This window comes from Rossellomorea orangium, assembly GCF_019334305.1.
Taxonomy (GTDB): domain Bacteria; phylum Bacillota; class Bacilli; order Bacillales; family Bacillaceae_B; genus Rossellomorea.
The window spans coordinates 1-230,686 of sequence record NZ_JAHWGH010000025.1 but is presented as its reverse complement, the minus strand read 5'-3'; the positions used below and the strand labels follow the sequence as shown (position 1 = coordinate 230,686).

Here is a 230,686-nt window from a genome sequence, read left to right as displayed (position 1 = left end):
AGTTCATTACCATATTTCTCAATTAATCTGGTAATCTCAAAAAAGTTTTCGATTTCTCCTTCATATGCTAAAGGTTTGATAGGACCCAGTCCATATTCACCATGTATTTCGGGAAAGTATTTTGGCTGCTCAGCTGTCATAGGAACCTCGGCTCCCCCTATAATTGGAATTTGATCTTTAAGATTCAATGATTCCATCAAATAATGAGCGCTCGTAACAGCACGTGCTCTCGGTACATTTCCATAATCCGCCACAATACCAACCAGATCAATATCTTCACTGAGATAAGAAAAGATGAGCGCAATTGTATCATCAATTCCAATATCGGCAAATAACAATACCTTAACCAAGACTCTCACCGCCGTATTTTTCACTAGTATATGGAAAAGGGTGTTCTGTTTATGAATAAACTTTTTTAGAAAGCAGTTGAACTTTACGTCAACGTCAATGTTAAAATATAAATATCAAAATTTTCACAAAAAGGCTTGATTCAAATGAACTACAGCATTTCGCAGTTAGCGAAGGATTTCAATGTAACCACGCGAACTATCCGTTATTATGAAGAACTTGAATTATTGCATCCAGACAGGAGTGATTCAGGTAGACGCCTGTACTCAAAACGAGACGTTACCAGGTTAAAATTAATCTTCAGGGGAAAACGCTTCGGCTTTACTTTAGAGGAAATTAGAGAAATGATTCAACTATTTGATCAGGATCGAAGTGGAAGAAAGCAACTGGAACGAACAATACAGTATGGAAACATGCGAATAAAGGAGGTGACCCATTTCATTCAGGAACTGGAGGATATGAAATTTGAAATGGAAACCCTTAGGGACGAATTCATTAAAAAATTACAATATTCAGGAGAGATAGAATGAAAAGAATCGAAAATTTTTATACGGAAGATCCACATCTAAAAGAAATACTCCGATGCTACTTGGACAAAGATTTTTTCGCCTGGGCTGATCGATCACTAAACGAATTCGGTAAACTTTGTGCCGGTGAAATCGATGAGCGAGCCGTCCACACGGATCGTGAAGGCCAGCCCAAGCTCATTAAGTACAACCGGTTAGGGGAAGAAATTTCTGAAGTTTGGGTGAATGAAGGTTACAAGAAAACAGTTGAACAGACCTACAATAAAGGGATTGTCGGCTATATTCATAAAAACATTCCTGAGCTTGGACGTAAAGGAAATTATGTATTTTCCTATGCTCAGGGATATTTGTTATCTCAAACAGAGCCAGGTTTCTATTGTCCTGTCACTCTTTCCATGGCGACAGCCCTCCTTCTTGAAAAATATGCTTCTCGTGAGCTGAAAGAAAGGTTCCTTCCTCATATCCTATCAACTGGAGAGATCGAATTATATGAGGGGGCGACCTTCTTAACTGAAAGGCAGGGAGGCTCTGATGTTGGCGCTAACGATACAAAAGCCATCCCACATGGAACCAACTATCGCCTATGGGGTGAAAAATATTTCGCCTCGAATGCAGGTATGTGTGGGGTGACGATGGTATTGGCCCGTATAGAAGGGTCAGGCAGCGGATCAAAGGGTCTGAGCTTATTCGCTGTTCCATGGAGAAACGATGACGGTTCGCTTAACGGCATCCACATTCGCAGGTTAAAAGATAAATTGGGTGTACGGGCTGTTCCATCTGCAGAAGTAGAATTCAAGGGAGCTGAAGCTTATCTAGTCGGTGAACCGGACCGGGGTATCTACTATATGATGGAAGCATTGAATTTATCACGGGTTTGTAATGCCATTGCCTCCATCGGCATCATGAGAAGAGCCTACCTTGAAGCGCGAAATTATGCTTTCTACCGTGAAGCATTCGGGCACCCGTTATCTCAGTATCCAATGGTAAAAGAAACCTTGACCCGCCTCGCTGCCAAACAGGAAGTGGAAACAAGTGCGGTATTTCATCTCGTAGATTTGTTCAATCGTGTCGTATCCGATGATATTCCTTCCACAGAAGAAGAATCCGTACTAAACCGCCTGCTTATAGCCATTCTGAAAAAAGAGTCAGCAGAACAGGCCATTCATTTCTCTCACGAAGCGATCGAAATGCACGGGGGAAATGGCTACATCGAGGACTTCGTTCTTCCACGTTTACTCAGGGATGCCCAGGTATTGACTGTGTGGGAAGGTACAGCAAATATCTTAGGGCTTGAAGTTCTAAGGTTAATGAATAAATATCGTGCTCATGAATACTTTCTAGCCGAAATGAAAGAAGAGCTATCTCTTATGCCAGAAGAATTCACCTCATTCGCTGTTCCCTTAACCAAAGGAATCGCGAAACTGGAACAACTATTGACGGTGGTTGAGACGGCCCATCACGATACACAAACGTATCATGCAAAGAGAATCGCAGAGCTTATGGTACGTATTTTCGAAAGTGTAATCGCACTTAAAGATGCCCATACCTTTGGTACAGAGAGAAAACGTATGATTGCTGAAGTCTTTATCGAGCAAACATGGAAACAAACAGAATGGATGGATGAAGAAATGAAATCTGTACAATACTTCGACGAAATCGTCGGGGTGAAAGTAAAGGTATAAATAAAAAAAGAAATCCCCGGTATTCATTTAAGTCCAGGGATTTCTTTTTATTTTTCACAGCAGCATGGACAATCACATTCTTTTTTCGTCTTGCACGTACAGCGTTCACAAGGACATTCTTTCGTCACCAAGAGATACACCTCCTATTATGCAATATGTTATTATCCATCGTTACCAAAATACTGAATTCCATACATATATGATAGTGAATACCTTTTAGACGGTCATTGCACGGGAATTTCTATTGTTTGCTTCGGGGAAAATTTACAATTAAGACAAAACGATATCCATTTGTTTACAAATAAAAGAGAATAAGGTAATATATGTAATTGTAGGAACGAATGAATGGGGAGGAATTGTAGATGAAAAAATTGATGTTACCCTTTTTCTTGCTATCTATAAGTTTATTTATCGCTGCGTGCAGTAGCGATGAAGGTAGTACAGAAGAAAAAGAAACAGAACCTGAAGCAACAGAGGAATCAGCAAAGTCGGATGAGATGGATATGAAAACCGCTCTATTAGACTATCAAATGGAAATCATCGATACAGTGAATGCAACTGACTCTGCTATCTACGCATTTGAAACAGCCAAGGCAAAAGAGGAAGAAAAGCCAAGTGCTGAAGAGATTGCAAAGATGAAGACCGATGCCGAGGCAGCGGCTAAAAAAGTAGCAGAAGATGTGCATGCACTTGAAGTACCGGCTGCTCTCGATGCCAAGAAAGAAGAGATACAAGGTGCACTTGATGACCTTGCAAAATCATATGAAACTAGAGCTGCCAACCTTTCAGACGAAGCAAACGCTGAATACGCAGAGTCGGATGAACAATTTGCGTCATTTGAAGAGAAAATGGCCGCTGTTTACGAAGAAGCTGGTTTGACTAAGCCAAGCTTTGCAGCCGATATTGTAGATTGATAGGGGAAAACGGTTAGCATTCTAAAAAAGACTTGATTTAGATTTCCAATTAGAGGCTACACCCAGATTTTTGACTCATTCGGGAGAAACCCCGGTTTCTCCCGCTTTTCAGCTAAGCTGAAAAGTAGCCTATGTGTAAAGCAAGCCTGGATCAAATGTATTTGATCCAGGCTTGCTTTACACATAGGCTAAATGAGTCAAAAATCGTGATAGTATCAATATTCTCAAAGGACTGACTAAACAGTCCTATTTTTTATGCCTTCATAAAAGTTTGCTCCAGGAAACATTGTTAACTGCTGCTTATTAAGATTGCTTCACTAAAGAAGGTTGCTATAGACCCACATTGGGATGGGTTGCTATGATATTCAAGTACATAAAAGGTGTGGAGGATATGAATGGTGAATCAAGAAAAATATGATCAGTTAAAGCTGGGTGAGCGTGGGGCAATCATTAGTATCATTGCTTATATTATATTAGCTATTATGAAATTTTTTATCGGCACATCTGCCGGCTCTGAAGCTTTGAGAGCAGATGGTCTGAACAATGCGACAGATATCGTTGCTTCCGTTGCCGTACTGATTGGCCTTAGATATTCGAGGAAGCCCGCAGATCATGATCATCCATACGGTCATTGGAAAGCGGAGAGCGTGGCTTCTTTGATAGCTTCGTTTATCATGATGGTCGTAGGTATCCAGGTATTGTACAATGCCATACAGTCTGTTTTTGATGGAAAGACGCAATCCCCGGACCTACTTTCCGCTTGGACCGGCATAGGTGCAGCGATAGTCATGTACCTTGTATATAGGTACAACAAAAAATTAGCACAGAAAATCAATAGTCAATCCCTTATGGCTGCAGCTAAAGATAACCTTTCAGATGCATGGGTGAGCATTGGTGCCGTTATCGGCATTCTTGGATCTCAATTCTCTTTTCCTTGGTTAGACCCTCTTACAGCAGTCATTGTCGGCCTTCTGATCTGTAAAACCGCTTGGAACATTTTTATGGAAGCCTCTCATTACCTAACGGACGGGTTCGATGAAGAGCTTATACAATCTTATGAGAAAACGGTCCTCGATCTCCCTGGGGTGAAAGGCGTAAAAGATATACGGGCAAGAAATTACGGGAATAATACGGTTGTAGATGTGGTGATCCTGGTTAGATCTACTCTGGATATTAAAGAGGCACATGATATATCGAGTGAGGTTGAGGGTGAGTTGAAGGATAAGCACGAAGTCTATGACGTCCATGTTCATGTCGAACCGAATTAATGTTAACACAATTCATGATTCATGGTTTCATCAAAACATTGAGTTAATTGCTACTCTCCTTAAAGAAGGACCCAAATTCGGGTCCTTTTTTTTTGAAAGAAACCCATTCTAAAATGGTGAATTTACGGGTGGGTCTATATAAAAAACCTTCATGCAATGGGTGAATAGCTTGGATGATAATGGTAAACTAGAAGAATAATTGAAACCAATCCTTCCATTATACGTAAAGATTAGTAAGAGGTGATGAACATGACAGGATTGATAATCATATTGTTAGTGCCGATTATTATAACCATTATGGCTCTTAATCTATCAAGCTCTTCAAAACGGGACTATCGAAATGGAGATGGGGGTTACGTTGGCTCCTATGATGGAAACCAAGATCAAGCAGGCTGCGACAGTGGATTTGATGGAGGAGATTGCGGTGGTGGTGGAGGGGAATGAGCCGTCCCTCCTAATTCTTCATTGAAAGTCAGTATACATAGGAGATGAACACCATTAAACGATATTTTATTCTTAATCGAGATCAATACATACACGTAACTGAATGGGGAAATCCGGATAAACCCATTATTTTCTGTCTTCACGGCTTGGGAAGTACAGGACTCAGCTTTATTGACATCGCATATGATTTACGGGAAGAGTTCAGGATTATTTCCATTGATGCACCGGGTCATGGAAAGACCTACCCGTTTGCCCATGCTCAACATTATGAAATGGAGAACATCGCTATTGGCTGGAAGAGGTAGTGAATTTACTTCAATTAAACTCTTTTTATTTCTTATCACATTCATGGGGTAGCTTCGCAGCTCTCTTTTATGCTGCCAAATATCCCGAGAAGGTTAAGGATTGCATCTTGATTGATGGAGGCTATCAAGGTAAACGTCATTCGGAACAGACGGTTGAGGATGAAGTTGCTTATTATGAACAAGACTTTGAACAGGTCTGGGAATCATGGGAAGACTTTCTCGCACTCGTCCAGAGCGAAACATTACACTGGTCTTCTAAGAAACTCGAAGCAGCAAAGGATCTTTGCCTTTATCAAAATCAAAGATATTATTGGCATGCCCGCGGGGAAACAGCCGCTCATTTTATTCGTGCCATGCATAAGGATGAGGCAGAGGAAATTTACCACAAAGTAAAAGCTCCTGTTTTGTTATTAAGGGCGACTCTCCCACAAAGCATGGAAGCAAAACGGATAAAAACGGCTGCCATTTTCAAGGAAAAGACCCACGGGGAAGTAAAATGTATTCCAGGAACGACTCACCTTCTTCATTGGGACCGGCCGGATGTTGTAGTAAATGAGATAAACATACGGTGGAAATAAAGACAGAGGAGGAACACAAAAAATGATTCAATTAAGACCTATGACAGAAACCGAATACGGTGATTGGAGAAAGGATTCCATAAAGGAATATGCAGAAGAAAAAACCAAAGCAGGCAATTTTAAAGAAGAATCTGCTTTGTCACAAGCAGAAGAGGAGTTCAATACATTATTACCGGATGGACTTCAAACGATCAATCACCACTTATTCACATTATATCATGAAGAGAACCAGGATAAAGTAGGGACCTTATGGGTTCATGTGAAAGAAGAACAAAAAGAAATTTTCATCTATGACATAAAAGTCCTTGAAAGCAAAAGAGGATTAGGATACGGGAAGGCAGCCTTATTGGCACTTGATTCGTTTGCACGGGAAATGGGACTTTCAAAAATTTCTCTTCACGTATTCGGCCACAACAACATAGCCCGTTCCTTGTACCAAAATTCAGGATATGAAGTAACGAATGTGCTAATGTCCAAACTGCTCTAAGAGAAAAAGACACCCGATTGTAAGGTGCCTTCTTCTACGGCAAGGAGGAATTTCTAATGACAGATCAAAAGGGAACATACACTTATGAAGACAGTTATTTCTTTATAGGGAATGCAGAAATCTTTACCATCATTCTCATTCTATTCATCGTATCCCTTTACATATTAATAAGGAAAAGAAAGTAGTGGTTGCCATTAGAGATGTAATTAATTTATTTTAAACAAAAGGAGCATTGACATGGACCGTACACTTCTCATAATAGGTTCTGCCTTTCTTATTGTCAGCGGAACACTTTATACGCTCGAAAGAATGAGCGCCTACATCTTCTGGGCGGCACAAAGAGTGGGAGGAGGGGAATGGCCGACGGTACCGGATATGCCATCACTTTTTGATAATCTATTTGTCGCGTTATTTTTGGTTAGTGGCATTGTATTTTGTATATTATCCATTAAGGTCTTGATACAAGAACACTTTGAAAGAAAAATATAGTATTAAAAAGGAGGGGAAAGATGAATGGGTATTGTTTTAGCTATTTTCCTTCTAATCTTTTCATTTGATTTTACTAAGTTCCGGAAACAGAACCAAACGATGATTGAACAGAATGAAAGAATCATTTCACTACTCGAGGACCTGAAAAATAAAAATGCATGACTGAAAAGGCTCGCAGCTGTCTGCGAGCCTTTTCTTTATACAATTGAGATGTAATCCTCATCCACGCTTTCAACCCCCTGGTCAAATGTCAGCTTGGTCTTGAACAGAAACCGTGATCCTGATTCAAAAGAAGGGAGTTTACCGGGTATACGGTAGGTAAAGGAAAGTTTATTTCGTTCTTCCGCACGAATGATGTCCGATTTTAATACAGTAGTCGAATCAATGCATTTTTCTTCCTTCCCATTTCTATCGATCATAACCAAATCACATTCTACACGCTTCAGTTTTTGTTCAATGATTCCGCCCTCTAAAAAGAAATACCCATGCAAAAGTTCTCCTTGTTTAAATGACGATTTGGGTAAGACCAAATCAATTTTAGCCGAACCTATACCGAAGAGGGTCATGTATTTCCGCAAAATCATTAGGCATTCTCCTTATTGGTAGAAGTATATTTCATGTCTATTTTTTTCTCGATTTTATCTAATTCTTGTTGATCGCTCAAAATTTCTTCTTTGTTTTGTTCTATTAGTTGCGAGAGGTTTGTTTTTAATTTTTTCATGTTCCACTACTTCCTTTCAAAGTGAAGTGATAAAGAAAAAGACCTCTACCGGTTGCGGTAAAGGTCTTTAATGAACATATATAAGCCTTCACCAACTGGTAAAGGTCTCGCTAACAACATTGTTGTCAATAAAGCCGAGAGTGTACACTCTGTAATGACGACTTTATTGTTACAGCTACTCCCCTTTAGGAGAATATTAAATTATGAGACAATCATACTTCATACTATGTTGGTTGTCAATGGAAATGGTGTACTAAGAAAAGTCATATCCCATGCAGGAATCCACAACGAAAAAAGCGAAGTAGTGAGTAATGATGTCAATGAAAAGGAGATGCTCAAATGTATGAATTGAAAACGAAAGAAAATGATAATAGTGTACTTGAATTTATTGAGAGGATTGACAATTCGAGAAAAAAGGAAGACGCATATAGACTTCTTGATATTTTTAGTGAAACCACCGGATACGACGCGAAGATGTGGGGACCAAGTATTATTGGATTCGGTTCATATCACTACAAATATAAGACCGGCCACGAGGGGGATGCGCCACTTGTGGGGTTTTCACCCCGTAAAGCGAAGATAAGCCTTTATTTTGCCACTGGTGACCCGAATAGGGAAAAACTTTTAGATACTTTTGGAAAACATACATCGGGAAAAGCTTGTGTATACATAAACCAAATGGCAGATATAGATGAATCTGTTTTAAAGCAATTGATCCTTCAATCAGTAACCTACCTGCAAACGATCTATACCGAAAATCATTAGCATTTTATAAGGAATCAGTCTCCATCTTATGAGACTAATTCCTTATTTTTTATTAGTGTAAGCTTTAGATTTGTATTAATCGATAATATCCTATATTATTAATCTTGAATTAAAACTATTCCATTTCGAGATATACGGTGGCAATCAAAGACTGGAGTAGTAGAATTTCACATTTAGAAAGGGACGATTTACATGACAAAGGTTTTATATATTACAGCTCATCCCCACGATGACACACAGTCTTATAGTATGGCTGTAGGAAAGGCATTTATTGATTCTTATAAGGAAGCAAACCCTACGCATGAAATTGTTAATGTTGACTTATATAAGGAGAACATTCCACATATCGATGCAGATGTATTCAGTGGATGGGGTAAATTACAATCAGGTAATGGTTTTGAAGAACTGTCACAAGAAGAACAAGCAAAAGTGGGAAGACTGGGTGAATTGTCCGATCAGTTTGTTGAGGCGGACAAATATATCTTCGTTACACCATTTTGGAATTTCTCATTCCCACCTGTAATGAAAGCTTATATTGACTCTGTATCCGTTGCTGGCAAAGCCTTTAAATATACAGAACAGGGTCCTGTAGGGCTTCTGACGGACAAGAAGGCTCTACACATACAAGCACGTGGAGGAATTTATTCAGAGGGACCGGCTGCCGCGATGGAAATGGGCCACCGCTACCTTGAAGTGATGATGCAATTTTACGGCGTCCCTTCATTTGAAGGATTGTTCGTTGAAGGACATGCTGCAATGCCTGATAAAGCAGATGAAATCAAAGAAAATGCGATTGCAAGAGCAAAGGATTTAGCTCAAACGTTTTAATAGAAAGAGAGCCAGCGTGTTGGCTCTCTTTTTTATTTTTCAAAAAATGAAACTTCACCAGACGTTCACCCGTAAACATACAAGGGAGGTGAGTATGTGAAAGATCAAGTGTTTATGGATATCAACATTAGTAAGGAAGAGTCACTGTCGGAATTGTTACAAGGAATTGTTTTAAGAAAAAGGGAAGAAACGGGAACTCATTCGGTTTATGTACAAGAGGTTATCCCTACATATCCTGGTAGTTTTACAATCATTCTTGAAATCGACCAATCCATATATTAATCATATGTAGAGTTCTCATTAAAAAAATGACCCTGGTTTCGATACCAGAGTCATTTTATGAAGTAAAAGGATTTTATTCTTTGGAATATTTACCTTTTAATAAACATTTGAGTCCAATAATGACCGTACGATCCACCTTTCACATACCCAACTCCGATTTCAGTATATGTCGGGGAAAGGATATTTTTTCTATGACCTTCGCTATTCATCCAGGCCTCTACAACTTCTGCAGGTGTTCTCTGACCGGCAGCGATGTTTTCTCCTGCTGCTTGATAAGAAATGCCGAAATCTTTCATCATTTGGAATGGAGATCCGTACGTCGGGGAAGTGTGACTGAAGTAGTTCTTATTAATCATGTCTTCAGATTTGTACCTCGCCACCCTGGATAACTCCCAGTTTTCCTTTAGAGGAGGGAGACCGACTTTTGAACGTTCCACATTGACCAATTTCACCACTTCATATGTATAGTTTTGAGCAGTGGAATTTACACCTGGAATATTCAAGCTTTGACCAGGGTAAATCATATTTGGATTACTGATCTGGGGGTTAGCTGTGATTAATTCAGAAACACCCACCTGATTCTTAACGGCAATCTTCCACATCGTATCTCCATATGTAACCTGGTAAGTTCCTGCAGCGGAAACCTTGGATGAATTACCAAAACCAAAGACTAAAGTGACAGACAACAATGAGATAAATAAAAGTTTAATAGTTTTCATAGTTCTATTGAAATATAATTCTGTAAACTTTTAAACAGGTAGTTGTTACCACCAGTATAAAAAACCCATTAAATCAGAACATAGTAAATATTTCTAGCTAGTCAGACGGTTACTTTTTTATCATGAACTCATCCAAATTATAGTCATAATTGGTATAATATAAGAATCTAAAGTTGGACTGATTTGAAAGGAGTGCGTTATGTGAAGTCCATTTTATTATTGACATTCGGTGCCATTCTAGGTTGGGGCATTAGCGGCTTCTTCACGAACGGTTTTGAAACAGATTATCTTTTTATCTTAATCCTGGGTATCGTTGTTGGATACAGCATAGGACGGAGGAAGGAGAAAGAAGATATTACAGAGTCTCTATGAATACTGTAGCATTCAAATCACATATCTATAAATGGATAAAGGAAGAGAACTTTCATGAAACCTCTATGGCTTAATGGCTATGAAGTATTCTTATTTGATCTGGATGATACGTTATTCGATCATTCAGAAGCTTATGAAAGGGGAGTTATAAATACCATTGCCAATTTCCCCTTGATATCCAATCTTGATTCAGCTGAATTTTTGCGAATATTCACTTCTCACAATCATAATTTGTGGCCCAAATTTGCCTCTAATGAAATTAGCTTTGAGAGATTCTCCTCCATGAGGTTTGAAAATACTTTGAGGGATTTCAATATAAACATAGACGGCACACCCGAACTTCTTCAGCAGATGGTTAAAACTTTCCAGATTTCATATATACAGCAGATACAACCTCAAACCAGAATTTACCGCTTCCTTTCTAATGTATCAAAGTATGTAAAAGTGGGGATCGTCACAAATGGGACGGTATTTAATGCTTACGAAAAGGTTAAGCGACTTGGCTTAGACGATATCTTCCCCGACACCGCGATCATTGTTTCCGAGCGGATAGGTTTCGCCAAGCCGCAAATAGAAATATTTGAACATGCACTGGAACTGTTTAGAGTAGAAGCATGCAAGGCCCTTTTTATTGGTGACAACTATTTCACTGATATTTCCGGGGCAGATTCCATTGGAATGGATACAATTTGGATTAATAAACATGACTATGAATGTCCAGGAAGTGTATATCCGTCTTATACAGTAAAACATTTGCTGGCTATGGAAGAATTAATCTACAGAAAAGAGTGGCTAAGATGAAAAGACCAACAGCGATTGATGCAGCCAAGGAATTCATCGAATCACACTTCCCAACGAGTCAAGCCGCCATTCTCGCAGGGAGTGTTGTAAGGGGAGAAGAGACATCCACATCAGATCTCGATATTGTCGTCATCCATGAACAGATCCCCTCTGAATACCGCGAATCCCTTATCGAATTCGGTTGGCCGATAGAAGTTTTCGTACACAATCAGCAAACCATCCGTCAATATTTTCAATCTGACTGTGAGAGGGCCAGACCATCACTGCCAAGAATGGTAGCAGAGGGCATTCCCCTCATCAAACATCCTGTCATCACAGCACTCAAACAAGAGGCGAACTCATTATTGAGGGACGGACCTCCAAGCTGGTCTTTAGAAACCATTGAAAGGAAGAGGTATTTTCTAACAGATGCTCTAGATGACTTCATTGGATCAACGAATCGGGGCGAAAGTTTATGCATTGCCAATACAATAGGCGAATTGCTTCATGAATTTGTGCTAAGAACGAATGGTCATTGGGTTGGATCTTCAAAATGGATCATCCGAGCATTGAAGGAATATGATATGCAATTCGCCAGCGAATATGTACACGCTTTCGAGCAATTCTATCGAAAGGACGAAAAGAACGCCATTGTGAAATTGGTTGATACCGTACTCGATGGCCATGGTGGCAGATTGTTTGAAGGATTTTCAATGGGTAAGAAATAAACTTGATTCAATATCAAAAAGCCCTTCTGGAAATTGAAGGGCTTTTTCTGCACGATCATTATATCAAAATTTGAAACTCATCATGATCCACACTGTTCACACCATCATCGAAGACCAGGCGTGTGACAAACTTATAGGAAAGTGTTTCACTGCTCGGCGGGAAAGTATCTGAAAGTCTGCACGAAAAGTGAATGGACCGTTGTTCGTTTGCTTTCATGGTGGATGAACTTAATATGGTATTTTGGTGAAGAACAGATGAACGATCCATGGAGTGATTATACTGAAGGAGGTCCGTTTCGATCCTCTTTAATTTCTGTTCGACCCTTCCTCCGGTAAGTTCATATTCACCCTTGATGACATCACCTGGCCGGAACTCCTTTTTATTCAATACTAAATCAATCTTTGTTGCCCCGATACCGAATCTGCACATCAGTTTACTAAACATAACAGCCATTCAACCTCTCATTCATCTAGTTACCAATTCTACGTATTATGGAGATCTTTGGTTTCAATTATCTGCACCTAATCTACGACTATATTCTAAAAGAAAGAAACCCCATTTGTCTATATTCCTCCTTCGACATATTTCGCGTTTCGTTCTGTTAGCCTTCACTCCACAATTCCTGTATCTAACTACAACACACCTGTAGTAAATTAAATGGAATTTGTTCCATATAGAGGTAGAAAAATAGTCGAAAATTCTATAAAATAGGACTAGAACATTATCATATTTTGGTAAAATACGAGCTTAAAAGGGGTTATTAAAATTGAAGGATAAGAAGAAAAAGAAAAAAACCCATGTCCCATTGAGAATGAATTTACTGTTTATTTCGGTCTTTTTTCTATTTTCACTTCTGATTCTTCGTCTTGGGATTGTGCAAATCGTGCAGGGAAACCATTATGAAGCAGAAGTCGCAAGGACCGAAAATGTGAAATCCCATAATGGAACACCTCCGAGAGGGAAAATTTACGACCGATATCGAAATGTCATCGTCGACAACGTTCCATTGAATGCCATTACGTACACAAGAACACAAACGACCAAACCTAAAGATATGCTGAAGGTAGCAGAGAAATTGGCTGAACTGATTGAAATGGATACAGAAAAAATCACCGATCGTGATCGCCAGGATTTCTGGCTCCTCACACATCCAGATGAAGCCGAAAAACTGGTTACCAAAGAAGAAATAAAGAAGCTGGAAGATGATGAAGATCTTGCAGAGGATGACAGAAACAAAAAGATTTATGAAATGCAGTTAGAGAGAATCACGAAAAAGGATATTGAGTCATTCTCTGATCAGGAAAAAGAAGTATTGGCGATTTTCCGTGAGTTCAATACGGGATATGCCCTCAGTCCTCAAATCATTAAGAATAAGGATGTATCTATGGAGGAGATGGCGAGGGTGAGTGAACGTTTGTCGGAAATGCCCGGCGTTAACGTTACGACCGATTGGGAACGGAAGTATGTGAATGACAGTACGTTGCGAACGATTCTGGGAAGGGTTTCCACCTCTCAACAAGGTCTGCCTAGCGAACTCGTAACAGCTTATAAGGCTCAGGGCTATGCTTTGAATGACCGGGTAGGAACGAGCTATTTTGAGTCTGAGTATGAAAATGTCCTTAAAGGGCAAAAAGAAGAAATCGAATATATTACGAAAAACGGGAGTGTCCTGGACACTCAGCTCGTAAGCGAGGGACATAGCGGAAAAGACGTCGTTTTGACCATTGACTTAAAGTTGCAAAAAGAACTGGAAAAAATTGTTGAAGAAGAACTCAGTAAACAAGCATCCCAATATTGGGAATCTCCTTTTCTTGATCGGGCATTTGTCGTTATGATGGATCCCCATACAGGTGAAATTCTTTCAATGGTTGGAAAGAAATACGGTAAGGATGAGAATGGAAAGACTGAATTACAGGACTATGCTTTAGGAACGTATACTTCTGAATATGGGGTAGGGTCTGCTGTAAAGGGTGCTACTGTATTGACGGGATATATGACCGGAGCGTTGAATGTTGGGGATGTTTTGTATGATGAAGCGATCGCAATAAAGGGCACTCCGGTTAAAAGATCATGGTTTAACCTTTCTAGAGGGCCAATGTACTTAAATGACATCGATGCCCTTGAAATTTCTTCGAACGCATACATGTTTAAAACAGCTATAAAAATCGCTGGAGGTGTATACAGGAAGGATCAGCCAATTGATATGGATCCAAAAGCTTTTGATACCATGCGAAATTACTATAGTCAGTTTGGACTTGGAGTAAAGACGGGCATTGATCTCCCTGGTGAAGTCGAAGGGTTAAAAGGGACAGAAAGAGAGCCAGGTAAGTTAATGGATTTTGCCATTGGCCAATATGATTTATATACACCCATGCAACTTGTACAATATGCATCAACAATCGCTAATGGAGGTTTCAGAATGGAACCTCATTTAATGAAGGAAATTAGGGAACCAAGCCAGGAAAGGGACAAAGTTGGACCTTTGATTTACGAAAATGATGCTAAGGTTTTAAATCGGATCGATGCAACGGAAAGACAAATTCAGCAAGTGCAGAGAGGATTTTATAAGGTTGCACATGGGAGCCAAGGTACTGCAAATAATTTTAGAAACGCACCATACGATGCAGCAGCTAAGTCCGGTACTGCGGAAGCATTTTACTATAGTCCAGAGGAGAAAAGACAATACGATACCTACAACACAACCTTAATCGGCTATGCACCATACGACAACCCAGAAGTGGCTTTCTCAGTAGTCCTGCCTTATTCACATCAAGACAAAGATCCTTACGTTAATAAAACAATCGCTAAAAGAGCGATGGACAAATACTTCGAACTGAAAAAACAATACGAAAAAGACGGATACTTCAACTCTTCAACCGAAGAGAAAGTGCGCAATGCAGATCAGCTTGAAGATCAAGAAACGACAGAGGAATAATGAAAGAGCAGCCCTTTTGAACCAAGGGCTGCTCTTTTATTTTGTCATGGGGTTCTTATTAGTATTTCATCATCATAACATGAAGGGCAGAATCACAGTAAACATATGACCCTTTAAAGGACTTTCTTCCTTATTTCCGTATTTTAGATTGACAATGAGAATCATTTTCAATTAAACTTTGTAATTGAAAATGATTCTCATCAAAAGGAGGAATAGATATGACTTTATCTACTGGGTGCCATTCAGAACAAGATGAGTACAATAGGATTCAAAAACTAGCTAATGAAAAACTAAAACAATCAGAAACTCGTATCCTCAATAAATTAATGCAGGCCATGATACGGGAAGGACTCATTCAATACACCTATGAAACCACAGAAGAAAATGTAAAGCTCATCTACATCACACCAGTGAAAAACGTCAAGATCACCGTACCGATAGAAAATTCCTACTTCCTTGGACAGTTGGATATCGGAGGGAGAATTACTGTTAAAAAAGAAGGGTCTATTACCCAAATACATACACCGACACAGTTAATCAAAGAACTTTTCCCTAAAGTAGATTCCCGACAATTAGAACTTCTTATAAATGAACTGGAGGACAGTGTGAAAAATGACGCATTGGCATTAGCGGCAGAGGAGCTGCAGAAGGACCTTTACTCAGGTATAGGGACATTTGAGTACCTGCACCGACAGTCTTCGAACCCTGAGTTCAGTCCGCTTGTTTTCCTGGAGCAATCGGTCATTGAAGGCCACACACTCCATCCATGTTCGAAAACCAGGCTGGGATTAACAGGGGAAGAAGTGATGAAATATGCTCCAGAATGGAAGGGAGAGGTAAACGTCCACCCTGTCGCCATTCATAAAGATATTTCGTCATTCAGCACTGTAAAAGGTGGACCGACCATGACAGAGATTTTATTGAAAGAATATCCTGCCATTGAAATTGGAATGAAGAGACAATTCAAAGAGTTACAGAAAGATCTAAAAGACTACGAAATCATCCCAGTCCACCCTTGGCAATTCGAGCATATTGTAAAGTGTTATTTTAAGGAAGAGTTGATACAGGGACTGCTTATTCCAATTGACATGACCATCCCTTCACAGGCGCTCATTTCGTTTCGTTCTTTAGCACCCCATAACCGGAGACATCACCATTTGAAGACAGCATTAAATGTTCAAATGACCAGTGCAAAGAGAATCGTTTCTCCTACATCGGTATGGAATGGTCCTATAATCTCGGAACTGTTGAATATCGTTTGTATTCACGATCCGGAAATTAAGGAGAAGATACATTTTTTATCAGAATGTGGCGGGGGGCATTATCGTTCTCATCGGATAGAAACATCTATCAATCTAGAAAAAAACTTGTCCGCTCTTATCAGGGAAAATCCTGAAAAGAAACTGGAGAAAGGACAAATAGCTGTTCCAGGAGCCGCTCTAATTAACACTTCACCGATGTCGGGAAAGGTACTTTCACTTGAAATCATTGAAAAATGGTCAATAGAAAGAAATGTTTCTGTGGAAGCAGCTGCAGTCCGTTTTATTCATGAGTACTCCAATACACTTATTCCGGGACTTATTCATTTAATCATAAAATATGGGGTCAGTCTGGAAGCCCATCTTCAAAATGCCATCATGATCTTTGAAAACGATTGTCCAAAAACATTGATGATTCGTGACAACGGAGGGATTAGAATATTAAAAAATCGCCTTCCAGTACAGTGCCAAGACGGAAGAATCAGTAATAAAACAAACTTACTTACTACAGAAGCTGTTGATCTATATAAAATGTTCTCACATGCAGTCCTGCACAACCATTTAGGAGAAATCATCGTAGGAATTATAAAGGATACCGGACTTTCCGAAGGACTTCTGTGGGAACAGGTTGCGGAAGTCATCCAATCTACAATTGATTCTATAAAAGAAGATGCAGCCCACTGCAAGAATGCATCTCAATTCGAACAGGAAATCTTCGGTCCTGTCACTTACTTAAAATCACTGATAAAGATGCGTCTTTCTAATGCATTTACGGAAAACGTATATATTAGCGCTCCCAATCCATTAACGCGAAAGGGGAATACTGATGAAGTTACTATCTGCAAAAATCAACTGGCTTGAAGATGAATTAAAATGTATGAGCTACCTGGAAGAAAGGCAACCGCATTTGGTTACACACTTTAAACAGAATATAAAAAAAGGACGACAGGCGATACTCCATAAATTGGCCGCTTCCCTCTTAAGAGAAAACGTAAACTCACTATACAGCGATTCTGTACAAATTAAGAAAATAGGATCTGTATATGTCACAAGTCTGTTAAAAGTGTACAAACAATGGGAGCCTTTCCTTCACCAGCTGCAGAATGTTGAATTAAAAGAAGGGATTTCATACAGAATGAAATCCTTCGGTGAGTATATGATCTTATTTCCCATTAAATCCGAACTCGCCTTTCAACGAGTCACACTAGAAGGAGACATCGTGTGGATATCACGTGAATCCCATCGTAGTATTCAAACGGCAAGTGAGCTAATGAACCTTCTGGGTCTGACTGAAGAAGGAAAGGCACTGGTTCGTGAACTTGACAATGGTACAGCAAATCAAACACTCAGCTACGCCGCAGAATCGCACTGGAAAGAGAAGCTTAGGGCGGACTCTCAATTATCCCACTATCATTCCACATTCCAGTACATCCAAAATATGAAGAAGGTAGAACCCGCGTGGAGTTCTCTCGCATTCTTCGAGCAGATGAGCGTTGAAGGTCACCATTTGCATCCCGGTTCAAAAACCAAAATGGGAATGAGTCCTGAAGATGTGGCTAAATATTCCCCGGAATTCAGGCAAACGTACAAAATTTGCTTTTTGGCGATCCGAAAAGAATGGATAGAATTCACCGAATCAGAACCGTATGTAATTGAAAAGACGTTTGAAGAAGTTATTCCGCGTTACCATGAATTCATGGAAGAGAACGATCTGGCTCCTGAACTGTTCCAACTCATGCCCGTTCATGAATGGCAATTTCATCATGCCTTATATAGTTTATACGAGAATGAAATTGAAAAGGGGATCATCGTACCTATTGATTCAATCAGCGTTGAATGTCATGCTACATCGTCCTTTCGAACAGTCATGCCCATTACACAATCCAATCGATTTGTGAAATTGGCCGTTAACAGTCAGATGACGTCCACGGTAAGGTCGATTTCCACTCAAACAGCTCTAAACAGCACCGTTTTCAGTACTTTAGTGGGTGAAGTGCTAAGCAATGAGGCAGAGTTATCAACCTTTTTACCACTAGATGAAATCGCCGGATACTCATTCATTTCAGATGACAGTGAACAAAAAAGAAATCTGACCGTGGTTGTAAGAGAAAACAGGGAGGATGAATTGAAAGAAGATGAGGTCATGATCACTGGGAATAGCTTGTATGCAACCTCTCCTTTTTCTGAAGATACGATTCTTGCCGAGCTTCTCACAGAATACTGCGCGAATCGTAACCTGACCATGGGAAAAGGCGCACGATTCTTCTTTAAGGACTATTTATCTGTCACACTTCCAGGCTATCTAACACTGCTAACAAAATATGGTGTTGCACTAGAAGGACATCTTCAGAATAGTATCCCTGTTTTTAAAAAAGGGAAGCCGGTTCGATTCTATTTCAGGGATTGGGGTGGGGCAAGAATTTACAAGAGGCGATTAGAAGAAAGAGGAATGTATCCGAAGTTTTACCCTGAAAGTATCACGTTGACTGAAAATAAGGAAGAAATGTATTCAAAAGCGCACTATACAATCTTCCAGAATCATTTAGGAGAGATTATCCGTCTACTTGTAGAAGCGTCAGGCGTATTTGAAGGGGAATTCTGGACGTTGGTCAAAGAGGCTTGTGACGACATTTTTTCCTCCCTGTCCCATGAAGTTCCAGTAAATGTGATAGAAGATCGTCAATTTTTATATCATAAAAAAGTAAACCACAAAGCATTGACGAAGATGAGATTGAGACCAAGCGCAGGCTATCTTTATGCTGATGTGGAAAATCCATTAGGAAAAGAAGCTGGTTTACATTGAATGATTATCCTGCTCAGCAACAGTTTGCACTGAAATCACCACCCTTTCGAAGATTTTTATACGGCAGTTTCTTCGTACGATGCTCGGACTGGATGGACTTGACCATTCTGAACTGGATTGTGTACGAGTGGACCCATTCACCACTATCCCTTGGGATCTTGAATGCGTGCAGGCTGATCCCTGTTTTCCTTTTTTCCATGTATGCAGGTGGGGTGGCTGACAAATATAATCGAAGGCAATCTCTTCTCGTCATATACAGTGGAATGCTGGTATCGACTCTTTTTATTGCGTTCATCATCGGAGAGCAAGCGTCGTTCATATTATTATTATCCGCTATTACTGTCCGGTCCGTGTTAATGAGCTTCGAAGTGCCGATCAGAAATGCCTGGTTGGCAGACCTCGTACCAGGGAGTATGCTCGGGAGCGCCATAACCCTGCAAACAACCAGTATCAATGTGGCCAGGATGGTTGGACCGGCATTTGCCGGAGTACTTTTGGGATATTTTGCTGCCAGCAATATCATGCTGTGGGTATCAGCAGGTACATTATTGGTCATATTTACCCTATTGACGGTTCCCGGTGACCACGAAAATACAGAGCAGGGAAAAAAGCGTGAGAGTAAGTCCATAAAAGACACCATTCAATACATAATAGGCCAACCTGGCATTCTCGCTGTTTTACTCGTGGCCATCGCTCCCATGATATTCGGATTCCCTTATACGACCATGCTCCCTATTTTTTCTAAAGAGCTGATGAATCTTGGTTCTGCCGGGTTTGGTTTCTTGCTTTCCATATCATCTTTAGGGGCGATTACAGCAACAGGACTCCTTGCATTTCGGCAACCGGTCATGGGAGGGAGATGGCTTATAGTATCAACCTTGGCTTTTGGGACAAGCCTTGTCCTTTTTACCACCTTTAGCGGATTTTATTTAGCATCCGCAGGACTCATGTTTCTTATAGGATTCACCAGTCAGTATTACCGGACATTGAGCAGGATCATGATCCAAATGAAGGTGGATGGGGAATATAGAGGCAGGGTCTTGAGCATCGCCCTCATGGACCGTGGCTACATTCCCCTTGGGTCCCTTTTTATTGGCTGGATTGCAAGCTCATTTGATGCATATGCTGCCGGACTTTCAATGGGACTGGGAACGATTCTGTTTACCATCCTCATCGTCCGCAGCAATCGAAATTTGTGGAAGGAGTAAAGTATGATTTCAAAAACTTTCATGGCCTTTCTTCCTTCGCTTCTGAAGATAAGGAAGAAAGAGCCGATTTGTGCCTATATTTATGATATACATGCATTAAAAAATCATGTTCAGCACATTAGGGAGACGTTGCCGGGATACTGCTCCCTGTATTATGCTGTTAAAGCGAATCCCGACCCATCCATTCTTCAGGCACTGGAGAAGGACATCGATGGATTTGATACAGCTTCTGAAGGGGAAATTGTAAAGGTCTTGAGTCTGTCAGAGAAGCCTATTATCTTTGGGGCACCTGCCAAAAAGGATAAGGAGTTGGAGTATCTTTCTAAGGGGAAACTTCAGACCGTGAATATCGAGAGCGAAAGAGATATGCAGAGGCTAAATCGGTTGGGTTCAATGGAAGGAAAGAAGCTTTCAGTGCTCATTCGTGTAAACAGCACCTATCATGTGGCAAACAGTTCACACCGAATGACAGGTGTGCCTACACAGTTTGGAATTGAAGAAGATGTGATTCCAACTCTATTGAGGAAGCTAGTAGAATTCCCTTATCTTGAAGTAAAAGGATTTCACTTTCATGCGATGAGTAATAACCTGGATGCCCTTGATCACCTGAAATTCATCTCATTTTGCAGAGATAGGATGTTAGGGTGGAAGGCCCAGTTTTCACTAACTTCTGCCACCACATTAAATGCAGGCGGAGGCATAGGGGTAAACTATCATCAACCGGAGAATCCATTTGATTGGGAAACGTTCTCCAGTGGGTTGTATCAAATGGAAGATACATTTACTCATGAGGGGCTGCGACTGATACTGGAGCTTGGGCGTTATATGGTAGCTCACTGCGGATATTATGTGGCAGAAGTAATGGATATTAAGAAAAATCACGGAGAGCATTTTGCCTTGATAAGAGGAGGGACTCATCATTTACGCCTTCCGGCCGCGTGGAAAATGTCCCACCCTCATACGATTTATCCCGTGGAGAAGTGGTTTGACGAACCACTTCCGCGACCAGGGATCAAGGGAAAGAATGTAACGGTTGCCGGGGAATTGTGTACTCCCAATGACATTTTGATTCGACAGGCGTATGTCGAAAGATTACGTGCAGGGGACCTGATCATTTTTCCGATGGCCGGAGCGTATGGATGGACCATTTCACATCATGATTTCCTGTCTCACTCACATCCTGCCTTTCATTACCTGGATTCATCCTTGGAAAGAAGAGATTTCCAGAATTAAGGTAAGTTAATTTGAAACTTATTCCAACTTTCATTCGTATATATAGTAAAGGTTAATTTTCCTAAAGACAGGAGTGAGTAGAATGCTGTGGTGGATCATAGGCATTGCTGTTGGATTTGGAATCATAAGCGGAATTCTCAGACGTAAATTTTCTCAGAATACATTCGAAGCAGGAAATCAACATGAAAGACAGCTCCAGGAAGAAGAGCGCGTAAAGGCGAGCAGCTGGTTTCATGGAGGTCAATAGGAGAACATGCCAGGGAGTATTCCTGGCATGTTTTTTTTATAAATAATATGGGATGAATCTAAGTTTAAAGCCCTCTTAATCTGGATCATATGGTAAAATAAGCTAATGTGAAACAGTAAAAGAGAGGGATAAAATGATCAATTCTGAACAGGATATTATCAATTTAGTGAAAAATGATGCTTGGATGATGAGCGTCATGGAAGCTGCCAAAACGTTACATTTACCGGACTGGTGGGTCTGTGCCGGTTTTGTTAGGTCAAAGGTATGAGATACAATGCATGGATATTCAAATAACACACACTTACCGGATATAGATGTCGTATATTATGATCCTTACAATGTTGACGAAGATATTGAAAAGCTTCTTGAATCAAGATTGAACAGGTTGAAACCAACAGAACCCTGGTCTGTAAAGAACCAGGCAAGGATGCATATTCTTAATGGAGAAGCCCCATATAAATCTACTATTGATGCGGTATCCCGTTTTCCAGAAACAGCTACATCAATTGCAATGAAACTAAACGAGGAAGATGAACTTATTCTGGTTGCACCATGGGGGCTGGAAGATCTACTGGCACTTAGAATAATGCCCACACCTCCTTTCAAAGAAAAAGAAACGTTAGCCGCCATTTATGAACGAAGGTTGCGGGAAAAGGAATGGAATAAAAAATGGCCCAAAGTGATCATATATGGAATCAATGGGGAACGGTTGAATGATAGTGAAAGGTAAAATGACTATTTTGAAAGGAGACGGGATGAAAAAGATTATACTATCCGAGATAGTTTTGATTTGCGCATTGATGATTTTAGTCTTTTTCAGCGGTGTCACATTCGGGCTGATTTTTATAGCTATCTTATCACAAGTCGGTATGATGATCATGGTATTACACACAGCTTATAAAAACACAGGGAATAAACGTTATAAAATGGCAAGTCGAACCATTTACACCGTGTTCCTTCTATTTATTCTATCCTTTAGTATTATTGAAGCCATTCTCTTGAAAACAGCCTTCCAATCACATCACATAAAGGAAGATGCGCCAGATGCCGTCATCATTCTTGGGGCGGGGTTGAAGGGGAGAGAACTCTCCAATACATTGAGGGAAAGATTGGACAAGGGAGCCGATTTGCTTGAAATCCATGAAAATGTCCCGGTCGTCGTTTCGGGTGGACAGGGTCCCGGTGAGTCGATCCCTGAAGCGGAAGCGATGGGTTCATACCTGATAGCCCGGGGCATAAAGGAAGATCGTATACTTTATGACAAAACATCAACCACTACTTATGAAAATCTCAGGAATGCCAAGCTCATTCTAAAACAAGAGGGGCTACACAATAAAAAACTCGTCATCGTCACAAGCGATTACCACATCTTTCGTGCGCAGAAAATCGGTGATGAACTAAGCATGAACTGTACCGGACTGGGCAGTCAATCCCCCCTGTACATAACAACCAACTACATGATAAGAGAATACTTTGCGGTAGTGAACATGATGCTGGATTGAGGGACGGACCTTAATCCGACGTCATCAATCAGAGGAAAACCCTTGATATTACACGTTTTTCATTCTGAATATTAGCATTTTTTGAGGTCCGTCCCTCAAAAGGGAGGAGCAGGTTATGTCAATTAGGTATTGGTCACAATTGGGTGTTGGGTTGGTTGTACTGGTTTTTTCGTCTATGGTTTCCTGGTATGAGGGGAGTGCATTACTTGAAGACCCGTGGGAATGGAGGTATTCGGCTCCGATCAGTGAATGGATGCACGGCAGCGTTGGTGGATCCAATGATATATCAGATCTTGACTTCTTTATATATGCTGCTAAGTTTTCACCACTTTTTCCAGCTTTTATGATCATAAGCGCCAGCTATTTAATTGTTTTGATCGGGATCCGGATATTTAGCAGAACTGGAATCCGTATCTTGCTGGTCCTTTTTGGATTGATTGAACTTGGGTTATCATTCACACTTTCTACATCTCCCACAGCAGGTGGAAATCTATTAACCTGGTTGTTTCTTTCGGTTGGTCTACTAATGATCATACTATCTGGTATCATTCACTTATTACCACTGCACAGAGATAAACATTTCTCACACCAGTGACAGTTATGAGATGCATATTTTTATTATATATAAAAACCGTAACGTTTAACTGTACGGTTTTATTAAAATAAAGTATACTACTCTAGAGGTGATAACTTGGGAATGTGTATCGAATAGGCGAGCTATCCAAACTAAGCAAAGTGTCCAAGCGGACCATTGATTATTATACGAAAATGGGTCTATTAAAATGCGACCGATCAAACAATAATTATCGTTATTATCATGAAGAGACTTTGAATGACTTGAAGCTGATTGAACAGTGTCAAAAGATGAATATGACCCTGCATGAAATCAAAGATCGTATTATACTCCTGAAATCCAAACAGGTGGATCAATCCGTCCTTGAAAAGCAGGTCAAACATATACGAAATGAAATGAAGCATTTGCATAATGAATTGCATGAAGTGTTACAGGCAATGGAAACATTGGGGGCAGAGGACCGCAAGCGAGTATTGAAACAGGTCTCCCCCCAGGCCTTGGCCTTATTCCAGACCCTAATGGTTTTTTCTGGTTAATCCAGCATAATAGATAAACAACTACAGGAGAGTGACTTTTTTTTGGACGATATACCACTGAATTCATTAGTATTATTAGGAGCATTGATCCTTTTATCTGCCTTTTTCTCATCGGCGGAAACGGCATACTCAAGTGTCAACAAGATCAGACTTAAGAACTTTGTAAGTGAAGGAAGAAGAGGAAGCATCAAAGCACATTATATTGCTGAGAACTTTGATAAAGCTCTGTCAACGATATTGGTTGGGAACAACATCGTGAACATCGCTGCAGCAAGTATTTCAGCCAAGCTTGCAACTGATATTTTCGGAGGGAACACGGGACTTGTCATCAGTACATTCGTCATGACGCTGTTAATTCTGATTTTCGGTGAGATCCTCCCGAAGTCATTGGCAAAAGAAAACGCTGAAACCTACTCCCTGACCATATCCGGTGTGCTTTTCTTCTTAATAAAGGTCCTCACACCGATCAATTTCTTCTTTATCAAATTGAAGGAGTTGGTATCGAAGTTCTTCTCGAAGGATCACGAGATGCCGTCAGTCACAGAGGAAGAGTTAAAAGTAATGCTTGATATTAGTGAAGAAGAAGGAGTCATTGATAAAGAAGAACGGGAATTGATTCACCGCTCCATGGACTTTGATGAGATCCTTGCAACCGAGGTACTGACGCCGCGAATCGACGTCAAGGCCGTGGAAGTGAACCAACCGATTGAAGAAATCAAAGAAATGTTCTTTGAAGAACGCTTTTCACGGATTCCGGTTTATGAGGATCATATCGATAATATTATTGGAATCCTCTCGGAAAAAGAGTTCTTTACTCACTTGATTAAGTTTGGTGAAGTGAACATCCGGGAATTGATTCGTGAGCCGATGTTTATATTTGAATCTGTTAAAATCTCATCTCTTCTTACTAAGCTTCAAAAAAACAACGTGCACATGGCGATTGTGGTGGATGAGTTTGGTGGAACTACCGGAATCATCACCCTTGAAGACATACTGGAAGAGATTGTAGGTGAGATCTGGGATGAGCAAGATGAGAAAACTCATTCCATGAAGAAAATCAGTGACAATGAATATAGATTCGATTCCCAATATCAATTGGATGAATTTACAGAGTTACTCGATGTACCAGAGCCTGAAAGTTCTTATCATACGCTTGGTGGATGGGTCGTTGAAAGCTTTGAAGACCTTCCATCAGAAGGTGACAGCTTCGATTATGAAAACTTAAAGGTGAGCGTTGAAGAGGTGGATAACCGCCGGGTACGGACTATTAAAGTTGAAATTCTAGATGAAAAAACCGGAGACCTGGTTTAATATACTCATAAAATGACAGGCTTAGACGCCTGTTATTTTTTTACTTAAAACGAGAGGGGGAGCTTTAACATGCATCCAGAAGAAACGAGAGAGGCCCTTTTAAAAGAACTTGAAATCGTCAATAAATGGGCTGATGACCAAAAGGGTTTGTGGTTCTGGGAAAGACTGGGCAGGATTCCATTTATGATCCTTGATCGGATCACTCCCCAAATGGTACATAATAAAATCGGGCAAGCACTGGATGAAATAGGGAGTTACATACAAAAAGGCGGGAGTCACCTGACAAATGAGAAGGAAGTATTGAACCGATATCTCAATAAAACAGGAGATCTGGATTTGACAGTGAATAAAATTAATACCCTGCCACTCACATATATGGATGAAGTGAGCGAAGGAATTGTGCATAGGAGAAAAAAGGTTGCGATGACTCAGGGAGCGACGACAGGTATCGGTGGATTTCTTACATTAAGTATCGACATCCCATTCATTTTGGGAATATCACTTAAAACACTTCAAGAAATAGCCTTGTGTTACGGGTATGACCCGAATGATCAAGAAGAGCGCATTTTCATCATCAAATGCCTCCAATTCGTTTCATCGGATATCGTAGGTAAACAAGCCATCCTACATGAACTCGAGGATTTCAACGGGGAGAATAGCGATAAAAGAGAGCAAACCCTGTCCCAGCTGCAGGGATGGCGGGAAGTAATGATCAGCTTCCGTGACAACTTTGGTTGGAAAAAACTCTTTCAAATGATTCCCATTGCCGGAATCCTGTTCGGATCCTTCATCAACAAATCCATGATTACAGACATAGGAGAAACCGGCCGCATGCTCTACCGTAAAAGAAGGATCCTCACAAAGCTGGAAGAGGGACGGACCTCAAATTAACCATACCTTATTCACGCAGAATTCAGGTTTGACGCAGGTTTTCATTCAATTATAGAGAGTAATCAGAGGTCCGTCCCTCTCTATGACTCAGCTACATTTCTATCGGATGACAAAGAAAAAGGGACCTCCAATTGGAGATCCCTTTTCTTTATTCTTCTTCAGCCTTATCTTTATTAAACCAAAGTGGATCATCATTATCCACTTCGCCGTTATAATTAATAAGCAGTTCTTCTCCGGCTTGAATGTCTTTATAGGCATAAAAGTCGAATGTATGATTATCAAAATTGATTTCATAAACGGTATTCGGCGTATATGAATGGTTAAACAGCATTCCATATCCTAATAAGAGTGCTGTGTGATTGATTCCATATTCGAATACATAATCCGCGAGGAATGTTTTCTCGATATGTTCATGTTCCTCATTGGGGTATGGGATGACCGGTGCTTCATGAACCAGTTCCCCTTTGGCTATATCCCTTTTTGCAAATACTCCACGATTAAGATCTCCGTCGCTGAGAGACGATAGTTTCACTTCGATCATTATGCCACCTACTTTCTAAATCCTTGACTTAGCTAAGCTTGACACGAACCGGAAAGAAAAGCAACACTAAATCTTTTACATCATGATGTTTGAGGATTAACTGTTTACAAAAGATTACCAAAAAAATCCTGAATGCTGCGGGCACTTCTTACAAACCAGCTGGCTTTTTTCACTGATTCGGCAGCATAAACATCCAACTTGTAAGGTACTTTCTTCTGATCGAAGATGTATTCTGCATCTTCCCCGGGTTCGATGATCAACTGCCCGATTTTCTCTCCTTTTTCGATAGGTGCTTTAAGGGAGCCATCTTTGTTGACTTTCGTATCATCAAGCTCCAGTGCGGTTTTCACCTTATCTTTCTCCTGATCTGAAAGGCGGATGGAGAGAGGCTTGTCTATCTTTATGGACACCGTTTGATCCTTGCCGTTTGGAACCGGAAGTGTGTGGTCCTTTTTCGTTTCGATGTCATCCAAACTATAGGTTATGCTCTTAAATTCTTTGAAACCATAGTCGAGGAGTTCCCTCGATTGAATGAATCGCTCTGCACTGCTCGGTTGCCCGAACTCATCCTTCGCATCCAGAATGACGGAAATATAGCGGACCCCGTTTCGTTCCGCCGTACCTGTGAAGGTTGAACCAGCGAAGGGGGTCGTGCCTGTTTTCAGTCCGTCAGCTCCTTTATAATAGTAAGACTTTCCTTTTAATAGACCATTTGTATTCTTCATGACCAGTTCTTCACTCGTACCAGGCCTGAATACTTTAGAGGAGAGACTGGATGTTTCCAAAACTTCCGGAAAATCATGGATGAGGTAGTAAGCAAGTGTAGCCATATCTTCTGCTGAAACCATATTTTCATCATCTTCACCCGTACCTTCTGGGTACATGCCCAGCATGTCGTAGTTGCTGAGACCGGAAGCATTGACAAATTGATAATGTTCAAAGCCGAGTTCCTTCGCCTTAGCATTCATCAATTTAACAAATTTACCTTCTGATCCTGCCACCACTTCTGATAGTGCGATGGCTGCACCATTTCCGGATTTTATGACCATTGCATCATATAGTTCTCTCACTGTGTACTCTTCATCAGCCCTTAAGGGGACGTTGCTCAATCCCGGGGCATTGGCTAATTGATATACTTTATCGCTTACTTTATACGTTTGATCCCACTTTATCTTTCCTTCGTCAATCGCTTCTAACACCAGGTATTCCGTCATCATTTTCGTCATGCTGGCAATACCCAGCGGCTTATCTTCATGTTCGCTATAAACAATCTTTCCTGTATCTGCTTCAACTAATATAGCAGCATCCGCCTGAATATCCAAAGTTGATTTACCATGCGCCGTTTGCTGAAAAGGCGTCACAGCCATGAATGATATCAACAAAACCGACAGGCTTTGCTTTACCGTTTTCTTATTCAAACCACAAACCTCCAAAAAACCAATTTTACACAACCACATCATTTTACCACACAAACCTGGAATACACCCCAAATCACTTGAACCGTTTCAAATCGTTCATATTATTGTAAAAAACTGTGGTGCCCTTATTATTAGGGACGGACCTTCCATACACCAATGGAGTTTACCATAATCTAATGTAAGAAGGTCCGTCCCTCAAGTGCTGGAAAATAATTCTTGTGTGAGTTCTATCAATCTGGTAAAATCATGTAAATTAACCGTTGGGAGGGGATAGAGAGATGATCACATATCCATTGCTTAAGAGGGATTCAACTGTGGGAGTTACGGCACCTTCGTCAGGTGTGCCTCATGAGCTGCACGAATTACTGAAGCAAGCCATGAGGAGAATGGAAGAAAAGGGATACGGTATAGAGTGTGGTGAAACCGTCTGGAAGCAGCACAAGGCAAAGTCTGCCCCTGCAGACGAGAGAGCAGCCGAATTAAATCGCATGCTCCAGGACGACTCGATTTCGCTCATCGCTCCGCCATGGGGAGGAGAACTCCTCATAGAAATTCTCGAGTTAATCGATTATGAACAAATCAAGCCTAAGTGGGTGCTTGGATATTCCGATATCAGTGCCCTCTTACTTGCCATTACTTTAAAGACAGGGATTGCCACTGCACACGGGACCAACCTCATCGATTTAAGAGGAGCGGATACGGATCCTACGACGAAGCAATGGGAAAATGTCCTTTCGACAAAAAAAGGCTGTTCGGTAACCCAATTTTCATCCCAGAAGTTTCAAAAAGAATGGAAGCATGATCAGCCTTCACCATATGTATTTCATTTAACGGACACTACGGTCTGGAAGACCATAAGAGATGAGGATGTCGAAATGAATGGCCGATTCCTCGGAGGCTGTATCGATGTGATAAGAAACCTTATCGGTACTCCATACGGAGATGTGACTTCTTTCAGAAAGAAACATATCGTAGATGAACCTATCATTTGGTATTTTGAAAACTGTGAGATCAATACGGCTGATTTACGCCGCACGCTTGTACAGATGAAACTTGCTGGATGGTTGGACCATTCTTCCGGGCTGCTATTTGGGAGAAGTGCCGCTAATACTCCAGTGAATGACTACACAGCAGAAGATGTTTACCAAGAACTTGAAAGCGAATTCCAAATACCAGTTGTATATGATATCGACTGCGGACATCAGCCTCCTCAAATCACTTTCATTAATGGGGCATATGGGGAAGTGGTAGTGAGGGATGGAAAAGGCAGGATTACACAAACCTTTAAATAATCCAACCTTCACACTGTTCTATAGCTGAAAGAGTGACATCACCAAACATGTACAGCGCAAACCGACTAAAGGATATTACACCCATACAATAGAAGTAATAAAAGGGACGCCCAAAACGGAACAGTGATCCATTTTAATAAAAGTGGTCACACTCCTCACTACGAGGAAGCGGACCGCTTTTCTGAAGTGGTGAAAAACTTCCTGAAGGTTAAAAGCCCGACAAATAAATGGTAAGGAGAAATAAACATGTTTACATACAAACTAAATGACAAACTTGAATTAAGGTTATTGGATATCCAGGATGCAGACCGTCTTTTTGAACTGACAGATGGATCGCGATCACATTTACGAGAATGGCTCCCTTGGGTCGATTACTCTAAGACACCGGAAGATTCAAAGGAATTCATTAAGGCTACCCGAAAAGGCTTTGCAGATAATAAGAGTTTGACAACAGCCATCGTTTACGAAAAAGAAATTGTAGGTATAGCTGGTTTCAATGAATTGAATTGGGCCAACAAAGTTGCATATATTGGTTATTGGCTTGGTGAGGGTTATCAGGGGAACGGGATTATGACGACCGTTGCAAAAGGATTGACGAATTACGCATTCGACTATTATAAAATGAATAAAGTTGAAATAGCCGCTGCAGAATTCAACCACAGGAGCCGAGCAATACCCGAAAGACTGGGCTTTACTGAAGAAGGGAAACTGAGGCAGAGAGAGTGGCTTTATGATCATTATGTAGATCATGTTGTTTATGGCATGCTGGCCGATGAGTGGACTAAGAAGTGACTCAGCCATACAGGCAAGGAGTAGACGATCTGGTTTTATGGGTGGAATATATCAAAGAGAAAAACGGAAGCTCAGCTTCAGCGCTCTATATTCTTAAGGATAATCGGGTAGTGTTGGAACACTACAGCGGAAAGCACTCTCACGAAAAGAACGCAAGGTACGTGCGGGCGGATTCACAATTCAATGTGGCATCTGCCCGGAAAAGTTATTTAGCACTCGCCATTTCCATAGCATTGTATGATAAACATATACATACTTTAGACGATCCGATTTTGAAATATATGCCGGAGCTGGATACCAACCTGGTAAAGGATGTTACCATCCGCCACCTTGTAACCCATTCTCACGGTCTTGATGTGGATACACACGGACATTTGTTTCGAGAATTCAAAGCAGGAACAGATTGGGCTTATCGAAACATCGGGGTCGATATCATGACTGAATTGATTCATCGAATATATGGGAAGGGTTTCCCACAGCTATTGGAAGAGAGAGTATTTTCAAAGATAGGTTTGAAAGAAACCGGCTGGAGGACAAGTGCTGATGAAAGACTTGTGAACATTATAGGGAAAAAAGATGAGCCACCGCTTTCAGGACTTGGAACATCAAATGATGGGAAGGATAAGAATCTATTCGTTAGCCCTCGTGAATTTGCCCTTTGGGGACAACTGCATCTTGAAAGAGGCAGGGTGAACGGAAAACAGGTTGTTCCAGCTGAAGTGATCGAGATGTGTACCTCCGTACAGAACGAAGAATACAGAAATGCTTCCCTCCCAGATAACGGGCTTTTCTGGTTTGTGCAGGGGATTCCGAGGTTATCAAGTGAATTAGGTGAGCGTGTACCCCGGGGCTCTTATCAGATACTCGGTGTCACCGGCCCAACACTCCTTGTTCTTCCATCATTAAACGTTGTCGTGGTGAAGATGTATAATAAACGTTACAATTACGGCGGAGAGAACTATCTTGATTATTTAAGAGAGTTCAGCAACAAAGTATCTGATCTATTCTGCTGATCTACATCTCATTTGGTAATATTTTTCCATATGAACGGGTACACTATGACTTATTAATGGTCTCGTACTATGGGGGGATCCCATGTTTCATATTGTCGTTATGTTATCGATCTTTCTATGTTCCTTGAAATGGGGATCTTGGAGCAGGTGGAGGGAATTCCTTCCTACTATCTATTATTTTGGGTTTTTCAATTTGTTTTATCAATATCTCAGTTATACGGTAAAAGCTGTGTGGGAACTTAACGGATTTTTTATCAATATGTTTGTGACCGATACGCTCTATACAATGGTGGCATATCCTTGCCTTGTCGTTCTATTCCTTAGTCATTACCCGGAAGAATGGAGAATCAAGATCGTTTATTATTTGAAATACATAGGTGTTGCCATATTAATTGAATGGGCAGCCTTTCAGACCGATTCAATTGAGTATTTTGAAGGGTGGAACCTGTGGTGGACTGTACTTTTTTATTGTATTATGTTTCCGTTGCTTCGTCTCCATCATAAAAATCCTATCCGGGCATTGATACTATCAGTATTAGTAATTGTTTTTCTTCTAAACAGTTTTGATTATCAAGTATGGTGAAAAAACGGTGGACCTTCAGTTGAAGACCCACCGTTTTTTACAAGGCTGTTTTTGTAACCGTTGTTGGCTGTAGCGAGTGGCGGTTGATTTCCGCTACAGGTGCTCGACTCCTGCACCACACCCTATAAGACAGAGCATTCGCAAATCTTCGTATGTATATGAATAGCAACACTCTTTGCTAAAACAGCCTTTTACAATGAAAGAACTTAGATGGAAGGCTATAAAAACAATACCATCAACTCTTCATCAAAATATTCCCCATTTTGTTTCAATGCTCTCTTTTCTGTACCATATGGCTTGAACCCACAAGAATGGTAAAGTCCCCTTGCTGTTTGATTGGTCGTAACCACGGTGATCAATAGCTGTTCGATTCCATTTGTTTTCTTTGCAAGGTTGACAGCCGCTTCCATCAATCCCCTGGCCAATCCTTTCCCCCTGTGCGAAGGGGTAACATACATAGCGTAGATGGAAGCTTTATGATTCATTTTTAGTCCCTCTTCCCGGACCATTGTTACTGTCCCTACCAGTTGATTCCCTGAGAAGCAGCCAAATGTATAGCTACCTTCATAAGAAAGTCTTTCGGCTATCCTCTCAATTGGATTCTTGCGTTTCAATGCCTCTTCATAACTGCTGCCAAAGCTTTCAGGGCTCTGTTTTAGCATTTCAAGCCTAAGGCTCCAATAGTCCTCAGCATGAGTTTCGTTTAATAATATGATTTCCAATATTTTCTGACCTTCCTTCCATTACATGATATGATAAAGGGAAACTATTATTTTCTTTATTCAACAGGATTCGACACCTCCAAAGAAAATACCTTTAAAATAATGACGATCGGAGGAACTCTCATGAACGATTGCCTTGGCTGCAAGCTTGCCAATGGGGAAGAGAAAGTATACACCGTTTACGAAGATGAGCATGTCATCTGCTTGTTGGATCATGCTCCACATCACCCGGGGCATACACTGATCCTTCCTAAGAAACATAGGGTGGAGGTAAACGAAATGGAGCCAGAAGTGAGCCTCTCGATAATCAAGGCCTCACAACTCGTATCGACAGCCATTCATGACTTATATCATCCAAATGGAGTGACAATCTGCCAGAATGGGGGAATCTACAATGAATTGACTCATTATCATATGCATGTCATACCACGAAATGAAGAAGCAGACCGATTTGGTGAATTATTCTTTGGTAATGCCGAGATCGAAGAACCATTCGAAACACTGGAAGAAACGTTGAAAAAAATGAAAATTCACATCAATAGAATACTGGAATAGGAGAATTCAGAATGACCCTACATAAAGACTTTGAAGATAAAGTAAAAAAATATGCCGAGCTTGCCATCAAGGTCGGAGTAAACGTACAAGCCGATCAACCCCTTTGGATCTCTGCACCGCTCGGAACAGAAGATTTTGTGCGTATCGTTGTGAAAGAAGCCTATCTTGCCGGGGCAAGAAATGTACATGTCCAATGGTACGATGAGGAAATTATGAGAACCCATTATGAACTGGCACCAGAAGATGTTTTCTATGAATATCCAAGCTGGCTGGCTACTGCTCATGAATGGGTGGTGGACGTTAAAGGAGCGTTTCTGCAAATAGAAGCTAATGACCCGGATCTCCTAAAAGGAATCGAACCTGACCGAATCCTTAATTACGAGAAAGCCAGTGGAGATGCCCTCGATCGGTTTTATGAAGCGATCGAAAAGGACGAAATCAGCTGGTCGATCGTCGCCATCCCTTCTGAGAAATGGGCTGATAAAGTATTTCCGGAACTACCGCAGCCTGATAGAGTCCCACGTCTGTGGGAAAGGATTTTCACATCGGTTCGAATCGACCAACCGGATCCCATTTCCGCTTGGAAAACCCATATTCAAACCCTTTCAGATAAAGCGGCCCAACTCAATTCCCTATGTCTGCGGAGCCTTCATTATTCTGATAGAGGGACGGACCTTTCAATCGAGCTGCATGAGGATCACATCTGGCTTACCGGTGCAAGTAAGACACCTCTGGGTACCAATTTCATAGCCAATATGCCGACAGAAGAGGTGTATACCGTGCCTGTGAGAACGGGTGTGAATGGAATGGTCACCAGCACCAAACCACTCGCCTACAATGGAAATGTGATTGAAGGCTTCACACTTACGTTTGTTGACGGGAAAATTACAGATGTGTCGGCTGAAGAAGGGGAAGAAATCTTAAAGAAATTAATCGATACCGATGAGGGGGCAGCCTACCTGGGTGAAGTGGCGCTAGTTCCCCATCAATCACCGATCTCAAACTCAGGTGTTCTTTTTTTCAATACCCTATTTGATGAGAATGCATCAAATCATTTAGCGATCGGATCTTCTTACCCTACTTGCATTAAGGATGGGAACATCCTATCCGACGAGGAACGGGAGGAAAAGGGACTTAATGAAAGTGTGGTGCATGAAGACTTTATGATCGGTTCAGAAAGCATGGATATTGATGGAATTTGCCGGGATGGAAGAAAAATACCTATTTTCCGAAAAGGAAATTGGGCCATATAGATAGACATGAAAGGTGAATGCTGAATATACGATAAACAATCTGTATTTAGTCTGAATGATTGCACTGTGAAAAAGTTGCTTTATACCCTGAATAATGAAAGTCCCTGTCATTTATCGTGACGGGGACTTTCATTATTCTATATTCTATACAAAAATGGAAAAATCAGGTTTGCCCTCCGAAAAAATGAGGTAAATTGGAAATGATTCAATTATATGTAAATAATACTTCAGATGAAATTCCTACTGAGAGAAGGAGAGATGTCATTATGCATTGGTACTTAGAAGCCTTTAGGAAGTACGCAGATTTTACTGGAAGGGCGAGAAGAAAGGAATTTTGGATATTTTCACTCTTTAATTTTATTATCATGTTCGTTCTGAGTTTTACAGCAAATATTATTGACTCCACTGGTACCATTTTTTTAGTCGTATACGTTATTTATTCATTAGCTGTCATTGTACCCTCTTTGGCTGTCACTGTACGGCGGCTCCATGATACAGGAAGAAGCGGTGCTTGGTACTTCATTGTTTTCGTTCCAATAGCAGGACCTATTGTACTCCTGGTCTTTATGTGCTTTGACAGTGGTCATGGCAGCAATGAATACGGACCTACTCCTAAGCATTTTGAAAATGTCACGGTCACGACTTAGGTCCAAAACACGGAGAACCTACCATGTAGGTTCTCTTTCTTCATTTCACTAAACTTAAATTCTGCTAACTTCCCCTACTGTAATTACATATTGTGGTAAAATCTATATATACATCTTTGAAACCATGCCAATGCAACTATGGTATAATTTCTCCTTGTGAAAAACCATACTTAGAATATGTACTAAGGAGTGAAAGAAAGTGAGTTTTGAAGGTCAAAGGATTCTGCCAGCCATACGATCCATGAAGGATTTTGATAAAATGCTCGAAACCTCTTTCCAATACGGGGTGTTTCTTGATCTTCATGTCGGAATGCTGAAAAGCGTATTTGAATATGCCCGTAAAGAGAATCGCAAAATGTTTTTACATCTGGATCTCATTCATGGTCTCGCAAGTGATGAATATGCCGCTGAATATGTCTGCCAGGAGATCAAGCCCTATGGGATCATATCCACAAAAGGAAACGTAATAAAAAAAGCAAGGCAAAAAGGAGTCTTTGCCACACAGCGGATGTTTGTCATAGATTCCAGTGCCATGAATCGCAGCATTGAACTAATTCAGAAAACGGATCCGGATTTCATAGAAGTACTCCCAGGGGTCGTCCCTAAGATCATAAAAGAGATCGGCAACAAAACCGGTAAACCCATCTTTGCAGGCGGTCTGATTGACACGGTGGAAGAAGTGGAAGCTGCCCTTGACGCAGGAGCTACGGCTATCACAACGTCGGACCGTGTCCTATGGAAACATTTTGACAGATAAATAAATCATGAAAATCCATTGACACCGCTTTCATAATGGAGTAACATAATTCACAAGTTAATACGTTGTGAAAGAGACGAAGAGACTCACGTGAAGTGCCTGTACCATTGGGCATATTCCGTGAGTCTTTTTGTTTTTAATCCAACTTGTTCTGTTTTTAGCTTCCAAAGGTATATGTTGCGATTATATCCTGCAAATATAGGGTAAACGTGCTGAAAAGCCTCGATCCAGCATTGCTGCACATGGATGCGGTTCGTGACAACTGCCGCAGACGTATTTTTCAGATGTCACTTAAAACAGGACTATATCAAAGTGAAACGAGGGATGTTACATGAACGCATTTTTAGGAGAAGTGGTTGGTACAGCGCTGCTGATAATTTTTGGTGCCGGGGTTTGTGCCAATGTGAATTTGAAGAAGTCATTTGCTTATAACGCCGGGTGGATCGTCATTACATTCGGATGGGGATTAGGTGTGGCCATGAGTGTGTATGCCGTCGGGAAGTTCAGCGGCGCTCATTTAAATCCAGCTGTCACATTGGGTCTTGCCTTTAACGGTGATTTCCCATGGAATGATGTACCGAAATACATCCTTGCTCAAATGATCGGGGCAATTATAGGGGCATCCATCACATATTTACACTTTCTGCCTCATTGGCACGCAACAAAGGATCCAGGTGTTAAATTAGGCGTTTTCGCTACAGGTCCTGCCATACCACATTATTTTTCAAATTTATTGAGTGAAATCATTGGAACTTTTGTGTTGGTAGTAGGATTATTATCTATAGGGGCGAATACCTTTACAGACGGATTAAATCCATTTATTGTCGGTTTCCTTATTATCGCAATCGGGATCTCACTTGGTGGGACTACCGGCTACGCCATCAATCCAGCCCGTGATCTTGGACCGCGTATTGCACACTTCCTGCTTCCGATTCCTGGAAAGGGACCATCAAACTGGGGGTATTCATGGATTCCGGTAGTCGGCCCGGTACTCGGTGGATCATTCGGTGGAGTATTTTATAAAGCGATCTTCATTGGACAAGTCACTGCAAGCTTCTGGATCGTTCTGATCATCACACTTGCCGTCCTTGGACTTGCTTATGCAAGTGACAGAAAGACAAGTTTAGCAAAAAAAGTGCATCAATTATCAACCGAAAATTAATCTTTGGAGGGATTATCAATGGAAAAATTCATTTTATCTTTGGATCAAGGAACAACAAGCTCAAGAGCGATTCTTTTCAATAAAAAAGGGGAAATCGTTCATACTGCACAAAAGGAGTTTACACAGTATTTTCCGAAACCGGGCTGGGTGGAACACAGCGCAAATGAAATTTGGGGATCTATCCTGGCCGTTATTGCAAGCGTTTTATCTGAATCCAGTGTAAAACCTGACCAGATTGAGGGGATAGGTATTACAAATCAGCGTGAAACGACTGTTGTATGGGATAAAGAGACCGGTGATCCGGTTTATAATGCGATTGTGTGGCAGTCCCGGCAAACAGCCGGGATCTGCGAAGAATTAAAATCTCAAGGATTGAACGAAACTTTTCGTGATAAAACAGGATTACTGATTGATGCTTATTTTTCAGGTACGAAGGTAAAATGGATCCTCGATAATGTTGAAGGTGCCAAAGAGAAAGCGGAAGAAGGCAAGCTGCTGTTTGGAACGATCGACACCTGGCTGATTTGGAAAATGTCAGGAGGAACCGCACACGTGACGGATTATTCCAACGCTTCCCGTACTCTTATGTACAATATCCATGATTTGAAATGGGATGAAGAGCTTCTTACTATTCTTGGAGTACCGGCAAGTATGCTTCCAGAGGTCCGTCCCTCATCTGAAGTGTACGGGAAAACGGTCCCGTATCATTTCTTTGGAAGGGAGATCCCGATTGCGGGTGCAGCGGGGGATCAGCAGGCTGCGTTATTCGGACAGGCATGTTATGAGAAGGGAATGGCCAAGAACACGTACGGAACAGGTTGTTTCATGCTTATGAACACTGGTGAAAAGGCTGTTAAATCTGAAAATGGTCTATTAACGACCCTTGCATGGGGAATAGACGGGAAAGTGGAATATGCTCTTGAAGGAAGCATTTTCGTCGCCGGTTCCGCTATACAGTGGCTTCGCGATGGTTTGCGAATGCTGAAAGATGCTAAGGACAGCCAGGATTATGCAGAGAAAGTGGACTCAACCGATGGAGTATATGTCGTTCCAGCATTTGTAGGATTGGGTACTCCTTATTGGGATAGTGATGTACGAGGAGCTGTTTTTGGACTGACCCGCGGGACTTCAAAAGAACATTTTGTTAGAGCGACTCTCGAATCCCTTGCTTATCAAACAAAAGATGTGTTGACAGCGATGGAAGCAGATTCCGGGATTTCCCTCAAGAAACTCAGAGTCGACGGAGGGGCCGTCAAGAATGATTTCTTAATGCAATTCCAGAGTGATCTGTTATCTGTACCGGTCGAACGCCCAGTAGTTAATGAAACGACTGCTCTCGGTGCTGCTTACCTGGCAGGACTTGCCGTCGGTTTCTGGAAAGACCGCGAAGAAATCTCCAAGCAGTGGAATAAAGATAAACAATTCGAACCTGAAATGGACGCGAAAACTCAGGAAGAACTGTATGGTGGATGGAAGAAAGCAGTAAAAGCAGCTATGGCTTTCAAATAATAGAATCCTATGATATAATGATTACAAGTTAATAAACGGTTAGAGACCAAGAGAGACCGAGCATTCATTATGGCACATTACAGTCATGATGTTTGTTTCGGTCTCTTTTTTTATGGATAAACAGTAAAGTATAAACGATTTTAATAATCCGTAGGAGGAACTTAAACTATGACATTTTCAAGTACTGCAAGACGAGAAGTAAAACATACATTGTCCCAGAACCATTTCGACTTGATCATAATTGGTGGAGGAATTACCGGGGCTGGGATCGCACTTGATGCATCCAAGCGCGGAATGAAGGTTGCCCTCGTCGAAATGCAGGATTTCGCAGCTGGAACGTCCAGCCGATCAACCAAACTGGTTCACGGTGGATTACGTTATTTAAAACAATTCGAAGTGAAAATGGTGGCAGAAGTAGGGAAAGAGCGTGAAATTGTATACGAAAACGGCCCACATGTCACCACTCCTGAATGGATGCTGTTGCCTCTTCATAAAGGAGGGACTTTCGGTAAATTCAGTACATCAATCGGATTGAAAGTATATGACTACCTTGCCGGTGTAAAGAGAAGCGAAAGACGGTCCATGCTATCTGTCTCGGAAACGTTGACAAAAGAGCCCCTCGTCAAGAAGGATGGATTAAAAGGCGGCGGCTACTACGTTGAGTATCGTACCGATGATGCCCGTTTAACCATCGAGGTCATGAAAGAGGCAGTCGCACATGGGGCAACAGTCTTAAACTATACCAAATCCCAACGTTTCCTCTATGACAATAAGAAAGTAGTAGGAATCGAAGCAGAAGACCTGGTGACTGGGGAACTGATTGAAATCCGCGGATCTAAAATCGTCAATGCAGCAGGGCCATGGGTGGATGATGTCCGTGGAAAGGATTACAGCACTAATAACAAACAACTCCGTCTGACAAAGGGGGTTCATCTAGTCATCGATCAGAGCAAATTCCCTCTTCAACAGGCCGTTTATTTCGACACCCCCGATGGACGCATGGTATTTGCGATCCCACGTGACGGGAAGGCATATGTAGGGACTACTGACACATTCTTTGACTCGGAGAAAGCCTCTCCTCATATGACATCGGAAGACAGGGATTATATTTTGAACGCCATCCACTTTATGTTCCCTGACGTATCAGTCGGGAAAGAGGATGTAGAATCCAGCTGGGCAGGTGTGCGCCCACTGATATTTGAAAAAGGTAAAGACCCTTCAGAGATCTCACGGAAAGATGAGGTTTGGGAAGCGGAAAGCGGCCTCATTACCATTGCAGGAGGTAAATTGACAGGTTACCGGAAAATGGGGGAACATGTCGTTGACCTTGTTTCTGCAAGATTAAAAGAAGAAAATAAACAGAAGTTCCCGGCTTCTTCAACGAAGCATATGCCGATTTCAGGTGGTCATTTCGGAGGATCGAAAAACTTCCAATCCTTCATCGATCAAAAAGCAGGAGAAGCCATTCAATATGGATTAACTGAGGAAGAAGGGAAAAAGCTTGCCGGCATGTACGGTTCAAACGTAGACCAGTTATTCAAACTGGCTCATGCTTATAGTGGCACCACTGATGAAATGTCCGTGCCCCCATATTTATACGCGCAGCTTATCTATGCCATTCAGGAAGAAATGGCAGCCACCCCTGTTGACTTCTTCATTCGACGAACAGGTGCTTTATTCTTTGATCGTGAATGGGTAGAAAAATGGAAAGAACCTGTCATCGAAATCATGTCGAAGTTGTTGAATTGGAATGAAGAACAGAAAGCACGATATAGCAAAGACTTAAATAATGAATTAAAAAATGCAGTGGTACCGGTTGATTTACAGGCATAAGAAGAAACGGCAGAATTTCTGCCGTTTTTTCTATGCAAACAGTCTGAATCCCTCCCTAAATGATAAAATAGGGATATCATTTTATGGCTGGAATGGGAGGGAAGAATAATGGAAGAAGAAAAAAAGATACGCAAAGGAAGAGTGTTCATCTCTATACTTTTATCTTCGATTCTTGCAACAACGTTTACGCTCTTTATTGAAAAAAGCGATATGATCACCACAAAGAGCAGGATAAGCGAACATTTCAAACAGTCAGAATACACCTCATCCTACGATGACCTACATGTGGTATTGAAGAAAGAAGCCGGCGGGCAATACCTTCTCCTGTATACCTATACTATTAAAAATAAAGGAAAGAAGATCGGATTGGTTCATTATCGAAAAATGAAGCTTCTTCCCTTTTATGAACTTGAACAATTTGATGATAGCCCTCAACCAACGGTCGGAAGCAGTTTCCTGAATAATGGTCAATTTATTGTTTATGGTAATAGAAAAGAGCTCGGTGCAGACTACTTTACCTATCGTCAGAATATTGAATTCAAACGAGTAAACTTGCCCCAACAGGACTTTTTTATCCAAATAGAAACATTTGAAGATCGTTTTTTTGTTCCGAGACTGAACTTCTATTCGAAGGAAGGGAAGATCGTGGCATCAACGCGGGCTAAATAAAATTATGCTTACAATTATAGAAACATACGAAAGGAAGCTGAAATCGCCTAAAGCCTGCCATCCATTTCTTTAGACGCCTACTCATCACATCTGATTACAGTTGTATGTGAGCCGATAAAGCTGTAAATTTATAATAGAAATTGACACGACTCCTCGTCTAAAGGCTGGCTTCAATGGGATGAAGCCAGCCTTTTTTTGTTTTCTTAAGAATATCGTTAAAGTGAGTGCTATGAAATTGATATACTGATAGAAAAAAGGGGGAGTACACATGGGGAAAAAAATTGCCGTAATTACTGGATCCAACAGCGGCTTCGGATTACTGACAACCTTGGAACTTGCGCAGATTGGGTTTACAGTGATCGCGACTATGAGGGATCCAGATAAAAAAGAGGAATTAATGACTCAAGCTAAGGGGTTAGGCGTGGAACCATTCATCCATATTCACGCATTGGACGTAACTTCTGAAGCGTCTTTAGGGGAGTTTTCATCGTTCCTTTCAGAAGTAGGGAGAGTAGACCTCCTGGTGAATAATGCGGGCTATGCAGTCGGGGGATTTGCCGAAGAGATAAGCATCGATGAATACAGGGAGCAATTCGAGACGAATGTATTCGGTGTTATGAGTATGACTCAACTTGTACTTCCCTATATGAGAAACCAAGGTAAAGGTAAGATCATTAATATGAGCAGCATCAGCGGAATGATCGGATTCCCTGGACTAAGTCCATATGTTTCCTCGAAATATGCCCTTGAAGGGTACAGTGAAAGCCTCAGATTGGAGCTTAAACCCTTCGGAATTGACGTACATCTCATTGAGCCTGGATCTTATCGGACGAATATATGGACATCAGGAAAAAAAATCACTTCGCGTTCATTGGAGAAGCATTCCCCTTACTATTTTTATATGAAAGAAATCAATAAAGAAATGGAACGCGGGTTAGATTCACTAGGGAACCCAAATGAGGTTTCTTCCATTGTGGGAAAACTTGCCCAGGATAAAATCAGCACATTCAGAAACCCCGCAGGAAAAGGAATTAGATTCACCCTCCTAATGAAAACCATCCTCCCTTGGGGAATCATTGAGAAGATCGTCCTTAAAAAACTACGCATGCGAAACTGAAACAATAAGGGTCTACTTGTCTGAATATAAAGAATTTTATCCTTAGGAAGGAGAAAATTGTCAAAAAGGCGAATATGCTAAGGGTACGATTATCTTGACATGTGAAACGAGGTGAATGGATGTACGACTGGATGGGGGCATCGGCTCTTTGCATGAAAGAAGGGCGTTTATTAATGGTATTACAGGGAAAAGAAGAGGAAGAGAAGCGGTGGTCTGTTCCTTCAGGTGGACTTGAAACAGGGGAATCCTTAAGGGAATGCTGTAAGCGGGAAGTGTGTGAGGAAACCGGCTACGTGGTTGAAGTTGGACAACACCTCTATACAAAGTGGGGCAACGAAGGAAGCATTAAGACAAAGATTCACTATTATGAAGCGCATCTTATCGGAGGGTATCCAACTATTCAAGACCCCGATCAATTAATACATAAAATCGATTGGATTTCACTTTCCGAGTTAAAGAATCTACCCCTGTGCTTTCCTGAAGATGAATCGATCCTTGAAGCTTATATGTGTAAAAAGCATAATGCGACAGGGAATAAAGATGTATTAGCTAAATAGACTATAGAAAACTATACATTAAGGAGAGATTAGAATGGTAAAACGTACTGGAGAAGTCGTCATGGGAGTAATAGGGATTGTTTTATCCGCTTTATTTTCCATCATTGGAATTGTATTGAACATGGGGATGCAGAGTCCTGACGTGATGTCCCAAATCGAAGAGGGAATGCAAAGTGATCCGAATCTTCAAGAATCCGGGATGACAGCAGGAGATATGAATTCTATCATGGAGGCAGCAGAATCAATGGGATCTTACTTGGTCATATTGGGCATTATTGCATCCATCATCGGGATTATTGCCGTCCTAACTATTGTTAAGAATAGAAAGCCTGTTCTATCAGGTATCATGTTTATCATTGCAGCACTAATCATCGGTCTTGGAACAGTCGGATTCGGATTCATTCCCGGCCTGCTGTTCTTAGTCGCAGGCATCATGGCTTTCGTTCGTAAACCTAAGAAGACAGATCCGGTTTATTAATCAATAGAGCCCGGGATTATTTCAAATCCTGTCCTCATCTTGCTTTCCAACCGGATTTATATTATCTTAAAAGAAGAGATAATGAAACAAAAAAACAAGAGACACTGGCGGCAACCAGCGTCTCCTGCTACACAGCAAACTGCAAGGAAAGCAGTGGCCCAATAAAGAAAGGAATATAACTCTACCCTTCAAAGTTTAGGCGCTTCATGAGGGTGGGGTTATTTCTTTTTGTCATTCGAAATAACTATGGCAATGATGGAGACAATTAAAGAGCCAAAGGTAATCATCAGCGTTAACGCCTCGTACGTTGTCACTATAAGCACCACCTCCTTTACAAGGAAGTGGCCACTCCCACCCTACATTCACTGTATACTGAAAATTATAACACAATCACTCTCCCTCATTTATAGGCAGGAGGTAGGAAAAGCTTCTCCCAATCAAAATAAACAGAAACACTTCACTTGAGTTCACTCCGAGAAACTAGACATTTCAAACTTTCCCCGAAATATGTTAGCATAGATATGCTCATATGAAACGATTACATAACATCACGATCACTCAAGGAGGAGTAAAGCATGAAACAACGTATAGAACAACTGGAAAATTGGTTAAAAGAAGAAAAAATTGACGCAGCATTTATCAATTCAACTGAAAACGTATTTTACTTAACGAATTTCCACACTGATCCACATGAGCGATTAATGGGACTATTCGTATTTCCGGAAGCCGAACCATTTGTTGTCTTACCAGGAATGGAAGTACGTCAAATTAAAGACGCAGGGTGGAGCCATGAAGTGATTGGCTACTCTGACCATGAAAACCCTTGGGAATTCATTAAAGAAGCCATTCAATCAAGAAGCATACCGGGAAGCAGGGTTGCTTTCGAGAACGAAGTTGTAACTTACGGTCGCAGTCAAGCATTCTTAAACATCTTTGATGCACCCCAAATCGTGAATGTCGAAGACAAATTAAACCAGATGCGTTTAGTAAAAGATGAAAAAGAGATCGAAATCATGCGCCGTGCTGCAAAAATGGCTGACTTCGGGGTAGAGGTAGGTGTAAGTGCCCTTCAGGAAGGTGTAACGGAAATGGAGGTCCTTGCTAAGATCGAGTATGAACTTAAGAAGAAAGGCATTCGTGAAATGTCGTTCTCTACAATGGTTCTTTTCGGTGAAAAGGCTGGGGACCCACACGGAAACCCGGGGGAACGAAAGTTAAGAGCAGGAGATCTTGTCCTCTTTGATCTTGGGGTTGTTCTGGAAGGATACACGTCAGACATCACCCGGACAGTTGCTTATAAATCCGTATCGGATAAACAAAAGGAAATCTACGACACCGTCCTGAAAGCAGAGCTTGAATCTCTAGAAGCGAGTAAGCCCGGTAATCGAATTGGAGACCTGGATCAAATCGCCCGTGATATCATCACCGATGCAGGCTACGGAGATTACTTCCCCCATCGCATCGGGCATGGATTAGGAATCAATGTCCATGAGTTTCCTTCAATGAGTCATTTGAATGACGGCATATTGAAAGAAGGGATGACCTATACGATCGAACCTGGTATATACGTACCTGAAATCGGCGGTGTGCGAATAGAAGATGACGTTCTCATCACCAACGACGGCTATGTCACCTTAACCAATTATCCAAAAGAACTGCAAATTATCGAATAAGCAGCATTAAAAGAAGGCTAACGTATACGCGGAAGCCTTCTTTTTTATTTTTCTAGACCATCAGACAATAGCACTGAAACTTTTCCATAACTGATACGTATATTCAAGGGAAGGAAACGTACAGGGAGGAAACTTATATATGAAAAAATTACTGATACTTATTGCTTTCAGCTTCATGTCGTTGACAGGTTGCGGCATTCTTGAAGAAGCAAACAACAGTTTAACCTATGTTGATGAGATGACCGATTATCTGAATGAGGCTGATCAATTCGCTAATGACCTACCAGCTCTGATAGAAAAGGCAGCTACTGATTCATCGAACATACCGGAGCTTAAAACAAGGCTCCTGGATATGAAAGATGAAATCAACGAAGTGAACGAGCTAAACCCTCCCAAACTGGCAAAAGACATCCACCAAAAAGTGGAGGTGTATAATCAACAAGGGATGGAGGGGATCAATCGGGCATTGGCCGAAATTAATAAAGGCGAAATTCAACTTTCCGAGCTTCAGAACCTTGAAATTGTGAATACATTCGAACAATTGCAAGATATAAAAGGAAACTTAGAAAATCTAGGTCAATAATGCAGGTGTTGCGGAAATAAAGTCCGTAACACCTGCTTTCTAATTCAAGTGAGATTACTGGAATGGTATAGAACAAGAGTTCTTAACCATGGTATAATGAACTTATCATAAATAAGGAACAGGAGAATGATATGAAAGTCGTAATAGCTGAAAAACCCGACCAAGGAGCAACCCTTGCCAAGCCATTTCCCCATAGGAAACGACAAGGATACATCGAAATCCATCCAAACGGTGTGTTCCCTAAAGGTGCTTATATTACGTGGGCAGTAGGACATCTTTTTCAGCTTCAAGCACCAGAGAAATATGAAAGCAAATGGAAGAAATGGACACTTGAAGACCTTCCGATCATCCCCATCAGATTTCATTATGATCTGCAGAGGTCCAAAGCGAAACAATTCACTGTCATTAAAGACCTTCTGAGAAAAAGGGAAGTCACAGAGATCATTCATGCAGGTGATGCTGGACGTGAAGGGGAATTAATCATCCGAAATATCATCTCAATGTCCAAGGTGCAAAAACCTATGAAGAGATTGTGGATTTCTTCCCTTACCGAGAAAGCCATCATTCAAGGTTTCGAGAGCTTGAGGGAAGAAAGAGAGATGAGAAGCCTTTATTTTGAAGCTTATTCACGTGCCTGTGCCGATTGGCTGGTAGGGATGAATGCTTCCAGAGTGTATAGCATCCTCTTAAAGCAGCAGGGGATGTCAGATGTATTTTCTGCAGGCAGGGTTCAGACCCCGACACTTGCTTTGATCGTGAGAAGGGATGAAGAAATTGATCGATTTAAGAGTGAACCTTTCTGGGAAGTGAAAGCAACCTTTCAAGTGGGCGAGTACTCCTATGAGGGGACTTGGCATAAGGACGGAGAGAGCCGCATCCAATCTCCCGAGCTCGCAGAAAAGATCGCTGCTTTTTGTCGTGATAAACCTGCGACTGTAAGCAAAATGAACATAGAGAGAAAAGAATTTTCCCCGCCTTTACTGTTCAATCTGTCAGCACTTCAGGCAACAATCAATAAAATGTACAAATTCTCTCCTAAGAAAACACTGGATGTGCTACAGAAGCTCTATCAAAAAGGGATAGTCTCTTACCCTAGATCAGACTCACAATATGTCACGAAAGGCGAAGCTGAAGGTTTTCCTGAAATATTGACGAAACTGAAACAGTTCAGTCCTTATGATCAATGGATTCCAACACCACACGCGAGCCTCATGAACAATAAGAGATTCGTCAATGATGCAAAAGTATCGGATCACTACGCAATCATCCCGACTGAACAGGTAACAAACCCTGCGTCCTTATCAGAAGACGAACGGAAGATCTATGATGTGGTCGTCAAACGCTTTATCGCCGCCCATCATGATAAAGCCGTATTGAACTACACCACCATTACCACGACAGTCGATAATCGGGCTGAATTTGTTTCAAAGGGTAAGCAAATCCTGCAGGAAGGGTGGCGCAAAGTTCTCATTCAAAATGAAAAAGAAGATGAACCACTCCTGCCTCCCGTTCGTGAACTAGAGATGGGGACAGTCAAAAAGGTTGATACGAAGGAAGGGAAAACACAGCCCCCCAAACGGTATACAGAAGGACAGCTGATCACCCTGATGAAAACGGCAGGTAAACATATAGATAATGATGAGCTAGAAAAAGTGTTGAAGCAAACAGAAGGTCTCGGTACGGAAGCTACACGTGCTGGAATCATTACAATGCTGAAGGATCGCAAGTACATTGAAATCAAAAAAAATATAGTGTATCCCACTGACAAAGCAAAAGTATTGGTACGTGCCATAGGTAATAATGTTTTGGCATCTGCAGAAATGACGGCCAAGTGGGAACAGCGATTGCAAGAAATCGGCAGGGGACAAGCATCCGCACCCGAGTTCATGGCCCAAGTAAAAAAATTAAATGAGCGACTTGTTCAAAATGCTCTAGAGGAATCCACCACTTGGACATTCGAAGATCTGGACACGGATTCCATTCAAAGAACGAGAGGAAAGAATGGAAAACGCATTTCCAAAACCAGTATCGGCACTTGTTTAAAATGTGGAGGTAACGTGATAGATAAAGGGAAATTCTATGGTTGTTCCAATTATCAAAAGACCAAGTGCAGCTTTACCATTTCAAAAACGATATTATCGAAGAGGATTACACAAAAAATCGTCAAGAAAATCCTAACCGAGGGAAAATCCGACCGCATCGATGGATTCAAGAAAGGGGATAAGGAATTTTCCGCTTATCTTAGCTGGGACGCACAACAGAGGAACATTCAATTTCAATTTGATGTACGCTAAATGCATCAGTCAAAACGACTTCATTTACATGGAGTCGTTTTTTTACGTTTCATTCTGACCGAAAAGAAATGTTATACGGAAAAGTTTATTTTATTGTGAAATGGATAAAACAATAGAGTGATAAGAAATATGAAACTTACAAATGGAGGGTGTACATTGAAAAAAATCCTGATGGTATTAACAAACGAAAGTAAAATTGACGACGAACACGAAACAGGACTTTGGTTATCTGAGTTCGCCGAACCATATGAAGAATTTATCAATCAAGGTTTCGGGGTCGATGTGGCTAGTCTAAAAGGTGGCCGTATCCCATTGGATCCAAACAGCCTTGATGATGAACAAGTGGAAAAATGGAAAGGGGTCACGAAGGAACTGGATCAAACGTTGGTCCTTTCGCAATTAAATGTGAATGAGTATTCCGGTATCTTCCTGCCTGGCGGACATGGAACCATGTTTGACCTGCCTGAAAGTCCCGAGCTTCAGAAAGCACTTACCCATTTTGCTGAGAATGATAAAGCGATTGGTTCTGTATGCCATGGTCCGGCAGGGTTTGTCGGTACGAAACTATCTAATGGCAAATGGCTGGTTGAGGGAAGAAGCTTAACCGCATTCACGAACGAAGAGGAGCAGCAAACAGGTCTAGACTCTCTGATGCCATTCTTATTAGAAACAAAATTAAGGGAGCAGGGTGCTCAATTTGAAAAATCAGAAGCATGGAGTAATCATGTGATCACCGACGGTAAATTCGTGACCGGTCAAAATCCACAATCCAGTCAGTCAGCTGCGGAAGCATTTGTTAAAGTGTTATAAAAACGATTTATCGCATGAGGAAAGAGCATGGGGCCGACCCATGCTCTTTTTGTTTCTCCTATACAATATCCTCCAATGGACCTTCATTTGTGATAAAATCGGGAGAAGAATGCGTTGGAGAGGAGAGACATATGCAAGCCATTCGGGTCATCATACAAGTGTCCATTCTTTGCCTTTTTTTCGAAACAGGCAGATGGTTGACGAATCTTTTTCACATACCTATACCCGGGAGCATCATCGGGATGCTGTTATTATTTCTCTTATTATCAACCGGATTAATGAATGAACGGTTATTATTGGACGGTTCGAGTTTCTTCTTGCGACATTTCTCTTTCTTTTTCCTCCCTTTATCTGTTAGCGCCATCGTCCTTGGGCCCTACTTCATTGAATTTGGATGGAAACTGGTCGTTATTCTAGTAGCCAGTGGGCTGATAGGCTTTTTGGCCACTTCTGTATCAACAGAACGTTTTATTAGATGGAAGGAGAAAAAGAACTATGACAGGTCTCATTAATCCCATAATTACGATCGGCCTTACACTCCTATATTTTTCCTTGGGGGTCAAGGTTCACAAACGTTGGCCAAGCCCAATAACGATCCCCATCTTCTTAAGTACAATCGGTATCGTTGTCACATTACTTGTGTTGGATATCCCATACAAACAATATGCACATGACACTTCCTTCATCACTTATTTACTTGGTCCTGCGACTGTGGCCCTGGCGTATCCCCTATATCAACATCGACAATTACTCAGGAGAAACGTTCAGCCTATCCTCATTGGCATTCTGTCCGGAAGTGGATTATCCATGAGTGTATCCTTTTGCCTCAGCTTGTGGTTTGACATCCCGACAGACTGGAATCGCTCCTTATTAATTAAAACGATAACAACCCCAGTGGCTGTAGACATCGGCCATACCATCGGGGCTAAGATCGAAATCATTCCTACGGTTGTCATCGTTACGGGGATGTTAGGAGCAATGATCATACCGACGATCCTGAAATGGATGGACATCAAGCATCCTATTGCAAAAGGGTTGCCATTCGGGGTCATTTCCCACGGGGTCGGTACAGCACAGGCTATTAAAGAAGGAGAGAGAGAGGGGGCAGTAAGTGGTGCTGCTATGGCATTAACGGCAACCATCATGTCCTTTGTCATTCCTTTGCTTTTTCTTCTGGTTTGAAACATGGTCGAAGGGAGAAGCTAATGAAGGAACGCACCCTTAATAATCAAAGGAGAGTGCAGCTGTGAAACAATTACTGATGAAAATCCGGAAAGGGATCTGGGTCGTCCCCGCTCTTTACAGTTCCGCTTCATTAGCATTAGCCATCATCACTGTCTCTTTGGATACCTATTGGATACATAAAGTCGAACCTTTTTTACCTGTCATGATGTTGACAAGCATCGACCTTGCTCAAACGGTTTTAAGCGCCATTGCATCTTCCTTACTTACGATGACTACTTTTACGTTTTCCACGGTGATGGTTGTGTTGACGACCTACTCATCTCAATTCTCACCAAGGACTCTCCAAAATTTTGTTCGAGACAAAACGACGATGCGGGGGCTGGGAATTTTCCTGGGGGGCTTTATTTATTCCATCATTTCACTTCTATTTATGAGACAAAGCCTTGAAGAACACCTTGTCTCTTCTGCATTTGTAGGTGTACTTTATGCGATTGTGTGTCTCGCGTTTTTCGCCTACTTCATTCACCATATTGCAACTTCCATTCAAATCAGCCGGTTGATCGAGCGTTTGGAGGAAGAAGCGTTGAAAGTGATTGACTATTATCACGGCATCCAGAAAGATCAAGAAGTGCACCCGTATAAAACCATACCGGTTCAATACGAAAAGGTAAAGGAATACCCTTCTCATCAATCAGGGTTCATTCAGTATATAGATTTTTCAGGATTGGTGAATACCGCTTCAGAACATAATGTTCTTATAAATTTCGTCAAAGGTATAGGCGATTTTGTCAAAGAAGAAGAAACCCTTTTCTACATTCATAGTCACCATGATTATAAGGAAGATTTAAGCCCATTCATATTCATCGGCAGAGAACGGATGGGTGAGTATGACCTTGCTTATTCCCTCCAAAAAATCGTTGAAGTTGCCTTAAGAGCCATATCCCCAGGTATAAATGATCCCAATACAGCGAGGGATTCCATCAAATATTTAGGACTGATCCTGAGTGAAACTCACCTAATCCGGGACGGCGTCATAACGATGCACGACGAAGACAGACACCCCCGTCTAAAGGTGACGTTATTCTCATTCAACCATATTCTCTATAACACCTATTATCAGATTGTACATTATGGAAAAGGCGATATCTCTGTCATCCTGGCGATCATGGACTCACTTATTATGATAGACCGAGAAGTAAATACGAAACGTAAACACATTGTTTACGATTTTCATAAATATGTTATCCATGGGATGGAAATGGATCAAATGCAGGAATGGGATCTATATTATTTAAATGAAAAAATTGAAACACTGAAACCTGATCAACCAATAGCCCCAAAAGAATGAATGGTGTGCAATTTTGTATTCACTCATTACAACAGGGGCTTTCCCTTTAAAAATGGAGGATCTTTCTGTATAGTAAGGGAAGGAAATTCAATTAGAGAAGGAAGATATTATGATTGTCAAAACTGATGAAGATCTACAGGCATTAAAAGAAATCGGGCGTATCGTCGCCAGTATACGGGATGAATTACGCGCTCAGACAAAACCTGGAGTAACGACGAAGGAATTGGACGACGTTGCAGGAAGAATGTTTGAGGAAAATGGTGCAATATCCGGACCAAAAGGAGAATATGACTTCCCTGGATTTACATGCATCAGTGTAAATGAAGAGGTTGCCCACGGCATTCCCGGTGAAAGGGTCATACATTCCGGGGATCTTGTCAATATTGATGTATCAGGCTCGAAAAATGGTTATTATGCAGATACAGGCATTTCATTCGTCGCAGGGGAAGGCGATCCAAAATTGACGGATTTATGTGATGCTGCATTGAAATCATTTCAGGCGGGACTCAAAAAGGCGAGAGCCGGATCTAAACAAAATGGTATCGGAAAAGCCGTAAACAATGAAGCCAGGAAAAATGGATATACGGTTATCATGAATTTGACCGGTCACGGCATCGGCCGTTCTCTGCATGAGAAACCGGACCATATCCTGAATTATTTCGACCCATGGGATAACGCCCTATTAAAGGAAGGAATGGTCATTGCATTTGAACCGTTCATCTCTACCAAAGCTCAAAACGTAGTCGAAAAAGGCGACGGCTGGACCTACATCACACCAGACAACAGCCACGTCGCCCAAATCGAACACACGATCATCATCACCCAAAACGAACCTATCATCATAACTGAATAAACTGTGAGGGACGGACCTCGATTCCTAGGAGCTACTCCTAGGAGTCAAGGTCCGTCCCTTTTTGTACACGTTTTGTATAACTACTGGTACAAAAGTGATTCAGGAGAGAGGTACTAATAATCTTTTCATTACTTGCATTAAATTTCTTAATTCTAAAAATCTCTAATAGTATCAAGCAATAGAGAGTTTTTTACATTTTTCAGACAAAAAGATTGTCATAGGAAATTAGTTGGGGTAAAGTAAAGATATTGATGTTGTACAAAAATTATACATACTGACCAAAAAATAACAATATTATTGGAGGAACCCCCCTAATGGCTGTACTATTCTCTAGAAAACCAAAGACAGAACCGATTGTGGTTCGCGAATCAAATACCATTGTCCTCAAAGACAAGAAACTGAATGAAAGACTTCATTATATGCAGTTTCAAGAACACCACTTACAGGAATTGAATGAAATACTACCGATTTATGACCAATTATCGGATACTATCCTCGATACTGTCCTTGATCACCTGTACAAGCATCCCAGCTTAGTCGAAATCGCGGTGAATCATTCAAGCAGGGAAACATTAAAAGCCGTCTTTCATGACTACTTCCAATCATTATTCTCAGGGAAGCTGGACGATGAGTATTTTGCCATGAGAGAGAGGATGGGGAAAACCCATAATCGAAATGGAGTGACAATCGATTGGTTTATTTCCACTTATACCACAATTCAGCACCTGTTAATTCCAAAGATTGTGGAATTATATCAAAACGACCCTTCCAAACTCGCCTCTGTACTGGTTGCGATTGATCACGGTATCCATTTAGACGCGAGTATCGTCTCAGAATATTACATCCAGAGCCGAATGGACGAACTTGAAAAACTTCATCAGGAAAACCAGGCCCTTCAATTGGAGATGCTCAATATGAATACAGAACTAGGTTCATCTCTGAGTCAAACGGAACAAAGCCTGAATGAGACAGCGATAAAAGCGGAAAGAATCCGTGCAGAATCGGAAAATACTGAAAAAAGCAGTAAAAACCTTCTTCAACTTTCTAAAATGAACAAAGATCAAACAGACCATATGATTGACAGCTTCGGGGTCATCACAGAACAAATTGAAACCCTCCTCAGAGAAATCCAAGGTGTCAAGAATATTGCCGAACAGATCACACCGCTTTCTAACTCAATCCAGCAGATTGCGGAGCAAACGAATCTCCTGGCATTGAATGCTTCTATCGAGGCAGCCCGTGCAGGTAATGAGGGAAGGGGATTTGCAGTCGTTGCGTCAGAGGTAAGAAAGCTTGCGGAGGATTCAAAAGAATTGAGCACATCCATTCATCAGCTCGTAAACGAAAGTAATAAGCAAATCGGAGTTGTCTCAACCCGTGTAAGTAATATGACTGACCTTACAGAGAACTCACGCAGGGAAATCGGGAATGTCCAAAGCGGGATCATGACGGTTCAAATGGAAATGGAGAACTATATGGAGATGTTCAAACGAAACCAGACGGAGTTAAATCATATAGTAGAAGCCATTAGGAAAATCAATCTTACAACGGACGACTTGGTTCAATTCGCGTCCACCATCATTCAGAAAATGAACAAATAGAAAACAAAAGGGACAACGTAAATCAATCGGTGTCCCTTTTGTTTTCTTCCATATTATTATACAATTTTCGTTTTTCCGCACTCTTGGCACTTTCGATAAAACTTACCATCAAGCACCCGAGATTTGAATATATTGTTTCCACATTCGCAACGGCCACTATGCTCGTCGGGATCATCTTTATAAAGTACCACCACTTCTTCTGGTTTATCCAATTCACTCTTCCTCCAATACAAATCAAACTTCTTTCTATAGTATAGATGGAACAAATCGGCTTGTTAAGAATAAATCGACACGATCAGCGAATTTTTTGTCCTTACAGCGTTTACTTCCTTGTTGAAAATCATAGGGATACAAAACACTCAAATATTCCATATAAACCCTTTACATCAATCATTTCCCTTTATTTTTTCCAAGGTATTCCTCTATATGATAGTTTATACAGGAAAACGTTTTCTATTACAATAGTGAAATATTCTTGACGCACGATGTTAAAGTTCCTGTTATTGAAATGAGATTTTACTATGTTAGTATTTTCCCTGTTAGCAAAAATAAATAAACCGCTAGCTACATAAGGAGGAATTTTTCAATGAAACTAAAAAAATCGATTATTTCTGTGGCTGCATTTACAACACTTGCAGTGTCTGGTGGAGCTAGCGCTTCAGCACAAAACATAGAAGTAAAAAAAGGCGACACACTTTGGGGACTGGCCCAAGAGTATGGAACATCAGTTGATCAGCTAATGACATGGAACAATTTAGGTTCATCCGTAATCTATCCTGATCAGGAACTCCAGGTTTCTTCAAAAGAATACTATACGGTTAAAAAAGGTGATACACTCTGGGGAATCTCTTCTCTATATGGAATCTCTGTGGATAGCCTCATTGGCTGGAACGCACTTGAAAGTGACCTTATTGTCCCTGGACAAGAATTAGTCATCAACTTAGACGATAAAACATCTTCAGCTGCTGCACATACTTCTGAGACAGCCTCAGCGCCTGCTCCAGAACAAAAAGCAGAAGTAGCTCCAGAAGCTGAAGCGCCTGCAGCAGAAACAGAGAAAGCGGAGCCAGCACAGGCAGCACCTGCAGCTGAAGAACAAGCTGTGAAGGAAATTACTGTAGAAGCTACCGCATATACGGCGAATTGTGATGGATGCTCAGGTACTACAGCAACTGGCGTGAATTTAAAAGAAAATCCTGATGCCAAAGTCATTGCAGTGGATCCGAATGTCATTCCACTGGGATCAAAAGTATATGTAGAAGGATATGGCTACGCGACTGCAGAAGATACAGGTGGAGCAATCAAAGGAAACCGTATTGACGTTTTCCTTCCTTCAAAAGATCAAGCAGTTGATTTTGGTAGAAAAACAGTTAATGTAAAAATTCTTGAAACAAAATAATAGAAAAGCATTAACCACTGAGGATAAAACCTCGGTGGTTTTTTTATTTGCTTTCATTTTTTCCCTCCACCAACCATTAAACTAGTGTTCACTGTCAACAATATTCTCCTTTAGAAGAAATACATGTCATCATATGAATCCTAATTACCAGAATAACGGAAATATTACACGTCTGTCATCTAATTGTTATTGGTTTATAAACAGTTTGTTATGTACCTGAGGTAAGTCTATGTTACTATTTCAACTGTTGGTTTCTTAACCAATCACAAAAGGAGGAATTTAACAAGATGAAAAAAGTATTATTTTCCATTTTTTCCTTCACTGTTTTTCTTTCAATCGGACTTGCATCTGCATCAGCAGAGAGCGATGAGACTGCTATCAATGATTATCATAATATAGAAGAAGGCGATATTCTTTGGGAAATCGCTAATCGATATCATGTTTCAATCGATGAGGTTGGAACCCGCAAACAATTGTTAGAAGAAGGATATTCTGCAAGTGATGAAGCAGAAGGCGTACAAGCAGTGAAAGCAGCGAAGACAACAAATAATACGGACGATAAAGTTGTCAAAGAACTAAACATCACAGCAACTGCATATACGGCCCATTGTGAAGGTTGTATCGGTATTACCAAGACAGGCGTAGATTTAATCAAGAACCCTGATGCCAGAGTCATTGCGGTCGACCCAAGCGTCATACCGTTGGGATCAAAGGTTTATATTGAAGGATATGGTTATGCACGGGCGGAAGATACAGGTGGGGCCATTAAAGGTAACCGCATCGATATCTATATGGAGAAAGAAAAAGATGCTCTTCAATATGGAGTCAGAGATGTGAAAGTGAAAATCATAAAAGAATAAGTAAAAGGGCGCCGGTACCGGCGTCCTTTCTTATTTGTATTTCATGCTTAATAGAACAGCATATAAAATTAATTCTTTTCTGGCACTTTTCCCTCTCTTGCAGATGGAGCCACGGATTTCAACTCGATTTCCTCTCCCATCTGTTTTTGAGCCAATTTTTTTGCTGTTTCATGCTGTGATAAATTTTTATTTTTCATCGATTTCCCTCCTTATTATGTCTTGTTTAGTTTCACCATCAGGCTCATCTTTAGCCTTTAAAAACGAATCCAAAATTTCCAATTCAACTTATCCGTGCTTCTGTTTAAGAGTGTTCATACGCTCTCTTATTCATTCCTTAATAGTAAAGGTATAAAAGGCCCTTTATTAAAGTAAAGTCATTCATATCAAGGATCATCTTTAAAACGTTTTTATTTCCAAATAATCATGTAAAGATAGTCTCCGTTGATCACGATAAGTCCTTAAAAAAAGAAGAGGAATGAAATCAAAAAATTGACAAAGACTAATAAAAATAATAATGGTTAACACTTGCAAAGTTAAACTTCTTTCTGATAGGGTAACAAATGTTGGTTTTATAAGAGAGTGACAAGGGAATAGGTAATAAGTAATCATTCCCTCATCCTCAGAATGCACATTTTCCCATCGGCATTAACTGAGACTCTTTCAACATGAGGGGGCACATACAGTAGGTTTACATATTGCCTGAATACACACCTCGAATCCCGCTGTACCCTTCATTAAGAAATGAGCTAAAAAACCTTAGAATATGGAAAGGAGAATTTTATGAAGAGAATATCAAATGTTTTCTGGATTACTGTAGTACTGGTTGCTGCTGCCGTAGCATACGGAGCAATTGCACCTGAATCGTTTGAAACCGTAACAGCAAATATGCAAACATTCATCACTTCAACTTTCGGTTGGTATTATCTTATTTTAGTTACAGTGATCGTCATTTTCTGTGTGTTCTTAATTTTTAGTCCCATGGGAACGATCCGATTAGGTAAGCCTGATGAAAAACCTGAGTACACAAAAGGAACATGGTTCGCCATGTTGTTTAGTGCAGGTATGGGAATTGGTTTAGTATTCTGGGGGGCAGCTGAACCGCTGTCTCACTATATGACACCTCCAATGGCAGAGGGAGGAACAGACCAGGCAATTAAAGAATCTATGCGCTATACATTCTTTCACTGGGGTATTCACGCATGGGGGATTTATGCAATTGTTGCATTAGCACTTGCATATTATAAATTCCGTAAAGATGAACCGGGATTGATCTCCGCTACACTGAAGCCTATCTTTGGAGACAAAGTGAATGGACCGCTTGGAACGATCATCGATGTCCTTGCCGTATTCGCCACAGTCGTAGGGGTTGCAACAACTTTAGGATTCGGAGCTGCACAAATTAATGGTGGGCTTTCCTACCTGCTTGATATTCCGAACAACTTTACCGTACAGGCAATCATTATCGGTGTTGTAACCGTCTTGTTCATGATTTCAGCATGGTCAGGATTAAGTAAAGGAATTAAATACTTATCCAACACGAATATGGTACTGGCCATTGCACTTCTCGTACTGGTATTCTTCATTGGACCTACGCTACTGATTTTGAATATGTTCACAGATACAATCGGGGCTTATATACAAAACATCGCCGCAATGAGTTTCCGGATTGCGCCATTAAACGAAGAGCATCGTTCATGGATCAATGGATGGACCATTTTCTACTGGGCCTGGTGGATTTCCTGGTCACCATTCGTCGGCATCTTCATCGCACGTGTTTCAAGAGGAAGAACCATTCGCGAATTCTTGATTGGGGTACTCTTGCTGCCTGCCCTTGTCAGCTTCATTTGGTTCGCTACTTTCGGTACTTCTGCAATTGAAGTACAACAAGCAGGTGCAGCTCTTTCTGACCTTAAGACGGAAGAAGTTCTGTTCGCCGTCTTTAACGGGTTTGAATGGTCAACAATCCTTTCGGTAATAGCCATCACGCTGATTGGAACATTCTTTATCACATCTGCTGACTCAGCTACATTTGTACTGGGGATGCAAACCACTTACGGTTCATTAACACCACCAAACTATGTTAAATTAACATGGGGACTAGCACAGTCTACAGTGGCATTGATCTTACTATACAGTGGTGGGTTACAGGCTTTACAGAATGCATTGATTGTCGCAGCATTACCGTTCTCCGTAATAATGGCACTCATGATGGTTTCTCTGTACAAGTCACTTAACCAGGAGAAAAAGGAATTAGGTTTATACATTAAGCCTAAACCAAGAAAAACGAAAGAACCTAAAGAACAAATGTAACTGACTGAAAGCGCCTGGAAGAAACCAGGCGCTTATTTTTTCACCTTAACGGTCATCTAGACGTTTTACTCATTTTTTTATTTTAAAAAACAACTAAAACCCTTTATTTATGGCGTTATCCATCCAGAATGCAGTATGGGCACGGGAATTGTTTGAGGATTTTAATTAACCTACATTTTGTCCACTACATACAGTAATATCGTAGTAAGATAACTGGAGGTGACTGATGATGTATGGATATGGATACCCTGGATATGGATATGGCTGCGGTGGTGGTGGCTACGCTGGTGGTTTCGCGTTAATCGTAGTTCTATTCATCCTTTTAATTATCGTTGGAGCAGCGTTTGTTTGTTAACAATAAATAGATAATGGATAGTTGCCTCCGGAAGCTGCAGGTGAAAACCGCTTCCCGGGGCATTTTCTTTACATATTGAATTGTCACAACGGCCATCTTCTATTAAAATACAAGGAGCACCCATCACCTTGTAAAGGATCGACTTCACAATGACTAAAAAAATGGCTAAAAAAAAGCGGCCGAGTAAGAAAAAACGAGCATCCCCTTTTAGGATTCTTCTTATCCCCATCGTTATTTTGGCGATGTATTATGCTGTCAATCTTGGGGACCACTCTTATCATCTTTCCTCGATAGGGAAAGATGAGATACCTTCGGAGTATATGCCCATCTACAAAGCTGCAGAGGACAAATACGGTGTACCTTGGTATCTGCTGGCTGCCCATCACAGGGTCGAAACCAAATTTTCCACCATGAAGACTCTTGTCTCACCAGCGGGAGCAGAGGGCCCTATGCAGTTTATGCCATGTACCTTTGTTGGATGGTCCCACCCAAGTTGTTCGGGGCTCGGGAAGGGTGACATCCCATCGGAACAAAAAACGGATCCTGCCATCATTGATAAATATGGTGGGTATGGTGTCGATGCAAACGGAGATGGAAAGGCGGATCCTTATCAAATAGAGGATGCCGTATTCAGTGCCGCGAACTATCTGGCACGGAACGGAGCTGCTGACGGCAAGATTGAACAAGCCGTTTTTGCGTACAATCACAGCGAACAGTATGTAGAAGATGTATTATACTATGCTGATCGTTTCGTGGAAGAGAATGATAAACAAACAGGAAAGCCGATGTAAGTCTGCATTGAAACGGAACCGTTCTTCCAAGACGGTTCTTTTTCATTGGATGACTATACACCCGCTATATTAATTGTTATGATATGATTCTTGATTTTTATCGGATAATGAAGGTGATATTAATGAAAACGAAAGACATGATTGAAGAGTGGCAAACCGCCCTGGATATGGAAATCCTTCAACTGAAAAAGAGTGAAAATAACGGAATGCCAATAGAAGAGGGCAGATGTATACGAAAAGACGAAGGAGCATATATTTATTGGTTCACCCTTCACTATCCCGCTTCCCTGCCTGAGGGAGGCAGCATCGTCTATAAGCGGAAGAACTCCTCCTATCAGGGTGTAGTCATAAGCTCAGAGGAGCGGGAGTGCATCATTGAGCTTGATCAATTCCCGGGAGATGTCTTAACCTATGGCCATATCCTACATGCTCCCTGGGACATCCTTTTGAAACTTATGGAACGATTAGATGAAGCCAAAGAACGTCATGGGAAAACACTACGGATCGAGGGTGCCTTACATCCTGACAAAGATCAAAGACATCCATCGACTAACTACAAGACTCCATTGCATGAAGCGTATGTCAGAAGCAAGTACAATCCCGTTACGTACCTATGGGGGCCACCGGGGACCGGTAAGACCTACACCCTTGCCAGAGTGGCTGCTTATCATTATTCAGAAGGTAAACGGGTTCTGATTCTCTCACACAGCAATGCGGCAGTGGATGTATTAATAGAAGAAATGCATCGTTTTTTGAACAGCCACAATCGCTGGGTGCCTGGGGATGTCATCAGGTATGGGGCAAACCGGAAAGACTACAGCAGTGAGGTGACGGATTTAAGTGTCCTTCAATTACTGGAACAACAGGATCCATCTCTTTCTGAAGAAAAAGGAAAAGTCGAGATGTATAGAAGAAGATTGAAAAATAAGTTGGCCAAATCCTATTCATCCTATGACTCTGAACGATTGTCGCAGCTTGAAGTCCATTATCAAAAAATCAAAGAAACATTTAAGAGGAGGGAAGGGGACTTGGTTTCGGACGCCAAAGTGATTGGAACGACATTATCGAAAGCTGCCATTGATCGAATCCTTTATGAAGATGAGTTCGACCTGGTGGTAGTGGATGAGGCAAGCATGGCGTATGTCCCCCAGGTCGCCTTTGCTGCAACACTCGGTAAGAAGATCGTCATTTGTGGGGATTTCAAACAACTTCCACCAATCTCTACTTCCTTTCACCCCATGGCAAGCAAATGGTTAAAGGAAGACATCTTCCATTCTGCAGGTGTGGCAGGGGCTGTCGAGAAAGGGCATAATCCACCACACCTCTTATTACTTCCGGAACAGAGACGAATGCACCCCAGTATTTCAGCATTCACCAATCAATATATTTATCGTTCAAGAGTAGGTGACCACCATTCCGTCAAAGCAATTCGTGAGTCCATTACGAATAAAAATCCCTTTGCCGCACACGGAGCGGTATTGTTCTCACTCACAGAAGGGACCGAGTGGGCAGAAGTGCATAAAGGCTCAAGATGGAATGCATTATCCAGCTTAGTCACCATTCAGTTGATCCTTCAAGGATTGAATGATGGCTTATACTCTATTGGAATTGTCACACCATACCGTGTTCAGGCACAATGGTATAATCTTTTGCTTGATGAATTGGTAAAGAAATCATTTCCTTCTGTTGAAGTATACGCCGCCACAGTGCATGGATTTCAAGGGTCTGAGAATGATATGATCCTATTTGATCTGGTGGATGGAATTTCTCATGGGAAGCCAGGAACATTGATATCCCGAAAAGGAAGCGAAAGGCTGATCAATGTCGCGGTAACTCGTGCCAGGGGGAAGTTTATCCTGGTGGGGAATGATCGATTCATTCAGGAAAAGACATCTGCTTCCAAACCTGTCCATCAACTTATATCTCACCTTCATCAGGATGGCCTTACGGAGACCAGTACGTCACTATCTCCTACTTCTACCAAAAAAATGAAGTGGTTCCCGTCCAACCATTATAAGAAGATGGAAAAAGATATTAAAGCGGCAGTTCATCAAATCATCCTGAATGTCAATGACATACACGATATACCTAAAGGAATGATGGAAGCATTATTAGAAGCTTCCTGGGATAAAAGTGTGATCATTCATTCTCAATATAGTATAAATTTACAATCTGCTTCAAAGATTTTAGTCAAACCGTCGATTACATCTATTCCCTTCATTGCAATAGATCAAAAAGTGATTTGGTTTCATACCCTCTCAGAAAAGGAAAACTCATTTCCTTTCAATATAAGAATTTTATCAAAAAAAATAACCGCTCGATTCTTTAAGATGGTGGAAGAAAAATAAAAGATGATCCCTTCCTGCAAGAAATGAGCAGGGGGGATCACCAACTATTGCACGACCGATATACTCCATTTTTGCCTTGGTAGGACTTGACCAATGATCGTTGCAGGTATGGAAAGCTTGAGTAGTTCTTCTATATATTTCTCACCCTGATATCTTGGTAAGCTTATGAGGAGACCGCCTGAAGTGATGGCATCGCAAAGGATCCATTGATCTTCCATTGAAAGATTCTCGTGGTAATGTACTTTTTCTTGAAGCCAAGAGTGGTTCGCTTTTGATCCTCCTGGAATGATTCCTTTTTCCGCTAACTCCTTGGTTCCTTCTAACATAGGGATAGAAGAATAGGTAAATTCAATTGATACTGAACTTCCTCTAGCCATTTCATATGCGTGACCTGCCAATCCGAACCCGGTCACATCGGTCACGGCATTGGGATTGAACATTTGCAGTACCTCTGCAGCCGTTTTGTTCAACATCCTCATTACATTGATGACCGAAGTCTCCTGAGCTGAAGTCACAGCCTTACGCTTGATCCCTGTCGTTAAGATTCCTACACCCAATGGTTTTGTCAGGACGAGGACATCTCCTTCTTGTGCACCCGTATTCGTCCAAAACCTTTTAGGATGAACGATCCCGGTAACACTCAGGCCAAACTTAGGCTCTTGATCGTCAATGGAATGGCCACCGACTGTCACGGCACCCGCTTCGATCACTTTGCTTTGAGCGCCTTTCAGAATAGCGGCAAGTATATCGCTTCCCAGTTTTTTGATGGGAAATCCTACAATGTTCAGGACGGTTTTCGGTGTACCGCCCATGGCATAAACGTCACTCAGAGCATTTGCGGCTGCAATTTCACCGAATTGATAAGGGTCATCCACAATCGGGGTGAAATAATCAACCGTTTGTACCATGGCAAGATCATCTGTAAGCTGAAAGATCCCACCATCATCTGATGATTCATTTCCTACAAGTAGTTCTTCCTTAATTGGTTGTGGAGGCAGCTGACGCAAAACTTGCGTCAAGTCACTGGGACTAAGTTTACAGCCTCAGCCAGCCTTTGAAGAAAGTTCTGTTAAACGGATGATCTCTTCCTTGCTCATTGACTTCACCTCTTTATGTATGAATTAAATCCATTGTACAGGATAAAAATACGTTGTAGCAAAATTGAAGCAAATTATGAAGAAGCATATGATCATTTGCACTTCTATTTTCTCTATACTAGAATGAAATGAAATACACAAATCATCTAAAGGAGGAGAATTGCTATGAACAAAGTAAGAATGACGATCGAATTCTGCATGATGTGAAACTACGCACCTAAAGCCGCGAGTTTCGCGGAACAGCTATTCAATCATTTCAGGTCCGATATTGAGGAATTAAAGTTAGTGCCGTCCTCCGGTGGCGCATTTGAAATTACTATAGGGGAAGAAAAGATCTATTCCAAGCTTGATACAGGAGTTTTCCCCGAAGTAAATCGAATCATTTCGATCATTGAAGCTTTATGATCAAAAAAAGGTCTTAGCGGCAGCTAAAGACCTTTTTCTTCTATTTAAAATAAATATTGGTTATTCATTAGACAATCCTTGTACCCGGATCACATAGGATGAGGGGGTCGAACATTCCTTCTTAGGAACATTGATCTCTATCGTATGATGCTCAATGGAATAGGTGATCGCCCGTTGCTTTAAACAAAAAGGAAAACGAATGGAGCGTTTCCTGATCTTACATTCGTCCTTAAGCATGATCGATACTAACAATTGAGTATCCTTTTTCTTAATAATCAATTCCTCTGGACATATATTTTCAGTTTCGATTTCTAATATGAACGATTCTGTCGTGTCAAGGAAGTCTACACGAAATTCCTGTTCATCCAGTTGAACAGTAGCAGGATCCAACAGCCAATCCTTCATACTCTCCTCCCAGTTCTCTAAATAGAAATCGTCCTTATCCTTGCTCATTTACACCTGACCCCCAACTACGTCTTTTACATATTGTATTCGTTCTAATTTAATTGGTGAGGGTGTTATAATGGGAGCAAAGAGTGAAGGGGGAACAATCATGAATCAACTTGCCAGATCCATACCATCCATTAACGAAATGCAAAAATCCATACACTTTCATACATACCTTCATAATCATAATCTAACGAGAGAAAGAGGGACGGACCTCCTGAGAAAGGTGATTTCTTCCTGCAGGACTTCCATTTTGAATGAAGAATGGGTTGGCCCCCATCCATCCTCTAACCAATTTATTGATGAGGTCTTCAGCCGATTAGAAACATTGACACACACATCTTATTCCCTCTCTCTTAGAAGGGTCATCAACGCTACGGGAACCATTTTACATACAAACTTAGGTCGTGCACGTTTAGGCCAGGAGACGATGAACCATGTCCTGGCCACCGGTCATAACTACAGCAACCTGGAGTTTAACATTGATGAAGGGAAGAGGGGATCCCGGCATTCCCATGCAGAGAAGTTCATCTGTGAGTTGACAGGCGCAGAAGCAGCCATGGTTGTTAACAATAACGCCGCAGCTGTTTTCCTTATTCTCTCAGCACTTGCCAAACAGAAAGAAGTTATCGTCTCTCGCGGCGAGCTGGTTGAAATCGGCGGATCATTTCGAATTTCATCCATTATGAAGGAAAGCGGGGCCCGACTTCTTGAGATTGGTACAACGAATAAAACCCACTTAATGGATTATGAAGAAGCGGTGAATGAAGAGACAAGGATGATCATGAAAGTGCATCAAAGTAATTTCATCATTAAAGGATTCACTTCCTCCGTATCCTCAAATGAACTGGTGGAAGTATCCAAGAAGCACCCCAACGTCATTTATTACGAAGACTTAGGGAGTGGTGCACTATATGACTTCACCCGCATGGGGATTGGAAATGAGCCGCTTGTGAAGAACGTCCTGGACAAAGGGGTGGACATCGTATCATTCAGCGGGGACAAATTATTGGGGGGGCCGCAAGCAGGAATCATCGCCGGGAAAAAGAAGTGGATTGATCAGTTAAAGAAACATCAGCTTGCCCGTGTACTCCGGGTTGACAAAATGACACTCGCTGCATTAGAAATAACGCTCTTACACTATATCAGGGGTGAGGAACGAGAAAAAAATCCAACCATTGAAACCATTACCCGTACCAAAGACGACATCCTGCACCAATCAAGACAATTCGCGGATCATGTCTCATCCCTCGAGAGCGGTTTCACATCAGACATTTTCGTTGGCCAGAGTCAGATTGGAGGCGGGACGATGCCAGAGGTTGGATTAGACACGTACGTTGTATCCTTAAGGCATCCTGTTCTTTCATCACACGTGATTCATGAAAAATTACGGACAGGTAGTCCATCCGTTCTTACAAGAATTCAAGACGATTCAATCCTTTTCGATCTACGAACCGTTTCTGAGCAAGAACAAATGGAGATCATCCAAGTGCTGAGAGTTATTCACGAATCAAACTAAAAGGGAGTGCAGACAACCGCACTCCCTGGTTCATTCATTACATATCGTGGTGACTGTTGTTTTTTTGCCTCGTGTGATTTCGATTCTTCACTTTATGTGATCCGCTCAAAGGCTCCGGCTGGCCTGATTGTTTCGGAGCATTTTTGCGCATATCCTTACTATCATTTTTGTTCATATTCCATCCCTCCTATCCTTTAGGATGCTAAGTTAGCGAACAGTTTATTCACACGTATGGCATCCATCATTATTGGCTATACTAAAAAAGCTAATTTCTGATTAAGGAGAGATCGACCATGCCTTACCATAAAAATAAACAACAGGCGTTTCAAGCCGCTGAACAAAGTGTGACAGAAGTACAAAATACCATCAATGAACTTGTATTGGATGGAGCAAGCTATGGTTCTCAACTCGCTCATCTGAAAAATGAGGTCAATGAGGCATACCAACAAATTGAAAATGCCCTGGAAGTGGCATCGGATACGCAACGGGCACAACTTCAACAATTCAAATCCGATCTTTCTTCCATCGTCAATGAAGTGAACGAACAATAGGAACAAAATGATACCCGGCTTAAATAAAACCCACTCTGCTGATTAATCACCAGAGTGGGTTTTATTTGTTTATAAACAGGGTAGGGGAGAATAGATGCTGCAGGATATGCACCCATCCCCGCCTTTTTCATGTTATTGATTGGTTTTACGCTTTTTATTAAACTGACGTTGGGCTGCCGTCAACGGTTCATTTGAAATCTCTTCATTATATCCAGCACCCTGACCCTGTGCTTTAGCTGCATTCATACCATTTATAACATGGTTTGCTTTACGTTTGGCCAATGTAGAACACCTCCATAATGGTAGAATGCCACCTTCAATCACTTCCTATGATAGGAAAGTGCTAACAGATTTATTTTTTCGAAATAATGATTTTAGGGATCTGACACGATTTGACAAGGAGAGAAATGTTGTTATATCAATATTTCTTCTGAAACCTAAAGGAGTTTAATCATTTAGATAAGTAAAACTTATCAAAAACAATAACTTTATTGTTATTTACTTATGTAATCGCTTGTATTAAGATGTAAATGTGAGAAAAGTTCGTTTAGAACGAAAACTTTTCGACTTATTGTGTGATGTAGTTTAGAGGGGGAATCGAAATGGCAAAGAACGATGTATTTAATGCACGATCTTCTTTCGAACTAGAAGGAAAACGTTACCATTACTATCGTTTAAAAGCGCTTGAAGAAGCAGGAGTAACAAAAATTAACCGCTTACCTTACAGTGTAAAGGTACTGCTGGAGTCTGTACTACGTCAATTCGACGGACGTGTCATCAACAAAGAACATGTTGAAAACTTAGCGAACTGGGGATCCACCGAAGTGAAGGATGCAGAAGTTCCATTCAAACCTTCACGGGTTATTCTTCAGGATTTCACTGGAGTCCCTGCGGTAGTTGACTTAGCGTCTCTACGCAAAGCAATGGCAGATATCGGTGGAGATCCTCAAAAAATCAATCCTGAAATCCCGGTTGATCTTGTCATCGATCACTCTGTACAGGTAGATAAATACGGGACTGCAAATGCATTGCAAGCCAATATGGACCTTGAGTTTGAACGTAACGCTGAGCGTTATCAATTCCTTAGCTGGGCACAAAAGGCATTCGAAAACTATCGTGCCGTTCCACCTGCAACAGGGATCGTTCACCAAGTAAACTTAGAGTACTTAGCTAATGTCGTTCACGCTGTTGAAACAACAGAAGGCGACTTTGAAGCTTATCCGGATACACTGGTTGGTACTGATTCTCATACTACGATGATCAATGGTATTGGTGTACTTGGATGGGGTGTAGGTGGTATCGAAGCAGAAGCAGGAATGCTTGGTCAGCCTTCTTACTTCCCGATTCCTGAAGTGATCGGGGTTAAACTGACTGGTGAGCTTCCTAATGGAGCGACCGCGACTGACTTAGCCCTTAAAGTAACACAAGTATTACGACAAAAAGGTGTTGTAGGGAAATTTGTTGAGTACTTCGGTACTGGTGTTGCAACATTACCACTTGCCGACCGTGCAACGATTGCCAACATGGCACCGGAATACGGTGCAACTTGTGGTTTCTTCCCTGTTGATTCAGAGTCACTTGATTATCTGCGACTTACTGGACGCGAAGAAACTCATATCAACATGGTTGAAGAATACTTAAAGAAAAACGACATGTTCTTCACACCTGAAAAAGAAGAGCCAACATACACTGACGTAGTGGAAATTGACCTTTCAGCAGTGGAACCAAATCTTTCAGGACCTAAACGTCCACAAGATTTAATCCCACTTTCTGATATGAAAGAAGCTTTCCATAAATCGATTACGGCTAAAGAAGGCGTTCAAGGTTTCGGTCTGGATGCTTCTGAAATTAACAAAACTGCCAAGTACACGACAGAAGATGGAAAAGATGTTGTGATGCCAACAGGTGCGATCGGAATCGCTGCCATTACTTCATGTACCAACACATCTAACCCATACGTTATGTTAGGTGCCGGCTTAGTTGCGAAAAAAGCAGTGGAACTTGGAATGAATGTTCCAGATTACGTTAAAACATCCCTTGCTCCAGGTTCTAAAGTTGTAACTGGTTACTTAAGAGATTCAGGTTTACTGTCTTATCTTGAAGATATCGGATTTAACTTGGTAGGGTACGGCTGTACGACGTGTATCGGTAACTCTGGTCCACTTCGTCCAGAAATCGAGAAGGCTGTATCAGATTCTGACTTACTATTGACATCTGTCCTTTCAGGTAACCGTAACTTTGAAGGACGTATCCATCCACTAGTGAAAGCAAATTACCTTGCTTCACCACCGCTTGTTGTTGCATATGCATTAGCAGGTACTGTGGACATCGATCTTCAAAAAGATTCTTTAGGTAAAGATAAAGATGGTAATGACGTATTCTTCAAAGATATCTGGCCATCACAAGATGAAGTGAAGGATGCTGTTAAATCAACCGTTACACCTGAATTGTTCCGTAAAGAGTATGAGCATGTCTTCTCTGAAAACGAGCGCTGGAATGAAATTAAAACAAGTAACGAACCACTTTACAGCTTTGATGAAACATCAACTTACATCCAAAATCCAACGTTCTTTACAGGACTTGCGACTACACCTGAGGACATCCAAGGGTTAAGCGGTCTTCGCGTTGTTGGTAAATTTGGAGATTCCGTCACTACCGATCATATTTCACCAGCAGGTGCCATCGGTAAGGATACACCAGCAGGGAAATATTTACGCGCGAATAATGTAGAGCCTCGTGACTTTAACTCTTACGGTTCTCGTCGTGGTAACCATGAAGTGATGATGCGTGGTACGTTTGCCAACATCCGTATCCGTAACCAAATTGCTCCTGGTACAGAAGGTGGCTTCACTACTTATTGGCCTGAAAATGAAGTAATGCCAATGTATGATGCGTGCATGAAGTATCAACAAGATGGTACTGGATTAGTTGTTCTTGCAGGTAAAGATTACGGTATGGGATCTTCTCGTGACTGGGCAGCGAAAGGTACGAATCTTCTTGGTATCAAGACTGTCATCGCTGAAAGCTATGAGCGTATTCACCGTTCGAACCTTGTGATGATGGGTGTTCTTCCACTTCAATTCAAGAAGGGTGACAGCGCAGAATCATTAGGATTGACAGGTAGGGAAACAATTTCTGTCAATGTGACCAACGATGTAAAACCTCGTGATATCTTAACGGTTACAGCTGTAGCTGAGGATGGATCGAAAACAGAATTCGACGTACTGGCTCGTTTTGATTCTGACGTAGAAGTAGACTACTACCGTCATGGTGGGATTCTGCAAATGGTTCTACGTAACAAATTACAAGCATAATGATGCTTTAAGTCCCGGGATTCCCCGGGGCTTTTTTTAATACCCCACAAAATCCTCGAAAATAATTCATACTAAAGGGAGACAAGCTTACATAAGATGATAGTAAAATCATTCCCCTGAAAGGAGAGACACCCTTGAAATCCATTTTCGGCATTTTGCTTGTCGCTTTAATGGTCTTCTCTTTCTATATTGAGAACAAGTCAGACCCAAGTTTATTTTCCGAAGACACGTTTCAACAAGTCGAAGAATACGATCAATTAATCGATATAGAAGAAGGAGAGGCTGCTGAAACCACTCCTGTCGAGAATTATCCCGGCCCGAATGTCGGAGATAAGGCAGTTGATTTTAAGCTGGATACTTTGAATGGAGGATCCAAGACATTATCTGAATTAAAAGGAAAGAAAGTGATTCTGAACTTTTGGGCTACATGGTGTCCACCATGCAAAGAAGAAATGCCTGTCTTACAGGAATTTTATAATAAACATGGTGAAAACGTAGAGATCCTGGCCATTAACATCGACCCTCAATACAACGTGAAAGAATACCAAGAAACAATGGGTCTGACCTTCCCCATCCTTATGGATACGGATGACAAAATTAATAATGCCTATGACATCCTGACCGTACCTACCACCTTCATCATCAACGAACAAGGCATTATCACCCACAAACAAATCGGTGCCATCACCAGTATCGACTCCCTTACATCCATGATCAAGTGAGGGATGGACCTTTCAATCGCGAACACTTGCGCATGGGCTCGCAGCATATTCCACCTCCTATTGTGACCTTTGTTTAAAATATCTGACATTTGGATATACTACTTATACAAACACAATAGAAAGTGAGGGAATGATATGCGCAGACCAAGGAAAAAATCTTTCGCAGACCTGGTAAAAGAAAATAAGCAGCAGCTCCTACTTGACCAGGATGCCATTGATGCCATTGAAGAACGGATTGATGCAAGACTTGAAATAAAACGCCCTATAGGCAAAGCCGAGTAAGGAATTACGAGGCTTATTTTTTTTGCTTAAGAAATCATTCTGCCAATAATTACGCCTTTTCTTCCTTCTCATTTTGGTAATCATACTAGTAAGGGGGGAAGTTCATGAGTAACTCAAAGGGAAGTCCGAACCACTTTGCACCAAACCACATCGGAACACAGTCAAGATCCGCTGGCGGCAACAAAGGGAAACAGATGCAAGATAAATCAGGGAAACATGCACAGGTAATCCAAACCAAAGGTGAATGACGCTTACCTTACTAGTGGGGCCGACCTTGAAGGTCCGTCCCTCAGGGAAAATGTTTTAGGAGGAATATGAGATGGCATGGGATAAACCGAACCCGGATGATCGCAGTGATAATGTAGAGAAGCTTCAAGGGATGGTTCAGCATACGATTGAGAATATCGATCGGGCTGAGGAATCAATGGCTTGCACAGACAGTGAAGAACAACTTCAGTCCATACAGGCAAAGAATGAACGCCGTAGAGAGAGCCTTCAGGCTTTTCGCAGCGAAATAAAAGACGAAGCGAATCAAAACAATCAATAACAAATAGACTAATTCCAATAACCCGGACAAAAAAGGCTCACTCTTTATAGCCTAGCTGTCCGGGTTATTATCTTCCCCTCTAGGTAGAAAGGTTGCCAGGATCAACTCTGAGGCGAATTGATTCTATGCCTACAATAACTATGATAAAATGAGGGATGACACTGATTAGATAAAGAGGGTGGAAACAATGCAAATTTCTGAAAAAACCATTGAAGTACGATACGCAGAAACGGATCAAATGGGGGTTGTGTACCATGCCAATTATCTTGTTTGGATGGAGCTGGGTCGTACACAATTGATAGAAGACCTTGGCTTTAAATACGCCGATATTGAAAAGGAAGGGATTTTATCCCCTGTCATTGACCTGAATGTCAGCTATAAGTCACCGGTCCGCTATGGTGAAAAAGCGTTTATCAAAACATGGGTGGAAGAGTATGATGGACTTCGCATTACATATGCTTACGAGATCTATAATGGACAAAACCAGCTTGCCATTACCGGACAATCGAAACATGTGTGCGTAAAGCAGGAGAACTTTCGTCCGGTTTCAATTCGGAAAATGTTCCCGCAATGGCATGAAGCTTACGAAAAGGCAAAAAAATAGCCCCTACATAATGAGTACATTGGTAACATCTCGGGAAGACTCGACTAAAGATCCATTTTGGAAAGGAAGAGGTTCATGGCATTCGGACTAACCAAGCAGGAGCTAAGAGGATGGAAGCAACGTGTGAAGAATGGGGAGATTGCATTCTTGACCCATTACTGGCTGGATGACCGATTTCCTGGTACTCGTTCTGTAACCAAAGTGGGCTGCTGCAACATCGAAGTGTTATGCAGATGGGGAGAAATGTATGGACTGAAGAAAGAATGGATCCATCAGCGGGAAGAGGGCTTTCCCCATTTCGACCTTTTAGGTGACATTCAATATGAGGTTCTTCTTAAAGAAGGTCTTCATGAACACATCGATCGTTTCCTTAACAAGTGAGAGTTGATATACGTTAAGTACTCGTAAGTTTGTTTTATTCATCGATAAGTGCTTAGTAAAAAGGCTGGCGGATGCCAGCCTTTCATGCAGATTATTTTCTGTACTCGTATAAAGGTTCTTGAAGTTTTTCATCAAACTCGACATACAGATCATGACCATCAAAAAACCATAGATCTCTTTCTTCGATAAAAAACTCCCGGTTTTCAATTTCGACTTGTTCACCAAGATCTACCGGTTCGTCTTTGTTCACTCCTAATGAAAAACCATCGTGCAGAGGACTGGAACCTCCATATCGCACATAAAAACGAACTTGTTCACCTTCCTCAACAAGCATTTCGTCTTTAAACCACGTTAGAGCTTCTTCTGATATATGTATGTTCATTGATGAGACTCCTTTCTCTACAGGTATTTTTCCAGAGTGGTTCCCGAATTCTGGACAAAGAAAGTTTCATTTCATATTATATACATAGTAAAGGCAGAACATCTACTAATACGCATAAAGGATGAGATAGATGAAGACACAAACATTATTATATTACATAGGAGCTTTTATATTTGTGGGACTGAGTGTATTAACACTCTTGCAATTGCATGAAGCCAAGTATCAGATTGAAGCTGGTGGGTTCATAATAATTGCGGCGCTTATTTATTACGGGATGGTAACCTTATACTTTAAGGGAAGCCGTAGGACTTTTATTATGGCCAATGCCTGTTTGGCTGTTATAGCCCTTTGTGGAATATTCTTCAATTCTTTACTATTTGGCGGCCATTAAAAAAAGAGCTTCTCTTTGAGGGAAGCTCTTTTTTATATTTTCAGTCATTACTTTAAAAAGTTCACGCCACTGCTATTCTGTTCATTGCGCTAATCCATCTACCATATGTGAAACCATTTCTTCTTCGGTATAGGCGATCATTCCATTTTTCCTGGCAAAATCAAGAGGATAGATTCTGTAGTTATTATAGTGATTTTCAGACACAAAGGTAGGCTGGAATTGAATGGACGGGTAGGTGATCTTAGAACCCGCAGGATTCATCAATTTTTCTACTTGGACTGTAACCATGCCCCCGATATCTTTAAAATCGTCCTTTTGTCCGGATAGGAAATTCCCTAATGAATAAACCACGACGGCTTCCCGCCCATCACTGGTTTTATATGTTTGTATGGGCTGGAGAACATGTGGGTGATGCCCGAAAATGATATCCACTCCATTATCCGTCAACACCTTTGCCAATCGTTCCTGTTCTTCAGTAGGGAAGCGTTGATATTCATTTCCCCAATGTAAGGAAAGGACGACCAAATCCACGTTCAAATCTTTGGCTTTTGTGATTTCCTGTATCATCTTATGTTCATCGATTAAATTGACTAAATACTCTTTCCCTTTTGGAACAGGGATTCCATTTGTTCCGTATGTATAGGAAAGAAGAGCAAACTTTATTCCATTTACATTAAAGGTGCGAATCCGTTCTTGGTCTTCCCGGCTTTTAAACGCCCCCACATACGGCATCGATATTTTTTCATAGTAGTCAATAGCACTCTTAAGTCCTTTTTCCCCCTGATCCAATGAGTGGTTGTTGGCATTCGTGACAGCATCGACCCCAACCTCCTGTAAGGATTTCACAATATCTTTCGGACTGTTAAATAGCGGATAACTTGAGACGCCAAGTTCCACACCACCCGGAGTCGATTCCTGATTGGCGATCAGGAAATCAGGAGTTTCCAACATGTTCTTTATCGGAGAGAACATAGGGGTGAAATTGTATCCGTTCTCACTTTTTGCATCATTGTAAACGGTGTCATGCAGGAGGATGTCACCTATTGCTGCTAGGGAAGCACTTGCTTTCATAGATTTTCCCGATGCTTGTACTTCTCTCGTTGTATGGAGAAGGGAGGTTATCTTTTTTTCACCTTTAGCAGGGCTGGTCCAATCTGCTAATTGTTTTTCTAGTAGCAATCCAATAATGAAGAGTAAAGGAATACAAAGGGACACTCCCAATATTACACGCTTTTTATTCATATTCATCATCCTTTATTAGTACACTAATTTCATTTTACAAAAAAAATAAGGAGAATGGGGGTATATTTAATAGAATTTTGAAGAATATTCTCATATTATCGTGGCTAAAGGTAATTATCATCATCTTTCTCAAAGAAATCATAGGCTATACTTTCTTTTGTTGGATCCTTTCAATAAAAAAAAACGACAGGAGTATCAAGTAACCCTTTGAAAAAGGTTGCTTGGTGCTCCTGTCGCTTGCAATCTAAAGCCATTTAATTTTTGGTTCGGTTTTATTTTTAATCCGAGTTATATTTGCTCTATGTCTATAAATGACGAAAATGGTCAGTATGCCCACTACAATGATGAGAGGAAGATCTCCGGTGAAGATGGAATACGTAAAGGCAAGTACCGCTGCAATCATAGAAGAGAGGGATACATACTTCGTTGCGTATAAGCAAATAAAAAAGACTGCTAGCAAGATTAAGAATAAAATGTAATTATATCCTAGAAGGACACCAGCAGAGGTTGCTACGGCTTTTCCTCCCCTGAAGTTTGCAAAAACGGGATACATATGTCCGATTACGGCAAATACCCCTGCGAGTAACATATGAACATCACTTGCCAACATCAGCGGTAATAGAGTGGCAACCGTTCCTTTTAAGATATCCATGGTGGTCACGATCATCCCGGCTTTCACACCCAGGGTTCTGAATGTGTTCGTCCCACCCAGGTTTCCGCTTCCATGTTCACGGATGTCCTTTCCATAAAACGTTTTTCCGATCAGCAATCCAGATGGAATGGATCCTAATAAATATGACAGTACAAGTATAAGGGCAAAAATCATCATCACTGCTCCTTTAAAAATAACTAATCCGTTCTTATTTTAACATGTTTTCCAATGGATGGGGAGAAAATAAATGAAATAATTAGTACCTGTTCATAAAAGTAGATAATATTTTCATTCCTCTCCATACATCCGAAGGAATTATGTTAAAATAGATACACTTTACATAGTTGAAATGAAGGTGTACACACATGCAAATAGTTTTATCCGCGTTCCAATGGGTGGCGTTCATGGTGGCTGGATCGATCGCCGCCCCGATTGCGATTGCTGACTTATTCCAATTGTCTCCTGCAGACACAGCCGGTTTCATACAAAGAACAATCTTCGTATTGGGGGCCGCCAGCCTCATTCAGGCTTTGGTGGGTCATAAACTCCCCATTAACGAGGGTCCTGCAGGATTGTGGTGGGGTGTTTTTGCCATTTATGCAGGTTTTGCGGGGACATTATATAGCAGTCATGAAGAGGTCCTGACGGTTCTACAGGGAGGAATGATTGTCAGTGGAGTCATTTTCTTTATTCTATCTGCCACTGGATTGCTTAAGAAGTTATCGTCCCTATTTACACCAACCATCACGTTTATTTATTTGATGCTGCTGATATTACAATTAAGCGGATCCTTTATTAAAGGGATGTTCGGGATCCAGCATGAAGGTCAATCCATGGAGCCATTGGTTTTACTGGGGAGTGTTCTGACCATTCTTGTTGCATTATATTTTTCCAGCAGCAAGCGAAAGTGGATTCAGCAATATTCCATCATCCTCGCTCTGGCAGCAGGATGGATCATTTTTATTCTGATGGGATTAGGGGAGACTGCTACTGTTTCAGACAGCTGGTTTTCATTCCCAGAGGTGTTTGTCTTTGGAAAACCCGTATTTGATACAGGGGTCATTGTTACGTCTATCTTTATCACATTTCTGTTGACGACCAATATGATCGCTTCCATCCGGGTGATGGAAGAGGTGATGAGAGTCAATGGAAGACCAACATATGAACGATATTCGAGGAGTGGCTTTGCATCCGGGATCAATCAGCTATTCGGTGGAATATTCTCAGCCATCGGATCTGTCCCCATATCCGGATCTGCAGGGTTTGTAGCTGCAACGGGTATGTATTCAATTCTTCCGTTTATTCTTGGGAGCGGGATCATTATGATCATCAGCTTGATTCCCAAAATCATGAATCTATTTGCAAGTCTCCCTGCGCCGGTTGGCTATGCCGTTACAACGGTCATTTTCATCAAAATGGTAGGGCTAGCACTTGGTGAATATCGAAAAGAAGAAAATGTGGAGAGAATTCATTTTGTGGCCGGAATCTCCCTTATTGTAGGAGTAGGGGCAATGTTTGTTCCCCCCAGCGCTTTTAAGGAAATGCCGGTAGTCGTTGCTTCCATATTGAATAATGGTTTGATATTGGGTACCATTACGGCGATCATAGTCGAACAATATTTACTAAAGAAACAATCAAATCATTCTATAACCAGTAAACATTAGTTTACTGGTTTTGTTGTTTGTTGAAACCTCATTTATTAGGTGGGTAGTATGCACATCCCAACTTCATCACAAACTATAAGGGTAAAGGCATTTTCTTGGACAACATGTTTACCTTTTGTATAATGAGGGTAACCCTTCTATGTTTAGAAAAATTTCTCAGTTCATAAAGCAGGTGGAATAATGATTGAATTTAAAAATGTCACGAAAATCTATGAAGATGGTACGGAAGCAATAAAGGGGATCAACTTGACGATACCAAAAGGAAAGCTTGTTGCTCTGATTGGTCCGAGCGGATGCGGAAAAACGACTACGATGAAAATGATCAATAAGCTTATCTCGCCTTCAGGCGGTACCATCCTCATTAACGGGAAAGATATCTCCGAAACGGATGAAGTGGAGCTCAGACGAAACATCGGCTATGTCATACAGCGTATTGGACTGCTTCCCCATATGACGATTGAAGAAAACATCAGCCTTATCCCCCGGTTGAAAGGATGGAAAAAGGAAAAATACGAAGGTCGTGTAGATGAGCTTCTTAATCTGGTAGGCCTTGAACCGGACATCTATAGGAAACGGTATCCTCTGGAATTAAGCGGTGGACAGCAGCAGCGTGTCGGAGTGATCCGGGCACTTGCAGCGGAGCCCCCGATCATTCTGATGGATGAACCTTTCAGTGCCCTGGATCCAATCAGTCGCGAACAGCTCCAGGATGAATTGAAAAGCATTCAAAATACAATACATAAAACGATTGTCTTTGTCACACATGATATTGATGAAGCATTAAAGATAGCTGATGAAATCGCCATTATGAGAGATGGAAAAATCGAGCAGATGGCTTCTCCTGATGAGCTTCTGTCAGAACCTGCCAATGAATTCGTCCGTGCTTTCATCGGTGAAGATCGACTGAAAGTTCATTCAGGGCATAAGCAGGTGTTGGAGATCATGAAGGACGATAGGGATGCGTTTCACATTCAGCTGGAAGAACCTGAATACTCATTGATACCATATGATGCAACCATCCAGGAAGCGGCAAGAATGCTGCTGTCAACCGGTAAACCTTATCTTATGGTGACGAGAAGCGATAAAAAAATCGGAATCATCACATCCAGTGACATTCTTCGTACTGTCGCCTCATCTGATAATAAGGAGGCAGGTTCAGTATGAATACATTCTCCATCCTTTTCATCCATACCATATCAAACCGCTCTGATGAAATCTTAACAGGATTACTGGAACATCTTTACTTATCTTTTGTTTCGATTTTCATAGCAATTGCCATATCTCTGCCACTGGGTATATACATATCCCGCAAAAAACAGTCGGCGGAATTTTTTATCGGAATCACTGCCGTATTTCAAACGATACCAAGTCTCGCTTTATTCGGTTTTCTTATTCCACTTTTAGGTACAGGAAGTATAACAGCCATAATCGCTCTCACGGTATATGCCCTTTTACCGATTCTCAGAAATACGTATACAGGCATTATCGGGGTCGATGAGGGAGTCATAGAGGCTGGAAGAGGAATGGGAATGACTAATTCCCAGCTATTATTTAAAGTAGAGCTTCCACTCGCCCTCCCATTTATTATGGCAGGTATCCGAACCGCTACTGTCTTAACAGTTGGAGTCGCCACGCTTGCAACGTTTGTAGGCGCTGGTGGACTTGGTGACCTCATTTACCGGGGACTTTCTACTTGGAATAATGCACTTGTACTAGCGGGGGCGATTCCCGCTGCCCTACTCGCATTAAGTTTCGACTTTTTATTAAAGCTGCTTGAAAGATTGACCACACCTAAAGGGTTAAAGGCACGAAAATAGACCATAATTCAAAGGAGAGTAAGAATGAAAAAGACATTACAGCCTTTCATATTATTAATCGTATTATCCATCGTAATCGCAGGTTGCGGAAATAATGGCGGAAAAGATACTATCACGGTTTCAGGAAAAATGTGGACGGAACAGTTTATTCTGACTCAAATGATGGCAGAACTGCTCAAAGAAAAAACAGATTTGGATGTGAAAGTTGAAGAAGGTTTAGGGGAAGTCTCGATCCTTACACCTGCTCTTGAGAAAGGCGACATTGACGTTTATGTGGAATATACAGGTACTGGCCTTGAAGCTGTACTGAAAGAACAAGCCAAGAAAGGTGCCTCAGCAGATGAAATCCTTTCACAAGTGAAGAAAGGATACGAAAAAAAGTTTGATGTTACCTGGTTGAAGCCATTAGGTTTTGAAAATACGTATACTCTCGCCTATACAGAGGATCAGGATTTTGATGCTAAGACTTTCTCTGACCTTGTGCCTCTTTCGAAGGAATTGAGCTTCGGTGCACCCCATCAGTTCTATGAGCGTGAAGGGGACGGATACGATGCCTTCTCTAAAGCATATGGATTCGAATTTAAAGAGAAGGAAAGCTTTGATCCGAACATAATGTATGAAGCGGTTAAAAACGGTGATGTAGACATTATTCCCGCGTTTACTACAGATGGGAGAATACAACGTTACAACTTGAAAACAACGACGGATGATAAAGGATTCTTCCCTCCATACGATGCTGCGCCAATCATTCGTCAAGAAGTACTGAAAGAACATCCTGAAGTAGAAAAAGTGCTAAATGAATTAGCAGGAAAGATCTCTGAAGAAGAGATGAGTGAGTTAAATGCCAAAGTCGATATGGATAAGCAGGATCCTAAGGACGTAGCGCGTGATTTCCTTATTTCTAAAGGGTTGATCAAAAAGTAAGGATAAGAGAAGTGTCAGGTATGGAAAGAGGAGCAGGCTGTTTGATAAAACGCTACCTTACTCCCCCTGACACTTCCTTTTATTTAGACAATTTTATAAATTTTTGAAAAATTAAAGGGAAATATGGTATAAAAGAAGAATAGGACTTAAGAAACAGTTAAAGAATAGAAGGCAATGAAGGAGTTGAGAACATCTATGGAAAATCCATCCCGTCATGAAATAGGAAACATACTCAAACAATCCAAACGTATTGCAGTGATCGGTTTAAGTGATAATCCAGCACGCACATCTTATATGGTTTCTAAGGCGATGCAGGACCAGGGGTATGATATCATTCCAGTGAACCCCACGATTGAGTCGGCTTTGGGGGTCAAGGCTGTATCTTCTCTCCAGGAAATTGATGGACCGATTGATATCGTTAACGTATTTCGACGGTCAGAATTTTTGCCACAAATAGCAGAAGAATTTGATAAAATTGATTCTAACGTATTTTGGGCACAACTTGGGGTAGAGAATGAAGAGGCTTATCGCTTTTTAAAGGAACGAGGGTATACAGTTATTATGGATCGCTGTATTAAGGTTGAACATGCTTTAACCAAATAATTCTCACTCGTAACAAGCGGCTCTCACCGCTTGTTTTTTTACGGACTGTCCATACTTAAATCAGGATGAGTAACAAGGGATATTTAAACCAGATCACGGAAATACCATTTGCGAAAATCAAATAAAACGCTACAATATAGCATAGTAGTTTACCTCAAAATGACCAATACAGGTAAACGAACAAACGTTCTTGTGTTATAGTTAATTAATACATAACCAATAATAGCTTACAAGAACCCACATATTATGGTTAGAGAAGTTTTGAAAGGGGAATGTTCGTGGCCAACCAGAATAAGACCATGGATTACAATGATGATGCCATACAAGTATTAGAAGGCTTAGAAGCCGTCCGTAAGAGACCTGGTATGTATATAGGCTCTACAGATTCAAGAGGATTGCATCATTTAGTATACGAAATTGTCGATAACTCGGTTGATGAAGCGCTGGCAGGCTTCGGGAACGAGATTATTGTTACGATACATAAGGATAATAGCATCTCTGTGCAAGATAAAGGTCGGGGTATGCCAACAGGGATGCACAAGCTTGGAAAGCCGACTCCTGAAGTAATCTTGACTGTTCTTCATGCCGGAGGAAAATTTGGTCAGGGTGGTTATAAGACAAGTGGTGGACTGCATGGCGTTGGTGCCTCAGTTGTTAACGCTTTGTCTGAATGGCTTGTTGTCACAATAGAGCGTGACGGGATGAAATATGAACAGCGCTTCTTGAATGGCGGAAAACCTGAAACTACTCTCGAGAAAATCGGTAAAACAAAAAAATCCGGCACATGTATTCATTTCAAACCCGATCCTGAGATTTTCAGTACGATCACTTATAATTACGAAACGCTTTGTGAGCGTCTAAGAGAATCCGCCTTCCTGCTTAAAGGGTTAAAGATTGAAATCATCGATGAACGACATGATCAAAAAGAAGTGTTCCACTTTGAAAGCGGAATTCAGGCATTCGTTCAATACTTAAATGAAGAAAAAGACGTCCTTCATAACGTAGCTTTCTTTGAAGGGGAGCATCATACGATTGAAGTGGAATTTGCATTTCAATTTAATGATGGATTTTCGGAAAACATCCTTTCGTTCGTAAACAATGTACGTACGAAAGACGGCGGAACCCATGAAGCCGGTGCTAAGACGGCAATGACCCGGGTCTTCAACGAGTATGCACGGAAAGCAGGTATCCTGAAAGATCGTGATAAAAACTTAGAGGGTACTGATATTCGTGAAGGTCTCGCAAGTATCGTATCCGTCCGCATACCGGAACACCTTCTTCAATTTGAGGGTCAAACGAAAGGAAAGCTTGGAACAAGTGAAGCAAGATCCGCAGTGGATGCTGTCGTATCGGAACATCTCCTCTATTTCTTGGAAGAGAATCCTGAGACAAGCTCCCTCCTCATTAAGAAGTCCATAAAAGCCGCTCAGGCCCGGGAAGCAGCTCGTAAAGCCAGGGAAGATGCGCGGAACGGGAAGAAGAGAAAGCGTTCAGAAACAGTTCTTTCCGGGAAATTAACTCCTGCGCAATCGAGAAATCCACAGCGGAATGAACTTTACCTAGTGGAGGGTGACTCAGCTGGTGGCTCTGCCAAACAAGGGCGTGACCGTAAATTCCAGGCCATCCTCCCTTTAAGAGGAAAAGTCATCAACACAGAAAAGGCAAAGTTACAGGATATTTTCAAAAATGAAGAAATCAATACGATCATTCATGCGATCGGGGGCGGAGTCGGACCTGAATTCAATGTGGACGACATCAATTATGACAAAATCGTCATTATGACCGATGCCGATACGGACGGTGCTCATATACAGGTCCTACTGTTGACCTTCTTCTACCGCTACATGAAGCCGTTATTAGAAGCCGGGAAAGTGTATATTGCCCTTCCTCCCTTATACAAGGTGAGCAAGGGAACAGGAAAGAAACAGAAGCTTGAATATGCTTGGACGGATGATGAGCTTCAAGGGGCCATTTCCAAAGTCGGGAAGGGTTATATGATTCAGCGCTATAAAGGGCTTGGGGAAATGAACGCCGATCAGCTCTGGGAAACGACGATGGACCCAGAAACTCGTGCATTGATACGCGTACGTATAGACGACGCTGCACGTGCTGAACGCCGTGTGACTACGCTTATGGGAGATAAAGTAGAACCACGCCGTAAATGGATTGAAAGCAATGTTGCCTTTGGTTTAGAAGAAGACGGAAGCATATTGGAAAACGAAAACATTACGGTCGCAGAGGAGGGGTAATACATGACAACAGTGGAAAGATATCAAGATTTACCTCTGGAAGAGGTGCTTGGCGACCGATTTGGACGTTATAGTAAATATATTATCCAGGAACGTGCATTACCTGATGCACGGGACGGATTGAAACCGGTACAAAGACGTATTCTTTACGCAATGTATGTAGATGGGAACACACAGGAAAAAGGATTCCGGAAATCAGCGAAAACCGTTGGTAACGTAATTGGTAACTATCATCCACATGGTGACACATCTGTCTATGATGCCATGGTCCGTATGAGCCAAACGTGGAAGGTCCGCAACTACCTGGTTGAAATGCATGGAAACAACGGTAGCATTGACGGTGATCCACCAGCAGCGATGCGTTATACAGAAGCACGCCTTTCTGCGATTTCCATGGAGCTCTTGCGTGATATCGATAAAAAAACAGTGGACTTTGTTCCAAACTTTGATGATACATCAAGTGAACCTACCGTTTTACCGTCACGTTTCCCGAACCTTTTAGTCAACGGCTCTACTGGTATTTCGGCAGGATATGCAACCGACATCCCGCCTCATCACCTGGGTGAAGTCATTGATGCCGCCATCATGCGGATGGAAAAGCCGGATAGTACTGTAGATGACCTTATGACCGTCTTAAAGGGACCTGACTTCCCTACAGGCGGTATCATTCAAGGGGTAGATGGCATAAAGAAAGCCTATGAAACCGGAAAAGGAAAAGTCGTAGTACGAGGGAAAGCGGATATTGAGAATATCCGTGGAAGTAAACAGCAGATTGTCATAACGGAAATTCCTTATGAAATAAATAAAGCGAATCTCGTTAAGAAAATGGATGAATTCCGCGTAGATCGTAAAGTGGAAGGGATTGCAGAAGTACGGGATGAAACCGATCGCGATGGAATGCGCATCGTGGTAGAGTTAAAGAAAGATGCAGATGCAACCGGTGTTCTGAACTATCTCTATAAGAACAGTGATCTTCAAATCACTTATAACTTTAATATGGTTGCCATACATAACCGTCGTCCTAAACTTATGGGACTCCGTGAACTATTGGACGCGTACATTCAGCACCAAAAAGAAGTGGTGACCAACCGTACGAAGCACGATTTAAATAAAGCGAAGGACCGCCAGCACATTGTCGAAGGTCTGATGAAAGCCCTGTCTATTTTAGACCAGGTCATTGCAACAATCCGTGCATCGAAAGACAAGCGGGATGCAAAGGATAACTTAATTCAAAAATTCCAATTCACTGAAGCCCAATCAGAAGCGATTGTCAGTTTGCAGCTATACCGCTTAACGAATACAGATATCACAGCACTTCAAGCGGAAGCGGAGGAATTGGCGAAAACGATTGCAGAATTAACGGCTATCCTTGAAAGTGAAAACAAGCTTTATAGTGTCATTAAAAAAGAACTTAAGGGCATTAAGAAGCAATTCGCTGACGCCAGAAGGACTCAAATCGAAGATGAAATCGAAGAAATCAAGATCAACCTTGAAGTTCTGATAGCGAGCGAAGATGTCATGGTAACAGTGACACGTGATGGTTACATGAAACGAACAAGCCTTCGTTCCTATTCTGCATCAAACGGCCAGGATCTTGCCATGAAAGAAACAGACAGGCTCCTGGGACAATTTGAAATGAATACAACCGATGTCCTCCTGGTGTTTACAAACAAAGGGAATTACATCTATTGCCCAGTCCATGAGCTTCCGGATATCCGCTGGAAAGACCTTGGACAGCATGTAGGAAACATCGTGCCGATCGATCGGGATGAACAGGTTCTCAAAGCGATTCCGATTAAAGAATTTGATCCGGCACACTTTTTACTGTTTGTGACGAAAAACGGTATGATCAAGAGATCTGAACTGCCTCAATATAAAGCGCAGCGTTATTCACGTCCACTTGTAGGGATTAACCTAAAAGGTGACGATGAGCTCGTGGAGGTACACTTGACGGACGGGTCACATGATGTATTCATCGCAACACATTTAAGCTATGGACTATGGTTCTCAGAAGAAGATGTGAATATAGTAGGACCAAGAGCAGCGGGAGTGAAAGGGATTAACCTTAAGGAAGACGATTTTGTTGTATCGGGTAAAATCGTGAAAGATCCAACCAAGGATTATATTTTCTTAGCAACCCAGCGTGGGGCCGTGAAGAAAATGAAATTAGGCGAATTCGAAAAGACATCCCGTGCCAAACGCGGAGTCATTATGCTTAGAGAATTGAAATCGAATCCACATCGAGTCGTGAGTATAGAAGTTGTGAAAGATACGGACAAAGTAGGACTGATTACGAAAAAAGGCAAGTATGAAGAGGTACAGATCACAGATCTCAGACCAAATGACCGCTATTCGAATGGATCATTTGTGATTGACGAGGGAGACAGCGGATCTGTTTGTGAAACGTGGACAGAATCATTGCTGCCTGAAACAAAAGAATAGCATCCATCTAAACGACCAGAAGAAATTCTGGTCGTTTTTTATCTGATTGAGAACACATTTTTGAATAACTCGTGCATATTCATTCATAATTGTTGTACAATGCCCACATAGAATTGTACAACAATAAATATTCTTTCAACAATATGAATTTATCAGTTGAAGGAACATCTTATTTTTGATAGATTAAAACAGTGTCTGAATGGGTAAACATACATAGGTTCATACATTATTTGTCATAAACAAAAACAACTGGGGGGAACATTTATGGATTTATTAACAAGTATAGTAGGTACCTTGAATGATTATATGTGGTCATACATATTGATTGTGGCTTTAATCGGACTTGGATTATACTTCTCGGTACGAACTAGGTTTGCACAGTTCCGTTATTTAGGTGAGATGGGGCGACTGTTAACTGACAAAACGACCATTTCTTCAGAAGGAAAGCGAGGAATCTCTTCTTTCCAGGCTTTCACAATCAGTACGGCTTCTCGTGTCGGTACAGGTAACCTTGCCGGTGTTGCGACAGCCATCGCAGGTGGAGGACCTGGAGCTGTTTTCTGGATGTGGCTCATTGCCTTACTGGGTGGGGCAACCAGCTTCGTAGAAAGTACACTTGCTCAGATTTACAAAGTGAAAGACGGAAAAGACGGCTACCGCGGTGGTCCTGCTTATTACATGGAAAAGGGATTGAATGCACGTTGGATGGGTATCCTATTCGCTGTCATCATCACTTTCTGCTTCGGTCTTGTATTTAACTCCGTCCAATCGAATACGATTTCACTTGCTATGGAAGAAGCGTATTCATTCGATCGGATGACTGTCGGCATCATTCTGGCCGTGTTAACTGCACTTGTTATCTTCGGTGGAGTCAAGAGGATCGCCAGTGTCACACAAATTGTCGTGCCGATCATGGCCGTCCTTTATCTGATTCTTGCTTTCTATATTCTGGTCACCAATATCACCATGCTTCCAGATATGTTTGTTGTCATCTTTGAAAATGCATTCGGTATTCGTGAAGTAGCAAGCGGTGGAGTCGGAGCAGCCATCATGATGGGAATCAAACGCGGTCTATTCTCAAATGAAGCCGGTATGGGTAGTGCCCCGAACGCTGCAGCATCTGCCGGTGTCACACACCCTGTTAAACAAGGATTGATCCAAACTCTGGGTGTATTCACGGATACTTTACTTATCTGTACGGCAACTGCCTTCATGATCATCTTATCCGATCAATATACAACCGGGATCGATGGCATTCAATTAACACAGGCGGCCTTAAGTTTCCATGTAGGTTCATGGGCAGACACATTTGTTGCTGTCGCTATATTCTTGTTCGCTTTCAGTTCGATTATCGGAAACTATTATTATGGAGAAACCAATATCGAATTTATTAAATACAGTCCAGTCACCCTATTCATCTACCGTCTTGCGGTTCTAGGCATGGTAGTATTCGGGGCGGTTGTGAAACTGGACATCGTTTGGAGCTTAGCCGATCTATTCATGGGTCTTATGGCGATCATCAACCTGATTGCCATAACGTTACTCGCGAAGATTGCTATAGCTGCCCTAAAGGACTACAGAGAACAAAAGAGGCAGGGGAAGGATCCCGTTTTCTACTCCAACTCTATTAATGGGTTGAAAGGAATCGAAAGCTGGGAAGCTAAACCTAAGACTAAAGAACAACAATAGCAAGTCAGGACCAACCTTTAACAGGTTGGTCTTTTTATACTCTCAATGTAGGGAGGGGAAGAGCTTGCGAAATTATATTTGATTCTGGAATACTTAAAAGAAAACTCATAATGATTACATAGAATTTCCTTCTCTGGTGAAAATAATAACGAATAATTTTCAACCAAGGAGAGAGAATCATGAGAAGAGAATTACTATTTGCGTTCGGTGCTTTCTTTGTTATGTCCCTCCACGCGATAGCCGGAAACTTTTCAGCCCCACCACCAGAGAAACAGCCGGTGAATGAAATGACGGTAAAGGTTTATAAAGAAGATGTAACCGGCGATGGTAAGAAGGATATCATCACACTCAAGGCGATTCCCTATTCTCCTGACGCCCTGTTCCTTAAACAAATTTGGGCAGATATTACAACGTCCAAGGGAAGTGACATCCGAATTGATTATGAAGGCGGATACGAACCGAAAATCCAATTCGTCGACTTAAATCATGATGGAATAAAGGATATGCTGTATTCATCAGCAACGGGTGGAAGCGGGGGCCTTTACACGATGGCACTCCATACGTTGGCAGGTAATAAGCTGGTGGATATCGGATTACCTGAACCACTGACCATTACAGCGCAGTTTGAAGATAACTACATGGCCACCATTACGTTCGTCGATACTAATCAATCCTACACGATTGATTTAAGCGATAGGAAAGAGGATTACGAAAGATTGGGAATATACACCGATGGTAAATTAAATGAACCAATGGAATTAATGGTTGGCCCATATGCCTTTTTCGAACCAGCCAAGATATTTGGAAAATCTGGTAAAGGGTTAAAAGGATACCAGCAAATAAGCGGCGCTTATCATGCTGATGGCATTGGAACGGCCACTTCCTACTGGTATTATGATGATGGTAAATGGAATTTAGTAAAAATTAAGTGGAGGGAGAGCTAGGAACCGTTATTAGGCTATCGTCATACTCTGTTGTAAGCCCATTATTGTAAAGGAGGCTTACACATGAGTGAATTTAAGCCGGAAAAGTTAACCGTTCAATATGTCCCGCCTGCATCGGTTTTTTATCCAATCGATAACAGGAAATACACGTTAACGCATTCTGATTTAACTGGCGAACTATTCTTAAGCATCGGCTGCCAGTATGATGTGGAGAAGATCAACATGGCCATGAGGGACGAAGTGTTGGGAGAGTGGAAACGGAACCTTGGTCAATATACGCTTACAGGGACCGTTTATGTCAGCGGAGGGGAATTCGATCAGCAGCTTTCCAACGTACGGTTCATGATCTTCAAGAAGGAACTGCCACTGGCACTGGCTGCAATGGTGAACGGAGATAAAGGCTTTTATACGTACTATCCATGGCTACTTGATGCACCGATCATCATTTGCTTTGAATCTGTTTTCCAGGAATATCAGCAAACGCTTTATTTCGGAACACCGAGACAATATTTACTTAAATAATGCACAAGCATAGAGAGGACCATTTGCCTCTTTATGCTTTTTTCTATGGGGGGCATAATGCTGTAAGATCGTCATCGTTCATTACATTAGAAACGTTGAGTAAATGGGTGAATTTAAGCAGACGAAAAACATTATGTAAACTAATTTGTTTTTATAAAGCATAATTCACGAGCAGGTATGAACATTGACGGTCATATCCAGAATTAATCACAAATAATTAGTCAGATAATTCTATGCGGAAAAGAATATTCGTAAGAAATCGCTTTTAAATAAAAAACATATTAACGTGTGGTTAATGCTGGACAAATTCGAACGTAATGATGTGATAAATCGGTAGAAAATTTGAATATTAGACCGGATTGGTAAATTTGTTGAATTTTTTCTTCCGTCTCATTATAAACAGTATACTTATGATATGAGACTAAAAATGATAATTTCATTCAACTTCCGATAATATATATTATGGTAACTTAAAAAAAGAAATTACGTTTATTCCCCATCCTTAGTGAATGACATTAAAAAACTTCACTTTTATTAAGTGAAGTCCCTTACCACCTTTTTAACCTGATTGAATCGGTCCTCGAATTCTAAATCATTCCTCAGCCATATATCCAATGTGATTAGATCTATCCCAATTCCTTTACATGCTTTATTTTCATCAATACAATGGCTATACAACTCTAAGAAGTTCTTCTTTTTTTCTGAAATTGTTTTCGCCGTACTGATCTTATCGATAAGTTCTGTAGCTTCTAAAGATTCCTTTTCAAATTCTAAATATTTCCGTTCTAGATACATTTCTTTTTCTCTGTAGATCCAATCAGCAAACATTTTCAATGATAATCTACTCACAATGAATAATCTGTAATGATTTCTGACTAACTTCAGTTTTGTTTTGAAACCTCTCAGGTCAAATACAGACTTCATCGACAACAAAAAAGCTAAGGAATTGCCCACAAAGGTTACCGTGTACCCTTCATAGGTCACATTTCCATCCCCATCAAAATACCCTCTGACAAAATGACTCAAATACTTTTCTGGAATTTCAGGCATCTGAAGTGCATTTGATTTATCACTGGTCATTCCGTGCAGGTTCATTAGATCATATTTCATAACCTTGCTCCCAATAATGAGTGTATATACACCCGTATTATTCATCACTAACGGATGATTTGACTGAAGTTCCTCCCGAATCTGCTCCAATATATCGGGATCCTTCTGAGAAAAACAAAAAGTATGATTGCGGCTGCTGATATACCCGTCTGCAGCAAAAAAACCGAGTAAATAGGCCATATTATTGCTCCAGGTCTTAAAGTAATCCTCATTAACCCTGTATTTTCGTTTCCAGCTCCCGTGTGGAGTTCTCTCCACCTTATTCTGTTGTAACACTGAATTGATATAACGGGTGGATACATTGGCTCTCCGTGCAATATCAACCGTCTTTTCCCCTTCTTCGTACATTTGTATGATTTCAGTTATTTCCAAGGTGCATTTCTTTTTTCTTGTCATGTTAAGCACCACCTTCAATCATTGTGTATCTTCATTATACAGAACAAACGTTCGCAAGTCGAAAAACAGGCACTAAATTGAACGTGTACTTTGTAAAAATCACACACTCCCGTCAATAGCAGCATTCGGCACTGATAAGCAATGGTTGGGGGTAAAACCATTTTCGTGTACTTGTATTCCATTTCACGATAATAAATTCTTATCATAGGATATAGATAAGATTTATCCTTATATACTCAAATCGGTTAAGAAAGCTGTGGTTAGACAAGATGAAAAAAAGTCAGGATCATCACTATCCATTTCAAAATCTACAGGAAACCGGGATGTCATTTGACCAGGTCTTTGAACATATTGTGAGGTTCATGCAATCCGGTCCAAACGGTCACTATCGATTAATGGTGGGAACAGATTCTCAAGTACATCACTCACATACCACCTTCATAACAGGAATTGTGATATTAAATGAAGGAAAAGGTGTGTGGGCATGTATAAGAAAAGTGTTAATCCCAAGAAAAATGCTGCAATTACATGAGAGGATTTCATATGAGCTATCTTTATCTGAAGAGATTGTTTCTTTATTTACAGAGGAAAGAAAAAATAAGTTGATTGATATCGTTCTTCCTTATATTTATGTTGGAGCTACATTTACAATGGAAGGCCATATTGATATCGGGAATGGAAAACAGAATAAAACAAGTAAGTTTGTAAAGGAAATGGTCGCAAGAATGGAAGCAATGGGAGTCGAACCGAAAATCAAACCCGATGCCTTCGTGGCTTCTAGTTATGCCAACCGTTACACAAAATAAAGAATATTTATCTGTGCTGTCTCTCCCCCTTCAGTCCATGATGTATATTTGAATGTAAGAAATCATCTTCTCTGATGCAAATGCATTAGAAATATGACATCAGCCTAAGCATTGTGGACAAAGCTACATAGTATATAATGAGTCGAGGTTTTACTTTCGACAAATTATATAAGATAGGGGGATTTTTGATGTGGTTCCCATGTTGTAATTGGTGTGAAATAGACAGAAGAAATGATCATGATCGTTGCCGTTTTTGGGACAACTTGATGTTCACCCACTGTTCATGTGATGTTAAAGAATGTAGCAGACAAAAAAGAAAAGATGTCGAAGATGAAGTACGATGTTTCAAAATAAAAGACAAACATGAATGTGGATGTCACAAGAAAAAACCTCAACACCACAGAAATGATTGCGTATGCTTTAAAAAGCTTGAACACCAATGTAATTGTTTCCATAAGTGTCATTGCCATAAATGCAGACGTGATCACTAGGTAATAGATGAAAACATGTCTACCCATCTTGATTTAGATGGGTTCTTTTTTTATGCATTACTTAACTATCCAAAATGACAATCAACTATGTATCATGTGACACTGGTTGTGTTAACTGCAATAATCCCCTCCAGTTCTTTTAAAAAGTGCTCAAAGCTAAATGATTTGAGCACTTTTTTTATTCTTCCTTATGATTCTACATCATTATTTTTAATTAAAGTGCATCCATAGCACCAAAAACAAAGTTCCTTGAAGCTACTACTGTGCCGGTTTCCACTTCCGTCAATTGTAAAGTCATGACTCCAGCTATTGCTCTTCGTGCCATGATGGTGGTAGCAACGGTCTCATTCAATCCCAGAGGCATCGTAGCTACTCCTACAGAATTGAATTTCAATACTTCCGGTACTGTATCCACATTAATATAGATTTCAAGGTGCTTGGCTAATTTTGGGTCCGATAGATATAATACTCCACGATATTCGTTTCCTAGTTCTACTGCTTCCGCGTTAGCAGTAACAAAGAGCGGAGCAGGTGTCTGCACGTCTACAGCTAACACGGGATCCACTCCCCAGTTGACTAAATGCTGGGTGTTGGCCATATAATTCCCTCCTTTCTCCATTATTTAAAGTGAATTATGATAGATCAACAGCAGCTACAGCAAGAAACTCACTGGAAAGCACTGTTCCCGGTCCGGCCTCAATCAGCTCTACTGTTACACCGATATTTGCTTCTTCAGACACTGTCACCAGAGTGGGAATCGTTTCATTTGCCCTTACTATTCCTATGTCAGTGCGGAAAAAACCTTGGTCATTAAACTGGGCCTCGACAGGTTCTCCTTCTACAATTGCAAATACATTAATCTTTTGTGCATGGGAAGGATTCGTTAGTGTAAATTGGACTTGGAGATCTAGACCTTGTGATACTGCGGTTTCATTTGCTACTACTTGAAGTCTTGCTGCTACCTGGGTTTTGATAGGAATGATAGCATCCAATCCATATTGAACGTCATGAGCAGGAACTCCCGGGGAAATGCATTTTTTATTTTTCAATTTTTTCACCTCTCTTCTATTTATATATTATGCAACTTGCTAGATTTGGAGTAGACGTGAATAATGAAGAAAATGAAAAACCAAATTTTCAATTCTTGCGAAGGAAAAATACCAAGAAAAAAGTATTTCCCAGCATCCCTCATTTTATTTCCTTTGTTTTTCTCCATATATCTCTTATTTTCTTCCGAATATGATCATTTCTCACATATAGAACAAACGTTCTGTTTAAATTCAGTCCATACAACCCTTCCCCTCAAACTTCATATTTTCAATTACTTTATTAATTAAATTCTCCTCATTACAAGAAACATTTGTTTTTACTGCGATGCATTCTTTTATTAAGCGCTTTACGATTAAGGGCAATTCTTTTTGGGTAGTTCTGTCCTAATATAAAGGGATATACTGTAAGGTTCTGGAGGTACACACCATTTATCATAATTTCACTTCAATCACAGAACGATCTAATCGTTCTGTGATTGAATTAGAGGATTAATTCCTACTGCTTGAGAGATTCTGATAATTATTGAAGTATTCACGGAGTTTATTAATGTATTACCAGAATCCTACCCAGCTATTTTAACGTGATGTACGAATAGAGGACTGAAATGGAAAGGAAGTATTTTATATTTATTCTATAAGGAGAAAAGGGTTGCTTACTTACCTTTGTGTTTCATTTGATGTATCTGTTTCTATATGAGTAAGATACACCAGACTATCTCTCATCACAGGATTAAATATTTTTGAAACAGGAATGGATCCAATTTCTGTTGGTTGTAAATCGGGTTCTTCCACCCCTACGTAAACAATCAATTCAGGATTGTCAGCTGGAGCCATTCCCAAAAATGAAAATAAATATTCATTGGATGCAGTTAAATAACCTCCTCCGTTTGGATTTGGTATTTGGGCAGTACCTGATTTACCAGAGACTTGATAATCATACAGTTGGAAGCTCCTCCCTGTCCCTATATCGGACGTGACAGTCGAGGTTAAGTAATGACGCGTTTGATCAGCAGCTTCTTTCGTAATTGGAGTGCGGATGACTTCTGGTCGAAACTCTTTAATGATTTTATTTGAATCGCTATCAACTATCTTTGAAACCACATATGGTTTCATCATTTTTCCGCCATTAGCAATCGCTGATTCAGCTTGGATCATCTGAAGTGCTGTCACAGTGCTTCCTTGACCGAATATGGTTGTAGCCCTTTCAATTGGATTGCTGTATTGTAGTATGCCTTTTGCTTCATTCTGAAGGGAAATGCCTGTTTTATTCCCGAACCCAAATGATTTTAAATAAGTTAAATACTTTTCTGTTCCTATTTTCTCTAACAGATTAATAAAAGCTACATTAGAGGATCTTTGTAGTCCTTCTAAATATGTGATTGTTCCCCAGCCCTTCCCCCTATTCCAATCCTTTATTGGCGAAGGGTAGCCTTCTACAACAAATTGACCAGACTTATAGAATTCATTTGGCTTAAATGCCTTACTATCTATTGCGGCTGCTAGAGAGAATGATTTCATTGTCGATCCTGGTTCATAAGAACTTTCAACTATGATGTTTGACCAACTTTCACCTATCCCTTCTTTTGTATCATTATTGAAGGATGGTCTCTGAGCCATCGCTAATATTTCACCAGTAGTAGGATCAGATACGATGCCAAACATTTTTCTAGGATGGTACTCGCTATCAACGGAATTTAATGCGTCTTCTAAAATTTTTTGGATGTTTTCATCAATGGTTAAATAAACATCATCACCATGATCTGGGGGAATGATGGTCTTTTCTGTATCCGGTAATATATATCCCCAAAAGTCACTCTCATATTTGATCTGTCCATCTTTCCCAGTAAGAAATGAATTTAAGTTTTTTTCGATTCCCATGATCCCTTCGTTGATTGTTTTCCCACTCCTATTCACCTCTTCTTGAGTGATCCCTATTGTATGAGAAGCAAACATGCCTTTTGGATAGGACCTTTTATTAATCGTAATAAAGGTAATTCCAGGTAATTTTTCCTTCTCAATTTTCTCTTTTATATCGGTAGTAATTCCATTACCTCCCGCTCCCAATTCTACCTGGAACTTCCCTTCTTTATTTAATAGTTTGTAAATTTCAGTCTTTTTTAAATGAATATATCTAGACAACACATCAGCTGTCCGTTTCTTGTCGACAACATGGTTGGGCTTTTTAGGGTTAGATGTTACTGAGGCAGATAAAATCGCTATCATTTTATATGAAGGAGTGTCTTTTGCAAGAGCATGATCGTTACGATCAAATATAGTTCCCCTATTCGCTTTTAAAGTATAAATCTGTAGGTATTTACCAGATGCTTCTACAGCTAAATTTTTCCCTTCTATTTCTCCGCTAACTTGTATATAGAGAAAACGGACAAATACAATAAAAAATAGTAGTGAAAATGTGCAAAATAAAAAGGCACCTGCCCGATTCATATTTGGCGGTTTTTTATTCATTTACTCACAACCTTAACTTCTTGTTATTTCAAATTATCTGTCATACATACATTCCTTAATCTTCTTGTATACACATTTAGGTGTCCCCCCTTCATAGAAATACTGGTATGTTTTGAATCGATCACCTCTATTCATTAGTAAAGATAATTCAAAAAAAGTGTGTATAAATCTTCAAATTGTGAACCTAGATATGGAAGATTATCGAAATGAGTGTAGAGTCTATTATTGGATAATATTAGACAAAATTCTACATTTTTCTACAAATCCCAAAATATCTTATCACTTTATAAAGTATTTTAAATCCACCCTTTATACTGAGTTAAAAGCCTTATTAACGATTGTTAAGGTATTCCGAAGTTTGAGAAATGAAGCGGAAGAATAATCAAGTTCATGAGATGAATAGAACCATTAATCCTTTATGTACATTGCTTTCTTGCAAGCGATACAGGCAATTAACATGACTTATTTACAGTGTGACTTATATCAATCATCTTCTACTAATGAGGAGACAGTGTTTTGATTTTTGATCATTACATTTATGTGCCTTTATGTTCAAAAAGTGCAAATTCACCTTAAACTCATACTAAAGGCCCGCTACCTATAATCCGTCATTTTTCGCAGTCACATGAATATATTGAATATTTAACAATTAAGAAATATAGGAAAACAATGGGTCCAAAGGATTGTATTGGTAACGCTGACATTAGACCCTTCTCTCCCTTCAATGACTAATATATAGTTAGTTCGAAAGTATTTAGGACAAAGGAGATGGCAGAATTGGATACCATTCAAAAGAGTAGGAGAAAAAGAATCTCTATAGAAAAGAAGAAAGCCCTCAAACAAAGAAACAAAAAATTGACCGTTGCAACTACCATCGGGGCACTGTCCGCCCTTTTGATCACTAATGGAGCTGCAAGGGCTTGCAGTGCAGAATATACAGTGAAGAAGCACGATACTTTATATAGTCTTGCTAAAAAATATGAAGTTACAGTCGATCAAATCAAAGAAAAGAACCTATTAACGTCTGATAAAATTTATACAGGTCAAACGCTTCTGGTACCTCACCTAGAAAAGCACGATGTAAACCAATATTCAGTCCAACGAGGAGATACACTTTACTCATTAGCCAAAAGATATAACACTTCAATCGCTTATATAAAACAATTAAATAAGCTGAATTCAGATCAAATTAAGCTCGGACAAACTCTTTTGATTCCTGTTGAGCAAAACAAATCAAATGTGGGAGAATTATACACAGTAGTTCCAGGAGACACTTTATGGGGTGTAGCTCACCGGTTTGGAGTAAAGCAAGAAGTCTTGGCTAAATCAAATAATTTGAAAATGGATATGTTACTTATAGGTCAAAACATATTTATACCAGGAAAAGCCGAGGTGACGGAAGCTGAAATCATTGGGGCATCTGACAAATTCACTGTTGAATTTAAAGAAAATGGTAAAACATTCACATTAAAAGTCCCATATGGTACTTCATCTTATTATCAAGATAATTCCGGTCGTATTGTAACCGTTATACATAAAAATGGTGCTGTGATATCAACGAACTAAACGAATTTCGTGATAGGATTGGTATAAACCTGGTCTCTATTCTTCATTATCCTACATTGCAAATAAAAAATAGCCTTCGGATTTTCCGATGGCTATTCATTAACCTATTCCATTCACTTTTAGAAAAGTCATTTTTCCGTATACTCTGCCAAAGAAAGCAGTCAGTTTAACTACTCTCCCATAATAAGCTATCCATTTTCAGTTAAGATAACATACCGTCACACTATAACCTTTGTTCTTTTTGAACGCCATTCTCCCTAAGCAGGAACTTTTGAATTTTCCCGCTAGCATTTCTAGGGAGTTCTTCAACAAATCGATACTCCCGTGGCCGTTTGTAATCCGCAAGCAGATCACCACTCTTCAAAAAATAGTCCAAGTGTTCTGATGTGAGAGAAGAATTTTTCGATACGACTACAGCTATGACCTGCTCCCCCCACCTTTCATCCGGTTGCCCGAGTACAGCAACGTCCAGCACATCTTCGTGAGCATGAAGGGCGTCCTCCACTTCCCTTGGATACACATTCTCCCCTCCTGAAATCACCATATCATCCACCCTGTCAGCAACATACAGATAGCCCTCTTCGTCCATATATCCTAAATCTCCGGAGTGGTACCAGCCCTTATACAGTGCTTTTTGCGTCGCTTCCTCCCGGTTGAAATACTGTAGCATCGTACATGAACCCCTTACAATGATTTCACCCACTTCACCAGGTTTACAAATGTCATCAGGTTCAGACGGTCCGTTTTCGTTCGGTGTTACCACCCTTATCTCATGATTATAAGCCGCACGCCCTGCGGAACCTGTCTTCGTCAGCTGCTCATCCTGAAGGAGGAATGTAACCGCAGGCCCCATTTCCGTCTGACCATATGCCTGGATAAGCTCGATCTTCAGCTTTTCATGCAGTGTCCTGACAAGTACCGGAGCCATGGGAGCCGCCCCATAAAGACCGATCCTAAGGGAAGATGTATCATATCCTTCCACTCCATGCTGAAGGAGCATATTCCACATAGTCGGGGCTGCAAATAGAGTGGTGACCTTCTCACGCTGAATGACTTCCAATACGGTTTCCGGCTGGAACTGATGCACAATGATATTTTTCGCACCTGCTTGAACCCTGGGCAGGAAACAGCAATGAAGTTCGGCACAGTGAAACATCGGTGCCGTCACAAGACCGATATCGTTCGGAGTCAGCCCCATGACCGATGTACATATCAGGCTCTGCTCCGCCATATCCCTATGCCTGTGAACAACACCCTTTGGTCTGCCTGTAGTCCCGCTCGTGTACATAATGGCATATACATCCGTCTCTTCTACTATGATGGGTTCTAATTCCCTGGAACAATAGCCGACTGTCTCATTGTAGCTTTGTGCAAAGGAGGGTACCTCCTCACCCACATGCCAAAAAAGGGTATGTGGGAAAAATGATGAAATCCCCTCGATCGGTTTTGAAAGGGATTCTTCCACGATCACGACCTTTGGCTCCGCATCCTTTAATATATAGTGGATTTCCTGCCCCTTTAATCTGAAGTTAATCGGATTGATCACTGCACCGATCTTTCCGCACGCAAAAAATACGTTTGCAAGTTCCAGAGTATTAAATAGATACGTAGAAACCCGGTCCCCCTTTTTCACTCCTGCATTCAAGAGTGCATTTGCCACACGATGGACTTCATCCTGCCACTCTCCAAAGGTTAACCGTTTACCTGTCTTCTCTTCTACAATAGCCTCTTTATTGCGGAATTTCTCTACCGTTTGGTCAAAAATAGATCCAGTCGTTGCGTACATGTTTCTCCTCCTTTAATAAAAGCTGACTCTTTACTGTCCGATCCCTACACAATTAATGTTCGTTACTTATTTACGTTTTTCCTCCTGATTAATCTGATAATTCAGAAATAAACCATAAAAAAACCGCCACCTCTTATATTTAGCCGAGATGGCGGTTTTTGATTGTATGTTTATGACGCTTTTTGCTCACTCATGACAACGTTCAACTTACGTTTAGATAACACATTAAAGAAGATATTCAGCCCGATTGCGGTTAAACTGCCGGCTACAATCCCGTTATCCGTCAAGATTCGGATGCTTGACGGCATTTGCGCAAAAAGTTCCGGTACTGCCGTAACCCCGAGTCCCATTCCCACAGAACACGCAATGATCAACAGGTTTTCCTGAGAAGAAAAATTCACCGTACTCAGCATTTTGATTCCGTAGGCTACAACCATTCCGAACATGGCCACCATCGCCCCGCCCAATACGGAAGCAGGGATAACGGTTGTAAGAGCTCCTATTTTCGGTACAAGCCCGAGAATGACGAGGAATGCTCCCGTTGCATAAATCACGTTATTCCGTTTCACACCGGAAAGCTGGACCAATCCGACATTTTGGGAATAGGCCGTATAGGGGAACGCGTTGAATAATCCACCAAGCACGATGGCTAACCCTTCAGCCCTATACCCTTTAGCTAAATCTTCTTCCGAAATTTTTTTATCACTAATATCCCCAAGGGCGAAATAGACGCCCGTTGATTCTACCAGACTGACCATTGCTACAAGGATCATCGTAAGGATGGCTGTTATTTCAAACGTCGGCATTCCAAAGTAAAAGGGCTTTGCCATATGAAACCATGAGGCATTACTAACAGCGCTGAAGTCGACTTTCCCAAGGAGGAAGGCCACGGCCGTTCCTGCCATCAATCCAAGTAGTATGGAAACGGAACGAACAAACCCTGTAAAGAATTTATATAGGACCAAAATAAATAATAATGTACCGAAAGCTAAAGACAGATTTTCCAATGAACCGAAATCAGAACTTCCCTGTCCACCTGCCATATTATTCATGGCGACTGGAATCAGAGTGATTCCGATGATGGTCACGACAGAACCCGTAACGACAGGAGGAAAGAAGCGGACGAGTTTTCCAAAGTATTTACTGATTGCGACTACGAATACACCTGAAACAAGGATGGATCCGTATATAGCGGAGATGCCATATTGACCCCCGATGGCGATCATCGGTCCGACCGCAGTGAACGTACAACCCAGCACAACGGGAAGCCCGATACCGAAGAAGCGATTCTTCCAGACCTGCAGCAGGGTAGCAATTCCACACATAAAGATATCGATGGAAACGAGATATGTCAGCTGCTCACCCGTCAATCCGAGTGCCCCGCCAACGATGAGGGGGACAATGACTGCTCCCGCATACATGGCAAGAACATGTTGAATACCAAGAGAGGCGAGTTTAAGAGGCTGATTCTTCATTATACATGCGCCTCCTCTTGCTTAAATTGTACTTCCCCATTTTCAAGAGATTGAATTTCAGCTAATGACTCCACTCGATATCCCGTTTCACGGACAAGCTTTCCTCCGTTTTGGAAAGATTTTTCGATGACAATCCCGATTCCGGCAATTTCTGCGCCAGCTTGTTTCACTAGATCAATTAAACCGAGTGCGGCCTGTCCGTTTGCCAGGAAATCATCAATCAGTAACACCCGGTCATTTTCTTTTATGTATGTATTTGAGATCGAAATCGTATTTTCTTCCTGTTTGGTGAATGAGTATACCTTTGAAGTAAGCACTCCTTCTGATAAAGTCAACGATTTCTTTTTACGTGCAAACACAAGTGGAACATTCATGTGAAGGGCAGCCATCACACCGGGAGCAATCCCTGATGATTCAATGGTCAATACCTTTGTGATTCCTTGATCTTTGAAACGATGCGCAAATTCTTTTCCTATTTCCATCATCAGTTCCGGATCAACTTGATGATTAAGAAATGAGTCTACCTTTAATACAGTTTCTGAAAGGACAACGCCCTCAGCATTGATTTTATTTTTTAATAAGTTCATGAAAAAAATCGCTCCCTTACCTTTTGTAGATTAAAAAAACCCAAAGGATATTGTACTCACTTATTGAGTGAGACAATGACCTTTGGGTTAGGCAAAGAGCGTCCATGAAAGACGCATCTATCACTGCTCACCCATAGTCGGATCATTTAAGGTAATCCGGTAGAAACTCGCGGGCCATATCCCCGCTATTATATGAGTGAAACTGAATATTGATTTGATATTGGATAGTATACCGGCAACCCGGTAATTTGTAAAGGCTCATTTCCTAACATTTAGACCATTATTTTATATAACGTTCGTACTTTATCCAACTCTTAAATGATCTTATTATTTTCTCTTGTTCATCCTGTTAAAAGAGTCATATCTTTAAGGTCAGTACGATAATCATATTATGTAGTCATTTTTACACATTTTTGGTAAACAGGGAGGGGAAAGGATGAAACAAAATGCTGTAGCCATATGTCTAAAGATCTTTGCCTGGCTTGTATTCTTCATCGGTTGTATTTCCGCAATGGAATTGGATGTTGCCCATTCCGGTATTTTTGGCATAGAGAACACGACATCGGTTATTTGGCTGATATATCTTTTCACACTGGGGACAACTTTGTTTTTCTTAGGATTAAGCGAGATTGTCAAATTGAATCAGCAAAAAATAAATCAAAACCTTGTAGAAGGCCAATCATAATCTTGTGAGAATTCCAAGGATAAGATGACGCTATTAAATCTTTCTTCATGAGTAACTTGATCACTGTTTGAAACAGTAAAGCATGGAAAACCTTACGTTCCCATGCTTTACTCATTTTCAACTTCATCTAATTTAGAAGAAAGTTCTTTTAATAATTTTCTTTTTTCCCCATCAGATAAGTCTGATCTCTTGATTTCTTTTCTCTTAGAATAAATGATAGAGAGTTTCTCTATATAGGTGTCATCAAATCCTTCGATGAATTCATTCGTAAGCTTCTTTGCTAGGAATGGACTAGCTCCACCGGTTGAAACAGAGATGGTTAACTTTCCTTTTTGTTTGAACGACACCATCTGCATATTTCCACAATCCCCATTGTCCACCACGCATAATAGCTGGTTTTCCTCAGAATACATTTTCACCTGTTCGTTCACCCATCGTTTGTTTGTGGCAGCGATGACGATGAATGCATGTCTTACATCATCCCTTCGTACTTCCCTCTTGATCCATAAAACCTTATTTTCATCATGCAGTACTTGGATTGGTTCGACGACCTTTGGACTGATAACGGTAATCTTTGCTCCCTGCTCATAAAATACAGAGAGCTTACGAAATGCTACTTTCCCTCCACCCACAATGGTTATTTGCTTCCCTTTAACATCAATCATGACAGGAAGCATAGTATTCTCCTTTAGCCCCTAGTGATTCATTTATCCGGTCCAGGAAGGCTTCTTCCACGAGCGGATCATATCCTAAATAATTTCCCAAAATGATTTGATCATTCTTCGTTCTGCCTATTTCCTTTTCAATGCCTTTCATCAGTAACCCGGTAAATAATAAATATGGGATGAAGATGACGTTTTTATCTGAATACCTTACAGACTCCAAGGTTTCTGTAAAGCTTGGAGAAGCAGCTGTTAAATAGCATGTTCTCACGTCTCCTAACGAGGTTCTTCTATGGACAAGCTCCGCTATAGTATCAAGATCTCTCCTGACATCAGGGTCAGAGCTCCCTCTTCCAATTAAAACAGCGACGGCAGATGAATCAATCAATATGGCTTCCTCAATCTTTTTAATGACACTTTCGACCATTTTATCGTGAACACCTATAGGGCGACCGTAATTCACATAAATATCCGGATAGGTATCACTGCACTTTTGAATTTCATCCGGGATATCCTTTTTGGCGTGGACCGCAGTCAGTAAGAGAAGGGGAATGACGGTTATGTGAGTCGCTCCCCTTTCAACGCAAGCGGCGAATCCTTCTTCTATGGTAGGGGATGCAAGTTCCAGAAAGCTGATTTCCTGAATATCGGCCTTAACGTGTTTCTGGCAACGCTTAATAAAGGATACCGCCTCTTCACGTGCTTTCTCAACCCGGCTGCCATGACAAACGTATAAGACTGCATGCTTCATCTATAAAGCCTCACTTATGATCATTTTCTGTTCAAACCATTGAATCTTCTCACGATACCGTACCACTTCTCCAACGATGATCATGCTTGGATTTTCTATTTCCTCGTTTTTCACAATATCGATGATCGTGTCAAGCGTTCCTGTAACGGTTTTTTGAACTTCTGTCGTTCCCCAGTGAACAAGAGCAACGGGAGTATCTTTGGACTTTCCATATTGAATAAGCTTCTCCTTTATATAAGGAAGATTGCTGACTCCCATATAGATGGCAAGGGTGTCAATTCCTTTCGATAGGCTTTCCCATTTCTCATCTTCCAGTTGATTGTTTTGTTTATGACCTGTCACAAATGCCACGCTGGAGCTTGCATCCCTGTGAGTGACCGGGATGCCGGCATAGGCGGCGGCCGCTATCCCTGAAGTGATACCAGGGACGATCTCAAATGGGATCCCTTTTTTCGCACACGCCTCCGCTTCTTCCCCACCTCTCCCGAATACAAAAGGGTCGCCACCCTTTAATCTCACCACTATTTTCCCCGCTGACGCATATCGTACAAGAAAATGATTGATCGTATCTTGTTTCATCGTATGATAGTTTGGCAGTTTTCCACAATAGATCAAGTCTGCCCCTTTCTTCGCGTAGGAGAGAAGTTCTTTATTCACCAATCGGTCATAAAGGATGACGTCTGCTTTTTGTATGGATTTCAATGCTTTCACCGTAATCAGTTCCGGATCACCAGGACCCGCTCCGACTAAATAAACCTTTCCCATTGTCTTCCTCCTTATGATTTGATGATCGTTTCCTGTTCGTGCAGAACAAATCCTGTACCATTCCCCCGGATCCTGCGCTTTTCATATAAAGAAATATCCACAACATTCGGCTTTTTCAAAAAGTACTTCTCAAGTTCGATTTCCACCAGGTCAAAGGCTTTCTCATCCGATTCAGCCGCTACAACGACTATTGTGACGAAATCACGTGCCGTGACTTCAAATCGATACAAATCCATCTATCTTTACCTCCTTATGCTTCCTGAAGCAGCTGATCCAACGATTCCTGAAATGTAGATGTCCCGACCCGATTGATGTAGTCAAAAAAGGTTTCTCCCTGTTCCTTCGTTTGTTTAAAATGAATTAATAATTGCTTCACAACTTCTGAAAGGTTGGAGGCTTCCACTTTCCCTTTCAGCTTTTCATTCAGTTTCCCTCCTTCTTGAAGGGTTCCTCCTACATAGATTTCAAACGCTTCGATCATTTTTTTGTCCTTCGTTCTCATTTTGATTCCCTGGAGACCAATATCAGCAATTTGTCGCTGTCCACAAGAGTTTGGGCATCCAACCATATGGATTCTTACCGGTACGTCCAAGGTCAATTCCTGATCCAACTCGTTTGCAATTTGTCTCATCCGCTCCTTCGTCTCTACAAGAGCCAGATTGCAGTATTCTATTCCTGTGCATGATACGGAATATCCGATAAAAGAAAGGGGACTCGTTGAAATCCGATCAAAAATCTTCTCGGAAAGCAAAGCATCCACATGCTCATCTGGAATATTTGGAATGATGAGATTCTGAGAGTTACAGTTTCTAAGTTCACCATTTCCGTATTTCTTGGAGATCCTGGCGAGCTCATACACTTCATCCGAGTTCAATCTGCCTACCGGAACATTCAGCCCGACGTAATTAAGTCCCTCTTGTTTTTGAGGGTGGACTCCGTAGAAGTACCCTGCGTTCCATCCCTGTACCGCATCGGTCCCTGCCGGAAGGAGTTCTACATACTCCAGTAATTTCTCTTTGAATTTCTCCGGTCCCCAGTCGGCCATCAGGAATTTCAACCGCGCTAAATGACGTTTCTCGCGATAACCGTAATCGCGGAATATGGTCGTAAGGGCAACCGTCACGTCTTTCACTTGATGAGGAAGGACGAATACATCCAGTTCCTGTGCGAGGAATGGTCTTGCTGACAACCCGCCACCGACTTTCACATGAAATCCGGCCTCTTCCTTCCCATCAATCCTTTTTCTAGCAGGAACAAAAGAAACACAATTGATTTCAGCATTAGATGCATTGTTGATATTTGCGGAGATCGCTACTTTATATTTTCTTGGAAGATTCGAAAAATCTTCGTTATGCTGAAAGAAATCGTAGACTTCCTTCACGACGCTGCGTGTATCGAATAATTCATCAGGATCGATGCCAGCCAGAGGGTTTCCGACGATGTTACGAGTAATATCCCCGCATGCCCCGGCAGAAGACAATCCGACTTCCTCCAATCGTTTAAATATGTCCGGAATCTGCTCGATCTTCAACCAGTGAAACTGGATTGCCTGACGGGTGGTGATATCATAGACATCCCTGCCATATTCTTTACAAATGGAAGCAAGTGCCCTTGCCTGATCATAATTCAGGATACCTGATGGAACGTTCACCCTCATCATGAAGTAGCCGTCCTCCTTGGGTCTTTGAAGGTAAAGGCCAGCCCATTTGAATTTATCCCATTCTTCTTTCGGGATGGAAGAAAATCCGTTTTCGGCATAATACGGAATATCCCCGAATATCTTCAATCCGTCTTTTTCGAGCTTCCATTGTTCTGTTTTGTTCAGCTTTTCATTAGACTCCCACGATTTCTTATATGCCATGATTTCCTCTCCTTATATCAATTGTTTTTCCTTTAATTCGGCCAACAGACTTTCTACACAATGTTCAATTGAGTTTTTTTCTGTATCCAGGACGATTTCGGGATGTTCCGGTTCTTCATAGGGAGCACTGATTCCCGTGAAATGAGTGATTTCTTGTTTACGGGCTTTTTTGTACAATCCTTTTGGATCACGCTTTTCACATTCCTCCAGGGAACAATGTACATATACTTCCAGAAACTCTTGGGGTCCTACCAGGCTTCTTACAAGATCCCGATCTTTTCTGTAAGGTGAAATAAACGCGGTGAGTACAATTTGACCACTATCTATAAAGAGTTTCGACACTTCCCCTATCCGTCTGATGTTTTCTTTACGGTCGTCCTCGTCAAATCCTAAATCATGATTCAATCCGTGGCGGACGTTATCCCCATCCAGAACATACACCTGCTTTCCCTGTTTAAAAAGGGAGGCAGCCAGTGCATTCGCCACTGTCGATTTACCTGAAGCAGATAATCCTGTGAACCAGAGAATGAAACTTTGATGACCATTCTTTTTCCTTCTTTGCTGTTTGGTGATCGTAGATTCATGCCATACAATGTTTTCTTGTTTTTCACTCAAGCTATCTTCCTCCCCGGCCGATTAATTGGATTCTTGTTTGAGACCCTTGATCAATACATCAATGACCTCTGGACGACTGAATGTTGAAGGGGGGACTTCGCCGTTCCTCAGCATTCCCCTTACCTTTGTTCCGGATAGGATGACATGATACTCTTTTCCATGTGGACAGGTTTTCGTCGTCGCCATCCCTTCACATTTCTTACAATAGAAGCTATGTTCGAAGCGAAGGGGTATAATCCCGATCTCTTCTTCCGTAAACTGATCGAAAATCTTTTGAGCATCATAGGTTCCATAATAATCACCAACCCCTGCATGATCCCTCCCGACAATGAAGTGAGTACATCCATAATTTTTTCGCACTAATGCATGAAAAATGGCTTCCCTTGGCCCTGCATATCTCATAGCAGCAGGAAATACTCCGAGAAATACGCGGTCTTTCGGGTAATAGTTCCTTAATAGTACGTCATAGCTCTCCATCCGGATTTCTGCTGAAATATCATCTGCTTTCGTTTCACCGACCAGCGGATTCAAAAATAGGGCATCCACGGTTTCAAGCGCCGTTTTCTGAATGTATTCATGTGCCCTGTGCACAGGGTTTCTGGTCTGGAAACCGACAATCGTTTTCCATCCCTTATCTTTAAACCTTTTCCGTGTTTCAACTGGATCGTATGCATACTCCTTGAAAGGCTTCGATAGTCTTTTCACTAATGTAATTTTGCCTCCTACATACACATCACCCCGCTGGAATAGTTTCTTTACTCCGGGATGATTTCCATCGGTCGTTCCATAGACAAGGAGGGCTTCTTTATATTTGTCAGGCTCGTAAATATCCTCTACGTCGATAATCCCGTATGTTTCTCCTTTATATACAAGCCTGCTCCTTTTCCCAATCTGTACAAGATCAGCCTGCTCCTTATCGATGGGCAAAGTGATGGGAATGCTCCATACACATCCGCTTTCTAGCCTCGATGATTCCACCACGGGCTGATAATCCTTTTTGGTCAAGAATCCTTCAATGGGACTGTAAGCACCGATGGCAATCAGTTCCAGATCACTCAATGCGATTTCGTCCAGTGATAATTCTTGTTGAATGTCCTTGTAGGATTCTTCAGGTAAATAAGATTGGACCAGTACTCCTCCGTGCGCCTGTAAACTCATGCAAAATATCCTCCTTAACATATTTGTATAATCGGAATTAAGATCAAATTCCCCCTCCATCTTCGTGGACAGACCGTCTTTCCTCGTTAATGACCCTCATTAGGGACAACGCACCTATCGTGGCAATAATGACGCTTATCGGTACGACAATTGAGTACAAATCACTATCGATTAACAGTTTGACCAAAAAGTATGAAATACTGAGTGAGATTAAGGGAGAGACTACCCAGATTTTGACGATCTTTTTGACGATTTTCTTTTGCAACATGTGCTTGCCGTTTTTTGCTACTCCTAAGCCTATGATGGAAGAGGACGTAACCTGTGTCAGAGGGATCGGCAACCCATACAGAGAACTCAAGATGACGAGGAAGGCTCCTGTTGAAGAAATGAGAATTCCTTCTGCTTTAGAGTATTGCGTAATTTTCTTGCCGTTTGTTTCGACTACTTTCTTTCCCAACAAAACAGCCCCTAGACCAACAAATGCACCACCAATCAAGATTCCACGTGAAGGTGTTATCAACCCGGCACCGACCAATGGACCAACGGCATTAGCAACATTATTCATCCCTGCTGAGAAAGCTTCAAAGAATCCGGCGATGATCAACAGATAAGCAAGCCACTGTTTATCAAAATGATACCCCCGCTTTTCAAGCTGGACTAAACCCCATCCTGCAAGCCAGGTCACCAAGAAGGCGATGACAGGGACAATCACCCAGAATGACATGATCGTAACAAGTGATTTTACATAAAGGACCTGATAGGCTACCCCTACCCCTACGACCGCTCCTACCGTTACTTCACTTGTTGACAACGGAATGCCGATCACATTCGCCAGAAACAATGAAATCGTTGCAGATAACAAAATAATGAGAACGATTTTGATCGACAATAGATTCTGCGGGATGATTCCTGAACTGATCGTCTTTACAACCTCTCCACCACCCAGAACTGCTCCGCTTAGGACACCTGCTGCACAAATCCATAATGCTGTCCTGATGTTCTTTACCGCTCCTGCACCGTATGCGACTCCCATTGATGCAGCCGCTCCACTGGCACCAATGTTCATAGCAAAGAACAAACTAATGATAAGGGCTGTGATTTCAAGCAAAGATTTTCACCCATTTCAATGAAGGCCGCATTCTGTCTTTCCTTTTCCTTTCCATCTTCCGGAGCGGAGGTCATTGATATCATAGGCCGGTGTTGTGCAATGAGTGCACCCGATACTCGGATACCCTTGATCGTGAAGGGAGTTATAAGTCAGATTATGTTTATGGACATATCGCCAAATCTCCTTCCAGGTCCAATGAATTAAAGGGCAAATTTTAACCGATTGGAATTTTTCATCCTTATTGATGAATTCAACGTGTCGTCTTGTGGGAGATTGTTCCCTTCTCAACCCCGATATCCAGGCGTTACCTTTGGACAGAGCATCTTTTAACGGATCAAGCTTTCGAATTTGACAACATTTATTCGGATTTTTCTCCCATAATTTATCCCCATATACTTTTGCCTGTTCTTCCATTGTCAACTCAGGTTTTTGCATTTTGATGCGTAGTTCCGGATATGCCTCTTTCACTTTTTCTATCGTTTCATAAGTTTCCTTAAAATGTACCCCCGTATCGAGGAATACAATGATTGCCTTCGGTTGTACCTTGGAGATAAGATCAATGAGCACAATGCCTTCAATTCCGAAACTACATGCATACACCACTTTTTCACCATAGTGGCTGAACGTCCATTCCAGGACATTTAACGCTCCTTTGTAGACCGGATCCACTTCGAAATCCAAGGTTTGCTGTTTCCAAGTCTGATAGGTTAACATGATACACCCCTTTTCCTGATGCTTATCCAAATAAAAAGAGGCGATAACAAGATAAAGAGGTATTCTTTATCTTTGTTATGCGCCTCTAGTTTGTCTAGTCAGCTTATTTAATTCGTACTTTTTCATTTCTCTCTAATTGAATGACTTTTCCGTCTTGAACAACAATGGTGATCGAGCCATAATTCATGGACGCAAGCATGGATTGGATTTTCTCTGCTACTTCTTCAAAATTTGATTGTTGACTCTTTTCTTTTGCCACATGATTCCCCCAGTTTTCATCTTATCCAGTTCACTCACAAATAAAAAACAACCTTCCATTTTGGAAAGTTGTTCAGGTAAGATTACCTTATCTTCCAAAATGGCTTCACATTTTGCTGGAATTAGCACCTTACAATACGTAGGTTGCTGGGCTTCACAGGGCCAGATCCCTCCACCACTCTGGATAAGAGTTATTAATTTTAATATTCTAAATAATATCACATTCCACAAAGAAGTCAACCCGAGTTTTTCGATCGGATTTATATCTTTTGGCTCATTTTATGGAAACGCTCATTCTCTTTATGTCTATTCGATCTGTTTGGGATTTAAAACACTATTTTTAGATAGTGCTGTTTCATTATTCTGTGACTTTCTTTCTCTCAAACTAAGAAATCAACTCAAAGACGACTTTACCTTCAATCACTGTTTTTTCTGCTTGATTGGTTGCAGTAACATTAAAATGGAGAAGGTTATCCTGTCTATCCAGCAATTCTGCCCGCAATGTAATCACATCATCCAACATGACCATCCCTTTAAAGCGTACCGAGTAATCCTTGATAAACCCTTCTTCATAAAAAGGGCTGAAGAGTTTTGACACATTCCCCATCGTCCACATGCCATGAGCGATGATTCCTGGCAGGCCAAGCTTCAGGGCTTCGTCATCGATCGTATGAATGGGATTATAATCCCCGGAAGCCCCTGCATATTTAATCAAATCGATTCTCGATACTGGATCCAATTCAACCGGAGGAAGTTTAGCTCCTACATGGAGTGACAGTGGTGTTGTCATTTACTCAACCTCTTTCTGACTGTTTCTGTAATAATGACAATTGCTTGAGAGGTGAAAATCCTTTCCCCGTGCATATCTTCACCCACGTCTTCCATGACAAGAAAGCCCAATTTCCCACCTGTCCCATTTCGTTCATAATAGTCTTTAATTTCAGTATGACACCGTATGCCTTCTCCTACCCTCAATGGCCTTTCATATCGAAAGGATTGTTCGCCATGTATCAATCCCACATTGGGTAAATGAAAACCTTCAACGGAGCCATATTCCAATACTCTCGGAAAAGTTGGGGGAGCGATGTTCCCTTTATATCTCGACCGTTTCCCGGCATGCTCATCAACATAAATGGGATGGGGATCTCCTATCGCTTCCGCAAACTTCTTCACCGCACCTTTTTCCACAATATTTAGGACTGGAGCCGAACGTTTCCCAATATATGCTTGAAACATAATTTCCACCTCTTTCTCCCTTTTTAATTTTTTGGTCCACCTGCTACATAAAGGATCTGACCATTGACAAAAGATGACTTTTCGTCTGCAAAAAAGGCCACTGCGTTGGCAATATCTTCAGGAATCCCGCTTCTTCCAACGGGGATTCCTTGCAGGCTCGCTTCTACCAATTGCTCAAATGTAATCCCTATTCGTTTCGCCGTCTCTTTCGTCATCTCGGTTTCGATGAAGCCGGGTGCTACCGCATTGGTCGTAATTCCAAACGGTCCGAGCTCAATGGCGAGGGTTTTCGTAAGCCCTTGAAGACCCGCTTTTGCTGTGGCATAGTTTGCCTGTCCCCTGTTCCCGAGAGCAGAGGTCGAAGAGATATTGATGATGCGCCCATACCTTTGCTTCACCATGTATGTCTGCGCTGCCTTCGCTACATTAAATGACCCCTTCAAATGCACATCCATGACGGTTTGCCAATCATTCTCGGTCATTTTAAATAGCAGATTATCCCTGATGACACCTGCATTATTGACAACAATGTCAAGGGAGCCAAAGGATTCATACACTTCCTTCATCGCATTTTCCACTTCCTGTGATTCCACGACATTGGCCATTTTTGTATACAATTCATACTGCTTAAATTCTTCTCCCGCATCATTCAACGCCTCTTCATTCACGTCGATAATGGCCACCTTCGCTCCTTCTTCAGCCAGTAGTCCCGCAATCGATTTACCGATCCCTCTGCTTCCACCCGTCACCAGTGCCACTTTTCCTCTGAATCGTTCGCCCATTCCTTTTGCCTCCTTGTAGAATTATATAAATTGCCCCAGTTTCACATGCCCTTTTAATAAATTTCTTGAGATGATCAGTTTTTGGATTTCATCAGTTCCATCATAAATGCGCCATAACCTTGCCTCACGATACCAGCGCTCGATGGGAAGCTCTCTTGTATAGCCCATCCCCCCGTGAATTTGCAAGACACGGTCGACCACTCGATTTCCCATATTTGATCCATAAAGCTTTGCCATCGATGCCACATGGCGATTGTCCTCACCCTGATCGAGCGTGTAGGCTGCATTTAACACAAGCCAGCGGGCCGCTTCAATTTCTACCGCAGAATCCGCAATCTGCCATTGAATTGCCTGCCGGTCCGCGATAGGTTTACCAAATGTTTCTCTTTCTTTCGAATAGTCGATGGCCATTTGAAGAAGGCGTTCTGCTGCTCCAACCGCCTGGGCACCTACAATCCAGCGGGCAAAGCCGATCCATTCCAAGCCCAGATCATAACCTCTATCGATTTCACCAAGGATGTTCTCCTCAGGAACCCTTACATCTTCAAAAATAAGGCTCGCCGGTCCCCATTCACCCATCGTATGGATATATTCGGACTTCCATCCCATACTTCTATCGGCAATGAAGCAGGTGACCCCGTCTCTCCCCGTAAGCTGGTGTTTTTCTTTATCCGTGACAGCCATGACCATGACAAAATCTGCTTCGTTTCCACCCGTAATGAACGTTTTCTCCCCATTTAATATCCATTCGTTTCCGTCTTTTACTGCTGTGGTACGGATATTACGGGTATCAGATCCCGCTCCGGGTTCCGTCATGGCAAAACACGATTTCTTTTCTCCATTAATGGTTGGGATCAAGTAGTTTTTCTTCTGTTCTTCGTTGGCGTAATAAAGTATGTTATCGGCATAACCGCCGAAGGAGAATGGAACAAAGGTCTTGGAGATTTCCATATAGACGATGGCCATCATCATTTGACCGAGATCCGCCCCTCCGTATTCCTCGGGAGTGTTGATGCCCCAGAAGCCGGCATCTTTAGCCTTCATTTGCAGCTCATACTTTTTTTCCGGCGAGAGGCTGGGCTTTCCTTCCCTTTCATTTCGGAGCACTTCATTTTCTAAAGGAATCAATTCCTTCTCTACAAATCGACGGATGGTCTTCTGGATCATTCTTTGTTCGTCTGATAAGCGTAAGTTCATCATTCTTCCCCCTATTATTTTAAAATCATGGCTGCAGGATCACTTTTCCGACTGTTTGTCTTCCTTGCATGAGGGAATGAACCTTAGCCGCTTCTTCCAATGGAAATACGTGTCCGACTGTGACCTTCAAATCACCGCTTGCCACATAATGAAAGATCTCGTGCAACGTTTTCTGGGTCAATTCGGAATCCCTCATCAAAGGAGGAAGAAAAAATCCGGTCACCGACTGATTCCGGGCCATTAGTGAGGATGGATAAAATCTGCTTTGCTCGCCGCTGGCGACACCGTAAATGATGAGTCTTCCGAAATCGGCAAGACATTTTAATGTTTTGTAGAAGACGTCACCACCTGCCATCTCCAATGCAAGATCCACACCATTTCCACTTGTCGCCTCCAACACATTTTTCTCCCATTCATCTTCTGTGTAGTTGACTAGTACATCTGCACCCATTTCTTCCGCAAGGTGGAGTTTTTCTTCTTTGCTGGCAGTGGCGATTACCTTACCTGCACCGAATCGCTTTGCGAGTTGAACGGCAAGGAGCCCGACACCACCTGCTGCGGCATGTACGAGAACAGTCTCACCCTGCTCGAGTCTACCAAGTGTTTTCAAAATATGGTACGCACTCAATCCCTGTACTGGTATTGCGGCCGCTTCTTTAAAATCCAAGCCATATGGAAGTGGGATAATGGATCGTTCATCTGTCATGGCATATTCAGCATATCCTCCTGATTCCATCATCGCTACGACACGATCTCCTTTTTTTACCCTTGTCACGTCTTCCCCGACTTCGGTTACGATGCCGGATACTTCTGCACCGGGAATGTAAGGAAGGGGGGTCTTTACCACATATTGACCTTCTCTCCGGGCCGTATCTGCATAATTGACAGCAGAGGCATGCACTTTGATCAATACCTTTCTCCCCCCAGGTGAAGGCATGGCAATATCCACATTCTCCAATACATCGGGACCACCGAACTCCTTAAATTGAATCGCTTTCATCTATACTCCTCCTAATTCCCTGAAAAAGATGGGGTCCTTTTTTCTTTAAACGCTGAAACTCCTTCTGCATGATCTTCCGTTGAAATCATCAACGTTTGAGTGATTCTTTCCTGTTCAAGCATTTCATCCAGGGTAGTGGTGAATGAACGATCAATCATTTTTTTCATCATTCCATAGGCTTTGCTTGGACCCATAGCTAATGTAGAAGTCAACTCATCGGTTTTTTCTTCCAGTCTATCAGCCGGTACCATTCTGTTAATCACACCTAATTCATACATCCTCCGGGCAGAAACAGGTTCACCCGTGAAGAAGAACTCCTTTGCAAGATGAGGACCGATCAACCGTGGGAGAAAATAAGAACCCCCTCCATCAGAAATGAGCCCTACTTTAGAAAAACTCAGTGCAAATTGACTACTCTCAGATGCAATGATTAAATCACAGGCCAATGCTAAATTAAATCCGGCTCCTGCGGCAAAACCATGGACAGCTGCAATGACGGGCTTTTCTATTGTTTTGATGGCTTTTATACATGAATTTAGTATTCCGATATGTTCATAGACTTGGGCTGATGTCGTACTTCCCATCGTTTTCACGTCGCCACCGGCAGAGAATGACCTTCCGGCACCGCGGATCACGATCGCCCTGACCTCCTGATTCCGTCCAGCCTCATCTATCGCTTCAATCAATCCAGTAAGCATATTCTCATCAAATGAATTTAAGCTGTCTGGTCGATTTAAGGTTATATTCAACACTCGATCATTCTTTTCGACTAAAAGTGATTGCATCATATTCATCCCCTTATATTTGTTCCCTGAAATTAAATGCTGCCTGATTTCCCAGGGTAATTAAAGACTCGGCAAACCGATCGAACCCGGAAAAGCGGTCATCACTTGTCTGTCCCATCTTAAAACGGTAATAAATTTGCTGCACAATAACCGCGAGCTTAAAGTAGGCAAAAGACAAATAGAAATGAATATGGTTTACGTCCCTGCCGCTTTTTTCAGCATATTTTTCGATAAATTGTCTTCTGCTGTAAAAGCCGTCCATGATTGTCACTGGAGGCTTCCCAAGGCCGTATTTCAACAAGGCGGGATCATCTTGCTGTATCCAATACCCCATGGCGACTCCCAAATCTGCAAGGGGGTCACCGACGGTTGCCATCTCCCAATCAAATAATCCCACCATGGATGTCAGGTCATCAGAGAACATACTATTGTTTAATTTATAGTCATAATGAATGATCGTCGACTCAGCATTTTCTGGAACGTTTTCGATTAACCATTGTGTCAGATGGCCCACTTCACGAATCTCACTAGTCTTTGCACGTTCATAACGATTGATCCATCCGTGAACCTGTCTCTCCATAAAGTGTTCGGGTTTACTGATTTCGTGAAGTGATGTTTTTGTATGATCAATGGAATGAAGCTCGACCAATTTTGTAACCATTTCTTCTGAGATCTTCTTGCATAACTCAGGGGTCACATCAAGATGAGGGGGAAACGACGTATCAAATACTTCCCCTCTTTTTCGTTCCATGATGAAGAATGGGCTTCCGACTATCCCTTCATCTTCAGAGAATACATATGGTTTTGGTGTAACGTCGAATAAAGGGTGTACCTCTGAAAGGATCCTGAACTCCCTTTTCATATCATGTGCCTTCGGTGCGACCGGTCCTAAAGGGGGACGCCTCAAAACCCCTTCCCATTTCCCCATTGTGAGCAGATACGTAAGATTTGAGTGCCCCGCAGAAAACTGTTTAATGTTCAACTCTTCTTTATGCAGATCAGGAAAGTGCTCTTCCAGGAAGTCCTTTAATTTGCTTTCATTAAATTCTTCCCCTTTTCGTACTGAAACCGTTTCATATTCCACCTGTTCCGTCATTTTACCCCTCCTAGATTCAAGAATATTCAGTTTTCTCAGAACGAAAATGAATGTTTAACTGGGTTTTTAACAGTTCAGGGATTGCTTTACTTCGTTGTTCCTGAAAATCAAAGTAGACAATCACCGCGTTTCCTCTCGCAATCAGTTGATGAGTATCCGCACACAGAATATCATGCTCCAATTGAAAGCTTTTTGATCCGATTTTGGAAATATAGGTGGTGATCTCCAGTTCTTGATTGAAGTAGCCTTGTGATACGAAATCACATTTGGTGGAAGCTAAAATAAACCGCCAATCCTTCACGTCCATGTCGAATCCGATTGTTTCAAAGAATTTAATTCGTGCTTCCTCTAAATAGACAAAATAGGTGGTATTGTTAATATGCCCCAGTGCATCTGTTTCGCAGAACCTACTCTTTACGGTGATGGTATTCATTTATCCGCCTTCTTTCATAATAAATACTAACCAGTTGGTATGTTACAGCCAGAGGAAATGGTGAAACTTTCCCTCTCTATTCTGTTTGAATCCCTTTTAAGACCATATCGACAAACGTACCTGCTATTTCTTTATCCGTTTTCTCCCCACCCGGCTTAAACCATTGATAGCTCCAGTTCATCATGCCGAGTATACCAAAAGCGACAACGGAAACGTCAAAGTCGTTTCGGAAATCTCCCGACTTTCTGCCCTCTTTCAAAAGTTTCTCAATATTGTAGCGGTACATATCCCGTTTTGGTTCAATTTGATTCAAGCTTTCATCGCTTAAGTGTCTCATCTCTCTGAAAAACACTTTGGCACTGGCCCCCTGCTCTTTGATGTCCACGATGGATAGATGAATCATGTCAAAAAGCTTCTCACTGAAAGATTTGCTGTCATCTTCCAGTATTCTTTCCTGCTTGGACAATAAGCCATCTATATATTTCATATGAATGTCCTTTAAAAGCTCTTCTTTACTGGAAAAATAATAATAAAATGTTCCTTTTGTCACCCCGATCGATTCAACGATATCTTGAATGGACGTGACGGTAAAGCCTTTTTGATCAAATAATCGTACTGCTTGTTCTGTCATTTTTTCTTTCATTTGAAGTCCCCTCAATCTGCATATATCCTCTGAATTATATCACACTCTCCCGAAGGGCCCTTCTTAAAATCTTCCCTACACTCGTCTTTGGAAGTTCGTCCCGGAATTCGATGATCCTTGGTACTTTAAATGAAGACATATTTTCCTGACAGAACCTGATCAATTCTTGTTCTGACACCTTTTCCCCAGCCTTTAACACCATTACGGCTTTCACGGTTTCTCCCCGATATGAGTCAGGGACTCCGATCACGACTGCTTCCTGAACGCTTGGATGTTCATAAATGACTTCTTCCACTTCCCGGGGATACACGTTGTAACCTGAAGCAATGATCATATCTTTCTTGCGATCCACAATCGATACATATCCTTCATCATCCATCCGGGCAATGTCTCCTGTGTATAGCCATCCATCACGAAGGGCATTGGCGGTTTCTTCAGGTAAATTCCAGTACCCCTTCATAACTTGGGGACCTTTGATAATCAGCTCTCCAATGTCTCCTGGAGGTACTTCCTTCGTACCAGTCGCTAAATCCACTACCTTATAATCTGTAGACGGGAGGCCAATTCCGACGGTTCCAGGCTTCCGTTCTGCAAACGCAGGATTACAATGGGTCGTCGGAGAAGCTTCTGACAAGCCATATCCTTCCAATATCTTTGCCCCTGTTTTCTTCTCGAACTGGTTTAATAGTTCAACCGGCATGGGGGCACTTCCGCTATTGCATAACTTGATCGAATCAATTCCATACTCTTCAGCAGAAGGATGATTCGTAATCGCCACATACATGGTCGGCACACCTGGGAACAATGTGGGTTGCTCCCTCTTAATGGTTGATAATACTTCTGAGAGCTCAAAACGTGGTAGCAGGATCATTTCATTCGCTGAATAGATGGAAAGATTCATGCATGAATTCATTCCAAATACATGAAAGAAGGGAATCACACTCAGACTTCTTTCTTTCCCTGTTTGAATGCTTTCTTTAAAAAAGCGCTGACTTTGCATAACATTTGAAAGGATATTGCTATGTGTGAGCATGACGCCCTTAGATAAGCCTGTCGTTCCGCCTGTGTACTGAAGGACAGCCACATCTTCTGGCTGTATTGAAACGGGAGAAACCTCACCGTCCCCAACCTTCAAAAATCCATCAAACGTGTAATCAGTCTCTTGGTTCTCCCCTTGGAAGCTGACGACAATGATCGATTTCACCTTTGTTTCCTTTTGAATGGATTGAATAAGTGGAAAAAAGCGGTCTAATACAACAATTGTCTTCGCCCCGGAGTCATTTAGTAAATGAATAAGTTCCCTTTCAACTGACATCGGATTCACCTGTGTGACAATCCCGCCTGCGGTAAGAATTCCATAATATGAAATGACATATTGGGGACAGTTTGGGAGCATGATGGCTACCCGATCTTCTTTCTTCGTCCCGATTTGCTGAAGGGAGGAGGCAAACAATGTAACAGCACCTTGGAGTTCACTATACGCCATGCGCTTTTGATAGAAGCTTATACAAGGATGTGCAGGGTACGTAGTCGCGGTTTGTTGAAGCATATCAGGTATTGAGAAATCAATTGCCGGAATATCAGTCTCGAACGATACAGGGTAATGAGCGTGCCATGATTTAGTTGTCACAAGATCATTCCTTTCATTTCAGATATTTCATACGCCTCTGACTTGCCTAATAAATCAATCCACCACCATCTACTGGTAATGTGGCTCCAGTGATAAAGGAGGCTTCATCCGATGCCAGGAACAAGATCGCAGATGCCACTTCATCCGGGTTTCCTATCCTTCTGAGGGCATTTGATTTAGATATCACCGACCATTTCCTTTCATCCTTTTTCCACCCTTCAATGATGTTTGTATCGATGACACCTGGAGCTACAGCATTTACCCGGATACGATCTTTTCCATACTCCAGTGCGGCATTTTGCGTCAACAAAACCACTCCGCCTTTTGCAGCATTATAGGCTGATACGTATTTTCTTCCCTTCAAACCCAGAAGACTCGAAACATTCACGATGACCCCGCCTTTTTTCATCAGTTCCGGTACGCTATATTTCATACTCAGGAAAATGCTCTTTAAGTTGGTATCAAGGACATCATCCCATTCTGTTTCTTCTAAATCGACACTCTTGACTTCTGACTGTCCGATTCCTGCATTATTAACGAGGATATCCAGATTTCCGAAGTGCTCGACCGTTTTATGTACGAGCTCTTGAATACTTTCACTGTTTCTCACATTCGTTCTTACATATAATGCACGCCCTTTTTTTTCCCTGATGAGTCTAACTGTTTCTTCACCGGACGGTTCGTCCATATCTGCCACGACCACGGAAGCCCCTTCTTCAGAAAATTTCAGAGCGGTCGCACGTCCTATTCCACCACCCCCGCCAGTTATAATCGAAACCCTACCCGATAGCTTCATAATCAATCACTCTCTCTTCCTAGCTCTCTACCGGAGAGGCTTTTTGATATTTCTTCAGTTCTAATTTTGCGAGTTGAGCACGATGTACTTCATCTGGCCCGTCGGCAAGACGTAATGTGCGGGCATTCGCCCATTGTGCGGCCATTGAATGATCTCCTGATACCCCGGCAGCCCCAAATGCCTGAATCGCCCTGTCTATAACACGTAATGCCATGGAAGGAGCCACTACCTTTATCATCGCTATTTCCTGTTTGGCCAATTTATTTCCGACGGTATCCATCATATAAGCCGCTTTCATGGTCAGAAGGCGTGCCTGCTCGATTTCAATTCGTGAATCAGCGATCCATTCCATTACGACCCCCTGAGATGAAAGTTTCTTACCGAAAGCTTCCCTGTAATGAACGCGCTTACATAATTCCTCTAGCGCTCTTTCCGCTGCACCGATCAAACGCATGCAATGATGAATTCTGCCTGGACCTAACCGGCCTTGCGCAATGGCAAATCCTTTCCCTTCTGCCCAAATCATATTTTCAAGAGGCACACGTACATCGGTAAAGGTGATTTCACCGTGACCATGAGGGGCATGATCGTATCCAAAAACAGGAAGCATCCGCTCGATTTTAACACCCTCCGCGTCCAATGGTACAATGATCATCGATTGTTGTTCATGGCGACTTGCCCCAGGGTCTGTTTTCCCCATCAATATCGAGAAGTTGCACCTAGGATCACCAGCCCCGGATGACCACCATTTCGTGGCATTGATGACGTATTCATTTCCTTCCCGAACAATACTTGCCTTGATGTTAGTTGCATCGGATGAGGCAACTTCCGGCTCCGTCATCGAGAAACAGGAGCGGATCTCGCCATTGAGGAGGGGAATCAGATATCGCTCCTTTTGGGCAGGTGTTCCATAACGCTCTAATACTTCCATATTACCTGTATCGGGAGCATTGCAATTGAACACTTCCGGACCAATCAGGGACCTTCCCATGATCTCGCACAGCGGTGCGTATTCCGCATTGCTTAACCCTGCACCAAAATCACTATCGGGGAGAAATAAGTTCCACAACCCTTGTTTCCTTGCTTCGGATTTTAATTCTTCCATGATAGGCGGGACGGTGCTCCAGCGAGTTTCTTGCCTATTAAGCTGTTCCTCATATAATGATTCATTCGGATAAACATACTCTTGCATAAAACGGGATAGCTTATTTTGATATTCTTGTACTTTCGGAGAGTGGGAGAACTCCATGACATCCTTCCTTCCTTATTGATTTAATTTCACTTGTTACATGGCTGATGAGCCGCCATCCACCACAAGGACGGATCCCGTTACAAAATCAGATGCACGGGAAGCAAGGTATAGAGCCGCTCCCTTTAGATCATCTTCGTTGCCGAACCGATTTAATGGCGTACCTTCTAAAATGGCTTCCCCTGCATGGGAGAGGATTCCTTTAGACATTTTTGTCGGAAAGAAGCCTGGTGCGATTGCGTTAACATGTATGCCCCGAGAGCCCCATTTCACGGCAAGATCCTTCGTGAAATTGATGACTGCTGCTTTACTTGTACTATAGCCGATGGCATCCATATACCTTGGGTCAGTACCTTGAAGACCAGCTACAGATGCGATATTGATGATTTTCCCTTCCTGCTGTTCTAACATCAGCCTTCCTACGGCCTGTGACATAATGAAGGTCCCATTCACATTTACATTCATGACTTTATGCCATGCTTCAATGGGCATTTCTTCTGCAGGAGCCCCCCATGAAGCTCCGCTGTTATTCACCAGGATGTCTATGCGGCCAAACGCTTTTTTGGTTTCATTCACAACCCTCTCGACTTCTTCAGGGTTCGTGACATCACATTGAAAGGAAAGAGCTTGAACACCGATACCCTCTAAACCCTTTTTGACTTCATCACATGCTTCTACATTTCTTGAACAGACAACAACATTGGCTCCTGCCTCTGCAAAACCCGTTGCGATTTGCTTTCCTAGACCCCTGCCTCCACCAGTCACCAGTGCCACCTTACCAGACAAATCAAATAAGCTCTTTACATGCATATTCCTGCCTCCCTATGTCATTCAGTCATTCACACACCAAAGATACTAACCGGTCGGTATGTTACTTCTATAGTAAATAATATTGTCTGAATTTTCAATTATAAAGACTTAAAAAGATAAAATTACTCATAAAAAAAACTGGCTCATCGGAGTATGAGCCAGCCCGACATTTAAGCGTCCGCTTCCATCATGTCTTTATTATAGGTTTCAGTATCAAGTTCTCCCGTTACCTTACTCGTTATGATACCCGATGTCATCGCTCCACTCACATTAACAGCTGTCCTTCCCATGTCAATCAAAGGTTCTATTGAAATCAATAGACCCGCTAACGCCACGGGAAGATCCATGGCAGACAAGACGAGAATAGCGGCAAATGTGGCACCACCGCCAACTCCTGCAACACCGAAGGAACTGATGGCAACGACAGCAACAAGCGTCAAAATAAACGAAGGGGTTAATGGGTCAATGCCAACCGTCGGCGCAATCATGACGGCAAGCATTGCAGGATATACACCGGCACATCCATTTTGTCCGATGGATAAACCGAAAGATCCCGAGAAGTTGGCAATCCCTTCTGATACACCGAGTTTATTTTTCTGAGTTTGAATGTTAAGGGGTAACGTCCCTGCACTGGACCTGGATGTAAAGGCAAAGGCCAATACGGGGAGTACTTTTTTCACATATGTGACCGGATTCAGTCCCGTAAGCGTCAGTAATATTAAATGAATCAAGAACATGATAATCAATGCAACATAGGAAGCACCTACAAATTCACCAAGCTTCATAATGGCATCGAAATCACTCAGTGCGACCGTTTTAGCCATAATGGCAAGCACTCCGAATGGCGTCAGCCTCAATACAAGGGTTACGATCCTCATTACGACTGCATAGAGGGAATCCACGATTTTCTTGAAGAATTCAGCCGCATCAGGTTCCTTACGCTGAACCCCTAAATAGGCGACACCGATGAAGGCTGCAAATATCACAACAGCTATGGTGGACGTTGCTCTTTCTCCGGTCAAATCAAGGAAAGGATTCTGAGGCAGGAGCTCCAAGATTTTTTGAGGATAGCTTTGACCTTCTAGAGCAGCTGCCCGCTCCTCCAATTGAACACCCCTTGCTGCTTCGGCATTTCCTTGATCAATTTGGATGGCTTCAAGGTCGAATGCTGCGGTTGTCGCAATTCCGACTGCAGCCGCAACAGCAGTAGTTCCCACAAGCAAACCGATGATCAATACAGAAATTTTCCCTAGATTAGAAGATCGTTTCAATTTTGTAAATGCTGAAAGAATCGACACAAACACGAGGGGCATGACAATCATTTGAAGCAGTTTAATATAACCTGTTCCCACAATATTGAACCATTCAATCGACTGGGTGACATTTTCATTCCCCGCATCATACACCCACTGTAAACCGAGACCGAAAACAATACCCAGTCCGAGCGCGCTAAAGACCCGCTTTGAAAACGAAACATTTTTTCTTTGCATATGAAATAAAACACCAATGAGAACAAGAAACACCAAAATGTTCAATAATACAAACCAGACATTCATTCAAAACCCTCCCTCTTATCGTTGTTGATAATACAAGTTAGACCGGGGTCTACTGTATAGTATGATAGAGGAGGTCAAGATATGTTGCTTTGTCCGATAAAAATCCATCTACATTGATTGTAAAAGATTATCCTGGACCGACTGGAATAGGATACGAGCTTGTTCCGGTTGTTTCGAAATCGCTGATATGACCGCTACACCATCTGAACCTGCTTCTAGAACTTCATGGACATTTCCAGTATGGATCCCTCCAATCCCTACCAACGGGAGGTGGATTCCCTCTTCCCTTATTGATTCAATCACCTTAGGTCCTTTAACGATTCTACAATCACTCTTTGTTGTCGTATGAAACATAGGGCCGACTCCAAGATAATCCGCACCTGACTCTAACGCGAGCTTGGCTTCCTTAACATTATGGGCTGAGACGCCAAGAATTTTATTACCGATTTTTTTACGGACTTCCTCGATGGGATCGTCCTCTTGCCCTATATGTACACCATCTGCGTTCAATAACAATGCAAGCTCCACATCGTCATTGATGATAAAGGGGACACTGTACTTTTGACACAACTGCTGCAGTTCAAGAGCCAGTTCCATCATAGGCTTTCCTTTCAAACAACGAATCCCCTTTTCTCGAAATTGAAACATGGTAACCCCGCCTGAAAGTGCATCTTCCAACACACGGGCAGGAGATCTGTCACAATTTTGGCTGCCCATCACAAAATATAGCTTTAAAGAGTCTCTCAGAGTCATATTTTTACCTTTTCAAAATAAGCCCAATGATTCGTTGGCCCGTGTCCACTCCCGATCCCGAGAGAATGTGAGATGGCGGCTGTAATAAATCCCTTGGCAGTATGGACTGAATCATATACGGTGTTCCCTTTCGCCAATTCTGCTGTGATGACCGCTGAAAACGTACAGCCTGTTCCATGCGTGTGGGGCGTAGAGATTCTTGAACTTGTAAACTCATAAAATCCTTTTCCGTCATAGAGAATATCAGTGGCATATAATGATTGAGATTGTGACTGATGACCGCCCTTTATGACTACATGTTTTGCCCCCATCTTGTAAAGGTCCTCCGCAGCTTTCCGGCAATCATCGACGTTCAGTATCTCTCTTCCGGTTAATGTTTCTGCTTCAGGTATATTGGGAGTGATGACGTAAGCAATCGGGATTAATTGATTAATCAATGTTTCAATGGATTTCTCTTCTAATAATGAAGCTCCCCCTTTCGCAATCATCACAGGATCGACTATAAGCTTTTCCCAGACTGAGGAGCTGGCGAATTCACTAACAGAAGCAATGATCTCCTCATTCACTAACATTCCCGTTTTTACAGCTTGGGGAGGTAAATCTTCAGCTACGGATATCAATTGTTCTATTACTTCCGTAGCCGACAATGGAAATACACCCTGCACACCATTTGTATTCTGTGCTGTAACAGCTGTAATGGCAGACATACCATAGACATGGCACTCTTGAAAGGTTTTTAGATCCGCTTGAATGCCGGCACCGCCACTGCTATCCGACCCTGCAATTGTCAACGCTTTATACACCATCTGTATACACTCCTCTTTCAACCAAAATAACGATGATAAATTGATTTTGCTTTCATAATTTCTTTCGTTCCATGAATAAGTGCCCTTCCATCATAGAATAATACGACTTTGAGGGAATCTACCTTGAATCTGATCAAATATGGATTTCTTTCCACGCGCTTGCCTTGGTTCTCAAGTGTTCTAGAAATGGCCAACAGGTTAACAGAGTGCCTTGAAGCTGGCCGGATTTGCACGGAATCCCGTCCACACAGGACGGCCGTTTTGGTTTGATTTTCATATCGAAGACTTGGGTACGTTCGATGTACACCACATGAAGGACATTCTTCTCTTTTCAAATTCCTCACATCCAGTGACACATGCTCATTTTTCCATAAATCGAAAGAGACTACCCTATGGCTGATAGATTCATAGTCTTCCACTAAAATCTTTAATGCCTCCGTCGTTTGATAGGCGACTACATGTGATACGGCAGGACTGATGATTCCTGCTGTGTCACATGTCAGGCCACCTATCGGGACTTCATTGAGTAAACAATGAAGACACGGTGTGACACCGGGAAGAATCGTGAATGAAATGCCATAGCTCCCTACACATGCTCCATAGAGCCAGGGGATGGAAAGTTTTTGGGATACATCATTCAAGATCATCCTCGTTTCAAAGTTGTCTGTAGCGTCGATGATCAGGTCCACACCCATAGCCAAGTTCAATAACTCTTCAGGCATGACATCCAGAATATGTGCTTCAATCTCAACCGAAGAATTGATTTCCTCCAGCCTGTTTTTGGCAGCGATCGCCTTTGGGAGATGATCTTTTGCATCTTGCTCGTTGTAAAGTTGCTGTCGTTGCAGATTGCTCCACTCGACGTAATCACGGTCCACGATCGTCAGCTTTCCAATGCCGGCACGAACGAGGACTTCGGCGTTCCCCGTGCCCAAAGCTCCTGCCCCAATGACCAGCACATGCTTATTCCTTATCCTTTCCTGGCCTTTTCTTCCAATGGGTGAAAATAAGACTTGTCTTGAATATCTCTCCTCATTCAAACACTCATCCCCTCCGTCGGGCTGCTGGCTGAAGCAAAGCGCTTTCGGGGGATTCTTCCAGCTTCATAACCAAAACGGCCACCCTCAATGGCAAGTCTCATGGCATTGGCCATCTTAACGGGATCTTTCGCTTGTGACACCGCCGTGTTCAACAACACAGCATCTGCGCCCAGTTCCATAGCAAAAGCAGCATCTGCAGGTGATCCAATTCCAGCATCAACGATGACAGGTACGTTTGCCTGCTCAATAATGAAGCGAAGATTTACCGGGTTCACAATTCCTTGCCCCGATCCGATCGGTGATGCACCAGGCATAATGGCATGTGCCCCCAACTCTTCCAATTTACTTGCCAGAACCACATCATCAGAAGTATAAGGGAGGACGGTGAATCCTTCTTTAATCAATTCTTCCGTGGCCTTCAGAGTTTCAACAGGATCAGGCAATAGAGTTTTGTCACATCCGATCACTTCCACCTTGATCATGTCACATAGCCCTGATGCCCTGGCTAACTGTGCATGCCGTACCGCTTCGCCCGCTGTTTTTGCACCAGCCGTGTTCGGTAATAATGAGTAGCTATCCAAGTCGAGTTTTTCTAAGAAATTGGGTTGACTGGGCTCGAATATATTCATTCTCCTTACCGTGAACGTAAGAATCTCTGCACCAGAAACCTCGACTGCTTTCTTCTGAATATCAAAATTAGGATATTTCCCTGTTCCTAACAATAATCTGGAATGGAATGTATAGTTTCCGATTTTCAACATGTTAACCGCCTCCTACGAATTGAACCAGTTCAATGGTATCTCCATTTTCAACTGTTGCCTTTTCATGTTCTTCTCTTCTTAAAATGGTGTGATTCTGTTCAACCATAATCGTTCGATTCTTCAATTTGAAATGGTGTATAAGATCTTCTATCGTAAAGATTGTGTCAGGGACTGTCACCAGCTGTCCATTAATCTTTAATTCCACTTTCTCAACTCCCTACGTGTGAATGTAGTAATCGATTCTCCTTGCCTTCTATAAGGTCTGCCATCATGACTCCTGTGATGGGAGCCAGGAGAATACCATTCCGGTAGTGCCCCGTTGCAATGGAGAGCCCTTCCCACCTTTCACTCCTTCCGATGATCGGTAGTCCTCCTTGTGTTTGCGGCCGAATACCTGACCAGGCTTTTTCCCAATCGGCATGGATCAGTTCTGGTAAAATATCTGTAGCTTTCTTCATTAAACTCATCATCCCGCTAACGGAAATGGTCTCATCAAAAGTATGAGCGTGTTCTGTTGCGCCTATTAGAAATCGCCCCCCCACCTTCGGAACGATGTAGCAGCCCTCAGTGAAAATGGTCCTCTCCACCAGTTTCCGGGAACATTTCACCGAAAAGCATTCCCCTTTGACTGGATAAGAGTGAAGTGTCACACCGACTCTCTCCAATAGAGATTGACTCCACGCACCGCCCGCAACGATTATTTCAGATGCATATAAGGGACCGATTGACGTTTGAACTCCCGATATTCTACTTCCTTCAACAATAAAGTCGTATACATCCGTATACTCATTGACTTGAGCCCCTAATCTGACTGACGCGAGCCCTAACGCTTCTGTCAGCTTTGGTGCCGCGACGTTCCCATCACGTGGAATGAACAAACCGCCTGTCGCCTTCTTAGAGAGAAGAGGTTCGAAGGCTGAAAGCTTTGGAGAGGATAGCCATTCTACCTCTTCATCCTGATCCAATTTGGTAGCAACACTTATTAAAGTCTGTGCCTCTTCCTCTGTCCTTGCCAGTTTGACCATTCCATTTTCAACATACTCTATATCCATACCCGTTACTTCTTTTAATTCACGCGCAAGAACGGGGTACATATTCCGGCTGTTCTTAGCCACCCTATAGAGGGGGCTTCCCCCATTTAACTCCGTATGTACCCCAAGCATTCCCGCTGCAGCTTTTGATGCTTTGGATGCCAATTGATTCTTCTCAATCAGCAATGCTTTTTTTCCTCTTTTGGTAAGCTGGTACAGAATGGAGCAGCCGATTACCCCTCCCCCTACAATCAAGACATCATATTGTTTCGCCAAGCTGGTTCACCTCCTTATGGATTGCCTTATAATAAGTACGGGCTGCTTCGAGAGGATTTTCTGAAAGAAAGATACCTGATAATACCGCGATACCCTTTGCACCGCTTCTCACAATGTCTTCAACTCGTTCCGGTGTAATACCCCCGATGGCAATAATGGGCAGAGGGATGTTCGAAACGATGTCTTCTAAATCAACAGTCCCCCTGCCTTCTTTCCCTGGTTTAGACGTCGTTTCATAAACATTCCCATATAGAAGAAAATCTGCCCCTTGGTCATATGCCCATTGTGCTTCTTCTATGCTGTGCACCGATGAACCGATTTTCAAGGATGGAAAACGTTCCTTCACAAGACATACAGGAGCACTATGATGTCCAAGGTGGACTCCTCTTACGTGTTTCATACAAGCAATGTCTGCACGGTCATTGATGCACAGCTTCCTTAAAGGAACACCAGCAGCTGTTAATTCATCGACGGTTTTAATCAACTCCGCCCCTGTCCAGCTTTTTTCGCGAATATGAAGCATATCGAAATAGGGATGGATGGCTTTCGATATTTCCACCAATTCTTCCCTTGATTGCTGACCAGTGGAAATGACATGTAGTCGTCGCCTCTTTTCAGTTTCCATAACGAACATCTCCCGTCGGAAATATTGGTAGATAAATAGAAAGGACATAACTTAAAGAAATCAGAGTGATGATGCTCAGAATAAAATAGCCATCAAATTTCGAAAATCCTACTTTGTAGTAATAGGTTCTCTCCCCATCTCCCTCAAATCCTTTTGTTTCCATGGCAACTGCAATTCTGTGAGCCCTCCTGATACTTTGTGCCAGTAAGGGGATGGAATAGGACTCTATGATATGGAATAGTTTCTTAAAGCCTTTTTGTTCACGGGTGCCCCTGACTCTCCGTGCATTCCGGATGGTATTGAACTCTTCCATCATGATGGGGATCAGTCTTATCCCGGTCATAAAACTATATGCATACTTCGGCTTAAGTCCCAATTGCTGCATAAGCGAATAAAACAGCAGGACAGGTCTCGTCGTCAGAGCAAATAAGAGGCCCAAAACAGCGAATAGGAATGCCCTTAATCCAATATGAATTCCCCTATAAAAACTCTCCTCTGTCACTTGGATCATCCCCCAAGAAAGCCACGTTGTCTCCCCTTTCCCGAACATGATCATTGAGGAAGACGTAGAGAGAAATACAAGGAAAAATGGCATGGTCATTAACATCACTAACCTACTCGCATATCCAGAGAATGACCACAATAAGAGGAAAGCGAACAAGGTCAAATACATTAGCCAGTTCAAGTAATGAACGAATAGTAAAAATAGAAAAAGGGCAACCATTACGATCAATTTCATACTCGGGTTAATGTGATGGAGCCAGGTGTGTTTATGAACGATTTCCATATTCACAATGCTTTACTCCTCACTACTTCTACACCCTCATCTTGACTCAGTCTTCCATTTTCAATCGTCCATACCCTGGTGGCAAAATGACGGATGATTTCAATATCGTGAGTCACCATCAATATAGTTGCGCCTTCTTGCTGTAACTCGAAAAGCATTTCAATTAGTTCGAACGTATTAAGAGCGTCCTGTCCGAAGGTTGGTTCATCCAATAACAGAATCTCCTTACTGGGAACGATGGATGCTGCAACACTTAATCTGCGTTTTTGACCCATAGATAAAGAATAAGGATGATGTTCCTTAAATGTACGAAGATGGAATCGCTGGAGTAGCTCATGAACATTTCTTTCCACACTCTCTTCGGTGAAGCTCTTTAGCCGGTAGCTATTGGCCACTTCATCAAAAACGGAATGGGTGACAAACTGTAATTCGGGATTTTGAAATACGAACGCACAATCTTTCGGAACTTTTTTCCTTTTGACCTGTATTCCATTTAATTCGTACGTACCGCTCGTATGAATGAATTTCATTAAGCTGTGAAGTAACGTTGATTTCCCTGCACCATTCTCTCCTGTTATAGCAATCCATTCCCCTTTACGGATTTCGGCATGAGGCAAATGAACCTTTTCTTTCTTTTGAATATAGCCTTTAAAATCCTCCAGTCTTGCAATCACAGGTCCCAACGAGGGAATCTCCCTCGTTTGACGGGATGTCAGATACTCCTTCCAGGCGTCCGGATACCAGACACCCAAGCTCTTCAACGTACCTTTGTAATGGTTCATGATCCACTCCTTCGCTCCATCCGCCATAATGGTTCCATTTGAATCGAAAACGATGATTCGATCGATCATGTCAAGGACGTGATCAAGTTTATGCTCTACGATTACCAGTGTTTTATCTAAACAGATCTCTTTTATTGTTTTCCAAACAGATGTTGTACTTTGCTCATCCAACATCGAAGTCGGTTCGTCCAGGAACAATGTATCTGGCACCGAGGCAAGAGCAGAAGCAATGGCCAATTTCTGCTTCATGCCTCCTGATAATGTTGAGATTTTCGTATGGGGATCATCAAGTTCCAATCCCACCTCAGATAATAACCGTCGGATTTCACCTTTCATCTTTTCACGGGGAGTCCGTAAATTCTCCAGCACAAAGGCCAATTCTTCATCAACGAAGGGCATACAAAATTGTGAGTCCGGATCTTGAAATACATAGCCATAAGATTCTGATGCCTCCAAGTTTGCAGCTCTCATGGGAACATCCACAGATCTGGGGATCACCCCTGATAAAACATGGAGAAGTGTTGATTTACCACATCCGGATGGTCCCAATAGCAATACTTTCTCCCCTTCATTGATTGACAGACTGACATCATTAAACATCCGTTTTTCCGATCCGGGAAATGTAAGTCGAAGTTTTTCGACATGCATACGCATCACCCCTTTAATGGTTCAATACATCGTAATCATCTTGATTTGCTCGTCTTACTAGACTTGTGACTCCTGTTTTCTCAAGAGCCCTTACCACATAAAAAGATCCTGCACCTGCGATGACAATCGATCCAAGTATTCTCACAACGATGAATAATGTCAAATTCCAAAGGACTAAATCCCCTATATACCCTTTCATGTAATCCATTAAAATGGAGCCACATGCAGACCCAACAGCCGCTAAACATATAATTGAAAGATCATAGCGTTTATATTTCGTTAGGAAGAATACCAATTCTGCCATCAATCCCTGAATCACTCCGAATAAAAGAACCTCGAGTCCCCATTCTGAACCCATTAGAAACTCTCCTGAAGAAGCGGCTATTTCTGCTAAAATGGCGACTCCCGGTTTTCGGATAATCAAGAATGCCACTGTGGCCGCCATGAACCACATTCCATAGATAAATTGATCTGCATGCAATCCAATTGGTTTCAACAAATTATAAAATGGCCCCCAAAGCTTATAAATGACGCCAAACATAATGGAAATGACCACCGTCACTAAAATGTCGGTCAGTTTTAATTTAGACATGTGTTTCACTCATTTCCTTACCTGGATACAGGGCATGCTGAAACGGCCATTGTTCAAGGGTATAAGCCATCTCCCAAAACTGTAATTCATAAATGCTGCTTAAAATGAAATTCTCTTTCATTCTTTCTTTGTCACATTCGGTCATGGATTCTGCCAATTCATCAAGTCGTTGGATTTGTTCTTCCACTAGCTCTTTAAACCACTCCCCTCCGTATGCCTTAATCCATTCCTGATAAACAGGCTCTTCCGGTGTGCAAAATTTCAGGCGTTCCCCCACTTCGTAATAGAGCCAATAGCATGGGAGGATCGCCGCCAGGATATCAGCTAGACCCCCATACCGTGCGGAACGATACATATGCGAGGTATAGGCATATGCCGTAGGGGCAGGCCTGAAATTCTTTCTTTCCTCTTCGGTAATGCCTAATTGCTTGGAGAAATTTTCATGTAATGAAAGCTCTGCTTCATTCGTCCCTACAGCGTGCGTTGCCATTCGTGATGTCGTATGTAGATCCAATGCCTTTGATGCACCAAGCGCCTGCACCTTTGAGAAATGTGAAAGGTAATAGGCATCTTGCAAAAGATAGTACTTGAACTTCTCGATTGGTAACGTTCCATCCCCTATTCCTTTAACGAAAGGATGTTGAAAGCTCGCATCCCAAATTTCATTGACTTCGTTTCGTAGTACTTTTGAAAATGACATAATTTCCTGCTCCTTTTCCAGACGACCCGAAATGGGCAACAAAAAAGCCACTTCCCGTGATGCATACAGCATACAGAAAGTGGCTTGAGATCAGAATGATAGACTAGTATTCTTTGCGACCGTCAAACACCACTTCCCTACGCTGGTCTCAACCAGATCAGGTTCGAAGGGTCTTAAAGTAACACTTTAATCTCAGCCTTTTAGAAGGCACCCCTAGTGGATCGTCTTATGAAATTTTGTTTTCGTTGTAATCGTATCATGATACTTTTAGTTGTCAACATAAAAAAACAATTCATGTTTTATTTTCAGTTACCAATCGGCCGTCGGATCCAGTGGCAGCAAAAGGTTGTACAGCAGATTAAATGCAATAAATTTTTTTATAAAAAAGTTCATCAGACCATTTTTGTCTGCCTATCAGCACTGAATGAACATCCATAAACTTGCAATTTAATAAGAGGGACGGACCTTCTTGAAGGTCCGTCCCTCTCTTTATTTAAACCACCCTTTTTCTTTGGATTGTGTGATGGCTTCGATTCGATTTTTCACTTCAAGCTTGTCGAGTATGGTGGAGATATAGTTCCTGACAGTACCTGTTTTAAGCTTTAATTCATCGGCGATTTCCTTTGTGTTCTTCCCGTCGGCAACGAGCTCCAGCACTTCTTTTTCACGGTCTGTGAGAGGGTTTTCTTCGCTGTAGACATCATCCATCAACTCCGGTGCGTAGATACGCTTACCGTCCATTACCAGGCGGATTGAGTTTGCCAATTCTTCACTGGGACTGTCCTTCAACAAGTAACCCTTTACTCCTCCTTTTAAAGCACGCTGGAAATAACCGGATCTTGCAAAAGTAGTAAGGATGATCACCTTACATTCTTCACCTTTCAACTCCTCTGCAGCTTCAAGGCCTGTCTTTTTAGGCATTTCGATATCCATGATGCAGATATCCGGCTTGAGTTCATGCACGAGGGAAATGGCTTCTTCACCGTTGCCGGCTTTCCCTACCACTTCCATATCATCTTCCAAACTCAAAAGAGACCCCAGGGCACCCAACAGCATTCGCTGATCTTCGGCAATCACAATTCGAATCATTCCATTCCCTCCCTGTCTGTCTGTTTGATTACTTTAGGCACCCGCATGATCAGGGTGGTGCCTTCCCCCGAAACAATGTCCAGACTGCCATTGACAAATTCCAGTCGCTCCCTCATCCCGATCAGACCGCTTCCTCCTGACTGTGTGTAATCACTTCCGATCCCCACACCGTCATCTTTCACCACAATCGTCATCTCTTTATCGGATTCTTCCAAGGTGAGTTCACAATAAGAAGCCTTGCTATGTTTGACCACATTTGTGACAGCCTCTTTTAAGCACATGCTTAATATATTCTCCATGAAGAGTGATAAATGAGGGAGGGAGTCGTCTTCATTCATTATGAATTCAATTTCAGCCGCCTTTAAGAGCTGCTTTATCCTGACGATCTCATCCATCAATCGGATTCCCCTCATCTGGGAAACCATTGTCCTTACCTCACTCAAAGCCGTTCTCGCCGTTTGTTGAACGTCTTTTAATTCTTGTCGTGCCTGCTCTGGATCTTTATACACCAATTTCCTCGCCAGGTCACTTTTTAAACCGATCAGAGAAAGCTTCTGCCCAAGCGTATCATGCAGATCCCGTGCAATCCTTTGCCTTTCTTCTTGCTTGACAAGGTCTGAAATACGCTTGTTGGCATCTTCCAACTGGTCTTCGAGCTGCACTTGTTTATTTCGATTATAGATATTGAAAGGTAGAAGAATGACGCTGATCCAGATGATCAATATGAATGGAAATTGTGACAGGAACAATTCATTCTGCAAAACGAAGTTATAGTTGATGGATGCAGTCGTCAATACAAGGTGGATGATATATAGGGTTAAAAAGGCGACCCGATTTTTTATATTTCCGTTGTAATAGGCTATGTAAAAGGCGAAATAGATGAAATTAAACTGAATGGTCATGGTGATGGAGATCGCAATCAATATCGATGTCCATAAATACACCGGCCAATCCTTCGAAATAAAAGCGAAACGTAAAGAGATAAAGAATGCTATGGTCAAAGAAATCCCGACCGCAATTTCAATTGTAGAAGAAGACTGAAAGATAAAGTAAAAGGGCAGGATACTGATGATGCTCCAAATATATGGTGAAATTCCTGAACCTTTTTGGATGTTGATTATTTTTTTCGGCATTTGCATGCTGAATACCTCTTTTGCTTCAATATTTTAAACGGTTCTCCTATATTATGACATAAATGAACCTGATTTTCATATGTAGCTCATTTTAAAGAACTGTTTATCTCTTGCTGATTTGTTGCTTGTATATAGGCTAATATTTCCGGTTTTGAATTCTTTTTTGCTTCTCCATGACCTCATAAGATTTGTGAATGATGTCTGTTAAGACGTCACCTTTATAAACCCTTCCAATTTTTGTATTCCGTTGATAGTATTCTACAATTTCGTCCAATTTCTCTGAAGTTTCTTTATCAACCCTTACATTAAGTTGCATTTTCCCTTGATCTGACAAGGTTCGACCTCCTCATCTATCAATTTGATATCATTTGCTAGCAATCTGTTATCAATAGTATATCAGATGCTATAACGGATATATACAGTTCAATTGTCATATTAGCCAAATAAAAAACCCGGGCACATTCCGCCCAGGCTGTTCAACCACATTTAATTATTCTCGATCATGACTTCGACCGGTTTGATATCCATTTCCACACCAAAGAATGAATAATCATCCTTGTTTCCATCTTTATATCCCCAGAACCCCTCTGTTCCACTTCCTTTTCTGAAGGTAAGTTCAAACCCTTCATTTTCAGAAAAGCTGTAACTCTTCACTTCATCCATCCAGGCGTTATCTAAGAGACTGAAACTCAAATAGTTTGCAAGTGTCGGGTGCGGCGTCAATACTCCCGTATGCGGTGCGGCGTAATAATCATAGTATTCGTAATCATTGGTTGATTGTTTATGATCACTGATGGAAAACTCTTTAGTCTCTAGATTAAATTGGTCTCCTGAAGTGATCCATGATAAACGGATATCTTCATACGTATGAGACGACGGTGAAAGATCTGACTGACTTAAATCGACTATCGATACCCCGCCTCGTCCCTTTACCTCCACCGTCCTGGATTGGTTATCCACTATCAAGGCGGTGTCTTCATCGATTCCATAAGATAATTCGTTTCCTTCTCCATAAACTGCCGTTGTAGCAATCAATCGTCCCAATCGTGCTTTTTTATCAAAGTGTTGGTCAACGATACCATACGGGAAGAAACCAAGCCCCTTTTCCAGGTATCCAGGTCCACCTTCTTGCTGAGACATCCCGTCATATGAATCAGTATAGCCCTTAGCTAACGTATCGTAGCTTCCACCACCTGCGATCATGACATCACTCATGATGGCGGCACCTGCACTTGTCCCACCAAGAACCGCTCCATTACGGTAGATTTCCCAGATGTTTTCCAGGGCCAGTGATTTCGTTCCGTCTCCGTTCAAAAGTGCATCAGTGATATCTGTTTGATCTCCACCAACAAACCAGATCCCATCATAATCGAGAATGCGGCCTGCAATATCGGGGTGATTCTTATTATCTTTCCATTCTGATTCATCCTCTTCCGTTCCTTTGAAGTCATGATTGGATATGGGAAGGATATCAATTTGTTCTGGCGGGAAGCCATACGATGTCAAATCCTCTTTAAATGTTTGGGAAGACTTCAAACTGGAACTTGCTGCAGGGATTATTCCGATTTTTCCAGTTTCACCGGCTCGCTCAATGAATTCTTTATACACTTCCTCATTGCTGCTACCTAATGCCCCGCCAACGATGACAAGGCTTCCCTTTGTGTCAGGATCAAAGGCACTCTCGGATGTATCAAGTGGAGTTTCCTTAAAGTCTTCAAGCCGGTCTTTTTCATTAAAGCTGACCTTCACAGGAGATACATCCATTTTCACATGAAGTAAGGAGTAAGTATCTTTTTGACCATCCTGATAACCCCAGAATCCGTTTGTATCTTCACCTTGCCTGAAGGTAAGTTCAAAACCCTTTCCTTTACTGTCATAGAGGTAACTGGTGACCTCAGTAACGGCTTCATTATCCACAAGTGAATACGAGAGATAGTGAGGCAATGTCCCATAAGATGAAAGGACCCCGGTAGCTTGAAGAGGTTTGAAGTTGTAATATTCATAGTCTTTTGTTTCTACCTTATCTTCCTCAATCATATACTCTTTCGTTTTCACTTTAAGTTCATCGCCAGGAGAAAGATAACTGATATCCAGATCCCTAATCTCGTTCCTTGATGTTTTGGCGCTTGCAATATCTACGATTGTGACATTGCTTCTTCCCAAGACAGAAACCGTCCCTTCTTGATTATTCACCACCATTGCCGTATCCTCATCGATCCCATAGGCCAACTCATCAGGTGCTTTAAAACGCAGTGCTGTAGCTGCCAGTCTGCCCATGCGGGATCGCTCATTGAAATGCTGATCCACGATGCCCCATTGAAAGAATCCCAGTCCTTTTTCTATATAAACAGGAGCATATTCTTCGTCAGGGTTCGATACATCCTCAGTTGTAAACTCCTGTCGCAGGCCGCCGAGACTGTCTCCACCTGTAATCATGACGTCACTCATGATGGCGGCTCCAGCGCTTGTCCCACCAATTACGGCCCCTTTTTCGTAAATATCCCAAATTTCTTCCAGGGCCATTGTCTTTTCACCATTTTCCCTCATTAACGCGTCCGTGATTTTCAACTGATCACCACCGACAAACCAAATGCCTGTCAGCTTTTTAATCTGTTTTCTGACCTGTTTATTTTCAGCATTTTCATTCCATAAACTTTCATCTTCTTCTGTCCCCGAGAAATCATGAGAAGAAATGGGGAGTATTTCGATGGATTTTTCATCCACTCCATAAGAAATCAGATCCTCTTTAAATTGGTTAGAAGATTTCAAAGAACCTGAAGCTGATGGGATGATCCCAATCTTTGCTTTCTTCTTCCCCCCAGATAGTTCTATGAACTTTTCATACACATCCGAATTACTGCTTCCTAAAGCACCTCCAACAATCAACAGATTCCCTTTGATATTTCTTTCTTTTTTGGCCAAGATGTCAGTTGTGGCCAGGCTTGCAATCAATCCCAATACAGTCAATACGATAAATAGTTTTTTCACTTTCCCCCAATAGTCTTTCATCCACCATTCTCCCTTCTGTTCACTCATTCATTTTGTTAACATGCAAATTCCATGCCAACTCATTGATCTCTGAATTATCAGTCATTTAATAAAGAATGGGTTCTCATTGGACATTTTTGGTGTTACATACCAACAACCAATAATAAAAAAACATCATCCCGATATCAGTGAATGGGATGATGTTCTGTATCTTTTTATTGGATATGTTCCTGACAATATGCCAGAATGAGGTTCTCTTCCTCTTCTTCTAACTCGAAGTCCATGATTGACTCAGTGTTTCTTTCAAGGATCGTGGATTGTACAATCCTTGCTCCATTGTCGTCTCTGACAAAGATGGCCTTTATGTATATACCCTGTTCTGAATACAGCTCATCGTCCTCGGGTACTTCGATATCAAGAATCACTTCATAGCGATCTCCACTTAAAATACCGGTGGGATCTTTTAATTCTTCAGCATGGTGATTGGTAATATTCATGGTTCTAACTTCCTTTCAAGTACTAAACATGTTTCTTCCATCCTCTTATTATACACCTTGAACCCTTGATTTTAAAATGTATTATCCTAAGACTGAAAAAGGATATGAATAGGCTTCCTTCTCAGACTTCGATATAATAAAAACAAGAACACCCGTTTAAGGAGAGATACTACGTGAATTCTAAAGAAATGCAAGAAAAAATCATTCAAAATTATCAGAAGGACGAGCATATGATGATCCTTGTATTTGCACAGTGGTGTGTGAATCATGATCTCGATCCTGCCACCCTTTATCAAAAAGCCTATCCAGAGCAAGGTGAAAACCCTGCACTGCAGCAAGGAATCGACTTAACCGTCCCTAAAGAAGAATCCGAAGACATTCCAGATAGCACTTTACTTGGCGTCCTTTCCCTATTCGGAAATGATGACCTTGCTTATGTCGTGACAGAAGAAATCAACAACCGCTCCAAGAAGAAAAGATAAAAAGCATAAGGGGGACGGACCTATTAAAGGTCCGTCCCCCTACGTTTCTTCACATGAAGTCAAAGTAATACCGGATGATGTGAAAGAATATGGGTGAAGTGTAGGCTAAGCTGTCGACGCGATTGAGGTAGCTTTCTTTTAATGAGGCTAATCTTTCTTGATCACCGATGAGAAGATCCCTTTTCAATACGGAAATCGTCAAACTGCCTACAAAACCACTGATGCTGATGATCAGCCCTGAGAGGATCCCGAATTTCAAGTCGAGTGGTGTTAAAAAAGGGTATGTGAAATAGGACACCCCTGTCGTAACCAGCACCGCAGATAAAAAGCCTTCCCACGTAATGGCAGGATTAGATGTCGGTACTACCTTACGCTTACCAATATAAATGGATACCACAAATTGTACGATGTCACTCACCTGAGTGAGGACAACCAGGAACAGAACAAGATTCGCTCCATATTCGGGATTTGCAACCTGGTAATAAGCGAGATGGCTCAACCCAAAAACCATGAGCATCAGTCCCCATTGAGTAGAACTGACAGAACGAAGAAACCCCAATGTTCCCTTCCCTAAAAGCCTGGGCAGCGGCAAAAGTAAGAATACGTATACAGGAATAAACACTATGAACATCCCATACCATCCAATATATATCCAATAAAACTGAATCGGGATCGATAAATAAGCCCATAGGAAGATTCGCCTGTCGGCTTTCCGCGTTTTCATCATGGAGAAATACTCTTTAAGGGAAAAGAAGCAGAGAACCATTAAAGATAACATGGAGATGATTGGATTGAACAAAGTCGCCAAACAAAAAACCCCAAACATCCCCCACCATGTTTTTACCCTTAAGGAAATTCTGGAGAAGTCTTTTTCACTTTGCTTTCTCTTAATCTGTAAAAACAGGACGTTCACAACGACCAATCCTATAAATATTATAAATAAAGTCCAAATGGCCGATTCCATATTCATCCCCCTTATTGAAATGACCGTATTCAAGCGGTTCATTTATTGTATAATTAAGCATATGGGAAATTCTACTACTTTAAAAGAGGGAATGAGCTATGAATAGTCAATATATCTATATTTTACTGACGGATACCGGAACACTGTTTACAAAATCCATCAAAAAGTACACGAAAGCTCCATACAACCATGCGTCCATTTCCTTTGACCGTGAACTGACTGAGTTATACAGCTTCGGTCGTAAACATCCTAACAACCCCATAAATGGAGGATTTGTAAAAGAGGATATCTACCAGGGAACATACAGTAAATACCCCCATACCACGTGCGTCATTTATCAATTGGAAGTAACGGACCGGAATATCGAAAAGATGAAACGGGTATTGAATGTTTTTAAAAGGAGCCGCAATAAATTTCTTTATAATATCCTTGGAGTATTTGGCGTATCAATGAATGAACCCGTCGAATTCAGCAACTCATACTTTTGTTCCCAGTTTGTAGCAGAGATCCTTCATCGCTCAGGGATCAAACTGTGGGATAAGCTGCCTGCACTGATTACTCCTGAGGATTTCAGAAAGCACCAAGATTTCCATCTCGTATATGAAGGGAAATTGTTTGAATACGATCCAATCAAACAACATAAGGCCAAATAAAATCCCCCTCGGAAATGGTTTTTCGAGAGGGATAATGAATTATGCTTCCTCCATGTTTTGAAGGAGATTAAACAAAAATTCATATATAAGTTCATATACTGACAGTATTGATTGTCTTTCATTAAAATCACGAAGATCATTCAATGTAAAATTCAGGTCCCACAGCCCATCCTCGCCATTAAACAACAGATCATATGACGATTCACTTTCAAGGGACTCTTCTAAGTACCGCTCGATCTGACTCCGATACTTCTTTTGAAGCTTTAACCCAAGCATGGCATCATACGTCCCAAAGACATCGTCCACTTCCAACGAGACAGCTTCCACTCCAATCATTGTAAACCAAATGGATTCGAGGAAAACGAACTCGTTTTTTTGCTCTTTCAGGTAGGTGATGGGCTGGTGAAGAAATATCGGGGATTCCTGACTGATCAGTTCTTCGGTTTCTTTATCACAACGCTCGATATACGCCTCCTGAAAACGGGAATCTGCATCTGGAGAAGTTATCTCATCAGCATCCAGTAATCCGTACTTTAAGGCATATTCCCTTTCCTGTTTGAATAAAGGAACCGCACCTTCAGATTCTTTTGTTTCGTCAATGTATTGTTTCAATCTTTTTTGTAACATTCCTTTTCCTCCTCAAAACTTTACGCCTTAGTTCTGGTATGTACTACTCTAACTCTAAGTATACAGGACAATGATCACTGCCGAGAATATCAGAGTGAATTTCAGCCTTTTTTATTGAAGGAGCTAAATGTTTGGATAGGATAAAGTAATCAATTCTCCATCCGATATTTCGTTCACGCACATTACTCATATATGACCACCAACTGTAGGCATCATCCTTTTCAGGGTGAAGATATCGAAAACTGTCTACAAACCCGTCCTGAAGGAGCAACGTCATTTTCCCCCGCTCTTCATCGGTGAAACCTGAATTTCCCCGATTCGATTTATCGTTTTTCAGGTCGATCTCAGCATGAGCGACGTTTAAATCCCCACATAGAATGACCGGCTTATGATGGTTCAATTCAACAAGGTATACTCTTAAAGTATCCTCCCACTCCAGACGTTCCTCAATCCTTGAAAGGTCCCTTTTTGAATTAGGTGTATATACATTCACCAAATAAAAAGAATCAAATTCACACGTTATGATCCTTCCCTCGATTTCTTTTTCTCCATCACCAAACCCATATGAAACAGTGAGCGGCTTCTGTTTCGTGAAGACGGCAGTTCCTGAATACCCCTTCCGGATAGCATAATTCCAAAACTGATGATATCCATTTATATCCAATGAAATTTGACCTTCCTGAAGCTTTGTTTCCTGCAGGCAAAATATATCCGCATCCATCCGGTGAAAATAATCTAAAAACCCTTTTTTCACACATGCTCTAATTCCATTTACATTCCATGATACCAGCTTCATAGTATTCTATTAAACCCCTTTTCTCTTAACAATTTCCCTTATTATCGTACCATAAAAACTAACTGCGCTATTCATTATACCGATATAATATACTCGCATTCATATATTATTCTAGAATAACTATGTTTTTCTACCCTTATTATTCCACAATAAAAAACCATGCGTGGCATGGTTTTTAGGTTATTACTTTTAATTATTATGACGACCCGGTTTGGTCCTTTTTCCGCTTTTTTTCCCATTTACATCAGAGCGTGTTTTCTTTCCTTTTAAAGTCACGGAACCAGATTGGTTTCCTTCAGACTTCTTGACCTTGGGTTCATCCGCTCTCTTTAATTGTTCCATATTTTTGCTTTTCCCTTGTCTTCTTTCCCCCTTGTTCTTGGAAGATGACTTGGTTTTTAGCTTTATGGTATTGCCAAGATTTTGTTTCTGAATCCGGCTGTTTAATTCTGTTTCTATATCGTCCAGAAGACCTCTCTCTTCAGAAGAGTAGAGAGTATAAGCAAGACCTGTTTCCCCTGCTCTCCCCGTCCTGCCGATTCGGTGAATGTAAGTTTCTGCATCGAGTGGCATATCATAGTTGAATACATGTGTGACTCCCTCGATATCCAGTCCTCTTGATGCAACATCCGTCGCCACTAACATCGGTACATCCCCTGATCTAAAATGCTCCATTATTGTTTCACGCTTCTCTTGGGGTATATCACCATGAAGTTCAGAAACATGAAAGCCTTTTGACCTTAATACTTGATATAATTTCGAAACCCTACGTTTTGTTCTGCAGAAAACGATGGATTTCTTAGGCTGAAACGCCTCAATTAATTGAATAACTGTGTCCTGTTTTGCACGATCCACTGTGAAAATGGCATATTGATTGATGGAAGTCGCTTTATTCCTTTCCGCTACCTCGATGAATCGTGGTGAGTTCATGTACTTTTTCCCCAGCTTTTTGATTTCAGGAGGAATCGTAGCAGAAAATAGCATGGTTTGTCGCTTAGCTGGTGTTTTCCTTAAGATTTCTTCTACTTTATTCAGGAACCCTATCTGAAGAAGTTGATCTGCTTCATCAATGACTAAAAATTTCAGATGTGATAAGTTTAGGTTCCCTCTTTTCACATGATCCAAAAGCCGTCCAGGAGTTCCAACAATGATATTGACGTGTTGCTCCAGCTCTTTTATTTCCTCTTCATGGCTTTTACCTCCGTAGACAGAGAGAACGCTGAACCCTTTGTTATCGGCCGTGAGCTTTCTTATTTCACTCGTTACTTGGATGGCCAATTCACGCGTTGGGGTAATGATCAAACTTTGTATATCTTTCGTATTTGCTTTACTTTTATCTAATATAGGTAAAACATAAGTGAATGTTTTGCCTGTACCGGTTTGAGCTTTGGCTATGACATCTTGTCCATCAAGGAGAGTGGGGATCACGTTTTCTTGTATGGGTGTCGGCTTTTCTATACCTTTGGTCGATAATATTTTCTGTAATCCAACGGATATTCCTAGGGATGAAAAAGAGTTCAATGAACATTCCTACTTTCTTAATACGATTTTAGACTTGTCTACTAATACTGAATGTTTTATCGTGAAAATGCAAGAATAAAAAAAGGACTCCCCATAAGGAATCCTTCAGATGAAAATCTTGTTTTCTTTCAGATAATTCACTTTTACGATTGAAAAGATCTTAGTTACTCTACTCTTTGCAATATTAAGCAGAAAAGCTTATTCAGTCGGACCTTCCCAAGACATCATTCCACCTGTCATATTGATGACATCAAACCCTTGATTCTCAAGGGATTGTGCTGCTTGTCCACTTCTACCCCCGGAACGGCAAACCATGATATATTCTTTTGACTTCTCCAACTCACCCATACGACTCTCAACTTGTCCTAAAGGAATATGCTTAGCAGTAGGAATCATCCCTGAAGCCACTTCATCATCTTCACGTACATCTAGGATGTTTAACGATTGGTTTTCGTTTAATAATTCTTCAACCTGTTTTGCTGTTAATTGTTTCATTGTCTATTCCTCCCATTTATTGCAGTAAATCAATAATTTCTTCATGATCAATAATATACCCTATATGGTATATTGTCAACCAAATAAAAATACGATCATACTTGATCGCATTTTCATCTGATGCTGTGTTCTTTCTTTTAATGCGGCTCTATTAATGAGATTTGATCAATCGTCACCATTGAGAAAGTCACCAATTCCTCCAAGTAAACTTCCTTCACCCGTAGAACGTCCTCCACCTGGAGCGTTGGCATAAATCCTCTCTGCTAACCGACTGAACGGAAGCGATTGAATCCAAACTGTGCCTGGACCGCGGACGGTAGCAAAAAACAATCCTTCTCCACCAAGGAAGGCTGATTTGATTTTCCCAACATATTCAATGTTGTAGTCCACTTCCTTTGTCATGGCCACTAAACACCCGGTGTCCACTCGTAACACTTCCCCTGGTTGAAGCTCTTTTCTATAGATGGTCCCACCTGCATGGAGAAAAGCTAACCCATCACCTTCAAGCTTCTGCATGATAAAGCCTTCTCCACCAAAGAATCCCGTTCCTAATTTTTTTTGAAAATCAATTCCTACGGATACTCCCTTTGCTGCACATAAAAATGCATCCTTTTGGCAAATGACCTTGCCACCTAATTCACTTAAGTCAACAGGGATGATCTTCCCAGGATAAGGAGCAGCAAAAGACACATGCTTCTTGCCCATTCCATCGTTCGTGAATACGGTCATGAATAAGCTCTCGCCCGTCAATATACGCTTTCCCGCACCAACAAGCTTGCCAAGAAACCCACCGGTACCTCCACCTTGCGATCCGTCACCAAAGATCGTCTCCATTCCGATTCCATCTTCCATCATCATCATGCCACCAGCTTCTGCTACGGCACTTTCTCCCGGATCTAATTCTATTTCGACAAACTGCATATCATCCCCGTGCAATTTGTATTCAATTTCGTGTGAATTCATTCCTTGTTCCTCCTCTATTTGCATGCATAATTACCTATTCTTCAAGAGGTTCAAGATTCCCTTCTCAAAATCCATTTTCATAATAATAAGATTTCAACCCAAAAATACCCCTTTGCTGACTGCTGCACAAAGGGGCATGATTTGTCTATGGTCTTGGGATGTTTTTACCATAAAATATCTCATCCATTTCCATTTTTACTTTATCCGTAATTTCATCTACCTCATCATCTTCCAGTTTGTCCTTCGTATAACCAAATAGATAGTTATTTAAATCAAATTCCTTCAGCTTACATTTTGTGTGAAATATATTTTGAGGATAAACATTTACGTCGATCATGTCATACTCATCCTTGATTTCTTCCGGAATGTAATTCTGGATTGAATTGATGTCATGATCGATGAATAGTTTTCTACCATTGATATCCCTGGTAAAGCCCCTCACCCGATAATCCATCGTCATGATGTCTGTGTCAAATGAATGGATCAGATAGTTCAATGCCTTAAGGGGAGAAATTTCCCCGCACGTCGATACATCGATATCAGCCCTGAATGTCGAAATCCCTTCATGAGGATGATACTCAGGGTAAGTATGAACCGTGATATGGCTTTTATCAAGATGCATTGTCACCGTTGAGGGAAGAGGTCCCGGTGATTCATCAAAATGCTCCGTTGGCACTTCAACGATTGGACCTTCTGATACCAGGATAGTCACACTCGCACCCTGGGGAACGTAATCCTGCTTTGATATATTGAGCACATGTGCTCCGATAATATCCGAAACATGAGTCAGAATCTTCGTCAGTCGATCGGCGTTATACTGCTCATCAATGTATTCGATATAGGATTCACGTTCTTTCCGGGTCTTCGTATAACAGATATCGTACATATTAAAACTTAATGATTTCGTTAAGTTATTGAATTCATGGAGTTGGATTCGTTCTTCATGAGATAATTTCATTGTGCATTTCCCCTTATATGTAAAGTTTGTGTAGTATGCCCTATTCATTTATCTTACCCAGACCCAACCATACTAAAACAGGAAGATTGGATTGAAAATAGGGTAGAATGGGTACTGCATATAGGGAAGAAGCCTTTCTATTTTTACTTCTTAAGTAAATTGGATACAATGAATGGTAGAATGGAGTGTTTGCATTTGAGACGATTATTTATTCTTATCATGATTATCGTGATTGCCTATATATCAAAACCCATCTGGGAGGAAAAAGTCGAAGCCACAGGGTTCGATTCCGTTCTCTCCAAAATTGAAGAATTCAAGGATAACCCAAGGGTACAGGATACCTTTGAGCAGATTTATAACAGAGTGAACCTTCTTCTGATAAAACTCGACGATTCATTCCGGGATCTTGAGAACACTTCTGACAAGAAGAAAGTTGATCCTGTAGAAAAGCCGACATTGACAGTTCCAAGTGATCAAAAATTCTCGATTTACAACATTGAAATCGGTCATTCCAGAGAAAGTGTCGAGGGGGAGCTCGGTGAAGCCAAAAGACAATCCGTCAATGAATACGGGGTTTCATGGAATGCCTATCATGAAAACTATCGGAACTTCTTGATGGTTTCCTATGATCAAAACGGACTGGTAAATGGCCTGTTTACAAATCAGGATCTCCTCTCCTCCGATTCAGGGATTAAAATGGGCGTGTCCAAAGAGATGGTACAAAACGAACTTGGAAAACCATTAACGAATATACGTAAAGGGCTTACATTATATCAGCTGCAAAATAACGGTGAACAGGAAGTATATCAAGTCGATGGAAGCTATGTGACCATCTTCTACGACAAGCATGAAAACGATACGGTCACTGCCATTCAGATCATCAAAGAAGACCTGGAAGCCAATAAGAAAAACTTTTATTCCGACGGAAGCTCCGAATTAAAAGAAGGATTTGAATTCCAGTTATTCGACCTTACCAATGCAACCCGAGTGGAAAAAGGCCTGAGCGTTCTCTCATGGGATGATCAAGTAAAAGACACCGCCCGGAAACATAGTTTGGATATGGCGGAACAGGACTATTTCAGTCATACGAATCTCGAGGGACAATCACCGTTCGACCGGATGGAAGAAGATCAGGTAGCCTTTCGGACGGCAGGAGAAAACCTGGCGTACGGTCAGCTGAGTTCAATTTTCGCCCACGAAGGACTGATGAATTCAAAAGGCCACAGAGATAACATCCTGCAGCCACACTACGAGCATTTAGGTATAGGCGTTGCCTTTAACGAGAAATCACAGCCTTATTATACAGAGAATTTTTATAGTAATTAACGAAAAAAGCAAGCGGGATCATCCGCTTGCTTTTTTCGTTTTAATTATGTGCCTCAAATTGATTACTTCTTGGTAGGAGGAACCTCACAACCATTTTCATCACAAGCCATACCTTCTGTAGCAAGAGGCTTGAGTGGAGACGTTTGATTTTCCTCATCCCACACTTTTTGAATCGAGTTCAAGAAAATGTCACTTGGCTGTGCACCGGATATGGCATATTTACGATTGATGACAAAGAACGGCACCCCTTGTACACCAATCTGTCTTGCTTCATCCTCGTCATTTCGAACATCTTGAGAGAATTCGCTGCCTTCAAGGACAGCCATTACCTCCTCTTGATCTAATCCTGCTTCTTTGGCTAATTCAACAAGGGTATCCCTGTCACCAATATGCTTGGAAAGGGTAAAGTGAGCATGCAACAATTTTTCTGTAAGCTCTGCCCCCTTTCCTTTCGTTTCTGCATATTTCGTAAGGCGATGTGCATCAAACGTATTCGTCGGTATATTCGTATCAAATCTAAAATCGAGTCCGACAGTGGCAGCTTGCTGGCTCATACTGTCTGTCATATTTTTAGCTTGTTCAAGAGAGGTTCCATATTTTTTTGATAAAATTTCCTGGATACTTAAAGATGTATTCACCGGAGCATTCGGGTCCAGCTCAAAGCTTTTAAATTCTATTTCAACCCCATCCCTGTGAGGGAATTTCTCAAGGGCTTCCTCTAAATGGCGTTTGCCAATATAGCAAAATGGACATACATAATCTGACCATACTTCTATTTTCATTCTTGAACACCTCAATCAACAGTTTCTTATTTCGTACTGATCGTATCATAAAACCTTCTATCTTACTTATGATGTGCTCATCGGTCAGAAATGAGGAGGCTTTCTTTTAGTTCTTCTTTTCACCCTGGTGGTGTGACACCTGTCGCAGATGGGAAATCCAAAGTTGGGTGGAAGCTTCTTTCCACATTGTTTACACGTTTGGCTCATACTTGTGACTTCCGTCCTTAAGCTTTCATGTACTCCATCTGCAATTTCACTTCGGACCCTCTCCCAATAGATCGCCTCTGTCTGCCTGCCCAATCGGTATAAAAATAGCAGATGAAGTCCGACAGCTTTATACGAAACTTCCTTTTGCTCAAGGTTGTTATTCTTAAGCTCTGGTTCCGGCAGGTCTTCCCCATCAACGATCGCAAACATACACTGAAGCCATTGTTCTGTTATTTGAGCTTCTTTCTTTGAGAAAGGAAGATGAAGAAAACCGTATAAATCATTTAACGATAACTTAGCTTCAATGTCCGTGCCACGTATTAATTCATAAAGCTCTCTTTCTTCAAAAAGCGTTGCTTTCTCCGTTCCAAAGGGACTCTTGAACTTGTCCCACAAGTAAAAGAACGTGTCCATATCATGGTAATAGCGTTGAAACCGTTCAAACACCCCGCTTGTAGGTGCAATCGCAAACGTGCGGAGAGATTGATCGGGCTGTTCAAGACGTTGCTTCATCATCTTAATATCCTTTGCGAAGGCAACCCTTCCCTCATTGTACATTCCTTTTCTACCAGCTCGACCGGCAATCTGCTTTACTTCCTGAGAAGTGAGTCTCCTTCTTCTCGTTCCGTCAAATTTATCCGTTTCCAGAAATACGATTCTGCGAATCGGTAAGTTCAATCCCATCCCGATTGCATCAGTGGCAACGATCATATTGGTTTTCCCTTTGATGAACTGCATCATTTGCCTTTTCCTTGTTTCAGGGGGCATACTACCGTAAATCATACTGACTTTATGTCCGTTATTTTGCAATCTTGAAGCCGTATCCAATACCTTCTTTCTTGAAAAACAAACGATGGCGTCCCCTTTTTTTGCATATTTCAGTTGAAATTCCTTCGATTCAACCTGTAAAGGAATTTCTCTCTTATAATTGTGAATGTCGACGTTTCCTTCCCCTACCAATTCCAAAAGGAGTTCCCGGACGTTTTCACTTCCTATGATATGGACCTCTTTCGCTCTTGCTTTCGTAATGGCCCTGTACCATGCAAAGCCTCGATCCTGATCAGCAAGCATCTGGGCTTCATCGATCACGATTACTTCATATTCATCTTTTTCACGGAACATTTCAACAGTAGAGGACACATGGTGTGCTAATGGGACTTCTTTTTCTTCTTCACCTGTTTTTAAATTACAGGGCACATCTTCAGAATTTAATTTGTCGAACACTTCTAAAGCGAGCAAGCGAAGTGGTGCAAGATACATACCGCTTTTAGCTTCTTTCATCCTACTGATCGCATGATGGGTTTTTCCTGTATTTGTTTCTCCGATATGAAGAATATAGTTGATATCTCCCCTGAATGAGGGACTGTATTCACGACCGAAGATGTCTTCCAATACACGTTCTTGTTCTTCCTGCTTTCGTTTCAGTTCAGCTAATTCAGCTGCTTTTCTCTCTTCCCGCTGCTCCAGGTCCTTTTCATATAATGAAAGATGAACATCCATATTAAAAGGAATCTCTACAAGCTTGTATAAATCTTCTACGTACTCTTCCTGAATCCTGTTAAAAAATGTTGACTTTAACGTAAGGAGGTGATGATGACTGATTCTACTCAGCCTTTCTTCTGATAGTTGCTGTCCGAACACACTCTCATACCCAGCTTTTAATCCAGGGGGGATATGCTGAAATAGTGAACGATAGACGACCTGCTCGGAGTGATAGAAAACAAATCGTTCATATGGATAGAAATATGTTTCATATTCCCATACGTGTCCATTCCAATATTCACTCTTCTTATGGATCGATCCGGTAAATTCACCTAAAAAATCCGCCACAGTAGTGAATGAAGTAGTTGAGAAGCTACCTTCTTCCTCTAATTTCTCTTCCAACATGAATGGTTCAATGGAACGATATTTTGATTTTGTTTCCAAGTCATTTATACATTTTTTCGCGAATATATAGCGTAACTCCACATACCAATGAAGTTCAAGTTTATCCATTGTATGGTTAACAAAGGACAGGATGTCTTTTTGGATATCCTTTTGGAGGAGTGCCTGCTTTTTTTCTTCATCTTTCTTGAGGGATTCCTTCCTTACCCTTTGGTGATGCTTTTGCCAATCACTTTCAGAAGGTGGATTTTTCTTTAACCAATTTAAAATATGGAAAGGTTCATAGTCTCTAATTTCATTTCGGAACAATTTGTTGAGGAGCTTTTTATCCGTACCTTCTATTTCGTAGCCTTTGTCCCGGAGGAACGCTTTCTTATGGCTGCGTAGAACGTCATTCGTTACTTTGTTCAGCCAGATATTCAGCCATATTTGTTGAAAAAAAGCACCTCTCTCTGTCAGATAGCCCTGGTACGATGGACATTTTTCATGTTTCTCAAGGAAATGTGCGATATCTTCCTCAATCTTCCTCTTCGTTTCTTCTATGGCTTCTTCCCGAAGTATATGAAGCTTTTGCATGATAAAACCCCTTTATCCTATACGTTTTGCAATTATTTCGTTTATGTATTTAATAGTGTATGTATTTCTACTGTATCTAACAAATCTCTTGCTCATAAACCATTTATTATATCACATCATCAATCATTCAGATGATCTGTCTTAAAAGGAAACAAGCCCTAAATAAGATGCAGGGCTCCTGAATTCAAGACTCTTTTCTTTCAATGGCCACTGCAACTGCGGAAGTTAATTCCCTTGTTAGGTCAACGATCATATGATCAAATGTCGTTTGAAGCAGCTTCGCAAGGGGGCTGGTGGATTCAATCATTAAACATCCCGTCATTCTTATAACAAGGGGGGTTATCTCATCCGCTTTGAAATACCCTGTACCAGTGAACCTCTGGTTGATCCCAGTTAACGTGAATTTCACTTCAGAAGGTACAATCCACTCGGTAATCAAAACCTGAACATGGATCTTCTTTGTTACCACCCCGTAGTGAGCAACAAATTTCCAATGTGATTCACGATCAGATAAGATGGTATGCTCCCTATATCCAGGAACAAGAGGAGCCCAGGTATTCATATCACGGATAAACGCCCATACGCTTGATTTTGATGCATGGACGTTCACGTGATGTATTCCTTTTCCCATTGCAATTCCTCCTTCTGTAATCATGAAGCCGCCCCTTTCGCACATGGGACGAGCTATATTGAGAATGCTCCTACTTCCGTGAATAGTATGTAAGGAGGATAACGATTATGAATAAAGAGGCTTCGAAGAATCGAAGCCTCTTTGTTTTTTAATTCATATTATTGACAATTCCGATCACTTCGTGCAATTCTTTCACTTCATAATCCGGTATAACCTTATCTGGTTTTTGTTGACGACGGTTTATCCAGATCGTCCTGATACCGAGTCTTGAAGCTCCCAGGATGTCTGTATTTAAGTTATCCCCAACCATGATAACTTCATTCTTATGCAGTTTCAGCCTTTCTAAAGCATGCTGAAACATAGATGGATCCGGTTTTCCTTTACCAACATTCCCGGAGATGATGATTTCTTCAAAGTATGGCAGTAGTTCAGGGGTTTTATCGAGCTTTGTATTTTGCAGGTGGGGAGATCCATTCGTTAATAACAATAGCTGATACCGGTCCTTCACTTCATCCAACACATGGAAGGTATCTTCATAAACGTATGGTCTATGACCCCTTTCATCTCGAAACTTTTCGGATAATTCCTCACCAAGTTTTGCATCAGATACACCTAAAGATGCCAAACCGAGAGTCCATGCCATTTTTCGGTATGTAGGAACGATTTCTCTCATTTTAAGGAAGTGTTCATCATGATCATCCAGGAAGTCGCCCCACAGTCCTTCAAAGGGATTGATACCGATATTTTGTGTAAAAGCATATGTATCATAAGTTGCATACAGTTCCCTGGCAGCTTCCCTTACACTTTTCTCTAACATTACCGGATCTGTCCCCGCTTTGGTTTCGGCATAAAGGCAAGTTGCTTCGAATGCTTTTTCAATACTTTTTGAGTCCCATAATAATGTGTCATCTAAATCAAACATGATGGCTTTTATCACTTCGTCTCTCCCTCTCCCTTTATAGAAATCAAGCATATAGTTTAGATTACTAGCTTTATTAGAATTAGTAAACCAGAAGGATAAAACAAATAAATACGTTATTTTAGCCTGAATTAGGGAATATAACATTAAAAGCATTTAATTAATGAGGTGAAATTTCAAATGTGGATTGTATATGCGAGTATTGCACTATTTGTCATTACCCTGATTTTGTTTGGAGCAGCATTAATGAGAACCATCAAAACAACCCGCCCGATTGTCAATGACATGAATCATACGGTGGCCAATATTCAAGCGAGAATGGATAAAATCTCTGCAGAAGCAACACAGCTTCAAGAAACCCAGGGAGAGATTCAAGAAGACATCGAATATAAAAAGTCGAGCGTGACCACTACTATCCAGGAAGTTAAACGAACACCCGAAGTTCTTAAAGAATTTGTGAAGAGTATGAAAAAGTGATGATCAGTCACCCTGTTTAATTTTGCAGGGTGATGTTTCATGCTTCGACTTGGTTTACATAATGATATTATGGGTTACATTTCGTTTTCATCCTTTTCTTAAAACATGTTACAATCATCTATACAAATCACAAGGAGGCGAATATATGAAGAAATGGGCATTTGTTTCAGACTTTGATGGAACCATTTCTAAAATGGATTTCTATCATCTTGTCATGAAGAAATATTTTCCTGAAGGAGAAGCCCTTTTTAAACAGTGGAAGGCCGGGGACATGAAGGATATCGATTTTCTGCGTACAGTCTTTTCATCCATCCATCAGGATGAAACGCAAATTATTGAAGACATTCATTCACTTGAAATTGATGATCACGTTCCTGCGTTTATCCGTAAAGTTCAAGCACATGGAGGAGACTTTTATATTCTAAGTGCAGGAACAGATTACTACATCCGACTTATTCTAGAACAATACGGTATTAAAGGTGTCAAAGTCTATTCCAATGAAGGATATTATAAAGAGAAGAATGTACATATGAATATCGACCCTGAACATCCTCATTTTTCACAGCGATATGGGATTGATAAGTCCAAAGTGATGACCGATTTGAAGAAACAATATAAGATGATTTATTTTGCCGGGGATAGTGAACCTGATAGTCACGCAGCTAAAGTAGCAGATGTGACCTTTGCCATGAAAGCACTTCAAAGAATCCTGGAGGAGAGCGGGACTCCTTGTATTGAAGTGGATGACTTCAATGACATCGACCATTACCTGACATCCCAGGCTGTATTGAATTAAATCGTTTTGCACATTGACGTCAATCATGATACACTTATCTTGCCTCTCCCGGACATTCGCTTGTTGCGGGACACTTAACCATGTACGGACGGGAGGGGCCTTTGGTTACATATATGTAAAGACCGAATTCCATTTTGGAACCCGGTCTTTTTTTATTTTTGAAGAAAATAAAAAGCCAGCCCCCGATTGGGAACTGACTTGAGATACTAATGTAAGGAGCCACATTTGCCGTAATTTGATATAAGAAAGTTTTAAACCACCACTCCTCAAAGTGGGTGTTTGCAGAAGGTTTCCTGTCGTCCTCAAATCGTGGAGGCATGACATTCCAACTTCGATGTAAAACTCCCTATTACAGTTTAAAGGTTAAAACTTCGTTATGATTACGTACAACGCAGCCTGTATTAGTATAATACAACATCACTTGAATTATTTCAACCATTCTTTATCCGAATGTGAAAGTCACCCAAGGTCCGTCCCTCTTTACTTATGCATCAAATACTTCCACTTTCTCCATAACGTCGCCGTTTTTCATTGATTTAGCGATTTCGATGCCGGAAGTCACTTTTCCAAAGACGGTGTGAACGCCGTTAAGATGAGGCTGTGGCTCATGTACGATGAAGAATTGGCTGCCTCCTGTATCTTTACCAGCATGGGCCATGGATAATGAACCCTCTTCGTGCTTATGTGGATTTCCTTCTGTTTCACATTTAATCGTGTATCCAGGACCGCCCATCCCATTTCCATTCGGACATCCCCCTTGACTTACAAAACCGGGGATCACTCTGTGAAAGCTTAATCCGTTGTAAAAACCTTCGTTTGCTAATTTCTCAAAGTTAGCCACTGTTCCAGGAGCTTCATTTGGGAAAAGATCAAATTCGATTTTTTCACCTGTTTGAAATTGTATGTATCCTTTTTTCGCCATATATAACATCTCCTTTTTAATATAGGTCAATCAATATAATATCACTGAAAAATTCGTATGTCACTTTAAAGGTAATTTCACTTGGTATTTACTACTCTTCATAAAAGATATCCATACAGGTTGTCATGAACTCACCCAATACATGAATAAGCTTTATAGAAGTCATTTTTCATTATAGGGAGTGAATGACATGATTGAAAACTTATTAAGCGGGATTTCCATCGATCCACAAGTCACGGTACTCGTTCCTGTATTATGGGTGCTTGGATATGCATTGAAGAGAACCCCACATATTCCGGATTGGTTGATTATTTGGATATTATTATTGGTGGGGGTAGGAGCTAGCGGATGGACACTGGGCTTTGATTTTAACGGGATTGCAAACGGATTCATTGCTACAGGTGCCGCCATCACTACCCATCAATCTGTAAAACAGACGTTTTTTGCCCGGGTGAATGATCGTAATAAAAGAGAAAAAAAGAAATAGACAAAGAGATGGACTGGTCCGGAAAGGCGACTAAACGCTTTCATGACCAGTCCTTTTTTCATTTACTGTTTTTCAGCACCTCAATAAACTCTCTCATATAGTCAGGCAGGTCAGGTGGTCTGCGACTGGACACAATGTGGCCATCTGTTACGACAGGCTCATTTATCCAGGTTGCTCCTGCATTTTCCATGTCATCCTTTATCCCGGGTGTACTGGTGACTTTGACCCCTTGTAGGATCTTGGCTGATATTAATACCCAGCCCGCATGGCAGATTTGTCCGATCGGTTTCTTTCGTTCGTCCATCGATTGGACCATTGCAATAACTTCTTCATAACGACGAAGCTTATCGGGAGACCAGCCTCCTGGGACTAATATGGCGTCATAATCTTTCGGATCGATATCTTTAAAGGCAAACTCAGAAACAATCGGCACCCCATATTTTCCGATATATTCTTCATTGGCATTCTCGCCGACAATATGTACTGTCGCCCCCTCTTCCCTTAGACGCATGACCGGGTACCATAGCTCAAGGTCTTCGAAATCGGTACTGACTAATTGAATGATTTTCTTACCTATTAATTTCAATAGAATCCCTCCTCACTTTCATTGTCTAAGTTACATGAAGATATTGCAAACGATAACCTTAATTATAAGGGCTATACTTCTTAATCGCTTTAATGATCGTTTTGGTTTGAACATAAGAGACAAGGAAGACAACTACCGTCATAACTGAACCAAACATGTAAATCACTTTAGTAAGTTTATTAATATTTCTCTTCACCACATTCACCTTACCTTCAGAAAAAATGTACAATCCCCCCTATTATTCCCATGTTCGCATGAAGTATGATACACAGAAGGTTACCCTCTCCATCATATTTATTCGCATCAATGCATATGTTGATAGTACTTTCTCTAAAGGGGTGAGTGGATGTACAATCCTTTCTATTCAGGATATCCTCAAATGAGAAGTGAAGCTGGTACCTTTACTTTTTGTGCTCAAACAAATGACCCTGCCCCCCTCTTCATTGCTGAAGCATACGATAATACACAAAAGAAAATAAATACCGTTAACTTGGAGACATATAGGGGGAAATGGGTCATATTATTTTTTTATTCCAGTGATTTCACTTTCGTTTGACCGACTGAATTGGCAGCGGTCGCTGCTATTTACCCTAAAATAATAGCATTACAGACTGAAGTGCTTGGAATCAGTACAGATAGTGTTTACGCCCACAAAGTATTCACGGAAGTGTCCCCTTCTGCATCGAAGGTACAATTTCAGTTGGTGAGTGACCGAAACCATCAAATAAGTAAAGCTTATCGTGTACTGAATGAGCATGCAGGTGCAACGTTTCGTGCCACCATCATCATCGACCCTGAAGGAATCATATCTTCTAAAATGATTTACCCGAACGAAGTCGGGAGAAGTACATTTGAAATCTTAAGGGTATTGGAAGGGATCCAATATGCACGAAAGACTGGCAAAGGAGTTCCTGAGAACTGGCTCCCCACCCAATCAGGAATACAAAAAGATCCAGACTTCATCGGAAAGATATAAAAAGACGTCCCTGCCTGAGGGACGTTTCTTTACATTAGTCTTCCAATAATTTAATTAGCGCCTGGGTACCGCTGTTCTCCTCGCCTTTCATGGCCAACTCCTCATATAATGAAAGGGCTAACTGAAGACCCGGAGTCCTGATCTCCATATCCTTAGCTGAATCAAGAGCAATCTTAAGATCTTTGATAAAATGCTTTATATAAAATCCTGGAGCATAATCTTGATCAATCATTCGTGGAACCAGGTTGCTTAAGGACCAGCTGCCAGCTGCCCCGGATGTGATACTTGTCAGGACACTTTCTGGGTTCAATCCAGATTTCTTTGCGTAAAGCAGGGCTTCTGTAACCCCCATCATATTCGATGCGATGGCAATCTGATTACACATCTTTGTATGCTGACCAGAACCTGCTTTTCCTTGATAGACTACATTGGAACCAAGGAGTTTCAAAAGTGGCATGACCAACTCGAACGATTCCTCTGTCCCGCCGACCATAATGGAAAGCCTTGCCTCTCTGGCTCCGATATCCCCTCCTGATACAGGAGCATCCAATACGGAAATCCCTCTATCAATCCCTGTTTCACATATTTCCACAGCCAATTTCGGAGAAGACGTTGTCATGTCGATGGCCACTGAACCCTGTTTCATGTATTGTAAAATTCCATTTTCTCCAAGGTATAACCCCTCTACATCTGAAGGGTACCCTACGATTGTAATGACCACATCTGAAGCTTCTGCCACCTCCCGGGGTGTTTCAGCCCATTTCGCCCCGCTATGTATCAAGTCCATTGCCTTCTCTTTCGTACGATTATAAACAATTAATGGGTATCCTGCTTTTAGGATATGATCCGCCATACTTTTTCCCATGACGCCTGTTCCAATAAAACCGACAACAGTTTGTTTCTTCGAATCTTTCATCCTGTCCATCCTCTCTTCGTTTACATACTATGTTTATTTTCAACCAGAATGAGCATAATGTCCACTCCTGTAATATGAAAATGGAATCCCCATGTTTAATTTCATGCATGCCGGGAAAACAAGGAACATAATAAGCAAATAAAATTATTGATTGGAGGAGAACAGAATGAAAGTAAATAAAACACTGCTTGTCGGTGCCACTGTAACTGCAGGTTCATTAGGATGGATGCTGTCTTCGAAAGAAAAACGTAATCAGCTTCATAATATGAAAGAGGGCCTTGTAACGAAATTTAAAAAAAGAAAAAAAGAAGATTTACCCGTTGATAAAGGCGGAAATCCGGATCCATCAAATATAGAAGACAATTCCATGGTGAGTGAAGGGGCTATGACATCCGTACAATACTACAACGAACAGAAACAAGACTAAAAAAGCTGAAGGCGAGGGATCAATTCACCTCGCCTTCAGCTTTTTTCTAATTTAAAGTGAAGAAATACACCGTTACAAATAAGAGCACGATTGTAGCTACAACAGCCATCATTTTAATGAAGACATCAGCTGATACAAATGTTTGGGTATTAATATGTTTCCTCGTTCGGTAATAATTGAGCGTCGAACCTATAATGATTGCCAACCCTATGAAAATGGAAACAACACTTATTCCTGCTGCAATCCGATCTTGAAGGGGATCCCCTTGAAGAGAATTAAAATGTAAACTTGTTGTCAAGAAACCAATACCTATGATGGCAATAGCGGTTCGGATCCAAGCCAAAAACGTTCGTTCATTCGCCAAATGCTGCTGAATATATTTTGATTCATTGGTTTCCTTCATACTGAATCACTTCCTTGGTAGATCTCCAGCAGACAACCACCCAAATAGATAATGGGACGGTTGCCTTTTATTATCTTGCATTCTTTTTGCTACTGCAGAACCACTCTTCAGCGTACGGCGCATCGATTAGGACCAGTTTCCATTTCACGTTTTTCTTTATCTTCAGGGTTGATCTTACCCATATTTGTTTCACGAATTTTCTCATAGCTATTGGGTTGTGGAGGAAGATTTTCTGTAACCGTTTTTCTGAATTCCTTTTCATCGTCAATATTCAAGCCATGATTTTCTTTATACAAATCGCTTAATAGATGTGATATTGAACCATCTTCATTCATCTCGTCGATAGTCATAAAGTGTGCAGGCAGAACGATTAAATCATCCTGAAGACGTTTATATCTGGAATACAATGTTTGTCTCAAATCCCCAACCCAATCTTCAGCTTTTCCGGCTAAATCCGGTCGTCCGATGGAATCGATAAACAAAATGTCCCCAGTTAATAGATAGTGCTGATCAACTATGAAAGAAGTACTTCCAATCGTATGACCAGGCGAATAGACAGCTTCAATCGTCGTATCTCCTACCCTGATGACCGTTTCATCAGTCAATTCACTATAAGCGAATTGAACTTCTTCTGCGTCTTTCGGAGGTAAATAGTACGGTGAATTCCATTCATTACTTAGTGATCGTCCACCAGAAATATGATCCGCGTGAAGATGAGAATCCAGTACAGCTTTTACGGATAATTTATTATCTTGAATGAATGCTTTGTAAGGTTCGAGCAGACGGCTTGGATCAATGAAAGCAACCTCACCTTTAGAGACGACGGCGTAAGATAAGCATCCTTTCCCGATACGCACAAATTGATAAATCTCCCCACCTGCGAGTTCCCCAATCTTAACGGGTTCCAGATATTCACTCCAGGCCTGCATGCCCCCTTCTACCGAATAAATATTGTCCATGCCTGCCTCAACAAGCATTTCCGCCGTTCTTGTAGAAGAATTCCCTTTAGCACATATAACATATATCTCTTCATTTTTCGGCAATGTAGCTTGAACTGATTCTAGATTGTCCTTCAATTCGGAAAAGGGTTTGTTAATGATTTTAACGTTCTTCCCTTCTACTTTCCAATCATCAAATGCTTCTTTAGGGCGGACATCGAGAATGAACATCCTTTCCCCGTCCATGATTTTTTTGGTAAGTTCCTTAGCTGTCAATATGTTTACTGTTGTCATAACATACATTCCTCCCTCATGTTATTGTTATCTCTTCATTTATACATTATCCTAAATTCCCCGTTTTAAACCTGCAGGGGTATTAAGAATTGTGAATCGAAACAAGGTTTGGAGTAGTTATTAAACTTTTCCTTCCCAAGCCAGCATACCGCCATTCATATTTGTTACGTTGTATCCTTGATACTCGAGAAATTTCACAGCTTGACTGCTTCTCCCTCCAGATTGACACACAATAATGTAGTCTTCCTTTTTTTCTAATTCATTCATACGAAATTCAAGTAAACCCAATGGGATATTGACACTTGTGGGTATCTTCCCATTTTGTACTTCGGATGCCTCACGAACATCGATAATATTTAATTTTTCACCTGCAGATAAACGCTGATTCACTTCATTTGCACTAATGATTTTCATAGAGATCCCCCTCTTTCGGTATGTTTAAAAGGATTATTTCGACCAGGAATTCATTCCACCATTTACATTTATGACAGAAGTGAAACCTTTCTGATGCAGTAATTTACATGCATTGGCACTTCTCATTCCACTTTGACAGATGACGATGACATCTTTATCTTTTGATAATGTGTCCGCGTTGTTCTTCAGGGATTGCAAAGGCATATTCTTGAATTGCTTAATATGATTTTGCTTGTACTCTCCTTGCGTTCGCACATCGATAAACTGTTTGCTTTTATCCTTTAACAATGGTTTTAATTCATTTGTTGAAATTTGCTTGATATGTTTCCCTGGTTTCTTGACCATTACATATATAAAAACGAATGCAGCCAAAACCATCAATCCGATAAATTCCATTTCATGCACCTCATCCTATTATTTATTAGTGTGATTGTCACACCTTTATTTTTCTATTCTCATTATATACCCCAATGGGTATAATGTCAAAATGATTTCCACTCTACCTCTCCAAAAGAAAAACCGACTCTGCTGGGGAGTCGGTTAGTAATATTTATAAATAATAATAGTAACGTTTATGTGGACCTTTAAATGGAGTATTCACTATCTGTCCTCCGAGAAATCCTAATCCCAGACCAATCAATCCTGCACCGAGGGGGTTTATGCCATATCCGTAGCCGCCTGACGGTCCATATGGTGGCGGAGGCCCAAAACCTGAAGGTGGATAACCTGGTCCAGGATACCCTTGTGGCAAATAACCTGGTGCCCCGCTGTAAGGGCCTTGATTAAATGGCGGCCCTGAACCGAATCCTGCCCCTTGCCCTTGAAATGCGGTCTGTTGGACATAACCTTGATATCCACTGTTTCCACCTGGAAATTGACCTCCATCTCCTAGATTAGGAAAACCTGTGCCTGAGTTAAATAGGTTCAGTAAATTCTTTCTGTTCATCGTGCTCCTCTCATGCATGTTCGTCACTCCTCTTTATTAGCCTATTAGAAAAAACAAAATTGGGAAGGGCATGTGTCCCTGTTAGATAAAAAGTAGAAGACATTAGCCTGATTTCAAAATCAATTTCCCTCATGATAAAATAGGGAAAGAGAAAAATCGTAAATCTCACAAATAATTCACTATTTTTATCTATAATAATGTTTGATGCAATTACCTATGTGTAGAGGTTTGGAGTGTTGATGATGAAAAAATGGAACGTACTGATCGTTGATGATGAACAAGAAATGAGACAGCTAATCAAGCTGTATTTGAACAGGGATCATTATTTCTGTATAGAAGCTGAGAACGGATTGGTTGCACTGGACCAACTGAATAAAACAAATGTCGATATTATGATTGTGGATATTATGATGCCATTCATGGATGGATTCCAATTACTTCAGGAAGTGCGGGAGACAAGTCAAATCCCGTTTATTTTCCTGTCAGCTAAAGGTGACGATCTGGATAAGGTTAAAGGTCTTAAGCTTGGCAGCGATGATTATATGGTAAAGCCGTTCAACGCTGAAGAACTTGTCGCACGAATGGAAACAATCCTGAGAAGATCATACGGGATACAAACAAATCACCGTTCGATGATTGAGCGGTTCGGCCCGGTATCTTTCAATACAGCATCAAGGACCGTAACCGTCGGTGAGCATTCTCCCCGCCTGACCTTAAAGGAATATGAGCTCTTCTTGTTCTTGGCACGCAATCATGGAAGAGTGTACACAAGAGATCAGCTCCTTGATCAAGTATGGGGCAATGACTATGAAGGCAGTGATCGTACCGTTGATACTCATATTAAAACGTTAAGGCTCAAACTAAAGAACCACGGTCATTTGATTGAGACCGTCTGGGGTCTTGGATATAAATTTGAGGGAGCGTCTTGAAGAACCTAAAGCTTACACTAAATAAAAAAGTTTCACTCCTATTATTAATCAGCTTATTTTTAACGATTGTGTTTTCTTTCTTATTCATTCATTTTCTGTATAAAGACCTTTATATAGGTACTGTGAAGGAATCTCTCCTTTATCAGGGAGAGAGAACAGCAGCGCACTATCATTATGGGGATGTGAGCGGAAATGTCAAAGACAAGATTCTTTGGTACAACGTCATCTCCCCTTATGAAGTTTCCGTGGTTGAAGATCTTGATGATTTACGGGAAAGCTTTCCTTTTCAAATAGACGGAAAACCTCTTATCAGCGCTTCAGACAGGAGTGAATTGGCTAAAGGAAATCATCTTATGAAAGAAGGATTTGTGGATGAATTCAATCGAAATGTGATTGGAGCCATCTTTCCTCTTATGAATAAAGATAAGTTAAAGGGATATTTGTTCATTTATATACCCCTTGCTGAAATGACAGAAGTATTCAGTAAAGGGATCCCAATCTTAATATTGACCGGTGTCATGTTTTATTTCGTACTTTTCTTAATCATTCAGTCTTCCTTGGGCTCTTTGTTCAAACCTGTGAGGGAGATGCAGTCGTTCTCGAATAAAGTAGCCAATGGCGACTTCTCGGATCGGCTTAACGTCACCACCAATGATGAAATGGCAGAACTGGCATTAACTTTTAACAGCATGGTGGACTCCCTGCAGCATCAAGAAGATCGGAAACGCCAATTTCTTTCGAATGTCGCCCATGAACTGCGTACCCCCCTCACGTATATAGGCGGGTATGCAAAAGCATTGACTGACCGCGTTCAAACAAATCCTGATGAAATTGAAGAAAGCTTACACCTCATCCAAAAAGAATCGAAAAGGATGCAGAAATTGATTACTGAGCTGTTGGATTTGAATAAATTGGAGGATGCTTCTTTTTCACTTGATGTTGAACCGATGGTACTTTCCCAATTTATCATGGATTCCTTAATGCTGATTCAACCTAATGCAGTAATGAAGAAAATTGATATTAAACATACTTTGAATGAAGATTCCATCATTAATGGTGACCCTGATAGAGTGATGCAGGTATTCTTCAATATCCTTGATAATGCATTGAAATATTCACCGCAAAAAAGTCAAATATTGATTCATTCCTATGAAGAAGAGGGAATGGCTGTTGTGAAGATCCAAGATAAAGGTATGGGAATACCTGAAGAGTCCTTATCTCAAATAGGGGAACGTTTCTTCAGGTCTGACCTGTCGAGAACAAGGGATACAGGGGGGTATGGACTCGGTTTATCCATCGCTAAAGAAATTATGCATAAGCATAAGGGATCCTTGATTGTTGAGAGTAAAGAAGGATGTGGCACGACCGTCATTCTTTCTTTCCCCCTACTTGAACTATAAAAAGACTGAGTCGGTCGACTCAGTCTTTTTATAGTTGTTTCTGCTTATCCAAATAAATTTTTGATCGATTTAAAGAAGTTGGCGATTGCCTCCAATAATCCGGTAAAGAAATCAGACACTTTTTGACCGAACCCTTCATCGTTCACAATATCTTTAATGGTCGTCTGAATATCCTTCGTCAAGTCATCCAATTGTTGTTGGACATTGTCGAAGTCAATATCAAGGGATCTCATTTTTTCAAACAGATCAATCAATAACTGACGATCCTCCGGGCTTAATTCAATATTCAGTGCCTTAAGCTTATCTTCAACGATCTTCTCTACTTCCTCTTTGGTCGCAGGATCTTGCTCGGCGATTTCCTTTTTGATTTCAGTTAATAATTTACTAACTTCTTCCTTGTCAATCCCGGCTTCCTTCGCCAGGTCCGTTGCAACTGAAAGCTCTTCATTAGCTACTTCCATTCGAACCGTATCAAGCTTTTCTCCGCTTACATCATACGCTTTATAAATGCCGACCAGTGCGGAATGACCGCTGACTTTAACTGGCGAAGCAACATCCACGACTGCATTTTCGACTCCCGCCGTCAACAGGGCGTTTGAATACATTGAATTGGTTACTTCCGTAATGTTCTCCGGTGTCACAATATTGACCTTCAAGCCTTCACCTTTATCTTTTCGAGTAATCATGGCAGACGAAAACATACGGGCGTTTCGGTTCTCACCTTCTATATATTTTACAAGATCCTCTCCTGTAGCCGTAAACTCTTCCACTTCTGTTCCCTCGTCCATACCAAATTGCTCTTGAACTTGTTTTTTCTGCTCGCTTGTAAGTGTTTCCCCATATACAACGATTGGCAGTCCAAACTTTTCATTAATGCTTGCTTTATCATTATCTGCAGCAAATGCAGGCTGGATTCCGCTTACCATAAGTGAACATAGTAAGACAATAGCAATAAGCTTTTTCATTTTCATTCTCCCTTTTTCATAATGGATTAATCATTGAACGCATCCATTGTACTTGTACAATAGAATATATTCATCCATCTAGAGTCTTATTTCTTTCAATTATATAGACGAATCGGAACCATGGAAAGTTACAGGGAAACAAAAAAAAGCCAGGCTCGTTCATCACGCCCTTCTCTTTTCAGAAAAGATGCTTGATTAGTAGAACCAGGCAACCATTTATAATATATCTACCCAGATCTTAATGGCAGTCCCTAAGATTAAGAGGGCTAAGATCATTTGGAGAATCTTTGTATTCATTTTCTTTCCCGCCATGGCTCCAAGTGGAGAGGCGATCAGACTCGCCACTACCATGATCATGGCCGGCAAGTAATCAACCTGACCAGTGGAAATCTTTCCTACTGTGGATCCGATGGACGAAATCAACGTAATGGCAAGAGACGAAGCAATTGTCATTCTTGTCGGTATTTTAAGCACGACAAGCATGATAGGGACTAATAGGAATGCTCCTGCTGCACCAACAATTCCTGCACCAACCCCGACGATGAGGGCAAGAATGGCAGCGAGCCATTTATTAAATGAAACATCCTCCAATTTCACATCATCTATTCCTTTTTTAGGAATGAACATCATGATCGCTGCAATAAGGGCAAGAATTCCATACACGATGTTAATCCCTGCTTCACTCATAAATTTAGAGCCGAAACCACCAACGAAGCTACCGATCAGAATACTTACTCCCATATACGTAATGAGTGTTTTATTCAAGTAGCCCCCTTTACGGTAAGCCCAAACTCCACCAAGTGTTGCAAAGAACACTTGGACAGCACTGATACCTGATACTTCATGAGCTGAAAATGTGGCTACTCCGAGTAACGGGGGGATATACAGGAGCATGGGATATTTAATGATACTTCCGCCGATGCCCACCATTCCTGAAATATAGGAACCGACAAAACCGATTAAAAAGATTGTTATTATAAATGCCAAATCCATTGTGAGCCCTCCTTTTCTAGTAAAATGGGAACCGGCAGCCGCAGGTTCCCATTGGGAATCTATTTATTAAGCCAGCTGATTTTTATCTTACAGCACAACGGTTTGGTCCGATTTCCATCTCACGCTGCTTTTCTTCATCAGGAGTGACTTTCCCCATATTTGTTTCACGTATTTCCTGATACGCATTCGGTTGAGGAGGCAGGTTTTCAGAAACAAGCTTTCTGAATTCTTCTTCACTCTCAATGTTTAAACCGTGATTTTTGGCAAATAGTGTTCCTAACTTCTCACCTACAGAACCATTTTCATTTAATTCATCGATAATCATAAAGTGAGCAGGTAAAACGATAAGCTCCATGGAAAGATCTTTATAGCGTTTGTATAGACTCTCTCTTAAGTCTCCTACCCAATCTTCTGCTTTCCCCGCGAGATCAGGACGACCGATACTATCGACAAATAGAATATCACCTGATAATAAATACTTCTTATCGACTACGAAAGATGTAGATCCGATCGTGTGTCCCGGTGAGTACAGGGCGGAAATCTCAATGGTTGAATTTCCGATTACGATTTTATTTCCGTCTTCCAGAGCAGCGAACTCAAACGTCACTTCTTCTGCATCTTTAGGAGGTAACCAGTAAGTTGCACCCGTTGCTTCTGCAATCGTACGACCTCCTGAAATATGATCGGCATGTAAATGTGTATCAAATACGTTTGTAATCGTTGCATTTTTTTCTTTCGCAAATTCAATGAATACATCCGCCATACGAGTGGCATCCACGATTGCAGCTTCACTACCTGATACAACCATGTACGATAAACAGCCTTTACCTAAGCGTACGAATTGATAAAGTTCACCGCCATTTGACAAGTCACCCACTTTAACAGGCTCTAGATGCTCACTCCAAGCCTTCATACCTCCTTCAAGGTAAGAGACATCCTTGCCTTCTTCAGACAGCATTTCGGCCACCATAATGGAAGATCCTTCTTTGGCACAGACGACAAGAATATCTTTATCTTCAGGAAGTTGATCCATGATTTCTTCAACTCCGTCTAAAAGATCAAAATACGGAATATTTAAATACTCAAATTTCCCACCTTCAATTTTCCAATCTTCAAAGGCATCCACATTACGAACATCCAAAATGAATAATTCTTCTTTGTTCATCACCTTTTGTGCTACCTCTTTAGAATTCATCGGTTTAACAGCCATTTTTAATAAGCCTCCTTAAAATATGAATTACTTAATATCAGATTCAACGTCTCCAGTCCATTCGCTCATACCTGGAACCACATTGATTACATTTGCAAAGCCTTTATCTGAAAGCATTTGAGCAGCCATATCACTTCTGTTTCCAGTCCGGCACACCACATAAATGTCTTTATCTTTGTTCAATTCTTCTACACGGTTTTCAAGGTCCCCTAATGGCATTGAGATGGCACCGGGAATATGTTTGAATGCATACTCTGCTTTTTCCCGGACATCCAGAACAATGACATTTTCTTGCTTTAATTTACTTGCTAATGCTTCATTATCGATCACAGCTTCATGCTTACGCTCAACTGCCTCTTCACCGCTTGATTTACGTACAAAGTGTTTAAGGACCTCTCCTTCTTCGATAGTCCCTAAATATTCATGACCTGAACTTTTTGCCCAAGCTTGAAGGTCTGCTTTTGAGCCCTTGTCTGTTGCCTGGATTTCAATCACATGTCCTGCTTCCATGTCTTTCATTGCCTTTTTGGTTTTCACGATTGGCATTGGACAAGCAAGTCCTTTCGCATCTAAAACGAAATTTGATTCAATACTATTCATATAATGACCTCCAATTACCTCATAGGGTATATTTATTTACAAAAAAAATTAGATGAATAAGTTCACATTTCCGTCTTCAGCATCTGCTAAATAAGCAGCTACACCAGCATATTCAATTTCTTCCAGTAACTCGTCTTTGTGTAAACCCAGTAGATCCATTGTCATGGTACAAGCAACGAGTTTGACGTCTTGTTCCCTTGCCATGTCAATTAAATCGGGTAGAGGCATTGCATTGTGCTTCTTCATGACGCCTTTAATCATTTTTGGCCCCATTCCCATGAAGTTCATGTTGGATAATCCCATTTTATCTGCACCTCGTGGCATCATACGCCCAAACATTTTTTCCATGAAACCTTTTTTCATTGGGACCATTTCTTCTTTTCTTAAAGCATTCAATCCCCAGAATGTATGGAAAATCGTTACTTCATGATCATACGCGGCTGCCCCATTGGCAATGATATATGCCGCCATCGCTTTATCGTAATCTCCGCTAAAGAGAATAATATTGGTTGTTTTTGTTTCTGACATTGTATCTCCTCCTATTTACTGTATGGGGTATTTATCCCCTCAAAAAAAAATTAACCTTTTTTAATCCAAAATGTAAAGACATCATTTTCTTCATTTGAGTCCATTAATTCGTGTCCAGTGGATTTCGCCCACGCGGTCAAGTCACTCTTTGCACCTTTATCTGTTGTTTGTACTTCTAAAATTTGACCGGATTCAATCTCCTTGATTGCCTTTCTCGTTTTCACAATCGGCATTGGACAAGCAAGTCCCTTTGCATCTAATACTTTATCTGCGTTCATTCGAATTCCTCCTGATAATGTTGTTTTTAAATACCTATAAGGGTATATTAATTGATATAAAAAAAGTTGTCAACTCTTTTTCTTATCGACTCTTCACTAATAAATTCACTGCTTCTTTCACTAGTTCTTCTGTGTTTTCGCCTGTTTCATGCGAATCTTTCACGCACTCAACAAGATTCATACTGACAATTATGCCGACGGAACGGTCAAGAGCTGTTTTTGCTGCGGAAAGCTGTGTGATAACGTCTTTACAATCTTCCCCCTGCTCCATCATTCTTACAATTCCACGGAGCTGCCCTTCAACACGTTTAATTCGATTCTTAATTTGTGCATTGTATTCCATCAAGACACCTCCTGTTGGCTTATTGTTTCTTGCTACATACACAATAATATACCCTATAAGGTATATAGTCAAGGGGGTATTTTAAATTTTATTCCTTATACATAAAAAAGGCCTGTTCACACAGTAACTGTGACCAGCCTTTTACGTTTGGAGTTCCGTTTTATATCTAAATTAGATAGAATGATGTCTGCCTTTTAGACATATATTCCAGTCTATTCTGCATGAAAGCAACAGGCTCTTCCAAATAGATCGGGATGATTTGATTCCATTCGGGAATGTATTGTTTAATATTGAATTCCATGGCATAGCAGCTATTGGCTGTTAAAGGAAGGTCACCCCTGATGGGAATGTCTCCTTGTACATCATATAAGCCTATTAATGCTCCCGCTTCATGACAGTGATTCCCTATTGGGTGGGAATAGAGCATTGCCTCAATTTCTTCTTCTCTTGCCTTTTTCATTGCCCGGTAAAACACTTCATTTCCTGTTCTGCCAATTTTCATTTCCTCCGTTATGATGTCCTCAAACCTTAAGGCAGTTTCGAAGGCGGATTGAAGTCCTTCTGGAGCTTCCACCTCACCAGGATAGAGCACGTATGCCAGTTGCTGCGTATCCGTTGTAAGACCTAGGTAACGAATACCAAAGTCTAAATGAACGATATCTCCAAATCGAATAATCTCACCTTCTAGCCGGTCCATGTCCGATCCTTTTCTTTGCAAATCGACCGTAGGATAAAAAGACGTTTCCATTCCTTCATCTAAAACACGTTGGCGTATCCAATCGACTACGTCTTCTGTTGTCGTGATTCCTGGATGTATCACCGCTCTTGATAATGCTTCTTCGGCAATGGTCCTCCCAAGCTCGGCTATAGAGGGGTAAGCGACTAATTCCTTGGCAGTCCTAATCGATAGCCAATCTACAATAACATGTTGTGCAGACGTGAATTTATGTGAATGATCATCTAATAACATGCTTAAATGTTGAAAATGGGAGTGGCTCAACCCGTCTGCTACAGCAAAAGTCGATGAATAGTTCAACGCAATATTATCAGGGTTATGTTCATCCACAAGTCGTTTTAGACATTCCCATTGATCGCACTCTTCTGGATTCCAGACGCGTTCATAAAATGGTTCGAAATTAGGATTTGGGTGGAGGACCCATCTTCTGAGATGCTTTCCACTGTCTAAATAAAATACAAGGATCGTCAATCTCCTCGAGCTGTCTATTGACGCTGGATACAGACTCTTAAGGACTGGATCTTCATTATACTCCCTTCCTACTACAATCCACAAGTTGACATCGTGTTTTTCCATTAAAGTAGGTAATAGTGTATTAAGGCGATGAAATAACCAGCGATTTTGGGTTTCTTCCCTTTTCTTTAAAGGAAGAACGGCGGGTATAATGTTTTTCTCACTTTTCATTAGAATCACTTCCTTCGCTTTATTGTTTCAATACACTTTCGACAAAAAACCACATTTCCCCTTCAATAAATAAAAATGACCATCGAAGAAATCTTCAATGGTCACTCTTGCTATGTACTATCCTATTGTCGACAAGCTTTTTCACTATTAACGATTTCTTTCTCAAGAGCTGCTGCGAATTTTTCCAAAAGGGGAAGGGTGCAGATGTCTTCTTCCATTAGGGGGATATGATAGAAAGATTGCTTTGTAAACTTCTCTTTCATCAGTCTCAAGTAAACTTTTTCCTGATCCCTTCTTTTTCGCAAGAACTCACCGTCTGCCCCATTGGGGAGAATTTTATTGATAACCAGTCCTTCAATATTAAGAGAGTTCTTAGACATCAATTCAACCGCTTTTTCTGTTTCAAGAATGGGCAGTCTTTCAGGGATCAGTACAAAAATAAAGCCTGTCTTTTGCTGATTAAGTAAAACCTCCCTTACTTTTGAAAACTTTTCCCGTCGCTTTTGAAGGACTTCATATATGGGATCATCGACGGGCTCCCCATCATTCAAAAGCTGAGAGTAATTCTTGTTTGTTTTTTTCCTTCTCTCGAGCATTCCATCCATCCATACCCCCATAAGTTCCGGGAGCGAAAGCAGTCGAATCGTATGACCGGTCGGTGCAGTGTCAAAAATGATTTTGTCAAAATCATTTCCGTCTTCCAGAATGATGGAAACTATACGATCAAATAACGCAGCTTCTTCTGCCCCGGGTGCTGAAGCGGCCATGTCAATTTGCCGGTGCACTTCATTTACCATATTGGCCTTGACCATCCCTTTCAGATTCCCTTTTACTCCGTTAATGTATTGACGTGTTTCGTTGCCAGGATTAATCTCGATTCCCCATAAATTTTCCTGTAATGGAGTCTTATGTCCCTTGATTTCCTGATGGAAAATATCTCCCAGATTATGTGCCGGATCTGTTGAAATAATTAACGTCTTTTTTCCCATTTTTGCGTACATGACAGCTAAGGCAGATGCAGTCGTCGATTTCCCTACACCCCCTTTCCCTCCTACAAATATAATGGACTTCTGTAATAGATCATTCATACCATGCTCCTTCCTTCACTTATTTTCAACAACATCTGATACCATCCAGAGGAGAGTGTTCCATCCCCATCCTTAAGTGCCAATCATGAAACTTTTCTATGATAAATGGATAAAGTTCCAATGTGTAATAGAATACAGGGTTGGGTATTCCAAGCATTTCTGAATAAAGCAGCAAAAAGAATAAATCATCCTCGTCCCTCAATTCCCTGGCAATTTCCGTTTTGTGAGGGAGGCGTATCATGTCATCATAAAGCTCTATTACTCTTTTGAACTTTGCTTTTAAAGTTGAATCCAACGGTGTTCCCTCCTTATAGAAAGTCTTGGATTGTTGCATGATACATTCGTTTGTCGCTCAGATAATGCCCATTAATGAAAATGGCTTCCCTTTTGATATGGAATAGCAAAGAATAACATGCAGTGAAAAAAGGAATCTGTTTTCTCCATACCTGTCTTCCCATGTAGTAGACGATGGATAACATATTTCTAGGATCACAGTATATGATCTGTACGGCTTCCCCATATTTTTCAGCTGTTTCACAATATAGTCCTGCAAGGAGGCTTCTTTCGTGATCATGATGAGAAAAATCATGTTTCATTGTGATGAACCCGTCACCACTAACCCCACCGCATCACCCCATACCGACTTCAAGTTCTGCACGAATCATCATGACTTCTACCATTCCTATTCCTCCCTTTTTAAATATGTAATGAATAGGGGGATCCGAATAGAATCCCCCTAACGTAATGCTTAAGCTGAGAATTGTGAAGGTCCATCTCCCTTTTTAGAAAGCGAAGATGCCGCGGTGATAAGTATCCACAGAGTGAAAATCAGGATAATGCTTCCGAAGATGAACAAGAGCATATTCCCCTCAGACTCACCAGCTCCCGACCATTCAAACACAACCTGATGAATCATTGCCCAAAGTGTCATAAACATGAGGAACAACATTGGAATCAATGTAGCTAAGTAATTCCTGCCCTGACGTTTGAGCCATATTGTAATCAGCAGTAAACTGATTCCAGCAAGCAATTGGTTCGATGTACCGAATAACGGCCAAAGAAGGTATCCACCGGATCCAAATCCTTTAGGACCTTGAGGCAACAAGGTCAATGCAGCACTGGATACGACTGCAATGGTTGTGGCAACATGAGCATTGGTCAAAGGATTTACCTTGTATTCCTCTCCCAATTCTGCAATGATATACCTCATGAGTCGAACAGATGAATCCAGTGTTGTGGCAGCGAAACTTACGATGATGACGGATACAATCGTTGCAGCAATATCTGCCGGGATGCCTACACCTGTGGCGAGTTGGCCGGCTCCTTTAATGAACACTCCTAATCCGGCACCACTGGCAGCGGCAAATCCACTGTATGTTGCTTTAAATTCTTCAACATTGGGGAAAAAGGTAATACAAGCGATGATTGCAATCAACGCAAGCGCCCCTTCCCCGACTGCACCAAGGTAACCAACAAAGCGTGCATCTGTTTCCTTATTCAACTGCTTTGAAGATGTACCTGAAGAAACGAGACCGTGAAAACCGGAGATGGCTCCACATGCAATTGTAATAAATAGTAATGGGAACCAGGATACATCCGCAGATCCATTTGTCATTGGAGCCGTAATCTCAGGATTTGTAAACAATAGCCCGAGGTATAGTAATCCCAGACCTACTATGAGCTGATGTGAATTGATATAATCCCTTGGCTGTAACAGTTTCCATACAGGAAGAATGGAAGCTATGTACACGTAGATCATCAGAATAACGATCCATACAAAGAATGCCATACTTGTTGAGCTTAAACCAAATAATGAAGTGGCATCCTGCCCTCCGAAATAACGGACCAAATCAATTTGTAAAAAATCAACCCTGCTTGCGATAACTGCTGATGCATACATGACACCAAGGGCTACTATCGAAGGCAATAGCATGCTACCATTCCGCTTGTATACGGAATATCCAATCCATACAGCCAGCGGAATCTGGATAAAGACAGATAAGACGCTTGCCGGGAACGTGATGAATAAGTTCGCTATGACCCATGCAAACACCGCATTGACCATTAATACAAGAATTAAAATGATAAATAGAAAAAGTACTTTTGCCCTCTTCCCTATCAACTTATTCGCTAAAGAACCTACTGATTGTCCCTTATTTCTCACGGAGAGTACCAAAGTTCCAAAATCATGGACACCCGCTGCGAACACGGTCCCGAAAATCACCCAAAGAAAAGCGGGAAGCCATCCCCAATACACGGCAATTGCCGGCCCGACGATTGGGGCAGCCCCGGCAACTGAAGTAAAATGGTGCCCCCAAAGGACAAATTTATTCGTTGGAACAAAGTCCACACCGTCTTTATACTGGTGAGCGGGTGTTACATAACTCGGATCGAGCCTGTACACTCTTTCCGCAATAAGTGTAGAATAATATTTATATCCTACTAAAAATACAATACCCCCAATGACCGCTAACCATATTCCACCCATCATATTCCTCCTCTATCTCATATTAGTATACATCTTAATATCTGAATTTTTAGAATGTATACGCTTACTACATTTTACATTGGGTATTTATGGATTTCAATGAGAACATTGTACTTTTCTTTCTTGGTCTTCTTCCTGAATACAAGAAGGACCGATCCATTAAATGAATCGGTCCTTCTTGTATTCAGCGGATGAAGATGCTGTCTTCATCTGTAGGATCTACCGCCTGAGGGATATCTACCGTCGTCCTCAGTATTGTTTGGTCTGTATCAGTGGTTTTAGGGTGATCGGATTCAGTAGGGAACTCAAATGGGATCCGCTTTTCTTCCCCGGCTTTGATCGTCCCGATATTGTCTATGGTAATGGTCTTTAAGTCTTTTTCATGATAGCAAAAATCACTATCCTTTTTGTCTTCTTCATATTTATAAAGCAATAATAATTGAACTTTATTTATCGGCTGATCGGCCATCCCCCCCTTGAGAACGACGTCCCCCTTAATATGATCCCCCGGGGAAATCTCAGTAGTATGCACGATTGTATCTACTTTCACATGTCCGATCCCGATACTCGATAAAAATTTGTTTAACATCATTCAACCCCCTCATTCTATTTCTATTACTATTTATACTACCAATTCTTTTTATGACTCGTCCACTCTTACATATTCTGCTAATATTTCGCAAAGAATATAAGAGAAACTTTAGAAAGGAGGGAATATAAATGAAAAAATTGGTTGTATCCATCTTAGCTGTCTTCATACTTAGCCTTAGTTTCGGATCTTTTGCTTCTGCAGAAGGTGAAGGACAAGCACCGGATCAAAAGGTGAATCTAACGGAAGAACAAAAAGCTGAGCTTGGTAAATTACATGAACAAATGTACTCGACAAAGAAAGAACTCGTGAATAAATATGTTGAATACGGCGTCTTCTCAAAAGAACAAGGAGACAAAGTACTTAAGATGATGGAAAGCAAACATCAAAAGCTGAAAGAAAATGGCTACATGATGAGATGGCATCCACATCCACATCATGGAAAACAACTGGATCACAAAGAATAATTATGGTGGAAGGGCTCTTCATGCCCTCTCCTCCTTTAATCAAGTGTATCTCCCACGATATGTATTAATCATTTTTCCCTGAGTATAAGAGAAACCTTTTCCATATCGTCCATCGATACATCAAAATGAGTAGTGAATCGGACAAGAGTCGGTCCAAAGGTAACAGCCAATATTCCCTTCTTCTTTAACCCTTCTACAAATTGCTCCGATGTCATTCCTCTTCCGGATACATCCACCACTACGATATTTGTATCAACTTCATTGATGACTTCAATTCCATTACATGATTGAAGGGTTTCCTGCAAGAGCTTCGCCTTATCATGGTCTTCCACTAATCGTTCTCTCATTTTGGTCAGTGCAACCAAACCTGGAGCAGCAATTATTCCTGTTTGTCTTAATCCCCCTCCCAGTCGTTTCCTCCATTTTCGAGCCTGCCTAATAAAGTCATGGTCACCGGCAATGATTGAACCTATAGGGGCGCCCAATCCTTTAGATAAGCAAATTTGAATGGTATCACAATGATCCGTGAATTCCCTGACATCTCTGCCACTTGAAGCCACTGCGTTAAAGAGTCGTGCACCATCAACATGTACAGGAATGGAGTGTTTCCTCGCAATGGCATGAATGGCTTTCATATTTTCAGGTGAAACAATGGCCCCTCCTGCACGATTATGTGAATTCTCCAGGCATATTAAACCTGTTTCCGGAAAATGTTGATCTTCCGTTCGAATAGCAGTTTCAATTTCTTTAGGATCCATTTCTCCATTGATTCCTTCAATTGTCCTGGTTTGAACACCTGCTAAAGCTGCAACCGCACCTGATTCATAATAGAAAATATGTGAATTTGTTTCTAATAGAATTTCATTTCCCGGCCGTGTATGGGTTAAAACGGCAATTTGGTTCCCTTGTGTACCACTTGTGACAAATAAAGCCTCCTCCTTACCCAGTATCCTGGCGGCTTCCTTTTCTAGCTTTAGGACGGTAGGATCCTCACCGTATACATCATCCCCGACTTCAGCCTCGTATGCTGCCCTTCTCATTTCTTCCGTTGGCTTTGTAACTGTATCACTTCGTAAATCAATCATTGTGAGACTCCTCCTCTAATACGTTTGTTACATTCATTATACCAAAGGGAATGGATTGGCGATGGTCTCGATTTGACCATCACCATGAACATAACACCATACCAATTACCTACAAAAAATTATAATTATAGGAATATTCAAAACTTTTATCCTTTTTTTATGTTACTATTTTAATAATCTGTTCCATAACACAGTGTCTAATGTCTAGTTAGAGGAGAAGACTCAAATGACGATCGGTTCAAAAATCCGTTTTCACAGACATAAAAGGAAGTTAACCCAAGAAGATTTAGCAAAAGGAATCATTTCCATATCTTACCTTTCCAAACTGGAAAATAATCAAGTGACCCCGTCAAATGACATCATCAACTTGCTTTGTGAGCGGTTGGGTGTGAATAATCTGCTAGACCGTCCGAATCATTTGAACAATCTTCTCGAAAAATGGAACCACGAATTACTATGGAACAATACCGCTAAAGCCGATTCCACTCAAAGACTCATCATGAAAGATCTTGATGAGACCGATGACTTGATGACGCATTTATTTTATAGAATCCTATGCTTCCGCGTACAACTAATAAAAGGAAACCTTGAAGAAGCTCTGAAACACATGGTCCATGTTCAATCTAATTATAAAGAACTTACGGATACTTTGAGATTTTATTACCACAAATATAAAGGGAATTATTATTACCTTTTGGAAGAGTACAAAAAAGCCCAAGGAGAATTAAAAGAGGCGGAAACTTTTTATGTGCTCGGTAATGTCGTAAATGAAGAAGAACGAGCAGATTTATACTATTTGTACAGTCTGGTTCTGGCCCGTTTGAACATGTACCGTTTAGCCATTTATTATGGGGAAAAATCGCTTTCCATTTTTCAGGGAGTATATTATCAGAAAAGATGCGCCGAGGTACATCTCCTATTAGGTATCTGTTATCGGAGAATTCGCTATAGTGAGGAAGCTTTAAAGCATTATGAATGGGCGAATTTCATTTCTCACTCCATTCAATATACCTCCTTACTTTCAAAAGTTGAGCAAAACCTGGGGTACCTAAAATCTTTTATGAAAAAAAGTGACGAAGCAATCCAGCATTACTTGAAAAGCATAGAATTAAAAGAATCCGACGAAGAAGGGAAACTCTACTCTATTCTCTCACTCGTCAAAGAATATTATAAGATGAATCAATTTTCCAATGTTCATTTATGGTTGCCTAAAGGGTTGGGACTTTGTTCCAAAGATAAGTACCCGGATAAATACTATCAGTTCTCTTATTATCAATTTGCATTAAATGATTTCCCTCCTGGATTCGAGATGTTTATGAAAGAGTACGCTCTCCCCTTCTTCAAGAAGAATGGTTCCCATTTATTATACGCGGAGTATTCTACGTTTTTCGGACAGTATTACCAGGGGGTCAGAAAATATAAGCTTGCTGCATTTCATCTAAATGAAGCTAATATCATTTATGAAGAAATGTTGACTTTATAGGAGGTGAAGACAATTGAAAGAACTAAGAAAATTAGTGATCATCATTAGCCTTACGGCGATGGCCCTTGCCGGAGTTGTAGTAGTCAATTCTAATGAAGAAGAGTTCCCACCATTTTCAAGTAAATTATAAGATTTAAAAGGGCTGGCATCTGTATAGGGCCAGTCCTATATTCTAGCTAAAGTATAAGTGCATTAAACCGAGACACCTCTATGTACCCTACTTCAATTCTTCAGGTGGCTCTATGGAATGGTACCCTGTGCTCACTTCATCAAACAAATCGTTTGCGGCATTTAATGGTTGGGATTGCGTACGCGATACTTGGCAGCCGGTTTGAGTCGGCCTCAATAATAGGGTAAGCGCCTGTATTTCCTGTTTCAATAAATTTATTTCTTCTTTCGTTGCAGGTTGTTTATTTTGTTTTAGGATAAACCCCAATTGTCCACTGGGTTCGAGAGTGGCTTCTTCTACGTCTGAAATGGAACGAATTTGATTTTGTCGCAATTTCATTTCCAGCTGATCCACGGTTAATCTGAGTTTTTTTAACGTATCCCTCTGCAGTTCACCATCCTTTATCACGAGTTTAGATCTTCCCGTGATCAGTTTTTCCAATCCATCAATTTTGATTTGTGCATACTCCATTACAACAAGAGACAGAACCAGAACCAACCCCACCATTAATGTAGACCAAACTCCTTCACCTGCAATCGGCTGGACGAGCAAAGAGCCGATTCCGATCATGATGACTACTTGAGCCAGACTCATTTGTGAAATCGACTTCCTGCCTGCTATTCTTAATAAGAGTGTACCTCCTACAACAAGAATGACCGCCTGCCATAAAAGATTGAAATCCATTCCTTCACATCCTTTTTAAAGCTAGCATTAGCTTTTGATTAAAAATCTATATTATTCAATGAAATTTTCTGACAAAAGAGATATAGTTATTGATGAATACATATTTAAGGGGGATAACCAAATGGAACATTCATTTGAGAAAAACTTAGAAAGATATGCAGATTTAATCGTGCAGGTCGGATTGAACCTGCAAAAGGATCAGGAACTGCTGATATCAGCACCCATCACCTCATACGAGTTTGTTCGACTGGTTACCGAGAAAGCGTATGAAGCCGGTGCCGTCAACGTATTGACCGACTTCTATGATGAAGAGCTGAAAAAAATCCGCTTGGAGAAATCCTCTGAAAAAGGGTTGAAAACGTTTCCTGATTGGAAGGCAAAAGGATATATCGAAATGGCAGAAAACAATGTCGCTTTACTAAACTTAGCAGCCCCGAACCCTTCTCTCCTAAGAGATACAGATCCTACACGGGTTGCCTTGTTGAACAGGACTTCAGCCGAGGCTATGAAAGACTTTTCAGCTTATATCGGCGGGGGGAAAATAAGCTGGTTAATCGCAGCCATCCCAACAACTGAATGGGCTCAGACCGTTTTCCCCGAACTTCCAAAAGAAGAGGCTTTCAATAAACTATGGGAAAATATCTTTTATACAACCAGAACAGATCAAGAAAATACCGTGAAACTCTGGGAGGCCCATATCCATAACCTGAATAAAAAAGCAAACCGTCTAAATGAAGGAAAATATAATAAACTTCATTACAAAGGTCCGGGTACAGATCTGACCATCGAATTCCACCCGCAAACCAAATGGATCAGTGCTCAATTCACCAATGATAAAGGCATCCCGTTTGTGCCGAATCTCCCAACGGAAGAAGTGTTTACAATTCCAGTCAGATATGGAGTAAACGGTGTAGTTTCAAGCACAAAGCCGCTTAATTACAGCGGTACGCTTATAAAGGATTTTTCATTAACCTTCAAGGAGGGTAAAGTGATTGAATACTCAGCTGAAGAAGGCTATGAAACCCTAAAGAACCTTCTTGAAACGGATGAAGGAGCATCATACTTGGGCGAAGTCGCGCTAGTACCTCATGACTCCCCTATTTCAAACACAAACATCATTTTTAATAATACGCTTTTTGATGAAAATGCATCCTGTCATTTAGCCCTTGGCAGAGCCCTTTCCGTATGTGTCGAAGATGGTAAGTCCATGACAGCTGAACAACTAAAGGAAATCGGCTACAATGAAAGTATGATTCATGTTGATTTTATGATCGGATCTGCTCAATTGAATATTGACGGTGAAAAAGCAGACGGTACAATCGAGCCAATCTTTAGAGCTGGTGACTGGGTTTAAAATTTGCTTTCTATGGCAGAATAACGTTAAAGGCTTAAATGTTGCACATTTAAGCCTTTTTCTTATGGAATCCTCTTCCCTCTCCAATTATTTCGCCGATAAAAGAACACAGTACCAATAATGGAAAAAGTTACATAGAATATGACAAATAAATTTCTTTTTTAACATATTCAATACTTCACGTATCCATTACAATGGAAGTATAACATTTTAAGGAGCGATTTTCTTGTCAGTAAAATATAAACGATCCTTTCTTTGGAGCGGGCTATTCATTATTGCCTTCCTCATTTTATATACAATCTTTCGTACTACAAATGTACAATCCCGTGAAAAACCGTTAACCGCAGAGGAAAGATACCCTACAGTATTTGTGCACGGTTATAAAGGTACATATAATTCATTCAGAACAATGCTGGACCGTTTTGAAAATCAGCACGGCTGGGGGCAAAAAACGTTGGAAATCACGGTGTCCGATTCTGGGAGTGTCAGATACAAAGGTTCTATACCTGACAACCCCACTTCCCCACCACTTGTTCAAGTCATTTTTGAAAATAATCGGGCTTCACTTGATAAACAAGGGATTTGGCTGGAAAATGCCTTGAAACTTCTGCATCATCAATTTAATGTGTCCAACGTCAATATTGTTGCACATTCAATGGGAGGACTTGCTTCAACGAAATATCTTGAAGATACAACCGATAGCCCGTTTGTTCCGAAGACCCATAAATTCATTACGATCGCAACTCCTTTCCAGGGTGTCACTAAGGACTCATATGATCAAATCAATACTGGTGCTGCCGTGATTGATTTAAAACCTGAATCACGAGCATTGAAGGAATTATTCATCAATCGAAATATGATCCCTTCAGATATCGAGGTATTCTCCATAGCAGGGTCTGGAGATGACGTAGTAAATGTACAGAGTGCATTAGGAAGTGAATTTATTTTCGAGAAGAACACCTTCCAGTCTCAAATTGTTTATGATCCATCCATTTCCCATAGTGGCTTACACGAGACCGTCAAAGTCGACCGGCTTGTAGGAGATTACTTATGGAGTGAATAATCAAGTACTGCTTCCCTCTAAGGAAAGAAATCATCCTTAGGGGGATTTTCTTATGCAGTTGCGTAAATCACCTTTACGTTCTATACTACACAAGACTAAACCAATAGGTTAGGATGAGTTGAATGACAAAAGAAATAATAGTGAAATCACACCCTAAGTACATATCACAGTTCCAAAAAGGGTTTCCCCTATTAAATAAAGAAAATGTGACAACGTCTATACAGGATTTACAAGATGGAGATATTATCAGACTTGTCGACAACAACAATCATTTCATTGCGAAAGGTTATGCCGGGATCCAGAATAAAGGAATCGGCTGGCTTTTAACCTGGAAAGAACATGAAGACATCGATAAAGATTTCATATGTAAGAAGCTTCAAGCTGCCATCAATCAACGTCTTCACTTCTACTATAGCGAGGATACGACTGCATTCAGAATATTTAATGGAGAAGGGGATGGTTTCGGTGGCTTGACTATAGATTACTTTGATGGATATTATCTCATTCAATGGTACTCAGAAGGAGCCTATTCTTTTCATGAAGAAGTAATGGAAGCGTTAAGGGAATTGACAGATTTTAAAGGTGTGTATCAGAAAAAAAGATTCGCACAAGAAGGGAAATACGTTGAAGAGGATGACTTCGTTGAAGGAACACGCCCAACTTTCCCACTCCTCGTTAAAGAAAATGGTGTGAAATTTGCGATCTATTTAAATGATGGAGCAATGGTTGGTGTATTCCTTGATCAAAGGGAAGTTCGAAAGAAAATACGTGACGCGTACTCTGAAGGTAAAAGGGTTTTAAATACATTCTCCTATACCGGTGCCTTTTCTGTTTTCGCTGCTCTCGGTGGCGCCATTGAAACAACAAGCGTTGACTTGGCAAATCGCAGCTTAAGTAAAACAATCGAACAGTTCAGCATCAATGACATCGATTATGAAGCTCAGAATATCATTGTTGAAGATGTCTTTAAATACTTCAAATATGCTATAAAAAAAGAACTGTCTTTCGATTTGGTCATATTAGATCCACCAAGCTTTGCACGTTCAAAGAAACATACATTCAGTGCTGCAAAGGACTATAAAAATTTATTGAAGGAAGCGATTGCCATCACTGAAAAGGGCGGCACCATCGTGGCTTCCACAAACTGCAGTACCTTCAATATGAAGAAGTTCAAAGGCTTTATCCAGACAGCATTTAAAGAAACAAATGGGAAATATGAAATCCTCGAAGAATATACGCTTCCAGAGGATTTTAAAACACTGAGGCAATACAAGCAAAGCGATTATCTAAAGGTCGCTTTTATCCGCAAATTATAAAGGATGTGATCCGGAGTCAGCACCGGATCACCTTCTGATTTTATAATAAGGAAATGCATGAATGAAATGTTATATAAACAAATGACAGAATACTCTGTTATTATTTCCTCGGAAACCGCAAAAACCGACAGGGAACACAAACTTCCTGATGAATTTTATCGAACTAGGGGGATTAATGATGAAGAAAGCGATTTTTCTTGACCGTGATGGTGTTATCAATGAGGTAAAAACCGATAGAGTGAAGTTCGTCAATACTCCAGAGCAATTTTATTTCCTCGAAGGAGTTCAGGAAGCCGTGAAATTATTATCAGATTCAGGCTTCCTCCTTTTTGTCGTGACCAATCAAGGTGGCGTTGGCCTAGGGTTTCTTTCTCATGATGATCTACAATTAATTCATGCTCATATGGTAAATGAATTGGAAAAAGCGGATGGATTTATTCAGGAAGTTTCCTGTTGTACCCATAAACCTAACGCGGGATGTCTATGCAGAAAGCCTGAACCCGGGATGATACTCAAACTGGCTGAAAAATATGACCTCGATCTTAGGAAATCCTATATGGTCGGTGATCGTGAAGTAGACATAGAAGCCGGAAAGAAAGCAGGATGCACGACCATTTTGCTTAACAAGATCCCTTCTCCTACAGATGCTGATTATATATTTCCTGATTTATTAAGTGCTTCTGAATTCATTGTGAAGGATCATTAAATGATTTGCCCCCTGCCTATCCTCCCACCGCCCTTTATCACCTTGTACCAGAAATTTTTAAGATGTTTTCATATTTGAATAGAACTCGTTTTTTCATTTCAAAATAAGGAATTCTATGATAAAGTACTATGGAATCAGATCGAACGGGAGGTTTTCGGGTGAACCAGCAGGAATTACTACAAATTATACGGGATCACTATCCCTTTGATGTGCTGTCTCTTGAACAGTTAAATTATATTATTACCGGCTCCACATACACGACCTTCAAGAAAGGTGAATTTCTATTTCATGAAGATGAAACGGTTGAAGAGCTTGATATATACTTTCTCGTCTCTGGTCTTGCGAAGAATGTGCTTCATAGGTCAAGCGGGAAACAATACTCACTCCGGTTTTATTACCCGGGTGACTTGATCGGAATCATGATCATGCTCACGAGTGGGCAGATGACTTTTTCGGTACAGGCAATCGAAGACTGCACGGTTTTCCGTATTCAAAAAGACCGGATTTTAGACATTATGACTAAAAACAACGATTTTTCAAAGATTATCTTTGAAAGCATCGGCAATCGAATGAAGACTCTTTACGATGAAATAAAAGTTAAATCTGCCACAGAAACCGACGATGAAAACATCAACCTTTTCAGGACCAAGGTACATACTCTGATGGATAGCCCTATTTTCATGGATGGGAATGCCACCGTAATTCAAGCTGCTCAAACGATGAAAAAACATGATACATACGGCTTGGTAGTGGTGAACCAAGATAAAAAAATGGAAGGTATCCTTACCCAGCGGGAAATTCTTTCATATATTACTAATCCAGGTGTCTCTGATAAAATAAAGGACTGGATGAAGGAAAAACCTTTCTGGATCAGGGATGAATCCTTTGCTTATGAAGCCCTTTCCTACTTCAAGCATGAGGAAGTGGATTTTGTCCCCATCATTCGCAATGATGTCGTCGTTGGTGTGCTTACCAGTACGTCTTTCCTCAATATTCAGGATTCAAATTATCTTGATCTTTCATATAAGATTCAAAAGGCTGTTACAAATGATGAATTGGTTGAACTTGCTACAGTAAAGAGTGAGACCTTTCAACAATTCATCCAAGACTTATTGATTCAAGACAGTTTTGGTTTTGATATCTGTGAAGTCATTTCAAACTATAATGATCGTCTTCACCGGAAAATCATTCAATTGAGTGAAAAAGAAATGAGGCAGGAAGGGTATGGTTCCGCTCCTATCAATTATTGTTTCATCGTGATGGGCAGCCAGGGTCGGAGTGAGCAGGGATTCCATACCGATCAGGACAATGGCATCATTCTTGATGACTATAATCATTTATCTGACTTAAAGAAGGTAGATCACTATTTTCAAGCGTTTACGGAGAAGTTAAATCAAAAGCTTGCTGCTTGTGGTTTTCCTGAATGCACGGGGGGAATTATGGCTAAGGAGCAAAAGTGGAAAAGATCCTATACAGATTGGAAAAAAGCAATCGATGAGTGGCTTCAGGAAATGGACGCACAGGAAATCCAGAATATCACGATGTTTTATGACTTCCGTCCAATCTACGGCGACTACTCCATTGCTGAGGAAATACGAAATTACCTGACAGAAAAGTCAAAACGATCCCTTAATATGCAACAACTATTACGAAAAGATGCCCTAAGATTCAAGCTTCCGGTCGGACCGTTGGGACGTGTCAATCTTAAGCCTAAAAATCATTTATTCAACATTAAGAAGTCCGGCCTTTTGCAAATTGTGAATATGATTCGAATCCATTCTGTCAAATATGGTATTAAAGAAGTCAATACGATCAAAAGGGTACAGTCATTAAAAAAATTACAAGCCTTTCACCCAAGAGATGCAGAAAATGTAAAAACAGCCATGCACATCCTCCTTTCCTTAAGGACAAAACAGAATCTTTTGGAACTTAGTGAAGGAAAACCATTGAGCAATGATATAGATGTCCGGACCCTTTCGAAAGAAGACCGTCAAAAATTAAAGGAATCTATCCAGATTGCCAATCGACTCCAGCAGGTAATGGAAATCAGTTTTAACAGGAACCGGGTGGTTTAATGGATGATATAGGCATTAATGTAGGCTATCGTATACTTAAGTATTATTTATGGCAGCAATTTTTCTTTCGTTATCAAGTAAAGAAGGAAAAAGAAAAGCTATCCTATCATAAGCTGTCACGTGCCCTTAAACAATTTGAAGAAGAAAAGCCGACGCTACAGAAGAAGCACTTATTTCATTGCACCTTTACCATATTTGACCTTGAAACCACTGGTTTCTTTCCTGAGGTGGGAGATGAAATCATTTCCATAGGGGCTGTTAAGGTGGAAGAAGGGAAAATCCAGAAAGATCATACTTTTTACCAGGTGATCGATCCCCTTCAGACCGTATCGCGAGAAACGAAACGATTCACAGGGCTAAGACGAAAAGATTTCTTAAACGGTGTGACCCTGCCGATAGGATTGGAGCGGTTTTTAGAGTTCAGTAAGGGGACGATTCTCGTCGCTCACCCTGCAAGCTTTGACATTAATTTTCTTCAAAAAAGGATCAGTAAGTGGGAACTACCATCGTTTGATCCCGAATTTGTCGATTCATTTGCACTTGCCAATAGCTTACTTGACAGAGATGACTGCTACTTGGATGTATTAGTGAAGACATTCAATATTCAGGACAGAACCAGGCATCATGCTCTAAATGATGCCATCATGACAGCAGAAATCTTCGAAAAGCTCCTGAACATCTGCTATCAAAAAGAGGTTCATACGATACGGGGGCTACATGAATTCCTTCTAGACGAATCGGGCTAAGTATGAATAATGTTCAACACTAAAAAAACCGCATGAGGAAATCCTCATGCGGTCTTTTCTGTTTGATTATCGAATTTGTCCTGTTCCATGCATCATATACTTTACTGTTGTTAGAGCCGGCAGCCCCATTGGACCTCTCGCATGAAGTTTCTGTGTAGAAATTCCGATCTCGGCACCGAATCCTAATGCTCCACCATCTGTGAAACGAGTGGAAGCATTATGGTACAGAGCTGCTGCATCCACAAGCATCATGAATTTCTTCGCAGTTTCACTGTTTTCAGTGACGATGGCTTCAGAATGCTTCGTTCCATATTGTTCAATATGTTCAACAGCTTCATCCAATGCAGTCACAATTTTAACGGCAATATCCAAGCTTAAATATTCGTTCGCCCAGTCCTCTTCACCTGCAAGCGTTGCATCTGAAATTGCCTCTACCACTTTATCATCTCCGTGAATAGAGACATGATGTTCTTTTAGTTTTTCCACAAAAGCATCTCTATTCTTATTGAACCATTCTTCGTGCAGGATGACGGTTTCCGCTGCGTTACAGACTGCCGGACGATCTGTTTTCGCATTAATGATGATATTTAATGCCTTTTCGACATCAGCTTCACTGTCAATATAAATGTGACAATTCCCTACTCCCGTCTCAAGAACAGGAACCGTAGCATTGTTGACAACCGCATTGATTAAGGCTCCGCCTCCACGGGGAATTAATACATCAATATGTTCTTTCATTGTGAATAATTCACTGGTTGCACCGCGGTCTGTCGTATTGATGAATTGAACGGCACCTCTTGGAATATCGGTTTGTTCCAACGCCTCATGCATGACGTCCACAATGGCTTTATTTGACGTGATGGCATTTGAGCCACCCTTTAATACGATGGCATTACCGGATTTTAGTGCAAGACCAGTAGCGTCCACCGTCACGTTCGGGCGGGCTTCATAGATCATCCCGATGACACCAAGGGGCACAGTCACTTTTTGCACTTGCAGCTGATTTTCAAGAGTCCAATCTGAAACCACTTTCCCTGTTGGATCATCGAGGTCGGCTACTTGGCGAAGACCGTTTGCAAAGTCTTCAATCCGTTCTTTTGAAAGGGACAGACGATCCATAAAGGCAGCTTCAAACCCTTTTTCCCTTCCTCTCTCAAGGTCCAATTCGTTTTGCTTTAGAATGTATTCGTAGTTGGACTCCAAATGGTCGGCCAGGATATGAAGTGCCTTATTTTTTTGCTCAGTTGAGAGCATACTAAGTGTTTTAGAAGCTTTTTTAGCCAGTATCGCTTGTTTTTTTACATCGGTTTTTTCTACAGTTAAAGTCATCAAATACCTCCTGTTTATTTTAAAACAACGCTTTTCGTTTGCATTCGTGATTGTCAGGGTTTCTTGATTCGTCCCGTATCGATAATTTATACCCCTACTGGAATAGGCACTTCTACATGACAGACAAGTTGATCTATTTCCACAACAATTTCATCTGCTTTAATATTTTCGGGGTTCTTTAGCTTTCCTGAACGATAGTTGACGATTCCAAGCCCGACTTCCTCATGGCGATTATCGAGAATTCGCACGACGGCACCTTTATCGAACCGTCCCTTTACAGTATAAATGTCTTCAATGGTCAAGCTTTCCTTCTGTTCTAATATGCGGTCTTTGGCGTCAGCATCAATGGTGATTTCACCTTCTGGTCCTGAATTGAACGCAATCCATTGCTTTTTAGAGTCAAGGTTGACGGAATCTTCCGTCGATTCGAAATAGGTTCCTTTCGCCGTGTGCTGAACAGCATCATAGATGACGTTGGCGTTCCCAGATTTACCGAGGAATGCAGGGATGCCGGAAGCCATTGTAATCTTAAAGGCATCAATCTTGGATCTCATGCCTCCAGTACCGACGGCGCTGCCAGGTTCTCCTGCCATCTCTTCAATATCTTCTGTAATTTCAGTCACACTCTCAAGTAGTTCAGCATCTGGATTTTTGCGTGGATCTGAATCATATAATCCATCAATGTCCGATAGAATGATAAGTTGATCAGCATCAACAAGTGCTGCGACTTTCGCAGATAATGTATCATTATCTCCAAACTTCAAACGGTCGATCGTTACGGTATCATTTTCATTCACAATAGGAATGATACCTCTTTCAAGTAGAACATTGATCGTATTTCTGGCATTGTTATATCTATCTTCATCAGAGAAATCACTACGAGTGATCAGAATTTGAGAAGCAACGTATCCGTTTGAAATTAACAGATCGGAATATGCTTCTATTAATAGTCCTTGACCGATTGCAGCTGCAGCTTGCTTCTCAGGTAACGAACTTGGACGTGTCAAACATCCCAACTTACGGTACCCCGCAGCGACTGCTCCTGATGAAACCAACAATACTTCATGACCGTCGTCCTTTAAACGGACAACTTCATCAACAAGGCGCTCAAGCTTTCTGCGGCTCATTTCTCCATGTAAGCTTGTCAATGAACTACTTCCAATCTTAATGACGATACGTTTCTTCTGGTTATCTTGGGACATTCAATCACTCCTAGTAAAAAGGTCCGTCCCTAAGCCCCTCTTTATGCAGGGACGGACCTGTATTTCTGGTTTTGCTGGTATTATTTTAAATGAGGTGTCAGTGTTTCGATGTTTAAATTAGCTTGTTACTAATTGTTTGGACTGTAAGGAAGAGCTGATTTCTTTTGATCGCTTTTCCGCTCCCTTGACAGCTTCTGAGATAGCCTTACCTCCACCGAACTGTGCCAGTGCATCAAGTCCCGCAGCTGTAGTACCATTAGGGGATGTAACATTTTCTCTTAGTTGAGTTGGTGACTCTTCCCGTTCGAGCATCATCTTGGCTGCACCGAAAATGGTTTGAGCACCGATCTTTCGTGCCAGTGAAGGATCCAGTCCTGCTTCGGCACCCGTTTTTTCAATATGTTCCATTAGATAATAGAAGTAAGCTGGACCGCTTCCTGCAATTCCTGTGAAGATGTCCATTTGCTTCTCCTCTATGACGAATACTTCGCCGATACTTGATAATAATTCTTCTGCATTTTCCATATCTTCTCTTGAAGTGAACCGCCCTGCACTGATTGCTGTGGCAGACTCCTTCAACATACTTGATGTATTCGGCATGACGCGGATGACAGGCTGACCGGCAGGTAATTGATCTTCCATATGAGATGTAGTGATACCTGCAAGTACAGACATGATGACCGTATCATTTCTTACGAGATGATTAATGGAATCTAATGCTTTGTCAATATCTTTCGGCTTCATTGCAAGAATAAGGATATCTATTTCATCAAAGGGCAGATCATCCTTTGTTAAAGCAGTGATATCATATTTCGCTTTCATTTCCTGAAGTCTGCCCTGATTGCTTCGATTGGAAACAATAATTTGTTCTGCCGGGATCTTACCACTTTGTACAGTTCCTGAAATCATTGCCTCTGCCATGTTACCTGCACCTAAAAAAGCAATCGTCTTATTTTTTAACAATCATATCCACTCCCGTTCCTTATTTATGTCAGTTTTTCAAAACACATTTTTTGTTTTTAATAGAACATTTAATGTAATGTTTAGGTTTCAATTTTTAATAAATGGTTGCTTCATGACGCCGAATCCCTTGATTGGCGCGTGTTTTGTTCACAACGTTTATTATCGTAACATGCTGAAGAATGATATCAAGTGCAATAAAGGAAGTAGTTAGGATTCTGCCGAAATAGCTAGTGGAAGCGTTATCATTACCATTTATGTTATTCAGATTCCTTCTGAGGGCCTTTAATTGGCTGAGAAAGCGTATAATCAGAATTTTTAATTTTGACATTCGAATCAAAATGACTAAATATCACGTTCATCATCCCAGTGGAACAGGCCCTAGCCCGTCTCAAAACAACCTTGCTCTTCAAAAAAGAAAATCCCGGTGGGCCTTGGCCCACCGGGATTTATTTCATTATTCTGTTGCAGCTTCATCCTGACTTTTACCACTCAGGAAATCTTTTAGTGCTTGGATATTTTCTTCGAAGTCAATTTCAAGAACGGAACCGACTCCGCTGTAACTTCCATTTGTGTATGAATTTTTCACTGGAATCGTCAATTTGTCCATGTCACTGCTGTTACTTAGGAGAATATCCTTCGCAATGGAGATTTGGTCCAACCTATTCATATTCGTCTGAATATAAGGTTGTATGGACCCTGCCATTTTCGGAAGCTTTGTTACACCTCCGATGGATAGAACTTCGTCTTTTAAAGCAGCTATCACCTTTTGCTGTCTTTCAACACGACCAAAGTCACCTTGTTCATCATGACGGAATCTCGCATAACCCAGTAATTCCTTCCCATTCAGGTTCTGGACACCAGGCTCGAGGGAAACACCAATATTCTCTGACATGGCTTTCTCAACGTCCATTTCAATTCCATCAGGAGCCAAAATATCAACAGATTTTTCAAAACCTTTAAAGTCAATAATCATGTAATACTGGATATCCAGATCGAAATTCTGCTTGATGGTTTTCCGCAGCAATTCAGGACCACCTAAATAAAATGCGGTATTAAGCTTATAATTTTGATAACCAGGGATTTCTGCATATATATCTCTCATAAAAGAAACGAGTTTGGTTTCATTCGTTTTCGGATCGATCTGCGCGAGCATCATCGTATCTGTCCTTGACTTCTCCTCGCCTCTGCTATCGACTCCCAATAACAAAATGTTTACCTTACCGTTTTCGTCTTTTACACCATTAAATTTATAATCTTCCTGCATCTGGTCTTCACCAGCCATTTTATAACCGCTGTAAAATTGAAACGCAGCATAACCGAGTAAACTAAAAATAAGGAGTAATAATATCAAAATCACTTTTCTTCCGCGTTTTTTCTTCTTGGTCTTTCGATCTAACCGTGACTCCATTTCTTCACCTACTTTTATGACATTCATGAAATAACCGATGATAGTATGAAATGGTACTCTAAACCATTATAAATGACAATCGCAGAATAATGGATAAACTAACACTTTTCTCCATACTATGACACCTGGAAATATATTTTACCACAAATATCCTTGAAAGTATTTAGTTGTTCTAGTAATAAAGCTGAAGAGGTTGGTAGTACCCTGCCGTCATTTCCTTAATGACCGTTTCGTCTTTTGCTTCAAATGAGATGATAAATGAAGTAGCCGGGCCGCTGGATTTTTCTAAGTCCTGAAATGAGTGAACATCTTCTTTACTCAACGTCTTTCCTGTCAGGACAGAAAGTTCGTGACGCACACCTTTAGAACCCACGGGTAAAATATGGACGATGGCAGGATGAAGGATACACTCCTTAAATAAAGATAATGGGGCAATATATGATTGAGATCTCAACACTTCATCCCCGACTAAAGGGGTACCGATTAGTGCATACGAAATCCTCTTTTTGGAGGTTTGATCCCTCTTCTTCTTTCTCATTCCAATACAGGTAACGCCAAGAGCGGATTGCTTTAAATTGATATTGGATTCGGAACTTCCGGTCAGGGGGACACCCTCCATCCCAAGTTCTTTCAGGCCCATTCGAACACCTTGTGTATACTTATCCCACACGTTATCCGATGTAAAATTAAATAGTTGAACAGCTACGAGCCTTGCACCCACTGCCAAGCATTCCATCACAGCTACCCGAAAACTGAAATACCCAACAACCTCTGGATCAGCCTGGACCTCGTCAGCATTTTTTCTGCCGATCCCTCCGCTGCAATCAGAGGCGAGTATCAGTTCTTCTTCTTCATTGATGGAGATTGATAACACATCACGATTACTGATCATACCCTTACCCCTTCCGGTAATTCATCTGCCAGTGGAGGATAAAGAAAGTGAGCCATTGTTAAATTTATGAGGGTCCCTGCTATCAGGGAAGGAATTATTGCCACGTAAAAAGACGGACTCAGGATAAAAATAAATGGGACTGCGGCTATTACACCGTTCCCTATTAAAAAAAGAGCTGCAGCCAATACACGCTTCCCTTTGGAGAATACATAGCCGAACATCCAGACAAAGAGCGCCATTTCTGCAGCAACCAGGATGTGGAAAGGTCCAAGTGGAAATCCTGCATACAGACTCGAGAGTAAATGTCCTCCCCCGGCAACAACTGCCCCTTTCCTTCCATTGAATAAAGAAGCAACTAAAATAGCAGGCATACTGTCCAAGGCAATCGTCCCGATGACAGCCGGGACTTTCACCATTCCTCCAATGGCAGATAAAGCCAGGAATAATGACATCAGCAGAAGCGTTTTAAGCTTACTTTCCATCATTGTTCTGCACTTTACCAGAAGAAAATACATTGGCACTCCGGATATATTCAACGTCTTTTACATGGCTGCGATGATTGATCACACGGGAGAGCGCAAAGAAGTAGTCCGATAACCGGTTGATATATTGTAACGTGATGACAGGAAATTCCTCGTCGTTCTTTGAAAGGGATACCATGCATCTCTCTGCCCTTCTGGCAACAGTCCTTGCAATATGAATACTGGCAGAGGCTTTCACTCCACCTGGAAGGATAAACCTTTCAAGGGGAGGAGCTTCCTTTGTCAATTCGTCAATCTTTTCTTCTAAGTAAAAAACCGACTCAGCCTGAAGCTTGCTCTTTCTTTTTTTTGAGATATTGGATAGGTCCCCTCCGCAATCAAACAATTCATGTTGAATTTTCTCAAGATCAATCAATATATCATTATAACGCTCATGATCCAATTCAGATATCGCTTGACCAACGAAGCAATTCACCTCATCCAAGGTACCGTATGCTTCAACACGGATATCGTCCTTATCGACCCTGCCGCCTATTAAACTCGTCCGGCCCTTGTCCCCTGTTCTTGTATAAAGTTGCATATAACCATCTCTCCTTTACCCTTTTAATGATGTTGCCATGCCATACCAGACCAGCCACACTCTTTGTGATTCTTCGGCAAGATCCTGATAAACCCAACCTGTCATATCTCTCCACTCTCTGGAGGATTGATCGCTGGGAACAATTCCTTTCCCTATTTCAGAACCAATCCAGATCACCTTTCTATCTGGGCTTTCTTCTTCCCACTTCCTTAATGATTGCATCCAATTTCTAAAAGCCGCTCTTATATCACCATCCTTTTGTAAAAGGGCTCCGCGGACCGCATACTCAATCCCCTCTAATACGATGATAGACATTTTCGGATAAATCGCTTTCCAATCTCCATCAAATAATGAAACCCACTCTGCATCAGAATTCGTTAAACGAAAGTGATTCCTTACCCATCGTCCCTTTCCGTTAAAGGAACCGCCCGTAATGAAGTACAAATCTGATTCCTCCAATCCTCTTCTCTTTCCCAAATCATTTCATACCCTTTTCCGTGGTTAATCTCCCATTCCCAAAATGCCTTTGTATCATTTTCAGGAGATAGAGTTGTCAATAAATGCCGAATAACCCCACCGTGGGTAATGATTGCAAATCGATTTCCATTATGGACTTCGATTTGTGCTATGATCTCTCTCCATGCAAGTTCCACCCTCTTGCTGAACTGAACGATATTTTCGCCTTCTGGAGGAGAAACACATGGGTTGGTTAACCATTCCTTATAAACTCGATCTTCCTTCAAGAGCTCGTATGTCAGTCCTTCCCACTTTCCAAAATGTAATTCTCTCAGCATTGGCGACGAAATCACGGGAACGTCAGGAAACAGAAAATGAGCTGTTTCCAAACATCGGTTAAGATCGCTGGAAAAACACACTTCGTATTCATCGAAGTTTCTCTTCCGCCCCTTAAGCATATCAATCCCATTGTGGGATAAACTCGAGTTCGTCCAGCCTATATATTTTCCCTTCTCATTATCTTCTGTTAAACCATGTCGGATAAAGGCAATAACCATAAAGTCATCCACAACATCCACTCCATCCCTTCTACACTGGCACCAACCGTATCTCCAGTCATTCCTCCAAACCATTTGATGGACTTTACATAAACGAATAAGAAAAACCCAATTGTGACTATACTGAATGTGATATAAAGATAAAATCCACCCAGTAAGAAGCTGCATATTCCTCCCACTAAAAAATATGCTGGAAGAAAGAAAAGTTCATTTCTGGTCATGTATTTACTGAAGCTAAACCCCATACCTGATTTTTGTGCCGGTGCAATAAGAATGAGACTTGCTCCCATAACTATGCGGCTGAAAAAAGGTATCCACATAAGGACCATCGTGATCACTGCAGAATCAGTGTAAAGGACAGTTTCGTAAATGAAGACAAAACGGGAGGAAAGCATAACCAATAAAGAAAGCACTCCAAAAGCACCGACACGTGGATCCTTCATAATCTCTAATCGCTTCTCTTTATCCCTATAGGAAAAAAAGGCGTCACTTGCATCCATATAACCATCCAGATGAAGTCCGCCGGTAAGAATGATAGGCAACACCCAAATATAAAACGATAATGCCAATGGGCTCATTTGGGTAAACGAATCCAGTACTAAATATCCGATTGAGAGAAATATGCCAATACTGAAGCCTACCAATGGAAATGTGCGGACCATCCACTTCATCTCATATTTCCCAACTAAAAATTCTATACGGATTGGTAAAACGGTGAAAAACTGTATATTCAACAGCACGCTTTTCAATAGAATCATACCGGTGGCATTCCCTTCTTTATAACAGGAATTCCTACCGACATGTCTATCGCCGTCATCGACTCCTCTACCATCCTTTTATGTAATGATCCGAGCGTCCTTTGGAATCGGAGTATGTCGCCAGATGCTAAAGGAAGGTCGAAAAACACTTCATTACTAACGACTATCAACACCTGTGCTTTATCGAGGACCGCAATGATAGATTGAAAGATTTTCTTCTCTACTCTTCTGTCGTCCATCTTTTCCACAGCGAACATCTCATTTGTCAGAAGAGTGGTAAGGCAGTCTAATAGAACGATTGCATGATGTGGAATGGAATCTAAGGCATCACCGATCGATCTTGGGCATTCCATCGTGATCCAGTTTTCAGAAGCGGAAGCACGATCTTCTTGATGTTTCAGAATCCTTCGTTCCATCTCCTGATCGGTATTGACCCCACACGCCAGATAAACCAATTCTTCCTTCCCTTTCCTTAATCCTGCTGCAAGTCCTTCAGCATAAGAGCTTTTACCGCTTCTCACACCACCGGTTATAAATATCAATTTACCCACAGTACTGCCTCTTTTCTATAATAGGACCACATCCCCTATTCCTTTTTCTCCAAATAACGAGCGATAGCTTTCTTGGTTACTTCATAGACTCCCCTCCCGATCAATTTCCCTATTGAAGTAATCGGTCCAGCAAAGGGCTCGTGGTCGCCTTTTTGACTGGAGGCAATCAGAATGCTGTCTGTAGGTGTGCCCGTCGCCAGATTCCCTGTTCTCCTGTCCCGTATATTCATATCATGCAAAGCTCTCACCTTTGCTTCAGTGGATGTGACGAGTGCTTCAATATACGCTTCGTCTGATAAATTCCCATTGATGAATACCCAAGTATTAATCGTACCGGGCTTTGTTTCCATATCATATTGGTAACTTGTCGATACGTCCATGGCATTTCCAACGCCTGCAGTCACCACGACGAAAACCGATTTTCCTTCGGTTTCAAAACGATCATACACCATATTGGTCAAATCGAGAGCCGTCGTCATCCCAACGGTTAAGGTTGGGTCCAAGTCCTTTTGAACAAGGTACTTTCTCATATCTCCCTGATAATCCGAACAATCATAATCCCCTGGTACTCTTCGATTGATAAAGTGGCTGTACCACCCGATTCCTGCCCCGATGATTCCAGAGGACATACATTTCAACGGATATGGAGCAGAGAAATGGATACATTCTTCACTTAAGGTCAGGTACCTTTCATCCAGGATGAAATTCTCACTTTCATTCCCCTCTGGAACGATCACCATCTGCGGCTTGGCCACCAGAGGATGAGCTTGCTTTTGAACCTTTGTATGATATACCTCTTCTATATGCTCTTCTTTCAAAACCTCTTCCGGATGATGAAGGAGTTTTGTTCTTCCACGATCTAATAGAAGTAAGCGATCACAGTAAAGGCTTGCTAAATTCAAATCATGAAAAATGGATATGACCGTTAATTTTTCTTCGATTGTCTGTGCTTTGATTAAATCCAATAACGATTTTTGGTAGGACAGATCCAGATGATTAGTGGGTTCATCAAGCAAAAGGATCTGGGGTTCTTGCGCGAGTGCCTGAGCAAGAAACACACGTTGACGTTCCCCACCGGACAGTTCATGGAGGAAGCGGTCTTGAAAAGAAGAAATACCCGTTTGGTCCATCACTTTGTCAACCACTTCACGATCCCTCTCCGTTGCCCCTTTTATAAAACCTTTCTGATGAGCATATCGACCAAGCATGACCGTCTCTTTCACTTCATAAGAAAAAGTTTCAGTCGATATTTGAGGCAGAACAGCTACATGCTTAGCTAATTCCTTCGAAGAATATTGTGTAAGCGGCCTTCCTTTCAATTCAATCGTCCCAGCCATTAACGGAAGAAGACCGGTAAGTGCCTTTAATAGCGTCGTCTTCCCACTGCCATTTGGCCCGAGAATGCCAAAAAACTCTCCTTGATTCACATGAAAATTCATGTCATCAACGATTTTATGATTGTTATATCCCACTGAGACGCTGTTAACAGCGATCATGATGAAGAACCCCTTTTCTTTAAGAGAATATAAGCGAACATCGGAGCACCGATCAAAGCCGTAATCACTCCAATTGGAAGTTCAGTCGGGGCGATGATGGTTCTTGAGAGTAAATCAGCGAGAACGAGAAATCCTCCTCCTGTGATGATGGAAAGGGGAAGAAGATGCTTATGATCATGTCCGACGATTCTTCTTAGAAAATGAGGGATGACAAGACCGACGAACCCGATTGTTCCAGAGACAGCGACGGCTGATCCCGTTAAGATACTCCCGGCAATGAGAATGATAAGCTTTCTCTGATGTACGGATATGCCTATATGGCGGGCTTGTTCTTCACCGAAGCTCATTCCATTCAACTCTTTGCCGTTCAGGATGAGTACTATTGTCCCTATAAGGAAGAAAGGAAAGATGATAGTGATATAATCCCACCCTCTCATAGAAACGCTCCCAAGAAGCCAGCCGATGATTTGCCTCAATTCTTCGCCTGTGAGTGCGATCATCAGGGAAATCAAAGATCCTAAAAACGAGCTGAAGATGATCCCTGTCAAGATGATGGTTTCAACCTTCATGGTCCTCTCGACTTTTTGTGCGAACCATAGTACTAGAAATACAGTGATGATGGAGCAAATAATGCTGAAAAAGGGAAGCGTAAACTTCCCAATGAACGGAATACTCCAATGAAAAAATAAAGTGATGACTGCACCGACAGATGCCCCTGATGAGACACCCAATGTATATGGATCGGCCAGCGGGTTACGCAATAATCCTTGGAAAGAAGCTCCGGCAACGGCTAAAGAGCTCCCCACCAGTAAAGCTAACAGTACTCTTGGTAACCTGATGGTATACACGATGTTCGAATACATGGGATCGACCGTCTCAGGTAAATCAAAGCCAAACCACTTAGAACCGATGATTGTAACGATATCCAATGGCGGGATCGATATGGTCCCGATTGAAATGGCTGCAAGAACCGCCGCTAATAAAAATAGGCCAGCCAATCCGTATGTAACCCCTATTCTATTTTGCAAATACCTCTGGATAGATCGACTTTGCAATTTCCTCTACTCCTTCAACCAATCTTGGACCCGTACGTGTGACTAAATCTGAATGAACATCGTAAACATGCCCATTCTTCACGGCATTGACATCTTTCCATCCATCTCTCTTCATTACTTGTTCTTTCGGGTTTTCGCTATAATAACCATACGTTGTGATGATCACGTCAGGATTCGAAGAAATGACAGATTCCTGATTTACCTTCACCCATCCTTCTTGTTCGCTCATGACATTATCAGCATTGACCATTGAAAGCATTTGATTGATGAACGTGTTCTTTCCTGTTGAATAAATGTCCGGTGAAGGAGAAACTTCCACATACACACGCTTCTTATTTGATACTTCATTTGCCTTTTTCTCAATCTCTTCCAAATCTGATTTCATGTCAGACACAATAGAAGCTGCCTTGTCTTTTTTCCCTACAAGAACACCAATATCATTGATGGTGGTGTACACTTCTTCAAAACTTTTTGCATCCTCTACGATGAATACATTGATCCCAGCATCTTTCAACTGATTCAACCCTTCTTCCGCTGATTTGGCAGTGGATTCATGGGCAAGGACCAGATCGGGTTCTAAGCTGACAATTTTCTCGACGTTAAATTCCATTCCACCGATCTTCTCTTTATCCGCGGCTTCTTTCGGATAGTTATCAAAATCTGAAACACCGACGATTTCCCTGTTTAATCCAAGTTCGAATAAAATTTCCGTATTACTTGGAATTAGTGAAACGATATGCTTAGGTTGTTCCTCCAGTGTAACTTTATGATTCAATGCGTCATTTAAAGACAAAGGAAATTCTGATGAATCCCCACTTACCTCTGCATTTTCTTTATTCTTTGATTGATCACCATCATTGGTTCCGCATGCTGAAAGGAACCCAACGGCCAAAAATAATGAGAGTATTACCTTAAATGTGTGTTTCATTTCCTTATTCCCCCTGTGAATGTAGATTGTAGACAGAAAAAAACATCTCTAGTGGACCAGAGATGTTGTGTAAGATGCATATATAGGGTTCAAAACAATAAACCATGCACATTACACCTCTCTATCCGCGTAGATTTGGTGCGAAAAAAACTCAGGCAGGTCTCCTGGCTCATGGTCATTGTTTGCTGATACCTTCCCATGCACGCTTCGCACAGTGGCATACTTTCAGCAAACTACCATTTACAGTGGCGGGACCGCGTTGGAATTACACCAACTTCCCTATTAAGAAGCTAAGAAGAAACATGCCTTCCGCTTCACCTGAATTCTTACCATATGTAATTGTTCCGTTCAAAAGAATTATACACAAATTATGACGGATGGGAAATGAAATTTCATAAAATTGCAGAAAACTTGCAGATTTACATTTTTTCATGTAAGTGCATAAGTTTAATACATTGTGGCGATGAACCATTCGTGGTAGAATCTGTTCAAGCAATTACTTTACTGCTTTAGAGGAGTACATATGGTACAGGAGGTTTGCTAGTATGAATGTTAAGAGAGAAATTGCCACCTTTGCAGGTGGATGTTTTTGGTGCATGGTAAAGCCGTTTGATGAGCTGTCCGGGATTATCGACGTGACTTCCGGATATTCGGGAGGGCATCTGGAAGACCCCTCTTATGAGGATATCAAAGGGGGTAACACCGGACATTATGAAGTCGTCCAAATCACTTTTGATCCGGACCTCTTTCCTTACGCACAGCTATTAGAACTATACTGGCCCCAAATTGACCCTACTGATGACGGAGGTCAATTCCACGATCGCGGTGACCAGTACCGTACAGCTATTTTCTATCATAATGAACAACAAAAACTATCGGCGGAAAAGACAAAGAAAGCAATAGAAGACAGCGGCCGATTCAATAAACCAATCGTCACCAAAATTCTTCCTGCATCATCTTTTTACCCTGCAGAGGATTACCATCAAAAATACTATAAAAAGAATCCTGATGAATATAAACAGGACCGCGAAAAGTCAGGCCGTGATGATTTCATTGAAGATCATTGGAAAAACAATTAAAGGCATGAAAATAAACTCCTTTCACCAAACTAATGGGTAGAAAGGAGTTTTTCATATGAATAAAGAAAAGAGTAAAAGTGATCTAGAACAGGTTACCGGATTTGATGGACCTGGTAAGATCGTTAATTTCTTCGATCCCTATCCCGATGAAGGTGAAGCCAATGTAAACAACTCGGACACGGTGGATAATCATTCATCGGAACGAAGATAGAGCATGGTCAGGGCTGCTAATATTCGAGCCCTCACCCTCTTTCCCTGATGGGGCAGGATGGATTCGAGACAGGGGTAATGAGGGATGCGATTGATTGAACATTCTTTTACATCCAAGAAACAAGAAATCATCCAAGGCATCACATTTTTAAGAATGATACAAATTGTACATAAATTTATACCGCGATGTAAACGTTAAAAGTAAGAACCGAGGAAGTCCTCCACTTAGTTAAGCCGTTAATCCCTTGATTTGCTCGGTTCCCTCCCCTTTGTCCCTATTCCTCATCCATAAATAAGAATCGGACGTCAGTGTCGAAATGTCCGGTTATCGTCCGAATGGGGATGTCATCTCCCTCCATCCAGTCCTGAAAATCTATCTTTACTCCTTTTGCACTTTCACCGAATCCGATTAAGCATTTCAACGTTTCACAATGAAATACACATGTATGAATGGTCCCCGCCCAAGAATCATAGGCTTTCTTGAAAACAGGGCTCTCGCCATCATTAAACAGATTTAGTGCCCTTTCCATGGTCAACCTCTCTTTTTGCCCGGATTGCAGTACGCTCAGCCTTTTCAAAGAATCCTTTAAATAATGACGATTATCCTTCTTCATATGATTCATTTGAAAATGATTGGTACAACCAAGAGTTGATGAATGATAAACCCCAATGCCTCTTGGAGACGCCTCCACCACAGCTGCCTTTCCACTTCGATCATATAAAGAGTAGTTAAAACTATGGCGGTGAGGGAGCTTGCGCAAAACATCAATGGCCTCGTCAGAATCTTTACAGGTATCAAGGATGATCCGGGCGATTGTCGTACATATGAAGCCTTCTCCAGGTTTTAAGCGATTTACAAAATGAAAGCCAACTGCCAATCCTTTTTCATTCAACCCGTCAATCCGTCCGATCCCTCTGCCGGAGAAACCTATAGAAGCATACCCTCCTGAAGGCTTCACTAGTAGAAGCCTTCCCTCATACGTTTTGGGATGGTAATCATAATTCCTTATATAAATACCATCTTTCGCCAGGGATGAACAACCGGACTCTTTCCACTCCTGTTGAAAGCCTGAATATTCATGAACAGTTTCCTCCATGGACCATTGTAATCCTTTAGATAAACCCTGTAATTCATCCCACAAGCCGGGTGCATACTGAAGAATGAATCTCTTCGCTTCCATGATATCCACTTTGTAGTTTCGCAGTGACTTCCTACGGCGCTCCAGATGATGGGTGTAGAGGGGGGATTTCCGAAGTTCATGTCCTAGTTGAAGGCCGATTTCATAGTAAGTCCCTTTTGACTGCAACACATCTAATACAACTTTTTTCATTCATCTATAACCCTTTCTGCACACTTGATATAATGTCGAATAAATACCTTCTCCCTTTAACGCCTATTATGCTACACTTAATTTATCAAACTGTAGGAGGAAATATCATGCAAAAAACTCAAAAAACACTTTCACTAATTCAAGAAGGAGTGAACGTTCTGAGTTTGTAACAGGAAACGGCGCTCCTTCTTCCAGAGTATAAATCAAATCAGGAAGCAGGAGACAATTTATGATGAAACAAACGCTCGCATCCCATAATATCCGGATGCTGTTTTGGATTTCTTTTTTTGGTACAATCAGTTTTCTTCAACCCGTTTTAACATTATTCTATTTTGAAAGAGGATTAACCTCCTCTGACATATTGCTCGTTCTGATGTTTTGGAGCGGGGCCGTATTACTCGGAGAGGTTCCAACTGGAATATTTGCCGATCGTTTCGGGGCAAAATATTCTTTTTTACTTGGTTCGTTTCTTAAGTTCATTAGTATCGTTCTTCTTCTATTTGCCTATGAACCTTGGATGTTTTTCCTGTACAGCTTCATCAATGGGTTCAGTGTTACCTTCTTCTCAGGGGCAGATGAGGCCTTGATCTATGATTCACTCAAGGAGTCAAATGAAGAAAATCGAATGGATCATGCAATGGGGAAAATCCAGTCAGCTTCGTTCATTAGTATGCTAATTGCCGTTTTGGTCGGTTCATATTTAGCAAAGGATTTAGCTGATAATCAATTCACCCTACTCATTATTCTCGGCTTGGTCTTTCATTTGATTGAATTGTTCTTGATTCTGCGTGTCAAACAGCCTGTTGCTGATTCATTCCAGAAAGAAAATCCATTCTCTCAAATTAAGAGTGGTTTCAAAGTCATACAGCAAGCACCACAGTTATTGCTGATGTTTCTGAATGTCACATTGGTTTTCATCCCGGCCGGTGCCGTTTACCAATACTTTGACCAGCCGCTTCTAAAGGATGCAGGGGTTCCCGTGTATATGATTGGTGTCTTTTATGCCGTTTCTGCCATCTTTGGCTATATAGCTTCGAATTCAATCGGCTGGATGACTGCTCGTTTTTCCAGGATATTGCTGATGAACCTATCTGGATTGATAGCGGTAGTCGGGTTACTTCTTTCGGGCTTGTTCGGTTCCTCTTTATGGATCGTGTTAGGTGCATTCTTTCTGTTAAGGCTTGTGCGGGCAATCCGGTATCCCATCTACTCCCAGTTAAGTAATGATTTAATACCTTCCGGGATTAGGGCTACGACGATTTCATTGCTTTCCATAGTGGATTCTTGCTTAGATCTTGTCGTGTTCGGATTATTATCCACCATAGCTTTGAAAGGATATTCCACTGTTCTCATAGGATGCTCGTTCATCGCATTATTGGGAACCTTATTACCGCTTACACCTGTTAGAGCAAAAAAGGCAGAGCTAAAAGTCGAAAGAGACCGCCTTCTCTAAATGTAAACAAAGAGTGCTGACAATGTGTCAGCACTCTTTTGTAATGAGTTATTTCTTTAAGTACGTCCAGCCTTCCTCCTGATACACCTGATTTTCTTTCATCAGTTTACCGAGGGCACGTTTAAAGGAAGCCTTACTCATATTGAAGCGGTCTTTGATTTCGTCAGGCTGACTTTTATCCCAGTAAGGGATCGCACCATTTCGTTGTGCCAAGTACTCAAGAATAACCTCCGCATCATCCTGCATTTTATCCTGCTTTAAAGGTAAGAATGAAACATTCACGTTTCCATCATCCTTCACGTCGATGACTCTTCCTTCAACAAGCTCCCCGAGTCTTGGCTCTTGCTTTCGTTCATTCATGTGAACGAAACAGCGATACCCTTGCTCAGATAAGAAGAAGGTCCCGACTCGGAGCAGTCGATATACCCGTCCCTGCACTTTTGCATTCATCATTTCATTAGAAGCTCTCCTGGACACCTGTTCAATGATATTTTCAGTTGCCAATCTTCCGTATAGACGATCTTGCTTATCCCGATTCAGGGTTAAGAACAGCTGGTCACCGGGATTTGGCCACAGCTCCAGAAACTTCGGAAGGTCATCCGATGAGACCAGAATATCCTTAGGTAGTCCGATATTAACAAAGACACCTAAATCTTCCCTTTTGTCCACAACTTCTGCCCACCCGTATGCACCGACTTGTACTTTAGGGATACGCATAGTCGCTGTCAGACGAACGTCCTTGTCATGATAAAGAAATACTTTCACCGTATCTCCTTCTTGAATTTCTTCTGTTATTTCAGAGTGATGCAGCAATACACGATCCTCATCATTCGTTAAAAAGAAACCATATGGTACTTCATGATCAACGAATAAATCCACTACCGTACCTGGCTTTAAAGAAGACATTATATTATTTCCTCCTATATAAATTAACTTAAAACATTTCTCTACGTTTGTATTCACTAAATATAGCTTTTTTCACTTGTGTTGTATAGTGCGTATGAGGTTTTTTACAATAAATCATCAATTTAGAAAATAATGAATTCATGAACTTTTACCGGTCCCATTGACCTGTTAAAAGTGAGTTGTTATGATTCTTCTAATTCAATTATAACAAACACATACACCTTGTATAAGTTCAAGAATATGGCTTGAACGTTTCTACCAGCTACCTTAAATGGCTTGTCTACAAGATAAAGTAATGCCTATGGAATTATTTTATCCTGTAGATGACACTCTGGTTGATTTTCACCAGAGTTTTTTTATTTTATCTACCGGGAGGATTACCCAATGAAAAGATTCTTTCAATTTGCTGAAAGAGAGACAACTTATAGAAAAGAAACATTAGCAGGAGTGACTACCTTCCTTTCGATGGCCTACATTCTTGTCGTTAATCCTATTATTCTCAGTCAGGCAGGAATGGATAAAGGTGCCTTATTCACGGCTACCGCCCTATCTGCGATAGTAGGGTCCCTATTAATCGGGATTCTTGCAAATTTCCCAATAGGGATAGCCCCAAGTATGGGCCTGAACTCATTCTTTACCTTTTCAGTATGCATCGGTATGGGAGTCCCTTGGGAAATAGCACTAACCGGGGTATTCATTGCCGGGATCATATTCATGATCTTAAGCATAATGAAAATCCGGGAGAAAATCATTAACGTCATCCCACAGGATCTGAAATTCGCCATTGCAGGAGGAATTGGATTCTTCGTTGCCTTCATTGGTTTTAAGAACGCAGGGCTCGTTGTTTCCAATCCGGAAACATTCGTTTCGATCGGGGATCTATCTTCCCCTGCCACATTGCTTGCTGTATTCGGATTCATCATTACGTTGATGATGTTAGTGAAAGGAATTAAAGGCGGAATATTCTACGGGATGGTTGCAACCACCGTCATCGGTATGATTGTAGGCAAAATTGACGTGCCCCACTCTGTTATCGGAAAGGTCCCTAGTCTGGACCCGACATTCGGTGTAGTATTTACACATTTGGGCGATATTTTCACCCTTGAAATCATGGCCGTTATCTTCACTTTCCTATTCGTCGCTTTCTTTGATACTGCAGGTGCATTGATTGCCGTAGCCAGTCAGGCAGGAATCATGAAGGATAATCAAATTCCGAATGCAGGCAGAGCCCTTCTCGCTGACTCTGCCTCAGGGGTGGCAGGTGCGATTTTCGGTACTTCAACGACTGCATCTTTTGTGGAATCTTCTGCAGGGGTTGCCGTAGGAGGCAGAACAGGATTCACATCGGTTGTGATTGCCATTTGTTTCACGATTGCGCTGTTCTTCTCACCCGTTTTGTCTGTCATAACGCCTGAGGTGACGGCTCCGGCACTCATTATTGTAGGAGCTTTAATGGCTACGGAAGTAAGGCATATCAATTGGAATCGACTCGAAGTTGTCATTCCGTCCTTTGTCACGATCATTATGATGCCTTTAACCTTTAGTGTCGCAACCGGGATTGCCTTAGGATTCATTCTCTATCCATTTGCCATGATTTCACTAAAGAAATGGAAAGAGGTTCATCCCATAATATATATCCTTTGCGGATTATTCATACTTTATTTTGCATTTTCTTAATGCTAAAGCAAAAAGGGGAGATGCCTTCGAAAACTTCAAGGCATCTTCCCTTCTTTATCGTTACTTATGAAAGCTTCGAACGGTTTTGTCAGAGGGTAGGAAGAAAGTCATCATACCGAGCAGGGGAAGGAAGCTGCATAGGATCATCACAAATCGAATGGTGAATAAATCGGCAAGACCCCCAAATAAGACGGCTCCAACCGCTCCCATTCCAAACGCCAGGCCAACGGTCAAACCTGACACCATCCCAATCTTACTTGGCAAAAGTTCCTGGGCATACACGACAATGACACTGAAGCTTGATGACAATATAAGCCCTATACAAAAAATGAATGGATAAACCATGTCCAAAGACAAGTAAGGTAATGCGAGGGTCAATGGTGCGGCACCAATCATGGAAAAAAAGATGATATTTCTTTTTCCAAAACGATCAGCTAACGGTCCTCCTAAGAAGGTCCCCAGTACCCCGGCAAACATAAAAACAAATATGTACGCTTGTGCTTCTTTAATGGAAAGACCATAGTCTTCAATCAAATAAAACTGATAGTAATTTGAAATCCCGGCACCGTACCATGATCTTGAAAATACAAGAAAAACCACGAATACCATGGCCCACTTCACTTTTGGATGAATCGACATTTTTGTTGAAGCAGGTTTCTTCCTATAATCCATTCTCTCATTCGAACGGAGTCTCTCTGAATACCAGGCAGACACACGAAGTAACACTAACACGCCTATGATTGCCACGATGGTGAACCACAACGCTCCTTTTTGTCCAAAAGGAACAAAAATAAAGGCTGTTATCAACGGCGCCAGTGATTGACCGGTATTTCCTCCGACCTGATAAATCGATTGTGCAAGCCCCCTTCGGTTTCCCGCTGCCAAGTAGGCTACCCGTGACCCTTCCGGATGGAAAATGGCAGATCCAAACCCGATAAACAATACGGATACGATAATCCAAATAAAATGACCGGATAATGCAAAGCCTATCAATCCCGTTAAGCTCGACAACATCCCTAATGGCAGTAAATAAGGTCTCGCTCGAATATCGGCATAGTAACCAAATACGGGTTGTAATAAAGAGGATGTCATATTGAGCGCAAATGCGATCCAGCCAATTTGCGTGTAACTAAGCTGCAATGATTCTTCAATGATTGGAAACATAGCCGGCACCACAGCCTGAAGGGTATCGTTAATAAAATGACCCGAACTGATCGCTAAGAGAATGCCATAAATAGTAGGATTTACTGCTGGCTTTGTCAGTGTTTGTGCCAAGCTGTCCTCCCCTTTCAAAATTATTTCGCTCCTCTAAATAGTATACTGAAAAACCCATTCATTTCCTATGGAAAATAAAAAAAGCCGAACCAAGTTCGACTTTTCCCCCAATCAATTATTAGCCTCTATTCGGGAATACCCGCTTTACCATATCAGCTATTTCTTCACCAAATCCTTCGATTGGTTTCCCATTTTCCGCTTTATCGGCATAGTCCCTCATCCGGTCAATGAAATCAGGATTAGTTGAAACATACACATTATTAATACTTCCATTTGCATTCTTCACTTGATCTGAGATTTTTTTCTCCAATTCCTTCGATACATTTCCATTCCTCTTATCTTCAAGTACAGCAGCTACATATGCATTTTGATCAGTTGTAAGCACATATGCGCTTTTTACTTCTTTAAGTTCAGCTACTTTATCCGCTTCTTTGTCAGCAAGAGAATAGTTTTCCCTCATCGTACCGTCATTCATATAATCACGGTTCGCCTGATCATTCTTATAATTGACCCTCTCCAGATTCCGGTTGTTCATCTGCTGTCCTTCTTCGTTCATGTTATTGCTCGTACCACAACCTGAAGCCAAAGTCATGAACACCAATCCCATAAGGGAAATCAATAGATATTTTTTCATTCGAATGCCTCCTAAATTTGATTCACCCTTACTATCCCCACACCAATTTAAATCTATTCAGGATTTATTACGTGTTTAATTCTTTATTCAATTAGGGAAAACTCACAATGAATGATTTATCAGGGAGGTGTGAGAGATGTTTCAGGCAGCTTTATGGGGAGGCGCAGCCAGTCTATCTTTATTAATCGGGGCCTTTATGGGAATTTATCTACATATTCCGAAGCGGGTTGTAGCGTTTATTATGGCCTTAGGAACGGGATTGATCATCGGTTCCGCTACCTTTGATCTCTTAAGTGAGGCAGAAGGAAGAGCAAATCTACTTTATTTAATATCCATGTTTCTGTTAGGTGCCCTTATCTTTACATTATTCGAAATTTTCATCTCTAAAAAAGGTGGAAGCGAAAGGAAGCGTTCTAAGAAAAACCCTCACAATCATTCAGGGCTGGCCATCTATGTAGGAACGATAATGGATGCCATTCCTGAATCCATCATTATCGGCGTAAGCTTTATTGAAAGTCAATCCATGCCATGGGTATTCATCACCGCTATCTTCATCAGTAATTTACCCGAATCATTATCAAGCAGTATCGGGTTAAAGCTCGATCAGTACAGTACGAGGAAAATTCTATTTCTATGGGGAAGTGTGGTCATGCTTTCCTCTCTCAGTTCTTTACTCGGTTATGTATTTTTGGAGAATGCACCTGAAAGCACTTCCTACCTGATTGGAGCCTTCGGTGCCGGTGGCTTGCTCGCAATGGTTTCCTCCACCATGATGCCTGAAGCATATGAAGAAGGTGGTCCCATTGTCGGCTTCCTTTCCTCCTTAGGGATTATTCTCTCCTTTATTTTGACCCATTTGTCATAGGATTCATGGAGCGAATAAAAAAAACGCACCTGGGTGCGTTTTTTTTTTATTCTTCATGGTTGATGGTCAATCCGTCTATAAATCTTTTACCCATGAGTTTATCTTTTTTCCGATTTTCCTTGCTGTTAAAGATGATATCGAAGTCATAATTCTCAGGATATAACTCCTTGGCAGGCACATAGAGCCGGAGTCGTTTATGATTCACGATTATTTTCATCCCTTTCACCTGCACCGTGTAATTCCCTTTATCATCAGGACCCTCGAATACAATTCCGAACTCTCCATCGGGTGAAATCTTGACATTATCACCTTTAGAAAAAAGCGTGATTCCGTGGTTTTCTTTCTTGGTCTTCCTTTTCACCCTTGTACTGTGTTTATTTACGATGACCTGCTTATCCATTTCCTTTCTCAGATGAAAGTCAACATCATTTAAACTGTATTCTCTACTCTCCTTATAGGTGATTTCATGGGCTTTCTCAATGATTTCCGGATGCATCCCCAACTTTAAAGCAATAGAGAATGCCTGACTTTCTCCCCCTTGACCGACGACAAGCTTATACGTCGGCTGCAAAGTATCGATGTTAAACTCCATACTGCCATTCATAAAGCCCTCATGTTCTTCTGCAAAATATTTGATCTCACTATAGTGGGTAGTGGCAAGAATTGTAGCCCCCTTTTCATACAATTGATTCAAAATGGCTGTGGCGAGACCCATTCCTTCTAAAGGATCAGTACCGGAGCCGAGCTCATCCAACAGAACGAGGGAACGGTCGTTGGTATCCGTTAAAATGCCGATTACATTTTTGATATGTGAGCTGAATGTACTTAAGTTCTGCTGCAGACTTTGCCCATCCCCGATATCCAAGAGGATTTGCTGGTACAAGCTGATTTCACTCCCTTCCCCTGCCGGAATGTGAAGACCGCACTGGGTCATGAGGGTTAGCAGACCGACCGTTTTGATGGTGACGGTTTTCCCTCCCGTATTGGGTCCAGTAATGACCAATGCATGAAAGCCTTCCCCCATCTTGATGGAAAGGGGGACCGCCTGTTTCCCCAATAGAGGATGTACGGCATTTATCAAGTGTATTCGTTGGTCTTCATTCAGGATTGCCTTCACTCCATCATAAGAACGGCTATATTTCGCTTTGGCAAACAATACATCGTAATGGACCATCGTTTCAATCGCGAGTTTTAATTGCGGTTCGAACGATTGAACCATTCCCGTCAATGTCCATAGAATATTTTCAACTTCACGATCTTCTTCGAATTTAATAGTGAGAAGCTGGTCCTGTTGTGTACTTAATTCTTCCGGTTCAATATAAAGGGTTGAACCGGAAGCTGAAGAATCCAAGACCGTCCCTTTCAACTTCCCCCTGAATTCTTTCTTGATCGGGATGACATATCTGCCGTTTCGCTGACTCACGATCGATTCTTGAAGGAAGGATTTATATTTTGCCGATTTTACGATCGATTGTATTTTATCCTTCAATCGATCTTCTTGAATCCCCAATTGCTTTCGAATCCTCAGTAATTCTTTACTTGCATAATCGTCCACTCTGCCATTTCGGATGCATCGATTGATTTCCTCTCCAAGATCTGGAATGTCTTCAATGGAATAAACGTATGATGAAACCCTCGGTGCCAGCCATTGTTTGTCATCCATGTATTTCTTAAGCTTTTTACATGCATCCAGAAAATAATACAACCCCATGAGCTGATCGGGTCTAAGCGGTACTCCTTTGTTCAGGCTTGCTATTATGTTCTCTACACCATCTAATGCATGGATCGGTACACTGGCACTTTTCTCGAGTATGTGTACGGCTTCCGTCACCTCATCCAGCAGCATGTCAACCTGGCGGATATTGGTCGACGGCCGTAAGTTCATCAATTTCTTTTTCCCTTCTTCTGTAAGGGCAAACCCCATCAAATTTTCTTTCACTGAGTTGAATTCCAGTGTTTGAAACGTCTTTTCATTCATTTTATTTTCCTCCATATAAACAAAAATAGACCACAACGAACAATGTCCATTGTGGTCTTCCTTCACTCGTATACAATCCACCCTATCATATAATGATCGCCGATTTGCAAGCACGTATATCCTTCAACTCCAAACGGTTGAAAAAACGAGGTGACTTGCGAAATTGCGCACAAAAAGAGCTGTGCACAAAGACACAGCTCTCCTGATAAAAGGTTGAGTATGCTATGACCATTGTTCTTAACTACATTTTGAAGGCACAGTTAAATAAGCTTCATCAATAGCCCATTTTCTAAGCCATTGCCTGCAAAATGTCCGTATTCATTTCACGGTTAGTTAAGAACGACACCTAACATATAACATACTCCCTTTGTATACACTATTTCATTCATGTTTAGTTTACGTTGTATTCCATCTATTTGTCAATAGGTTACTGTAAAGATCGCTTGTATTGGAACCTTTTCCATTGAAAACGGATGAAACAGCCAATGCAAAAACCTGCAAGAGCAACGGATGCGGCCATGAAGACCATTCCCGAAAAGATATAGTAAGCTGTGCTCCATCCTGCCGTGGAACTTAAGATGGCAGCTCCTAAGCAACTCACCGCAATGATATTATTAAACTGCTGTTGATCGGCATCTTCCTGGTGGTAAGCGGAAGGTTCTTTCTTTAAGAACAACTTCCCGGTCTTGATGACTGGATTGTAATTGAATAGTAATGCCGATATCCCAACTATGAATGGAAGCAATAAGAAATACTCTATTTGAATCACCCATGAAATGGCAACAGTTGAAACGATAAATCCTTGATTGAGTTGAACTAATGGTCTTGGTATTGAATTTATTCTACCTGAACCCATTCTAATTCATACCTTTCTTATTGGAATTATAGTAATTACAGTGTAGTGCATATACGAAAAAAAATCAAAAGAAAAAACCGGGAACAGCTGCCCATTTTTCGGCTGCTCCCGATTTCTATATCATATTAATAGAACAGTATTCTCTTTTCCTCATTTCGTTGTTAACTCATATCTCCTTTGTAACTCCTCTGGAGCCATCTTCACAATCATCTGAAGGATGAAGGTAAACACTGCCAGATCATCAACTATTCCCAATAAGACAAAAACATCCGGAATCAGATCCAGAGGCAGCCAAAAATAAAAGGCGACCACCCCCACCGATAAACCCTTCTTCACAGGCGAAACATCCCGGGACCGAAAAAAATCCACCAAAAAAGGAACCGACCTCCGAACATTAAAAAGAAACCTCACCCGCTTCACAAACCTTATCATACCTCATCACCTGTCTGTTTGTTTATAACGTTATCATAGCACACAAATAAAAATGGAGAGAATCTGCTATCAACGAGCATGGATTTTTGGCTCATTTCCCCAAGTGGAACAGAGACCCGGGCACAAATGCATTTGTGCCCGGGTCTCTGTTCCACTTGGGGCCCTTTCAGCTTTGCTGAAAGGCGAGGGAAACATCCGTTTCCCTCGAATGAGCCAAAAATCACTCCCATACGAAGCTATCTCCCTTTGCTTCTATATATAATTTCCATTACCCATCCTTCTTTTCACACCTGATGAGCCTCCATGGTAAGACCCTCTCCCTAATGTAAACACCCCGTAAATTTATCACTGTTCCTGCCATCACTCTATCTTTTTAGCTTACTCGCGTGTTATAATCTTTTAGATTGAGTATTAGGAGGTATATTATATATGATTCAGGTTTCAGATGTAAGCTTACGTTTCGGTGATAGAAAATTATTCGAAGACGTGAATATAAAGTTTAATCCAGGGAATTGCTACGGTCTTATCGGAGCAAACGGTGCTGGTAAATCAACATTCTTAAAGATTCTTTCAGGAGAAATCGAAGCGCAGACCGGCCATGTATCGATGGGATCAGGTGAGCGCCTTGCTGTCTTAAAGCAGGATCACTTTGAATATGAAGAATATGAAGTGCTAAAAGTCGTCATCATGGGGCATACCCGTTTATATGAAGTCATGCAGGAGAAAGATGCCATCTACATGAAAGAAGATTTTTCTGACGAAGACGGCATGAGAGCGGCAGAATTAGAAGGTGAATTCGCCGAGCTGAACGGTTGGGAAGCTGAATCCGAAGCTGCCATCCTATTAAAAGGCTTGGGGATCAATGAAGATCTTCACTCGAAACAAATGTCCGAACTGACCGGTGGAGAAAAAGTAAAAGTATTATTAGCACAGGCACTATTCGGAAAACCCGATGTCCTGTTACTGGATGAGCCTACCAACCACTTGGACATCCAAGCAATTCAATGGCTTGAAGACTTCTTAATCAACTTTGAAAACACGGTCATCGTCGTATCCCATGACCGTCATTTCTTAAACAAGGTATGTACACATATTGCCGACCTTGATTTCGGAAAAATTCAAGTATATGTAGGGAACTACGATTTCTGGTATGAGTCAAGCCAATTAGCACTGAAAATGGCTCAGGACCAAAATAAGAAAAAAGAAGAAAAAATCAAGGAGCTTCAGGCTTTCGTTGCCAGATTTAGTGCAAACGCATCTAAATCCAAACAAGCCACTTCCCGGAAGAAATCCTTGGAAAAAATATCATTGGATGACATCAAGCCAAGCTCCCGTCGTTACCCGTACGTACAATTCAAGCCGGAACGTGAAATCGGAAACGATGTTCTTCGTGTGGAAGGTCTCACAAAAACGGTTGACGGTGTAAAGGTCTTAAACAATGTTTCTTTCATCATGAATAAAGAAGACAAAATTGCCCTGGTCGGCACTAATGAAATCGCCAAATCCACCCTTTTCAAAATCCTTGCCGGAGAAATGGAACCGGACAGCGGCACGTTCAAATGGGGTGTAACAACTTCACAAGCTTACTTCCCAAATGACAACTCCAAGTACTTTGAAGGTAGTGAACCTTCCCTTGTCGATTGGTTACGTCAATACTCACCGGAAGATGAGAGTGAAACATTCCTTCGCGGATTCTTAGGCCGCATGCTCTTCTCAGGAGAAGAAGTATTGAAGAAGCCGAGTGTTCTATCTGGTGGGGAAAAAGTCCGCTGTATGTTATCCAAGATGATGTTGAGCGGATCAAATGTTCTACTATTGGATGAACCGACGAACCACTTGGATTTGGAATCCATCACCGCATTGAATAATGGGTTGATCAATTTCAAGGGTGCTATGATCTTCGCATCCCATGACCATCAGTTCATTCAAACGATCGCCAATCGTATTATCGAGATCACAGAAGAAGGTGTCATCGATAAAGAAACGACATATGATGAATTCCTGGAAATGAAAGCTGCAATGAAAGCTTAATACTGACAAGAAAAAGCAGGCTGCCTGAAGGGCGCCTGCTTTTTTTCATTTTCTTACTGATGCTGTCCGTGTTTAACCAAGTATCCTTTAATTTGGAAATAGCTTATATGTTTAGGCAATTCTTCTTTAATGGGTTTCAGGAGGTCCGTCCCTGCTTTCGAGACCGCCTCTTCAATCAGAGCTTCTTCTTCTTCTGTAAAAAGAATGGTCCAGTCGTCCGTAATGCCTTCTTGATAAGAACGGATGATGTGATTTTCTATCGTTGCCGTCGTCATCCCACGCTCTTTCGCAATGGCTTTTAAGTTCATGTTATTGTTAAACAACTCATAACTGATTAAATGGGACGCTGTATCGGACTGACTCGTCTTCCGTGGTCGTGAAGGCTTGACAACCTCGACTTCATGTTCAGGATTCTCACGTAAAAAAGCGGAGATTTCTTTTAAGAAAATTTCCCCATACCGATTCAGCTTGTTTTCACCGACCCCGCTGACATGCATGAATTCCTCTGATGTTCTCGGTTTCTTCACACACATGTCCTGAAGCGACTTATCAGAGAAAATGACGAAAGGTGGCACTTCTTCTGAATCCGCAATCGATTTACGGAGTGTCCGCAACGTCTGGAACAATTCATCTTCTCTGGTAATGATGGCTGTAACTGTAGGCTGTACCTTTCTCGTAACGCTTCTTTCCCCCATCAATACCTCTTTGCCTCTAGAGGAAACCCTGAGGATAGGAAAGCTCCCCCCTTCTACTTGAATGACACCCTCTGAAATCAGATAATCGATGAACAGGCCGACTTCCTTCTGGGATTGTTCTTTCATCAATCCATATGTGGATAACCGGTCGAACCCCCAATCCAGGATCTTTTTATTCTTAGAACCCGTGAGTACTCCGCTGATGAGTGAGGTACCGAACCTTTCATTCATCCGCATCATGCACGATAAAACCATTTGTGCCTCTCTCGTTACATCCTCAGATTCCCTATCATCCAGGCAATTGCTGCAATGGCCGCATGCTTCGTCTATCTGTTCACCGAAATACGCTAAAATATAGTTTTGCAGACACGCTTCTGTATGGACAAAGTCAATCATATCCCGCAGTTTCTGCATCTCATTATCATGCTGCTCCTGATTTACAATGTTCTGGTCGATGATGTACCTCTGAGTTTGAATATCCTGAGGTGAAAATAATAAGATACATTCACTGTCTACTCCATCACGGCCAGCCCTGCCCGCTTCCTGATAATATCCCTCCATATTCTTAGGGATTTGATAGTGAATACAAAAGCGAACGTTCGATTTATTGATCCCCATCCCGAATGCATTAGTAGCAATCATGATCGTGTTAGAATCATTCAGGAAGGCTTCCTGTTGTTCCTGCCTTACTGCATCAGACAGGCCTCCATGATATTTCCCGACAGAGAAACCCTTTTTCTCAAGATGCATAAAAAGATTTTCAACTTCCTTGCGTGTAGCACAGTAAATGATTCCGGAATGCTGATGATTCTTCTTTACATACCTTTCCACCCATCGCTTTCGGTCTTCCCCCTTCACTACCTGAAAGAACAAGTTCGTCCTCTGAAATCCAGTTAACACTTTATATTGATCCGGAATATGTAGGTGATGAAGGATATCCTCCTGAACTTGAGGAGTAGCGGTTGCTGTGAGTGCAAGGATTGTGGGGGTTGAATGAAGCTGGCTCACTGCCTTGTAGATGCCTAAGTAGCTTGGTCTAAAATCATGGCCCCATTGAGATAAACAGTGTGCTTCATCTACAGCCACAAGGGGGATGGGCAATGTATTGAGAAAACGGACGAATCCATATGATTCTAATCTCTCAGGAGCGATATAAACGAGCTTATATTCCCCTAAAGAAATCTCTTCCATTCTATTCTCTACTTCACTGGTTGATAACGTGCTATTAATATAGGTAGCCGGAATCCCTTGGTGTATTAATGAATCAACCTGGTCTTTCATCAGGGATATGAGAGGGGAGATCACTAGGGTTACACCATCAAGCATCAGTGCCGGGATTTGATAACATAGAGACTTCCCCCCACCCGTCGGCATGATACCGACCGTGTTTTTCCCGTCTATTATGTATTGAATAATACGTTCCTGACCGTTCCTAAATTCATCATAACCAAAGTACTGCTTTAATACCTGTTTTGCTTCTGCAATCACGAGCTTCCCTCCATAAATAACATTCTTATCCCTATATTTTATTAAAGATAAGTGGACGTGCCAATAGGAAGTCGATAAGTTTCCAGAAAAAAAGCCCCCTGAACCCAGTGAGGCTTTGACATTTGCTTATACGGAATACACCTTCTTACCATCATGCCAGGTTTCCACCACCCTGATGTTGTTCAGATCATCACTTGCAACTTCCAAAGGATGTCGATCCAGCAAGATGAAGTCGGCGCGTTCCCCCGCGGAGATAGATCCTGAATTATGAGGTTCATTTAATTCAATAAGGGTAGGCATGGACGTGTATCCGCGATATGCCTCATTTACCGTCAGCTTCTCCTGAGGCTGCCATCCTCCTTCAGGTCTACCGGAGAGATCGGTCCTGTTGACGGCTGCAAACATACCTTCGAACGGATCAATGGAGCCGATAGGCAAGTCAGAGCTTAATGTGTAAGGGATATCATGATTGATGATGCTTTTGAACGCATCGCAATAGGGAGCCAAATCTTCACCGACCCATTTCTCCTTTTGATCCCATTCTCCCATTAAGAAAGAAGGCTGGGTTTCAATAGTGGGTTTAATTTTTCCCAGACGGTACAGTAAGTCCTCACCTAATGTCTGGGCATGAATAATTCTGTGGTGATAGGTATTGGTCCGGGCTTCATCCTGTTCCAATGCCGTAATGGCCTGTTCTACGGCTTTATCACCGATGGCATGCATGGCCACCTGCATTCGATTTTCGCTTGCCAGCCTGATCAATTCATTTAACTCTTCTTGAGAATAAATCAAATTACCGGTTGTATCAGGCTGGTCCTTATATGGAATCCTCATGGCAGAAGTATGAAGGCGCTGAGTCCCATCCAGGAAGATTTTCACTGCGCCTACCTTAACATGATCGCTCCCTTCACCCGTGCGGTGAGGATGACGTTCAAGAAAATCCTGCAGATGTTCTTTCTTAAAGATGTAATGATGCAAATAAACTCTTATTGGCAACTCTCCCTCTTTCTCCAACCCGCTATAGGCCGTCCATAGCCGGTCATAGGACCCGATGAAATTCAAGTCATCCGTGTGTATGGTTGTGATTCCGTGTTTAAGCATGTGGGGGATCCCCTGTTTAATTGCCTCCTTAGCATCATCAGAACTTCGGCCACGGAAATGATGCTTGATGTAATGAACGGCACTGTCTTTAAACCGCCCTGTCCATTCCCCATGATCGTCTGTTTCTTTGAAAGCATCAGGAATGTCCTTAAATTCATCTTCTTCCTTTAGTAAATCCAGCACTTTATGATTCACGACGCACTCATGACCGTCTTGATGAAGAAAAAACATGTACGTATGTAAATGCAGTTCATCCAGGTCCTTTCCTGTCAGCAGGTCTTGTCGATCTTTAAAGTTGCTATCATCAAGACCCCTTCCAACAACCCAGTCCCCTTCTTCCATTTTTGGGTAATATTCGTGCACTTCATTTTTCATTTCTTCCCAGCTTTCTACATGCCTGAGATCCAATTCTCTCTTCATTAATCCATACCGTAAAAAGTGCATATGTGAATCATGAAATGCAGGGGACAAAACCCTTTCCATCCCATCGACTACGTCTTCCGTTTTACTTGGTAATTCTCCTTCAATGACTTCACCTATTCGACCCTCTTCAATCGTTACACTGTATTTTTTAGTGGGATCTTTATACACCAAACCGTCATACAATCGGACATTCGTTAATTTCAATGGATACTTCCTCCTTAAAGTGGATAATGGGATAGTTTTCCTTTACCTCATTAAGATGGGATTAAACATAAAAAAACTGTACATATGATATTCATTCACATGTACAGTCTTCATCATATTAGAACCACTTGACTGTTTTTTCTTCCTTATTTGAGTCAACAGGTTTAGACAGCTTCCAAAAGCCGTCCCACACAGTTTCTTTACGGTCATTTTCAACGGATGGACTTTTCACTTCTTTCTCTTTCTTGGACATGGTGCTCCCTCCTTTAATACATAAATACATTACATACTATTCAAATGTAAAAAAAGAGTTTAATAAATTTAAAGTATTTATTTGATGTAAAGGTAATCATATATGCAACAAAGATGTAAAAAGAACCAATCGATTGATTGGTTCTTTAGGATTGATCATGATGATTTCATTGTGGGATGGGGATTATCCACCACTTGCAACACTTTTGTGGAAGTCACCATATCTTCTTTACAAAGCGGACACTTAGGTGTATCTTCACTTTTAAAATTATCTCTCATCCAGCCCTTACAATCTTCAGCGGAACAAGCCCAAATCTTTGTTTCCTCTGTTTTGATTTCTTCCTCAACTTGATTTCTACGACCAAAAGCCATTGAACGTCCTCCTTTAAGGTAAGTAGGATTTTCTTGCTAAGCTTTCTAACAGGAAAATATGATTGTGGTAATTTATGCTGCAGATAATATGTGGTCAATAATAGTTAATTAATCGGATTACATGCATCGATTATTTCCATTATACCATACTTGACACCATTTTAATATATCCACGCTGAAGTTAGATCATTATGTAAAGGTTCAGAAGAGAAAATGCTTTATTTTTTCTGTTTAGACCTTGAAGAAGATACTTTCACTCCACCCGGCATTTCCTTACTGGTCGTTCCCTGTCCTTCTACTTGAGAAGAACCCAGAGCCGCTTTTGATGCATCCTTTTTTCTATTGCTCATTTGATTCACCTCCTCTACTATCTTTCCCGGTATTCATCCATATTATGTACATTTGTTTATTAAATGAACGAGGCAACTCCATGAGTAAGAATCATATACATGGGAAATCTAATCATTAAATTAAGGTTTAGGGTGTTGAAATCAATGTTTAGACGAAGAAAAGTGGATAAGGACATAGAACAAGAATCCCCTCATAGCTTTGACATTGAGACTTTTCACAAAGAATTACTCTATTTAGTAAGCAATAGTGAAGATTTAGTCTTGAGGACCATCACAAATGGAGATCAATCAATCGCTGTGACATACTTTGACGACATGATCAATGCCACCTCCATGCAAGATAGCATTATTCGGCCACTTGAAGAAGCCGATGGAGAAGTAAATTATCAACAGATCAAAGATACAATCAATATCGCAAAACTCACAGTTACTAATTCCATCAATGATGTAGTCGATAATCTTGTCAACGGCACTGCCTATATTTTTAGAGAAGGAGATACGCACGGCATATTGGCGGATGTTGCGGATAAGGGTACACGTGCCTTGGAAAAAGCGGAAACGGAATCGCTTGTATTTGGCCCTAAAATTTCTTTCACAGAGTCTATAACGAAAAACTTGAATTTGATACGCTCCAACATTAATGATCCAAAACTATGTGTAGAAACATACACAATCGGGGCAAGAACAAAGAAAAAAGTTCAGATGGTGTACATAAAGGACATTGCAGAAGAAGAAAACGTCAATACGTTCAGACAACGTATCACCGAAATCGAAGTAGACAGCATTGTTGATTCAACGGTTCTCGCCCAGATGATAGAAGACAATTCCTTAACCTTTTTCCCACAATTTATTACAACTGAGCTCCCTGATCGATGTACCATTTCCCTCCTTCATGGGAAAATAGCCGTACTGGTTGACCGAAGCCCCACGGCAATTATCGGTCCGTCAACCTTTATGAATTTCTTTGAATCCACTGAAGATATTTACATGAGATGGAATATGGGAACGTTTCTTAGAATGATACGGTTTGTCGCTATCTTTTTTTCAATCCTTCTCACTCCTGCTTATGTAGCTGTTCTAACATACCACTATGAAGTGATCCCTTCTGCACTCCTGGTGTCCCTTGGTCAGTCACGGTCCAATGTCCCTTTTCCTCCTGTATTCGAGGCTTTGCTACTCGAATTCATCATTGAATTGTTAAGAGAGGCAGGAGCGCGGCTGCCGACCAAGGTCGGCCAGACCATGGGGATCGTAGGAGGTATTGTTATCGGACAGGCTTCTGTTCAAGCCGGGTTTACGAGTAATATCCTGATTATCATCATCGCCATTTCCGCCCTCGGCTCCTTTACAGCACCAAGCTATGCAATCGGAACAGCAGTAAGGATCATACGCTTCCCGATTATCGTGATGGCAGGATTATATGGTGGTGTCGGTATCATGTTCTGCTTTTGCTTTTTGCTGATTCATTTATTAAAAATCACAACTTTGGGACGGCCTTATTTATCACCAATCTATCCTTTTAGATTTTCCGACTTGAAGTATAGCCTATTCCGCCTGCCATACCAGTATCTAGTTAAGCGTCCCGTATCCAATCATCCGATGGACCAGATGCGCATTCCTCTGAAAAAAGCAAAACAGAAAAAAGACGTTGACGAGTAAAGGGGGTTATGTATGGAAATTAATGTGAATCCTAAAGAACGGCTCATGTTTAACGCATTTCTGATGATGTTTGTTTTACATACCGCCCAGACCGGAGTAGGAATCGCAGGTTTACCGAGAGTTATCTTTATGGAAGCTAATAAAGATGCATGGATTTCGGTCATTCTAGCCGGAATTCTCGTGAGCATCGTGTTGTTTCTGATGATTAAAATACTTGAAACCTATGAAAGCGCAGACTTATATGGAATTCACATGGACCTATACGGAAATTGGATCAGTAAGGTGTTTAATATCCTTTATATCGGATTTTATCTGAGCGTCACCTACGTAATCCTGATGAATTATATAGAAATGGTCCAAGCATGGATCTTTCCGAAGATGCCGACTTGGCTTTTGATGGGGTTGTTACTATTTTTATTGGTTTACGGTGTTATGGGAGGCATACGAGTGGTGGTTGGAATTGCATTTTTAGGGCTAATCCTTGCTTTCTGGCTTCTGTTCATGATTTATACTCCGATTAAATTCATGGATTACAATCATCTACAACCCGTTCTGACGTCTTCTCCCAAAGAACTTCTCATGGGAGTTTATAAATCAAGCTTCACCATCATCGGATTTGACTTGGTATTATTTCTCTACCCATACGTGAAAGAAAAAAAGAAGGTATTGAAATATGCCCTTATCGGGACTGGTTACTCTACTTTTCTCTTTACTCTTGTTACGGTTGTCTGTATTGGTTTCTTCTCTGAAGATGCATTACTAAAAACAATTTGGCCGGTTCTCTCCATGTTTAAGATTTTAAGAATCCCCAACCTTGAGCGGTTCGAATTTATTGCCGTCTCGTTTTGGATGATGGTCATCTTGCCTAACATCTGCCTATATTTTTGGGTAGCTTCGAGGGGTATGAAGAGAGTGTTTCGGTTTTCTCAGAAGAAAGCCATTTACCTTTTCGCTATCCTGCTCTGGGTTTTTTCTCTGTTTGTAAAGGACCGAATGACCATGAATACGATTACCGATAAGGTTGGTTCTGCAAGCTTTATCCTTACATTTGTGTATCCAAGTTTTTTATTTGTTTTGATAAAACTAAAATACTTAGGTAAAAAGAAAAAGGGAGTGGGCATATGACCAGGAAGACTATGCTTCTGTTCGCATGTGCTACCTTTTTATTAAGCGGTTGTGTAGAAACAAAATATCTAGAAAAACTAGGATTGATAACTGCAGTGGGGTATGATCAGGACGAAGATGAGAGTATAAACGGCACATTGGTGCTATACCAATTCAATCCTGCCATGGAGGATGTTGAAAAAGTATTGAAGAGCACATCGAAGACCAGTAAAGGCATTCGATTATCTCAAAATTTGGAAACAGATCATAAGTTGGTCTCCGGGCAGTTGCGGATAGCCATTTACGGTAGGGAGCTCGCAAGTAGAGGGATTGCTCACTTAGTGGATACGCTTGAACGAGACTCATCCATCGGTAATATGGTGTATTTATCCATTGCAGATACGTCAGCTGAAGAAATCTTAACCTATCAAATGGAAGAGACTCCTTCTAACAGGGGTACTTATTTATACAATTTAGTTAGACAGAATGTGGAAGCAGAGATGCTTGTCTCCCCCACCCTGCAAGAATTCATCACCGATTACGGTAGCGTCGGTAAAGACCCCATCCTCCCTCTTTTATCTGCAAAGGATGGTAAAGTGGGAATATCGGGCATGGCACTCTTTACAAGGGATAGATTTATTAAGGAGATTAAAAAGGATAAAATCTTTTTTATTCGCTCTCTTATCGAGGACTACGATTTAGGCAGCGTCGAAGTGGAATTGCCCATTGGACAATTTGAACCTTTTTTAACGGATCTTCATCTTGGCCAAGAAAATGATAAAGTCTATATCATGATTGACAGCATTAAATCATCCCACAAAGTGACAGCGAAAGAAACGGATAAACCTTCTTTCACCATCAATTTAAACATTCAATCACGCTTACTGGAAATGTCTGAGGAAATGAAATTATCGGAGCCGAAAGCATTGCATTTACTTGAAAGAGAGATTGGGTCATATATAGAGAAGAACATTAAAGACATGGTCCTGATGCTTCAGAAAGAGGGCACGGATCCGATTGGTTTTGGAATGGAGTACAGAAGCATCCGCGGACATCAGGATATTTCACGGGAAGAGTGGGATAAGCTATATAAAGAGGCTACATTTGAAGTGAAAGTGCATAATAATATCATCCGCACGGGTGTCATTGATTAACAACTGAAGTAGGCCTTTCCAACGGGTGGATAGGCCTATTTCTCATGCATATTCAATATGTTCGTTGATTTCAAAAATGATTGAATCATCCTTTATATCCATCGGCTGACCATTTTCAAATATGACCAGTCCGTAATAAACCTGCAGATCATCATCGCAGGCTTCGCAAAAATCAACCTCATCAGGATTCCAAAATGCTATGGAGTGAAATTTCTTTGTCTTTGACTTTGGTAGTTTTTCACTCAGTCGTTTCATTTCCTTGAGAAATGCAGCAACTGCTTCGTTCCTGTTATCAAACGTCGATTCTTCTACTATATCCAATTCCCAGCCTTCAAAAAACCACCATGGCTCTGCATCACTTTTGGTTGTAATCACTCTCCATGTATTATCCAATGCTTCACCCTCCTTGCTTCCTTGACCAAATTGTACAAAAAAAACAGTCGAAAGAAAAATATTTAAATTACCCCTCTAATAAATTATTGACAAGTTCACTGTGGTACAAGCATAGGTTTAATAGAAAAGGGCTTTAGTGAACCGAATATACAAGGGGGAAAACAAATGAGTTTCATAGTATTAAAAAAAGGGTCCATTATTGCGATTCTGGTAACGATATTGGTCATAACAGTCGGTACGATTTGGTCATTATCTTCTAAAAACTCCTATCCGACGGTGTCCTTATCGGAGAAAAATGGGGAAAAACAAGTCATTCAGTTAGTAACAGGCGAATTCAAGTCTCAAACGGCAGATGGTAAAGAACTCGAAGCATACCGCTGGGACCCAGGTACCATCGTAGTGGAAAAAGGAAACGAGGTTGAACTCCGCATCTTTGGTGTCAACGGTACTGAACACCCTTTCTACATTGAAGGGACAGATGTTACAGGTACTGTAAGAAAAGGAAAGGAAACAGTCATCAATGTCACCTTTTCAAAAGAAGGAACGTACAGACTTATTTGCGAAACACATGAAACCATTCAGAATAATGGTCCTATGATCGCCTATATCGTTGTTGATTAAACCGTTCAACCCCAGAATAAAAGATCTCCCTGAGTGGTGTACTGCCATCTGGAGATCTTTTTTTTCGTAACTCAATTGATGAAACCTTTTGTTCACAGAATCGTATTAACAATTACCATAGATTCTATCCATGATTAGCAGTATACTTTATATGTGATAATAACAACTCGTCTACAACTAGAATAGTAAAAGGAGTCTTCTCCATTGACATTCATTATTGTACAAGACTTATTGGATTTTTACTTAAGTCCTTTGCACTTTAGTATCGTATTTTTATTTATATTGGCATTGATATGGGATCGGTGTCCGTCTCCCTTTCATCTCTACACGCAATATTATGACAAAAGACTTGAAGGTACCAATCTGATCATCAAACAGGTTGCCCAACATGAAATCAAGCCTATAAGGGTTTGGTTTACGACCTGTATGAAATTTCAGTTCTATCATACTGATAATGATGAAGAATCCTCTACTGTATATCTCTAACGAATATGCACCTATACAGAGGAGGAAACTACATTGAAAAAAATTTCATTCATTTTCATTTTACTATCGTTTACACTTACAGGATGCCAAAGCGCAACTACTGATGGGGCTTTCTTTCATGATTATCTGGTGAATCCATTTTCATTTCTCATTCATGAAATCGGTACTTTCTTAGGTGGTAATTTTGGAGTGGCCATCATTGTGATTACACTTCTTATTCGTCTGATCCTTTTACCTTTTATGCTTAAAACATACAAAAACCAACAAGATATGAAAGGAAAAATGGCATTAATCAAGCCCGAGATGACCGCTATTCAAAAAAAGATCAAAGAAACGAAAGACAAAGATGAGCAGAAAAAGCTTCAGCAGGAATTGATGATGCTTTACCAAAAAAATGGAGTAAACCCTCTCAACATGGGATGTCTGCCGTTGTTAATCCAGACACCGATCTTGATTGGTTTATATTACGCGATCCGATCTTCTTCAGAAATTGCCAGTCACTCCTTCTTATGGTTCAATCTGGGGCAGCCGGACCATGTGATGGCCATCATTGCTGGATTGGTTTACTTGGCTCAATCGCGTGTCTCGTTAATGAACATCCCTGCAGAACAGCAGGCTCAGATGAAAATCATGGGACTGCTTTCACCAGTCATGATCTTTATCTTTTCACTGAACGCGCCAGCAGCCCTCCCTCTCTACTGGACTGTCGGCGGTGCATTCCTCATTCTTCAGACAGTGATGGGAAAAATGCTTTATCAACCCCATCCAACGATTGAAAAACAGGAAAGTCAATAAAAAAGGGAGCCCCCGGGCTCCCTTTTTTATGATGAATGATAGGAATTCTTTCGAAATAATGACACTCCTGCTATGACGAGAAGGGCCATGTATATGATCAAAGGATAGAAAAGGAGCTGTTGACTCATTTGCTTACCAAAGAAGTGCCCCTTATCTTCACTTGAAGCGACTGCTTCTGAATGGACAATGTGGGTTTCCTTGACACGTGTTAACATGGTAGTTTGTATTTTTTGAGAGTCCTCGTTGTACAGGGTCAATTCACCATCAGGTTCAAGTTTCTGTGTCACACCACTGCTCACAGACTGGGTAAATGGAATGTCCCTGTCCAATGTGTAGGAAGTACCGTTCAATTGAAAGACGGTTTCCTTTGGAATAGTATTCCTTTCAAACTGGGTAAGCCCATAATCCAGCAGTTTCTTTGTATCAGAGTAGATGGCTCTTTTTGACTGAGCTTTTAACGCAACGACTACAATCGATAACTTCTCATTTTCAGCGGATGTCACAAGAGTGTGCCTGGATTCATTAATAAAACCATTTTTACCGCCGGTCACTTCTGGATATGGAATCTCACCTTTTACCATCTTGTGGTGATTGTAAAGCGTCGTATTCCACCCTTCTGACTTCCAATCAACGGAATCGATATCAAATAACACTCGAAATTGTTCATTCTTCAATGCATAGGTCGTAATCTTTGCCATATCATTAGCAGTTGTATAGTGATTTTCCCCATAAAGTCCATGAGGATTTTCGAAGTGGGTATCTTTTACCCCCACTTCCTTTTCAAGGAACCTATTCAATTGGTCAACAAAGTGTTTGACTGAACCTTCTGTATGCTCAGCGATGGCAACCGCCGCATCATTACCGGAGTTCACCATCAGACCTTGCAGAAGTTGTTCCAGGGATAGCGTCTCACCGGCTGTTAAATATACAGTGGAACCCTCAATATCACTGGCTTTTTTACTTATTTTCACCTGGTCATTAAGATTGGCATGCTCGATCGCGTAAATCGCCGTGGCAATTTTCGTGATGCTCGCAGGGTTCATCCGCTTATCACCATTTTTAGAATACAGGACACTTCCGGTTTTTGAATCTATCACAATAGCCGAATCGCTATATAAATTTCTGGGCTTGTTCACATTATTTTGTTGAGCTGATACACTTGGAGTCATAAAGAAAAATAAGATCAGCACAATCAATCGTTTTTTCATATATCCACACACCTGTCTTGTCAATGTACTCACTTGACCATTCTACCAAAAAAGGATTTCAGATAATCATTCAACTGAAAATTGTTAAGAAATTGAAAGAATGATGTCAATTCCTTGCACAAATGCCCGATTTTTCTTTTATTACCTCTTCATGATTTCCATTTTTCCGCTTTTTACAATAAAATGATAGTATAGATATTTTGAAACCTTTATCACCGTCAATCGTATGTATGGTAAGCATCTTTATTAAGGGGTAGATGAAATGAACACATTTCTTCAGTTTTTATTAAGAACGGTCCTCTCTTTCAGTATAGGAATCAGCAGCTTTATCGCTTTTCTGCTCCTGTTTGATCTGGGATTTGCTCTTACTCTCTTATCAGGCATCGGAACAGGGGCATTCATATTCATCGTTGTAAAGGCCCTACAGAAAAAGTGGTGGTTGAACAAAAACGGCCTTTCCTCAAAGGAATTTCGATATATTAACAGAAACTTAAAGGAAGCAAAAGAAAAGGTTAAAAGACTACAAAAACAGCAACTAAAGGTTCGATCCCTCGGCGCCTTTAAGCAAATACTGGAAATTAACAGGATAAGCAGGCGAATATACCAGCTTGTAAAAAAAGAACCTAAAAGGTTCTTTTCAGCTGAGTCTTTTTTCTTCTACCATTTGGATTCTGTGGTGGAAATTACTGAAAAGTATACATTCCTTTCTTCTCAACCCGGCAAAAATAAAGAAACGTTTCTTTCACTCCAACAAACCCGCACCACCCTGGATGACTTGACGGGTTCTTTGGAAAAGGACCTTCAAAAGGTGTTGGCAGAAGATATGGATCACCTGCAATTTGAATTGAATTTCGCTAATCAGCACTTATCACATACTAAAGATCACAAATAATGTTCGGAGGTTTTATGATGGAGCAACGAAACGAACAATCAGAACTGGATTTATTGCTTTCAAACCCTTTCGGCGAGGAATTGCCTGCTACTAATGAACAAACCAAATCGCCGCTATTGCTAAACCGTTTGCCAAAAGAGCAGCAGGAAAAGGCGAAACAACTGGCTGCTCAGATTGACTATAAAGATTATGAAGCCATATTGAAATACGGAACAGCGGCCCAGTCACAGCTCTCTACCTTTTCTCATTCTATGCTGGATCATGTCCAAAAACGTGATATCGGACCGATAGGAGACGTACTAAGTGACTTAATGAAAAAACTCGAGCAGATGAATCCTGATGAGCTGAATGCCAAGCAAAAGGGCGTTTTCAAAAAACTATTCCGCAAAGTGTCCTCATCCCTTCAGGAAGTTCTGTCTAAATACCAGAAGATTGGCTCCCAGATTGACCGTATATCCGTGAGACTGGAGCACTCAAAAAAGACCCTGCTTGATGATAACCGATTATTGGAAACGTTATATGAAAAAAACAAGGACTATTTCCAGGCTCTCAATATGTACATTGCAGCTGCTGAAATCAAAAGGGAAGAAATCAGTCAAACCCTTCTCCCTTCTCTAAGGAGGAAAGCTGAAGAGACCGATGATGAGCTGATCTATCAGGAAGTCAATGATACGATGCAGTTCCTAGATCGCTTGGATAAGCGCATCCATGATTTGAAGTTAAGCAGGCAGATGACGATCCAGTCAGCGCCTCAGATCAGATTGATTCAAAATACAAATCAAGCATTGGCCGAAAAAATTCAAGCTTCTGTCCTGACAGCGATCCCTCTCTGGAAGAATCAGATTGCCATTGCCCTTACACTGCTGAACCAACAGAAGGCAGTTGCCGCTCAAAAGCAGGTTTCCCGCACGACCAATGAGCTGCTATTGAAGAATTCTGAGATGCTAAAAACGAACAGTATCGAAACCGCCAAAGAAAACGAACGTGGAATCATCGATATCGACACCCTGAAAAAAACCCAGGAAAACCTCATCACGACCATTGAAGAAACATTGGCCATACAGGCAGAAGGCAGACAAAAGCGACAGCAGGCCGAACAGGAAATGGTCACAATGGAGAATGACCTGAAGCAAAAACTTATCGAGATTAGAAAATAAAATTTATAATTTCTCCGGCCATTCCCGCTCTTTGCGTGGGAATGGCCGTTTTTTTTTTTTGCTTACAGCATCTGGCTTTCTTCTGCAGTGTTTTAAATGTAAAACAGATGTCTTGCATATCCCAAATGGTTATATTATGCTCTTCACATGCAAATAATTGATACCTCAATAAATTGCACGCAATTATTTTAAAAACCAGAAATATATACCTGTTTATATGGATTTAAAATCAAGTAAAGCATGATTATCCACGCAATTCTTTAAAAGAGGAGTTTTATTCAATGGAAAATTATCAGTTACTATTAGATAAACAACATTCTTTCTTTCATAAAGGACATACAAAGGAAATTGATTACCGAATTGAAACATTAATAAAATTAAAGGAACTTATAATGTCAAGTGAACAGGATATTATCAAAGCGGTATACGAAGATTTAAACAAACCAGAAATTGAAGCCAAACGGGCAGAAATTGGCCTTGTACTGGGTGAGATCGACTTTACCATAGAAAATCTTGCTGGATGGGCGGCACCGAAGGAAGTTAATACACCTTCTACACACGAAGGTGCAAAGAGCTTCATTTATTCCGAGCCACTTGGTTCGGTATTGGTGATTGCCCCATGGAATTATCCATTCCAACTTGCTGTTGCCCCCCTTGTCGGAGCCATTGCAGCGGGTAATACAGCGGTATTGAAACCATCTGAATTGACACCACATACCTCCCGACTGCTCGCGAACATAATCAATGAACATTTCCCGGAAGAGTACCTCCACGTGGTTGAAGGTGAAGTGGAAACCAGTACCGCATTGCTCAGGGAGAATTTCGATTATATCTTCTTCACTGGCAGCACGGGTGTCGGGAAGATCGTTGCTGAAGCTGCAGCCAAGAATCTGACACCGGTTACGCTTGAACTTGGAGGCAAAAGCCCAACAATTGTCCACTCTGATGCGAACCTGGATGAAGCGGCCAAACGCATCGCAAGGGGTAAATTCGCAAATGCCGGACAAACATGTGTCGCTCCTGATTATGTACTTGTTCATCGCGATGTGAAGGAAGAACTTTTGACAAAAATGAAAGAAGCCATCAAAGCGAGCTACGGAGAGGACATTATTCAAAACCCTAACTATGGGCACATAGTAAGTGAAAGACACTTTGACCGCTTAATTGACTTCTTAGATAATGGCGAGCTTGTGACAGGTGGTGAATCTGACCGTAGCAACCTCGTAATCGAGCCAACGATTCTAGATGAAATTTCTTGGGATGACCCTATCATGCAGGATGAAATCTTTGGACCCATCCTTCCTGTCATAGAGTATGATGAAACATCCAAAGCAATTGAAGCGATTGTGAAGCGACCCAAACCATTGGCACTGTATCTCTTCTCTGAAGATCAACGCTTGCAGGATGAAGTATTGACGAAGGTATCGTTCGGAGGCGGCGCTATCAATGATACAATCAATCACATGACCTCACACTACCTTCCATTCGGAGGTGTTGGTGATAGCGGCATGGGGGCTTATCATGGGAAAGCCAGCTTCGTTACGTTCTCACATTTCAAGAGTATATTGAAACGTTCGAATGATTAACTTGTAAATCATTCGACAAAGCTGATCTTTAATTTTTCATACAGATGAAATAGCCCAAAACACGTAGCCTGTTTTTCAGGCTACGTGTTTTGGATCTATGAACAAGTCATACTTTCACTATTTCTCCTCATTATGGACGATACTGTCTGTAATGCTGTCATATTCCTTCTCCGCAATGGTACTGCTGATGATTTCTTCTTTCTCGAGCTTGGCAATTGCCTCGTATTCTGCATACAGAGCATGTTTTTTCAGAGTGGAGAGCTGGTCTTGTTTAAGGACAGGGTTACGCTCAAATAAGTCATCCATTTGTGCTTTGAGCATATCGATTCTTTTCTGATACGTGTCAATGAGTTCAGTCGAGATCGGATCTGTGATATACAGTTTCTGTTTCACGCGATGAATCTCTGTAATCGCTGTTTCATACCTGTGCAACTGGCTGAGTAATTTTTCAAATTCCTCATGACCTTCCTCTTTGGGCTTAATACCCAATACATTGATCAATGGCTTGATGGTCAGTCCCTGTACTACCAGACTGAATAATACAACACTGAAGCCGAGGATCAACACGTCTTCACGGCCGGGAAAATCCCGGGGTAAGCTTAGGACCAATGCAATCGAGAGTGAACCCTTTAATCCACCCCAATTCAGGATGTGTTTCCACATATGCGGAAAGTTCCCGATAAGGGATAAGCTTGTATAGACGGCTATGCTTCGTGCAACCAATACGACAAGTATGGCTGCGAATATGTACGGCCACTTCTCAAGGAGGTCGATCCTTGTGATCTCGAGGCCGACCATCAAGAAAACCAAAGAATTGGCTAGTAAGGCTGCAACATCCCAAAAACTATTAATATTCAACTTGGTAGTCGGACTCATCCCTATTTTCCCGCCGAAATTCCCAAAGATCAATGCTGATATGACCACTGCAATGACCCCGGAAGCATGAACACTTTCTGCCAATAGAAAGGATCCATAAAAGAGGATGACACTGAAAATGATCTCAAGGGGATAATCGTCGTAATACTTTGTCAATATCGAGAAGGCATAACCTAATGAACCGCCGATGATGACACCTAATGACACCACCCTGATAAATTCCCAAATACCACTCCCAAGTCCTGCCCAACCCGCATCGATATAGGAAACAAGATAAAAGGCAGAGATATTGAATAATACAACGGCCAAACCGTCATTGAATAAGCTCTCTCCTTCAATGACAACCGCTAAACGTTTCTTCACACCGACACTCTTGAATATGCTCAACACACTGACAGGGTCTGTTGCACTCATCAACGCTCCGAAAACAAAGGCGGCTGGGATGGGGAAATCAAAGAAATAGTAAGCTGAAAAACCAATGATCAGAAATGAGATCAACGTGCCTCCAAATGCAAGGGCGATGATCGGCTCTTTATTAGCCCTGAGATGGGAATAAGGGAGTTTCAGAGCGGCTTCTCCTAAAAGTGCCGGTAAAAATAGTGTAATGATGACAAAATTAAACACTTCACCTTCCGTAATGAAATCTTTAAGTGGTTCCAATACAGGTATATTAAATAATCCAATCAGGGCTCCTACGATGACGAGAGCAATCGGATAAGGCTGCTTGAATTTCTTGGCAATCGCAGTGATTCCGGCTGCTAACATCACTAACATAAGACCCAGTTCAAAAATATGGTGCATATCCAATTCATGCATACTCGTCGCTTCCTCCTTTGTTTCATATCCTTTTCCCTATTATTTCATTATTCTAACTTCCCCTAGTCTCCTAATAGACACACCCGTCCATCCCACTTTATTAAGATAACCAAAAAAGAATGACCTTATTTTTACCCTAAGGCCATTCTTCTTTAGTATACAGATTTTTCCTCAGTGAATAAAATCCTAAACACTTTAGTAACCCTTTCGAAACCAAGAGGAGAGATGTCGTTTCATTATGGGTGACTTCTGTTTCCACCCCTCTCGATTCAATTGTCGGTTCCTACGGTGATATTCTTGTATGGTTACATGGTATTCATCCGTATTGAGCATGATCCCCATCCCCTTTTCACTTATTACATTCAGTTTATTAGAATAACTGATCATTTGAATGAGAAGCAGGATTGATTTCATTTCATACTGAAGACCGAAATCCGTTCATCCTCAAACCATCGGACCACTTCAACAACATGAATCAAAAAAAGACGACTGCGCTTCGCAGTCGTCTTTGAATCTATATACTTTTGTAAAGCAATTTTCGAAGCAAAGGGAATAATACTTCGGGTAGTTCCTCCACATCGGACACGAGTATGCTGTAATTACCATAAATATTTTGAATGGTTCTTCTTTGGGCTTCATCAATCTCACCGTTAGCTAAGAAGACATTGATGACTTCTATCCCCTGTTTTCTTGCATCCAATACTGCCTCATGAGTATCGACAATCCCATTCTGTTCGTACTCCATAGCTGCAGGCTCACCATCAGAGAAAACCAGCAGGAATTTCTGCTTTTCATTTCGAAGCAGGATTCTTTCAGTCATTAAACGGATGGCCAATCCGTCACGATTATCCTCCTCCGGCTGAAGCTGCATGATCTCTGAACCACTGCCTGGCTTTAAGGAAGAATAAAAATCCAACACAGGGTTCAAATAATTGGGCTGACTGGTTTTAGTTGCACGATTGGTATCTTCCCAAAAACCGACCACTTCATGTGGGACGCGAACAGATTTTAAAGATTCATGAAACAAGGTAATTCCGAGCTTGGTTTGATCCATTTTATCGAACATGGACCCTGAACAATCAACGAGCAGAGAAAACACTGCATCTATTTCGGAAGAAGGATTTTGCTTTTTATAAAAAAGTCTTGGGCTATCATCTGTGAAGAACCTCAATAGCTTCTTGTTGAGTCTTCCAAAATGTAAATCGCTGCGGGGCTGAATCCGCTTATGTTCCAGTGTCTTCTCGATCATTTTTTGTAATTTTCTTTGATAAGGAGCAATCAGCCCTTTATTGTACTGATATGTTTGCCTTTCTTCTGGAGAAGGCACAGTGGGAGTGATGAAGTGTGGGACAGCAAAGCGATTTTCTCTGCCGTAGTCACCATTACCACCCAGAGCCTCCTCCTTCTCCTGCTCTTGTGCCTTCACATTATGATACTGCTCTCTCTCCGTCTCCTGGGCAGATCCCTGCACCATGGCTAATGCCTGGTCGCCATCATCCCCTTCACGGACCCCTTCCCCCATGAGGTCCGATTGTGATCCTTGATCTAAATCGAATTGCAGGAATGATTCCCCCTTATCACTGGTTTCCCTGTGCCACGTACGGAATTCTTCGTCCATCACTTCTTCTTCCCCTGTGCTGTCTTCCTCCAGCACATCCTGATTCTGAAGGGGGTCCTTCCTTTTCATGTCCTCAAAAGTCTCATTCAACGGACCTTCTGCATCATAGACGTCTTCTGGTAAATGGAAGTACTCGTTCAACATATCCTTTCGAACGATTTCATCCACTACCTCTACAATTTCAAGGGCTATCCTCACAACATCCCTGGTTGAAACTGTCTCAAAGAATCGGGTGATTTGACCGTGAATAAACGGCATGGCAAGATCAATTTCTTCGTTTATCTCCACAGGTTGTTCCAAAGGAGTTTGAGCATGTAGAAGAAGGAAGATGGAATTGAACAAAGCATCTGTAAATACACTCTTCGTCAAATTCACTTTAAGTTGGGCTTCGAAATGCTGACGATATAATTTTCGTCTCGTCTCAAAGGGTTTTTTCGTCCCTGGGCGTTTGGATTTACAAATTTCCTCCAATCTTATTTCTTCTCCGATGACAAACAATTGCTTGGCGAAACGTGGAACGGAAGTGGATTTTATTTTCTCGATGTATTTCCTTACATCTTCATTTTCGGTCTCGTATAGATTACCAATCGTTCTTAAGTAGATATCACTTTTCAACCCATGTACTTCTTCATCTCTTTTACGATGATCCCAGAAATGACTGACATAGACCGTTTCCTCTTTAAGATCCAAATAGGAGAATGGACCGTACTTTAAGTTCATATCCGCATTTTTTGAAAGTGTTTTCGTGAGATCAGCCATTTCCATTACTAAAAAAGAATCGATGTTTTCATCGTTGAATTGTATGAATCGATGCATTATGAATCCCTCATTCAAAAATTGTTTCCGCTATATTGAGAATCGCCGCTTTTTCACGTTCATCTTCAAGCTTATCAACGATTCCCCTCTGTATCGCACGCTTGGCGGGAAGGTACAGAGCCAAATCACATGCGTCCAGAAGAGCGCGTATGGAGGCCGATTCTTCTGAAATCTGGCCGTTTTTCACTTGAATCAATAGATCGGATGACAAACTTACGAATTGGCTGATGAGCTTAGTGTCCGTCAGTTTGCTCTGATTTTCAATGACGCTCTTTAACGTCTCCCCTTCAATATAAGGTACATCAATAACGACAAAACGGTTTTTGAGTGCCTCATTTAAAGGAACCGTGCCGACATATCCTTCGTTTATGGCCGCTACGACACCGAATGACGGTGCAGCTTTGATCACTTCTCCTGTAAATGGATTTGTTATACTTCTTCTGTAGTCCAGTACGCCATTTAGAATCGGCAATGTTTCGGGTTTGGCCATATTGATTTCATCGATATAGAGCAAATGACCATTTTTCATGGCTGAAATCACTGGGCCTTCAATAAACTCTATGGTGCTCTTCCCGTCTTTTTCACTTATTGTTTTATAACCGAGTAATGCTTCAGCATCTAAATCGACCGAACAGTTTATGCTGTGCATCGGTTGAGAGAATATAGATGATAATGTATCTGAGAGCTTCGTTTTACCGGATCCCGTGGGTCCTTTAAGGAGAAGGTTTTTTCCAAGGGAAAGCGCGATGATGCTGTCTTCGATGATATACTGTTCACTCGCCGTATAACCACCTTCACCGATTAAAGAGGGGTGGTCTGTAGATGCGAATGCTTGTTTTCTTTGATTGATCGTATGAGTGACCGTTTCCGGTAAGCTTATATCTTGATTCATCATTTGACATCCTTTCGATTTCACATACTAGTCATTCTACATGGTATAGCGCTTCCACTGCAAAGGGTCTGCCCAAATTTGTCCTATCTTGAGTGAATCTACATTGTTTATTTAATAAAAAAAGGCTGTTTTCGTAAACATTGTTGCTTTGGGATGTAGCGAGTGCTGGTTGATTTCCGCTCCAGGTGCTCGCTTTCCGCGGGGCTGGCGGTGAGCCTCCTCGGCTACGCCTGCGGGGTCTCACCTGTCCAGCGTTTCCCGCAGGAGTCGAGCACCTTCCGCTCCAATCAACTGACGAAAAGTTTGACTATCACAAAGGAAATATGGAGATTGCATATGCCATTGCTTTTTCATTCGTTGCGTGACTGTCCTTTACTCTTTTTAATCTGATGGTCACATACCATTTTGCTCTGTCAACTACTTACTACGTAAGAGCGTGAAGGGAACTGCGTAGACTCCTACGGAAAACGGGCGTGCCGAGACCCCGGAAGCGGTTTTTGCTGAGGAGGCTCGGCCGAACGTCCGTGGAAAGCG

At 41.3% G+C, this 230,686-nt stretch carries 242 protein-coding genes, 1 other RNA gene, 4 pseudogenes and 5 riboswitches (1 of these 252 cut by a window edge); of the genes and pseudogenes, 116 read left to right on the top strand and 131 right to left on the bottom strand.

Translation table 11 applies throughout. The features are described from left to right. Positions 1-350 carry the 5' portion of a nucleoside hydrolase gene (locus tag KYJ26_RS22355; protein WP_257475187.1) on the bottom strand. It extends 607 nt beyond the left edge of the window, so only the first 350 of its 957 coding nucleotides appear in the window; its start codon is at positions 348-350; its stop codon lies beyond the left edge, outside the window. Between the two features lie 144 nt (positions 351-494). Between KYJ26_RS22355 and KYJ26_RS22350 the strand changes: the two genes are divergently transcribed. The 10 genes and pseudogenes from KYJ26_RS22350 (at position 495) to KYJ26_RS22310 (ending at position 7,204) form a co-directional block, all read left to right on the top strand. Next, the gene (locus KYJ26_RS22350; RefSeq protein ID WP_219170139.1) at positions 495-878 is read left to right on the top strand and encodes a MerR family transcriptional regulator; all 384 of its coding nucleotides are present in this window, start codon (positions 495-497) and stop codon (positions 876-878) included. Then, the gene (locus KYJ26_RS22345) at positions 875-2,557 is read left to right on the top strand and encodes an acyl-CoA dehydrogenase family protein (protein ID WP_219170138.1); all 1,683 of its coding nucleotides are present in this window, start codon (positions 875-877) and stop codon (positions 2,555-2,557) included. The genes KYJ26_RS22350 and KYJ26_RS22345 overlap by 4 nt, the downstream gene beginning before the upstream one ends. Positions 2,558-2,919: 362 nt before the next feature. Next, a complete protein-coding gene (locus tag KYJ26_RS22340; RefSeq protein WP_219170136.1) occupies positions 2,920-3,471 on the top strand; it encodes a hypothetical protein in 552 nt (183 codons plus the stop codon). A 398-nt stretch (positions 3,472-3,869) separates the two neighbouring features. Continuing rightward, entirely contained in the window at positions 3,870-4,739 is an 870-nt protein-coding gene (locus tag KYJ26_RS22335) for a cation diffusion facilitator family transporter (protein WP_308807587.1), read from the top strand. 249 nt (positions 4,740-4,988) lie between these two features. Then, positions 4,989-5,183: a hypothetical protein gene (locus tag KYJ26_RS22330; protein ID WP_219170132.1), complete on the top strand. Its 195-nt coding sequence runs from the start codon at positions 4,989-4,991 to the stop codon at positions 5,181-5,183. Between the two features lie 53 nt (positions 5,184-5,236). Beyond that, positions 5,237-6,066, top strand: a pseudogene (locus tag KYJ26_RS22325) (alpha/beta fold hydrolase). A gap of 22 nt (positions 6,067-6,088) precedes the next feature. Then, on the top strand, positions 6,089-6,553 hold the full coding sequence (locus KYJ26_RS22320; protein WP_219170130.1) for a GNAT family N-acetyltransferase: 465 nt from the start codon (positions 6,089-6,091) through the stop codon (positions 6,551-6,553). A 56-nt stretch (positions 6,554-6,609) separates the two neighbouring features. Further along, the gene (locus tag KYJ26_RS24145; RefSeq protein ID WP_257475186.1) at positions 6,610-6,738 is read left to right on the top strand and encodes a hypothetical protein; all 129 of its coding nucleotides are present in this window, start codon (positions 6,610-6,612) and stop codon (positions 6,736-6,738) included. 52 nt (positions 6,739-6,790) lie between these two features. Then, positions 6,791-7,042, top strand: coding sequence for a hypothetical protein (locus KYJ26_RS22315; RefSeq protein ID WP_219170129.1), 252 nt, complete (start codon positions 6,791-6,793; stop codon positions 7,040-7,042). A gap of 24 nt (positions 7,043-7,066) precedes the next feature. Beyond that, positions 7,067-7,204 (top strand): hypothetical protein, encoded by a 138-nt coding sequence (locus KYJ26_RS22310; RefSeq protein WP_219170128.1) that lies wholly within the window; start codon positions 7,067-7,069, stop codon positions 7,202-7,204. Positions 7,205-7,239: 35 nt separating this feature from the next. Here KYJ26_RS22310 and KYJ26_RS22305 read toward each other — a convergent pair whose 3' ends face one another. Both KYJ26_RS22305 and KYJ26_RS22300 read right to left on the bottom strand, forming a co-directional pair. Next, a complete protein-coding gene (locus tag KYJ26_RS22305) occupies positions 7,240-7,626 on the bottom strand; it encodes a sporulation protein (protein WP_219170127.1) in 387 nt (128 codons plus the stop codon). Continuing rightward, the gene (locus KYJ26_RS22300; protein ID WP_219170125.1) at positions 7,626-7,763 is read right to left on the bottom strand and encodes an FbpB family small basic protein; all 138 of its coding nucleotides are present in this window, start codon (positions 7,761-7,763) and stop codon (positions 7,626-7,628) included. The genes KYJ26_RS22305 and KYJ26_RS22300 overlap by 1 nt, the downstream gene beginning before the upstream one ends. A gap of 339 nt (positions 7,764-8,102) precedes the next feature. Between KYJ26_RS22300 and KYJ26_RS22295 the strand changes: the two genes are divergently transcribed. The 3 genes from KYJ26_RS22295 (at position 8,103) to KYJ26_RS22285 (ending at position 9,638) form a co-directional block, all read left to right on the top strand. Further along, positions 8,103-8,528, top strand: coding sequence for a DUF1801 domain-containing protein (locus KYJ26_RS22295; RefSeq protein WP_219170123.1), 426 nt, complete (start codon positions 8,103-8,105; stop codon positions 8,526-8,528). Between the two features lie 192 nt (positions 8,529-8,720). Beyond that, on the top strand, positions 8,721-9,356 hold the full coding sequence (locus KYJ26_RS22290) for an FMN-dependent NADH-azoreductase (protein WP_206848884.1): 636 nt from the start codon (positions 8,721-8,723) through the stop codon (positions 9,354-9,356). A 96-nt stretch (positions 9,357-9,452) separates the two neighbouring features. After that, positions 9,453-9,638, top strand: a complete 186-nt coding sequence (locus tag KYJ26_RS22285) for a hypothetical protein (protein WP_219170120.1) — start codon at positions 9,453-9,455, stop codon at positions 9,636-9,638. A gap of 89 nt (positions 9,639-9,727) precedes the next feature. Here the strand turns inward: KYJ26_RS22285 and safA are convergent, their stop codons facing one another. Continuing rightward, complete coding sequence (safA, locus tag KYJ26_RS22280; protein ID WP_219170118.1) at positions 9,728-10,357, bottom strand: SafA/ExsA family spore coat assembly protein; 630 nt, start codon at positions 10,355-10,357, stop codon at positions 9,728-9,730. Positions 10,358-10,558: 201 nt separating this feature from the next. Between safA and KYJ26_RS22275 the strand changes: the two genes are divergently transcribed. The 3 genes from KYJ26_RS22275 to KYJ26_RS22265 are packed head-to-tail and all read left to right on the top strand — an operon-like array spanning position 10,559 to position 12,237. Beyond that, positions 10,559-10,729 carry a tRNA U-34 5-methylaminomethyl-2-thiouridine biosynthesis protein gene (locus KYJ26_RS22275; protein ID WP_219170112.1) on the top strand — a complete coding sequence of 57 codons (171 nt, stop codon included), beginning with the start codon at positions 10,559-10,561 and terminating at the stop codon, positions 10,727-10,729. Positions 10,730-10,783: 54 nt separating this feature from the next. Then, positions 10,784-11,530 carry an HAD family hydrolase gene (locus KYJ26_RS22270; protein WP_219170110.1) on the top strand — a complete coding sequence of 249 codons (747 nt, stop codon included), beginning with the start codon at positions 10,784-10,786 and terminating at the stop codon, positions 11,528-11,530. Then, positions 11,527-12,237 (top strand): nucleotidyltransferase domain-containing protein, encoded by a 711-nt coding sequence (locus tag KYJ26_RS22265; RefSeq protein ID WP_219170108.1) that lies wholly within the window; start codon positions 11,527-11,529, stop codon positions 12,235-12,237. Before KYJ26_RS22270 ends, KYJ26_RS22265 begins: the two co-directional genes overlap by 4 nt. Positions 12,238-12,295: 58 nt before the next feature. Here the strand turns inward: KYJ26_RS22265 and KYJ26_RS22260 are convergent, their stop codons facing one another. After that, a complete protein-coding gene (locus tag KYJ26_RS22260; RefSeq protein ID WP_219170106.1) occupies positions 12,296-12,682 on the bottom strand; it encodes a sporulation protein in 387 nt (128 codons plus the stop codon). A gap of 367 nt (positions 12,683-13,049) precedes the next feature. On the opposite strand from KYJ26_RS22260, the gene KYJ26_RS22255 reads away from it, so the two are divergent. The 12 genes and pseudogenes from KYJ26_RS22255 to KYJ26_RS22200 all read left to right on the top strand — a co-directional run bounded on the left by KYJ26_RS22255 (position 13,050) and on the right by KYJ26_RS22200 (position 26,737). Next, positions 13,050-15,173, top strand: a complete 2,124-nt coding sequence (locus KYJ26_RS22255) for a peptidoglycan D,D-transpeptidase FtsI family protein (RefSeq protein ID WP_219170311.1) — start codon at positions 13,050-13,052, stop codon at positions 15,171-15,173. A gap of 218 nt (positions 15,174-15,391) precedes the next feature. Then, the gene (locus KYJ26_RS22250; protein ID WP_219170105.1) at positions 15,392-17,293 is read left to right on the top strand and encodes an IucA/IucC family protein; all 1,902 of its coding nucleotides are present in this window, start codon (positions 15,392-15,394) and stop codon (positions 17,291-17,293) included. Continuing rightward, positions 17,259-19,235: an IucA/IucC family protein gene (locus KYJ26_RS22245; protein WP_219170104.1), complete on the top strand. Its 1,977-nt coding sequence runs from the start codon at positions 17,259-17,261 to the stop codon at positions 19,233-19,235. Before KYJ26_RS22250 ends, KYJ26_RS22245 begins: the two co-directional genes overlap by 35 nt. Continuing rightward, on the top strand, positions 19,232-20,443 hold the full coding sequence (locus KYJ26_RS22240) for an MFS transporter (protein ID WP_219170103.1): 1,212 nt from the start codon (positions 19,232-19,234) through the stop codon (positions 20,441-20,443). Before KYJ26_RS22245 ends, KYJ26_RS22240 begins: the two co-directional genes overlap by 4 nt. 3 nt (positions 20,444-20,446) lie before the next feature. Next, positions 20,447-21,676 (top strand): type III PLP-dependent enzyme, encoded by a 1,230-nt coding sequence (locus KYJ26_RS22235; protein WP_219170102.1) that lies wholly within the window; start codon positions 20,447-20,449, stop codon positions 21,674-21,676. 82 nt (positions 21,677-21,758) lie between these two features. Beyond that, complete coding sequence (locus KYJ26_RS22230; RefSeq protein WP_206848917.1) at positions 21,759-21,923, top strand: hypothetical protein; 165 nt, start codon at positions 21,759-21,761, stop codon at positions 21,921-21,923. A gap of 133 nt (positions 21,924-22,056) precedes the next feature. After that, positions 22,057-22,653: pseudogene (locus KYJ26_RS22225) on the top strand (nucleotidyltransferase family protein). A gap of 25 nt (positions 22,654-22,678) precedes the next feature. Beyond that, a complete protein-coding gene (locus KYJ26_RS22220; RefSeq protein WP_219170101.1) occupies positions 22,679-23,425 on the top strand; it encodes a YdcF family protein in 747 nt (248 codons plus the stop codon). A gap of 115 nt (positions 23,426-23,540) precedes the next feature. Then, positions 23,541-24,020: a YjdJ family protein gene (locus KYJ26_RS22215; protein ID WP_219170099.1), complete on the top strand. Its 480-nt coding sequence runs from the start codon at positions 23,541-23,543 to the stop codon at positions 24,018-24,020. 104 nt (positions 24,021-24,124) lie between these two features. Continuing rightward, positions 24,125-24,535: a MerR family transcriptional regulator gene (locus tag KYJ26_RS22210; protein ID WP_219170097.1), complete on the top strand. Its 411-nt coding sequence runs from the start codon at positions 24,125-24,127 to the stop codon at positions 24,533-24,535. 42 nt (positions 24,536-24,577) lie between these two features. Next, complete coding sequence (locus KYJ26_RS22205) at positions 24,578-25,846, top strand: hemolysin family protein (RefSeq protein WP_219170095.1); 1,269 nt, start codon at positions 24,578-24,580, stop codon at positions 25,844-25,846. 69 nt (positions 25,847-25,915) lie between these two features. Beyond that, positions 25,916-26,737 (top strand): EcsC family protein, encoded by an 822-nt coding sequence (locus tag KYJ26_RS22200; RefSeq protein WP_219170094.1) that lies wholly within the window; start codon positions 25,916-25,918, stop codon positions 26,735-26,737. Positions 26,738-26,885: 148 nt separating this feature from the next. Here the strand turns inward: KYJ26_RS22200 and KYJ26_RS22195 are convergent, their stop codons facing one another. After that, the gene (locus tag KYJ26_RS22195; RefSeq protein WP_219170093.1) at positions 26,886-27,278 is read right to left on the bottom strand and encodes an SET domain-containing protein; all 393 of its coding nucleotides are present in this window, start codon (positions 27,276-27,278) and stop codon (positions 26,886-26,888) included. A 104-nt stretch (positions 27,279-27,382) separates the two neighbouring features. Next, positions 27,383-28,696 (bottom strand): D-alanyl-D-alanine carboxypeptidase family protein, encoded by a 1,314-nt coding sequence (locus KYJ26_RS22190; protein ID WP_219170092.1) that lies wholly within the window; start codon positions 28,694-28,696, stop codon positions 27,383-27,385. Positions 28,697-28,974: 278 nt separating this feature from the next. Here KYJ26_RS22190 and KYJ26_RS22185 point away from each other — a divergent pair, with 278 nt between their 5' ends. From KYJ26_RS22185 to KYJ26_RS22170, 4 genes are all read left to right on the top strand, one after another. Continuing rightward, positions 28,975-29,988, top strand: a complete 1,014-nt coding sequence (locus KYJ26_RS22185; RefSeq protein WP_219170090.1) for a S66 family peptidase — start codon at positions 28,975-28,977, stop codon at positions 29,986-29,988. 246 nt (positions 29,989-30,234) lie between these two features. After that, complete coding sequence (locus tag KYJ26_RS22180; protein WP_219170088.1) at positions 30,235-30,780, top strand: GNAT family N-acetyltransferase; 546 nt, start codon at positions 30,235-30,237, stop codon at positions 30,778-30,780. Further along, on the top strand, positions 30,777-31,793 hold the full coding sequence (locus tag KYJ26_RS22175; RefSeq protein WP_308807586.1) for a serine hydrolase domain-containing protein: 1,017 nt from the start codon (positions 30,777-30,779) through the stop codon (positions 31,791-31,793). Before KYJ26_RS22180 ends, KYJ26_RS22175 begins: the two co-directional genes overlap by 4 nt. Before the next feature lie 82 nt (positions 31,794-31,875). Then, complete coding sequence (locus tag KYJ26_RS22170) at positions 31,876-32,376, top strand: CBO0543 family protein (protein WP_219170086.1); 501 nt, start codon at positions 31,876-31,878, stop codon at positions 32,374-32,376. 218 nt (positions 32,377-32,594) lie between these two features. On the opposite strand, the gene KYJ26_RS22165 is transcribed toward KYJ26_RS22170, so the two are convergent. Beyond that, positions 32,595-33,098, bottom strand: coding sequence for a GNAT family N-acetyltransferase (locus tag KYJ26_RS22165; RefSeq protein ID WP_219170085.1), 504 nt, complete (start codon positions 33,096-33,098; stop codon positions 32,595-32,597). A 123-nt stretch (positions 33,099-33,221) separates the two neighbouring features. Here KYJ26_RS22165 and KYJ26_RS22160 point away from each other — a divergent pair, with 123 nt between their 5' ends. From KYJ26_RS22160 to KYJ26_RS22110, 11 genes are all read left to right on the top strand, one after another. After that, the gene (locus KYJ26_RS22160) at positions 33,222-33,653 is read left to right on the top strand and encodes an HIT family protein (protein WP_219170083.1); all 432 of its coding nucleotides are present in this window, start codon (positions 33,222-33,224) and stop codon (positions 33,651-33,653) included. Positions 33,654-33,664: 11 nt separating this feature from the next. Next, positions 33,665-34,906 (top strand): aminopeptidase, encoded by a 1,242-nt coding sequence (locus KYJ26_RS22155; RefSeq protein ID WP_219170081.1) that lies wholly within the window; start codon positions 33,665-33,667, stop codon positions 34,904-34,906. 266 nt (positions 34,907-35,172) lie between these two features. Further along, positions 35,173-35,553 (top strand): DUF805 domain-containing protein, encoded by a 381-nt coding sequence (locus tag KYJ26_RS22150; RefSeq protein WP_219170305.1) that lies wholly within the window; start codon positions 35,173-35,175, stop codon positions 35,551-35,553. Between the two features lie 199 nt (positions 35,554-35,752). After that, positions 35,753-36,310, top strand: a complete 558-nt coding sequence (locus tag KYJ26_RS22145; protein ID WP_219170079.1) for a glycerol-3-phosphate responsive antiterminator — start codon at positions 35,753-35,755, stop codon at positions 36,308-36,310. 331 nt (positions 36,311-36,641) lie between these two features. Then, positions 36,642-37,472 carry an MIP/aquaporin family protein gene (locus KYJ26_RS22140; protein WP_219170078.1) on the top strand — a complete coding sequence of 277 codons (831 nt, stop codon included), beginning with the start codon at positions 36,642-36,644 and terminating at the stop codon, positions 37,470-37,472. An 18-nt stretch (positions 37,473-37,490) separates the two neighbouring features. Then, positions 37,491-38,981 carry a glycerol kinase GlpK gene (glpK, locus tag KYJ26_RS22135; RefSeq protein WP_219170076.1) on the top strand — a complete coding sequence of 497 codons (1,491 nt, stop codon included), beginning with the start codon at positions 37,491-37,493 and terminating at the stop codon, positions 38,979-38,981. Positions 38,982-39,149: 168 nt separating this feature from the next. Beyond that, the gene (locus KYJ26_RS22130; RefSeq protein ID WP_219170075.1) at positions 39,150-40,814 is read left to right on the top strand and encodes a glycerol-3-phosphate dehydrogenase/oxidase; all 1,665 of its coding nucleotides are present in this window, start codon (positions 39,150-39,152) and stop codon (positions 40,812-40,814) included. Positions 40,815-40,922: 108 nt separating this feature from the next. Further along, positions 40,923-41,483 (top strand): hypothetical protein, encoded by a 561-nt coding sequence (locus tag KYJ26_RS22125; protein ID WP_219170074.1) that lies wholly within the window; start codon positions 40,923-40,925, stop codon positions 41,481-41,483. Positions 41,484-41,751: 268 nt separating this feature from the next. Then, entirely contained in the window at positions 41,752-42,600 is an 849-nt protein-coding gene (locus tag KYJ26_RS22120; RefSeq protein WP_219170073.1) for an oxidoreductase, read from the top strand. A gap of 119 nt (positions 42,601-42,719) precedes the next feature. Beyond that, positions 42,720-43,157 (top strand): NUDIX domain-containing protein, encoded by a 438-nt coding sequence (locus KYJ26_RS22115; protein WP_219170071.1) that lies wholly within the window; start codon positions 42,720-42,722, stop codon positions 43,155-43,157. Between the two features lie 34 nt (positions 43,158-43,191). Continuing rightward, entirely contained in the window at positions 43,192-43,635 is a 444-nt protein-coding gene (locus tag KYJ26_RS22110; RefSeq protein WP_219170069.1) for a DUF4064 domain-containing protein, read from the top strand. A 218-nt stretch (positions 43,636-43,853) separates the two neighbouring features. On the opposite strand, the gene KYJ26_RS24140 is transcribed toward KYJ26_RS22110, so the two are convergent. Continuing rightward, positions 43,854-43,949, bottom strand: a complete 96-nt coding sequence (locus tag KYJ26_RS24140; RefSeq protein ID WP_224940763.1) for a putative holin-like toxin — start codon at positions 43,947-43,949, stop codon at positions 43,854-43,856. 261 nt (positions 43,950-44,210) lie between these two features. On the opposite strand from KYJ26_RS24140, the gene KYJ26_RS22100 reads away from it, so the two are divergent. The 10 genes and pseudogenes from KYJ26_RS22100 to KYJ26_RS24420 all read left to right on the top strand — a co-directional run bounded on the left by KYJ26_RS22100 (position 44,211) and on the right by KYJ26_RS24420 (position 53,982). Continuing rightward, entirely contained in the window at positions 44,211-45,308 is a 1,098-nt protein-coding gene (locus tag KYJ26_RS22100; protein WP_219170068.1) for a M24 family metallopeptidase, read from the top strand. Between the two features lie 139 nt (positions 45,309-45,447). Next, positions 45,448-45,891: a DUF6376 family protein gene (locus KYJ26_RS22095; protein WP_219170067.1), complete on the top strand. Its 444-nt coding sequence runs from the start codon at positions 45,448-45,450 to the stop codon at positions 45,889-45,891. Positions 45,892-46,022: 131 nt separating this feature from the next. Further along, on the top strand, positions 46,023-48,185 hold the full coding sequence (locus KYJ26_RS22090; protein WP_219170066.1) for a DNA topoisomerase III: 2,163 nt from the start codon (positions 46,023-46,025) through the stop codon (positions 48,183-48,185). 156 nt (positions 48,186-48,341) lie between these two features. Then, on the top strand, positions 48,342-48,995 hold the full coding sequence (locus KYJ26_RS22085; RefSeq protein WP_307514203.1) for a type 1 glutamine amidotransferase domain-containing protein: 654 nt from the start codon (positions 48,342-48,344) through the stop codon (positions 48,993-48,995). 131 nt (positions 48,996-49,126) lie between these two features. Then, entirely contained in the window at positions 49,127-49,507 is a 381-nt protein-coding gene (locus KYJ26_RS22080; RefSeq protein ID WP_219170062.1) for a CidA/LrgA family protein, read from the top strand. After that, entirely contained in the window at positions 49,491-50,177 is a 687-nt protein-coding gene (locus KYJ26_RS22075) for an LrgB family protein (RefSeq protein ID WP_219170060.1), read from the top strand. The genes KYJ26_RS22080 and KYJ26_RS22075 overlap by 17 nt, the downstream gene beginning before the upstream one ends. Positions 50,178-50,241: 64 nt before the next feature. Then, positions 50,242-51,528 carry a DUF2254 domain-containing protein gene (locus KYJ26_RS22070; protein WP_219170058.1) on the top strand — a complete coding sequence of 429 codons (1,287 nt, stop codon included), beginning with the start codon at positions 50,242-50,244 and terminating at the stop codon, positions 51,526-51,528. Between the two features lie 109 nt (positions 51,529-51,637). After that, positions 51,638-52,381: a type I methionyl aminopeptidase gene (gene map, locus KYJ26_RS22065; protein ID WP_219170056.1), complete on the top strand. Its 744-nt coding sequence runs from the start codon at positions 51,638-51,640 to the stop codon at positions 52,379-52,381. Positions 52,382-52,695: 314 nt separating this feature from the next. Beyond that, a pseudogene (locus KYJ26_RS24425) lies at positions 52,696-53,220 on the top strand (protoglobin domain-containing protein); the annotation flags it as partial. A 15-nt stretch (positions 53,221-53,235) separates the two neighbouring features. Continuing rightward, positions 53,236-53,982 (top strand): methyl-accepting chemotaxis protein, encoded by a 747-nt coding sequence (locus KYJ26_RS24420; protein WP_374939790.1) that lies wholly within the window; start codon positions 53,236-53,238, stop codon positions 53,980-53,982. Positions 53,983-54,038: 56 nt separating this feature from the next. Here the strand turns inward: KYJ26_RS24420 and KYJ26_RS22055 are convergent, their stop codons facing one another. Beyond that, positions 54,039-54,173 (bottom strand): DUF8096 family protein, encoded by a 135-nt coding sequence (locus KYJ26_RS22055; protein ID WP_472691312.1) that lies wholly within the window; start codon positions 54,171-54,173, stop codon positions 54,039-54,041. 395 nt (positions 54,174-54,568) lie between these two features. Here KYJ26_RS22055 and KYJ26_RS22050 point away from each other — a divergent pair, with 395 nt between their 5' ends. After that, complete coding sequence (locus KYJ26_RS22050; RefSeq protein ID WP_219170050.1) at positions 54,569-55,381, top strand: 3D domain-containing protein; 813 nt, start codon at positions 54,569-54,571, stop codon at positions 55,379-55,381. 287 nt (positions 55,382-55,668) lie between these two features. Next, complete coding sequence (locus KYJ26_RS24270) at positions 55,669-56,241, top strand: 3D domain-containing protein (protein WP_219170049.1); 573 nt, start codon at positions 55,669-55,671, stop codon at positions 56,239-56,241. Positions 56,242-56,309: 68 nt separating this feature from the next. Here the strand turns inward: KYJ26_RS24270 and KYJ26_RS24130 are convergent, their stop codons facing one another. After that, positions 56,310-56,438: a hypothetical protein gene (locus KYJ26_RS24130; RefSeq protein ID WP_257475184.1), complete on the bottom strand. Its 129-nt coding sequence runs from the start codon at positions 56,436-56,438 to the stop codon at positions 56,310-56,312. 583 nt (positions 56,439-57,021) lie between these two features. Here KYJ26_RS24130 and KYJ26_RS22040 point away from each other — a divergent pair. The 4 genes from KYJ26_RS22040 (at position 57,022) to KYJ26_RS22025 (ending at position 62,045) form a co-directional block, all read left to right on the top strand. Continuing rightward, positions 57,022-58,551, top strand: coding sequence for a glycine betaine uptake BCCT transporter (locus KYJ26_RS22040; RefSeq protein ID WP_219170048.1), 1,530 nt, complete (start codon positions 57,022-57,024; stop codon positions 58,549-58,551). A 229-nt stretch (positions 58,552-58,780) separates the two neighbouring features. Next, positions 58,781-58,906, top strand: a complete 126-nt coding sequence (locus KYJ26_RS22035; RefSeq protein ID WP_106298454.1) for a YjcZ family sporulation protein — start codon at positions 58,781-58,783, stop codon at positions 58,904-58,906. A 149-nt stretch (positions 58,907-59,055) separates the two neighbouring features. Next, the gene (locus KYJ26_RS22030; protein WP_374939788.1) at positions 59,056-59,697 is read left to right on the top strand and encodes a lytic transglycosylase domain-containing protein; all 642 of its coding nucleotides are present in this window, start codon (positions 59,056-59,058) and stop codon (positions 59,695-59,697) included. Positions 59,698-59,819: 122 nt separating this feature from the next. Beyond that, complete coding sequence (locus tag KYJ26_RS22025) at positions 59,820-62,045, top strand: AAA domain-containing protein (protein WP_219170047.1); 2,226 nt, start codon at positions 59,820-59,822, stop codon at positions 62,043-62,045. Positions 62,046-62,089: 44 nt separating this feature from the next. Here the strand turns inward: KYJ26_RS22025 and selD are convergent, their stop codons facing one another. Beyond that, a complete protein-coding gene (gene selD / locus KYJ26_RS22020) occupies positions 62,090-63,142 on the bottom strand; it encodes a selenide, water dikinase SelD (protein WP_219170046.1) in 1,053 nt (350 codons plus the stop codon). A gap of 219 nt (positions 63,143-63,361) precedes the next feature. Here selD and KYJ26_RS24415 point away from each other — a divergent pair. After that, positions 63,362-63,547 (top strand): annotated as a pseudogene (locus tag KYJ26_RS24415) (Rdx family protein); the annotation flags it as partial. Positions 63,548-63,607: 60 nt separating this feature from the next. Here the strand turns inward: KYJ26_RS24415 and KYJ26_RS22010 are convergent. Then, the gene (locus tag KYJ26_RS22010) at positions 63,608-64,000 is read right to left on the bottom strand and encodes an Hsp20/alpha crystallin family protein (RefSeq protein ID WP_219170045.1); all 393 of its coding nucleotides are present in this window, start codon (positions 63,998-64,000) and stop codon (positions 63,608-63,610) included. A 100-nt stretch (positions 64,001-64,100) separates the two neighbouring features. Here KYJ26_RS22010 and selA point away from each other — a divergent pair, with 100 nt between their 5' ends. Continuing rightward, positions 64,101-65,513 (top strand): L-seryl-tRNA(Sec) selenium transferase, encoded by a 1,413-nt coding sequence (selA, locus tag KYJ26_RS22005; protein WP_219170044.1) that lies wholly within the window; start codon positions 64,101-64,103, stop codon positions 65,511-65,513. Positions 65,514-65,550: 37 nt separating this feature from the next. On the opposite strand, the gene KYJ26_RS22000 is transcribed toward selA, so the two are convergent. Then, positions 65,551-65,688, bottom strand: coding sequence for a small acid-soluble spore protein P (locus KYJ26_RS22000; protein ID WP_219170043.1), 138 nt, complete (start codon positions 65,686-65,688; stop codon positions 65,551-65,553). Between the two features lie 118 nt (positions 65,689-65,806). Here KYJ26_RS22000 and KYJ26_RS21995 point away from each other — a divergent pair, with 118 nt between their 5' ends. Then, the gene (locus KYJ26_RS21995; protein WP_219170041.1) at positions 65,807-66,064 is read left to right on the top strand and encodes a hypothetical protein; all 258 of its coding nucleotides are present in this window, start codon (positions 65,807-65,809) and stop codon (positions 66,062-66,064) included. A gap of 132 nt (positions 66,065-66,196) precedes the next feature. On the opposite strand, the gene sspO is transcribed toward KYJ26_RS21995, so the two are convergent. After that, the gene (sspO, locus tag KYJ26_RS21990) at positions 66,197-66,346 is read right to left on the bottom strand and encodes a small acid-soluble spore protein O (RefSeq protein WP_219170040.1); all 150 of its coding nucleotides are present in this window, start codon (positions 66,344-66,346) and stop codon (positions 66,197-66,199) included. Between the two features lie 320 nt (positions 66,347-66,666). Between sspO and acnA the strand changes: the two genes are divergently transcribed. From acnA to KYJ26_RS21955, 7 genes are all read left to right on the top strand, one after another. Further along, on the top strand, positions 66,667-69,378 hold the full coding sequence (acnA, locus tag KYJ26_RS21985) for an aconitate hydratase AcnA (protein WP_219170039.1): 2,712 nt from the start codon (positions 66,667-66,669) through the stop codon (positions 69,376-69,378). 134 nt (positions 69,379-69,512) lie between these two features. After that, a complete protein-coding gene (locus KYJ26_RS21980; protein WP_219170037.1) occupies positions 69,513-70,100 on the top strand; it encodes a peroxiredoxin family protein in 588 nt (195 codons plus the stop codon). Between the two features lie 135 nt (positions 70,101-70,235). Continuing rightward, the gene (locus KYJ26_RS21975; protein WP_098354592.1) at positions 70,236-70,382 is read left to right on the top strand and encodes an FbpB family small basic protein; all 147 of its coding nucleotides are present in this window, start codon (positions 70,236-70,238) and stop codon (positions 70,380-70,382) included. A 104-nt stretch (positions 70,383-70,486) separates the two neighbouring features. After that, a complete protein-coding gene (locus tag KYJ26_RS21970) occupies positions 70,487-70,630 on the top strand; it encodes an acid-soluble spore protein N (protein ID WP_034759295.1) in 144 nt (47 codons plus the stop codon). 71 nt (positions 70,631-70,701) lie between these two features. Further along, positions 70,702-70,929: a small acid-soluble spore protein Tlp gene (gene tlp, locus KYJ26_RS21965; protein ID WP_219170035.1), complete on the top strand. Its 228-nt coding sequence runs from the start codon at positions 70,702-70,704 to the stop codon at positions 70,927-70,929. 187 nt (positions 70,930-71,116) lie between these two features. Beyond that, the gene (locus tag KYJ26_RS21960; RefSeq protein WP_219170034.1) at positions 71,117-71,533 is read left to right on the top strand and encodes an acyl-CoA thioesterase; all 417 of its coding nucleotides are present in this window, start codon (positions 71,117-71,119) and stop codon (positions 71,531-71,533) included. A 75-nt stretch (positions 71,534-71,608) separates the two neighbouring features. Beyond that, the gene (locus KYJ26_RS21955) at positions 71,609-71,914 is read left to right on the top strand and encodes a hypothetical protein (RefSeq protein ID WP_219170033.1); all 306 of its coding nucleotides are present in this window, start codon (positions 71,609-71,611) and stop codon (positions 71,912-71,914) included. 91 nt (positions 71,915-72,005) lie between these two features. On the opposite strand, the gene KYJ26_RS21950 is transcribed toward KYJ26_RS21955, so the two are convergent. Further along, positions 72,006-72,296 carry a HesB/YadR/YfhF family protein gene (locus KYJ26_RS21950; RefSeq protein ID WP_219170032.1) on the bottom strand — a complete coding sequence of 97 codons (291 nt, stop codon included), beginning with the start codon at positions 72,294-72,296 and terminating at the stop codon, positions 72,006-72,008. A gap of 130 nt (positions 72,297-72,426) precedes the next feature. On the opposite strand from KYJ26_RS21950, the gene KYJ26_RS21945 reads away from it, so the two are divergent. Further along, positions 72,427-72,687 (top strand): hypothetical protein, encoded by a 261-nt coding sequence (locus KYJ26_RS21945; RefSeq protein WP_219170031.1) that lies wholly within the window; start codon positions 72,427-72,429, stop codon positions 72,685-72,687. Between the two features lie 81 nt (positions 72,688-72,768). Here KYJ26_RS21945 and KYJ26_RS21940 read toward each other — a convergent pair whose 3' ends face one another. Together KYJ26_RS21940 and plsY are read right to left on the bottom strand one after the other, a co-directional pair. Next, the gene (locus KYJ26_RS21940) at positions 72,769-73,929 is read right to left on the bottom strand and encodes a CapA family protein (RefSeq protein ID WP_219170030.1); all 1,161 of its coding nucleotides are present in this window, start codon (positions 73,927-73,929) and stop codon (positions 72,769-72,771) included. Between the two features lie 244 nt (positions 73,930-74,173). Further along, positions 74,174-74,758 carry a glycerol-3-phosphate 1-O-acyltransferase PlsY gene (gene plsY, locus KYJ26_RS21935; RefSeq protein WP_219170029.1) on the bottom strand — a complete coding sequence of 195 codons (585 nt, stop codon included), beginning with the start codon at positions 74,756-74,758 and terminating at the stop codon, positions 74,174-74,176. Positions 74,759-74,946: 188 nt separating this feature from the next. On the opposite strand from plsY, the gene KYJ26_RS21930 reads away from it, so the two are divergent. From KYJ26_RS21930 to KYJ26_RS21885, 10 genes are all read left to right on the top strand, one after another. Then, on the top strand, positions 74,947-76,245 hold the full coding sequence (locus KYJ26_RS21930; RefSeq protein ID WP_219170027.1) for a purine/pyrimidine permease: 1,299 nt from the start codon (positions 74,947-74,949) through the stop codon (positions 76,243-76,245). Positions 76,246-76,425: 180 nt separating this feature from the next. Then, entirely contained in the window at positions 76,426-77,409 is a 984-nt protein-coding gene (locus KYJ26_RS21925; RefSeq protein ID WP_219170026.1) for an ABC transporter ATP-binding protein, read from the top strand. Continuing rightward, positions 77,406-78,062: an ABC transporter permease gene (locus KYJ26_RS21920; protein ID WP_219170025.1), complete on the top strand. Its 657-nt coding sequence runs from the start codon at positions 77,406-77,408 to the stop codon at positions 78,060-78,062. Before KYJ26_RS21925 ends, KYJ26_RS21920 begins: the two co-directional genes overlap by 4 nt. Positions 78,063-78,086: 24 nt before the next feature. Then, a complete protein-coding gene (locus KYJ26_RS21915; RefSeq protein ID WP_219170024.1) occupies positions 78,087-78,986 on the top strand; it encodes an ABC transporter substrate-binding protein in 900 nt (299 codons plus the stop codon). Positions 78,987-79,181: 195 nt separating this feature from the next. Beyond that, a complete protein-coding gene (locus KYJ26_RS21910; protein WP_226674687.1) occupies positions 79,182-79,589 on the top strand; it encodes a CoA-binding protein in 408 nt (135 codons plus the stop codon). A gap of 278 nt (positions 79,590-79,867) precedes the next feature. Further along, positions 79,868-81,838: a DNA topoisomerase IV subunit B gene (gene parE / locus KYJ26_RS21905; protein ID WP_308807584.1), complete on the top strand. Its 1,971-nt coding sequence runs from the start codon at positions 79,868-79,870 to the stop codon at positions 81,836-81,838. Between the two features lie 3 nt (positions 81,839-81,841). Next, positions 81,842-84,280, top strand: coding sequence for a DNA topoisomerase IV subunit A (gene parC / locus KYJ26_RS21900; protein WP_219170022.1), 2,439 nt, complete (start codon positions 81,842-81,844; stop codon positions 84,278-84,280). Positions 84,281-84,544: 264 nt separating this feature from the next. Further along, positions 84,545-85,969, top strand: a complete 1,425-nt coding sequence (locus KYJ26_RS21895) for an alanine/glycine:cation symporter family protein (RefSeq protein WP_219170020.1) — start codon at positions 84,545-84,547, stop codon at positions 85,967-85,969. Positions 85,970-86,148: 179 nt separating this feature from the next. Further along, a complete protein-coding gene (locus KYJ26_RS21890) occupies positions 86,149-86,913 on the top strand; it encodes a hypothetical protein (protein WP_219170018.1) in 765 nt (254 codons plus the stop codon). Positions 86,914-86,976: 63 nt separating this feature from the next. Continuing rightward, on the top strand, positions 86,977-87,435 hold the full coding sequence (locus tag KYJ26_RS21885) for a staygreen family protein (protein WP_219170016.1): 459 nt from the start codon (positions 86,977-86,979) through the stop codon (positions 87,433-87,435). Between the two features lie 534 nt (positions 87,436-87,969). Here the strand turns inward: KYJ26_RS21885 and KYJ26_RS21880 are convergent. After that, a complete protein-coding gene (locus tag KYJ26_RS21880; protein WP_219170014.1) occupies positions 87,970-88,941 on the bottom strand; it encodes an LAGLIDADG family homing endonuclease in 972 nt (323 codons plus the stop codon). 269 nt (positions 88,942-89,210) lie between these two features. Here KYJ26_RS21880 and KYJ26_RS21875 point away from each other — a divergent pair, with 269 nt between their 5' ends. Then, entirely contained in the window at positions 89,211-89,747 is a 537-nt protein-coding gene (locus tag KYJ26_RS21875; RefSeq protein ID WP_219170012.1) for a ribonuclease H-like YkuK family protein, read from the top strand. Between the two features lie 705 nt (positions 89,748-90,452). On the opposite strand, the gene KYJ26_RS21870 is transcribed toward KYJ26_RS21875, so the two are convergent. From KYJ26_RS21870 to KYJ26_RS21860, 3 genes are all read right to left on the bottom strand, one after another. Then, positions 90,453-90,836, bottom strand: a complete 384-nt coding sequence (locus KYJ26_RS21870; RefSeq protein ID WP_219170010.1) for a hypothetical protein — start codon at positions 90,834-90,836, stop codon at positions 90,453-90,455. A 34-nt stretch (positions 90,837-90,870) separates the two neighbouring features. Continuing rightward, a complete protein-coding gene (locus tag KYJ26_RS21865) occupies positions 90,871-91,287 on the bottom strand; it encodes a hypothetical protein (protein WP_219170008.1) in 417 nt (138 codons plus the stop codon). A 657-nt stretch (positions 91,288-91,944) separates the two neighbouring features. Then, positions 91,945-93,753 carry a peptidoglycan D,D-transpeptidase FtsI family protein gene (locus tag KYJ26_RS21860; protein WP_219170006.1) on the bottom strand — a complete coding sequence of 603 codons (1,809 nt, stop codon included), beginning with the start codon at positions 93,751-93,753 and terminating at the stop codon, positions 91,945-91,947. A 777-nt stretch (positions 93,754-94,530) separates the two neighbouring features. On the opposite strand from KYJ26_RS21860, the gene KYJ26_RS21855 reads away from it, so the two are divergent. Beyond that, on the top strand, positions 94,531-95,319 hold the full coding sequence (locus KYJ26_RS21855) for a LysM peptidoglycan-binding domain-containing protein (protein WP_219170004.1): 789 nt from the start codon (positions 94,531-94,533) through the stop codon (positions 95,317-95,319). A 223-nt stretch (positions 95,320-95,542) separates the two neighbouring features. Here KYJ26_RS21855 and KYJ26_RS21850 read toward each other — a convergent pair whose 3' ends face one another. From KYJ26_RS21850 to KYJ26_RS21840, 3 genes are all read right to left on the bottom strand, one after another. Further along, positions 95,543-97,105 carry a fatty acid--CoA ligase gene (locus KYJ26_RS21850; protein WP_219170002.1) on the bottom strand — a complete coding sequence of 521 codons (1,563 nt, stop codon included), beginning with the start codon at positions 97,103-97,105 and terminating at the stop codon, positions 95,543-95,545. A gap of 170 nt (positions 97,106-97,275) precedes the next feature. Next, complete coding sequence (locus KYJ26_RS21845) at positions 97,276-98,580, bottom strand: nucleobase:cation symporter-2 family protein (protein WP_219170000.1); 1,305 nt, start codon at positions 98,578-98,580, stop codon at positions 97,276-97,278. After that, on the bottom strand, positions 98,580-99,167 hold the full coding sequence (locus tag KYJ26_RS21840; RefSeq protein WP_219169998.1) for a xanthine phosphoribosyltransferase: 588 nt from the start codon (positions 99,165-99,167) through the stop codon (positions 98,580-98,582). The genes KYJ26_RS21845 and KYJ26_RS21840 overlap by 1 nt, the downstream gene beginning before the upstream one ends. Before the next feature lie 114 nt (positions 99,168-99,281). After that, positions 99,282-99,383, bottom strand: a riboswitch (purine riboswitch). A gap of 220 nt (positions 99,384-99,603) precedes the next feature. Here KYJ26_RS21840 and KYJ26_RS21835 point away from each other — a divergent pair. Further along, entirely contained in the window at positions 99,604-99,852 is a 249-nt protein-coding gene (locus tag KYJ26_RS21835) for a hypothetical protein (RefSeq protein WP_219169996.1), read from the top strand. Positions 99,853-99,959: 107 nt separating this feature from the next. Here the strand turns inward: KYJ26_RS21835 and KYJ26_RS21830 are convergent, their stop codons facing one another. The 40 genes from KYJ26_RS21830 to KYJ26_RS21635 form a co-directional block, all read right to left on the bottom strand. Beyond that, complete coding sequence (locus tag KYJ26_RS21830; protein ID WP_219169994.1) at positions 99,960-100,529, bottom strand: NAD(P)-dependent oxidoreductase; 570 nt, start codon at positions 100,527-100,529, stop codon at positions 99,960-99,962. Further along, the gene (locus tag KYJ26_RS21825; protein ID WP_219169992.1) at positions 100,510-101,265 is read right to left on the bottom strand and encodes a sirohydrochlorin chelatase; all 756 of its coding nucleotides are present in this window, start codon (positions 101,263-101,265) and stop codon (positions 100,510-100,512) included. The genes KYJ26_RS21830 and KYJ26_RS21825 overlap by 20 nt, the downstream gene beginning before the upstream one ends. Continuing rightward, entirely contained in the window at positions 101,266-102,030 is a 765-nt protein-coding gene (cobA, locus tag KYJ26_RS21820) for a uroporphyrinogen-III C-methyltransferase (protein WP_219169991.1), read from the bottom strand. A gap of 11 nt (positions 102,031-102,041) precedes the next feature. Beyond that, positions 102,042-102,266: a DUF3906 family protein gene (locus KYJ26_RS21815; protein ID WP_219169990.1), complete on the bottom strand. Its 225-nt coding sequence runs from the start codon at positions 102,264-102,266 to the stop codon at positions 102,042-102,044. Between the two features lie 14 nt (positions 102,267-102,280). After that, positions 102,281-103,891 carry a nitrite/sulfite reductase gene (locus KYJ26_RS21810; protein ID WP_219169989.1) on the bottom strand — a complete coding sequence of 537 codons (1,611 nt, stop codon included), beginning with the start codon at positions 103,889-103,891 and terminating at the stop codon, positions 102,281-102,283. A 12-nt stretch (positions 103,892-103,903) separates the two neighbouring features. Further along, positions 103,904-104,506, bottom strand: coding sequence for an adenylyl-sulfate kinase (gene cysC / locus KYJ26_RS21805; protein ID WP_219169988.1), 603 nt, complete (start codon positions 104,504-104,506; stop codon positions 103,904-103,906). 21 nt (positions 104,507-104,527) lie between these two features. Further along, positions 104,528-105,664, bottom strand: coding sequence for a sulfate adenylyltransferase (gene sat / locus KYJ26_RS21800; RefSeq protein WP_219169987.1), 1,137 nt, complete (start codon positions 105,662-105,664; stop codon positions 104,528-104,530). 43 nt (positions 105,665-105,707) lie between these two features. Then, complete coding sequence (locus KYJ26_RS21795) at positions 105,708-106,730, bottom strand: inorganic phosphate transporter (protein ID WP_219170299.1); 1,023 nt, start codon at positions 106,728-106,730, stop codon at positions 105,708-105,710. Between the two features lie 57 nt (positions 106,731-106,787). Continuing rightward, the gene (locus tag KYJ26_RS21790; protein ID WP_219169986.1) at positions 106,788-107,486 is read right to left on the bottom strand and encodes a phosphoadenylyl-sulfate reductase; all 699 of its coding nucleotides are present in this window, start codon (positions 107,484-107,486) and stop codon (positions 106,788-106,790) included. 103 nt (positions 107,487-107,589) lie between these two features. After that, the gene (locus KYJ26_RS21785; RefSeq protein ID WP_219169984.1) at positions 107,590-107,745 is read right to left on the bottom strand and encodes a YezD family protein; all 156 of its coding nucleotides are present in this window, start codon (positions 107,743-107,745) and stop codon (positions 107,590-107,592) included. Positions 107,746-107,829: 84 nt separating this feature from the next. After that, a riboswitch (SAM riboswitch) is annotated at positions 107,830-107,935 on the bottom strand. Positions 107,936-108,129: 194 nt separating this feature from the next. Next, complete coding sequence (locus tag KYJ26_RS21780; protein WP_219169982.1) at positions 108,130-108,534, bottom strand: MaoC/PaaZ C-terminal domain-containing protein; 405 nt, start codon at positions 108,532-108,534, stop codon at positions 108,130-108,132. Then, positions 108,531-108,980 (bottom strand): MaoC family dehydratase N-terminal domain-containing protein, encoded by a 450-nt coding sequence (locus KYJ26_RS21775; protein WP_219169981.1) that lies wholly within the window; start codon positions 108,978-108,980, stop codon positions 108,531-108,533. Before KYJ26_RS21775 ends, KYJ26_RS21780 begins: the two co-directional genes overlap by 4 nt. A gap of 23 nt (positions 108,981-109,003) precedes the next feature. Next, positions 109,004-109,762 carry a 3-oxoacyl-ACP reductase FabG gene (fabG, locus tag KYJ26_RS21770; RefSeq protein WP_219169980.1) on the bottom strand — a complete coding sequence of 253 codons (759 nt, stop codon included), beginning with the start codon at positions 109,760-109,762 and terminating at the stop codon, positions 109,004-109,006. Between the two features lie 21 nt (positions 109,763-109,783). After that, a complete protein-coding gene (locus tag KYJ26_RS21765) occupies positions 109,784-110,959 on the bottom strand; it encodes an acyl-CoA dehydrogenase family protein (RefSeq protein ID WP_219169979.1) in 1,176 nt (391 codons plus the stop codon). Positions 110,960-110,984: 25 nt separating this feature from the next. After that, positions 110,985-111,959, bottom strand: coding sequence for a quinone oxidoreductase family protein (locus KYJ26_RS21760; protein WP_219169978.1), 975 nt, complete (start codon positions 111,957-111,959; stop codon positions 110,985-110,987). Between the two features lie 11 nt (positions 111,960-111,970). Further along, positions 111,971-112,744, bottom strand: coding sequence for an enoyl-CoA hydratase/isomerase family protein (locus KYJ26_RS21755; RefSeq protein WP_219170297.1), 774 nt, complete (start codon positions 112,742-112,744; stop codon positions 111,971-111,973). Positions 112,745-112,757: 13 nt separating this feature from the next. Further along, positions 112,758-113,840 carry a phosphotransferase family protein gene (locus KYJ26_RS21750; RefSeq protein ID WP_219169977.1) on the bottom strand — a complete coding sequence of 361 codons (1,083 nt, stop codon included), beginning with the start codon at positions 113,838-113,840 and terminating at the stop codon, positions 112,758-112,760. 16 nt (positions 113,841-113,856) lie between these two features. Then, a complete protein-coding gene (locus KYJ26_RS21745; protein WP_219169975.1) occupies positions 113,857-114,273 on the bottom strand; it encodes an acyl-CoA thioesterase in 417 nt (138 codons plus the stop codon). Positions 114,274-114,349: 76 nt separating this feature from the next. After that, positions 114,350-114,916: a TetR/AcrR family transcriptional regulator gene (locus KYJ26_RS21740; protein WP_219169973.1), complete on the bottom strand. Its 567-nt coding sequence runs from the start codon at positions 114,914-114,916 to the stop codon at positions 114,350-114,352. 34 nt (positions 114,917-114,950) lie between these two features. Next, positions 114,951-116,546 (bottom strand): long-chain-fatty-acid--CoA ligase, encoded by a 1,596-nt coding sequence (locus KYJ26_RS21735; protein ID WP_308807583.1) that lies wholly within the window; start codon positions 116,544-116,546, stop codon positions 114,951-114,953. 46 nt (positions 116,547-116,592) lie between these two features. Continuing rightward, complete coding sequence (locus KYJ26_RS21730) at positions 116,593-117,342, bottom strand: SDR family NAD(P)-dependent oxidoreductase (protein ID WP_219170293.1); 750 nt, start codon at positions 117,340-117,342, stop codon at positions 116,593-116,595. A 19-nt stretch (positions 117,343-117,361) separates the two neighbouring features. Then, entirely contained in the window at positions 117,362-118,591 is a 1,230-nt protein-coding gene (locus tag KYJ26_RS21725; protein ID WP_219169971.1) for an acyl-CoA dehydrogenase family protein, read from the bottom strand. Between the two features lie 36 nt (positions 118,592-118,627). Next, positions 118,628-119,401, bottom strand: a complete 774-nt coding sequence (locus KYJ26_RS21720; RefSeq protein WP_219169969.1) for an SDR family oxidoreductase — start codon at positions 119,399-119,401, stop codon at positions 118,628-118,630. Positions 119,402-119,571: 170 nt separating this feature from the next. Next, on the bottom strand, positions 119,572-120,957 hold the full coding sequence (locus KYJ26_RS21715; RefSeq protein ID WP_219169967.1) for an L-cystine transporter: 1,386 nt from the start codon (positions 120,955-120,957) through the stop codon (positions 119,572-119,574). Positions 120,958-121,065: 108 nt separating this feature from the next. Further along, positions 121,066-121,710, bottom strand: a complete 645-nt coding sequence (thiE, locus tag KYJ26_RS21710) for a thiamine phosphate synthase (protein WP_219169965.1) — start codon at positions 121,708-121,710, stop codon at positions 121,066-121,068. Continuing rightward, positions 121,707-122,516, bottom strand: coding sequence for a bifunctional hydroxymethylpyrimidine kinase/phosphomethylpyrimidine kinase (gene thiD, locus KYJ26_RS21705; RefSeq protein ID WP_219169963.1), 810 nt, complete (start codon positions 122,514-122,516; stop codon positions 121,707-121,709). Before thiD ends, thiE begins: the two co-directional genes overlap by 4 nt. A gap of 17 nt (positions 122,517-122,533) precedes the next feature. Next, positions 122,534-123,556: a thiazole biosynthesis adenylyltransferase ThiF gene (locus tag KYJ26_RS21700; RefSeq protein WP_219169960.1), complete on the bottom strand. Its 1,023-nt coding sequence runs from the start codon at positions 123,554-123,556 to the stop codon at positions 122,534-122,536. Then, positions 123,553-124,317 carry a thiazole synthase gene (locus KYJ26_RS21695; RefSeq protein WP_219169958.1) on the bottom strand — a complete coding sequence of 255 codons (765 nt, stop codon included), beginning with the start codon at positions 124,315-124,317 and terminating at the stop codon, positions 123,553-123,555. Before KYJ26_RS21695 ends, KYJ26_RS21700 begins: the two co-directional genes overlap by 4 nt. Position 124,318: 1 nt before the next feature. Beyond that, on the bottom strand, positions 124,319-124,522 hold the full coding sequence (gene thiS / locus KYJ26_RS21690) for a sulfur carrier protein ThiS (RefSeq protein ID WP_219169956.1): 204 nt from the start codon (positions 124,520-124,522) through the stop codon (positions 124,319-124,321). A gap of 4 nt (positions 124,523-124,526) precedes the next feature. Further along, positions 124,527-125,624, bottom strand: a complete 1,098-nt coding sequence (gene thiO, locus KYJ26_RS21685) for a glycine oxidase ThiO (RefSeq protein ID WP_219169954.1) — start codon at positions 125,622-125,624, stop codon at positions 124,527-124,529. Further along, positions 125,608-126,249, bottom strand: coding sequence for a thiazole tautomerase TenI (tenI, locus tag KYJ26_RS21680; protein WP_219169953.1), 642 nt, complete (start codon positions 126,247-126,249; stop codon positions 125,608-125,610). The genes thiO and tenI overlap by 17 nt, the downstream gene beginning before the upstream one ends. Then, positions 126,239-127,042 carry an energy-coupling factor transporter transmembrane component T family protein gene (locus KYJ26_RS21675; protein WP_219169951.1) on the bottom strand — a complete coding sequence of 268 codons (804 nt, stop codon included), beginning with the start codon at positions 127,040-127,042 and terminating at the stop codon, positions 126,239-126,241. The genes tenI and KYJ26_RS21675 overlap by 11 nt, the downstream gene beginning before the upstream one ends. Next, a complete protein-coding gene (locus tag KYJ26_RS21670; RefSeq protein ID WP_374939787.1) occupies positions 127,039-128,466 on the bottom strand; it encodes an ABC transporter ATP-binding protein in 1,428 nt (475 codons plus the stop codon). The genes KYJ26_RS21675 and KYJ26_RS21670 overlap by 4 nt, the downstream gene beginning before the upstream one ends. 13 nt (positions 128,467-128,479) lie before the next feature. After that, complete coding sequence (locus KYJ26_RS21665) at positions 128,480-129,058, bottom strand: ECF transporter S component (protein ID WP_219169947.1); 579 nt, start codon at positions 129,056-129,058, stop codon at positions 128,480-128,482. After that, positions 129,051-129,758, bottom strand: a complete 708-nt coding sequence (gene tenA / locus KYJ26_RS21660) for a thiaminase II (RefSeq protein WP_219169945.1) — start codon at positions 129,756-129,758, stop codon at positions 129,051-129,053. Before tenA ends, KYJ26_RS21665 begins: the two co-directional genes overlap by 8 nt. 117 nt (positions 129,759-129,875) lie before the next feature. Beyond that, a riboswitch (TPP riboswitch) is annotated at positions 129,876-129,983 on the bottom strand. A gap of 264 nt (positions 129,984-130,247) precedes the next feature. Then, complete coding sequence (locus KYJ26_RS21655) at positions 130,248-130,847, bottom strand: response regulator transcription factor (RefSeq protein WP_219169944.1); 600 nt, start codon at positions 130,845-130,847, stop codon at positions 130,248-130,250. Next, positions 130,844-131,980, bottom strand: a complete 1,137-nt coding sequence (locus tag KYJ26_RS21650) for a sensor histidine kinase (RefSeq protein WP_219170291.1) — start codon at positions 131,978-131,980, stop codon at positions 130,844-130,846. Before KYJ26_RS21650 ends, KYJ26_RS21655 begins: the two co-directional genes overlap by 4 nt. Positions 131,981-132,116: 136 nt before the next feature. Next, entirely contained in the window at positions 132,117-132,314 is a 198-nt protein-coding gene (locus KYJ26_RS21645) for a hypothetical protein (RefSeq protein WP_219169942.1), read from the bottom strand. A gap of 152 nt (positions 132,315-132,466) precedes the next feature. Next, positions 132,467-134,989, bottom strand: a complete 2,523-nt coding sequence (locus tag KYJ26_RS21640) for a cyanophycinase (protein ID WP_219169940.1) — start codon at positions 134,987-134,989, stop codon at positions 132,467-132,469. Between the two features lie 194 nt (positions 134,990-135,183). Continuing rightward, positions 135,184-135,465, bottom strand: a complete 282-nt coding sequence (locus KYJ26_RS21635) for a DUF6509 family protein (protein WP_219169938.1) — start codon at positions 135,463-135,465, stop codon at positions 135,184-135,186. 173 nt (positions 135,466-135,638) lie between these two features. Here KYJ26_RS21635 and KYJ26_RS21630 point away from each other — a divergent pair, with 173 nt between their 5' ends. After that, the gene (locus KYJ26_RS21630) at positions 135,639-135,947 is read left to right on the top strand and encodes a hypothetical protein (protein ID WP_219169936.1); all 309 of its coding nucleotides are present in this window, start codon (positions 135,639-135,641) and stop codon (positions 135,945-135,947) included. Between the two features lie 49 nt (positions 135,948-135,996). Here the strand turns inward: KYJ26_RS21630 and KYJ26_RS21625 are convergent, their stop codons facing one another. Next, a complete protein-coding gene (locus KYJ26_RS21625) occupies positions 135,997-136,911 on the bottom strand; it encodes a phosphatidate cytidylyltransferase (RefSeq protein ID WP_219169933.1) in 915 nt (304 codons plus the stop codon). A gap of 98 nt (positions 136,912-137,009) precedes the next feature. Between KYJ26_RS21625 and KYJ26_RS21620 the strand changes: the two genes are divergently transcribed. After that, on the top strand, positions 137,010-137,564 hold the full coding sequence (locus tag KYJ26_RS21620; RefSeq protein ID WP_219169932.1) for a hypothetical protein: 555 nt from the start codon (positions 137,010-137,012) through the stop codon (positions 137,562-137,564). Between the two features lie 39 nt (positions 137,565-137,603). Here KYJ26_RS21620 and KYJ26_RS21615 read toward each other — a convergent pair whose 3' ends face one another. The 6 genes from KYJ26_RS21615 to speD all read right to left on the bottom strand — a co-directional run bounded on the left by KYJ26_RS21615 (position 137,604) and on the right by speD (position 142,924). Further along, on the bottom strand, positions 137,604-138,191 hold the full coding sequence (locus tag KYJ26_RS21615) for a branched-chain amino acid aminotransferase (protein ID WP_219169930.1): 588 nt from the start codon (positions 138,189-138,191) through the stop codon (positions 137,604-137,606). A gap of 43 nt (positions 138,192-138,234) precedes the next feature. Further along, positions 138,235-138,987 (bottom strand): exodeoxyribonuclease III, encoded by a 753-nt coding sequence (locus tag KYJ26_RS21610; protein ID WP_219169928.1) that lies wholly within the window; start codon positions 138,985-138,987, stop codon positions 138,235-138,237. A gap of 189 nt (positions 138,988-139,176) precedes the next feature. Further along, positions 139,177-140,508, bottom strand: coding sequence for a DEAD/DEAH box helicase (locus KYJ26_RS21605; RefSeq protein WP_219169926.1), 1,332 nt, complete (start codon positions 140,506-140,508; stop codon positions 139,177-139,179). A gap of 198 nt (positions 140,509-140,706) precedes the next feature. Then, a complete protein-coding gene (locus tag KYJ26_RS21600; RefSeq protein WP_219169924.1) occupies positions 140,707-141,003 on the bottom strand; it encodes a rhodanese-like domain-containing protein in 297 nt (98 codons plus the stop codon). A gap of 165 nt (positions 141,004-141,168) precedes the next feature. Beyond that, positions 141,169-141,966, bottom strand: coding sequence for a TIGR00266 family protein (locus tag KYJ26_RS21595; protein WP_219169922.1), 798 nt, complete (start codon positions 141,964-141,966; stop codon positions 141,169-141,171). A gap of 145 nt (positions 141,967-142,111) precedes the next feature. Then, positions 142,112-142,924 (bottom strand): adenosylmethionine decarboxylase, encoded by an 813-nt coding sequence (gene speD / locus KYJ26_RS21590; protein WP_219169921.1) that lies wholly within the window; start codon positions 142,922-142,924, stop codon positions 142,112-142,114. Between the two features lie 195 nt (positions 142,925-143,119). Here speD and KYJ26_RS21585 point away from each other — a divergent pair, with 195 nt between their 5' ends. Continuing rightward, on the top strand, positions 143,120-144,250 hold the full coding sequence (locus KYJ26_RS21585) for a CAP domain-containing protein (protein ID WP_257475183.1): 1,131 nt from the start codon (positions 143,120-143,122) through the stop codon (positions 144,248-144,250). 62 nt (positions 144,251-144,312) lie between these two features. Here KYJ26_RS21585 and KYJ26_RS21580 read toward each other — a convergent pair whose 3' ends face one another. From KYJ26_RS21580 to KYJ26_RS21565, 4 genes are all read right to left on the bottom strand, one after another. Further along, the gene (locus tag KYJ26_RS21580) at positions 144,313-145,032 is read right to left on the bottom strand and encodes a DsbA family oxidoreductase (protein WP_219169919.1); all 720 of its coding nucleotides are present in this window, start codon (positions 145,030-145,032) and stop codon (positions 144,313-144,315) included. A gap of 84 nt (positions 145,033-145,116) precedes the next feature. Continuing rightward, positions 145,117-147,699 carry a helicase-related protein gene (locus KYJ26_RS21575; protein WP_219169917.1) on the bottom strand — a complete coding sequence of 861 codons (2,583 nt, stop codon included), beginning with the start codon at positions 147,697-147,699 and terminating at the stop codon, positions 145,117-145,119. A 184-nt stretch (positions 147,700-147,883) separates the two neighbouring features. Next, on the bottom strand, positions 147,884-148,330 hold the full coding sequence (locus tag KYJ26_RS21570; protein WP_219169915.1) for a CoxG family protein: 447 nt from the start codon (positions 148,328-148,330) through the stop codon (positions 147,884-147,886). A gap of 148 nt (positions 148,331-148,478) precedes the next feature. Next, a complete protein-coding gene (locus KYJ26_RS21565) occupies positions 148,479-149,267 on the bottom strand; it encodes an HAD family hydrolase (protein ID WP_219169912.1) in 789 nt (262 codons plus the stop codon). A gap of 162 nt (positions 149,268-149,429) precedes the next feature. Between KYJ26_RS21565 and KYJ26_RS21560 the strand changes: the two genes are divergently transcribed. Together KYJ26_RS21560 and KYJ26_RS21555 are read left to right on the top strand one after the other, a co-directional pair. After that, entirely contained in the window at positions 149,430-149,726 is a 297-nt protein-coding gene (locus KYJ26_RS21560; RefSeq protein ID WP_219169910.1) for a DUF948 domain-containing protein, read from the top strand. A 145-nt stretch (positions 149,727-149,871) separates the two neighbouring features. Then, positions 149,872-150,522: an MtnX-like HAD-IB family phosphatase gene (locus KYJ26_RS21555; RefSeq protein ID WP_219169907.1), complete on the top strand. Its 651-nt coding sequence runs from the start codon at positions 149,872-149,874 to the stop codon at positions 150,520-150,522. Positions 150,523-150,734: 212 nt separating this feature from the next. On the opposite strand, the gene ssrS is transcribed toward KYJ26_RS21555, so the two are convergent. Beyond that, a non-coding RNA gene (ssrS, locus tag KYJ26_RS21550) (6S RNA) lies at positions 150,735-150,923 on the bottom strand. A gap of 83 nt (positions 150,924-151,006) precedes the next feature. After that, positions 151,007-151,444, bottom strand: coding sequence for a peptidylprolyl isomerase (locus KYJ26_RS21545; protein ID WP_206855066.1), 438 nt, complete (start codon positions 151,442-151,444; stop codon positions 151,007-151,009). Between the two features lie 190 nt (positions 151,445-151,634). On the opposite strand from KYJ26_RS21545, the gene KYJ26_RS21540 reads away from it, so the two are divergent. Further along, positions 151,635-151,931 carry a phage holin family protein gene (locus KYJ26_RS21540; RefSeq protein ID WP_219169905.1) on the top strand — a complete coding sequence of 99 codons (297 nt, stop codon included), beginning with the start codon at positions 151,635-151,637 and terminating at the stop codon, positions 151,929-151,931. Positions 151,932-151,989: 58 nt separating this feature from the next. Here KYJ26_RS21540 and KYJ26_RS21535 read toward each other — a convergent pair whose 3' ends face one another. Then, positions 151,990-152,517, bottom strand: coding sequence for a type 1 glutamine amidotransferase domain-containing protein (locus KYJ26_RS21535; protein ID WP_219169903.1), 528 nt, complete (start codon positions 152,515-152,517; stop codon positions 151,990-151,992). A 379-nt stretch (positions 152,518-152,896) separates the two neighbouring features. Between KYJ26_RS21535 and KYJ26_RS21525 the strand changes: the two genes are divergently transcribed. Continuing rightward, entirely contained in the window at positions 152,897-153,493 is a 597-nt protein-coding gene (locus KYJ26_RS21525) for a peroxiredoxin (protein WP_257475197.1), read from the top strand. A gap of 34 nt (positions 153,494-153,527) precedes the next feature. Here KYJ26_RS21525 and KYJ26_RS21520 read toward each other — a convergent pair whose 3' ends face one another. Beyond that, the gene (locus tag KYJ26_RS21520; protein ID WP_219169896.1) at positions 153,528-154,409 is read right to left on the bottom strand and encodes an NAD(P)-dependent oxidoreductase; all 882 of its coding nucleotides are present in this window, start codon (positions 154,407-154,409) and stop codon (positions 153,528-153,530) included. A 166-nt stretch (positions 154,410-154,575) separates the two neighbouring features. Here KYJ26_RS21520 and KYJ26_RS21515 point away from each other — a divergent pair, with 166 nt between their 5' ends. After that, complete coding sequence (locus tag KYJ26_RS21515; protein WP_201715054.1) at positions 154,576-154,836, top strand: hypothetical protein; 261 nt, start codon at positions 154,576-154,578, stop codon at positions 154,834-154,836. A 46-nt stretch (positions 154,837-154,882) separates the two neighbouring features. Here KYJ26_RS21515 and KYJ26_RS21510 read toward each other — a convergent pair whose 3' ends face one another. The 5 genes from KYJ26_RS21510 to KYJ26_RS21490 form a co-directional block, all read right to left on the bottom strand. Further along, a complete protein-coding gene (locus KYJ26_RS21510) occupies positions 154,883-155,239 on the bottom strand; it encodes a YidH family protein (protein ID WP_219169894.1) in 357 nt (118 codons plus the stop codon). A gap of 107 nt (positions 155,240-155,346) precedes the next feature. Beyond that, positions 155,347-156,480: an MBL fold metallo-hydrolase gene (locus KYJ26_RS21505; RefSeq protein ID WP_374939786.1), complete on the bottom strand. Its 1,134-nt coding sequence runs from the start codon at positions 156,478-156,480 to the stop codon at positions 155,347-155,349. Positions 156,481-156,591: 111 nt separating this feature from the next. Then, entirely contained in the window at positions 156,592-156,885 is a 294-nt protein-coding gene (locus tag KYJ26_RS21500; RefSeq protein ID WP_219169890.1) for a rhodanese-like domain-containing protein, read from the bottom strand. Positions 156,886-156,918: 33 nt separating this feature from the next. Continuing rightward, positions 156,919-157,281, bottom strand: a complete 363-nt coding sequence (locus tag KYJ26_RS21495) for a rhodanese-like domain-containing protein (protein WP_219169888.1) — start codon at positions 157,279-157,281, stop codon at positions 156,919-156,921. A gap of 154 nt (positions 157,282-157,435) precedes the next feature. Then, positions 157,436-157,849, bottom strand: coding sequence for a hypothetical protein (locus KYJ26_RS21490; RefSeq protein WP_219169886.1), 414 nt, complete (start codon positions 157,847-157,849; stop codon positions 157,436-157,438). Between the two features lie 224 nt (positions 157,850-158,073). Between KYJ26_RS21490 and KYJ26_RS21485 the strand changes: the two genes are divergently transcribed. Beyond that, the gene (locus KYJ26_RS21485) at positions 158,074-158,760 is read left to right on the top strand and encodes a response regulator transcription factor (RefSeq protein ID WP_219170285.1); all 687 of its coding nucleotides are present in this window, start codon (positions 158,074-158,076) and stop codon (positions 158,758-158,760) included. After that, positions 158,757-160,160, top strand: a complete 1,404-nt coding sequence (locus KYJ26_RS21480; protein ID WP_219169884.1) for a sensor histidine kinase — start codon at positions 158,757-158,759, stop codon at positions 160,158-160,160. The genes KYJ26_RS21485 and KYJ26_RS21480 overlap by 4 nt, the downstream gene beginning before the upstream one ends. Before the next feature lie 44 nt (positions 160,161-160,204). Here KYJ26_RS21480 and KYJ26_RS21475 read toward each other — a convergent pair whose 3' ends face one another. The 13 genes from KYJ26_RS21475 to KYJ26_RS21415 form a co-directional block, all read right to left on the bottom strand. After that, entirely contained in the window at positions 160,205-161,125 is a 921-nt protein-coding gene (locus KYJ26_RS21475; RefSeq protein ID WP_219169882.1) for a DUF1002 domain-containing protein, read from the bottom strand. Between the two features lie 216 nt (positions 161,126-161,341). Further along, on the bottom strand, positions 161,342-162,118 hold the full coding sequence (locus KYJ26_RS21470) for a sulfite exporter TauE/SafE family protein (RefSeq protein ID WP_219169876.1): 777 nt from the start codon (positions 162,116-162,118) through the stop codon (positions 161,342-161,344). An 82-nt stretch (positions 162,119-162,200) separates the two neighbouring features. After that, positions 162,201-163,328: an MBL fold metallo-hydrolase gene (locus KYJ26_RS21465; RefSeq protein WP_219169874.1), complete on the bottom strand. Its 1,128-nt coding sequence runs from the start codon at positions 163,326-163,328 to the stop codon at positions 162,201-162,203. A gap of 27 nt (positions 163,329-163,355) precedes the next feature. Further along, the gene (locus tag KYJ26_RS21460) at positions 163,356-163,928 is read right to left on the bottom strand and encodes a sulfurtransferase TusA family protein (protein WP_219169873.1); all 573 of its coding nucleotides are present in this window, start codon (positions 163,926-163,928) and stop codon (positions 163,356-163,358) included. Positions 163,929-163,976: 48 nt separating this feature from the next. Then, a complete protein-coding gene (locus KYJ26_RS21455) occupies positions 163,977-164,456 on the bottom strand; it encodes a DsrE/DsrF/DrsH-like family protein (RefSeq protein WP_219169872.1) in 480 nt (159 codons plus the stop codon). A gap of 50 nt (positions 164,457-164,506) precedes the next feature. Beyond that, positions 164,507-164,734: a sulfurtransferase TusA family protein gene (locus KYJ26_RS21450; protein WP_206854976.1), complete on the bottom strand. Its 228-nt coding sequence runs from the start codon at positions 164,732-164,734 to the stop codon at positions 164,507-164,509. 82 nt (positions 164,735-164,816) lie between these two features. Then, the gene (locus tag KYJ26_RS21445; RefSeq protein ID WP_219169871.1) at positions 164,817-165,077 is read right to left on the bottom strand and encodes a metal-sensitive transcriptional regulator; all 261 of its coding nucleotides are present in this window, start codon (positions 165,075-165,077) and stop codon (positions 164,817-164,819) included. Positions 165,078-165,243: 166 nt separating this feature from the next. Further along, the gene (locus KYJ26_RS21440) at positions 165,244-166,497 is read right to left on the bottom strand and encodes a M24 family metallopeptidase (RefSeq protein WP_219169869.1); all 1,254 of its coding nucleotides are present in this window, start codon (positions 166,495-166,497) and stop codon (positions 165,244-165,246) included. Between the two features lie 122 nt (positions 166,498-166,619). Then, a complete protein-coding gene (locus KYJ26_RS21435) occupies positions 166,620-167,585 on the bottom strand; it encodes an ArsA family ATPase (protein ID WP_219169867.1) in 966 nt (321 codons plus the stop codon). A gap of 25 nt (positions 167,586-167,610) precedes the next feature. After that, the gene (locus tag KYJ26_RS21430; RefSeq protein WP_307514186.1) at positions 167,611-167,880 is read right to left on the bottom strand and encodes a cory-CC-star protein; all 270 of its coding nucleotides are present in this window, start codon (positions 167,878-167,880) and stop codon (positions 167,611-167,613) included. Between the two features lie 13 nt (positions 167,881-167,893). Continuing rightward, positions 167,894-168,181, bottom strand: coding sequence for a hypothetical protein (locus tag KYJ26_RS21425; protein ID WP_219169865.1), 288 nt, complete (start codon positions 168,179-168,181; stop codon positions 167,894-167,896). A 152-nt stretch (positions 168,182-168,333) separates the two neighbouring features. Next, the gene (locus KYJ26_RS21420; protein WP_219169863.1) at positions 168,334-170,073 is read right to left on the bottom strand and encodes a carbon starvation CstA family protein; all 1,740 of its coding nucleotides are present in this window, start codon (positions 170,071-170,073) and stop codon (positions 168,334-168,336) included. Positions 170,074-170,257: 184 nt separating this feature from the next. Next, complete coding sequence (locus KYJ26_RS21415) at positions 170,258-170,662, bottom strand: sporulation protein (RefSeq protein WP_219169861.1); 405 nt, start codon at positions 170,660-170,662, stop codon at positions 170,258-170,260. A gap of 131 nt (positions 170,663-170,793) precedes the next feature. Between KYJ26_RS21415 and KYJ26_RS21410 the strand changes: the two genes are divergently transcribed. Continuing rightward, positions 170,794-171,129, top strand: coding sequence for a YckD family protein (locus tag KYJ26_RS21410; protein WP_219169860.1), 336 nt, complete (start codon positions 170,794-170,796; stop codon positions 171,127-171,129). Positions 171,130-171,197: 68 nt separating this feature from the next. Here KYJ26_RS21410 and ltaE read toward each other — a convergent pair whose 3' ends face one another. Then, positions 171,198-172,214, bottom strand: coding sequence for a low-specificity L-threonine aldolase (gene ltaE / locus KYJ26_RS21405; protein ID WP_219169859.1), 1,017 nt, complete (start codon positions 172,212-172,214; stop codon positions 171,198-171,200). A 226-nt stretch (positions 172,215-172,440) separates the two neighbouring features. On the opposite strand from ltaE, the gene KYJ26_RS21400 reads away from it, so the two are divergent. Continuing rightward, positions 172,441-173,697, top strand: a complete 1,257-nt coding sequence (locus KYJ26_RS21400; protein WP_219169858.1) for a helix-turn-helix domain-containing protein — start codon at positions 172,441-172,443, stop codon at positions 173,695-173,697. Between the two features lie 217 nt (positions 173,698-173,914). On the opposite strand, the gene KYJ26_RS21395 is transcribed toward KYJ26_RS21400, so the two are convergent. Next, complete coding sequence (locus tag KYJ26_RS21395; protein WP_219169856.1) at positions 173,915-174,550, bottom strand: DUF421 domain-containing protein; 636 nt, start codon at positions 174,548-174,550, stop codon at positions 173,915-173,917. Between the two features lie 121 nt (positions 174,551-174,671). On the opposite strand from KYJ26_RS21395, the gene KYJ26_RS21390 reads away from it, so the two are divergent. From KYJ26_RS21390 to KYJ26_RS21365, 6 genes are all read left to right on the top strand, one after another. Further along, positions 174,672-175,904, top strand: coding sequence for an aminopeptidase (locus KYJ26_RS21390; RefSeq protein WP_219169854.1), 1,233 nt, complete (start codon positions 174,672-174,674; stop codon positions 175,902-175,904). A gap of 226 nt (positions 175,905-176,130) precedes the next feature. Continuing rightward, positions 176,131-176,967, top strand: a complete 837-nt coding sequence (locus KYJ26_RS21385) for an alpha/beta hydrolase (RefSeq protein ID WP_219169852.1) — start codon at positions 176,131-176,133, stop codon at positions 176,965-176,967. A gap of 122 nt (positions 176,968-177,089) precedes the next feature. After that, complete coding sequence (locus KYJ26_RS21380) at positions 177,090-178,283, top strand: class I SAM-dependent rRNA methyltransferase (protein WP_219169850.1); 1,194 nt, start codon at positions 177,090-177,092, stop codon at positions 178,281-178,283. Between the two features lie 178 nt (positions 178,284-178,461). Next, a complete protein-coding gene (locus tag KYJ26_RS21375; RefSeq protein ID WP_219169848.1) occupies positions 178,462-178,989 on the top strand; it encodes a D-glycero-alpha-D-manno-heptose-1,7-bisphosphate 7-phosphatase in 528 nt (175 codons plus the stop codon). Between the two features lie 158 nt (positions 178,990-179,147). Further along, positions 179,148-181,064 carry a DUF294 nucleotidyltransferase-like domain-containing protein gene (locus KYJ26_RS21370; protein ID WP_219169846.1) on the top strand — a complete coding sequence of 639 codons (1,917 nt, stop codon included), beginning with the start codon at positions 179,148-179,150 and terminating at the stop codon, positions 181,062-181,064. After that, a complete protein-coding gene (locus KYJ26_RS21365) occupies positions 181,064-181,810 on the top strand; it encodes a 3'-5' exonuclease (protein WP_219169844.1) in 747 nt (248 codons plus the stop codon). Before KYJ26_RS21370 ends, KYJ26_RS21365 begins: the two co-directional genes overlap by 1 nt. A 66-nt stretch (positions 181,811-181,876) precedes the next feature. Here the strand turns inward: KYJ26_RS21365 and KYJ26_RS21360 are convergent, their stop codons facing one another. The 14 genes from KYJ26_RS21360 to KYJ26_RS21295 form a co-directional block, all read right to left on the bottom strand. Further along, positions 181,877-183,139, bottom strand: coding sequence for a glutamate-5-semialdehyde dehydrogenase (locus tag KYJ26_RS21360; protein ID WP_219169842.1), 1,263 nt, complete (start codon positions 183,137-183,139; stop codon positions 181,877-181,879). Between the two features lie 86 nt (positions 183,140-183,225). After that, positions 183,226-184,341, bottom strand: a complete 1,116-nt coding sequence (gene proB / locus KYJ26_RS21355) for a glutamate 5-kinase (protein WP_219169840.1) — start codon at positions 184,339-184,341, stop codon at positions 183,226-183,228. 117 nt (positions 184,342-184,458) lie between these two features. Beyond that, entirely contained in the window at positions 184,459-185,304 is an 846-nt protein-coding gene (gene proC, locus KYJ26_RS21350; RefSeq protein WP_219169838.1) for a pyrroline-5-carboxylate reductase, read from the bottom strand. Between the two features lie 454 nt (positions 185,305-185,758). Beyond that, positions 185,759-186,712 (bottom strand): LCP family protein, encoded by a 954-nt coding sequence (locus KYJ26_RS21345; protein WP_219169837.1) that lies wholly within the window; start codon positions 186,710-186,712, stop codon positions 185,759-185,761. Positions 186,713-186,884: 172 nt separating this feature from the next. Next, positions 186,885-187,604, bottom strand: a complete 720-nt coding sequence (locus tag KYJ26_RS21340; RefSeq protein ID WP_219169836.1) for an ATP-binding protein — start codon at positions 187,602-187,604, stop codon at positions 186,885-186,887. Further along, a complete protein-coding gene (locus KYJ26_RS21335; protein WP_219169835.1) occupies positions 187,601-188,089 on the bottom strand; it encodes an ECF transporter S component in 489 nt (162 codons plus the stop codon). The genes KYJ26_RS21340 and KYJ26_RS21335 overlap by 4 nt, the downstream gene beginning before the upstream one ends. Continuing rightward, a complete protein-coding gene (locus KYJ26_RS21330) occupies positions 188,076-188,666 on the bottom strand; it encodes a cob(I)yrinic acid a,c-diamide adenosyltransferase (RefSeq protein ID WP_219169833.1) in 591 nt (196 codons plus the stop codon). The genes KYJ26_RS21335 and KYJ26_RS21330 overlap by 14 nt, the downstream gene beginning before the upstream one ends. 15 nt (positions 188,667-188,681) lie before the next feature. Next, complete coding sequence (locus KYJ26_RS21325; protein ID WP_219169831.1) at positions 188,682-189,110, bottom strand: bifunctional adenosylcobinamide kinase/adenosylcobinamide-phosphate guanylyltransferase; 429 nt, start codon at positions 189,108-189,110, stop codon at positions 188,682-188,684. Beyond that, positions 189,062-189,691, bottom strand: coding sequence for a histidine phosphatase family protein (locus KYJ26_RS21320; RefSeq protein WP_219169829.1), 630 nt, complete (start codon positions 189,689-189,691; stop codon positions 189,062-189,064). The genes KYJ26_RS21325 and KYJ26_RS21320 overlap by 49 nt, the downstream gene beginning before the upstream one ends. Continuing rightward, complete coding sequence (locus KYJ26_RS21315) at positions 189,649-190,437, bottom strand: adenosylcobinamide-GDP ribazoletransferase (protein ID WP_219169827.1); 789 nt, start codon at positions 190,435-190,437, stop codon at positions 189,649-189,651. Before KYJ26_RS21315 ends, KYJ26_RS21320 begins: the two co-directional genes overlap by 43 nt. Next, complete coding sequence (locus tag KYJ26_RS21310; protein WP_219169825.1) at positions 190,434-190,988, bottom strand: bifunctional adenosylcobinamide kinase/adenosylcobinamide-phosphate guanylyltransferase; 555 nt, start codon at positions 190,986-190,988, stop codon at positions 190,434-190,436. The genes KYJ26_RS21315 and KYJ26_RS21310 overlap by 4 nt, the downstream gene beginning before the upstream one ends. Positions 190,989-191,023: 35 nt before the next feature. Continuing rightward, positions 191,024-192,484, bottom strand: coding sequence for an adenosylcobinamide amidohydrolase (locus KYJ26_RS21305; RefSeq protein ID WP_219169823.1), 1,461 nt, complete (start codon positions 192,482-192,484; stop codon positions 191,024-191,026). Next, entirely contained in the window at positions 192,481-193,539 is a 1,059-nt protein-coding gene (locus KYJ26_RS21300; protein ID WP_219169822.1) for a FecCD family ABC transporter permease, read from the bottom strand. Before KYJ26_RS21300 ends, KYJ26_RS21305 begins: the two co-directional genes overlap by 4 nt. Continuing rightward, a complete protein-coding gene (locus KYJ26_RS21295) occupies positions 193,502-194,467 on the bottom strand; it encodes an ABC transporter substrate-binding protein (RefSeq protein ID WP_219169821.1) in 966 nt (321 codons plus the stop codon). Before KYJ26_RS21295 ends, KYJ26_RS21300 begins: the two co-directional genes overlap by 38 nt. Positions 194,468-194,604: 137 nt before the next feature. Then, positions 194,605-194,804: riboswitch (cobalamin riboswitch) on the bottom strand. A gap of 208 nt (positions 194,805-195,012) precedes the next feature. Between KYJ26_RS21295 and msrA the strand changes: the two genes are divergently transcribed. Both msrA and KYJ26_RS21285 read left to right on the top strand, forming a co-directional pair. Continuing rightward, on the top strand, positions 195,013-195,546 hold the full coding sequence (gene msrA / locus KYJ26_RS21290; protein ID WP_219169819.1) for a peptide-methionine (S)-S-oxide reductase MsrA: 534 nt from the start codon (positions 195,013-195,015) through the stop codon (positions 195,544-195,546). 55 nt (positions 195,547-195,601) lie between these two features. Then, on the top strand, positions 195,602-195,757 hold the full coding sequence (locus KYJ26_RS21285) for a hypothetical protein (protein ID WP_219169818.1): 156 nt from the start codon (positions 195,602-195,604) through the stop codon (positions 195,755-195,757). 274 nt (positions 195,758-196,031) lie between these two features. Here the strand turns inward: KYJ26_RS21285 and KYJ26_RS21280 are convergent, their stop codons facing one another. Further along, positions 196,032-197,087: a C45 family peptidase gene (locus tag KYJ26_RS21280; protein ID WP_219169817.1), complete on the bottom strand. Its 1,056-nt coding sequence runs from the start codon at positions 197,085-197,087 to the stop codon at positions 196,032-196,034. Positions 197,088-197,316: 229 nt separating this feature from the next. Between KYJ26_RS21280 and KYJ26_RS21275 the strand changes: the two genes are divergently transcribed. Continuing rightward, on the top strand, positions 197,317-198,540 hold the full coding sequence (locus tag KYJ26_RS21275) for an MFS transporter (RefSeq protein WP_219169815.1): 1,224 nt from the start codon (positions 197,317-197,319) through the stop codon (positions 198,538-198,540). Positions 198,541-198,588: 48 nt separating this feature from the next. Here KYJ26_RS21275 and KYJ26_RS21270 read toward each other — a convergent pair whose 3' ends face one another. Next, a complete protein-coding gene (locus tag KYJ26_RS21270) occupies positions 198,589-199,446 on the bottom strand; it encodes a CvfB family protein (RefSeq protein ID WP_219169813.1) in 858 nt (285 codons plus the stop codon). A gap of 202 nt (positions 199,447-199,648) precedes the next feature. Further along, positions 199,649-199,749, top strand: a riboswitch (purine riboswitch). A gap of 81 nt (positions 199,750-199,830) precedes the next feature. Between KYJ26_RS21270 and KYJ26_RS21265 the strand changes: the two genes are divergently transcribed. Further along, entirely contained in the window at positions 199,831-201,123 is a 1,293-nt protein-coding gene (locus KYJ26_RS21265) for an NCS2 family permease (RefSeq protein ID WP_219169811.1), read from the top strand. A 60-nt stretch (positions 201,124-201,183) separates the two neighbouring features. On the opposite strand, the gene KYJ26_RS21260 is transcribed toward KYJ26_RS21265, so the two are convergent. Then, entirely contained in the window at positions 201,184-202,398 is a 1,215-nt protein-coding gene (locus tag KYJ26_RS21260; RefSeq protein ID WP_257475182.1) for an MFS transporter, read from the bottom strand. A gap of 118 nt (positions 202,399-202,516) precedes the next feature. After that, positions 202,517-203,032, bottom strand: coding sequence for a YhcN/YlaJ family sporulation lipoprotein (locus KYJ26_RS21255; protein WP_219169808.1), 516 nt, complete (start codon positions 203,030-203,032; stop codon positions 202,517-202,519). A gap of 136 nt (positions 203,033-203,168) precedes the next feature. Between KYJ26_RS21255 and KYJ26_RS21250 the strand changes: the two genes are divergently transcribed. After that, complete coding sequence (locus KYJ26_RS21250; RefSeq protein WP_219169807.1) at positions 203,169-203,897, top strand: ZIP family metal transporter; 729 nt, start codon at positions 203,169-203,171, stop codon at positions 203,895-203,897. A gap of 46 nt (positions 203,898-203,943) precedes the next feature. On the opposite strand, the gene KYJ26_RS21245 is transcribed toward KYJ26_RS21250, so the two are convergent. The 3 genes from KYJ26_RS21245 to KYJ26_RS21235 form a co-directional block, all read right to left on the bottom strand. Beyond that, entirely contained in the window at positions 203,944-205,875 is a 1,932-nt protein-coding gene (locus tag KYJ26_RS21245) for an endonuclease MutS2 (protein ID WP_219169806.1), read from the bottom strand. A 427-nt stretch (positions 205,876-206,302) separates the two neighbouring features. Beyond that, positions 206,303-206,731: a DUF4395 domain-containing protein gene (locus tag KYJ26_RS21240; RefSeq protein WP_219169805.1), complete on the bottom strand. Its 429-nt coding sequence runs from the start codon at positions 206,729-206,731 to the stop codon at positions 206,303-206,305. A 150-nt stretch (positions 206,732-206,881) separates the two neighbouring features. Beyond that, on the bottom strand, positions 206,882-207,067 hold the full coding sequence (locus tag KYJ26_RS21235; protein ID WP_308807582.1) for a YkvA family protein: 186 nt from the start codon (positions 207,065-207,067) through the stop codon (positions 206,882-206,884). A gap of 525 nt (positions 207,068-207,592) precedes the next feature. Between KYJ26_RS21235 and KYJ26_RS21230 the strand changes: the two genes are divergently transcribed. Next, positions 207,593-209,194: an ABC-F family ATP-binding cassette domain-containing protein gene (locus KYJ26_RS21230; protein WP_219169801.1), complete on the top strand. Its 1,602-nt coding sequence runs from the start codon at positions 207,593-207,595 to the stop codon at positions 209,192-209,194. A 53-nt stretch (positions 209,195-209,247) separates the two neighbouring features. Here KYJ26_RS21230 and recQ read toward each other — a convergent pair whose 3' ends face one another. The 5 genes from recQ to KYJ26_RS21210 form a co-directional block, all read right to left on the bottom strand. Next, a complete protein-coding gene (gene recQ / locus KYJ26_RS21225; RefSeq protein ID WP_219169799.1) occupies positions 209,248-211,377 on the bottom strand; it encodes a DNA helicase RecQ in 2,130 nt (709 codons plus the stop codon). Positions 211,378-211,503: 126 nt separating this feature from the next. Beyond that, entirely contained in the window at positions 211,504-213,105 is a 1,602-nt protein-coding gene (locus KYJ26_RS21220) for an amidohydrolase (RefSeq protein ID WP_257475181.1), read from the bottom strand. A gap of 118 nt (positions 213,106-213,223) precedes the next feature. Then, entirely contained in the window at positions 213,224-213,358 is a 135-nt protein-coding gene (locus KYJ26_RS24125; RefSeq protein WP_257475180.1) for a hypothetical protein, read from the bottom strand. A gap of 155 nt (positions 213,359-213,513) precedes the next feature. Continuing rightward, the gene (locus tag KYJ26_RS21215) at positions 213,514-213,729 is read right to left on the bottom strand and encodes a cold-inducible protein YdjO-related protein (protein ID WP_034758928.1); all 216 of its coding nucleotides are present in this window, start codon (positions 213,727-213,729) and stop codon (positions 213,514-213,516) included. 218 nt (positions 213,730-213,947) lie between these two features. After that, on the bottom strand, positions 213,948-214,079 hold the full coding sequence (locus KYJ26_RS21210) for a YuzL family protein (RefSeq protein WP_219169797.1): 132 nt from the start codon (positions 214,077-214,079) through the stop codon (positions 213,948-213,950). Between the two features lie 144 nt (positions 214,080-214,223). On the opposite strand from KYJ26_RS21210, the gene KYJ26_RS21205 reads away from it, so the two are divergent. From KYJ26_RS21205 to KYJ26_RS21195, 3 genes are read left to right on the top strand one after another with little or no spacing between them, the layout of a single operon-like run. After that, on the top strand, positions 214,224-215,738 hold the full coding sequence (locus tag KYJ26_RS21205) for a spore germination protein (RefSeq protein WP_219169795.1): 1,515 nt from the start codon (positions 214,224-214,226) through the stop codon (positions 215,736-215,738). A 12-nt stretch (positions 215,739-215,750) separates the two neighbouring features. Further along, on the top strand, positions 215,751-216,863 hold the full coding sequence (locus KYJ26_RS21200; protein ID WP_219169794.1) for a GerAB/ArcD/ProY family transporter: 1,113 nt from the start codon (positions 215,751-215,753) through the stop codon (positions 216,861-216,863). Continuing rightward, on the top strand, positions 216,860-217,996 hold the full coding sequence (locus tag KYJ26_RS21195; RefSeq protein WP_219169793.1) for a Ger(x)C family spore germination protein: 1,137 nt from the start codon (positions 216,860-216,862) through the stop codon (positions 217,994-217,996). The genes KYJ26_RS21200 and KYJ26_RS21195 overlap by 4 nt, the downstream gene beginning before the upstream one ends. Before the next feature lie 42 nt (positions 217,997-218,038). Here KYJ26_RS21195 and KYJ26_RS21190 read toward each other — a convergent pair whose 3' ends face one another. Next, positions 218,039-218,389 carry a DUF1033 family protein gene (locus KYJ26_RS21190; RefSeq protein ID WP_219169791.1) on the bottom strand — a complete coding sequence of 117 codons (351 nt, stop codon included), beginning with the start codon at positions 218,387-218,389 and terminating at the stop codon, positions 218,039-218,041. Between the two features lie 165 nt (positions 218,390-218,554). On the opposite strand from KYJ26_RS21190, the gene KYJ26_RS21185 reads away from it, so the two are divergent. From KYJ26_RS21185 to yidC, 3 genes are all read left to right on the top strand, one after another. Beyond that, complete coding sequence (locus KYJ26_RS21185; protein WP_219169789.1) at positions 218,555-219,010, top strand: cupredoxin domain-containing protein; 456 nt, start codon at positions 218,555-218,557, stop codon at positions 219,008-219,010. A 204-nt stretch (positions 219,011-219,214) separates the two neighbouring features. Then, a complete protein-coding gene (locus KYJ26_RS21180; RefSeq protein ID WP_219169788.1) occupies positions 219,215-219,496 on the top strand; it encodes a hypothetical protein in 282 nt (93 codons plus the stop codon). A 33-nt stretch (positions 219,497-219,529) separates the two neighbouring features. Next, positions 219,530-220,291 carry a membrane protein insertase YidC gene (gene yidC, locus KYJ26_RS21175; RefSeq protein ID WP_219169787.1) on the top strand — a complete coding sequence of 254 codons (762 nt, stop codon included), beginning with the start codon at positions 219,530-219,532 and terminating at the stop codon, positions 220,289-220,291. A gap of 26 nt (positions 220,292-220,317) precedes the next feature. On the opposite strand, the gene KYJ26_RS21170 is transcribed toward yidC, so the two are convergent. Next, positions 220,318-221,499, bottom strand: a complete 1,182-nt coding sequence (locus KYJ26_RS21170; RefSeq protein WP_219169786.1) for a D-alanyl-D-alanine carboxypeptidase family protein — start codon at positions 221,497-221,499, stop codon at positions 220,318-220,320. Positions 221,500-221,761: 262 nt separating this feature from the next. Here KYJ26_RS21170 and KYJ26_RS21165 point away from each other — a divergent pair, with 262 nt between their 5' ends. The 3 genes from KYJ26_RS21165 (at position 221,762) to KYJ26_RS21155 (ending at position 225,134) form a co-directional block, all read left to right on the top strand. Then, a complete protein-coding gene (locus KYJ26_RS21165; RefSeq protein WP_219169785.1) occupies positions 221,762-222,391 on the top strand; it encodes a 5-bromo-4-chloroindolyl phosphate hydrolysis family protein in 630 nt (209 codons plus the stop codon). 14 nt (positions 222,392-222,405) lie between these two features. Beyond that, entirely contained in the window at positions 222,406-223,548 is a 1,143-nt protein-coding gene (locus KYJ26_RS21160; protein WP_219169783.1) for a toxic anion resistance protein, read from the top strand. Between the two features lie 281 nt (positions 223,549-223,829). Next, positions 223,830-225,134 carry an aldehyde dehydrogenase gene (locus tag KYJ26_RS21155; RefSeq protein WP_219169781.1) on the top strand — a complete coding sequence of 435 codons (1,305 nt, stop codon included), beginning with the start codon at positions 223,830-223,832 and terminating at the stop codon, positions 225,132-225,134. Positions 225,135-225,251: 117 nt separating this feature from the next. Here KYJ26_RS21155 and KYJ26_RS21150 read toward each other — a convergent pair whose 3' ends face one another. From KYJ26_RS21150 to KYJ26_RS21140, 3 genes are all read right to left on the bottom strand, one after another. Then, positions 225,252-226,826 carry a cation:proton antiporter gene (locus KYJ26_RS21150; RefSeq protein ID WP_219169779.1) on the bottom strand — a complete coding sequence of 525 codons (1,575 nt, stop codon included), beginning with the start codon at positions 226,824-226,826 and terminating at the stop codon, positions 225,252-225,254. Positions 226,827-227,340: 514 nt separating this feature from the next. Then, positions 227,341-229,260, bottom strand: coding sequence for a vWA domain-containing protein (locus KYJ26_RS21145; protein ID WP_219169777.1), 1,920 nt, complete (start codon positions 229,258-229,260; stop codon positions 227,341-227,343). 10 nt (positions 229,261-229,270) lie between these two features. Then, positions 229,271-230,152, bottom strand: coding sequence for an ATP-binding protein (locus KYJ26_RS21140; RefSeq protein WP_219169775.1), 882 nt, complete (start codon positions 230,150-230,152; stop codon positions 229,271-229,273). Positions 230,153-230,686 lie beyond the last annotated feature (534 nt).

What these genes read in the sequence shown, in the direction of transcription:
- KYJ26_RS22350 (WP_219170139.1), top strand. Translation starts at nt 495, where the DNA reads ATGAACTACAGCATTTCGCAGTTAGCGAAGGATTTCAATGTAACCACG.
- KYJ26_RS22345 (WP_219170138.1), top strand. Translation starts at nt 875, where the DNA reads ATGAAAAGAATCGAAAATTTTTATACGGAAGATCCACATCTAAAAGAA.
- KYJ26_RS22340 (WP_219170136.1), top strand. Translation starts at nt 2,920, where the DNA reads ATGAAAAAATTGATGTTACCCTTTTTCTTGCTATCTATAAGTTTATTT.
- KYJ26_RS22330 (WP_219170132.1), top strand. Translation starts at nt 4,989, where the DNA reads ATGACAGGATTGATAATCATATTGTTAGTGCCGATTATTATAACCATT.
- KYJ26_RS22320 (WP_219170130.1), top strand. Translation starts at nt 6,089, where the DNA reads ATGATTCAATTAAGACCTATGACAGAAACCGAATACGGTGATTGGAGA.
- KYJ26_RS24145 (WP_257475186.1), top strand. Translation starts at nt 6,610, where the DNA reads ATGACAGATCAAAAGGGAACATACACTTATGAAGACAGTTATTTCTTT.
- KYJ26_RS22315 (WP_219170129.1), top strand. Translation starts at nt 6,791, where the DNA reads ATGGACCGTACACTTCTCATAATAGGTTCTGCCTTTCTTATTGTCAGC.
- KYJ26_RS22310 (WP_219170128.1), top strand. Translation starts at nt 7,067, where the DNA reads ATGGGTATTGTTTTAGCTATTTTCCTTCTAATCTTTTCATTTGATTTT.
- KYJ26_RS22305 (WP_219170127.1), bottom strand. Translation starts at nt 7,626, where the DNA reads ATGATTTTGCGGAAATACATGACCCTCTTCGGTATAGGTTCGGCTAAA.
- KYJ26_RS22300 (WP_219170125.1), bottom strand. Translation starts at nt 7,763, where the DNA reads ATGAAAAAATTAAAAACAAACCTCTCGCAACTAATAGAACAAAACAAA.
- KYJ26_RS22295 (WP_219170123.1), top strand. Translation starts at nt 8,103, where the DNA reads ATGTATGAATTGAAAACGAAAGAAAATGATAATAGTGTACTTGAATTT.
- KYJ26_RS22290 (WP_206848884.1), top strand. Translation starts at nt 8,721, where the DNA reads ATGACAAAGGTTTTATATATTACAGCTCATCCCCACGATGACACACAG.
- safA (WP_219170118.1), bottom strand. Translation starts at nt 10,357, where the DNA reads ATGAAAACTATTAAACTTTTATTTATCTCATTGTTGTCTGTCACTTTA.
- KYJ26_RS22270 (WP_219170110.1), top strand. Translation starts at nt 10,784, where the DNA reads ATGAAACCTCTATGGCTTAATGGCTATGAAGTATTCTTATTTGATCTG.
- KYJ26_RS22265 (WP_219170108.1), top strand. Translation starts at nt 11,527, where the DNA reads ATGAAAAGACCAACAGCGATTGATGCAGCCAAGGAATTCATCGAATCA.
- KYJ26_RS22260 (WP_219170106.1), bottom strand. Translation starts at nt 12,682, where the DNA reads ATGTTTAGTAAACTGATGTGCAGATTCGGTATCGGGGCAACAAAGATT.
- KYJ26_RS22255 (WP_219170311.1), top strand. Translation starts at nt 13,050, where the DNA reads ATGAATTTACTGTTTATTTCGGTCTTTTTTCTATTTTCACTTCTGATT.
- KYJ26_RS22250 (WP_219170105.1), top strand. Translation starts at nt 15,392, where the DNA reads ATGACTTTATCTACTGGGTGCCATTCAGAACAAGATGAGTACAATAGG.
- KYJ26_RS22245 (WP_219170104.1), top strand. Translation starts at nt 17,259, where the DNA reads ATGAAGTTACTATCTGCAAAAATCAACTGGCTTGAAGATGAATTAAAA.
- KYJ26_RS22235 (WP_219170102.1), top strand. Translation starts at nt 20,447, where the DNA reads ATGATTTCAAAAACTTTCATGGCCTTTCTTCCTTCGCTTCTGAAGATA.
- KYJ26_RS22230 (WP_206848917.1), top strand. Translation starts at nt 21,759, where the DNA reads ATGCTGTGGTGGATCATAGGCATTGCTGTTGGATTTGGAATCATAAGC.
- KYJ26_RS22220 (WP_219170101.1), top strand. Translation starts at nt 22,679, where the DNA reads ATGAAAAAGATTATACTATCCGAGATAGTTTTGATTTGCGCATTGATG.
- KYJ26_RS22215 (WP_219170099.1), top strand. Translation starts at nt 23,541, where the DNA reads ATGTCAATTAGGTATTGGTCACAATTGGGTGTTGGGTTGGTTGTACTG.
- KYJ26_RS22200 (WP_219170094.1), top strand. Translation starts at nt 25,916, where the DNA reads ATGCATCCAGAAGAAACGAGAGAGGCCCTTTTAAAAGAACTTGAAATC.
- KYJ26_RS22195 (WP_219170093.1), bottom strand. Translation starts at nt 27,278, where the DNA reads ATGATCGAAGTGAAACTATCGTCTCTCAGCGACGGAGATCTTAATCGT.
- KYJ26_RS22185 (WP_219170090.1), top strand. Translation starts at nt 28,975, where the DNA reads ATGATCACATATCCATTGCTTAAGAGGGATTCAACTGTGGGAGTTACG.
- KYJ26_RS22180 (WP_219170088.1), top strand. Translation starts at nt 30,235, where the DNA reads ATGTTTACATACAAACTAAATGACAAACTTGAATTAAGGTTATTGGAT.
- KYJ26_RS22170 (WP_219170086.1), top strand. Translation starts at nt 31,876, where the DNA reads ATGTTTCATATTGTCGTTATGTTATCGATCTTTCTATGTTCCTTGAAA.
- KYJ26_RS22160 (WP_219170083.1), top strand. Translation starts at nt 33,222, where the DNA reads ATGAACGATTGCCTTGGCTGCAAGCTTGCCAATGGGGAAGAGAAAGTA.
- KYJ26_RS22155 (WP_219170081.1), top strand. Translation starts at nt 33,665, where the DNA reads ATGACCCTACATAAAGACTTTGAAGATAAAGTAAAAAAATATGCCGAG.
- KYJ26_RS22150 (WP_219170305.1), top strand. Translation starts at nt 35,173, where the DNA reads ATGCATTGGTACTTAGAAGCCTTTAGGAAGTACGCAGATTTTACTGGA.
- KYJ26_RS22140 (WP_219170078.1), top strand. Translation starts at nt 36,642, where the DNA reads ATGAACGCATTTTTAGGAGAAGTGGTTGGTACAGCGCTGCTGATAATT.
- glpK (WP_219170076.1), top strand. Translation starts at nt 37,491, where the DNA reads ATGGAAAAATTCATTTTATCTTTGGATCAAGGAACAACAAGCTCAAGA.
- KYJ26_RS22130 (WP_219170075.1), top strand. Translation starts at nt 39,150, where the DNA reads ATGACATTTTCAAGTACTGCAAGACGAGAAGTAAAACATACATTGTCC.
- KYJ26_RS22125 (WP_219170074.1), top strand. Translation starts at nt 40,923, where the DNA reads ATGGAAGAAGAAAAAAAGATACGCAAAGGAAGAGTGTTCATCTCTATA.
- KYJ26_RS22120 (WP_219170073.1), top strand. Translation starts at nt 41,752, where the DNA reads ATGGGGAAAAAAATTGCCGTAATTACTGGATCCAACAGCGGCTTCGGA.
- KYJ26_RS22115 (WP_219170071.1), top strand. Translation starts at nt 42,720, where the DNA reads ATGTACGACTGGATGGGGGCATCGGCTCTTTGCATGAAAGAAGGGCGT.
- KYJ26_RS22110 (WP_219170069.1), top strand. Translation starts at nt 43,192, where the DNA reads ATGGTAAAACGTACTGGAGAAGTCGTCATGGGAGTAATAGGGATTGTT.
- KYJ26_RS22100 (WP_219170068.1), top strand. Translation starts at nt 44,211, where the DNA reads ATGAAACAACGTATAGAACAACTGGAAAATTGGTTAAAAGAAGAAAAA.
- KYJ26_RS22095 (WP_219170067.1), top strand. Translation starts at nt 45,448, where the DNA reads ATGAAAAAATTACTGATACTTATTGCTTTCAGCTTCATGTCGTTGACA.
- KYJ26_RS22090 (WP_219170066.1), top strand. Translation starts at nt 46,023, where the DNA reads ATGAAAGTCGTAATAGCTGAAAAACCCGACCAAGGAGCAACCCTTGCC.
- KYJ26_RS22080 (WP_219170062.1), top strand. Translation starts at nt 49,127, where the DNA reads ATGCAAGCCATTCGGGTCATCATACAAGTGTCCATTCTTTGCCTTTTT.
- KYJ26_RS22075 (WP_219170060.1), top strand. Translation starts at nt 49,491, where the DNA reads ATGACAGGTCTCATTAATCCCATAATTACGATCGGCCTTACACTCCTA.
- map (WP_219170056.1), top strand. Translation starts at nt 51,638, where the DNA reads ATGATTGTCAAAACTGATGAAGATCTACAGGCATTAAAAGAAATCGGG.
- KYJ26_RS24420 (WP_374939790.1), top strand. Translation starts at nt 53,236, where the DNA reads ATGGACGAACTTGAAAAACTTCATCAGGAAAACCAGGCCCTTCAATTG.
- KYJ26_RS22050 (WP_219170050.1), top strand. Translation starts at nt 54,569, where the DNA reads ATGAAACTAAAAAAATCGATTATTTCTGTGGCTGCATTTACAACACTT.
- KYJ26_RS24270 (WP_219170049.1), top strand. Translation starts at nt 55,669, where the DNA reads ATGAAAAAAGTATTATTTTCCATTTTTTCCTTCACTGTTTTTCTTTCA.
- KYJ26_RS24130 (WP_257475184.1), bottom strand. Translation starts at nt 56,438, where the DNA reads ATGAAAAATAAAAATTTATCACAGCATGAAACAGCAAAAAAATTGGCT.
- KYJ26_RS22040 (WP_219170048.1), top strand. Translation starts at nt 57,022, where the DNA reads ATGAAGAGAATATCAAATGTTTTCTGGATTACTGTAGTACTGGTTGCT.
- KYJ26_RS22035 (WP_106298454.1), top strand. Translation starts at nt 58,781, where the DNA reads ATGTATGGATATGGATACCCTGGATATGGATATGGCTGCGGTGGTGGT.
- KYJ26_RS22030 (WP_374939788.1), top strand. Translation starts at nt 59,056, where the DNA reads ATGACTAAAAAAATGGCTAAAAAAAAGCGGCCGAGTAAGAAAAAACGA.
- KYJ26_RS22025 (WP_219170047.1), top strand. Translation starts at nt 59,820, where the DNA reads ATGAAAACGAAAGACATGATTGAAGAGTGGCAAACCGCCCTGGATATG.
- KYJ26_RS22010 (WP_219170045.1), bottom strand. Translation starts at nt 64,000, where the DNA reads ATGAGCAAGGATAAGGACGATTTCTATTTAGAGAACTGGGAGGAGAGT.
- selA (WP_219170044.1), top strand. Translation starts at nt 64,101, where the DNA reads ATGAATCAACTTGCCAGATCCATACCATCCATTAACGAAATGCAAAAA.
- KYJ26_RS22000 (WP_219170043.1), bottom strand. Translation starts at nt 65,688, where the DNA reads ATGAACAAAAATGATAGTAAGGATATGCGCAAAAATGCTCCGAAACAA.
- KYJ26_RS21995 (WP_219170041.1), top strand. Translation starts at nt 65,807, where the DNA reads ATGCCTTACCATAAAAATAAACAACAGGCGTTTCAAGCCGCTGAACAA.
- acnA (WP_219170039.1), top strand. Translation starts at nt 66,667, where the DNA reads ATGGCAAAGAACGATGTATTTAATGCACGATCTTCTTTCGAACTAGAA.
- KYJ26_RS21975 (WP_098354592.1), top strand. Translation starts at nt 70,236, where the DNA reads ATGCGCAGACCAAGGAAAAAATCTTTCGCAGACCTGGTAAAAGAAAAT.
- KYJ26_RS21970 (WP_034759295.1), top strand. Translation starts at nt 70,487, where the DNA reads ATGAGTAACTCAAAGGGAAGTCCGAACCACTTTGCACCAAACCACATC.
- tlp (WP_219170035.1), top strand. Translation starts at nt 70,702, where the DNA reads ATGGCATGGGATAAACCGAACCCGGATGATCGCAGTGATAATGTAGAG.
- KYJ26_RS21960 (WP_219170034.1), top strand. Translation starts at nt 71,117, where the DNA reads ATGCAAATTTCTGAAAAAACCATTGAAGTACGATACGCAGAAACGGAT.
- KYJ26_RS21955 (WP_219170033.1), top strand. Translation starts at nt 71,609, where the DNA reads ATGGCATTCGGACTAACCAAGCAGGAGCTAAGAGGATGGAAGCAACGT.
- KYJ26_RS21950 (WP_219170032.1), bottom strand. Translation starts at nt 72,296, where the DNA reads ATGAACATACATATATCAGAAGAAGCTCTAACGTGGTTTAAAGACGAA.
- KYJ26_RS21945 (WP_219170031.1), top strand. Translation starts at nt 72,427, where the DNA reads ATGAAGACACAAACATTATTATATTACATAGGAGCTTTTATATTTGTG.
- KYJ26_RS21940 (WP_219170030.1), bottom strand. Translation starts at nt 73,929, where the DNA reads ATGAATAAAAAGCGTGTAATATTGGGAGTGTCCCTTTGTATTCCTTTA.
- plsY (WP_219170029.1), bottom strand. Translation starts at nt 74,758, where the DNA reads ATGATGATTTTTGCCCTTATACTTGTACTGTCATATTTATTAGGATCC.
- KYJ26_RS21930 (WP_219170027.1), top strand. Translation starts at nt 74,947, where the DNA reads ATGCAAATAGTTTTATCCGCGTTCCAATGGGTGGCGTTCATGGTGGCT.
- KYJ26_RS21925 (WP_219170026.1), top strand. Translation starts at nt 76,426, where the DNA reads ATGATTGAATTTAAAAATGTCACGAAAATCTATGAAGATGGTACGGAA.
- KYJ26_RS21920 (WP_219170025.1), top strand. Translation starts at nt 77,406, where the DNA reads ATGAATACATTCTCCATCCTTTTCATCCATACCATATCAAACCGCTCT.
- KYJ26_RS21915 (WP_219170024.1), top strand. Translation starts at nt 78,087, where the DNA reads ATGAAAAAGACATTACAGCCTTTCATATTATTAATCGTATTATCCATC.
- KYJ26_RS21910 (WP_226674687.1), top strand. Translation starts at nt 79,182, where the DNA reads ATGGAAAATCCATCCCGTCATGAAATAGGAAACATACTCAAACAATCC.
- parC (WP_219170022.1), top strand. Translation starts at nt 81,842, where the DNA reads ATGACAACAGTGGAAAGATATCAAGATTTACCTCTGGAAGAGGTGCTT.
- KYJ26_RS21895 (WP_219170020.1), top strand. Translation starts at nt 84,545, where the DNA reads ATGGATTTATTAACAAGTATAGTAGGTACCTTGAATGATTATATGTGG.
- KYJ26_RS21890 (WP_219170018.1), top strand. Translation starts at nt 86,149, where the DNA reads ATGAGAAGAGAATTACTATTTGCGTTCGGTGCTTTCTTTGTTATGTCC.
- KYJ26_RS21885 (WP_219170016.1), top strand. Translation starts at nt 86,977, where the DNA reads ATGAGTGAATTTAAGCCGGAAAAGTTAACCGTTCAATATGTCCCGCCT.
- KYJ26_RS21880 (WP_219170014.1), bottom strand. Translation starts at nt 88,941, where the DNA reads ATGACAAGAAAAAAGAAATGCACCTTGGAAATAACTGAAATCATACAA.
- KYJ26_RS21875 (WP_219170012.1), top strand. Translation starts at nt 89,211, where the DNA reads ATGAAAAAAAGTCAGGATCATCACTATCCATTTCAAAATCTACAGGAA.
- KYJ26_RS21870 (WP_219170010.1), bottom strand. Translation starts at nt 90,836, where the DNA reads ATGGCCAACACCCAGCATTTAGTCAACTGGGGAGTGGATCCCGTGTTA.
- KYJ26_RS21860 (WP_219170006.1), bottom strand. Translation starts at nt 93,753, where the DNA reads ATGAATAAAAAACCGCCAAATATGAATCGGGCAGGTGCCTTTTTATTT.
- KYJ26_RS21850 (WP_219170002.1), bottom strand. Translation starts at nt 97,105, where the DNA reads ATGTACGCAACGACTGGATCTATTTTTGACCAAACGGTAGAGAAATTC.
- KYJ26_RS21845 (WP_219170000.1), bottom strand. Translation starts at nt 98,580, where the DNA reads ATGAAGAATCAGCCTCTTAAACTCGCCTCTCTTGGTATTCAACATGTT.
- KYJ26_RS21840 (WP_219169998.1), bottom strand. Translation starts at nt 99,167, where the DNA reads ATGAACTTATTAAAAAATAAAATCAATGCTGAGGGCGTTGTCCTTTCA.
- KYJ26_RS21835 (WP_219169996.1), top strand. Translation starts at nt 99,604, where the DNA reads ATGAAACAAAATGCTGTAGCCATATGTCTAAAGATCTTTGCCTGGCTT.
- KYJ26_RS21830 (WP_219169994.1), bottom strand. Translation starts at nt 100,529, where the DNA reads ATGCTTCCTGTCATGATTGATGTTAAAGGGAAGCAAATAACCATTGTG.
- KYJ26_RS21825 (WP_219169992.1), bottom strand. Translation starts at nt 101,265, where the DNA reads ATGAAGCATGCAGTCTTATACGTTTGTCATGGCAGCCGGGTTGAGAAA.
- cobA (WP_219169991.1), bottom strand. Translation starts at nt 102,030, where the DNA reads ATGGGAAAGGTTTATTTAGTCGGAGCGGGTCCTGGTGATCCGGAACTG.
- KYJ26_RS21815 (WP_219169990.1), bottom strand. Translation starts at nt 102,266, where the DNA reads ATGGATTTGTATCGATTTGAAGTCACGGCACGTGATTTCGTCACAATA.
- KYJ26_RS21810 (WP_219169989.1), bottom strand. Translation starts at nt 103,891, where the DNA reads ATGGCATATAAGAAATCGTGGGAGTCTAATGAAAAGCTGAACAAAACA.
- sat (WP_219169987.1), bottom strand. Translation starts at nt 105,664, where the DNA reads ATGAGTTTACAGGCGCACGGAGGAGTACTGGTCCAATCTTATTTACCT.
- KYJ26_RS21795 (WP_219170299.1), bottom strand. Translation starts at nt 106,730, where the DNA reads ATGAACATTGGTGCCAGTGGAGCGGCTGCATCAATGGGAGTCGCATAC.
- KYJ26_RS21790 (WP_219169986.1), bottom strand. Translation starts at nt 107,486, where the DNA reads ATGTTAACCTATCAGACTTGGAAACAGCAAACCTTGGATTTCGAAGTG.
- KYJ26_RS21780 (WP_219169982.1), bottom strand. Translation starts at nt 108,534, where the DNA reads ATGACAACACCACTGTCACTCCATGTAGGAGCTAAACTTCCTCCGGTT.
- KYJ26_RS21775 (WP_219169981.1), bottom strand. Translation starts at nt 108,980, where the DNA reads ATGTTTCAAGCATATATTGGGAAACGTTCGGCTCCAGTCCTAAATATT.
- fabG (WP_219169980.1), bottom strand. Translation starts at nt 109,762, where the DNA reads ATGGGCGAACGATTCAGAGGAAAAGTGGCACTGGTGACGGGTGGAAGC.
- KYJ26_RS21765 (WP_219169979.1), bottom strand. Translation starts at nt 110,959, where the DNA reads ATGAACTTACGCTTATCAGACGAACAAAGAATGATCCAGAAGACCATC.
- KYJ26_RS21760 (WP_219169978.1), bottom strand. Translation starts at nt 111,959, where the DNA reads ATGAAAGCGATTCAATTTAAGGAGTTCGGTGGTCCCGATGTATTGGAG.
- KYJ26_RS21755 (WP_219170297.1), bottom strand. Translation starts at nt 112,744, where the DNA reads ATGCAATCACTTTTAGTCGAAAAGAATGATCGAGTGTTGAATATAACC.
- KYJ26_RS21750 (WP_219169977.1), bottom strand. Translation starts at nt 113,840, where the DNA reads ATGACGGAACAGGTGGAATATGAAACGGTTTCAGTACGAAAAGGGGAA.
- KYJ26_RS21745 (WP_219169975.1), bottom strand. Translation starts at nt 114,273, where the DNA reads ATGAATACCATCACCGTAAAGAGTAGGTTCTGCGAAACAGATGCACTG.
- KYJ26_RS21740 (WP_219169973.1), bottom strand. Translation starts at nt 114,916, where the DNA reads ATGAAAGAAAAAATGACAGAACAAGCAGTACGATTATTTGATCAAAAA.
- KYJ26_RS21730 (WP_219170293.1), bottom strand. Translation starts at nt 117,342, where the DNA reads ATGAAGCTATCGGGTAGGGTTTCGATTATAACTGGCGGGGGTGGTGGA.
- KYJ26_RS21725 (WP_219169971.1), bottom strand. Translation starts at nt 118,591, where the DNA reads ATGGAGTTCTCCCACTCTCCGAAAGTACAAGAATATCAAAATAAGCTA.
- KYJ26_RS21720 (WP_219169969.1), bottom strand. Translation starts at nt 119,401, where the DNA reads ATGCATGTAAAGAGCTTATTTGATTTGTCTGGTAAGGTGGCACTGGTG.
- KYJ26_RS21715 (WP_219169967.1), bottom strand. Translation starts at nt 120,957, where the DNA reads ATGAATGTCTGGTTTGTATTATTGAACATTTTGGTGTTTCTTGTTCTC.
- thiE (WP_219169965.1), bottom strand. Translation starts at nt 121,710, where the DNA reads ATGACTCTGAGAGACTCTTTAAAGCTATATTTTGTGATGGGCAGCCAA.
- thiD (WP_219169963.1), bottom strand. Translation starts at nt 122,516, where the DNA reads ATGGTGTATAAAGCGTTGACAATTGCAGGGTCGGATAGCAGTGGCGGT.
- KYJ26_RS21695 (WP_219169958.1), bottom strand. Translation starts at nt 124,317, where the DNA reads ATGTTGAAAATCGGAAACTATACATTCCATTCCAGATTATTGTTAGGA.
- tenI (WP_219169953.1), bottom strand. Translation starts at nt 126,249, where the DNA reads ATGGAAACTGAAAAGAGGCGACGACTACATGTCATTTCCACTGGTCAG.
- KYJ26_RS21670 (WP_374939787.1), bottom strand. Translation starts at nt 128,466, where the DNA reads ATGCATGTCGAAAAACTTCGACTTACATTTCCCGGATCGGAAAAACGG.
- KYJ26_RS21665 (WP_219169947.1), bottom strand. Translation starts at nt 129,058, where the DNA reads ATGTCTAAATTAAAACTGACCGACATTTTAGTGACGGTGGTCATTTCC.
- tenA (WP_219169945.1), bottom strand. Translation starts at nt 129,758, where the DNA reads ATGTCATTTTCAAAAGTACTACGAAACGAAGTCAATGAAATTTGGGAT.
- KYJ26_RS21655 (WP_219169944.1), bottom strand. Translation starts at nt 130,847, where the DNA reads ATGATTCGAATTGTGATTGCCGAAGATCAGCGAATGCTGTTGGGTGCC.
- KYJ26_RS21650 (WP_219170291.1), bottom strand. Translation starts at nt 131,980, where the DNA reads ATGCCGAAAAAAATAATCAACATCCAAAAAGGTTCAGGAATTTCACCA.
- KYJ26_RS21640 (WP_219169940.1), bottom strand. Translation starts at nt 134,989, where the DNA reads ATGAAAGACTATTGGGGGAAAGTGAAAAAACTATTTATCGTATTGACT.
- KYJ26_RS21635 (WP_219169938.1), bottom strand. Translation starts at nt 135,465, where the DNA reads ATGAATATTACCAATCACCATGCTGAAGAATTAAAAGATCCCACCGGT.
- KYJ26_RS21625 (WP_219169933.1), bottom strand. Translation starts at nt 136,911, where the DNA reads ATGGAATCGGCCATTTGGACTTTATTTATAATATTTATAGGATTGGTC.
- KYJ26_RS21620 (WP_219169932.1), top strand. Translation starts at nt 137,010, where the DNA reads ATGAATAGTCAATATATCTATATTTTACTGACGGATACCGGAACACTG.
- KYJ26_RS21615 (WP_219169930.1), bottom strand. Translation starts at nt 138,191, where the DNA reads ATGTTACAAAAAAGATTGAAACAATACATTGACGAAACAAAAGAATCT.
- KYJ26_RS21610 (WP_219169928.1), bottom strand. Translation starts at nt 138,987, where the DNA reads ATGAAGCTGGTATCATGGAATGTAAATGGAATTAGAGCATGTGTGAAA.
- KYJ26_RS21600 (WP_219169924.1), bottom strand. Translation starts at nt 141,003, where the DNA reads ATGAAACAATTAACAGCAAAACAGGTTGAAGAATTATTAAACGAAAAC.
- KYJ26_RS21595 (WP_219169922.1), bottom strand. Translation starts at nt 141,966, where the DNA reads ATGAATTCACACGAAATTGAATACAAATTGCACGGGGATGATATGCAG.
- speD (WP_219169921.1), bottom strand. Translation starts at nt 142,924, where the DNA reads ATGAAATTATCTCATGAAGAACGAATCCAACTCCATGAATTCAATAAC.
- KYJ26_RS21580 (WP_219169919.1), bottom strand. Translation starts at nt 145,032, where the DNA reads ATGAAAATAGAAGTATGGTCAGATTATGTATGTCCATTTTGCTATATT.
- KYJ26_RS21575 (WP_219169917.1), bottom strand. Translation starts at nt 147,699, where the DNA reads ATGCAAAAGCTTCATATACTTCGGGAAGAAGCCATAGAAGAAACGAAG.
- KYJ26_RS21570 (WP_219169915.1), bottom strand. Translation starts at nt 148,330, where the DNA reads ATGGGAAAAGGAATACATCACGTGAACGTCCATGCATCAAAATCAAGC.
- KYJ26_RS21560 (WP_219169910.1), top strand. Translation starts at nt 149,430, where the DNA reads ATGTGGATTGTATATGCGAGTATTGCACTATTTGTCATTACCCTGATT.
- KYJ26_RS21555 (WP_219169907.1), top strand. Translation starts at nt 149,872, where the DNA reads ATGAAGAAATGGGCATTTGTTTCAGACTTTGATGGAACCATTTCTAAA.
- KYJ26_RS21545 (WP_206855066.1), bottom strand. Translation starts at nt 151,444, where the DNA reads ATGGCGAAAAAAGGATACATACAATTTCAAACAGGTGAAAAAATCGAA.
- KYJ26_RS21540 (WP_219169905.1), top strand. Translation starts at nt 151,635, where the DNA reads ATGATTGAAAACTTATTAAGCGGGATTTCCATCGATCCACAAGTCACG.
- KYJ26_RS21520 (WP_219169896.1), bottom strand. Translation starts at nt 154,409, where the DNA reads ATGAAAGATTCGAAGAAACAAACTGTTGTCGGTTTTATTGGAACAGGC.
- KYJ26_RS21515 (WP_201715054.1), top strand. Translation starts at nt 154,576, where the DNA reads ATGAAAGTAAATAAAACACTGCTTGTCGGTGCCACTGTAACTGCAGGT.
- KYJ26_RS21510 (WP_219169894.1), bottom strand. Translation starts at nt 155,239, where the DNA reads ATGAAGGAAACCAATGAATCAAAATATATTCAGCAGCATTTGGCGAAT.
- KYJ26_RS21505 (WP_374939786.1), bottom strand. Translation starts at nt 156,480, where the DNA reads ATGTATGTTATGACAACAGTAAACATATTGACAGCTAAGGAACTTACC.
- KYJ26_RS21500 (WP_219169890.1), bottom strand. Translation starts at nt 156,885, where the DNA reads ATGAAAATCATTAGTGCAAATGAAGTGAATCAGCGTTTATCTGCAGGT.
- KYJ26_RS21495 (WP_219169888.1), bottom strand. Translation starts at nt 157,281, where the DNA reads ATGGAATTTATCGGATTGATGGTTTTGGCTGCATTCGTTTTTATATAT.
- KYJ26_RS21490 (WP_219169886.1), bottom strand. Translation starts at nt 157,849, where the DNA reads ATGCATGAGAGGAGCACGATGAACAGAAAGAATTTACTGAACCTATTT.
- KYJ26_RS21485 (WP_219170285.1), top strand. Translation starts at nt 158,074, where the DNA reads ATGAAAAAATGGAACGTACTGATCGTTGATGATGAACAAGAAATGAGA.
- KYJ26_RS21475 (WP_219169882.1), bottom strand. Translation starts at nt 161,125, where the DNA reads ATGAAAAAGCTTATTGCTATTGTCTTACTATGTTCACTTATGGTAAGC.
- KYJ26_RS21470 (WP_219169876.1), bottom strand. Translation starts at nt 162,118, where the DNA reads ATGGATTTGGCATTTATAATAACAATCTTTTTAATCGGTTTTGTCGGT.
- KYJ26_RS21465 (WP_219169874.1), bottom strand. Translation starts at nt 163,328, where the DNA reads ATGGCTGTTAAACCGATGAATTCTAAAGAGGTAGCACAAAAGGTGATG.
- KYJ26_RS21460 (WP_219169873.1), bottom strand. Translation starts at nt 163,928, where the DNA reads ATGAATAGTATTGAATCAAATTTCGTTTTAGATGCGAAAGGACTTGCT.
- KYJ26_RS21455 (WP_219169872.1), bottom strand. Translation starts at nt 164,456, where the DNA reads ATGTCAGAAACAAAAACAACCAATATTATTCTCTTTAGCGGAGATTAC.
- KYJ26_RS21450 (WP_206854976.1), bottom strand. Translation starts at nt 164,734, where the DNA reads ATGAACGCAGATAAAGTATTAGATGCAAAGGGACTTGCTTGTCCAATG.
- KYJ26_RS21445 (WP_219169871.1), bottom strand. Translation starts at nt 165,077, where the DNA reads ATGGAATACAATGCACAAATTAAGAATCGAATTAAACGTGTTGAAGGG.
- KYJ26_RS21440 (WP_219169869.1), bottom strand. Translation starts at nt 166,497, where the DNA reads ATGAAAAGTGAGAAAAACATTATACCCGCCGTTCTTCCTTTAAAGAAA.
- KYJ26_RS21435 (WP_219169867.1), bottom strand. Translation starts at nt 167,585, where the DNA reads ATGAATGATCTATTACAGAAGTCCATTATATTTGTAGGAGGGAAAGGG.
- KYJ26_RS21425 (WP_219169865.1), bottom strand. Translation starts at nt 168,181, where the DNA reads ATGAAACATGATTTTTCTCATCATGATCACGAAAGAAGCCTCCTTGCA.
- KYJ26_RS21420 (WP_219169863.1), bottom strand. Translation starts at nt 170,073, where the DNA reads ATGGGTGGAATATGGTTAGCGGTCATTGGGGGTATTGTATTTTTAGTA.
- KYJ26_RS21415 (WP_219169861.1), bottom strand. Translation starts at nt 170,662, where the DNA reads ATGTTAAACAAATTTTTATCGAGTATCGGGATCGGACATGTGAAAGTA.
- KYJ26_RS21410 (WP_219169860.1), top strand. Translation starts at nt 170,794, where the DNA reads ATGAAAAAATTGGTTGTATCCATCTTAGCTGTCTTCATACTTAGCCTT.
- ltaE (WP_219169859.1), bottom strand. Translation starts at nt 172,214, where the DNA reads ATGATTGATTTACGAAGTGATACAGTTACAAAGCCAACGGAAGAAATG.
- KYJ26_RS21400 (WP_219169858.1), top strand. Translation starts at nt 172,441, where the DNA reads ATGACGATCGGTTCAAAAATCCGTTTTCACAGACATAAAAGGAAGTTA.
- KYJ26_RS21395 (WP_219169856.1), bottom strand. Translation starts at nt 174,550, where the DNA reads ATGGATTTCAATCTTTTATGGCAGGCGGTCATTCTTGTTGTAGGAGGT.
- KYJ26_RS21390 (WP_219169854.1), top strand. Translation starts at nt 174,672, where the DNA reads ATGGAACATTCATTTGAGAAAAACTTAGAAAGATATGCAGATTTAATC.
- KYJ26_RS21380 (WP_219169850.1), top strand. Translation starts at nt 177,090, where the DNA reads ATGACAAAAGAAATAATAGTGAAATCACACCCTAAGTACATATCACAG.
- KYJ26_RS21375 (WP_219169848.1), top strand. Translation starts at nt 178,462, where the DNA reads ATGAAGAAAGCGATTTTTCTTGACCGTGATGGTGTTATCAATGAGGTA.
- KYJ26_RS21365 (WP_219169844.1), top strand. Translation starts at nt 181,064, where the DNA reads ATGGATGATATAGGCATTAATGTAGGCTATCGTATACTTAAGTATTAT.
- KYJ26_RS21360 (WP_219169842.1), bottom strand. Translation starts at nt 183,139, where the DNA reads ATGACTTTAACTGTAGAAAAAACCGATGTAAAAAAACAAGCGATACTG.
- proB (WP_219169840.1), bottom strand. Translation starts at nt 184,341, where the DNA reads ATGTCCCAAGATAACCAGAAGAAACGTATCGTCATTAAGATTGGAAGT.
- KYJ26_RS21345 (WP_219169837.1), bottom strand. Translation starts at nt 186,712, where the DNA reads ATGGAGTCACGGTTAGATCGAAAGACCAAGAAGAAAAAACGCGGAAGA.
- KYJ26_RS21340 (WP_219169836.1), bottom strand. Translation starts at nt 187,604, where the DNA reads ATGATCAGTAATCGTGATGTGTTATCAATCTCCATCAATGAAGAAGAA.
- KYJ26_RS21335 (WP_219169835.1), bottom strand. Translation starts at nt 188,089, where the DNA reads ATGATGGAAAGTAAGCTTAAAACGCTTCTGCTGATGTCATTATTCCTG.
- KYJ26_RS21330 (WP_219169833.1), bottom strand. Translation starts at nt 188,666, where the DNA reads ATGCAACTTTATACAAGAACAGGGGACAAGGGCCGGACGAGTTTAATA.
- KYJ26_RS21315 (WP_219169827.1), bottom strand. Translation starts at nt 190,437, where the DNA reads ATGATTCTATTGAAAAGCGTGCTGTTGAATATACAGTTTTTCACCGTT.
- KYJ26_RS21305 (WP_219169823.1), bottom strand. Translation starts at nt 192,484, where the DNA reads ATGATCGCTGTTAACAGCGTCTCAGTGGGATATAACAATCATAAAATC.
- KYJ26_RS21295 (WP_219169821.1), bottom strand. Translation starts at nt 194,467, where the DNA reads ATGAAACACACATTTAAGGTAATACTCTCATTATTTTTGGCCGTTGGG.
- msrA (WP_219169819.1), top strand. Translation starts at nt 195,013, where the DNA reads ATGAATGTTAAGAGAGAAATTGCCACCTTTGCAGGTGGATGTTTTTGG.
- KYJ26_RS21285 (WP_219169818.1), top strand. Translation starts at nt 195,602, where the DNA reads ATGAATAAAGAAAAGAGTAAAAGTGATCTAGAACAGGTTACCGGATTT.
- KYJ26_RS21280 (WP_219169817.1), bottom strand. Translation starts at nt 197,087, where the DNA reads ATGAAAAAAGTTGTATTAGATGTGTTGCAGTCAAAAGGGACTTACTAT.
- KYJ26_RS21275 (WP_219169815.1), top strand. Translation starts at nt 197,317, where the DNA reads ATGATGAAACAAACGCTCGCATCCCATAATATCCGGATGCTGTTTTGG.
- KYJ26_RS21270 (WP_219169813.1), bottom strand. Translation starts at nt 199,446, where the DNA reads ATGTCTTCTTTAAAGCCAGGTACGGTAGTGGATTTATTCGTTGATCAT.
- KYJ26_RS21265 (WP_219169811.1), top strand. Translation starts at nt 199,831, where the DNA reads ATGAAAAGATTCTTTCAATTTGCTGAAAGAGAGACAACTTATAGAAAA.
- KYJ26_RS21255 (WP_219169808.1), bottom strand. Translation starts at nt 203,032, where the DNA reads ATGAAAAAATATCTATTGATTTCCCTTATGGGATTGGTGTTCATGACT.
- KYJ26_RS21250 (WP_219169807.1), top strand. Translation starts at nt 203,169, where the DNA reads ATGTTTCAGGCAGCTTTATGGGGAGGCGCAGCCAGTCTATCTTTATTA.
- KYJ26_RS21245 (WP_219169806.1), bottom strand. Translation starts at nt 205,875, where the DNA reads ATGAATGAAAAGACGTTTCAAACACTGGAATTCAACTCAGTGAAAGAA.
- KYJ26_RS21240 (WP_219169805.1), bottom strand. Translation starts at nt 206,731, where the DNA reads ATGGGTTCAGGTAGAATAAATTCAATACCAAGACCATTAGTTCAACTC.
- KYJ26_RS21230 (WP_219169801.1), top strand. Translation starts at nt 207,593, where the DNA reads ATGATTCAGGTTTCAGATGTAAGCTTACGTTTCGGTGATAGAAAATTA.
- KYJ26_RS24125 (WP_257475180.1), bottom strand. Translation starts at nt 213,358, where the DNA reads ATGTCCAAGAAAGAGAAAGAAGTGAAAAGTCCATCCGTTGAAAATGAC.
- KYJ26_RS21215 (WP_034758928.1), bottom strand. Translation starts at nt 213,729, where the DNA reads ATGGCTTTTGGTCGTAGAAATCAAGTTGAGGAAGAAATCAAAACAGAG.
- KYJ26_RS21210 (WP_219169797.1), bottom strand. Translation starts at nt 214,079, where the DNA reads ATGAGCAATAGAAAAAAGGATGCATCAAAAGCGGCTCTGGGTTCTTCT.
- KYJ26_RS21205 (WP_219169795.1), top strand. Translation starts at nt 214,224, where the DNA reads ATGTTTAGACGAAGAAAAGTGGATAAGGACATAGAACAAGAATCCCCT.
- KYJ26_RS21200 (WP_219169794.1), top strand. Translation starts at nt 215,751, where the DNA reads ATGGAAATTAATGTGAATCCTAAAGAACGGCTCATGTTTAACGCATTT.
- KYJ26_RS21195 (WP_219169793.1), top strand. Translation starts at nt 216,860, where the DNA reads ATGACCAGGAAGACTATGCTTCTGTTCGCATGTGCTACCTTTTTATTA.
- KYJ26_RS21185 (WP_219169789.1), top strand. Translation starts at nt 218,555, where the DNA reads ATGAGTTTCATAGTATTAAAAAAAGGGTCCATTATTGCGATTCTGGTA.
- KYJ26_RS21170 (WP_219169786.1), bottom strand. Translation starts at nt 221,499, where the DNA reads ATGAAAAAACGATTGATTGTGCTGATCTTATTTTTCTTTATGACTCCA.
- KYJ26_RS21165 (WP_219169785.1), top strand. Translation starts at nt 221,762, where the DNA reads ATGAACACATTTCTTCAGTTTTTATTAAGAACGGTCCTCTCTTTCAGT.
- KYJ26_RS21160 (WP_219169783.1), top strand. Translation starts at nt 222,406, where the DNA reads ATGATGGAGCAACGAAACGAACAATCAGAACTGGATTTATTGCTTTCA.
- KYJ26_RS21155 (WP_219169781.1), top strand. Translation starts at nt 223,830, where the DNA reads ATGGAAAATTATCAGTTACTATTAGATAAACAACATTCTTTCTTTCAT.
- KYJ26_RS21150 (WP_219169779.1), bottom strand. Translation starts at nt 226,826, where the DNA reads ATGCATGAATTGGATATGCACCATATTTTTGAACTGGGTCTTATGTTA.
- KYJ26_RS21145 (WP_219169777.1), bottom strand. Translation starts at nt 229,260, where the DNA reads ATGCATCGATTCATACAATTCAACGATGAAAACATCGATTCTTTTTTA.
- KYJ26_RS21140 (WP_219169775.1), bottom strand. Translation starts at nt 230,152, where the DNA reads ATGAATCAAGATATAAGCTTACCGGAAACGGTCACTCATACGATCAAT.